Below are 226,850 nucleotides of genomic sequence, written 5' to 3' on the forward strand. Positions count from 1 at the left end.
TTCCGGCCCGAGCCACTGGCAGAGCCGCTGGGAGGCAAAACTCAGCACGGCGCGGCGCGTCGAACAGGCCGAATGGACGAAGCCGGTCCGCGAAGACTGGATCGCCCGTATCGCCGAGGAGGTGAACGCCTCGACCCGCCCGGTCATCCTCGTCGCCCATTCGCTCGGCGTGGCCTCGGCCATTCATGCCATCCCGCATTTCCGCAAGCCGGTGGCGGGCGCCTTCTTCGTTGCCCCGCCGGATGTCGCCAATCCCAACATCCGCCCGAAGCACCTGATGACCTTCGGACCCTATCCGCGCGATCCGCTGCCCTTCCCCTCGATCACGGTGGCCAGCCGCAACGATCCGTTCGGCTCTTACGAACATGCCGACGAAATCGCCAGCAGCTGGGGCTCCTTCCTCGTCGATGCCGGGGAAGCCGGTCATATCAACGCTGATTCCGGTCATGGCCCCTGGCCGGAAGGCACGATGGTCTTCGCCCAGTTCCTCAGCCGGCTCTCCATCTGATTGAAGGAAAACCCGCCTCCTCGCTAGTTCAGCAAGTGCTTTCTAAGTCTTTCTTAATGGAATGACAGCAGACTGCACGAAGATTGAAATAAGCGAGAATGCCCGTGAAGAAAGCCCATCCAAAGGCCGAGGATCCGCATGGCGAGGCCGCAGCGGCTGAGACAGGCGTCGGCAACGGGGCGGCCGACGAATCCGATCTTGCGGATCAGGAAAGTCGATGGAACCATGCGCTCGTCGGCTCGGGCCTCGGCGTATGGGATCACAACTTTCGTCTCGGCCGGAAATATTACTCGCAGACGTGGAAGACCATGCGCGGCATGGCGCCCGACGAGGAGACCGCCGGCGATTACGAGGCCTGGCTGCAGCTCGTCCACCCCGATGATCGCGATTTCGTCGTCCATGCCATCGAGCGGCAAAATGCCGGCGACCGGGATTTCCAGATTTTCGAATATCGCGAACGCCACCGGGACGGCCACTGGATCTGGATCGACTGCCGCGGCGCCTGCGTGGAATGGGACGAGAACGGCGTGCCGACGCGCATCGTCGGCACGGATACCGATATTACCGCCCGCAAGGAGGCCGAGGAGACGCTGTCGCGTCTGTCGCGCCGGCTCGAACTGGCGCTGGAGATTTCCCGCATCGGCGTTTTCGAGGCGGATATCGACAATGATACGGTCGAATGGGACGACCGCCTCATCGCCATTTACGGACTGCAGGGCGCCGCGCGCCAGATCGCCAGCGACGCCTGGGCGAAAAGTCTGCATCCCGAGGACCGCGAGCGCGTGCTGGGCCTGTCCGACCGTAGCGTCGAAAGCGGCAGTGATTTCCAGCAGGAATACCGCATCATTCGCGGCGACGGCGTCGAACGTGTCATCCGCGCCCGCTCGGCCTTCTTCATCGACGGCAACGGCCACCGCAAGCTGATCGGCGCCAATTGGGACGTCACCGCGGAGGTCGCGCTCCGAAACGAGTTGCAGCGCGCCAAGGATCTGGCCGAGGCCCGCAATCGCGAACTCGAAGCCGCCAAGGAGAGCATCGAGCACCTGGCGCTGCACGATTATCTCACCAGCCTGCCGAACCGCCGCTATCTCGACAAGATGCTGGATGAGCGCTCGGCCGAGTGCCGGGCCAAGGGGCTTGGGCTGGCGATCCTGCATATCGATCTCGACCGTTTCAAGCAGATCAACGACACGCTCGGCCACCGGGCGGGCGACGCCATGCTCAAGCATGCCGCAAGCGTGCTCGGAAATTCCGTCCGCGCCGCCGATTTCGTCGCCCGCATCGGCGGTGACGAGTTCGTCATCCTCTGCACCGTCGATCCCGGGTCGAAGAAGATCGCCGGCCTTGCTCAACGTATCATTCGCGAATTGCGCAAACCCGTCCGGTACGAGGGGCACGACTGCCGTTTCGGCGCCAGTATCGGCATTGCCATCGACAGCGGGCCGAAGCTCGATGCCAAGCAGACGCTGCTCGATGCCGATATCGCGCTTTATCGCGCCAAGGGCCTCGGTCGCAACCGCTTCGAGTTTTTCTCGGCCGCTGCCCGCCGCGACATCATCTCCGCCAAGCACCTTGCCGACGAGATCCTGATCGGCCTCGAGCGCAATGAATTCGTGCCCTTCTATCAGCTGCAGTTCGATGCCCGCACGCTCGATGTCGTGGGCGTCGAAACACTTGCCCGCTGGCAGCACCCAGCGCACGGGCTGCTGACGCCCGATCGCTTCCTCGATATCGCCGAGGATCTCGACGTCGTTTCGACCATCGATGCCCTGATCCTGGAGCGCGCCCTTGCCGACCGCCGCGCCTGGATCAAGGACGGGCTGCCGGTGCCGAAAATATCGGTCAACGTTTCCGCCAGGCGGCTTGCCGATCCCGATCTCGGCAAGAAGCTCCGCGCCCTGAAGATCACGCCTGGCACCATCTCCTTCGAACTGCTGGAATCGATCTCGCTCGACGATTGCGATGAGGCGGTGGCCGCCAATCTGAAAAAGCTGCGCAAACTCGGCATCGACATCCAGATCGATGATTTCGGCACCGGCCACGCCTCGATCGTCAGCCTGCTGCGCTTGAGTCCGAAGACGCTGAAGATCGACCGCGAGCTGATCCGCATGCTGCCGCAATCGGCCGAGCAGCGCAAACTGGTCGGCTCGATCATCGATATCGGCCGCTCGCTTGGCATTCTCGTCATCGCCGAGGGTGTTGAGACGGCGGATCATATCCGCATTCTCGAAGAGCTCGACTGCGACACGCTGCAGGGCTACGCGCTCGCCCGGCCGATGCCGGCCATGCAGATCCCCTCCTTCATCCGCGGCGGAAGCTGGCGCCACGGGCAAACCGCCGCTCGCGCCTTGCAGACGCAGCTTCGTCGCGCGCTGCGAAGCAGAGCTGCCAAATAAAAACCTGCCACAAGCAGCCCGCCATTTCGCCGTCATTTCACCGTAGAGGAAAAGGCGCTAGACTCATCTTGCGAATTCATTCGATTCTCTTGGCGGTATTCCGTAGAATCGGAAACCGGGGCCAGGAAATTCGGAAACCGGGGCCAAGAAAATCCGAAACCGGGGCCAAGAAAATCCGAAACCGGGGCCAAGAAAATCCGAAACCGGGGCCAAGAAAATCCGAAACCGGGGCCAAGAGAATCCGAAACCGGAGAAGGAGCGACAGGCGGATTGTGAAACCCACTCTTTTCCTTTAAGGGGACGCCACGAGATCGATCCACTCGCGCTATCCCAAGAGCGCCAACAACAGAGAATGACCACGATGAACCGTCGCCGCCGTATCTACGAGGGCAAGGCAAAGATTCTGTATGAGGGCCCCGAACCGGGCACTTTGATCCAGTTTTTCAAGGACGATGCCACTGCCTTCAACAAGAAGAAACACGAAGTCATCGATGGCAAGGGCGTCCTCAACAATCGCATTTCCGAATATATCTTCAGCCATCTGAACAAGATCGGCATCCCCACTCATTTCATCCGCCGGCTCAACATGCGCGAGCAGCTGATCAAGGAAGTGGAGATGATCCCGCTGGAGATCGTCGTGCGCAACGTCGCCGCCGGTTCGCTCGCCAAGCGCCTCGGGATCGATGAAGGCGTGGTCCTGCCGCGCTCGATCATCGAATTCTATTACAAGTCCGACGCGCTCGACGATCCGATGGTCTCCGAAGAGCACATCACTGCCTTCGGCTGGGCTAACCCCGCCGAGCTCGACGACATCATGGCGCTTGCCATCCGCGTCAACGACTTCATGACCGGCCTGTTCCTCGGCGTCGGCATCCAGCTCGTCGACTTCAAGATCGAATGCGGCCGCCTGTTCGAAGGCGATCTGATGCGCATCATCCTCGCCGACGAGATCTCGCCGGACAGCTGCCGGCTCTGGGATATCGAGACCCACGAGAAGATGGACAAGGATCGTTTCCGCCGCGATCTCGGCGGACTGCTCGAAGCCTATTCCGAAGTTGCGCGCCGTCTCGGCATCATCAATGAAAACGAGCCTGTGCGCGGCACCGGTCCCGTTTTGGTTAAGTAAAAGATCGTCTGGTCAAGTAAGGCAGGAAAGACAAAGTGATCAAGGCTCGTGTCACCGTCACGCTGAAAAACGGCGTTCTCGATCCGCAGGGCAAGGCTATCGAGGGTGCGCTCAGTGCCCTCGGCTTCTCGGGCGTCGGCCATGTCAGACAGGGCAAGGTCTTCGACCTTGAACTGGAGGGCGCCGACAAGGCCAAGGCGGAAGCCGACCTCAAGGCCATGTGCGAAAAACTGCTCGCCAATACGGTGATCGAGAATTACGCGATCGCGATCGATTGACGATCACAGCCCCGTCGTCCGGCGGACTTTGAGGATTTGGCGTCATGATGGAAGCAAAGCTGGAGACGGAAGTCTCGAAATATATGAGCTATGTTTTGCGTCATGCGCCGGAATCTGCGGGCTTGACGCTTGATGCCGAGGGCTGGGTGTCGTTCGATGCGCTCGAAAAAGCTCTGACGTCGAAATATGAGGTTTCCCGCGCCGATATTATCGAGATTGTCGAAAACAATCCGAAGAAGCGCTTCACCCTCGCCGATAACAGAATTCGCGCCAACCAAGGTCATAGTGTCGACGTCGATCTCGCATTGAACCGGGTTGAGCCGCCTGCCGCTCTTTTTCACGGCACGTCTCTGACGAGCTGGCCGTCGATCGAGCGCGAAGGCTTGAAGAAGATGCAACGGCACCACGTTCATCTCTCAGCGGATGTCGAAACCGCGAAAATCGTCGCAATGCGCCGCAAGGGTGAACATCTCATCCTGCGCGTCGATGCGGCCCGCATGTTTTCTGAGGGTCATTCTTTCTTTGTCTCCGACAATGGAGTATGGCTCGCCGAAAGCGTTCCAGTTCAATATCTTTCGCTAGACGCAGGGACCCCATGAAATCAGCCGTCGTTCAACTTCCGGGCCTCAACCGCGACCGCGACATGATCGCCGCCTTGACCAAGATCTCCGGCCAGCCACCGGTGACGATCTGGCAGACGGAGACCGAGATCCCCGATGTCGACCTGATCGTCATCCCCGGCGGCTTCTCTTACGGCGACTATCTGCGCTGCGGCGCGATTGCCGCCCGCATGCCGGTCATGCAGGCGATCATCGACAAGGCTGCAAAGGGCGTGAAGGTGCTCGGTGTCTGCAATGGCTTCCAGATTCTCGTCGAGGCCGGCCTGCTGCCCGGCGCGCTGATGCGCAATTCCTCGCTGAAATTCGTTTGCCGCGAGATCAAGCTCGAAGTCGTCAATGCCGAGACGGATTTCACCCGCGCCTATGCGCAGGGTCAAGTCATCCGCTGCCCGGTCGCCCATCACGACGGCAATTATTTCGCCGACGAAGCGACGCTGGCTGCGATCGAAGGCAATGGCCAGGTGGTCTTCCGTTATGCCGAGGGCACCAATCCGAACGGCTCGATCAACGATATCGCCGCCGTCATGAATGAAAAGGGCAACGTGCTCGGCATGATGCCGCATCCCGAGAACCTGATCGAGGCCGCCCATGGCGGTTCGGACGGCCGTGGCCTCTTTGCTTCGGCGCTCGACGTCATCGCCGCCTGAGCCCTGAACTCAAAATCTCTCATCCGGATCTGGAGCAAGATCGATGCGCCCTCGCCTCGCAAACGCCGCCCTGCTGACCGCTCTCGCAGCCACGGTGACAGCCTGCCAGACGCCGGCGCCGACGACGGGCCCGAACCGCAGCGCGCTGCCGACGATGGAACGCGTGGCGCTCGGCGCCAATGCCTGCTGGTTCAAATCGGGCGATCCGGCTTTTGCTGCCTATAAGCTGGCGCCGGAGCTCAATTCCTTCTCCGGCCGGCCGCGCATCCTGCTCGTCCACAAGGGCAGCCCGGAAAGCCGGCCATTGCTCGTCGTGCAGGCCGAGGGAAGCCCGTCGCACCTGCAGGCTTTCGGTCCGATGATGCAGGAGCCGGTCGCCGGCCGCATCACCGCCGACGTCAATCGCTGGTCGGCAGGCAACAAGGCCTGCAGCTGATCGCTCCGATCACGATCAATCCCAGAAAAACGACTTGCTGACTTCGCGTGCCGCATCCGACTGCGACACCCCGATATCCTTGAGCTCGGTCGCCGTCAGGCCCCTCAGTGCGCGCCGGCCTTCCCGCTTCTGATGCCAGAGAAGAATGGCGGCCCAGATCCGACCGAGACGCGTCGGCTCCTCGGCAGGCGTGGTCGGCAGGACAATTTGTCTCCTGTCTTCGTAGGAAACAATCGGTACAATCGGCATTTTCATCTCAGGTAAGGCAGACATTCCAGAATCCTCTTGGTTCGTCCGTTGGATTGTCTCTTACTCTTGACAGGTACAATGTGACAATATATGCAATTGTCACCATGACAAATTGGCTTCCCGATATTTCCCGAGGGTCCGGGCCGGTCTATCTCCGGCTGGCGGACAGCATCGAAACCGCCATATCAAGCGGCGCCCTGCCCGCCGGCAGCAAACTGCCGCCGCAGCGCAACCTCGCTTATGATATCGGCGTGACGATCGGCACGATCGGCCGCGCCTACGCGCTGGTGCACGAGCGCGGCCTGGTCGCTGGCGAAGTGGGGCGCGGCACCTATGTGCTGAACCGCTCCGAGACGCCGCCCGGCGAACAGATCGATCCGCTGACCATCTCGCTTGGCGGTACCCGCGTCCAGGATGCGCCGCCAAACAAGATCCGCTTCGATACGACAGCCGCCCCCGATCTCGGCCAGGGCAAGGTCATCGCGGGTATCCTTGCCGAGATCGGCGAGCAGCATTTCTCCGAGATCTCCTCCTATTCGCGCAATTTTCCGCAGAATTGGTTCGAGGCTGGCCGCCTCTGGCTTGCCCGCAGCGGCTGGACGCCGGAGACCGCAAACATCGTACCGACTCTCGGCGCCCATGCGGCGGCAATATCAGTCATCGCCGCCGTCTCGGCGCCCGGCGACAAGATCGTCTTCGAGAATCTCACCTATACCCAGGTCAGCCGCAGCGCCCGCCTTATCGGCCGGCGCACGCTGACTGTTGATTCCGATGAGCTCGGTGTCATCCCCGAGGATTTCGAGCGGCTCTGCCAGCAGCAGCACCCGAAGATCGCCTTCCTGATGCCGACCGTCCACAATCCGACGGTGTCGATCATGCCTTATGAGCGGCGCGCGGCAATCGCGGCAATCGCCAGGAAACACGGCGTCTGGCTGATCGAGGACGACCTTTATGGCGGCATGGCCGGCGACGACACACCGCTTCTCGCCTCGCTGGCGCCCGACCGCACCTTCCTCGTCAACGGACTGTCGAAATCGGTCGCCGCCGGCGTACGCGGCGGCTGGGTCGCCTGCCCGCCGCATTTTGCCCAGCGCATCAGGGTGACGCACAGGATGATCACCGGCGGCCTGCCCTTCATCCTGGCCGAGACCTGCGCCCGCTTGGTCGAAAGCGGCATGGCGCACGAGATCCGCAAGGCAAGTGTCGAGGAGCTCTCCAGGCGCGTCCGGCTCGCCCGCGAACAGTTGCAGGGCTTCGATTTCGAATCGCACCCGCATGCGCCCTTCCTCTGGCTGAAACTGCCGGAACCCTGGATGTCCGGCACCTTCAAGAACGCCGCCTACCGCGACGGCGTGCTGGTCGACGACGAGGACGAGTTCAAGGCGGCGCGCGGCGAGAAGACCTATCACCGCGTTCGCATCGGTTTTTCCTCTCCGAAGACGGGACAGGAGCTGGTCTCCGGCCTGATGATCCTGCGCCGGCTATTGGAAAACGGCGGCTCCGCCTATGACGGTGAAATATGACCTGTTGCAAATACACGTCATAAATCGAAAAAAATGCCTGAGCCTGCCCCGAATACGTCGCGAATCGGACCTTCGTGTTAGCTCTTTGTCATTCCGCCGGGTGAACGGAATCATAAGGACAGCAGATGAGGATCGACTTCGGAAGGGTCGCTCTGCGCTTGTTGGGTATTGCGTCAGTGGCAGTGGTGGTCGGCATGCCGACAATGGCCGGCTCGGCAAATGCCGGCGAGCAGATATTCGATGAATTGCGCTTCGGCGCCTCGACCTCGGTACAATCGGGCCATTCCAGGGAAGACGGCGTCTTTCCGGAGATTACCGCTCTCTTCGATCCCTTCGGCTACGATACGGCGGTCGGCTGGCAGCAACAGCTACTGCATCCTCGTGTGCATCTCGGCACCTCGATCGGCACGTCAGGCGAGGCCAGCCAGTTCTTCAGCGGCTTCACCTGGACGGTCGATTTCAACGAGAAGCTTTTTGCCGAAGCCGGTTTCGGCGGCGTCATCCATACCGGCGATCTCGAGGGCGATGATGACGGCCCGGAACTCGGCTGTCGCGTCCTCTTCCACGAATATCTGGGCGCCGGCTATCGTTTCGACGCGCACTGGAACGTCATGGCCCAGATCGCCCACTCCTCGCATGCCAATCTCTGCGACGGGCCGAACGACGGCATGACGCGCGCCGGTCTGCAGATCGGCTATAAATTCTAAAGCGTGTCGCAATCTTTCAGATTCGCTCCTTACGCTTTAGGTCTTGCTTTTGCGCATGTCGTTATCGCAAAACCGCTGCACGCTTTTGCGCGACATGCTTTAGGCAGCGACCGCTTTTCATCGTAAGGAAGAAGTTGCCTGCCCGCTGTTGACGGCGGGCATTTTCCTGTCGCGCGCCGTCCCTACATAGGCTAAAGAGCGGAAAACGCGCAACGGCAGGGACTTTCGAGAGCTCATGACCATTCCAAACACCATCCCGATCACGCCGGAACTCATTGCAAGCCATGGCCTGAAGCCAGACGAGTACCAGCGTATTCTGGATCTGATCGGCCGCGAACCGAGCTTCACCGAGCTCGGCATCTTCTCGGCCATGTGGAACGAGCACTGCTCCTACAAATCCTCGAAGAAATGGCTGCGCACGCTGCCGACCAAGGGGCCGCGCGTCATCCAGGGCCCGGGTGAAAATGCCGGTGTTGTCGATATCGATGACGGCGATTGCGTCGTCTTCAAGATGGAGAGCCACAACCACCCCTCCTATATCGAACCTTATCAGGGTGCTGCGACCGGCGTCGGCGGCATCCTGCGCGACGTCTTCACCATGGGCGCCCGCCCGATTGCCGCGATGAACGCGTTGCGCTTCGGCGAGCCGGATCATCCGAAAACCCGCCACCTCGTTTCCGGCGTCGTCTCCGGCGTCGGCGGTTACGGCAATTCCTTCGGCGTGCCGACGGTCGGTGGCGAAGTCGAGTTCGATGCCCGCTACAACGGCAACATCCTCGTCAACGCCTTTGCCGCCGGCATTGCGAAGTCGAATGCCATCTTCCTGTCCGAAGCCAAGGGCGTCGGTTTGCCTGTGGTTTATCTCGGCGCCAAGACCGGCCGCGACGGCGTCGGCGGCGCGACGATGGCCTCGGCCGAATTCGACGAATCGATCGAGGAAAAGCGCCCGACCGTTCAGGTCGGCGACCCCTTCACCGAAAAGTGCCTGCTGGAAGCCTGCCTGGAATTGATGAAAACCGGCGCCGTCATCGCCATCCAGGACATGGGTGCGGCCGGCCTCACCTGCTCGGCCGTCGAAATGGGCGCCAAGGGCGATCTCGGCATCCTGCTTGAGCTCGACAAGGTGCCGGTTCGCGAAGAGAGAATGACGGCCTACGAAATGATGTTGTCGGAAAGCCAGGAGCGCATGCTCATGGTATTGCAGCCGGAGAAGGAAGAGGAAGCCAAGGCAATCTTCGTCAAGTGGGGCCTCGATTTCGCCATCGTCGGCAAGACGACCGACGATCTGCGCTTCCGCGTCATGCATCAGGGCGAGGAAGTCGCCAACCTGCCGATCAAGGATCTCGGCGACCAGGCGCCGGAATATGACCGCCCCTGGCGCGAATCCGGCAAGCAGGCGCCCCTGCCCGCCAATCTCGTCGCCGCACCTGAGGATTACGGCCAGGCGCTGCTTCAGCTCGTCGGCTCCGCCAACCAGTCGAGCCGCCGCTGGGTCTATGAGCAATACGACACGCTGATCCAAGGCAATTCGCTGCAGCTTCCGGGCGGCGATGCCGGTGTCGTGCGCGTCGACGGCCATCCCTCCAAGGCGCTCGCCTTCTCTTCCGACGTCACTCCGCGTTATGTCGAGGCAGACCCCTTCGAAGGCGGCAAGCAGGCGGTCGCCGAATGCTGGCGCAACATCACCGCAACAGGCGCCGAACCGCTCGCCGCCACCGACAACCTCAATTTCGGCAATCCCGAAAAGCCCGAGATCATGGGCCAGTTCGTTCAGGCGGTGAAGGGCATCGGCGAGGCCTGCCGCGCGCTCGACTTCCCGATCGTGTCAGGCAACGTCTCGCTCTACAACGAGACCAACGGCGTCGCCATCCTGCCGACCCCGACGATCGCAGGCGTCGGCCTGCTGCCGGACTGGCGCAAGATGGCCCGCATCGGCGCCGCCAACGATGGCGATAGGGTCATCATGATCGGTGTCGACGGCAGCCATCTCGGCCAGTCCGTCTATGTCAGAGACGTGCTTTCCAGCCGCGAAGGTCCGGCGCCGGAGGTGGATCTGTTTGCCGAGCGCCGCAACGGCGATTTCGTCCGCTCCGTCATCCGCAACGGCCAGGCGACCGCTTGCCACGACATCTCCTCTGGCGGCCTTGCCGTGGCGCTCGCTGAAATGGCGATGGCCTCGGGCAAAGGCCTGACGATTGATCTGAGCGAAGGCAAGGGCGCGCCGCATGCGCTGCTCTTCGGCGAGGATCAGGCGCGCTACGTGCTGACGTTGCCTGCCGATGTCGCCGATTTCGTCTGCGTCAATGCCGAAGGTGGCGGCGTTCCCTTCCGCCGTCTCGGCACGGTCGGGGGAACGGCGCTCATCGTCGGCGATCTCATCTCGCTGCCGATTCAGCAATTGCGCGATGCCCATGAATCGTGGTTCCCTGATTTCATGGAAGGCCGCGGCGAACTCGCTGCGGAATGATGCGCAAGGAGTAACGATCATGGCCATGAAACCCGGCGATATCGAAGACATGATCAAGGCTGGGATTCCCGGTGCCAAGGTGACGATCCGCGATTTGGCGGGCGACGGCGATCATTACGCCGCCGAAGTCGTCGCCGAAGCCTTCCGCGGCAAGAGCCGCGTGCAGCAGCACCAGATGGTCTACGAGGCGCTGAAGGGCAATATGGGCGGCATACTGCACGCGCTGGCGTTGCAGACCTCCGCGCCGGATTGACATGCCAGCTTCGGCCGGTTGAAGCTTTGAAATGAAACAGACCCGGGTGGAAGGATTCCTTCCTGCCGGGTCTTTGGTTCTCTGCAAAGCGGTTCCAGATGACAAAGGCGTCCGGACTCGTTGTGCGCCGTACTTCAACCTCCCCGTTCCTGTACCTGTCACAGCGCGCGCGTGTCCTTATGCTCAAGGGTATCCTCGCGGCGTCGCGCCCGTCCATAAGGATGACGGACCTGTGCCCGTGTTCCAGAAAGGTCCAGCATCACCTCACGCGAGATGGCGTAAGATCGTTCGCGCGAGTTGCGACCGCCTTAAGCTGGCGCGCAACCATTTAGATCAGGCTGATACGCTGACCCGCTGCGGCGGATCGCTTCACGGCGTCGATAACCTTCAAGGTTTCCAGTCCCTCACGTCCGCTGACCAGCGGTGCTTCCTCGCCTCTGATGACCCTGCAAAGCTGGCGTATCTGCAGGACGAGCGGATCCTCGTTCTCAATTTTGGCGCGATTACATTCGAACGGTTCCATCCAGCCCCTGTTGCCGGGATTGCTCCACATGTTGAGTGACGGCACCGACAGCGACCCGTGGGTGCCGCCGATCATGTAGCAGGCCTCCTCAGTTTTAGGATAAGCGGGGTTTTCGCCGGTCGTCATCTCCCAACTCCAGGGCGCGACAACGGAATCCGAAACGGAAGCAGAACCGAGAATTCCGTTCTTGAACTCGATGAGGATCACCGCGGTCTCCTCAACGGCGTTTCCGCGAACTGCGTTGGATTCGCGTGCCTGGACCGCAGTGACCTCCCCGAATAAGTAGCGAAGGTTGTCGATGTCGTGGATCAGATTGAGAAAGATTGGCCCCGCTCCGCGTTCGCGCCGCCAGGCAATATCGAAGTATTCGTCCGGCTTGAATAGCCAGAACATCGCATTCACGACCAGTATCCGCCCGAGCTTTCCGCTTTCGATGATCTGTTTAGCTTTTTGCATCATCGGATTATGTCGGCGATGATGTCCGGTCAGCAACGGGATTCCTTTGGCCGCCGCCGCCGCGATGAGCTCTTCGCCGGCGGCAATGTCGTCGGCGATTGGCTTCTCGATCAATGCCGGGATGCCGGCCTCTACGGCCTCAAAGCCGTTCCTGACATGGATCTGGTTGGGCGTCGCGATGATGACGCCGTCAGGGCGAGCTGCGGCGATCATTTCAGCGAAGGTCGAAAACCATTTAGCGCCGACCTCACTTGCGATCACCTTTCCAACCGGGGTCGGATCGACGATTGCGACAAGCTCCGCCGTCGGTTCGTCCAGCACGTGTTTGATGTGACGCCTTCCGATAAGCCCCGCGCCGAGGACCGCCAGTTTGACTGCGGGAGCCATTGTCAGTCCTTCTTCGGCGCCTTGAGCATCGATGCGACGCGGCGGATTCCGAGCTGATAGCCTTCCGTACCAAGACCGGCGATGACGCCGTCGGCGCGGTGGGAAACGAAAGAATGATGACGGAAGCTTTCGCGCTTATGCACGTTGGAGATATGGATCTCAATGACGGGACCCTCGAACGTGTTCAAGGCGTCGAGGATGGCAAGCGACGTGTGCGTGAATGCAGCCGGATTGATGACGATGCCGACTCCGTCTTCCCGCGCTTCGTGGATCCAGTCGATGATTTCATATTCACGGTTGCTCTGGTGGAAGCGGATCTCGTGGCCGAGTTCCGAGGCCAGTTTCCGGCAGTCTGCCTCGACGTCGGCCAGCGTCTCGTGACCATAGATGTCAGGCTGACGCTTGCCGAGCAAATTCAGGTTTGGGCCGTTGAGAACGTAGATCAGGCTCATTGCAATTGTCCTTGTGAGGGGCGTTGCCAAGCTCAGGCAAACGCTATTTCCTGGAATGCGAAATCCGGATCGGATTCGTAAAGATCGGCCCGCAGCCCCAGCCGGCCCGCTTGCAGCGCGGGGGCCGCGACATCGCGCGCCGCTTCGAGGACAGCCTTCAACAACTCCCGCTTCGTCTCAGCCGGCCGGCCAGGCGCCACGCGGACGACTATCTGGATGAAGTGATTGTCCGGATGTTCGTCCCCGACGCAGGAGAAGGTCGCCTCCCTGGCGAAGGTCCGCACGGCAGTGGGCTTGACCAGGCCTCCGTCGCGCACCCGATGGTGGACCGCTCTGGTCAATTCATCGATCGCCCCCCGTTCGGCAGCACCCTGGCTATAGTCGATAATGATGTGCGGCAAGGCATGTTCTCCCGGTCAGGCTGGAGCTCGGCACAATTCTTCGAAGTGACGCGACATGCGTTCCGCATCCGGTTTTACACCCGTGAACAGTTCAAAGGCCGCCGCGGCCTGGAACACGGTCATGCCGCCGCCCGGCAAGGTCCTGCACCCCCTCTTCTCTGCCAGGGCCAGAAGTTCGGTCACGAGCGGCATGTAGACGATATCGGCGACCCAGTGACGTGGATGAAGCCATTCCGGTTCGATCGGGAGACCCGGATGACTTCGCATGCCCGTCGGCGTAGCGTGAATCAGCCCGTCGGCCGAAGCGAGCGCCGCACCGACTTCCCTGACCGGCTGCGCGCAGGTTCTTGAAAAGCGTCGGTTGAGCTGATCGGCAAGCGCGGCGGCGCGATTTGTGTCCTGGTCGAAGATCGAGAGCATCGCGATACCGAGCTTGATTGCCGCGTGCGCTACGGCGACCCCTGCGCCGCCTGCGCCGAGCAGGACGGCATGAGTTTTGGCGACACCGGGCATACCGCGCTCGAAATTCTTGTAGAAGCCATACCAGTCCGTATTGTGCCCGATCCGCTCTCCATCCCGAAACACGACTGTGTTGACTGCTCCGAGCATCTCGGCGTCCTCGGACAGGCTGCTAAGATGGGCGATGACCGTCTGCTTGCACGGGTGCGTGATGTTGCTTCCTGCGAAGCCGCGGTCTTCGAGTTCTACGAGCAATTCAGGCAGCGCAGAAGCGGGTAAACTGCGCACGGCGAAATCGACGAGCTCGTAATGGTAATCCAGTTCCAAGTGCCGCGCCTCGGTTTCGTGCAGTGCGGGCGACTTCGACATCTGGATGTCGGCCCCGATCAGACCGACGAGGAATTTGTTGTTGTTCATTTCGATAGCCCCATCAGCTCAGTGATGTGCGAGGATCTCGCCAAGGAAAGCCTTGGTGCGCTCATGCTTCGGAGACTTGAAGAAGACCTCGGGCTCGGCCTCCTCTATGATCTCGCCGGAAGCCATGAAGATGACCCTGTCTGCAACCTGACGGGCGAAGCCCATTTCATGGGTGACGCAGATCATGGTCATGCCGTCGCGTGCGAGACCGATCATCGTGTCCAGCACTTCCTTCACCATTTCCGGATCGAGCGCCGATGTCGGTTCGTCGAACAACATCGCCTTGGGTTCCATGCAGAGCGCCCGGGCAATGGCGACACGCTGTTGCTGCCCTCCGCTGAGCTGAGCGGGATACTTCTCCGCCTGATCAAGGATTCGAACCCGTTCGAGGTACTTTCTCGCCAGCCTCTCGGCGTCGGCCCGGCTGGTTCCGCGGACCCTCATAGGCGCAAGCGCGCAGTTCTGCAGAACGGTCATGTGCGGGAACAAATTGAAGGTCTGGAACACCATCCCGACTTCGCGCCGAATGGCATCAACCGCCTTGCTTGTGCCGTCGAGCAACTGTCCCTCGACGACAATCCTGCCTTCCTGGATCAGCTCGAGAGCGTTGATGCAGCGTATCAACGTCGACTTGCCGGAACCCGAAGGTCCGCAAAGTACGATCTTCTCGCCTTTGCGAACCGACAGGCTGATGTTTTTCAGCGCATGGAAGGAGCCGTACCATTTCTCCACTTTATCAAGAGATATCAATGTCGACTGATCATTAGCGGAACTGAGCACGGCGCCCTCCATATATGCTTCACTTGACGGTGAACGGGATGTTGGGGATGGATTCCGGGAACGTCGGCAGATCGATGTTCATCCACTTCTTGGTGATGGCTGCAAGTTCACCATTAGCCTTGATCTTGTCGAGGAAGGCATTGACGGCCTCGTTCCAGTCCTTCTCGCCCAGTCGCGTCCCAACGCCATTGTAAGTCGTCAGGAAGTCGATCTTGCGCTCGTAGGTGCCGGCGCTGGCGGCATCGAGCCGCTGTCCGTAGAACATGTTGCCCCCGACGGCCTTGACCTGTCCGGAGACCAGCGCCTGAATGGTTGCGGCGTCGTCGTCGAAGCGGCGGATGGTGGCCGTCGACCCCATCGCGTCGGTAATGGCCTTGTCCTGCGAGCTGGACTTCGGCACGCCGATTTCCCAGCCGGCAACATCGGCAGGCGTTTTTGCGCTATCGGCCTTTGCCGCATAAAGTGAGATCGTGTTCGCCGCGTATGGCTTGCTGTACTGGATTGATTTGGCGCGCTCTTCCGTCATGGCCATGGTGGCGAACAGGATGTCGACCTTGCCGGTGGTCAGGGCCGGAATGCGGTTGGCGACGGCAAGCGGTTGGAACTGGACCTTAACTCCGAGCTCCTTGGCGAAGAGTGTCGCGACATCGGCGTCGAATCCGTCCTGCTTGCCGCTCGTGTTGACGAAGCCCCATGGCGCGTTGTCGCCCTGAATGCCGACGACGATCGTGCCCTTGGCCTTGATCTCCTCGACAGTCGCTGCGGAAGCTGCAGCCGCGCCGACCGTGGCGAAGGCGGCCGTAGCCAGGGCCATTCCAAGAATTTGTCTGCGATTGCTATACATTCCATTCTCCTCCTCTGTGGTCTTTGCTTCGGGCGAAGCAAGGTTATCGGACAGCTTTCGCCATCCGTTTTTCGAGGCCGCTCCCGATGTGGGAGAGAGGCCAACAAATGATGAAGTAGATTATTCCGACGATCCCAAAGACGAGCAGCGGGCGGTAGGTCTGGTTCGAAATGATCTGTCCGGCACGGGTCAGCTCTATGAAGCCGACGATTGCGGCGAGCGATGTTCCCTTGATCAGCTGAACGAGAAATCCGATGGTTGCAGGCATGGAAATCTTCAGCGCCTGCGGCAGGATAACGTCCCTCATTCGGGAGATGTAATGCAGCCCGAGTGCGTTCGCGGCTTCGGTCTGGCCCTTCGGAACGGCTTCGATCGAGCCCCGCCAGATCTCGCCCAGGAAGGCGCTCGCATGGAGGGTGAACGCGATTGCCACAGCGATCCATGCATTGACGTCGACGCCCAATAGCGCGACGCCGTAGTAGACGACGAAGAGCTGCATCAGGAGCGGCGTGCCCTGGAAGAGCGCGATGTAGCCCGACGATACGAAACGTGCGAAGCGGTTCTTCGACGTGCGCACCAGAGCGATCAGGATTCCAAATACACCTCCGCCGACGAAGCCGATGATGGCCAGCAGCACAGTCCACTTCAGACCCTGCAAGAGGAAGAACAGCTCGTTTTCGCCGATGGGACCCATGAACGCCTCCTATCGGGTTGGGTAGTTGAAGTAGTAACGGGAGATGAGGGCGAAGATGCCCATCATCAGGCTCGAGATGACCAGGTAGATTGCGGTCACGCTGAAATAGACCTCGAAGCTTCGGAAAGTGTCGGATTCGATCCGTTGGGCCGCCGAGGTCAACTCGTAGGCGGCGATCGAAGTGCAGACCGAAGTCGTCAAGGTCAGCATCACGAACTGGCTGGTCAGGGACGGATAGATCGCCCGCAGAGCCGGCTTCAGAACGATCAGCCGGAACACATCGGCCTTATGCAAGCCCAACGCAAAGCCTGCCTCAACCTGTCCCTTGTTCACGCTTTCGACGCCGCCTCGAATGATCTCAATCGCATAGGCGCCGCCATTGATCCCCAGCGCGATGATAGCGGTAGCGGTGGGGTTCAGTCGGATGCCCATGAGCGGAAGTGCGAAGTAGATGAAGAATATCTGCACCAGGAACGGTGTGTTTCGGACAATCTCGACGAAGGTAATCACCGGAGCTCGAACGAGTTTGTTCTTGGATGTTCTTGCAGCGACGCCGAGAATACCGATCGCGAGCGCAAGGATCATTCCGGCAACCGCAAGACCGAGCGTCCCAAGCGAACCCCAAAACAATTCTGGGGCGCGGTCGAAGACCGCACCAAAATCGAACGTATAACCCATATGTTGACTTCCTCCCTCCGACGCGGCTCACGCCGCGCCGGCGCCGGATCAGCGAACCGGCCCGAATAATCCTTCGGCCTTGTCGTACAGTTGTTTCAAATGCGTCTCATGCGGGGCGGACCCTGCGAGTGGGACTTCCACCGAGATCGCCGCGGAGCTAGCGACCGCTGCGACGAGTTCCTTCAACGGCAATTCGCCCTCCCCCGGTGCGAACCGCCCGCCTCTAGCTTCAGCGATCATCTCCTCTGGTGTCACCGGCGCCGCTCCAGCGACATCGCACAACTGAACGTGCTTTACCCAGCCGATCTCGGTTCGGAGCGAGGCGAGCGTGCCGCCATTCCTGAAGAAATGTACTCCGTCGACAAGGACGCCGGCATTGCGGGCACCACTCGCCTTCACAAGGCCGACGCTGTCCTGGAAGGTTTTAATCACCCGCCAACCCATGTTCTCGATGTCGACAGCCAACCCGTAGCGGTCCGCAAGGCCGCAGAGATCCGAGAAGTTCGATGCCAATCTGGCTTGGTCAGGATCATCTCCGCAGACACTGAGCCGGCGTGCTCCAATGTTCGCAGCCGCGGCGACTGTGGCCTCCACCGACGACGCGTCGAAGGAGGGGTCGATTACGAAGAACTCGATATCGAAAACCTCGACGCCTTCACCCGTAAGCACGGATTTCAGCTCGCCTGCAGCTGAACTACCGACAGGCAATTCGTAGTAAGGCGCACCAGGGAACGCCGGATTCAGTCTGAGCCCGATCCTGGAAAATCCCGCGCGCGCTGCGGCCTTCGCAAATTCCACGGGAGACAGCAATATTGATGAGAAGTGCGCGACGCCAATCAGGCGCGCCGATTTCGATGTTGCGGGGGCCATCACGCGATTCCCTTCGTCGCGAGATGGTTGCGAAGATTGGTGCCGGTGCGATGAATGTGCTGGCGGAGCTTTTCGCAGGCATAGTCGACATCACGCGCGACCGCTCCCTGGGCAATCTCGCTGTGCTCCTGCCCTACATTGCGGTCCCCCGACGTACGGATCAGGAAGACCCGGCGATATCGGTCGTTGAGATTCAGCAGAAGACTGCAGAAGTGAAGTAGCAGAGGTTTGCCACAGCCCGAGATCAAGGTGAGGTGGAATTCGCGGTGAAGCGCTTCCCAGTGCTCCAGCGTTTCCGGACGCGCGGCGTCGCGCTCCGTGCGGTTTAGACGATGAAGCGCACGCATAATGTTGCCCTCCCATTCGACGTCGCCAAGACGCATGGATTCACGCAGCGCGAAAACCTCGAGCTCCTCGCGCAGGCTCGTGACCTCTTCGAGATTAGCCAGCGAGATCGGCGCGACGCGGTAGCCTCTGTTGTCCTGAAACTCGACCAGGCCGTCTGAAATGAGCCGGGCTAGGCCCTCCCGCAACGGGCTCAGACTGACATTGAAAGTCTTCCGCGCCTTGTCGAGATTGATCTTGCTGCCCGCTTCCAGTTCACCGGAGATGATCGCCTCCCGAAGACGCGATGCGAGCTGACTGCCGATGGTGTTCTTGCCATCGTCGAGGAAGCCGGCTGACGGCCCGTCTTCTGTCAACGGCCCAAGAGAGCGGTCGTCGGCCGAGTCCATCTTTCCTCCAAGCAATTCAACCAAGTTTCGATGACCGATATAATAAACGATTATCTATGTCAACTTGATATGGTCAAAAAGCACTGAATGCCCACGTCTTTGCCTGTGGAAATTCGTGTTAATCAAGTCATTACAGTTAGTTATTTGCCATAAGGCACGATTCCGTCTCTGCCATGAGCGTTGAAAATTCAATGAATGGCTTGACCGATAATCGATTATTCTGATAGTCGAGCCTCATTGGGAGGTAGCCTTATGGCAATCAGGACCGAAAGCGAGTTGACGCCTGCCGTCCTCGCCGTGATGAACCGCACCGAAGATCCACGGTTGCGAGATATACTCGTTGCGATGGTGAAGCATCTCCACGCATTCGTGAGGGAAGTCAGGCTGTCGGAAGTCGAGTTTCGCGAAGCGACCGCCATCCTCAACGAAATTGGCCAGCTGAAGACCGACAGCCACAACGAATTCGTGCTCATGGCAGGATCGCTTGGCGTCTCCTCGCTTGTATGCCTGCTCAACAACGGCGACAACGGGCAGACAGAGACTTCACAGTCGCTGCTCGGGCCGTTCTGGCGGCTCAACTCTCCGCGGGTCGAAAACGGCGGAACCATCATCCGGTCGGAAACTCCGGGAACACCCTTGTTCGTCCACGCGAAGGTGGTTGATCGGGGAGGTAAGCCCATCCCAGGCGCCGAGATAGACGTATGGCACGCCTCTCCTGTCGGCCTTTACGAGAACCAGGATCCTGATCAGGCGGAAATGAACCTGCGCGGCAAGTTCACTACGGACGACGAGGGTCGGTTCTGGTTTAGAACGGTCAAGATGGTCGGCTATCCCATCCCTGTCGACGGAGTCGTAGGTCGGCTTCTCCAAGCGCAAGGCCGCCACCCCTACCGACCTGCTCATCTGCACGCGCTGATCTTCAAAGAGGGATACAAAACCCTCATTTCCCAGGTCTTCGACCCGAGCGATCCGAACATTGAATCCGATGTGCAGTTTGGCGTCACCGCGGCTTTGACAGGCGACTTTGTCCGTCATGACGAGCCGCACCCATCCGACATGGACGTCAGTGGCCCGTGGTTCTCGCTCGACTACACCTACGTCATGGAGCCGGGCGAGGCCATTCTGCCGCGTCCCCCGATCAAGTAACGAAACCAGCAGAGCCACATCATGATTACGGAAAAAGAACGCCAGGCGGCAGCCGACGCACTGCTGAAGGCAGAAACCGAACGCAAGCCCATCGTCCAGCCGAGCAGGACATATCCGAATTTGGAACTTGAAGACGCTTACAAGATCCAAGCACTTTGGGCGCAGGCGCGGATTGCAAAGGGCGCGCGGATCGCGGGTCATAAGATCGGACTGACATCGCGGGCGATGCAGATGGCCTCGAAAATGACCGAGCCCGACTACGGCGTCATTCTCGACGACGCCCTTTTTAACGACGGAGCGCAGATCAAGGCGGAGCTCTTTATCAAGCCTCGCCTCGAAGTCGAACTCGCCTTCGTGATGGGTGAGGATCTCGAGGGACCGGGCACTCGGATCTATGATGTCATGCGCGCGACGGAGTTTGTCGTCCCTGCGCTTGAGATCATCGATTACCGAACCGAAGTGCCCAGAGCGATCACCGATACGATCGCCGACAACGCTGCTTTTGGAGCGATCGTCGTGGGTGGTCGTATCATCCGGCCAATGGATATTGACATCCGCTGGGTCGGCGCGACCCTTTCGAAAAACGGCATCATCGAGGAATCGGGTGTTTCCGCAGCTATAATGGGGCATCCGGCCGCGGGTATCGCCTGGCTTGTGAACAAGCTCCATGCCATCGGAGGCGGCTTGAAGAAGGGCCAGATTGTGCTTGCCGGCTCGTTCACCCGCCCCGTGGACATCGTCAAGGGCGATGTCATCCAAGCCGACTACGGTCCGGTCGGCTCCATCGGCGTCTCGTTCGTGTGAGGCGCCGATGGAACTTCCCGTCAATCACTTCAAACGGAAACTGAGAGCCGGTAAAAGCCAGATCGGTCTCTGGTGCGGCCTTCCCGGAAGCTACGCGGCAGAAATCGTCGCGCCGTCGGGCTTCGACTGGCTGCTGTTCGATACCGAGCACTCTCCAAGCGACGTCCTCACCGTCCTACCGCAATTGCAGGCGGTCGCGCCTTACGACGTTTCCCCAGTCGTACGCCCGGCATTCAACGATCCCGTGCTGATCAAACGCTTTTTGGACATCGGCGTTCAGACGCTCCTCGTTCCCTATGTGCAGAACGAAGAGGAAGCGAAGGCAGCGGTCGCCGCCATACGGTATCCGCCGCACGGCGTTCGCGGGGTCTCCGCCTTGACGCGCGCCACCCGCTTCGGGCGCGTGCCGAACTACGCGCGGATTGCCGAACAGGAGATCTGCCTGCTTCTGCAGATCGAGACCCGAGAGGCACTCGGTCGGCTAGAGGCCATCGCAGCGACCGAAGGCGTCGACGGCGTCTTCATCGGCCCCGCCGATCTGGCGGCCAGCTTCGGTCATCCCGGCCAACCGGGGCATCCTGAGGTGGTCGCGGCGATCGAAGACGCGATCGGACGCCTGAAAATTCTTGGAAAGCCGGCAGGCATCCTCACGCCGGACGAGACGTTTGCAGCCCGCTGCATTTCGCTCGGGACGTTGTTCACCGCCGTTGGCGTAGACGTCGCCCTTCTTGCGAGAGGATCCGAGGCGCTGGCAGCCCGGTTTGCATCTTAGGGAGTTCGCGCCGATGTCGACGCGGAAGAAAGTTCTGTCCGAGATAGCGCCCGCGGGCGTAATCCGGGCCGCCGTCAACATGTCGAATGCAGCCTTGGTCCGGTGGGACGATCAGGCGGCCGCATTGATCGGTCCAAGCGCTCTGATCGGACACAAAATTGCCGAGCAACTGGATTGCGGACTGTCGCTGATCCAGTACGGCTCGGCCGCCGACATCCTCGCCGCTGCGGATCGCGGCGAGTGGGACATTGCTTTCATTGCCTCGGATGCATCCAGAGCCGACCGGTTCTCCTTTTCACCCCCCTATATGTCCGTCAAAGCGACCTATATGGTGGCTGAGGCTTCAGCGTTCCGGACGGTCGGAGACCTCGACATTGAAAGCGTGCAAATCGCCTCCGCAAGAAGTGCCGCCTATACGAAGCAGCTCGAACGTATCCTTGAAAAGGCCACTGTCTCGCATACTGACAGCCCGGCAGCTGCCATCGATCTCCTTGTCGGGTCGCAATGCGACGCGGCTGCGGGGTTGACCGAATTCCTCGTTCAGACTTCGGAGCGGATTTCCGGCTTCCGACTAGTGGAGGGAGCGTTCTCCGAAATTCCCCAGACGATCGCCGTGCACCGAAGATCCGTTCATGCCTCGGCCTTCTTTGCGGATTTCATACGCCGTCTGAGCGAAACTGCTGCGGGAGACGTTGACTTGGCCGGCGACGGTGAAGAGAATCTCCCATGATGGCGGCGTGCGAAATGGGTCGAGCTTGATCCCGCGCTCGCCGAGCGGCAAAAACTCTGCAATATCTACAACAAGTTCAGATCTTCGACCAGAACGACGTTTCCTTCCTCTCTTTCACGTAGCAATTCAACACCACCACATCGCCCTCAATCTACGCTGCCGACGGAACCCAGCCCTCAAGCCGGCAGCTTGTTCTGCTCCGGAGAGGCAAAGACCGACGCCGGCATCGGCCCCGAGGTCATCAGTGTGAAATCGAACGGCGCCTTCAGATCAGGCCCTAGCACATATTGCCGATGAACGCGCAGCTGGTCTTTGCGAATCTTGCGGTAATGTTCGCGCGTCAGCATCTGCTTGACACGAATGAGCAGGATCTTCGCCGGAGGCGAACCCTCATGCCCTGAGACCGCCACAACCGGCACCTTGTAGAAATTGATCGAATCCGTCAGGCACTGCACATCGAGCCAGGAAATCTCGGGACAGCGGGCGATCAGCCCGACGCGGGCGCGAAGCAGTGTTGCCGATGATATGAGCGCACATTGCAGGATAGCGCTGCCGAGTGTGGCAAACACCACACGCTTGCCCTTGAAGATCTCCGGCTCCCTTTCCAGCAATATGCCGATGACATGCGCGGCAACGCTCGACCCCATGCTGTGTGAGGAGATCACGTATTCGTCGGCCTCCTCATCAAGCGCTTTGCGCACGGCAGTGGCTCGGTCTTCCAGCCAGTCGTTGAAATCGGTCCTATCCATGCGGCCGAGCGCCACCGCCATTTCCCAATCGGCAAAGAGATGCAGCGTATGGAAACGTTCGGAAAACGGCAGGAAGGCGAAGATGAAGAAGCAAAGCCCCAGCGGCCCGCTCCAGAGCAAGTGCCAAGCTGAAAAACCGAGCACATAGGGCAGGATGGCGATCTGCGCCGTCAGCGCAATCGCCAGCGCCGTCAGCAGGAAAGGAAAAAGGAAGAACAGGCCGAAGCGCCAGGCGTGGCGGAAATATCTCCGCATGCCGCCTTCGAGCATGATCTGAGCGCAGCTTCGGAAGCCTACCATGATCTGGCTCAGCGTGTTGCCGTCGCGCAGCCTGCTTACCAGCGCATCATGATCGACCATGTGGATCCGGCTCTTCGTCTGCCAGCCCGGGGAACCGGTCTCTTCGCCGGCCGCCGCTTTGTCGGCGCCCACGGGCGCCGCTTTTGCGGCTGCCCGTTCGCCCGTCGTGACCACGAAACTGAGGGGATCACTTCCTGCCTCCGGCGCGCCCGTTTCAACCGAATAGCCCCAGACGGCGGCACTCTGCCTGGCCGAACGCTCGTAGCGTGCTCTGTGGGCAACGCCATCGAGCGGCTCGAAGCCCGTGAAATGCAGGACGACCCGCTTCTCGATCAGTTTCATTCCACTCTTCCGGCCGGACGAATGGCCGGCATGTTCCTGCGATCCGGCTGCTGCGCCCTGATAGGGGCAAAAAAGCAGCCATGGTCTCGAAGCCGTCTTGCTAACCGAACTCTTCCGGAATTCAATAGCATCCATGTCGTTTGCATCACGAACGGAGGGGTTTTGTGGCCGACCTAGTCAAAGAATTGATATCAGGCGTCGTCGACAGCGTGCTGAAGGAGATCCTGAAAAAAACCACCGGCCGCGCCACGACGAAGCGCAGGAGGCGTAAGACACGCCCCGCGGCGACGACGAAGGTTGCACGCAAGACGACCTCGGCCAAGCCTAAGCCCGCCCGCAAACAGGTCAGTAAGCGCCGCACCGCCGCTGGCCGCAGCCGCCAGCGACGCAGCTAAGGCACGATCAAATGTGAGCGGTTTCGGACGAATTCTGCGGTGCTCTTGGGGAGTTATGAACCGACGATGCGCATTTTGAAAATCATTATCGCGGCCGTCGTCGCGATCTGTCTCATCGCCGTTGCCGGCGTCTACGCCCTGTCGGAGATGCGCCTTTCCAGGACCTACGACGTTGCGGTTGCCGATTTCACCGTCAAGACGACGCTGCCTGCCGCGGAAACCGAACGTCGCGCCCGCACGCTGATGTGCGGCGGCTGTCATCACGATGCCGGTAACGTGCTCATCGACGAGCCGGGCGTCGGCCGCATCGTCGCGCCGAACCTGACCCGCTTCGTACCCATGTACAGCGATGCTGAGCTCGTGCGCCTCATCCGCCATGGCGTCAAGAAGGACGGTATCGGCGCCTTCATCATGCCGGCTAGCAACTTCGCCAATATCACCGATGATGACATGGCGGCGATCATTGCCTGGTTGCGCAGCCTGAAGCAGCTTCCCGATGCGGTGGCCGGAACGACGCGATGGGGGCCGCTCGGGCGAATCGGCCTGGCGCTCGACAAGATCCCCTTCGAGGCCGATCTGGTGCCTGCCCTCATCACCCCTGCCGCGACGCGTCCGGCCGATATCGGCGAATATGCCTTCAGGACCGGTTGCAGCCACTGTCATAATCTCGATACGGCAAAGCAGTCGGAAGCCTTCCTGGCGCCGGCGCTTAAGCCCCTGGCGCAATCCTATTCGGCTGCCGATTTCAAGACGCTGCTGCGCACCGGCAAGGGTGTCGGCGGCCGCGATCTCGGCGTGATGACACAGGTTTCACAATGGGATTTCAGCCATTTCACCGATGCCGAAATCGAGCAGATTCAGACCTATCTCACCAATCGACCGTAACGCGACGGCAACAACCCCGGCAACGGCCTGCGCGAACTGGTCTTTTTTTGGTTCGGGCGGCTGGAATTCCTGCTGTTGCATGCTATCTAAAGGCAACGATTGAAACGGTGGGCCTTTAACCCGCCTGTTGAAAGGATTAGGTCCCATGAGCGGCATTCACGAATTCATCGGCAACGAAATCAAGACCAACGACGTCGTCCTCTTCATGAAGGGCACGCCGCAGTTTCCGCAGTGCGGTTTCTCCGGCCAGGTGGTGCAAATTCTTGATTACATCGGCGTCGACTACAAGAGCGTCAACGTGCTCGCCGATTCGGAAATCCGCCAGGGCATCAAGGATTATTCCAACTGGCCGACGATCCCGCAGCTTTACATAAAGGGCGAGTTCGTCGGCGGCTGCGACATCGTCCGGGAAATGTTCCAGGCTGGTGAGTTGCAGCAGCATCTCCAGGAAAACGGCATCACCGTGCGCGGCGCCGCCTGACCGGTCACCGGGCGTCCGCCCGGTTTCCAAATCTGTAATCTTGAGTCCGAGGCGCTGCGGCCAGCAGCGCCTTAGCCTGTTTGTGGGAATTTCATTGTGACAGATTCATCACAAGCCGTGTCCGCGGGCCGCTTGCCCATGGGCAGGCGAGAGTTTATCGCGCTCGCCGCCTTCCTGATGGCCGTCAACTCTCTGGCGATCGATATCATGCTGCCCGCCTTGCAGCAGATCGGCGCGAGCCTGGGCGTCGAGAGCGAGAATCATCGCCAATTCGTCGTCTCCACCTATCTGCTCGGCTTCGGTTGCGCCCAGTTGTTCTACGGACCGCTGTCTGACCGTTTCGGCCGCCGCACGCCGCTTCTGATCGGTCTCGTCATCTACATTCTCTCCGCCATCAGTATCGTCTTCGTGCCTTCCTTCGCAGGCCTGCTCGCCCTGCGCTTCGTGCAAGGCGTCGGCTCAGCCGCAACCCGCGTCATCACTGTGTCCATCGTTCGCGATATCTATGGCGGCCGGCAGATGGCCGAAGTCATGTCGCTGATCATGATGGTCTTCATGATCGTACCGGTGATTGCGCCCGGCACCGGCCAGATCGTCATGTTCTTCGGCAACTGGCATCTGATCTTTCTCTTCATCGCTGCAATGGCGACTGCTATCGCCGTCTGGGCCTATCTGCGTCTGCCGGAAACCCTGCATCCCGGCAATGTCCGCCCCTTCACCGCCCGCTCGATCTTCGGCGCCTTCAAGCTGGTGCTGACCAATCGCGTGGCGCTCTGCTACACCATTGCCAGCACCTTCATCTTCGGCGCGCTGTTCGGCTTCATCAATTCGGCCCAACAGGTTTATGTCGGCATCTACGATCTCGGCGTCTACTTCCCCTTCGCCTTCGCCGGCGTGGCGATCTTCATGTCGCTGTCGTCCTTCTTCAATTCGCGCTTTGTCGGCAAGCTTGGCATGCGCCGGCTGTCGCACGGTTCGCTCATCGGCTTTATCGCCATCAACACGATCTGGCTGATCGTCCAGATGGCCAGCACCGAGCCGATGCCCTTCGCCCTGTTCATCTCCTTCTTCGGCCTTGCGATGTTCCAGTTCGGCTGGATCGGCTCGAACTTCAATTCGCTCGCCATGGAGCCGCTCGGCCATGTCGCAGGCACCGCCTCGTCCGTGCTCGGCTTCATGAGCACGGTCGGCGGCGCCTTGATCGGCGCCGGCATCGGCCAAGCCTTCGACGGCACGGCGCTGCCGATGGTCGCCGGCTATTTCACTGTGTCGCTCATCGGGCTGGTCTTCGTGCTGGTCGCCGAGAAGGGCCGCCTCTTCCAACAGCAGAATCCGGCCGTCTGAACGGCCGGCCTTCTCCGCATCCGGGATCTCACCACATGACGCCGCCGCATAAACTGCACCAGGAGAACCAGGGCTCCCGCCGCATCGGCATGGGCTTTGGCGAATTCGTCGTCACCGTCGCCATCATGACCGCCAGCATCGCCATGGCGATCGACAGCATGCTGCCGGCATTGCCCAATATCGGCCACTCCCTCGGCGTCACCAATACCAACGACGCGCAGCTCATCATCGGCGTGTTCTTCCTAGGCTTCGGCTTCTCGCAGATCTTCTTCGGCAGCCTTTCGGATACGTTCGGACGCCGCAATATCCTGCTCGGTGGCCTGGCCTGCTACGTCCTCGGCATGTTTGCCGCCGCAGCGACCGGCAGCTTCGAAATGCTGCTGGTCATGCGCTTCGTTCAGGGCATCGGCGGTGCGGCCGTACGCATCACCACCATGGCCATCGTCCGCGACTGCTTCGGCGGCCGAGAAATGGCCCGCGTGATGTCCTATGTCATGATCGTCTTCATGATCGTGCCGATCGTTGCTCCCTCCATCGGCCAGCTCATCATCACCTATGCCGACTGGCACTGGATCTTCATCCTGCTTGGCATCGTCGCCACCATCCTGTTCGTCTGGGCTCTTCTGCGGCTGAAGGAATCGCTGCCGCCGGAAGAGCGACTGCCGCTGTCGGTCGGCTCTGTCGTGGATGGCTTCAAGACCGTGCTCACGAACCGTATCACCTGCGGCTACATGATCGGCCTCACCATGTTTACCGGCGTCATCAGCGCCTATGTGATCTCGGTGCAGCAGGTCTTCGGCGAGGTCTATGGCCTTGGCGACTGGCTGCCGATCGCCTTTGCGGCCACCGCCGGCGGCATCGCCGTCGCCAATTTCGCCAATGGATTCTTCGTGCGCAAATTCGGCATGCGCCGCATCTCGCACACAGCCCTGCTGATCTTCACGGCGCTGTCGGCTGTCGGCTTTTTCCTCTCGCTGGCCGGCAAAGCGGATTTCGCCATCGCTTACTGCATCTTCTCAATCGTCTTGATGATGTTTGCCGTGATCGCCACCAATTTCACGGCCATCAGCCTCGAGCCGATGGGCAATCTCGCCGGAACGGCCACCGCCATCACCGGCTTCGTCTCCACCACATTAGGCGCCATCCTGGGCGGCCTGGTCGGCCAGCTGTTCAACGGCACGGTCCAACCCCTCTTCGGCGGCTTCGCCCTCTTCGGCGTGGTAACCATCGCAGCCACGCTCTGGGCCGAAAACGGCAAACTCTTCACCCATCCCGGCGACAGTCCGCAACTCGATCCGGGTGCGGCGCATTTCTGAAATAGGCCCGCTAGGCCGGTTCAAGGCATTCCAGATGGATGAGCGAATTTTGATCAACCGGGCGACGCGGACGCGACGATCGAAATTTTCCAGCGCGCCATTCGCGAGGTATCCTCGAAACACTATTTGCCGACTCAGATAGAAGCTTGGGCACAGGTGGAAGATCGCAGCCTATGGGCGGAGCGGAGAATAAGCAGGCCTGCCTGGATCGCAGAAATTGAGGGAGAGCCTGTAGGCTTTTCTGATCTGACCAGCGAGGGATGCTTGGACATGATGTTCGTTCACCCCGAATTTCAGGGGCTCGGAATTGCAAGCCGTCTATTGAGCCGGGTCGAAGAGGAAGCCCTGAAGCTGGGATTTAGCCAAATTTATACGGAAGCCAGCCGAACCGCCCGACCGTTTTTCGAGCGCAGAGGGTTTCGCTTGGTAAAGAAGCAGGTCGTCGAGAAGCGTGGCCAAAGCCTGGAAAACTTCCTGATGGAAAAACTCTACGGCTGAGCCGCGGCAACAGGCGAAGCCGGCATCCTAGAGCAATTCCAGCAAAAGTGCGCAGCGGTTTTGCGTTCGGAATTGCGCAAAAACAAAGAGATAGGGCATTTTCGTGATTCGAAGAAAAACGGAAATACTCTAGCCGTGAACCCGGCCGCAAAATCCGAGCTGTGCGGCCGGCTTTCATGTCTTCAGACCGTAAAAACCTCACGCCGCAGCACCTCCCATGATGCCCTGTCGGGGGCAATCAGCAGACCGCCGTCAAGATGGTGCGGCAGATAGGGCGAGCCGTCGAAGCGAGCCGCATAAGCGCCTGATTCCTGCGAGATCAGCGTGCCGGCAAGGTGGTCCCAGGGCATCAGCTTGTTATACATGAGGTAGTGCACATGGCCGCCGGCAAAGGTGCGGTATTCATGGGCGGCGCAGCGGTAATTGGTGAGGAAGCGCACCTTGGCGAGATTGCCGAGGATCTCGGCCCGCTTCTCCAGCGGCAGGTAGCCGGTCGAGGCCATGCCGACCATCTGGTCGAGGGCAACCGGCTCGGCCGTGCGCAGCCGCTGTGCTTCGCCATCCGGCCGGCGCAGCCAGGCGCCGCCGCCCTTTTCCGCCATCACCCAGTCGTCGCCCATCGGATCGTAGATGATGCCGGCAATGGTCTCACCGCCTGAAACGACGGAGGCCATGACGCCGAAGGCCGGGATGCCGGCGGCGAAATTGAACGTGCCGTCGACAGGATCGACGACGATGGCGAGATCGGCATGTTCGAGGCTTCCGAGCAAGGCAGGCTCGGCTGCGACCGATTCTTCACCAAGGAACAGCGCACCCGGCCAGAGCCGCTGAGATTCCGCCTTGATCATCCGCTCAGCCTGCTCGTCGGCCTCGGTGACGAGATCGGTCGCCTCGCTCTTGGCGCGCACGTCATCCTGGCCAAGCCGGCGGAAGCGCGGCAGGATCTCCGCCTTCGCCGCACGCCGCAGCAGATCGGCAAGAACGGTCAAGTCAACGGTCGAAGTCATGTCAAATCCCCACGCTTAGGTCTCTCAGGAGAACCTTGAATCAGATGCCGACGATCTCGCGCCGGATCAGCTGCCAGCTGTCCCTATCGGGTGCGGAGATGATGCCGCCCGTCGTCTCGCCGGGGCGATAGGGCGTGCCGTCGAATTTCGCCGTATGACCGCCGGCCTCCTGATGTGCGAGCACGCCGGCCAGGTGATCCCAGGGCATCAGCTTCGCATGGCCGATGAAATGCAGCTTGCCCGAGGCGACCATCCAATATTCATAGGCCGAGCAGTTGAAGGCGAAGGTCATCCGGATCTTCGCCATGTTGGCGCAGACGCGCGAGCGATCCGGCTCGTCCATATGGCTCCATGACATGCCGCCGACCATCTGGTTCAGGTTAGCAGGCTCCGCCACCCTCAGTCTGCTCGATTGCCCATCCTGCCGCGTCAGGAAAGCGCCCGCGCCTTTGATCGCGGTCACCGTGTCGCCAAGAACGGGATCGTAAATGATGCCGGCGACCGTCTCGCCTTTGACTGTCACTGCCAGCATCGTCCCGAAGACCGGAAGCCCGGCGGCGAAATTGAAGGTCCCATCGACAGGGTCGATGACAAAGGCAAGTTCGGCATCGGCAAGTGCCGGCACGACGGACCGGTCGGCATCATAGGCCTCCTCGCCGACGACGAGTGCTGCGGGAAAGCGCTCTTTCAGCGCCGCGGTGATCCGGTGTTCGGCAAGCACATCTGCCTGCGTCACAAGGTCGGTTGCCGAGGTCTTTTCCGAAACGTCGGCAGCACCGAGATTGCGGAAACGCGGCATGATCTCGGCTTGCGCCGCTTCCCTGACGCAGTCGCCGAGAAAGAGAATATCCTGATCTGAAATTGTCATGCGAATTCCTGTTCTTCATGCAAATAGCCAGCCTGCTTAGCCGGCTTTTCATGAAGGATCGGTGACACCGAGGGTGGAAAAGTCGAAGAGTCTCGGGTCGAGCAGATGCGACGGGTTCACATGCGAAAGCGCCCGCAGCATCGTGTCTTTGCGTCCCGGCATGCGCCGCTCGATATCGGCGAGCATATCCTTCATCGCATTGCGCTGCAGCCCGTCCTGCGAGCCGCAGAGATCGCAGGGGATGATCGGAAACTGCATGGCGGCGGCGAATTTCGCGAGGTCGTCCTCGGCGGCATAGGCAAGCGGCCGAAGCACCATCAGGTCGCCCTCGTCGTTCAGCAGTTTCGCCGGCATCGAGGCAAGCCGCCCGCCGTGAAAGAAATTCATGAAGAAGGTTTCAAGAATGTCCTCACGGTGGTGGCCGAGCACCAGTGCATCGCAGCCCTCTTCCCGGGCGACACGGTAGAGGTTGCCGCGCCGCAGCCGCGAACAGAGCGAGCAATAGGTGGCACCTTCCGGCACCTTCTCCTTCACGATCGAATAGGTATCCCGATATTCGATCCGATGCCGCACACCGATTTTGGTCAGATAATCCGGCAGCACATGCTTGGGAAAGTTCGGCTGCCCCTGGTCGAGATTGCAGGCCACGAGCTCGACCGGCAGCAGGCCGCGCCATTGCAGATCGAGCAGCAATGCCAGCAGGCCGTAGGAATCCTTGCCCCCGGAAAGGCCGACCAGCCAGCGCTTCTGCCCCTTCAGCATGTCGAAATCGTCAAAGGCCTGGCGCACCTGCCGCAGCAACCGCTTGCGCAGCTTGTTGAAGGAGACGGAACGTGGTGCATCGGCAAACAGCGCATGGCCGATGCCGCTGTCGGCTTCGCCGCTATCCAGGTCGTCAGCGATATTGGCTGCGATATTCATTGCTTCGTCCTATCGAGGATTCATGCTTGCCTTAGCAGAAAGCCCTTCGCCAACACAGTCTCAATCGCCGAAAACCGACCAGCCGGTGCGCGCCGCCAGCATCTCCAGCGCCACCGCGCCGAGCTGCGAATTGCCGACCTTGTTGAGCCCCGGTGACCACACTGCGATCGAGGCGATGCCGGGCGCAACCGCGAAGATGCCGCCGCCGACGCCGCTCTTGCCGGGCAGGCCGACATGATAGGCGAAATCGCCCGAGCCGTCGTAATGGCCGCAGGTCAACATCAGCGCGTTGATGCGCCGCGCCCGCTTCGGCGAGACCACCGAATGGCCGGTCATCGGATTGCTGCCGCGCGCCGCCAGGAACAGCCCGGCACGTGCCAGCTGCTCACAGCTCATCGACAGCGCGCATTGATGGAAATAGACGCCGAGCACGTGATCGACGGGATGGTCGAGATTGCGGTAGGCGCGCATGAAATTGGCAAGCGCGACATTGCGGTAACCCGTCTGCGTTTCCGAGCGCGCCACCTTGTCGTCGATGGTGATCGATTCGTCATCAGCGAGATAACGCACGAAGCGCAGCAATTCGCCGATCGCCTCGCGCGGCGCATGGCCGGCCATGACCACGTCGCTGACGGCGATGGCGCCGGCATTGATGAAGGGATTGCGCGGGATGCCGCTCTCGTGTTCGAGCTGGACGATCGAGTTAAAAGCCGATCCGGACGGTTCGCGCCCGACACGCTTCCATAAGCCTTCGCCGACCTTGCCGAGCGCCAGCGTCAGCATGAAGACCTTGGATATGCTCTGGATCGAGAAGGCGATGTCGGCATCGCCGACACGGTAGACCTTGCCGTCGACGGTGACAATCGCCATGCCGAACTGCCGCGGATCGACCTTGGCGAGCTCGGGAATATAGTCGGCCACCTTACCCTCGCCGATCCGCGGCAGGATATCGGTGTAGATGCTATCGAGGGTCGCCTGCAAATCCGCCATCGCTTCTCTCCGGATAACAAAAAAGCCGCCCGAAAGAGCGGCTTTTCCATAAGCGAAAACGCCTGGTTCTTCTTAACGCGAATAGAATTCGACGACCAGATGCGGCTCCATGACGACCGGGAACGGAACGTCGCTGAGCGTCGGAACGCGGCCGAAGGTGGCGACCATCTTGTTGTGATCGACTTCGATGTAATCAGGAACGTCGCGCTCGGCGAGGCTGACGGCTTCCAGAACGGTCACCAGCTGCTTCGACTTCTCGCGAACTTCGATGACGTCGCCGGCCTTGCAGCGGTAGGAACCGATGTTGACGCGCACGCCGTTGACGGTCACGTGGCCATGGTTGACGAACTGACGGGCAGCAAAGACCGTCGGAACGAACTTGGCGCGATAGACGATGGCGTCGAGACGCGATTCCAGCAGGCCGATCAGGTTTTCAGAGGTGTCGCCCTTGCGGCGGTCGGCTTCGGCGAAGATCGCGCGGAACTGCTTTTCGCGCAGGTCGCCGTAGTAACCCTTGAGCTTCTGCTTGGCGCGCAGCTGCACACCGAAGTCCGAAAGCTTGCCCTTGCGGCGCTGGCCGTGCTGGCCCGGGCCGTATTCGCGGCGGTTCACCGGGGACTTCGGACGACCCCAGATGTTTTCGCCCATGCGGCGGTCGATTTTGTACTTGGACGATTCGCGCTTGCTCATCGTATTTCCTTTCAAAGGTTTATGACGGTTTGTTACCAAACCGCACGAAGGAAACACGCCCTCCTCTGATCTCTGCCGAGATCTGACAGGATGTTCCGGTTAGCGAACAGGAACGATCCACGGGACATGTCAAATGAAACACCGGACATTGCTGCCCGGTGCTTGGCGCGGTCTTTAGAGGGCCGTCATGAAAATGTCAACAGCGGCAAAGCCTGAACGCGCCACTATTCCGCCGCCAAGGGCTGGTCGCCGCCTGTATCAGGCGCGTTGGCGTCGCCCGGCGCCGTCTGGCAATTCATATCGGGAAAAGCCACGATGCGCTTTCCGGCAAAGTCGGTGTGCACGACGACGATCCCCTGCTCCTCGAAATAGCCGAGCAGGCGCCGCGCACGGCGGGCGGAATGGGTGCCGTAGGCGCGGGCGATGCGGGCGTCCGACGGACAAGCCTCACCGCAGACGGCAGCCTTGGCGAGCATCAGGAAGACACCCTGCAGGTCGTCGGTGACACCTGATGACAGCGACAGAGCCGTCGTCCAGGCATCGCTCGCGGCCGTTTCCGCATCGACGCCCGAGCGCGAGATCGCCACGCGCCGGCGAAAATCCGGCAACGCGATCGGCGGTCCCGGCACGCGGCGCATGCGCAGCCGCACGAGGAAATCCTGGTAAAGCACCGAATCGGTGCGGAAGGCGGCGGTGGGATCGTCGAGGATTTCGGCAAGCACGCCGGCCAGGCGCTCCTCCCGTTCCTCGGCGGAGACTTCCACCTGGCTCGCCCTCGCCTCGGCAGGTGCGGTTGACGCCGCCGGCGTCGAGCGCGAGAGTTCGGCCAGAATGTCGGTCGTCGGCCGCGGCGCCGACGGCGCGCGGCGGACCGGCGGACGCTGGAATTCTTCCGGATCGGGCGTGAAGATCAGGTCCTCGACATCCTGTGGCGCATCCGGCAGCGGCATCAGCTTCGGACTGGACGAGCGCGCCGAGGTCTCCACCGCGCCGATCTGGATCGGCAGCGGCCGGCGCGACAGCGCCGGTCCGAGAGCGACGAAATTGCCGCGCTTCAGGTCGCGAAACATCTCGGCCTGGCGCCGGTCCATGCCGAGCAGGTCGGCGGCGCGGGCCATATCGATATCGAGAAAGGTGCGGCCCATCAGGAAGTTCGAGGCCTCGGCGGCGACGTTCTTGGCAAGCTTGGCAAGTCGCTGTGTCGCGATCACGCCGGCAAGGCCGCGCTTACGGCCGCGGCACATCAGGTTGGTCATCGCGCCGAGCGACATCTTGCGCGCATCTTCCGAGACATCGCCGCCGACCGACGGCGCAAACATCTGCGCCTCGTCGACGACGACGAGAACCGGATACCAATATTCGCGATCGGCATCGAACATGCCGTTGAGGAAGGCGGCTGCAGCACGCATCTGCTGCTCGATGTCGAGACCTTCGAGCGTCAGTACGCAGGAAACCCGATGCTGGCGGATGCGGTTGGCAATGCCCGCAAGCTCCGCCTCGGTCCTCTCGCCGTCGACGACGACATGGCCGAACCTGTCGCTGAGCGTGACGAAATCACCCTCGGGATCGATGATGACCTGCTGCACCCATTGCGCGGATTGCTCGAGCAGACGGCGCAAAAGATGCGACTTGCCCGATCCGGAGTTGCCCTGCACCAGCAGACGGGTCGCCAGCAGCTCCTCGATATCGAGCGTCGCCGGGCTGCCGGACGCCAATCCCATATCGATGCCAACCTGCAATGCTGATCCTCGCGGCGAAGAGACTCACATGAACGAAGCGCCATTCTTCCGAAACGGCAGCGCCCCGTCTATCAAAGAATGCGCTAGCTTTCAGGACCGGATTTCGCCAACCCACAGGACAATTCAAGGCATCACCCGAGAAGACGCTCCGGCGCCGTCATCGCGCATCCCTTCGCCAAGCTACGCCCGCAAGCCAAACCCCTGCATCAGCCGCCGCGTTGCGAAATCCTGCTGGCCTGATGTAAAGACCGCGAAGTCGAAATTGTCAGGATGCACAGCATCGGCGACCAGCGGCACCAGCGTGCGGGCGCGCCGCGCGATCGCTTCGGCGGGGTCGAGCCAATCGACCGGCCAGGGCGCAAGCCGGCGGAAGAGGTTGGCCATGAAAGGATAGTGGGTGCAGGCGAGCACGACGATATCGGTCTTCTGACCATCCTTCTCGACGAAACATTGGTCGATTTCGCCAAGCACGGCATCGTCGGAGACGGCATCACCGCGAATATAGGCCTCCGCCATGCGGGCAAGGTTCTCTGAGCCGACAAGACGGACATGGCATTGCTGGGCGAAGGACTGGATGAGATCGCGAGTGTAGGCCCGTCTCACCGTGCCGGGGGTGGCGAGCACCGAGACCAGGCCCGAGCGCGTGCGCTCCGCCGCCGGCTTGATCGCCGGCACGGTGCCGACGAAGGTCATCTGCGGAAAGGCGGCGCGCAGGTCGGCGCCAACAAGCGTGAAGGCGGTGTTGCAGGCGATGATGCAGACCTCGGGATCGTGATCCGCCAAGAGTTTGCTGAAAAGCCCGATGATCCGCTCTTTCAGTGCCTGCTCCTCCCAGCCGCCATAGGGAAAGCCGGCATCGTCGGCGACATAGATGAAGCCGCGTTCGGGCATCAGCACACGCGCCTCGCGCAAGACGGTCAGCCCGCCGATGCCGGAATCGAAGAGAAGAATAGGCTTCAGTTCATGCGTCGGCGCTGTCATCTGGCGGTGTTTCCTTGGCCGCTGTCGGGAACCGGCCGCCGCGCGGGCTCTTGCGCGAGAAGCGGTCGAGGGAGGAGATGACGCCGCGCAACACGCTGATTTCCTGCTCCGTGAAGGCCCGGCGAGATAGAACAGCGCGCAGATTGTCGACCATTTTCGGCTTTTTCCCGGCAGGATGGAAATATCCGCGCGCATCGAGCGCCTCTTCCAACTGGTCAAACAGGCCGAAGAGCTGCTCTTTGGTCGAAGGCGTCTGCCCCATCGCCTGGAAGGGCACGGCGCCGACATCCTCCATGCCGGATTTCATCCATTCATAGGACATCAGCAGCACGGCCTGGGCAATGTTCAGCGAGGCAAAGGCCGGGTTGACGGGAAAGGTGACGATCTCGTCGGCAAGCGCCACCTCCTCGTTGGTCAGCCCCCAGCGCTCGCGCCCGAAGAGGATGCCGGTGCCCTCGCCCGCCCGGAACCTCGCCCTGAGCGTTTCCGCGGCAACGACCGGAGAGCGCACCGGCTTATAACCGTCGCGCTCGCGCGCCGTCGTCGCATAGACGAAATTGAGGTCGGCGACGGCCTGCTCCAGCGTGTCGTAGACCTTGGTCGCCTCGATCACGTGATCGGCCTTGGAGGCGGTCGCCAATGCTTTCTCATTCGGCCAGCCGTCGCGCGGATTGACGAGCCGCAGTTCGGCGAGGCCGAAATTCGCCATGGCGCGCGCCACCATGCCGATATTCTCACCCATCTGCGGCTCGACCAGTATGATGGCCGGCCCTTCGGCCAGAAGTTGACGTTCGCTGTTCGTGCCTGCCATGGTCCTATCCCTGTTTCGAGCGCGCAATAGCCTCGCCCGCTGCAAACGGCAAGACATCGGCCTGCGGATAGAGCCTTTCCAGCGCCGAACCGATCATTTCAAGCCCGAGTCTCGCGCCCTCCCGCAACAGCGGCAGGTGTCGTCCCGTTGTCCGTGACGCCTTGCGCCTGATCAGGAAACAAGCCGAACCGCGCGGCGCGGCGCTGTCGATCAGCGCCAGATCCGCCGCGATCAGCCTGTTCAGATTGTCGTCAGCGACCGGCGTTTCGTAACTCTTCGCCAAAATACGCGCCCAATAGGTGCAGGACAGGAAGATCGCCAGCGTCTGGCGGATCTGACCGGGCCGCGTCACCACCGACCAGGAGGAGCCGAGAGGCCGCGCCGTCACCGTCACATCGCGGTAGCAGGCATCGATCTTCTGCGACAGCGCAATCAGCTCGAAACTGCTTTTGCCCTCGCCGAGCGCGCCAAGCAGCTCGCGCAGCGCCTGGAACCAGCGCGCGAGTGCGACATCGAGCGCGCCGCGCGTGCGCGTGGGGAAGACGATAAAGGCGACCGCCGTTCCGGCGACCGCGCCGATCACGGTCTCGCCGATGCGCAGCTTCAACAGGTCGAGTGTCAGCACGCCGGTCATGCCGTAGACCAGGCAGAGCACGATCGAGATGAAGAAGGTCATTGTCGCGTAGGAGACCTGCAGGAAATAAAAGGCGAGGAAGATGCAGACCGCCGCAACGGGAATGGCGATATCAGGCTCGCCCGAAATCAGCGTCGCCAGCCCAAGGCCGATTGCAATGCCGAACACCGTGCCGAGTGAGCGCGACAGCGCCTTCATCGCCGTATCGCCACGCGAATTTGTGTTGGTGAAGACCAGGAAAGAGGCAAGCACGGCCCAGAACCAGCGCTCGCGCGACAAGAGCAGGCCGAAGCCCATGGCGATTGCCGAGGCGAGCGTGATCTGCAGCGCCGAGCGCAGCAGCGGATTGCCGAATGAAAAGTCGATCGGCTGGGATTGCGCCGTGTCCTTGCCGGCGTCGATGCCGGAGAAACTGGAAACCTGTCCCTCATCGATCGCCTGCGTCAGTTGCTGCCGCGCCTCGCCGAGCCAAAGCAGTGCCCGCACGGTTTCGCCTTGCGGCTGGTCCTTGATGGCTTCCGCCATTCCCTCAAATCTTGCAAGCTCCGCCGCATCCGCCTGGATCACGGCATGGACGAGCGCAAAAGGCGCCGGGCTCTGGAGGCTCAGCACGATCGCGCTCTCGGCGGCTAGATGTGCATCGAAAAGCCGGATCGCCAGCTCGGCGGCAGGGTCGGCGGCACCGTCGAAGACGCCGGCCGGCGGGCGCGGGATGAAGGTCTCCGCCATCAGCACCACCTCCTTCAGCCGGTCTTCCAGCTGGCGCAGTTCCTGCCGGTCGGCTTCACCGATCTCGGCGCCGCCGGCCAGCGCCGCGAGCTTGAAGAGGATCTGGTTGATCCGCCCCCTGACGCTTTCGAGCGAGCGCAGCAGGTCGCGCCGCCAATCGTCGGGCAAGAGCACCGCCCGCACCAGATGACCGAGGAGCACGGAGACGACGGGGCCGATTGCCACCTCCGGCAGATCGGCCAACGAAGGCCGGAAATAGGCGCCCATGAAATAGGAGGTGAAGGCGAACATGCCGATGGCAAAACCGCGCGGCCCGAACACGCGTGCCGCCGATGCAAGCGCGATCACCACCAGGAAGACGAGATCGGAGAGAAAACGGCTGTCCTCGAGCCCCGCCGCGACGGCGACGACGGCAAGGCTTGCGCCGCAGCCGAAGAGCCGCGTCACCAGCTGGCGCGCATTGCCTTTGTCGCGCACAGCGATCCCACCTTCGATCGACAGCACGATGCCGAGGCCAAAAGCCGCGGTCGGCAGCGACAGAACAAGGGCGTGGATGGCAAGCAGGATCAAGAACGAAAGGACGATCGTCAGCGTCACCCGCGAGGCCATGCGCAGGCGCGAAAGCGCCGGATCGTTGGCAAGCAGCCAGTCGCGAAGCTGAAAACCGGAAAACAAATGCGGAGCCCTCATGCCACGGAAGGATCGACAGATACCGCCGCAAGAGCGGAAATCAAACCATCGCAGAACCGATCGGAACAATCGCCCGGGATCGATTCCCCGGTATCGATCGAATGTCGCGCGCCTATTGGCCCTTGGCAATCAGCGCCATCGTCGCCTTCAGGGAATCACGGCCCTGCGTTTCGATATTCTCGGTGACGATATCGTCGATCACTGGTGTACCGTCTTCTTCGATCACTTCGAAACGAACGGTCGTGTAGTCCTTGGCATCGGGCGCATCCGAGCAGGCGGATTTCTTGAAGCGCACCGTCACCTCAGCCGTCCGGTTGACCACAGGCGCCGCCGCCATCGTCAGATCCTCCAGCGGGCATGCATCCTGACCGTTGATGATGACGTCGTAGTCGAACGGCGATATGCCATCGTCATCGACCGCGGGAAATTGCGCGGCGGCCTGGTACTTGGCGACGAAATCCTTGCTGTAGAGATGGGCGAGCCGGCTCGCATCGAAGATGTCGGTCCAGTCGCCGTTGTTGTCGGCCCAGTTGCTCCTGGTCGCGGCCATGATCTCCTTCACCGGCGCAGTGGCATCGGCGGCACGGGCGGCACCTGAAAAGGCGATAAGGCTTGCGATAACAGCGGCGATTGTCTTCATGGTCGAATGTTCCGGGCGGGCAAATCAAGGCGGACACTAGCCGGATTTCAGCGCTTGGCAATGCCGGCAAAAACGCATTCTCAAACCCGTTGCAGCTTTGCGTTCCCGGTTCACAATGCTATAGCGCTCCTCATCACGTCACCCACCGGGACCCCGTCCCCATTTAAGCTCGAACGAGGCAGATACATGAACAAGATCAAGGTCGCCAATCCCGTCGCCGATCTCGACGGCGATGAAATGACGCGCATCATCTGGCAGCTCATCAAGGATAAGCTGATCCATCCGTATCTCGACCTCGACATCGACTATTTCGATCTGTCGGTCGAAAACCGCGACGCCACCAACGACCAGGTCACTGTCGACGCCGCCAACGCCATCAAGAAATACGGCGTCGGCATCAAGTGCGCGACGATCACGCCGGACGAAGCCCGCGTCAAGGAATTCAACCTCAAGGAAATGTGGAAGAGCCCGAACGGCACGATCCGCAACATTCTCGGCGGCGTCATCTTCCGCGAGCCGATTATCTGCAAGAACGTACCGCGCCTGGTTCCCGGCTGGACCAAGCCGATCGTCGTCGGCCGCCACGCCTTCGGCGACCAGTACCGCGCCACCGATTTCAAATTCCCCGGCAAGGGCAAGCTGACGATCAAGTTCGTCGGCGAAGACGGCACCGTCATCGAGAAGGAAGTCTTCAACGCACCGGGCGCCGGCGTCGCCATGGCCATGTACAACCTCGACGAATCGATCCGCGAATTCGCCCGCGCCTCGATGATGTACGGCCTGATGCGCAAGTGGCCGGTCTATCTGTCGACCAAGAACACCATCCTCAAGGCCTATGACGGCCGCTTCAAGGACATTTTCGAGGAAGTCTACGAGACCGAATTCAAGGATCAGTTCAAGGAAGCCGGCATCACCTACGAACACCGCCTGATCGACGACATGGTCGCTTCGGCGCTGAAGTGGTCTGGCGGCTACGTCTGGGCCTGCAAGAACTATGACGGCGACGTCCAGTCCGACACCGTTGCCCAGGGCTTCGGTTCGCTCGGCCTGATGACCTCGGTTCTGCTGACGCCAGACGGCAAGACCGTCGAAGCCGAAGCCGCCCACGGCACGGTCACCCGCCACTACCGCCAGCACCAGAAGGGCCAGGAAACCTCGACGAACTCGATCGCCTCGATCTTCGCCTGGACCCGTGGCCTGGCGCATCGCGCCAAGCTCGACGACAATGCCGAGCTCGCCAAGTTCGCTTCCACGCTGGAAAAGGTCTGCGTCGACACCGTCGAATCCGGTTTCATGACCAAGGACCTGGCGCTCCTGATCGGCCCCGACCAGCCGTGGCTCTCGACCACCGCCTTCCTCGACAAGATCGACCAGAACCTGCAGAAGGCCATGGCATAAGCCGGTCTTTCCGAGATAGCATCGAAGCGGCGGGGATTTCCCCGCCGTTTTCATTTTGGGAGAATGAACCGATGACGGCCATCCAGCGACCGCTTGAACCCTCGGACCGCGCCGCTTGGGAACCTCTGTGGGAGGCTTATCAGCGCTTCTACGAAGTGGTCATCCCGCCCGAAACCACGGATCTCACCTGGGCTCGCTTCCATGATCCTGAGGAACCGATGCATGCGCTCGGCGCCTTCGACGATGACGGTCGCCTCGTCGGCATCGTCCATGCGATCTTTCACCGTTCCTGCTGGCTGCCGCAATGGACCTGCTATCTGCAGGATCTCTATGTCGAAGACAGCCAACGCGGGCTCGGCACCGGTGCCGCACTGATCGAGGCTGTCGCCGATCTCGCCCGCGCCAATGGTGCAGGCCGGCTCTATTGGATGACTCATGAAACCAATGCGACGGCACGGCGGCTTTACGACAGGATCGCCGAGCGCTCGGGCTTCATTCAGTACCGCAAGGCGCTCTAACGGTCGGGACTTGCAGGCGACCATCGCTGCGCTATTGATTCCGTGGGACCAAAAAAGGCAACACGAGGAGGACGTCATGACCGAAGAATTGGTATTCTATACGAACCCGATGTCGCGCGGCCGCATCGCGCGCTGGATGCTGGAGGAGATCGGCCAGCCCTACCGCACCGAACTCCTGACCTTTGGCGAAACGATGAAGGCGCCGGAATACCTTTCGGTCAATCCGATGGGCAAGGTGCCGGCGATCCGCCACGGCGATACCGTCGTCACCGAATGCGCGGCGATCTGCGCCTATCTCGCCGAGACCTTCCCTGACAAGGCGCTGGCGCCGAGGCCGGAGGAGCGCGCCCGGTATTACCGCTGGATGTTCTTTGCCGCCGGTCCGCTCGAGTCGGCGGTGACGATGAAGGCCCTCGGCTTCGAAATTCCGCAGGAACGCCTGCGCATGGCCGGCTGCGGCGGTTTCGGCGATGTCATGAACACGCTTGAAATGGCGGTCTCCGGCTCGACCTACGTCACCGGCGAGCGTTTCACCGCCGCCGACGTCTATGTCGGCTCCCATGTCGGCTGGGGCCTCGGCTTCGGCAGCATCGAAAAACGCCAGGCCTTCGTCGATTATTTCGGCCGCATCAGCGAGCGTGAGGCCTATAAGCGCGCGAATGCACTGGACGACGAGGCCGGCAAGACGATGCAGGCTGCTTAGTCTGTAAAACACGGCGCGGCGGCCAGGCCGCCGCCCCGGGAGATATCCGCCGTCAGACAAGCGGCATGTGAATGTCCGTCAGAAGCTCGGTCGGCGACACTTCACGCGGATTGTTGAGATATTCCTCGAACATGACCCTGTCCTTCAACTGCCGGCCGGACTTCGGCAGCCATTCGGCAAACAGCCACTGATAGGACTTGGGCATATTCGCATAGGGGCCCTTGTGGCGCAGCACGGCATAATCGCCGCCGTCGATCGTGCGCCGCTCGAACGGCGCATCGGCCGGCACGTCGGCAGCGCCGGTAACGCAGGCGATCGAGCGCAGCTTTTCCTCCGGCACGATGTCGGGATCGTCGAGATAGATACCGATCATCCGCATGTCGGGCTTGGCGAGGCCGCGGGCATAAAGCGTGCCGAACAGCGTCTCAAAGGCCTTGTCGATATGCATGTAGGAACCGGTATGGGGAACGCCGATCAGCTCGATCGGCCCGATCTCGCGTATGGTAACGTCTAACATGACTTTGGTCTTTCCGTTAGGTGAGGGTTCAAAGGCTGTGTGGCTTCCCTCTTTCCGGTAGCGGGCCGGCGGCATGCCGTAGACCGACTTGAAGATGCGATTGAAGGATTGGAGATTGGGATAGCCTGATCGCTTGGCAATTTCGCTGACGGCAAGGTCCGTGCGGACGATCTCGCCCGCCGCGTGATGCAGCCTGAGCCGCTTGACGGTGGCCGCCAGCGTCTCGCCGTAAATCGCCCGGTAGATCCTGTGCCAGTGATAGCTGGACATGCAGGCGATTTCGGCAAGGCGCTCCATATCCAGCTCCTCGTCGAGGTGGTCGTGAATATAGGCCGAAACCCGCCTCAGACGGTTTTCATAAAGTGCCCATGCCGTTTCGCCGTTCATGCCAAACCTCGTGCAAATCGATCGACCGCAGAGAACCATATCCCGATTTGACAAATCCTGCGGAAATTGGCTTCCGAGCATCGCCCAAGAGAGCCTCATCCCGAGGGGCCGAAGGGCCTCGAAGGACGGGGCGGGTGCTCCGGCATCATTCCAACCTCCCTCATTCCTGTGCTCGTCACAGGAATCCAGCCACGGCGCGTCCGCGCCGTGAATGAATCAGTACCCAAAGAGGAAAAAGTCTTTCGCGCCCAAGGACTTGGGCGCGCTGGATTCCTGTGACGAGCACAGGGAATGAGGGAGGCTGGGGGGAAAGCCCAGTAAATATCAACAAAGTAAAGGCGGAAGCTAAGCCTCCGCCTTTCGAAACGCATTGATAAACCGACAGATCACCCGGCAAGCGCCAAGGCCACCGCCTCGATCGCCTCATCTGCCTTGGCGCCATCAGGGCCGCCAGCCTGCGCCATGTCCGGTCGCCCGCCGCCGCCCTTGCCGCCAAGCGCGGCAGAAGCGACACGCACCAGATCAACGGCGCTGAAGCGGTCGACCAGATCCGGCGTCACCGCGACGACCGCACTTGCCTTGCCATCCTCGGAAACGCCGATGAGCGTTACGACACCGGAACCGATGCTGGTCTTGCCGTCATCGGCAAGGCCCTTCAGGTCCTTGGGATCGACGCCTGAAATCGCCTTGCCGAGGAACTTGACGCCGGCGACTTCGCGCACGGCATCGCCCGAACCACCCTGCCCGCCGCCCATGGCGAGCTTGCGCTTGGCGTCAGCCAGTTCCTTCTCCAGTTTGCGGCGCTCGTCCATCAACGCTTCGACGCGCGACAGCACTTCGCCCGGCTGCACCTTGAGCGAGGCGGCAAGCGCCTTCACACGTTCGTCCTGTTCGGCCAGATATTCGCGCGCCGATTCGCCCGTGACGGCTTCGATACGGCGAACGCCGGCGCCGACGGCACTGTCGCCGAGAACGCGGATCAGGCCGATCTGGCCGGTCGCTCCCACATGCGTGCCGCCGCAGAGTTCGATCGAATAGGGTTTGCCGGCCTTGGCGCCACGCACACCTTCGCCCATCGCCACGACGCGCACTTCATCGCCGTATTTCTCGCCGAACAGCGCCATCGCGCCTTCGGCGATCGCATCGTCGACGCTCATCAGCCTCGTGGTAACCGGCGAATTCTGCAGCACGATCTCGTTGGCCATATCCTCGACGATTTTCAGCTCTTCGGCTGACATCGGCTTCGGATGCGAGACGTCGAAACGCAGGCGCTCGGGTGCGACCAGCGAACCCTTCTGTGCCACATGGGTGCCGAGCACTTCGCGCAGCGCCTCATGCAGCAAGTGGGTTGCCGAGTGATTGGCGCGCAGGCGCGAACGGCGAGCATGATCGACCGTCAACGCGACAGCATCGCCATCCCTGACCACGCCGTCGATGACAGTACCCAGATGCACGAACAGGCCTTCGCCCCTCTTCTGCGTATCTGAAATCTCAACCTTGCCGTGGTCGGACGAGATCACCCCGGTATCGCCCATCTGGCCACCCGATTCGCCGTAGAACGGCGTCTGGCTGACGACGATCTGCACCTTGTCGCCGGCCTTGGCCTCGGTCGAAACCGCGCCGTCCTTGACGATCGCCTGGACGACGCCTTCAGCCGTTTCGGTGTCGTAGCCCAGGAATTCGGTCGCGCCGTGTTTTTCCCTGAGCTCGAACCAGACGGTTTCGGTCGCCTTCTCGCCGGAACCGGCCCAGTGCGAGCGGGCTTCGGCCTTCTGGCGCTGCATCGCATCGGTGAAGCCGGAGATGTCGACGCCGATCTCGCGGGCGCGCAGCGCATCCTGCGTCAGATCGAGCGGGAAACCATAGGTGTCGTAGAGCTTGAAGGCGGTCTCGCCATCCAGCATGTCGCCCTTGGCAAGGTCCGCGGTCGCGTCGGAGAGAAGCGACAGGCCGCGCTCCAGCGTCTTGCGGAAACGGTTTTCCTCAAGCTTCAGCGTCTCCGAGATCAGCGGCTCGGCACGCACCAGCTCCGGATAGGCGCGGCCCATCTGCTGCACCAGTGTCGGCAGCAGCTTGTACATCAGCGGTTCCTTGGCGCCGAGAAGCTGCGCATGACGCATGGCGCGGCGCATGATACGGCGCAGCACATAGCCGCGGCCTTCATTCGACGGCAACACCCCGTCCGCGATCAGGAAGGCAGAGGAGCGCAGGTGGTCGGCGATGACGCGGTGGCTGGCGCTGCCCTCCGCCTTGACGCCTATCGTATCCTCGATGGTGCCGGTCAGCGTGCGGAAGAGGTCGGTATCGAATACGCTCTGGACGCCCTGGAGAATGCAGGCCATGCGCTCCAGGCCCATGCCGGTGTCGATCGACGGGCGCGGCAGTGGCGTGCGTTCACCGGGTGCGGTCTGCTCGAACTGCATGAAGACGAGGTTCCAGAACTCCAGGAATCGATCGCCATCTTCCTCAGGCGAACCGGGAGGGCCGCCCCAGACATTCTCGCCCTGGTCGATGAAGATTTCAGAGCACGGGCCGCAGGGGCCGGTATCGCCCATCTGCCAGAAATTGTCCGAGGTCGGGATGCGGATTATCTTGTCGTCGGAGAAACCGGCGATCTTCTTCCACAGCGTCGCTGCTTCTTCGTCTTCGGAGTAGACGGTCACCAGCAGGCGGCTCTTCGGCAGATCGAAACCTTCGGTGACGAGCTTCCAGGCAAGCTCGATCGCATTCTCCTTGAAATAGTCGCCGAAGGAGAAGTTGCCGAGCATTTCGAAGAAGGTCAGGTGCCGGGCGGTATAGCCGACATTGTCGAGGTCATTGTGCTTGCCGCCGGCGCGCACGCATTTCTGCGAGGTTGTCGCAGTCGAATAAGGACGCTTCTCAAGGCCGGTGAAGACGTTCTTGAACTGCACCATGCCGGCATTGGTGAACATCAGCGTCGGGTCGTTGCGCGGCACGAGCGGGCTCGACGGAACGATCTCGTGGCCGTTCTTCTTGAAATAGTCGAGGAAGGTCGACCGGATATCGTTCACACCGCTCATGCTATGCCCTTCAATGCTGCCGAAGGCAGGTAAATTTAAATTCATCGGCTTTTAACGTTCGCCTCCGCCACTGTCCAGCAGACAAACAAAACCGGCCGCATTCTCATCAGGAATGCGGCCGGCTTGGACTTTCAAAGGGACTGGCAGAAAAACTCACATCTCGGCGGCGGTATCACCGTCATCGGGATCCGGTCCGCCGTTCTGCAGGAAGCGGTCGGCGATAAGCCCGGCATTCTGGCGCAGCGACAGCTCGATCTCGCGCGCAAGATCCGGATTGTCGCGCAGGAAGGTCTTGGCATTTTCGCGGCCCTGGCCGAGACGCTGGCTGTTATAGGAGAACCAGGCGCCTGATTTTTCGACGATGCCGGCCTTGACGCCGAGATCGACCAGTTCGCCGGTCTTGGAAACACCCTCGCCATACATGATGTCGAACTCGACCTGCTTGAAGGGCGGCGCCATCTTGTTCTTGACGACCTTGACGCGGGTCTGATTGCCGATCACCTCTTCGCGCTCCTTGACCGCGCCGATGCGGCGGATGTCGAGGCGCACGGAGGCATAAAACTTCAGCGCATTGCCGCCCGTCGTTGTCTCAGGCGAACCGAACATGACGCCAATCTTCATGCGGATCTGGTTGATGAAGATCACCATGGTGTTCGACTTGGAAATCGAAGCGGTAAGCTTGCGCAACGCCTGGCTCATCAGGCGCGCCTGCAGGCCGGGAAGGCTGTCGCCCATCTCGCCTTCGATTTCGGCGCGCGGCGTCAGTGCGGCAACCGAATCGACGACGAGAACGTCGACGGCGCCGGAGCGCACCAGCGTATCGGTGATTTCGAGCGCCTGCTCGCCGGTATCGGGCTGCGAGATCAGAAGGTTCTGCAGATCGACGCCGAGCTTGCGGGCATAGACGGGATCGAGCGCATGTTCGGCATCGACGAAAGCGCAGATGCCGCCCTTCTTCTGCGCTTCGGCAATGGTCTGCAGCGCAAGCGTCGTCTTACCGGAGCTTTCCGGCCCATAAATTTCGATGATACGGCCCCGCGGCAGACCGCCAACGCCGAGGGCGATATCGAGACCAAGCGAGCCGGTCGAGATCGTCTCGATCTCAACAACATTCTCGTTGGAGCCGAGTTTCATGATCGAGCCCTTGCCGAACGACCGCTCTATCTGTGAGAGTGCCGCTTCAAGCGCCTTGCTTTTGTCCACCGATTTGTCCTCTACCAGCCGCAATGAATTTTGAGACATCCGATCCACCTTTAGGTTATTGAAGCCGCTCAAGCAATGTCGAGTTTGTACCCTATTTGTTCTATTCTCGCAATAGGCGATCAAACAATTGAAAGAAAAAGGTAAAACGGCCCGTGTTCTATATTTGTTTTATCGATGAAAAGCAACGACTTAGGCCTGAAGCACCGACACGCGTGCAACAAAACGCATCCTATCGATTCGTACTTCGGGCCGCAGGAGAGCGGCTGAAATGAAGAAAAAGATTCTCGTTCTCGGCGGTGCCCATATCGATCGACGCGGCCGCATCTCCGGCGAAACGGCGCCTGGCGCCAGCAATCCCGGCACCTGGTTCGAGGAGCCGGGCGGAGGCGGCTTCAATGCGGCGCGCAACCTTGCAAGGCTCGGTTTCCAGGTAACGATGATTTCGCCGCGCGGCGGCGATCCCATCGGCGAGATGGTCGGCGAAGCCGCCGATGTCGCCGGTATCGACGACCGCCCCTTCGTCTTCCTCGACCGCAAGACGCCGAGCTACACGGCGATCATCGAAAGGGACGGCAATCTGGTGATCGCCCTTGCCGACATGGATCTTTACCGCTTCTTCGTGCCGCGGCGTCTCTCGATCCGCTGGGTGCGAGAGGCCTTCGCCGCCCATGATTTGATTCTTTTCGATGCCAACCTGCCGGAAGAGACGATCGCGGAAATCGTCGCCAAGGCGCGTTCCCTTGCGAAGCCCGCTGCGGCAATCGCCATCTCGCCGGCCAAGGTCGTCAGGCTGAAACCCTGCATCGGGGATATAGACTACCTCTTCCTCAACGAGGCAGAAGCGGGAGCTCTGACCGGGCGGCAGCCGGAGAATGCCGCCGGCTGGCCGCCGCTTCTGAACGAGATCGGCATCAGGAACGCCGTCGTCACCCGCGGCCGCCGTGAACTGGTCGCACTATGCGACGGCCGCGCTGTGACGCTGCAGCCGCCGATCGCCGAGACCGTCGCCGATGTCACGGGTGCCGGCGATTCTCTTGCCGCCGGCACGATTGCCGCCTTGATGCTCGGCCTGCCGCTCGAAGAAGCCGTGCGCCACGGCACCGCGGCCGCGACGCTGACGGTGCAGTCGCGGCACGCCGTCAACGAAAATCTGACGCCAGATCTCTTGAATGAGGCGCTTGCCCTTGTTCCCGAGGTCAGAATTCTGCATTGAAACGGCGAATTGAAGAATTGAGCATGATGTCGTCCGAAAACCGCTCGCACTTTTCGGCATCATGCTCTGTCGATCACAGGACAAGACCATGACCAAACCCATCTCTCCTCTTCTGCCGATCGCCTATTCGAAGGAGGTATCGAGCGCCAAGCAGCGCGGCGCGGCGCTGGTGGCGCTGGAATCGACGATCATCACCCACGGCATGCCCTATCCCGGCAATATCGAGATGGCCCGTAGCGTCGAGACGATCATTCGCGAACAGGGTGCGGTGCCGGCAACGATCGCCGTCATCCACGGCACCCTGCATATCGGCCTTGAAGCCGGCGAACTGGAGCAGCTCGCCAAGGCGACCGAAGTGATGAAGGTGTCGCGCGCTGATCTTGCCTTCGCGATCGCCGAGCGCCGCACCGGCGCCACCACCGTCGCGGCGACGATGATTGCGGCCGCCCGCGCTGGTATCCGCGTCTTTGCCACGGGCGGCATTGGCGGCGTGCATCGCGGCGCCGAGGAAAGCTTCGATATCTCGGCCGATCTCGAGGAGCTCGCCCGCACCGGCGTCATCGTCGTCTGCGCCGGCGCCAAGGCGATCCTCGATATTCCGAAGACGCTGGAAGTGCTGGAAACCCGCGGCGTTCCCGTCGTCACCTATGAAAGCGAAGAATTCCCCGCTTTCTGGTCGCGCTCCTCGGGCATCCGTAGCCCGCTGGCGCTGAACAGCCCGGCGGCAATCGCCAATTTCCAGACGGTACGCGAACAGCTCGGCATCGACGGCGGCATGCTGGTTGCCAATCCGGTGCCGGAGGCCGACGAGATCGCGCGCGAGGAGATGGAAATCTATATCGAGCGGGCTCTTGATAGCGCCGAACGCGACGAGATCACCGGCAAGGCGGTAACGCCGTATTTGCTCTCGACCATCTTCGACCTGACGGACGGCCAGAGCCTCAAGACGAATATTGCGCTGGTTGAGAATAACGCGCGGCTTGCGGCTGAGATTGCGGTGGCGCTGGGTGAGTGAGGGTTGACGGGGCCGAACGGAATGCCTTACCAGATAGGTGGTGCCGTTCCAGCCCCCCTCTGCCCTGCCGGGCATCTCCCCACGGGTGGGGAGATTGGCTGGGTGCGCTGGCTTCCCCAACAATATCCGTTGCAGCTCGGCGAAACGTTGATTTGATGCGAAGGTGTCGCCGCTTGTGATCTCCCCACCTGTGGGGGAGATGCCCGACAGGGCAGAGGGGGGCTTACACGGCACAACACCCACGCTCACCCTCGGACAAGCGTCACTCACCCTTCCAACGTCTCCTTCACCACCACCGCCAGCTGCTTCAGCGAAAACGGTTTCGGCAAAAACCCGAATTTCGACTCCGGCGGCAGGTTGCGGGCAAAGGCGTCTTCGGCATAGCCGGAAACGAAGATGAATTTCATGTCGGGATAGGTCTTGCGCAGCTCGCGCAGCAGCGTCGGCCCGTCCATTTCGGGCATCACCACGTCGGAAACGACGATATCGACCTTGCCTTCCAATTCTTCCATGATGGCGAGCGCCTCGACGCCGGAGCCCGCCTCATGCACGGTATAGCCGCGCGTTTCCAGCATGCGCTTGCCGCCGCGGCGCACCGCTTCCTCGTCCTCGACGAGAAGGATGACTGCCGATCCCGTCAGGTCCTCCGGCTGCTGCGGCTGTTGGGCTGCGGGCTGCGGGCTGGCCCCGGCGATGGCACCATCGATCGAACCCGCTTCTGCGGTCACCGCCGGCTCCGGGATGTGGCGCGGCAGGAAAACACGGAACGTCGTGCCTTTGCCGACTTCTGATTCCGGCTGGATGTAGCCGCCCGATTGCTTGACGATGCCGTAGACCATGGCGAGGCCGAGGCCGGTGCCCTTGCCGACATCCTTGGTGGTGAAGAAGGGCTCGAAGATCTTGTCCATGATCTCCGGCGCGATACCCGTGCCGTTATCGGCAACTTCGACCAGCACCATGTCTTCGGCCGGCATGTAGGAATAGTTGAAGGCGGAGACTTCGGCGGCGGTCAGGTTTTTGGTACGCAACGTCAGCGTGCCGCCCTCCGGCATCGCGTCGCGCGCATTGACGCACAGATTGATCAGCACCTGCTCGAATTGCGAGAGGTCTGTTTTGACAGGCCAGAGGTCGCGGCCATATTGCACGTCGAGCTTGACGTTGGTGCCGGAGAGCAGCCGGTCGACCAGCATGCGCAGGTCGCCGACGACATCGGTGAGGTTCAGCACCGAGGGCCGCATCGTCTGCTTGCGCGAGAAGGCGAGAAGCTGGCGCACCAGCACGGCAGCGCGGTTGGCATTGCGCTTGATCTCCATCAGGTCGGCGAAACTGGCATCGGCGGGCCGTGCCTGTAGCAGCAGATGATCGGAGGAAAGCAGGATCGCCGTCAGCACGTTGTTGAAATCATGCGCGATGCCGCCGGCAAGCGTGCCGACTGCATTCATCTTCTGTGTCTGCGCCATCTGTGCTTCCAGCGCTTTCTGCTCGGTCACCTCGACGGCATAGACGATTGCCGCTTCCTCGGGCGCCTCGTCGCTCTGATCGATGACCGCATTGACATAGAAGCGGAAATAGCGCGCCTCGTCGGTCGGCGTACGGGTGTCGAGGGGCGCGATGTCGCCCTGCCGGTCCTTGGCCGCCGCCAGCGCCTCGGCCAGTTGCGGCCGGTCGCTCTCCTGGACGATGGTTTCGAGATGCGGCGCCTTTTCGAGGTCGTCACGCGAGACGACGCCGGAGAACAGCTTCAGGAACGGCGCATTGGTCCGCAGGATACGCCCGTCACCGTCGACCGAGGCGATCGCCATCGGCGTGTTGTTGAAGAAGCGGGTAAAGCGCATGGCAGCGGCCGAAGCGGACTGGCCGCCGGCATCGCTCTTTTCACGCGCCAGCACGATCGTCCGGCTTTCGCCGGGTGCGCCGTCGCGCATCGAGGTGACGCTATGGATGATCTGCACCGGCAGGCTCTGGCCGTTGGTCTTGCGCAGATCGAGATCGAGCGTCACCGTCTTTTTCAGCCCCGGTTCGGCCTGCACCGACTGAATCAGCGCCAGCCCCTCGCCCGCCACGACGTCGCCGATCGTCATCGAGCCCGGCACGAACTTGGTGAGGTCGAGACCCAGCCACTCGGCAAGCGTCGCATTGAGATAGAAAATCTCGCCCTTCCGGCCGGCGGAAAAGAACCCGGCCGGCGCATGGTCGAGATAGTCGATCGCGTTCTGCAACTCCTTGAAGAACCGCTCCTGGTCATCGCGCTCGGTGGTGATATCGGTGATCTGCCAGATCTGCAGCGGCTTGCCGCCGTTTTCCTCCGGCTGCAACAGCCGCGCCTTCAGCCGGTACCAATGGGCGCCGGAACTGTTGCTGCCGGGCCCGACGGCGCGCAGCAGGCGGAACTCTTCCCGGCCTTCCTTGCCCTCGCGCAGGCCGTTGACCAGCCGGTAGAGCGCCTCGTTCGATTCGCGGTGGCGCGACAGCAGCGTTTCCAGCGTCTGCACCTCGGTCGCCTTGCGCGCCCCGGTCAGGGCGCCGTAGGCGGCATTGGCATAGATGATCCGACCCTTTTCGTCGGTGATCAAAGTCCCGTCGGGATGGCTGTTGAGGAAGGCGCGCGCCAGGCTGTCGGACTGGCGCTGCGGCATCACCTCGATGAAGCCGATGACTGAGGATACCAGAAAGAAGATGCCGACCATGGCAAGCACACCAAGGCCGCCGAGCACGATCTCGTTGTCGAGTGATTTTTTGAAGAAGACGAAGCCGCCGGCGGCTGCGATCAACACGAGCGCCAGCAAAAGGATGCGCAAAACCGTGCCAGAACGCCCCCCACGATCCACAAGCGGTGCGTTATAGTCGTCGGCCTGACGCGGTTTCGTCATGTATTCCTCGCATAAGCCCCTCCCACTTCCTAGCACGAACACGAAGCGGGAATCAGGCACTCTTTCCTTCTTAGCAATTTGCCGCGTCGGCAAAAACACCGGTGGCCGGCAAGACTGCTTGAATTCACAGGCAACAGCGCCATCTGCCCCTGAAGCCCGACGCGGCGCCCGTGAGCAAGATCGCCGCGCGCCAGGCAGCGGAACACGAAATCGGGTTCTCCCGTCACTGGACAGCGCCGGCGGCCCTTGCCTAAGGAACGGAAAAGTCGTCAATATGTGCCGAATGCGAAATGGAGTGAGTGATTATGTTGGATGATGTTGTCGGAGCTTATGGCAGCCGTTTCCTGCTTGCCGCCGGTGGCGTCGGTCTGGCGCTTCTCCTCCTCATCCTCGTGCTCTGGGTCATCCGCCGCCGGGCGCCCTCGCCCTTCGTGCGCGGCGGCCGCAACCGCCAGCCCCGCCTGCAGGTGTTGGATGCCGCAGCTGTCGATGCCCGTCGCCGGCTGGTGCTGGTCCGCCGCGATGACGTCGAACACCTGATCATGATCGGCGGCCCGAGCGATATCGTCATCGAAAGCCGCATCCTGCCCGAAGCGGCTGACCAGCCGGAAAGCGTCAATCGCCCGCAACCGGTCGAGCAGCGTCCGATATCCCCAGCGCGGCCGGAAACGCCACCGGTTTCTCCGCCCCGCGCCCCAGTCGCAGCCCCTGTTGCCGCTCCAGTTGCAGCCCGAATCGAGCCGGCCGCCGAGCCTTCCTTCTCCGCGCCGGCTTCGCCAGAGCCGCGCCCGCGCCCAGAACCGTTAGCCCAACCGCCTGCCCCGCCGGCCGCGGCACCGCCGGTGGCCACGAGCCCCCTTCCGGCAACCCCTGCGACAGCGCCGCTGTCGGCCGAACGCGACATTCCTCTGCCTGCCGCCCCGCGCCCGCCGGAGCGCGCCGTCGTTCCCCCAGCCGCGCAGCCCGCACCGTTTCACGATACCGTAAGTGCGGCCGAGATCCTCGATGCCGCCCGCCAGCGTGTGCTTCCGCAGCAGCGCATCGAACCCGAGGTCTCTACCCCGCCTGTCCAGCACATGCCTGCGGCCGCGCGCGCCGCACCTGGTACGGCCGAAGACGATGTGGCTACGCAGTCGGCAGCGGGGATCCGCCATGATTTCCAGCGGGTGCTGGAACAGGAGATGTCGAACAATCTGACAGCCGAGGGCATCGTGCCGCCGCCGGCGAACCAGGCGCCCCGCCAAGCCGTATCGCAGCCGGGCAACCTGCCGCGCCGCGATCCCGAGCTTGCTCCCATCACCGGCGCCGATACGGAACTGCAGAAGGAAGTCGCCCGGATTTTCGGCGAAATGAGCGTCAATCGCGATAAATGAGGAAAACCGCGCTCGTCGGGTTGCCGCGCCGTCGCATTCATCATAAAGTTGCATAAAAGCCGCAATGCCGCGGCTTTTCAGATCGAGGATGCCCTGGGCCTCCCCCATCATGCCGATCATCTGGTATCGGTCAGGGTGAAGAGCGTTGGCGCATTCGAGGTTACACTTTGCCTAAGTAAATACCGGTCTCAGTCCAGTTTCACCCCTGCCGCATAGCGACACGCTGGCGGCATGCGAACATGTTCATCGGGTGGTGGCGAGAGACCGGTTTGGCATTGTTACAATGTGCCATGTGCAGCTCCGCTGTCTCAGCTCTTCAGCCGCCCACAACATCGCCACACCGCGCCCGCAGGGGTTTTCTCACGCACCATCTTGGTGGACTTCCGAACGGAAGACCAAGACGATATGTGCGATACGCTTCGGGTCCGATGGACCATTATTCCCAAAACAGCTCCCCAGCCTTGGATTGCATGCGGTGGATGCGGAGGCATGAGAGCCTTCCAGTCCAGCGGCAAGATCCGGCTCAACGCCAACGGCCGCAAGCTGGACGCTTGGCTTATCTACAAATGCCTGACCTGCGAAAGGACATGGAACCGGCCGATCCTCGAGCGCCGGAATGTCCGCGACATCGATCCTGCAATCCTTGAAGCGCTGCAATCCAACGATCCGGACTGGATCCGGGCAGAGACCTTCAACCTCGATGCTCTCCGACACAAATCGCTGCGTGTGGATGAGTTTGCCGAATTTGAAATCGCAAAGGAGATGCAACACGAAGCTGCAGATTGGACGAGACTAGCAATCGAACTTGCGGTCCCGTTCCCAACAAGCACACGCCTCGACCGTCTGCTGGCGTCCGAGCTGACGGTTTCACGTTCGAGACTGCAGGCCCTGCACGCGGAAGGCATGGTCCGGACGGATCCTGAGCGAGCAGACATCATGCGGCGACGGATCAGGAATGGCACCCTTGTGGTGATCGACCTCTCCATGGAGGCCGAGCGAGAGCAATCGTGGAAACCTCTGGCGACAGGAGATCCGCTGTAATCGCGGAAGCCACCTTCCTCTCCGGTACACCGGATGATGGCTCAACGAAAAAGCGCCGCGATCAGATCGCGGCGCTTGTTCTGCTCATGTCTGCATGAAAACCATTATTCGTCGCGATAGACTTTTTCGCGGCGTTCGTGGCGCTCCTGCGCCTCGATCGACAGCGTCGCGATCGGGCGGGCGTCGAGACGCTTGAGGCCGATCGGTTCGCCGGTTTCCTCGCAATAGCCGTAGGTGCCGTCTTCGATGCGCTGCAGTGCTGCGTCGATCTTGGAAATCAGCTTTCTCTGCCGATCACGGGCGCGAAGTTCGATCGCCCGGTCGGTTTCCGACGACGCCCGGTCGGCGAGGTCGGGATGGTTTGCGCTTTCCTCGGCCAGATGGTCGAGGGTTTCGCGCGCTTCTCTAAGGATATCATTTCTCCATGCAACCAGCTTGGTCCTGAAGTAGGCACGCTGGTTTACGTTCATGAACTCTTCCTCTTCCGAGGGAACGTAATTGCTAAGATCGATCTTCTCACTCAACGCGATTCTCCTGAAGAACATCTCATCTGGCGGGTGTATATCCCAAGCGCTAGTCGCGATTCAAGCCAAATACGACAGGTAAACAGATTTTTAAATCTGTTACAATTTTCGGCTAACGATCTATTTTGTCATGGTTATTCCGGCCACCGTTTTTCTCTTCGCCTTCAAAACGCCGTGTTATCGGCCAGGTTTTAGGCAGCTATGGCACGGCTGGCGATTGACGGCAGCCGATCGCAACCGCTACTGAAAAGACCCGCCCGATCCTGGATTTTGCCCATGACCGTACCGCTGCCTCCGCCCAACCGCATCTATCTCCTGCGCCATGCCGAGGCCGCCTGGGCCGAACCCGGACAGCGCGATTTCGACCGGCCGCTCAACGAAAAAGGCTTTGGCGATGCCGAGATCATCGCCGACAAGGCTGCCGACAAGGGCTATCGCCCCGATCTTCTGATCAGCTCAACGGCATTGCGCTGCCGCGATACGGCCGATGCGGTGTATAGGGCGATCGGCCTCTCGCTCGAGGTTCGTTATGTCGACGCGCTCTACAACGCCACTGTTGATAACTATATCGAGATCGTCGATTCGCAGGAGGTGGCCGCCGTCATGCTGGTCGGCCACAATCCGACCATGGAACAGGCGCTGGAGGTGCTGATCGGCCATGAGGCTATGGTCCGCGCCCTTCCCGGCGGCTTCCCGACGGCGGGCCTTGCCGTCGTCGATTACGACGCTTCCGCCACCGCCTGGCGCCTCACGGATTTCGTGGTCGTCTGAAGTCTTTCGCGCCGCTCTTCTTTTGCGGGCGGCGGACCCTTCCTATATTGCCGGCAGTCACCAACCGGAATCGTGCCTTGCCGCCACGCCTGACATCCTTTGCCGATGACGCCCGCATCGCCTTCGACAATCTCGCCGACCGGGCGAACGGCCTTGTCAATCCGACCGTGCGGCTTGGCGTCACCGGCCTCTCCCGCTCCGGCAAGACGGTCTTCATTTCCTCGCTGGTCCACAATCTGCTGCATGGCGGCCGCCTGCCGCTGTTCGAGCCGGTGCAGTCGGGCCGCGTCTCGGCGGTACGGCTGGAGCCGCAGCCCGATGATGCCGTGCCGCGTTTCCAGTACGAGGACCATATCCGCGCGCTGGTGAAGGACCGTATCTGGCCGGATTCGACCCGCGCCATATCGGAACTGCGAATCACGCTTGATTATCAGAGCGCCAGCGGCTGGAACCGTCTGTTTTCGCCCGGCCGCCTGTCGATCGACATCGTCGATTATCCCGGCGAATGGCTGCTCGACCTGCCGCTGCTCGGCAAGGACTACCGCACCTTCAGCGAGGAAACGATCGCGCTTGCCGAATCCGGCGTCCGTTCCGAACTGTCGCGGGGGTGGCTGGCGCTGACGCGTGCTGCCGATATCCAGGCCGGCGCCGACGAGATGGTCGCCCGCGACCTCGCCGTGGCCTTTGCCGATTATCTCAAGGCCTGCAAGGCCGACGAACGCTCGCTCTCCACCTTGCCGCCCGGCCGTTTGCTTCTGCCCGGCGATCTCGACGGATCGCCGGCGCTGACCTTCGCGCCGTTGGCGCTGCCACCGGACGGGCGTCCCGGCCGCGGCTCGCTGTGGACAATGATGGAGCGGCGCTACGAGGCCTATAAATCGGTCGTCGTGAAACCCTTCTTCCGCGAGCATTTCGCCCGCCTCGACCGCCAGATCGTGCTGGTCGATGCGCTGCAGGCGATGAACCGCGGCCCCGAAGCCGTGCAGGATCTGGAGCGGGCGCTGACCGATGTGCTCGCCTGTTTCCGCCCCGGCACCAATTCGCTGCTCTCCTCGCTGCTCGGGCGGCGCATCGACCGCGTGCTGGTCGCCGCCACCAAAGCCGATCATCTCCACCATGAAAGCCACGACCGGCTCGACGCGCTGACCCGCCGCCTCGTCGATCGCGCCATCGAGCGAATCGGCATGGCCGGCGCCGGCATCGACGTCATGGCGCTCGCCTCGGTGCGCGCCACCCGCGAGGCATCCGTCAAGCGCGACGGTCATGACCTGCCTGTTATCGTCGGCACGCCAATGGAGGGCGAAACCATCGGGGCCGAGCGCTTCGACGGCCTGAGAAAGACCGCGATCTTCCCCGGCGACCTGCCGGAGGATCCGGAGAGCCTGTTCGACCGCATCGCCTCGGGTGCAACAGGCCTGCAGCTGCCGGATGTCAATGTCGTCAGATTCCGCCCGCCGCAGCTTGAGGAAACCGGCGGCGGCATCAAACTGTCGGTGCCGCATATCCGCCTCGATCGCGCCATGCAGTTCCTGTTCGGAGACCGTCTCGCATGAGCAAGCCCCCGTCCGATCCGCCGCGCCGGCCACCTGCCGCCTTCACCTATGAGGATCAGGCCACCGAGCGGCGCGACAGCAGCCGCCACGGAGGTGAGCGGCGCAAGCCGGAAAGCTTCGCTGAACATATCGTCGTCACGGCAGATGAGGACGATCCCTTCCTCAATCCCGACAAGGATCTGAGCGCAGTTCCCGTTGCCGCGCCGCGCAAGCGCCGGACCTCCTTCGGCAAGATCGCCGCCGGCGCCTTCGGCATCCTGCTGTCTCTCGCCATCGGCCTCTGGACCGACAGCCTGATCCGCGATCTCTTCACCCGCGCCGACTGGCTAGGTTACGCCGCCCTTGCCATGCTCGCGGTCGGCATCCTCGCCGTGCTCGCCCTCGTCATCCGCGAGACAGCAGGCATGATGCGCCTTGCCGCCGTCCAGGCAATCAAGGCCGAAGCGGAAGCTGCGATTGCCGAAACCCGGCCGGCCAAGGCCCGCGCCGTCGTCGTGCGGCTCTCCACTCTGCTTTCCGCCAATCCCGAGACATCGAAGGGCCGTGCGACACTGAAGGCGACCGAGGGCGAGGTCATCGATCCCCCGCATCTGATCGCCTTGGCCGAGCGTGAATTGCTCGCTCCCCTCGACCGCAAGGCTCGCGCCCTGATCGTCAACGCCTCGAAGCGCGTCTCCATCGTCACCGCCGTCAGCCCGCGCGCCGTCGTCGACCTGCTCTACGTGCTTTATGAGGCCGTGCGCCTGATCCGCGCCATGGCCGAGCTATACGGCGGCCGCCCCGGTACGCTCGGCATGTTTCGTCTACTGCGTGATGTGCTCGCGCATCTCGCCGTCACCGGCTCGATCGCCGTCGGCGACAGCCTGGTCCAGCAGGTGCTCGGCCATGGGCTGGCCTCCAGGCTCTCGGCCCGGCTGGGCGAAGGCGTCATCAACGGTCTGATGACCGCCCGCATTGGAATCGCGGCGATGGATCTCTGCCGCCCGCTCGCCTTCCACGCCCTGAAGCGGCCGGGAATCGGTGATTTCATCGGCGATCTCACGCCCTCCATGTCACCGCGCAACAACAATCCTTGACCGACCACGCGATTCCGCAGCCTTCACCTTCCCCCGCGTAATGCCGAAATACTTACAGCAAATTCAAGGATATAGCGATGACAGTTTGAAATTGTCGCCGCGCGAAAACCCTGTATCGCCGAGCATTTCGGCACAATCGAAAGGAAGGATTAACCATTATTCGGCAAAACTTGCAGCCAGTTCGTGACTGGTGTTTGCCAAGGAAAATCCATGTATTCGCGCAAGTTTCTCATTATATGCGGTCTGGCCGCCGCGGCATTGTCTCCCGTCGCAGATGTCGCTCCGGCAGCCACTGCCGCAACCCGTGACAAGGCGTTCTTCGATTCCGTCGCCGGTTCATGGAAGGGCCCGGGCGAAATCGTCGCCGGCAAATACAAGGGCACAAAGTTCACCTGTAACCTGATCGGCGAGCCGACAGGCGACAGCAGCGCCGGCATCAAGCTCGACGGCACCTGCCGCGTCGGTGTCTTCAAGCAGCCGATGACCGCGGTCATCTCGCAGTCGGGCTCGACCTACAAGGGCAAGTTCCTCGACGGCGCGGCCGGCAAGGGTCTTGACGTCGTCTCCGGCGCCGTCAGCGAAGATACCGTCGTCGTCGGCATCAACCGCGCCAAGCTGAACGGCGCGATGATCGCCCGCGTGCGCGACGACAAGACGATGAACGTCACCGTTTCGGTCAAGGTCGAAAGCCAGATGATCCCGGTCATCGGCCTGACGCTGACCCGTCAGGTCGACGAGATGGCCGTCGGCTCCATCCAGTAGATAAATCGCACAGCGGATTTTCCTGAAGCGGCGGGTTTCCCGCCGTTTTCCGTTTCAGCTTCTCTGCTTCAGGCGTTCCGCCACCAGTCGCGGCTGTCGTCGGCGACCTCGATGCCGGTGACCTCGGCATCACTAAGCCAGTCATTGACCGCCCTGCCCCTGACGAGCAGGCCCGGCGCGATATCGGCGAGCGGCATCAGCACGAAACCGCGATCGGTCATGCGCGGATGCGGCAGCTCCAGCCGCGGCGCCTCCTGGACGACGTCGCCATAAGTCAGCACATCGATATCGAGCGTGCGCGGTCCCCAGCGCTCGATACGCTCACGCTTCATCTCGCGCTCTATGGACAGGCAGACATCGAGCAACGCTTCCGGATCGAGCCTGGTTTCGACGGCAGCGCAGGCGTTGAAGAAGAAGGATTGGTCCGTCTTGCCCCAGGGCGGCGTGCGATAGAGCCGCGAGACCGCCGTCACCCGGCAGTCATCCCGTTCGTCCAGCCGCTGCAATGCGGCCGCCATCGCCTTGACGGGATCGCCGATATTACCGCCGAGGCCGAGTGTGGCCGATTGCGATGTAGCCTCAGGCAAAGTGTTCAATGCTCACCTGCACGAAATCGAGCACGCCGGGCACCGGCGCGTTCGGCTTGCGCACCGTGATCTTCGCCCGCCGGACCTGCGGGAATGTCTCGCAAAGCCCCTTGGCGATATCAAGCGCCAGGGCCTCGATCAGGTAGCGCCGCTTGCCCGTGACGATCTGCTCGATCACGGCAAAGGCGATGCCGTAATTGACGGTATCGTTGATCGAATCGCTTTCCAGCGCCTCGCCAGCAACGACGTCGAGCTCGGCATCGACGAAGAAGCGCTGACCGAGGAATTCCTCCTCGTCATGCACGCCGTGGCGCGCAAAGAAGGCGCAGTTCTGCAGCGTGATCGTGTAGGTGGTCATGTCGGCCGCTTCCTCTCGAATTCCTGGCGCGCATTCAGCATAGCATCGGCGATGTCGAGCGCATCCCTGTTGATTGCGACATTGTGCACCCGGAAAACCGCGGCCCCCTGAAGCCTGAGCAGAGCGCTTGATGCAGCCGTCGCTGAATCCCTGTCCTGCGCTTCACGTCCCGTCACCGCGCCGAGGAAGCGCTTGCGTGAGGTGCCGGCGAGCAGCGGCAGGCCGAAGCGGGAAAGTTCGGAAAACCGCGCCATCAGTTCCAAATTCTCCTCCGCCGTCTCCTTGGCGAAGCCGAAGCCCGGATCGAGCACGATACGGTCGCTGTTGACGCCTGATGCCGCAGCGATCGCCAGCGACCGTTTGAGAAAATGCACCTGGTCGGCAATGACATCGGGAAGCTTCGCCCTGTCGCGGCCGGTATGCATGATGCAGAGCCCGGCCCCGGTGGCCGCGGCGATGTCGGCGATATCGGGCTCCTTCTGCAGCCCGAACACATCGTTGACGATATGGGCGCCGGCGCCAACCGCAAGCCGTGCCGTCTCGGCACGATAGGTATCGATCGAGATCAGCGCCTGGGTGCGCCCGCGCAGCGCCTCGATGACGGGCAGCACGCGGGCCTGCTCCTCGGAAGGGCTGACTGTTGCAGCGTTCGGCCGGGTCGATTCGCCGCCGATGTCGATAATCCCCGCGCCCTCGTCCACCGCCAGGAGCGCCTGTTCGACCGCCGCATCGACGGTTTCAAAACGTCCGCCGTCGGAAAAGGAGTCCGGCGTCACGTTGATGATCGCCATGATCACCGAACGGCGGCCGAGTTCGATCTCCCGGCCATGGCCGACACGCCATAAACTGCCTTCGCGCCCTGTCACCAGACTTATCCTATTGATCGCGAAAAAAGCGCCATCCGATATTGCGCTTGTGGTGGCTATGCCCCAAGCTCCTGTCGATTTCAACACGGGTTGCGTTCAGAATGCCGCTTGCAGTGCGTTATATGGTCCTTCCTATTGCCTTTTCCATTGCTCTTTCCGTCTGCAGCCCGGTGGCGGCAGAAGTGATCGCATCGAAAAGCTATTCCTATTTCAGCATCAGCGGCAAAACCGCCGATGAGCTCGACCGTGAACTCAGCCGGCGCGGCCCGACGTCGAGCGGCTCCTCGGCGCGCCATCCCGGCGCAACGAAGATCCGCTTTGGCGGTGAAGCCACCTATATCCAGGATAACGGGCGTTGCCGCGTTGGCAACGTCAAGGTCACGGTCCACACCCAGATCATCCTGCCGCGATGGAGCAGCCGCAAGGGCGCCAGCAAGGAGCTGTCGATGATCTGGGATGCCCTGTCGAGCGATATCAAGCGCCACGAGGAGCGTCATGCCGAAATCGCCCGCGATCAGGCCCGCGCCATGGAACGCGCCATTCGCGCGCTGCCGCAACAGCGCAGTTGCGAAGCCATGCAGGAACTCGTCTCCGACGAATCAGCTCGCGGTATAGAAGAGCACGATCGGCAGCAGGCCCGATTCGACCGGGTCGAGGCGGTCAATTTCCAGAAGCGCATGCTGAGATTGCTGAACAATCGAATCAACGGCCGAGCCGGCGAAAAATAAGGTTTTTTCAGTCGGGACGCGAGCGAAAACCTTAGCTGCCCAACGAAACTTGTGCGAAACCTGCCCCCTCCCCAGCGATTGAATGGTCATTTTTCATCCTGGCAGACTCAACCGGAACGCGTTAATATAAACACATTCGAAAGTGCAGCTACGGCAACTGGACTTTCATCGCTGGGTTCTCCTGGCGCGTTCCGAAGCCGCGGATGTTCCTCCCTCATCCGTAGGTAATGCGCCCGCCTCGCCTCGCTCGCTCTAGCGCGCGAGGCGTCTTTTTTGTGAGATCCACATCTGCAGATTTTCTGTCAGCAAAGCGCAGCGCGCTTAGGCTTGACGTTCCGGCACGTGCACCACGAGCCCGTCATAGGCAGCCTTCATGCGGATCTGGCAGGACAGCCGCGAGGTGGGGCGCACATCGAAGGCGAAGTCGAGCATATCCTCTTCCATCGCTTCCGGCTGACCGACCTGTTCGGTCCATGCCTCGTCGACATAGACATGACAGGTCGCGCAGGCGCATGCGCCGCCGCATTCGGCCTCAATGCCGGGCACCGAATTGCGCACGGCATTCTCCATTACGGTGGAGCCTTGGTCGACGTCGAGGTCGAAGCGCGTGCCGTCGAAAGCAACGATGGTAAGTTTTGGCATCAGGACTATTTCCGGTCTTCAAATGATGGGCGGATTTTCTTCCGACAATTCGACGCATCAGTCAACATTGCGGAAATTCGTCATAGCGTCGCAGATCGGGCTTTCGCCCGCCGTCTTCAAAGCGTCATGGAGCAGGTCGCAAAAAGACCCGAGGTTCCGCAATGGAACAACGGGCCTCGTTCGAACGGCATCTTAGTCATGTCGCCCAAAACTGCGCATCGGTTTTGGGACAACGACATGCATAGACGAAAGACTTGGAGATCAGCCGCGGCAGAGCTTCAGGATAAAATTCTCGGCGTCGATGACGGCGGCACCCAGCGCTGCCGTCGCGCCGGCATCGCCGCCGGTTTCCTCGACGACCTCGGCCGTCTGCGACACACGGAACGCGCCGACCGAGCTTGCCGCGCCCTTCAGGCGGTGCGCGGCCGCGCCGACGCGGATGGTTTCACCGCTCGCAATATCCTGCAGACATGCGCGCGCCTGGCGCGCAAACATCTGAAGGACTTCGATTTCCAGCGTCTTGTCGCCCATGGTCTGCTTTGCGAGATGGACCAGATCGATCGGCCGGACCTTTGAGGGACAGGGTCCCTTTGCATTATCCGGCGCCTCGAATACGATGTTCAATGCTGCCATCTGAGCTGCCATTGCCAATTCTCCCGTCTCTATCGTCCGCAGTTGCAACAGTTCTGCGTCAGGAGGGTGGCCATCCCGTTAAATTCCGGCACATTCGGAGCGGAAATCTCGCCATATGGTTAACGTCCGTTAAATATCCCTAAATTATTGGTTTTTAACCGGTGTCGCAGATTCAAAGGTGTTAACAACAGGTTAACGAGCCGTGAATCTCAAGCCTTCATTAATTGTGTGAAGAGCCCAGATGTGTCACTACGATACTGGTGGAGCGGGTTTATGGTACGCGCCTTTGCCGAGCGAGTGGATAATGGTAGTGTTTTGATACCTTCCGTTTGAAAAAGCGGCTATCTACTCTGAAATGACATGCTTATCCGTCCGTCATTGGGATGGAAGGCTGGAACGGCAAAGTTGTCCCCCGGTGAGGCGGAAGCCCGGGATGTGCTACCGGACCGGCCGGATGTAACGAGGCATACCGAATGGCGAACAACAAATATAACGAGTCGATTGAGGACAAAGCGTTCAAGGCATTGGACGAAGCGCTCCAAATCGACTTCGGCAAAGATAACGTGCCGTCTCGCCGCGGCGACGCGCCAGGGGCTCCGGAGGCTAATGTGTCTGATCCAGTAAATGCGCGCAACCAGCAGGCCCAGGAAGAAGCGCAACGCCGCAGCCGCCGCGGTGCCGCCGGCGAGCCGGCGTCCAGGGGGCCGACCTTTGCGCCCGCCAACGATGCCAGCCGCAATACGCCCGCCTCGATCCTGAAATCCTTCGACGGCGCCTCCAGCCGCTCGGCGGTGCGCACCGCCACGCTCTTCTCCGTGCTTTGGGTCATGGCCGGTCTCGGCCTGATGTCGCTGCTTTATGCTCCCGAGATCTGGCAGATCCGTTCAGTCGCCGATCTCGTCGCCCTGCCCGGCGTCATCGCCGGCCTCGTCGGCATCATCATTCCCGTGATGATGTTCTATGCTTTCGCCATCATGATCTCGCGCGCCCAGGATATGCGCAACGCTGCCCGTTCCATGGCAGAGGTGGCCTTGCGCCTGGCAGAGCCGGAAACCATCGCTTCCGAGCGCATCATGACCGTCGGCCAGGCCGTGCGCCGTGAGGTCTCGGCCATGAATGAAGGCATCGAGCGCACCATCGCACGTGCCTCCGAGCTGGAAACGCTCGTCCATTCCGAAGTCAATGCACTTGAACGTTCCTATGCCGACAACGAGTTGCGCGTCCGCGGTCTCGTCCACGAACTCGGTTCCGAGCGTGAGGCGATCGTCAACCATGCCGACCGCATCCGCACCTCGATCGGCAGCGTCCACGATCAGTTGAAGGAAGAGCTGTCGCTTGCGACCGAAGAGATCGCGGTGCGGCTTGCCACATCGGGCGAAGCCTTCGCCTCGCTGATCGATACGCGCGCCGCGACGATCCTGGAGAAATCGGACAGCGCCCTGCAGTCGATGGGCAGCCTGCTCGCCGCCAAGACCGACAGCCTGCTGCAGACGCTGAACGCTTCCGGTTTCGCGCTCGCCACCGAATTCGACAACCGCCTCGAAGCCCTCTCCGTCAATCTCAACGACCATGGCGAAAGACTGCTCAGCCAGTTCGAGACGCGTGCCTCGACTATGGACAGCAGCACCGAAAAGCTGAACGCGGCGCTGAACGAGCGCACCCATCAGCTCAATGAGATCCTGATCGCCCGCACCCGCGAGATCAATGAGAGCCTGACGTCAGGCGGACGCACCATCGGCGGGACGCTCGACGATGTGCTGTCGAAGCTGAACAGCGCGCTCGACGAAAAGGGCGCGAGCTTCCGCCAGAGCCTGCAGACCAGCGCCGACGACGCCGTCATGGATCTCGACGTGCGCTCCGGTTTCTTCGAAGAACGGCTGCAGACGACTGTCGCCCAGCTGTCGACCGCCTTCGACGAACGCGTCGCCGAATTCACCAGCGCTTTCGACAAACGCACCGGCTCGCTCGACACCAAGCTGATGGAGAGCCTCGCCCGCATCAACGAGACGCTGACCGGCGGTTCGGATTCGATCGACGGCATCCTGAGTTCCGGCATCGACCGGCTCGGGTCGTCGATAACAGACCAGTCGCTGGCGCTCGCCACGGCACTCGCCACCGGCCATGAAATGCTGGAAAGCACGGTCGGTGCCCGGGCGGAAGAAATCACCACCGCGCTCACCAGCCGCACCGGTGAACTGACCTCGGCGTTGCAGAGCGCTACCTCCGAAATCGCGCTGGCGCTTGCATCCGGCACCTCCGATCTACAGAACAATCTGCAGACACGCTCGGCCGAATTCCGCGACACGCTGCGCGCCACCACCACTGAGTTGACGACCGCCGTTGCCGAAGGCACCGAGCAGGTGACCGCTGCCTTCGGCGGTCGCGCCGAGGAGCTGAGCGGCGCGCTTGCAGCGCGTGCAGCTGAGATCACCGAGGCGCTCGGCACGGCCCACGGCCGCATCGACAGCGTCATGGCCGAGCGCGGCGGCGCACTGATCGAGGCGCTCACCAGCCATCACGGCCGCTTCGAGGAAGCGCTGACGTCCCGTTCCGACGCCATCATCAACGCCGTTTCCGGCACCCATGACCGCCTTGCCGAGACGCTCGACGAAAAGGCGATGGCGCTCGCTATCTCCCTGAACGAGAGCCAGGCCCGCATCGAGGATACGCTCGAGAGCCGTTCCGCAGCGCTACTGAATGCGGTCTCCGGCACCCATGACCGCCTCTCCGAGACGCTCGATGAAAAGGCGATGGCGCTCGCCATTTCGCTCAATGAAAACCAGGCCCGCATCGAGGATACGCTCGAGACCCGCTCCGCGGCCCTGCTGAATGCCGTCTCCGGCACCCATGACCGCCTGTCCCAAACACTGGACAGCAAGGCGGCGGCCCTGACGACCTCACTCGACGAGCGCCATGCCCGCATCGAGGATGCGCTTGGAACACGTGCCGAGGCGCTGCTGAACACTGTTTCCGGCACGCGCGACCGTCTTGCCGAGACCCTCGACGAAAAGACGACGGCGCTTGCCACGTCCTTGAACGAGAGCCAGGCTCGCATCGAAGATACGCTCAAAACCCGTTCCGCGGCCCTGCTGAACTCGGTCTCCGGCACCCATGACCGCCTGTCCGAGACACTGGACGGCAAGGCGGCAGCTTTTGCCACCTCGCTCAGTGAAGGCCATGCCCGCATCGAGGAGACGCTCGAAACCCGCTCCGCAGCCCTGTTGAATGCCGTCTCCGGCACCCATGAGCGCTTGTCCGAAACGCTGGACGAGAAGGCGATGACGCTCGCCATCTCGCTCAATGAGAGCCAGTCGCGAATCGAAGACACGCTGGAAGCACGCTCCGAAGCCTTCCTCAAATCCGTGTCCGGCACGCATGACCGCCTTTCGCAGACGCTCGACGAAAAGTCGGCGGCGCTTGCCGCCTCCCTGAACGAGGGTCAGAGCCGCCTGCAGGACACGCTGGAGAGCCGTTCGGAATCCTTCCTCAACGCGGTGGCCGCCACTCACGACCGCCTGTCCGAGACACTCGACGACCGGGCCATGGCGCTTGCCATTTCGCTGAACGAGAGCCAGAGCCGTCTCGAGGAGACGCTGACGACGGGCGCCGATGCGATCACCAATGCGGTCTCCGGCACGCATGAAGGCCTGAACGGTGTGCTCGACCAGAAGGCCGCCGCCCTTGCCACCTCGCTGAGCCAAGGCCAGGCCCGCCTCGAGGAAGCCTTGGGGCACCGCACGGCTGCGATCATCGGCGCCGTAACGGCAAGTCACGACCGGCTCACCGATGCGCTCGACGAAAAGACCATGGCGCTCGCAATTTCGCTCGACGATAACCAGAGCCGCTTCGACAGCGCACTTGAAGCCCGCAGCAACTCCATGATGGAAGCCGTTGCCAATGCCGAGACGCGCGTCGCCGGCGCCTTCGCCGACAAGACTGATGCGATCCGTACCGCCTATACCGATAATCAGCAGCGGCTGGAGAATGCACTCTCCCAGCATAGCGCTGCCCTCTCCGGCGTTCTTGATGCCGGCGGCTCGCGCTTCGAAGATATCGTCGGCGGCTTGACCAGCCGCATCGAAGGCCGGTTGAGCGATGCCCATGCGCGACTCGGCGGCCTCGCCGACGAGGCCGCCGCACGCATCGAGCGCGGGCTCGACTCCGCCCATGAACGCATTCGCACGACGCTCGAGGACCGCGCCAACGCCATCGACCTGTCGCTGAACCAGGCCCACGCGCTGATCAGCGATACGCTGACCGAGCAGGCGACCAGCATCGGCACCTCGGTGGCGACCAGCGTCAGCATGCTCGAGATGTCGCTGGAGGAGCGCGAAGCGGCGATCCGCCAGGCCATCGATGCCGGCGCCCAGACATTGGAAGATCGCATGCATGCCGGCGCCGGCCAGATCGCCGGTCGCTTCCAGGAGGCGGCAAACGCGATTTCAAGCTCCACCCAGAACTTCTCCACTCATCTCGATCGGTCGGTCGAAAGCCTGACCGGCCGTTTTGAAGAAACCGGATCGCGGGTGGAAGCCGGCCTTGCGGCGATCGAGACCCGCATCCGCGACGGCGTCGGCGGCGTTGCCGACAAGGTCGAAACGGCCAGCAGCCAGCTCTCCGGCGTGCTCGCCGACGGCATTTCCCGCCTCGGCGCGCTCAGCAACGACGCCACGCAGCGCATCTCGGCGACGCTCGAAGGCAGCGCCGCAAACCTCACCGAGGCGATCGATAGCCGCACCGCCAATCTGGCCGAGACGCTGGACAGCCGGGCCACGAGCCTGACCGGCGCCATCGAAGGCCGCACGGCGCGCCTCGGCGAAACCCTCGACCGCGGCAATGAACGCATCGAGGAACGCCTTTCCACCATGGACCGCGCGTTGACCGTCGGCCTCGAAGCCGTCAACCGCACCATCGAAGGCAAGGCCGCCGGCCTCGCCTCGACGTTGCGCAGCGCCGTAGCCGAAGCAGCCCAGGGAATGGAAGGCGAAGCGACGAGAACCACCGAACTGCTCGGCAAGACCGGCCAGCAATTCGCTGAGGATCTCAATACGAAAAGCGACGAATTCACGCGCACCATGGATGAGCGCTCGTCGCAGATCGTCACCCGCGTCGCCGAAGCCCAGAACCGGCTGGCGAGCCAGGCCGCTGCCGTCGCCCAGACCTTCTCGGAAGCCGGCAACGCCATCGTCAACAAGGTCGCCGAAGCCGAGACCATCGTCGGTACCCAGGTCAACGCCATCTCCAAGGCGTTGTCGGATGCCGGCCAGTCGCTGGAAGCACGCGGCGATGCCATCCGCTCGACGCTGTCGGGAGCCGGCAGCGAGATTTCCGCCACCATGGCGGATGTCGACCGGGCGCTCGAAGCCCGCAGCAGCGCCATTCGCTCCAATCTCGAGGAGCGTGCCCGCGAGATCGACACGACCTTCTCCGAGATCGACCGGGCGCTCGAAGCGCGCGGCAATTCGATCCGCTCGACGCTCGAAGAACGCACCCGCGATCTCAATTCGATGCTATCAGGACGCTCGGTCGAACTGACGCGCATCCTCGACGAAACGGCTCGCCCGATCATCGATCGCTACACCGATGCCGGCGAGCAGGCAGCCGCCCGCATCACCGCCGCGGCCAACCTCAGCGCCGACCGTCTGCGGGCCGAAAACGAAGCGCTCGCCAGCGCCGTTGCCGCCCGCACCGAAAACGTCGCCAATGCCGTAAGCGCCATCGAAAACAGCCTGGTCGGCAACGTCAACGGCCTCGTCCAGCGCATGTCGGAAAGCAGCGCGGCAATGGCGATGATGATGAACCGCGCCGCCGAGCAGCTGGCCAGCGTCGACGGCCGTCTCGGCGACACGACCACGCGCTTTGCCGACTCCGCCACCAAGGCCGCTGAAATGGTCTCCGCCTCGACCAGGCTGCTCGAAGGCAAGGTCGACCGCCTCTCCGACATTTCGGGCCAGACGCTGTCGCAGGTCGGCGGCATCATCGGCCGCTTCGACGAACACTCCAAGGTCCTGACCCAGGCCTCGCAGCTTCTCGGTGCTGCCCAGTCCAACCTCGCCTCGACGCTCGAGGAGCGCGAGAGCGCTCTGCAGACGCTCTCCGTCGGCCTCGTCCAGCGTTCCGCCGAGATCGAAAAGACCATGCAAGGCCTCGGCGGCATGATCGAGACTGTGTTCGAGCAGGCAGAGCAACGCTCCAACCAGGTCTCCGGCAATCTGCGCCAGGGCGTGCAGTCCTCCCTAGCGGATATCGGCCGCATTCTCACCGAAACCGAGAAGCGCGCCCAGGAAGCGGCGGAGACGATGCGCGAGGCGATCACGCGGGCCGGCGACGAGGCCAATACGACGATCGACGGCACCTTCGCCAATGTCGAGCGTCGCTCCGGCGATCTCTCCAACCGCATTCGCGGTGGTCTGACGGCCTCGCTGTCGGAAGTCGAGCGCATGCTCGGCGAAGCCGGCCGCGCTTCCGATGGTGCCGCCCAGAACATGCGGGAAGCGTTGCGCGAAGCGATCGATGAAGCCGTCGGCCGCTTCTCCGGCGCCACCGATGATATTCGCCGCTCCGCCGCCGATATCCGCAACGAGCTCGACGCCACCCGCGCCGAATTGAAGCGCGGCGCCTTCGATCTTCCCGAGGAAGCCAAGGAAAGCGCTTCGGCCATGCGCCGGGCCGTCGCCGAGCAGATCAAGGCGCTGCAGGATATCTCCCAGCTTGTCGGGCGCTCCAGCCAGCAGCTTGAGATCTCCCAGCCCGTCGCCCGCACCCTCGCCCAGGCGCAGCCGGCCCCGCGTCCCGCGCAACCGGCTGTCACCCAGCAAGTCGCAGCTCAGCCGCAGCAGCCGGTAGTGCCCCCTTCGATCGAAGCGACGGGCCTGCGCGGAACGATCGCGCCGGCAGCACCCGCTGCCGCCCCTCAGCGCGCCGCCCCGCAGCCTGCCCCCGCTCGCCAGGAAGCAGTCCGCCAGGAGCCTGCTCGCCCGGAAAGCGGCGGCTGGATCAGCGATCTGCTGCGCGGCGCATCGCGTGAGGAGGCCGCCGACGAGGCGTCTGCTCGTGCCCCGGCCCGGCCGGTGGAAACCGCCGCACCGGCCGCGCGCAGCAACGACAGCCGCAATCCGCGCCACGTCGTCGAATCGCTGAATTCCCTCTCGGTCGATATCGCCCGCGCCATCGATCATGACGCCTCGGTCGATCTGTGGCGCCGTTACCAGCGCGGCGAGCGCGACGTCTTCACCCGTCGCCTCTACACGCTGAAGGGCCAGCAGACTTTCGATGAGATCAAGCGTAAATACGACCGCGAACCGGAATTCCGCACCGCCGTCGACCGCTACATCGGTGATTTCGAAAAGCTGCTCGCCGACGTCGCCCGCACCGATCCGAACCAGACGGTGACGCAATCCTACCTCACCTCGGATACGGGCAAGGTCTACACCATGCTCGCCCATGCAGCAGGCAGGCTCGGCTGAGCCTGCTTGTAACCATCGATCGCACTTGACCGAATTGGACGGGAAGCCACCGCCACACATGTCGAGCGGCTTTCGTTTGTCGGAAGGGCGCGACCGAGAAACCCTCATCGTGCGGCGTTCGAAATGACCAAGGCCTTGCTGATCATCGATGTGCAGAATGCAATTCTCTCCGGCAAAGCCACGCCGGAGCGCCAGCCGCATGTCGATGCCGCACTTGACGAGACCGTCGCTCGGCTCGCAACGCTCCAGGAAAAGGCGAGGCGGACAGGCGCGCCGGTCGTGCTGGTGCAACATGACGGCGACAGGGGCCATCGATTGGCCGTCGGCACGGAAGGATGGGCGCTGCGCGACGAGATCGCACCGAAACAAGGCGAGGTCGTCATCAGCAAGAAAAGCGCCGACTCCTTCTTCGAGACAGATCTCACCGAACGTCTCAACGAACAGTCGGTCACCCACCTCGTCATCGGCGGCTGCATGTCTCAATTCTGCGTCGACACGACGGTCAGACGCGCCGTTTCCCTCGGCTATGACGTGACGCTGATTGCCGATGGTCACACCACCGGCGATACGGCGACCCTGACCTTCTCAGAGATTATCGCCCACCACAATGAAACGCTCGACGGTTTTGACGCGGGCAAGGCGATGGTAGAAATCCGCCCCACCGCCGAGATCGCCTTTTCATAGAGCTCCAGCAGCAACAGCCGACATCGAATCAGAAGCAGGACCGTCTCGCGAGCGCGCGGGCAACAGTCGTTTTTCCGAAGACAATCACATAGCTTCTCCCCCTTGTTCAATGAATGCACGTCAGGCAAGGAGATACGACTGTCTTTGCCTCAGAGGCCGGCGCAGGTCATTTTACTGCTGATATCTTCTATTGTGCATTGCCGGCAGCAGTCCCGGTAAGATCATCTGACGCCCAAGCCTGGATGGCCTGATTGAACACACGTTCACCGTCGGCGCCCTTTTCAAGCGTCAGCAGTGCTCGTTTGCCGTCCTGATAGGAAATCGGCAAATCGATCCATTGGCGTTCAAGCAGTTCAAGGTTCTTGGCACGAGCCTCAGGCAGATCATTGAGCGCCAGCATGTAAAGATTGTCCGTGACCTTGGCGGGGACGGCTATCAATGTGTCACCGCGATCGCCTTCCGTCGCCTTCATTGACATGGACCGGAGACTGTAAATTCCGCCTCCCTTAAATCCCGGCGCGATCCGAAACGACAATTCAACGAGGTGGCTTGCGGAAACGGAGGGATCTGCATTCCGTTCCAGTGTCAGCACTGCAGTGAGGTGACGCTTCGGCACCGCGATGTGCGCTTGGATAACAGGATCGGAATGTCCGCTGGCGTCGGTGCGCATATCGATTGACCAGGTGACAGAACCGGGAACCGTCGTCGGCTGTGCCTTCTCCGGTTTCTCCTCATACAGAAACATCTGAGGAACTAGCGAACGCGGAACGGAGCGTCCGGATGACGCAAAGGCGGAAAAGGGTGAGAAAACGAGCACACATATGCCGACGACCAAAACCATTGCCGAGCGCATCATAGAAATCCCACCCCTCGCAGCGTAACGCTGCTATCGTATAATTTCTTAAATCGGAATTATGCAGCAATTCAAAGTGCTGCGGAAATTCGTGAACAACTGTAGCGGCGAAAACCGGGACCGCAATGCGGCCCCGGCTTCCCATCTACCGATCGGCCGCTATGCCCCAGTTGTAAACGCAGCGATCGAGGCCGATGGCGATTTCGAGGACGAGAACGTCATGGTCGACAGCCGCTCCCTTCTTCGGCTGCGACCGGTAGCGCTGCGGAAAGTCCGTGCGCCGCGAGATCGAGCAGACCTCCATCCATTTGTCGCCATTGTCGACCTCGATATCCATCGTCACCTCGGAATAGGCCGGCAGCCGGTCGGAGGGCACGATGCGCGTCGGCAGATGGATCAGCGAGGCGATCATCCGGCGCACCGGTTCGAGGCAGACGGCATGATAGTCGTTGCCGCTGTCGGCCGTGAAGGCGCATTGGAATTCGAGCTGCCAGAACTCCTTCAGCCGCACATGTTTCGTCGGCTGCTCCTGTTCACGCCGGTAGGACCGGCCCGCCTGCCAGACGCAGAGCGGCAGCTGCGTCTTCGAGTGATTGCCGAGAATATGCTGCATATAGGCATAGGTCGACGGCGTGGTCTCCGGTCTCAGCACCAGCGCGGTATCGCCGGCGGAAAGCTGTTCCTGCACCCAGATATCGGCATTCGAATAGGCGTTTGAGACCAGCGATCGCGGCATCAGCGCCGGCGCCTCGACCCTTCGCACATCCCAGGCGGGATTGACCGATCTCAGAAAACCGCGGACCTCTTGCGAGAAGAAGCCGATCATATGGTCGCGCAGATGGATCTCGCGCTCCTCCCAATGGACGAGCGAATTGACATGATAAAGATTGAGCACGGTGCCTGTCTCCTTGGGCAGCCTTGATTGACCTGGTGAGGGGGCTTTACGTCCAGCAGCGCGCCGGACGCCGATAGCGCCCTGACGTCACGGCTGGACGTGGAGACCTCGTCCGCCAAAAGCGCGCGCAATCGCAACCTGCACGCAGGTGCGGATATAACGGAAGAAAGGCGCGCTCTTCATGCTCATGGGAATTTTCTAAGTGCGATGCGTCCCATTGTCAAAACCGACGACGGTGAGACAAAAGCAATCAGTTGTGGATAGGCCTCTTTTTATTGCCCCTTGTCCTTCATTCCGTCACAAACTTTCTAGATCGGCTTGCGTTTAGGCCAACAACACCGTCCAACGACAGAGACTGCAATTGATGATCAAGACGACCTCCCGGCTCCTTGCCACCGCGCTCTCTTCCGCCTTGCTGATGGGCGCTTTCACGTTGGCTCAAGCCGGCCAGGCAAGTTTCGTCGTCGATGCGCAGTCCGGTCAGGTTCTCGAAGCCTCCAATCAGGATGAGCTGAATTATCCGGCATCGCTGACCAAGATGATGACGCTCTATCTCGCCTTCGAAGCCCTGCACGAGGGACGCCTCACCTGGGACCAGAAGCTGACCATGTCGGAAAACGCCGAGAGCAAGGAGCCCTTCAAACTCGCCGTCGGCGCCGGCCGCCAGGTGACGTTGCGCGAAGCGGTCGAAAGCATCGTCGTTCTGTCTGCCAACGACTCTGCCGTGGCGATCGCCGAACAGCTCGGCGGCTCCGAACAGGCTTTTGCCAAGGCGATGACCGACAAGGCAGGCCAGCTCGGCATGACGAATACCGTCTTCAAGAATCCTTCGGGCCTCCCCGATCCGGAGCAGGTCACCTCGGCGCGTGATATGGCGACCCTCGGCATTTCGCTGATGCGGGACTTCCCCGAGGAGTTCAAGCTGTTCTCGATGCGCGGCTTCCAGTTCCGCGGCATGAAGCTGCGCGGCCACAACAACCTGATGTATCGCTATGACGGCGTCGACGGCATCAAGACCGGCTATACCGATGCATCCGGCTACAATGTCGTGACCTCGGCGCTGAAGGACGGCCGCCGCGTTGTCGGCGTCGTCATGGGCGAAAAGACCGCGAGCCTGCGCGACGACAAGATGGCAAGCCTGCTGGACAGCGCGCTGCCGTCGTCCTCGACCGCCACAGCATCCACCACGCCAGTCAAACAGCCCGGAGCGACGATGACGGACACGCAGCCGACGAAGTAGGGCTGCTTTCTATCTAAAGGCTACTTCCAGGTGCTGCCGGTCTTGGGCGATTACCCTGCAATTCGTTTCGAACCCTTCTCCTTTGATGGCAAGGATGAATTCCGAAGGAATACCTGCCGTATTGGAGACCGAAATGCCTGCACTCTCCGAGCCGATGGATTTGACAGTGCAGTCGATGGTCGAGCGGCGATCGTTGAACAATATCGAACCTGCCTTCAGGACACGCCGCCGAGCGCCGATGGCGTGATCGGCATGAATGGAACTCCATGATACGCAGCGATTCCGGCCAGCATGTTTGGCCTGATACATCGCGGCATCCGCCTGAGCCAGCAGGGTCTCGATCTCCTTGCTGACGATCGAGAGCGCCGAGCTTCCCAAGCTAGCCGTCACGTGGAGAACGCCATGATCACCGCGGATCGGCTGTGAGGCGATGGCGGTTCTGAGTTTTTCGGCGACAGCGACAGCCCCCTCCCGATCGACATGCGGCAGGACGACGGCGAATTCCTCGCCTCCGATCCGCCCGAACAGATCGCCGGCGCGAAGGGTCGTCTTGCAGATTGACGCAACCGCCTTGAGAACCTCATCTCCCGCAGCGTGCCCATGCGTATCGTTCACCCGCTTGAAATGGTCGATATCGAAGACGATGCATGACAGGTCATGCTGGTGCCGCAGGGCGAGCGAAATCAGCTGATCGGCTTCCTGCTTGAAGGCACGCCGCGTCATCGCCTCGGTCAGGCTGTCGGTGGCGGCCGACTGCATGAGCTCGATGCGGTCCATCGCCGCTCCCGCCAGCTCCTCGAGAATGCTGAGGTCTCTGGTGCCGAACGATCTTGGCCGGCGGTCGATCGCACAGACCGTTCCGATCATGTGCCCGGCTTTCGTCCTCAACGGCACGCCGGCATAGAAGCGGATATGATCCTCGCCGGTCACCGCGGAATGTTTTGAAAAGCGTGTATCCTTGGTGGCATCCTGGACGATAACAGGCTCGTCACAATCCACCACGCAGCGGCAGAACGTGTCTTCGAGCGACACCTCGTCGGCCGACAGGCCGGAGCAGGCCTTGTACCATTGCCGGTGCCCATCGATCAGCGATACGATGCCGATGTCGATGGAAAATATCTGCTTTATCAGCCGGACGATCCGCTCGAAGCCTTCGTCCCTCGGCGTGTCGAGAAGGTCGAGTTGCTGCAGCGCGGCCAGGCGAGCATTTTCGCGCTGGAGCGCTTCCGATGACGACTTTCCGAATACTCGTGCGACCACCATGCAGCATGCCTCCTGACAGCGATAACATGATGCGTTCCACAAATTCGTGAAAAAATTGAATACGATGGCAACCCCATTCTGACGGGACCAAATATTTTTCGAAATCAGCAACCCTTGATGTCGACGCAGCGGTCGCGAAACGCCATCTCAGATTGAGCGCAGTGTCCAGCTGACGATCTCGGAAACCACCGTGGAAAAGGCGCGATCGAGACCCTTGACGAAGCCAACATTGTCGCCGCCGGCCGGCGCCGTGGCGCGGAATAGCTTCTGGGCACGCACCGAACCGTTGCGGTCGTTGAGGATCTTGGCGGAGATTTCGACCACCGCCTGATTGCCGTTGGAGGCGTCGATCTCGAATGAGCGGATATCGGTGACGACCTGGTAATCGATCGCCAGCCCCTGCCCCGGCATGCCGACCCCGCCGAGCTTGCCGGAATTCTCGAAGGCCTCGACCAGCTTCGACTGCACGATGCGCGGCAGCTTGTCGCCCCACTGCGCCCGCGACAGATACTGGATTTCCGAGGACGAGACGCGGATGACGATCTGCTCGCTGTCGAGCGCCTTCAGCGCCGTCGGGCTGGCGATCAGGACCTGGCGGGATTTGGCCGCGGGTCCGTCGCCGTCGACGGCAGCGGACAGGTCATAGGTATCGTTCTTGGCCGCGGTGCCGCACCCGGAAAGGATCAGCGCCGTCAGCGGCAGCGCGATCACCGTTCCTCTGATCCATGAACGGCGCGACAACAGATGCGATGCGACCATATTAGGCTACCCCTGACTTCCCAGTTAACGCCGCGTCCGGCCGTCATATTGCTTGACCGTGTCCCCGCCGAAGATCAGGCGTTGCGGATTGCGGTCGAAGTTGGTGATCGTATCGTTCAGATTATTCACGGTTCCGCGCATGTCGTTGACGAGCGTCTGCACGTCGCGCAAGCCGCCGCTCGAGAATTTCTGCAGATTGTCGGCGATCGGCCCGATGCGCGCATTCAGGTTGTCGGCGACTTTCTTGAAGGATTCCAGCGTATCGCGCGCCTCGGTGAACAGCGATTGTGTGTTATCGGTTCCGAGCAGCGCATCGACTTTGATAAGAATGCCGTCGATGCGGGTCGAGGCCGAATTCAGCTTGTTGGTAAGCTGCGAGACGTCCTGGATCGTCTGGTCGATATCTTTCTTGCGGGCCGAAACCGTATCGGCGACATCGCGGATCGAGGCGACGGCGGTGCGCGCATCCTTGGTCGCCTGCGCGATGTCATCGACGGAACCCTTCACCTTGGCGGGGTCGATCTGGGCGACGAGCGTGTCGACGCGGTCGAGCGTCGCCTGTGCCTGCTTGCCGAAATCGTTGAAGGTGGTGGCCGTCTGGTCGAACTTCTGGATCGCCCCCTTGAGGTCGCCCGAGGCATCGGCGACGTTGGCGGTGATCTTCTCGGCGTTGGAAACGATATTGTTGATCTTCTGAGCGTCAACAGCCTTGACCAGCGATTCCACAGCTTGAAGCGTCGAATCGACACGGCCGGACACTGCTTTCACCGTATTGGAGAGCTCACCGACGCTTTGCAGGAAGGCATCGATATTGCCGGAATTCTTGGCCAGCGCATCCGAAAACGTCTCGGCATTCTTGAACGTCTCGGTCAGCGGAGCGCGTGAATCCTGGATGAAGCCCTGGAGTTCGCCGACCGCGTCGTTGGCGCGATCGAGAATCTTGTCGGCGGTCGCCAGCAGGTTGGTGACGCTCGACTGGTCGGCGACGATGACGGCGCGTTTGCCGTTGTCGATCGCATGTTGAAGGATGCTTTCCTCGCCCTTGCGGCCACCCGACAGTTCGATATAGGCAGCTCCGGTCAGGCCCTGGATTTCTAGGGCGGCCTTGGTGGAGGGGTAGATCGGCGCATCGGTGCGCACCTGGGTGAAGGCCAGCGAATATTGCGGATCGTCGGCATCGATCGACAATGTCTGCACCGAGCCGATCTGGATGCCGTTGAAGCGCACCGGTGAGCCGACGCTGAGGCCGTTGGCGGAACCCGGAATACGCACGATCAGTTCCGTCATCGGGCCGCCGCGGCCATATTCGGCCATCCAGTAGACGAAGCCGAAGGCCGCCGCGATCACCAGCACCGTGAAAAAACCGACAATTGTGTAATTGGCTTTGGTTTCCATTTATCCGGTCACTTCCCGCTCACGCCGTGGCGCGCGCCATCGTCCTGCGGCACGATCGAGCGCGCCCGCTTACCCTTGAAGTAGGCTTGCACCCACGGATCGTCATAGGCCAGCATGTCGTCGATCGTGCCTTCCACCATTACCCGTTTCTTTCCGAGCACGGCAATACGGTCGCAGACCGAAAACAGGCTGTCGAGGTCATGTGTGACCATATACACGGTCAGTCCCAGACTATCGCGCAGGTTGGCGATCAGTTCATCGAATTCGGCCGCACCAATCGGATCGAGACCCGAGGTCGGCTCGTCGAGGAAGACGAGTTCGGGATCGAGCGCCAACGCCCGGGCAAGGGCGGCGCGCTTGATCATGCCGCCTGACAGTTCGGACGGGTATTTGTCGGCGGCATCGGCCGCCAGACCCACCATGCGGATTTTCAGATGCGCCAGTTCGTCCATCAGCGAGCGCGGCAGGTCGAGATATTCGCGCATCGGCACCTGGATGTTTTCCTTGACCGTCAGCGACGAAAACAGCGCCCCCTGCTGGAACAGCACTCCGAGCCGCATGTCCAGCGCGTTGCGCTGCGGTTCGTCGAGCTCGTCGAAATCTTGGCCGAGGATCTTGATCGTGCCGGAGCGGCGCGGCAAGAGCCGGAGCACCGTGCGCATCAGCACCGATTTGCCGGTGCCCGACGCACCGACAAAACCGAGGATCTCGCCGCGGTAGATATTCAGATTGAGATTGTCGAGCACGACCTTGGAGCCGAAGGCGACGGTGACGTCGCGCGCCGAAAGCACGATGTCCCTGCCCTCGCCGTCTTTCTCGATTTCGTTCGATTGCTCGTCCACGCGGTCCGCCATGCTAGAAATCGATCGCTGCATAGAACATCGCAAAAAGCCCGTCCATCAGGATGACGACGAAAATCGCCTTCACCACCGCGGCCGTTACGTGCTGGCCGAGCGATTCGGCGCTGCCGCCGACCTTCAGCCCTTCGACGGCGGCAACGATACCGATGACAAGCGCCATGAACGGCGCCTTGATCATGCCTGAGAGCACCGTCGACAGCGTCACCGCCTCGTGCAGGCGCGACAGGAAGTTGGCGAAGGTGATGCCGGAATAACCCCAGGCGACGGCGGCCGCGCCAGCAAGCGAGGCGAAATTTGCGAGCACCGTCAGAAGCGGCAGCGCGATGGTCAGCGCTACCAGCCGCGGGAAGATCAGCACGCCGATCGGGTTCAGCCCCATCACCTTCAGCGCGTCGATCTCCTCGCGCATCTTCATCGAGCCGATTTCGGCGGTGATCGCGCTGCCCGAACGGCCGGCGATCATGATCGAGGTCAACAGCACCCCGATTTCGCGCAATTGCAGGATGCCGACAAGATCGACGACGAAGACCTCCGCACCGAAGTAGCGCAACTGGAAGGCGCCCTGCTGGGCAATGATCGCTCCGATCAGAAACGACATCAAAAGAATGATCGGAACGGCGCGAACGCCCATATGGTCGATCTGGTTGACGATCGAGGCCGGCGAAACGCCGCTGCCGCGACCGAACTTCATCTGCGCCCCGCGCACCGCCGAGCCGAGGATATACATGGAGGCGGCGAAATTGTCCCAGAGGTCGTAGGTCATCCTGCCCACAGGCGCGAAGATGCGCGCGACAAGCGAGACCTTCTCCTGCTGCTCCGGTTCGGGTTTGGCCGGCTCCTCGGAAAACATCGCAAGCATTTCGTCGATATGCGGATTGGTGCCTTCGAAGCGAACCGTCCGTCCAGCCGCCTCCGCTTCCTTCTTCAGCCGGCACAGCAGCCAGATTCCGGCGGTGTCGATATCCGAAATATCAGAGAGGTCGACCGTCAGGTCGCCGGTCTTCTGATGGAGGAGCTTTTCGAAGTCGCGCAGCACGAGATGGATATAGGCGCTGCGCCAATTGCCGCTGAGACGCACATGCTGCCCCGAACCATCGGCCTGGTCGTCCACGTCAAGCGAGGCAGCGTTGCGATTCTCTGCGTTCAAGATACTTATGTCTTTCAAGGCTTGCGGCGACATTGCCGAATCGCGAACGGATCGTTCGACGCCGACGCGCCAATATACAGAAGCAAGCTGCAATTTCCATGCTCGCAGGACAGCAATAATGCCGCGCACCCTTGATATCCAGATGAATTCCTTTCCGATTGCCGGGACCTTCACCATCTCGCGCGGCGCAAAGACCGAGGCCGAAGTAATCACCTGTATGCTCATCGAAAACGGTGCGCGGGGGCTCGGAGAATGCGTGCCCTACCGCCGTTATGGCGAGACCATGGAGAGCGTTTTCGCCCAGATCGAGGCGACGCGTCCGCTTGTTGAAGCCGGCATCTCGCGCCACGACCTGCTCTCGGCAATGCCGCCGGGCGCTGCCCGCAACGCCGTCGACTGCGCCCTCTGGGACCTGGAAGCGAAACGAACGGGTGAAAGCGTCGCGGCTCGTCTCGGCTTTGCCAAATTGAGGCCGCTCACCACCGCCTACACCATCTCGCTCGGCGAACCGGAGGTAATGGCCGCCCAGGCGCGCGAACATGCCGGCCGCGCGCTGCTCAAGGTCAAGGTCGGAACCGGCGACGATGAAAGCCGTATCCGCGCCGTCCGCGCCGCGGCGCCCGATGCCGCCATCATCCTCGATGCCAATGAAGGCTGGCCGGAAGCGGTGCTGGAGCGCCATCTCCATATTGCCGCGCAAGCTGGTGTAACCCTCGTCGAGCAGCCGCTGCCGGCCGGCCGCGATGGAATGCTCGCCGAAATCCGCCGGCCGCTACTGGTCTGCGCCGACGAAAGCGTCCACCATACCGGCGATCTCGCAAGCCTTGCCGACCGCTACGACGCGATCAACATCAAGCTCGACAAGACGGGTGGGCTGACGGAGGCGCTGGTGATGAAGGCCGAGGCCGAACGGCTCGGGTTCAGCATTATGATCGGCTGCATGGTCGGCACCTCGCTCGCCATGGCGCCCGCCGTGCTGCTCGCCCAGAATGCCGATTTCGTCGATCTCGATGGCCCGCTGCTGCTGGCCCGCGACCGAGAGCTCGGCCTGCGCTACGCCGCTTCCCTGGTCTTTCCGCCCGAAAGCGCGCTCTGGGGTTGAAGGTAGTAGGCCGAGATGACAAGACCGAGGCCGGAGAACGCCACCAGCGCCATGACGTAATAGCTGACGACCCCGAGCCAGGCATAGAGATAACCCGATGCCAGCGTCATCAGCGCCATCGCCATGCCGACATAGAAGAAATAGGCGCCTTGCGCCGAGGATTCCTGTGTCTCCTGCACCGTCGCCACGATCCGCCGCTGCACCCCGGTATGCACGAAGGCGTAGGTGAAGCCGTGGAAACATTGCAGCAGGAAGAAACCGGCAAAGCCGGTATTCATCGGAAACAGTATCCAGCGGCAGACGCTGACGGCGCAGCCGAAGCGGATCAGCGTCCAGGCGCTGAAGCGCCGGTTGAGACGCTTCGACAAAAAGAACACTGTCACCTCCGAAGCGACGCCGGCGCTCCAGAGCAGGCCGACCTCAGTGCCGGAAAAGCCGAGATGGTGCCAGTAGATCGACGAAAACGCGTTGAGCACCGCATGGCTCGACTGCTGAATGGCGACGCCGATCAGCAGCAGCAACAGGTGCGGTTCCCGCAACCCGCTGCCGGTGGCGGCTGGAATATTGACCGGCTGGCCGCGGCGCCGCGTCGGCCCGATGCGCGGACAGAAGATCGCCATGACCACGGTCATGGCAAAGCCGAACAGCATGATATCAAGCACCATCTCGCCGCCCCACCGGCTGATCAGCTGGCCGCCGACCAGCGTCGAGACGATGAAGGCGATCGAGCCCCACACGCGCATCGACCCGTAATCGAGCCCCCAGCGGCGCACGCCCGAGATGACGATGGATTCGACGACCGGCAGATAGGGCGCGAAAGTGGCGCCCTGCAGCGCATAGACGATCGTCACCGGCCAGAAACTCGTCGTCCAGAAGAGCGCGATCGCCGTCAGCAGCGACAGGCCGCCCGACCAGAGCAGCACGTCGGCGCGCTCCTTCAAACGGTCGGCGATCATGGCGACGACAGGCGCCACCAGCACGCGAACCACCATCGGTATGGCAAGGATGATGCCGATCTCATGGTCGCTGAAGCTGTGGGTTGCGAGCCAGACGGGAAAGAACGGCAGAACGATGCCGTTGACGAGCAGCGGCGCGCAATAGGAAAGCGCGCTGAGCAGCCGGAAGCGCGGCGGCGCTCCCTCACCTGTCGGAGAATGTTGAACGGGAATCATGGGGGACCTGAAGGAAACTCGACGTTGTCCTAACACACCACCCTGGAGGCGACTATTGCGAGAAATAGCCGTCCTGTAACGTTTTAGAAAATAAATTGGGCGGTCGCCCCGACGGTAACGGCTAAATTCGCGAGAGCGCGGGCGATGCGCTGACGGCAAAATCAGGCGGTCAAAATCAAGCAGCCAAAATCAAGCAGCTTGGGGGGCCAGTTCGCCTTCGTTATGCATTTCCATGGCGGCAACCGCCGGCACGCCGCTGGCGAGCGCCCGCCAGGTGATCAGCTCGAAGGTGCCATCCTCATGCTCGGCGACTGCCGTGCAGCTTTCCACCCAATCGCCCGTATTGATGTAGCGGATGCCGTCCATGTCCTGGATGATGGCATGATGGATGTGTCCGCAGATCACGCCGTCGGCGCCGCTTTTGCGGGCCTCCTCCGCCACGACGCGCTCGAACTCGCCAATGAAGTTGACGGCATGCTTGACCTGGAGCTTCGCCCAGGCCGAGAACGACCAGTAGGGCATGCCGAGCCGGCGGCGCACGGCCGCCAGCAGGATGTTGATGCGGATCGCGGTATCGTAGGCCCAGTCGCCGAGATAGGCGAGCAGGCGGGCATTGCGGACGACGACGTCGAACTCGTCGCCGTGCAGGATCAGGTATTTCTTGCCGTCGGCACCATCATGCATCATGCGTTCGACGACCTCGATGCCGCCGAAATGCATCCCCGGGAAGTCGCGCAGGAATTCGTCGTGATTGCCGGGAATATAGACCACACGCGTGCCCTTGCGCGCCTTGCGCAGCAGCTTCTGGACGACGTCGTTGCAGACCTGCGGCCAGTACCAGCTGCGCTTCAGCCGCCAACCGTCGACGATGTCGCCGACGAGCACGATCGTATCGGCCTCGTGGTGGCGCAGGAAATCCAAGAGGAAATCGGCCTTCGCGGCCTTCGAGCCGAGATGGACATCGGAAATGAAGAGCGTGCGGAAATGTCTGGGTTCCATCATGTCTATCATGAGCTACGGCTCATGCCCCATCTTTCATCTAGCCTTCCAAAACCAGACTCGTGTTTCAGGAAGATGACAAGCCGGGGAAAAGCCCCGCAAACTGTTCATCCCACGCGGACAGAATGCCCGTCGTCGCGCGGGCAGCATGCCCGTCGTCGCGCAGGCAGAATGCCTGTCGCCACGTCGGCAGAATACGTGTCGCCGTCCGGTGCGACGGCGATGTTGCCCTCCGCATCGAGCGCGTTCATGATGACGGCGATTCCATATCCGACCATGCGGGATGGCTGATGCGTCTCTTTCTCGTTCGCCACGGCGAATCCCTCGGCAACATCAACGAACAGGCCTATCGCCAATTCGGCGATCACAACGTGCCGCTGACGCAATGGGGCCATCGCCAGGCTGTAGAAGCCGGCGGCGCAATCGCCTCCTATTTGAAGGCGTTGCCGAGCGCGGATTTCGGCAGGCTGCAGATCTGGTACTCGCCGTTCCTCAGGACGCGGCAGAGCAAGGATGCCTTGCTCTCGGCCCTGCCGGAAAGCGTTGTCGGCGATGTCAGGGAGGATTATCTGCTGCGCGAGCAGGATTTCGGTCTCTTCACCGAAATCTATGACCACGCCGAACAGAAACAGAAATTTCCCGAGGAATTCGAAAAATGGGCGAGGCTGCGCAGCAACAGCGGCAAATTTTACGCACGTCCGCCGGATGGCGAGAGCCGGGCGGATGTGGCCCAGCGGGTGCGCCTGTTCCTGCAGACCGTCATGAACGACGCCGAAAATAGCGACCACAACGTCGTCATCGTCGGTCATGGCGTCACCAACCGGGCGGTCGAAATGAATTTTCTGCACCGCCCCGTCGAGTGGTTCGAGCGCTCCGACAACCCTGGGAATGCGGATATCACCCTGATCGAGGGGACGCGCTCGCAAGGATACGAGACGATCCTGCTGCACCAGGCCGCCGACCGGCAGCCGGGACAGGAAGGTGAACTGCGCGATGCCTATGGCGCCGACGTGACGATCACGCCGAAGACTGGTGGATAGGTCTTCGGCGGGTTACGTCGATTGGTTCAAGCGCTGCGACAATCCCGGAAATGCCGACCACAAAACCTGTCGACCATGTCACCGGTCCATACTGTCCAATATGTAGCCGGTTCGGACCCGGATAGGCCCTCCCCACAAGGGGGAGGGATTTCGACCGCCGGGGTTCCCTATCGATCCCCTCAGGCAGCCCGCACGGCCGCCGTGGGTTTGACGTTCTGGTTCATCCGAAACAGATTGTTCGGATCGTAACGCCGTTTGATTTCGGCAAGGCGGCTGTAATTGGCGCCGTAAGCGCTTTCGACCCGATCGGTCTCGTCCTCCGGCATGAAGTTGATATAGGCAGTGCCGACGGAATGCGGTTTGGTTGCCTCGAACAGCTCCCGCGCCCAGTCGATGCAGCTTCCGTCCATCCCGGTCTCCCGCCAGCGCGCATGCACATTCATGACGAAATGCGAACTGCGCTGCGGAAACGCGGTAGCCTCGGTGGGCACGCGCCCGGCCGCACCACCGACATGGCCGATAAAGATCTCGCATTCCGGCCCCGGCAATTTGCGCACGGCGTTGAGCAGCACGTCGATTGCCGCATCCGAGAGCGAAGCGAAATCCTGGCTTTTCCAGTAATTGCGCGCACCTGGCGTCAGCAGCGGATCAAATGCCTGCTGCCAGCCGGTAAACGGCACCGGGCCGACGACGTCGGCAATCGGATTTCCGATCGCACGCAATCTGGCCGCAGCCTTCTCTCCCGCGGCAATGTCTCCGCAATAGCACATGGCAAGCACCAGGATCTCCTTGCCGTGCCATTCGGCCGGCAGGAAAGGCAGCGGCGGCGCCTGGCGCATCACCACCCAGCAGGTCAGTTCATCGGGTGCCGCTTCCAGCGCCTGCCGATATTCCCTCAGCACCTTTTCCGCATCGGCAAAGGGATGCACGACCAGCCCGGCCAGAACCTCTGGGTTGAGCGGGTTGAGCTTGAACTCGAAGGAGGTGACGACGCCGAAATTGCCGCCGCCGCCGCGCAACGCCCAGAAGAGGTCCGGCCTTTCCGTCTCGCTCGCCTTCACCAACTCGCCATCGGCCGTCACCACATCGACTGAAAGCAGATTGTCGAGCGTCAGCCCGAATTTGCGGGTCAGCCAGCCGAAACCGCCGCCGAGCGTCAGGCCGGCAATGCCGGTGGTGGAATTGATGCCGGTCGGCAACACCAGACCGAAAGCCAGCGTTTCCTTGTCGACATCGGCAAGCGTTGCGCCCGGCTCGATCCTGGCGCGCTTGGTCTGCGGATCGACCCGCACCGATTTCATCGCCGACAGGTCGATGACGATACCGCCCTCGCAGACGGCGTTGCCGGCAATGCCGTGCCCGCCGCCGCGTACCGAAACGAGCAGATTGTTGTCGCGCGCAAACCGCACCGCCCGCACGACATCGGCAGCACCGGCGCAACGCGCGATAAGCCCGGGTCGGCGGTCGATCATCGCATTCCAGATCGCCCGCGCCTCGTTGTAATCCATATCTTTGTTGGTCAGGAGACTGCCGCGAAATCCGGCGGCAAAGGCATCGATAGCCACGTCATTGACCATCGTCTGACCCCTTTGCAGGGTCGTCAGGTTCAAATTGTCCATGATTTCCTCCATGCGACCGGCGCCCCGCACCGTCGCGGCGGCATCCTGCGCCCGTTGAGGTCGTCAAACAAGTTTCCCCAAAAGGATTAGCTCACTGCGGCTGCTGCTTGGCATGAAAGCCGAATGGCCATGGCGTGGATACCCCCTCTGCCCACCTCATGAAAACTTCGCCCTTCCCCCATTTCCATACTGTCCCCCGTAGCCGATTGATGTATGGAGGAAACTCCAAAAAAGACGTGCACGGAGGCGGCGATGGATCACCCGGAAAAATCCAAGACGGAAAAGAATCTGACGAGCGGCGATCTCGACGAACAGGCGCTCTTCTTCCACCGCTATCCCCGCCCCGGCAAGCTGGAGATCCAGGCGACCAAGCCGCTCGGCAACCAGCGCGACCTGGCGCTTGCCTATTCGCCCGGCGTTGCCGCCCCCTGCCTCGCTATCCGCGACAATCCCGAGATGGCGGCAGAATATACCTCGCGCGCCAATCTCGTCGCCGTCATCTCCAACGGCACCGCCGTGCTCGGCCTCGGCAATATCGGCCCGCTGGCCTCCAAGCCTGTTATGGAGGGCAAGGCCGTGCTCTTCAAGAAATTCGCCGGCATCGACGTCTTCGATATCGAGATCGATGCGGCAAGCGTCGACCAGATGGTTTCGACCGTCGCCTCGCTGGAGCCAACCTTCGGCGGCATCAACCTCGAAGACATCAAGGCGCCGGAATGTTTCGAGGTCGAGCGTCGCCTGCGCGAAAAGATGAAGATCCCCGTCTTCCACGACGATCAGCACGGCACGGCGATCATCGTCGCCGCGGCGATCCTGAACGGGCTGGAACTTGCCGGCAAGAACATCGCCGACGTCAAGATCGTCGCCTCCGGCGCGGGTGCTGCCGCCCTCGCTTGCCTCAACCTGCTGGTGATTCTCGGGGCAAAACGCGAAAACATCTGGGTCCACGATCTCGAAGGCCTCGTCTATGAGGGTCGCACCGAGCTGATGGACGAATGGAAATCCGTCTATGCCCAGAAGAGCGACACCCGCACGCTGGCTGAAAATATCGGCGGCGCCGACGTTTTCCTCGGCCTGTCGGCCGCCGGCGTGCTGAAACCGGAATTGCTGGCGCAGATGGCCGACAAGCCGCTGATCATGGCGCTCGCCAATCCGACGCCGGAGATCATGCCGGATCTCGCTCGTGCTGCCCGTCCTGACGCGATGATCTGCACCGGCCGCTCGGATTTCGCCAACCAGGTCAACAACGTCCTCTGCTTCCCTTATATCTTCCGTGGCGCGCTCGATTGCGGCGCCGAGACGATCAACGAGGAAATGAAGATGGCGGCCGTGCGCGCCATTGCTGCCCTTGCCCGCGAAGAACCCTCCGACGTCGCCGCGCGTGCCTATTCCGGCGAGACCCCGGTCTTCGGCCCTGACTATCTCATCCCCTCGCCCTTCGATCCGCGCCTGATCCTGCGCATCGCGCCCGCAGTCGCCAAGGCCGCCGAGCAGAGCGGCGTCGCGCGCCGCCCGATCCAGGATTTCGACGCCTATCTCGACCAGCTGAACCGCTTCGTTTTCCGCTCCGGCTTCGTCATGAAGCCGATCTTCACGGCAGCCAAGGCCGCCGAACGCAAGCGTGTCATCTTCTCGGAAGGAGAAGACGAACGCGTGCTGCGCGCCGCCCAGGTGCTGCTCGAAGAAGGTCTCGCCGACCCGATCCTCATCGGCCGTCCGCAGGTCATCGAAACGCGCCTCAAGCGCTACGGCCTGCGCATCCGCCCGCTGCAGGATTTCGAAGTGATCAACCCGGAAGACGATCCGCGCTTCCGCGAATATGTCGATCTCTATTTCTCCCTCGTCGGCCGTCGCGGCGTCATTCCGGAGGCTGCGCGCACCATCGTGCGCACCAACACCACCGTCATCGGCGCGCTGGCGTTGCGGCGCGGCGAGGCCGATGCGCTGATCTGCGGCCTCGAAGGCCGCTATGAGAAACATCTGCGCGATGTCCGCCAGATCATCGGCAAGCGCAAGGATGTCCGCGATTTCTCCGCACTCAGCCTGATGATCTCGCAGCGCGGCGCCACCTTCTTCACCGACACCTACGTCACCTTCAATCCGAGCGCCGAGGAAGTCGCCGAGTCGACGGTACTGGCGGCCGAGGAAATCCGCCGTTTCGGCATCACCCCGCGTGCTGCCCTCGTCTCGCATTCCAATTTCGGCTCACGCGAATCCGAAAGCGCCACGAAGATGCGCAATGCCCTGCAGCTCGTGCGCGACGCCGCGCCCGATCTTGAGGTCGACGGCGAGATGCATGGCGAAAGCGCCATCACCGAGGCGCTGCGCAAACGCGTCATGCCGCACACGACGCTGCACGACGAGGCGAACCTGTTGGTCTTCCCGAACCTCGACGCCGCCAACATCACGCTCGGCGTCGTCAAGTCGATGACCGACGGCCTGCATGTCGGCCCGATCCTGCTCGGCGCCGCCCTGCCCGCCCACATCCTCGCCCCCTCGGTCACCTCCCGCGGCGTCGTCAACATGGCAGCCCTCGCTGTCGTCGAAGCATCGCAGCCGGCATAGCAGGTTTCTCATCTTGTCATGCTCGGGCTTGTCCCGAGCATCTGCAACCGGTTGATATGCAACAGTTATCGGGCGCCCTGCATCGACAGGCGCCCTTTATCCGCAAGCGTATCCGCGCGTTCGTTGCCGGCAACGCCGGAATGACCCTTGCACCAGGCAACGGTCACCAGGGCGTTCCGGGATAGCTGACGATCGACTGCCTTCCACAGTTCCGCATTGGCGATCGTTCGCCTCCGGGCATTCCCATTCGGGCTGCTTTTCTTCCAGCCGTTGTTCTTCCAGATATGTCGCCTGACATTGCAGCCTTTGACGGCATAGATGGAATCCGACCAGATGATGACGGCTTCGCCCGTTGCTTCACTATTGATCCACAGGACTGCCTTAAGCACGGCGATCAATTCCATTGAATTATTGGCGGAATCTTCGACGCCACCAAATCCGCACGCGATTTCCACGGCATCGCGATAAGCGACAAAAGCCCAGCCCCCCTGCCCGGAACCGGGTTCGTAGCAACCGTCGACGAAGAGGTGGAGGCCGCGTTGGGCTTCCGATATTCCGACTGTTGTCGCGGGGACGTGAAGCTCGTTGGAAATGCTCGTCATGTTCTCCGCTCTTTTCGCCTTCGCTGCGCCAGCGCGATTTGCGACTGCCTGCCCGCCCCGAAGCGGACATTCGAATTGTACCTCATCCGTTGTGTCAACCATTGACGATGGTGGCGGCAACAGTGCCTATTGCCGACAGGGAACTGTGGGGCAACGTGGATCATGGACAATCCGTCAAGCAGTGCCGGTAAGCGCGCAGTAACCGTTCGTCGTATTCTCAAGGTCAATCATGCCGGCGAGTTCGGCGCAATTCGTATCTACAGGGCACAGATCTGGATGGCCCGCCGGCTGTTTCCTGACATCGTGCCGGCGCTTTGTGACATGCGGAACGACGAAATCGAGCATTGCCGCCTGGTTCGCGACGCAATGCCCTCAAGGCATGCCAAGCCATGCCGCGTCATGGCATTCTGGAGCCTCGGAGGGTATCTGCTCGGTTTCCTGACAGCCCTCGGTGGGCGCAACATGGTCTGGATCTGTACCGAGGCGGTTGAAAGCACGGTTCACCGTCATCTGGAAGATCAATTGGCATTCCTGGACACCCGCGATCCACAGTTGCATGGCCTTATTGCCTCGATTCAGGAAGAGGAATTGGCTCACCTTAGGGAAGCCGAGAAAAATCAGACACGGCGCGGCGTCGGCTATGCGCTGCTTCTGCCCATCGTCGCCGCGCTCACCGATCTGATGATCTGGCTCTCTACATGGGGAGACTCAAGCTGGATGCGCGCCGAAATGGCGCGCTCCAGGCAGATCTAGCGCAAAGCTGTCCCGACCTCCCCTTACGGAAGATTGCCCGCATCTGCTGGATAAGCTCGCGAAAATGCGCTAGGATTTTCTCCAAGCTTATTAAGAGAAACACCTTAAGAGACAACGCGCGGCGATCGAGGCCGCAATCGACCGATCGACTTTTTGCTCACCCCGGACGACGCCGTGAAACGCCGAAACCTGTCTCTTGCTCTCCTCCTTGCCTTCGCGACGCCTGCCGCCGCGCAGACGAATGCCGTCTGCGAGGATCTGCGCGGCCGCCTAGCCGACCTGCCGCGATCGATCGGCAATAGCAACGGCCCGGAAGCGCGCCAATATGCCAGTGCCATGGCCGAGCAGAACCTCGAGCTGCGCAAGGTCCGCAACGAGCTGCGCAGCAATGGCTGCACCTCGGGCAGCATGGTCGTGATCGGCGGCGAGAATGACGATTATTGCGCCGAGCTGTCGCAGGCCGAAGCCCGCATGATCGACAATATCGGTTATCTCCAGGACCGCCGCAACGAGCTGGCCGGCCAGAAGGGCGATGATGGCGAGCGCCGCGAACTGATTGCCGCTCTCGACAGCAATGGCTGCAACATCGAAAACTTCTATGCGCCGAGCGACCGCAACGCCGCCGACCCTGCCCCGAGCATCGAGGAGCAGGCGATGCGCAACGATACCTTCATTCCGCTCGGCGGCGGTGAAGAGATCGATCCGCGTTACGGCCTGCCGCGGGCCGAGATGCTCTCGCCGGTCAGCACCATGTGCGTGCGCAGCTGCGACGGCGGCTTCTTCCCGATCAGCTCGAACGCCACTTCGGTCGATTTCGGCCGCGACGCTGAGACCTGCGCCAAGATGTGCCCGGGGATCGAGACGGAACTGTTCTATCGTGACGTGACGAGCACCGAAGCCTCGAACATGATCTCGGTCGCAACCGGCACGCCCTACAGCGCCATGAAGAACGCTTTTGCCTATAAGAACCGCACGCCTGGCGAAAAGTCCTCCTGCGCCTGCAATCTCACCGCCTATTACGACGAGATGCGCGGCAAGCAAGCCTTGAGCGAACCGCCGCAACAGGGCTCGATCACATCAATCCGAACCAATCCGCCGGCGAAGGCTGCCACCGCTGCCGTGCCGCAGCCATCCGTTCCCGACCGTCCTTACGATCCCGCACAGAACAAGGTCCGCCAGGTCGGCCCGCAATTCCTCGCCGGCGATCAGGGCTCGATCGACCTCGCCAATCCGGCAACGCCGGGCCCGCAGCCACAACAGCAGTGATTGGCCGAGCCGGGTTCGAGGCGACGCTGTTCAGCGCTCTCGCCGTCCCCAACCGTCGTGAAACACGAGCTCCTCGAGCGGCAGTCGCTGCCGCCAGCCTTTGACGGAGAGTTCCGGCTCGTCGTAGAGCTTGTCGACGAAACCGGCGCAGAGCCAGGCGACCACCTCGACATGCTCGGGTATGCCGAGAATGCTCTTCAGGTCACCCTCGCGAAAGATACTGACCCATCCGATACCGATCCCTTCGGCGCGGGCCGCAAGCCAGAGATTCTGTATGGCGCAGACTGTGGAATAGCTATCCATCCTGGGATTGTGCGTGCGCCCCAGCACCACGCTGCCGCTGCGGGTGGGATCGCAGGTTACGCATATGCCGAGCGGCGCCTCGACGATGCCTTCGAGCTTGAGGGAACGGTAGACCTGCCGCCGCTCGCCCTCAAACATCAAAGCCGCTTCCTCGTTGGCCTTCGAAAAAGCATGCTGGATGCGCGCTCGCACGGTTGGACTTTTCACCAGAATGAAATTCCACGGCTGCATGAAGCCGACAGAGGGCGCATGATGAGCAGCCGTCAGCAGCCGCTCCACGACATGGTCGGGCAAGGGATCGGGCAGGAACTGACTGCGCACGTCACGCCGCGTCATGATCGCGTGATAAACGGCCTCGCGTTCGGCCAGCGAAAAACCGGACGCCGCCAAAAGGGCATCCTCATCAAAGGGTCGCATCGTCAAATCCCCAACAACGCAACCGCCCGCCGTCCGCGCGGGTTGGGTCTATCTTGCCAGGCCGGTCTTCTGACTTGGCGTCATCCGTCTGCCGCAGCCTTCCCGGCAAAAGCCAGTGGCGTAGTGATGCGGCAAGCGTCGGCCTTACAGCGTTGGGCACGTTCCGGTCTTGCACCGGATTCCCGATTCTCCCGCCTCATCGGCGGGCACCTGACAGCGCATGTATTTCAGGAAAGTGCGGTGGCGGCAAGCCGCGAGCAGGCGGCGCCGGCACGCGGTCGAGAGGACGGCGCGGCATCCGCCGCGATTCCTCATCCTGAGGTGCCCCGTAGGGGCCTCGAAGGACACGCCGCAGCGCCGCTTCTTTCGTCGTTCACTATTTCGCGTCCACGCCGGTGCACCCGCCTCGCCCTTCGAGGCTCCGGCCTTTGGCCTGCGCACCTCAGGATGAGGCTCTCTTGGGCGTTGGTGCACCCGGCTAAGATGACCGTGCGGCTGCCTGGTTTTGTTGCTTGCCCTTGAAGCGTCTGTCTCCAACGCACCGCCCGCCCCGCGTCGGTTTGAAGCGGCTCGGCAAACCCCTTCATCGATAGTTTCTATGGCCCTATCGCCACCGAAGGCGTATGGACGATATAGTCCCTCACAGCATCCCGGTTGCCCGTGCCCCGCCTCACGCCCATGATCCTCGCGGTCGCCCTGTTCATGGAACAGATGGATTCGACCGTGATCGCCACCAGCCTGCCGGCTATCGCGGCCGATATCGGCACCTCGCCGATCGCGCTGAAGCTGGCCGTCACCAGCTATCTCGTGGCGCTGGCGATCTTCATTCCGATCAGCGGCTGGATGTCCGATCGTTTCGGCGCACGCAATGTCTTCCGCCTGGCGATCTTCGTCTTCATGATCGGCTCGATTGCCTGCGCCTTTTCCCATTCGATCGCGGCCTTCGTCGTCTCGCGGCTGATCCAGGGCGCCGGCGGCTCGATGATGACGCCGGTCAGCCGCCTGCTTTTGGTCCGGGGAACACCGCGCCACGAGCTCGTCGATGCCATGGCCTGGCTCACCATTCCGGCGCTGATCGGCCCGATCATGGGGCCGCCGATCGGCGGTTTCCTCACCACCTATCTCACCTGGCACTGGATCTTCTGGATCAACGTCCCGATCGGCGTGCTCGGCATCATCCTCGTCACGCGCTTCCTGCCGGCGGTCGAGCCGCGCAGTCCGCGGCCGATGGATTTTCCCGGCTTCTTCCTCTGCGGCATCGGCTTTTCCGGCGTCGTCTTCGGCCTGTCGGTCATCAGCCTGCCGGCCGTGCCCGTCGTCTACGGCTACGTCACGGTGGCGATCGGCGTTCTTGCCGGCCTCCTCTATCTCCTGCATGCCCGCCGCGCGCCCTATCCGCTTCTCGATCCGAAAATGTTCCGCTATCCCCTGTTCCGGGCGGCGATCCTCGGCGCTTCGAACTTCCGCATGGGGCTCGGCGCTCTGCCGTTTTTGATGCCGCTGATGCTGCAGCTCGGCTTCGGCCTGACGCCGCTGCAATCGGGTTCGGTCACCTTCGTCAGCGCGCTCGGCTCGATGGGATCGAAATTCGCCGCCTCGCACACCTTCAATGCCTTCGGCTTCCGGACCGTCATATCGATCACCACCTTGCTGGCGGCGATCTTCCTCGGCATCAACGGCCTGTTCACCGCCGAAACGCCGCTGTTCCTGATCATGGCCTGCCTGCTGATCGGCGGCCTGTTCCGCTCCATGGCTTTCTCGGGCGTCAACGCCATGGCCTTCGGCGATATCGACAATGCCGACAGCAGCCAGGCGACCGCGATCAATGCCGTTGCCCAGCGCATCTCCATGGCGATGGGTGTGGCGATTGCCGGCGGCATCCTCGAAATTTCCAGCAGCTTCCATGGCGGCAGGCTGCTGGTTTTGGATTTCCACATCGCCTTCTTCAGCGTCTCGGCAATTTCGGCGCTGGCCTGCATCACCTTCCTGCGCCTGCCGCGCGATGCCGGCGCAGAACTGACGACGCGCCGCCGCAAACACCGGCAGGCCGAGCCCGAAGAGGCGATCGCGGAAAACAGCTGATCGAGGCAGATCTCCAGTGGGCGTGATAGCGAAATAACACGCGTGTGCTCCGGCATCCCATTCTACTTTATGATTTCAGCGCCTTGCAGAAAGGCGACTAGGCCTTTCCCGGGCCGCTGCCGAGCAGAGCGCCTCGTTCGACGCCGAAAGGGCTCGCAACGCACTGTTGACGGAGGAGGCGAGCAAGTTCCCAAGATCCTTCGGCGCCGGCAAGGACATGGTCTTCGTCGATGAGATCGAAAAGGACGAATCGACCTAGACGCTGCAGTCGCAGGCAAGCGTCACAATATCGGATGACAAGGGAAGGCCGATCGGCGCCATCACCGTCGGCCTGAACGTCGAGGCTCTCTGATCTCAGCTTCTGCGTTCATATCGCCCAGAAGCAGCGCGCTTTTGGGCGATATGCTTTTTGCCTCCTGCGGTAACGATTGGTCGTCCCGCAGGAGCCGGATTTTCAGGCCGCAAATTCTGCGTGACATCATGCGGTTGCGACGCTACATACGCCTGATGTCGACCACTTCGATCTACGCCTCGCGATTTTATTGGTACCGCTGCTTCCAGCGGATGCGGGTCTATGCGTAACTGAAGTCGACGCGACGACAACCCGAACAGCCGCTAGTCTACCTGGCGGCTTTTTTGTTCCACCCGGTATGACCAAACAGGAGCCATACCGTGTCCGATACCATTGACGATCTGCGAATTCTCGAGATCACGCCCCTCACCAAACCCGCCGATATCCTCGCGGAAATCCACCGCGACGCTGTTGTCACCGAAACCGTGACCAGCAATCGCGATGCGATCCATAAAATTCTCCAGGGCGAAGGCGATCGCCTGGTCGTCGTCATCGGCCCCTGCTCCATCCACGACCCCGTTGCCGCCCGGGAATATGCCGCGCGGCTCCAGGAGCAACGACATCGCTTTTCCGACGACCTCGAAATCGTCATGCGCGTCTACTTCGAAAAGCCTCGCACCACCGTCGGCTGGAAGGGCCTGATAAACGACCCGCATCTCGACGGCAGCTATCGCATCGAGGAAGGCTTGAGGATTGCCAGGCGCCTGCTGCTCGACATCAATGCCATGAGCCTTCCGGCCGGCGTGGAATTCCTCGACACGATCACGCCGCAATACATTGCCGACCTCGTCAGCTGGGGCGCGATCGGCGCTCGCACGACCGAAAGCCAGATCCATCGGCAGCTCGCCTCCGGCCTCTCCTGCCCGATCGGCTTCAAGAACGGCACCGACGGGAGCGCCCGCGTCGCACTCGATGCGATCCTGGCCGCATCGCAGCCGCATCACTTCCCCGCCGTCACCAAGGACGGACAGGCGGCGATCGCCTCGACGAAGGGCAATGAGGACTGCCACATCATCCTGCGCGGCGGCAAACAGCCGAACTATGAGGCGGCCGATGTCGAAGCGGTGACCACCGAAGCCGTCAAGCTCGGCGTCGCCCCGCGCATTCTCGTCGATGCCAGCCATGCCAACAGCGGCAAGGACCCGATGAACCAGCCGCGCGTCGTCAAATCCGTCGCCGCGCAGATCGCCGCCGGAAACCGCGACATCAAGGGCATGATGATCGAAAGCAACCTTGTTGCCGGCCGCCAGGATCTCCTTCCCGGCAAGCCGTTGGTCTACGGCCAGTCGATCACCGATGGCTGCATCAACTGGGATATGTCGGTCGCGGTGCTGGAAGACCTGGCACAATCCGCCCGCGAGCGGCGCCGGATTCGCGTTTAGGCGGTCGGGAAATAGCGCACATAGGCGAATTCTTCGCCATCAGGAGACCAGCAGGGCACGTTGATGGTGCCCTGCCCGCCGAACAGCTCGAACAGCGTCTTCAGATTGCCGCCGTCCATGTCCATCAGCCGCAGCCGCACGTCGAGATCGCGGGGATGATCGAAGATCGAGGGGTCGTAGGACAGGATCAGCACCTTGTCGTTTTTGGGCGACGGATGGGCGAACCAGTTGCCCTGATTGTCCGAGGTGACCTGCTCCAGCCCGGTGCCGTCGGGGTGAATGCGCCAGATCTGCATCAAACCGGTGCGGCTGGAATTGAAATAGATCCATTGCCCGTCGGCGGAATAATCCGGTCCGTCATTACGGCCCTCGCCATGCGTCAGCCGCGTCTCGGCGCCGCCGTCGACAGAGATCGTAAAGATGTCGAAAAGGTCGTCGCGGATGCCACAATAGGCAAGCTGGCGGCCATCCGGCGACCAGCCATGCCAGTAGGATGGCAGGTTTTGCGTGACGAGCCGCGGCGTACCGCCTTCGATCGGCAGGACGTAGATCGCCGACTTGCCGAATTCGGTCTTGTCGGAGATGACAATCTGAGTGCCATCGGGCGAAATGCCGTGATCATTGTTGCAGTTGACGGCAAAGCCGGTATCGACCTTGGTGACCTCGCCGCCATCGAGCGGCAGCCGGTAGAGCAGCCCGTCGCCGTTCAGCAGCAGATAGGAACCATCAGGCGAAAAGTTCGGCGCTTCAACCAGCCTGTCCGTCTGCCAGACTTCGCGCGCCCTGCCCGTCCTGACATTATAGATCTCGACCGAGCTGCGCATGTTTCCTCCCAAAAATCTCCACGCCGTCAGCGATCCCGATTGCGCTAGCGATCCCGGAACCGGTTGGTGATCGGATAGCGCCGGTCGCGCCCGAAATTCTTCTTGGTGATCTTCACGCCCGGCGCCGATTGCCGGCGCTTGTATTCGGCGAGATAGAGCAGGTGCTCGACGCGGTGAACGGTCGCCACGTCATGGCCGCGCGCGACGATCTCTTCGACCGCCATCTCCTTTTCCACCAGGCATTCGAGGATATCGTCGAGAACGGGATAGGGCGGCAGCGAATCCTGATCCTTCTGGTCGGGACGCAGTTCGGCCGACGGCGCCTTGTCGATGATGTTCCGCGGGATCACCTCGCCGGAGGGACCGAGCGCACCCGGCGGCACATTCTCATTGCGCCAGCGCGACAGCGCATAGACCTGCATCTTGTAGAGGTCCTTGATCGGATTGAAGCCACCGTTCATGTCGCCGTAGAGTGTGGCGTAGCCGACCGACATCTCCGACTTGTTGCCCGTCGTCACCACCATCGAGCCGAACTTGTTGGAGATCGCCATCAGGATGACGCCGCGGGCACGGCTCTGCAGGTTCTCCTCGGTGATGCCGCTGTCCGTGCCCTCGAAAAGGCTGGCGAGCGCACCGCTGAATCCCGTCACCGGCTCTTCGATCGGCACGATGTCGTACCGGCAGCCGAGCGCTTTGGCGCAATCGGCCGCGTCCTTCAGCGAATCCTCGGACGTATAGCGGTAGGGCAGCATGACGGTGCGCACCCGCTCCTCGCCTAGCGCGTCGACGGCGATGGCCGCGCAGATCGCCGAGTCGATGCCGCCGGAAAGGCCGAGCACGACTGTTTTGAAGCCGTTCTTGTTGACGTAGTCGCGAAAGCCGAGCAGGCAGGCGCGGTAATCGGCCTCCTCGCCTTCAGGGATATGCGCCATCGGCCCTTCGGCGCAATGCCAGCCGGCCTCGCCGCGCTTCCAGGTGGTCACCGCAAGCGCGGTCTCGAACTGGCTCATCTGGAAGGCCAAAGACTTATCGGCGTTGAAGGCGAAGCTCGCCCCGTCGAAGACCAGTTCGTCCTGGCCGCCGAGCTGTGCGGCGTAGACCAGTGGCAGGCCCGTCTCGATCACCTGCTTCAGCACCACCTGATGGCGGATATCGACCTTGCCGCGATAATAAGGCGAACCGTTCGGCGACAGCAGGATCTCGGCCCCGCTTTCGGCCAGCGTCTCGCACACGCCGAGATCGCCCCAGATATCCTCGCAGATCGGAATGCCGATCCGCACGCCGCGGAAATTCACCGGCCCCGGCATGGCGCCTTGGTTGAAGACCCGCTTCTCGTCGAATTCGCCGTAATTCGGCAGGTCGATCTTGTCGCGCACAGCAATCACCTTGCCGCCGTCGAGCACGGCGACGGAATTGTAGCGCCCGGTCTCATCCTGCCGGGGAAAGCCGATGAGGACGCCGGGCCCGTCATCGGCGGTATCGGCGGCCAGGCTCTCGACCGCTTTCCAGCAGGCCCGGATGAAGGCCGGCTTCAGCACCAGATCCTCCGGCGGGTAGCCGGAGATGAAAAGCTCGGTCAGGACGAGCAGATGTGCGCCCTCCCGGGCAGCGTCAGCGCGCGCCTCACGCGCTTTGGCGAGATTGGCTGCGACGTCGCCGACCGTTGGATTGAGCTGGCCGATGGCGATGCGGAAGATATCAGAGAGAGCGTTTTCCTGTGTCATGTCATTTATTTAGCCTGCAGCTTCCGCAACGGCAACATGTTCGCTGCGAAAGCACCACCCGGCAGTGGCGAAATTTTTATGAAGGGTGCGCCAGAGCGCCGCGGGACTCGATACACATTGCAATTTACAGACGGAGCGGAATACTGCGCCGGAAGCGATAGCAGGAAACACAGCCATGAATAACTTTTCGAACTTCGTGCACCATCATTTCGACAAGCCAGCCGAAGAGCTCGGCACGATCGAGAAGCGCGTGCTGGCAAAAGCGCACGCGCGCAAGATCATCTCGACCGACGTCAATGCCGCCTTCTCCGCCGAAGCCTCATTCGGCGAGCGTGTCGCCGACGGCATCGCCCGCGTCGGTGGCTCCTGGTCCTTCATCATCGCCTTCCTCGCCTTTCTCGTCGTCTGGACTGTGATCAACACCATCATCCTGGCGACCGGCGCCTTCGACCCCTATCCCTTCGTCTTCCTGAACCTGATCCTGTCGATGATCGCCGCCATCCAGGCGCCGATCATCATGATGTCGCAGAACCGCCAGGCCGAACGCGACCGCTTCGAGGCCGCCAAGGATTACGAAGTCAATCTCAAGGCCGAGCTCGAAGTGCTCTCCCTGCACCAGAAGATCGACATGAGCGTGCTGACCGAACTGACGGCACTGCGCGAGGATGTGGCTCGCCTCAGTGCTGCGCTTGCCGCCAAAGGCTAATGCATGTCGCCCAAAAGTGTGCAGCGGTTTTGGGGCAACGACATGCATCTGATAAAAACTTAAAGCGCATAGCATCAATCCGATATGACGCGCTTTAACTCGGATTTACCGCATATTGCGGCAGGCCATCCGTTATCTCGTAGAAATCGCCCTTGTCGGCGCAGTAGATGTGGTGGCCGAAGGCAAGCCCGCTCGGTTCGTCGAAAGCGCCCGCCATGATCGAAATCTCTGCCGATCGGTCGCCCTGCCAGAACAGCGCGGAGCCGCAATTCCCGCAGAAGCCGCGCTGCGCCTCTTCACTTGAGCGGTACCAGCGGATCGCTTCAGCGCCTTCGATCGAAAGAGCGGGACGCGGCACGTTGACCGCGGCGTAATACAGCCCCGTCTGCCGGCGGCACTGCGAGCAATGGCAGCCGACCACAGGTCCTGGCCTCGCCGTAGTCGAAAATCGCACGGCGCCGCAAAGACAGGCGCCTGTATGCCGTTCGGTCATGATCGCTCTCCCGTTTATGACTGAACGTTGCCGCCGATCACCGCTGGCGTCAAATCCAAACCGCTCAACAAAATCATCAGAAATCTTGAAGGTCGCTGGTGATTTTGGCTTGAGCCACCCTGTTGCCTGCCGACAACACTCGGCAACGTCCTCCCATCGCCGGTTGAATCGATCGCCGTTGTCGGCGATAATCCGCATCTATTCATACAACCTCCGGGAGACTGACATGAGAGCGACCCTGTCCGTACAGAAAGGAAAAATCCCCCACAAGGACATTCAGCTTCATGAACATTTCGTTCTCCCGCGCGAGGAAAAGCTCGCGACGCCATAACGCCTTCCTGAACCTTTTCCGCGGCGATCCCGCCGCCGACCGCGGCCGGCGTTGGTTGCGCATGCGCAAATTCCTCTCTTATTACCGCCCGCATCTGCCTTTGCTGCTGGCGGATCTGCTGTGCGCCATCCTCGTCGCCGGCACCGCGATCGCCCTGCCGCTCTGCGCCAACATCGTCACCAGCAGGCTTCTGGCGCTGCCCGACGCGCCGCAGGCCTTCGCACAGATCCTGGCAATGGGCGGCATCATGCTGGCCGTTCTGGCGGTCCAGATCGCTGCGATCTTCTTCGTCGACTATCGCGGCCACGTCATGGGCGCCCGCATCGAGGCCACGGTCCGGCAGGAACTCTTCGAGCATTGCCAGAAGCTCTCGTTCGCGTTCTACGACGGCCAGCGCACCGGTCAGTTGATGAGCCGTATCACCAATGACTCTCTGTGGCTCGGCGAACTCTTTCACCATGGCCCCGAGGATCTCTCGATCGCTCTGCTGAAATATGGCGGGGCCATGCTGGTGCTGTTCTTCATCGATCCGCCATTGGCAGGCATCATCCTGCTGCTCACCCCGGTGGCGATGGCCTATGCGCTCTATTTCAACCGGCGCATGAACCGGGCGCTCGAGGCGAGCAAACGGCAGATCGCCGCCGTCAACGAGCGGGTGGAGGATGCTCTAGCCGGCATCCGCGTCGTCCAGTCCTTCGCCAACGAAGCACTGGAGCGCGAACGCTTCGCCGAGCAGAACCGGCGCTTCCTGCAAAGCCGGGCCGAAGGCTACCGCAGCGAAGCGTGGTTTTCGGTCGGCACCGAAACCTTCGCCCAGCTCATCACCATATTGGTGATCATCGTCGGGGGCTTACGCATCCTGGCGGCCGAACTGACCGTCCCCGATATGCTGACCTTCCTGCTCTGCGTCGCCGTGCTGGTCGATCCGGTTAAGCGGCTCGCCAATTTCGTGCGCCTCTGGCAAGAGGGTTATACCGGCTTCATCAGAGCCATGGAGATCCTGGAGATCGCCCCCGATATCACCGATCGGCCGGAAGCCCGGCCGATGCCGGCGCCAAGGGGTGAAATCAGCTTTACCGATGTCGCCTTCGGCTATGAGGCCGACGGCCCGCGCGTGCTCGAACGGCTGTCGCTCACCATCGCACCCGGGGAGTTCGTTGCCCTGGTCGGCCCTTCAGGGGTCGGCAAGAGCACGCTTTGTGCGCTCATACCGCGCTTCTACGATGTCGAGGCGGGTGCCATCCGTATCGACGGCACCGATATCCGCGAGGTGACGCTGGCCTCACTCCGAAGCCATGTCGGGGTGGTGCAGCAGGATGTCTACCTCTTTGCGGGCACCGTCGCGGAAAACCTGCGCTACGGCAGACCCGGCGCCAGCGACGCCGAACTGGAAGCGGCTGCGCGTGCGGCCAACGCGCACGACTTCATCATGGCTCTGCCCCAGGGCTACGACACCGATATCGGCCAGCGCGGCGTCAAGCTCTCGGGCGGCCAGCGCCAGCGCATCACCATCGCCCGCGCCTTCCTCAAAGATCCCGAAATCCTGATCTTCGACGAGGCGACCAGCGCGCTCGACAACGAGAGCGAGCGCGCGGTGCAGCAGGCACTGCTCAGCCTGGCGAATGGCAGAACCACCCTGGTCATCGCCCATCGCCTGTCGACCGTCCGCCATGCCGACCGCATCCTGGTTCTGACGGCTGACGGCATCGTCGAACAGGGCACCCATGACGAACTCATGGCGCAGGACGGAGTCTACGCCAATCTGCACAGCGTGCAGGCCAGCATCTGAGCGGTTGGACACCTCCGCAGCAATAAAAAACCCGGCATCGCGCCGGGTTTTTCGTCATTCCTTCAGCGGCTGGTTTCAGCCGTTGGCAACCAGGCGTTTCTCGTCGCGGCCGCCCTTCATGCGCTCGGCCAGCAGGAAGGCAAGCTCGAGCGCCTGGTCGGAGTTAAGGCGCGGGTCGCAATGGGTATGGTAGCGATCCTGCAGGTCGTCGGCGGTAACGGCGCGGGCGCCGCCGGTGCACTCCGTCACGTCCTTGCCGGTCATCTCGATATGGATGCCGCCGGGATGCGTGCCCTCGGCACGGTGGATCTGGAAGAAGCTTTCGACTTCCGACAGGATCCGCTCGAAGGGACGGGTCTTGTAGTTGTTGAGCGTGATCGTGTTTCCGTGCATCGGGTCGCAGGACCAGACGACCTTGCGGCCTTCGCGCTCGACGGCGCGGATGAGCCGCGGCAGGTTCTCGGCGACCTTCTCGTGGCCGAAGCGGCAGATCAGCGTCAGACGCCCGGCTTCGTTCGCCGGATTCAGTATGTCGATCAGCTGCAGCAGATCGTCCGCCTGCAACGACGGACCGCATTTCAGGCCGATCGGATTCTTGATGCCGCGGCAATATTCGACATGCGCATGGTCGGCCTGGCGGGTGCGGTCGCCGATCCAGATCATGTGGCCTGACGTGGCATACCAGTCGCCCGAGGTGGAATCGACGCGGGTCAGCGCTTCCTCGTAGCCGAGCAGCAGCGCCTCATGGCTGGTGAAGAAATCGGTCTCGCGCAAGCTCGGATGATTTTCCGAGGTGATGCCGATCGCCTTCATGAAATCCATGGTTTCGCTGATGCGGTCGGCAAGCTTGCGGTAGCGCTCGCCCTGCGGGCTGTCCTTGACGAAGCCGAGCATCCACTGATGCACGTTTTCGAGATTGGCGTAACCGCCCATCGCGAAGGCGCGCAGAAGGTTCAGCGTCGCTGCCGACTGGCGATAGGCCATGGCCTGGCGTTCCGGGTTCGGAATGCGCGACTCCTCGGTGAATTCGATGCCGTTGATGATGTCGCCGCGATAGGCCGGCAGCGTCACGTCGCCCTGTTTCTCGACATTCGACGAACGCGGCTTGGCGAACTGGCCGGCGATGCGGCCGACCTTGACGACCGGCAGCTGCGCGCCGAAGGTCAGCACGACCGCCATCTGCAAGAAGGCGCGGAAGAAGTCGCGAATATTGTCTGCGCCGTGCTCGGCAAAGCTCTCGGCGCAGTCGCCGCCCTGCAGCAGGAAGCCGTTGCCTTCGGCGACATTGGCAAGATGCTTTTTCAGGCGGCGCGCTTCACCGGCAAAAACGAGCGGCGGATAGCTGGCGAGCGTGGCTTCCGTTGCCGCCAAAGCGGCTGCGTCGGGATATTCCGGAACCTGCAGGATCGGCTTTTGCCGCCAGCTGCTCGGGGTCCAATTCTCTGCCATTTCACTCACCTCACTCGCACCCGTCCCCGGGATGTCCCTATCCTTAATTGCGGCGGCTTATAGACCTTTAGATCGGCCTTGCAAAGGCCAATCACCCAAAGCGCGATCGCCCGCGCTGTCGCCGCCGACGAAAGCTCGCATATAGGTAGCAAAAGCCGTCAACTCTACCATTAAACCAGCATATACTATGTCGATTTCCCTATATTTTAGACTTTGCATGTAAAACCGCAGAAGGGTTTCAACATTGGGGACATGTCATGGCGATCCTTCTGCCCGGTTTCATAGCGGACCGCTCGGGCAATTTCGGTATCATGACCGCATTGCTGATGGTGCCGCTCCTCGGTACGGCAGGCATGGCGGTGGATTTCGCCCACGCGCTGAGCCTGAGGACGCAGCTTTACACCGCCGCCGATGCCGCCGCCGTCGGCTCGATCGCCGAAAAATCCGGCGCGGTCGCCGCCGCCATGACGATGAGCGGCAACGGCACGATCTCGCTTGGCAAGACCGACGCCCGCAACATCTTCATGTCGCAGATGTCAGGCGAGCTGGCCGATGTTAAGGTCGATCTCGGCATTGACGTCACCAAGGCCGCCAACAGGCTGAGCTCCCAGGTTTCCTTCACGGCGACCGTGCCCACCACCTTCATGCGCGTTCTCGGCAGGGATTCGATTACGATCTCGGGCACGGCAACGGCCGAATACCAGACCGCCTCCTTCATGGATTTCTACATCCTGCTCGACAACACCCCCTCGATGGGTGTCGGCGCCACCGCGACCGACGTCGCGACGATGGAAAAGAACACCAGCGATAGCTGCGCCTTCGCCTGCCACGAAACGGAAAACAAAAACAACTACTACAATCTTGCCAAGAAGCTCGGCGTCAGCATGCGCATCGACGTCGTGCGCCAGGCGACCAAGGAGTTGACGCTGACCGCGAAGTCCACGCGGGTTTCCAACAACCAGTTCCGCATGGGCGTTTATACCTTCGGCACTAAGGCCGAAGATGCAAGGCTGACCACCATATCCGATCCGACGGACGATCTCGACCAGGTGCGCAGCTATACCGACGCCGTTGACCTGATGACCATCCCGAAGCAGGGTTATAACAACGACCAGCAGACGAGCTTCGACAACGCGCTGACGCAGATGAAAACCATCATCACGACGCCCGGCGACGGCAGCACGTCCGCGACCCCGCAGAAAATCCTGTTCTTCGTTTCGGACGGCGTCGGCGACAGCGAAAAGCCGAAGGGCTGTACCAAGAAGCTCACCGGCAACCGCTGCCAGGAGCCGATCGACACGTCTTTCTGCCAGCCGCTAAAGGACAAGGGTATCAGGATCGCGGTGCTCTACACCACCTACCTGCCTCTGCCAAAAAACAGTTGGTACAATACGTGGATCAGCCCCTTCCAAAGCCAGATCCCGACGAAGATGCAGGAATGCGCCTCGCCCGGCCTCTATTTCGAGGTGACGCCGACCCAAGGTATCACCGACGCGATGAAGGCGCTTTTCCTTAAGGTTATCCGTGCGCCGCGCATCACCAGCTGAGCGCGCCGAGAGGGCTCAGACGCGCTGCCCGTCACGAATGCGATAGCTCGGCGCATACATGGTGACGAGCTCTTCAGCCGCCGTCGGATGCAGCGCCATCGTCCGGTCGAAATCGTCCTTGGTGCAGCCGGCCTTCAGCGTGATGCCGAGCAGCTGCGCCATCTCGCCGGCATCATGGCCGAGGATATGGGCGCCCACCACCTTGCGGCTCGCCGCATCGACGAGCAGCTTCATGATCATCCGCTCGGGCCGGCCGGAAAGTGTCGCCTTCAGCGGCCGGAACTGGGCGCGGTAGACTTCGAGCTCGACGTAACGCTTGCCCGCCTCCTCTTCCGAAAGGCCGACGGTACCGATCTCCGGCTGCGAGAAGACGGCGGTCGGGATCAGCTCGTGGTCGGGCCGGGTCGGATTGTTCTTGTACTCGGTCTCGATGAAGCACATCGCCTCGTGGATCGCCACCGGCGTCAACTGTACCCGGTTGGTGACATCGCCAAGCGCATAGATGTTTTCGACATTGGTGCGGGAATATTCGTCGACGATGATCGCGCCGCGCTCGTCGACGGCGACGCCGGCCGCCTCGAGGCCGAGGCCCTCGGTGTTCGGATCGCGCCCGAGCGCCAGCATGACCACATCGGCCTGTAGCGTGCCGCTGTTCAGCGTCTCCAGAATGAGCCCGTCCTCCTCCTTCGAAACCTTCTGCAGCGTGTCGTGGCAGAGGATGCGGATGCCCTTGGCGACCATTGCCTCGTGCAGCCCGCGCCTGAGATCTTCGTCGAAACGCGACAGGATCTCGGCACCGCGATAGATCAGTGTCGTCTCGACGCCGAGGCCATGGAAGATATTGGCGAACTCGACGGCGATATAACCGCCGCCTGCGATGACGATCGATTTCGGCAGTTCTTCGAGATCAAAGGCTTCGTTGGAGGAGATGCAGAACTCGTGGCCGGGAAGGGCTGCGTGCGGGTTCGGTCGTCCGCCGGTGGCGATCACGATCGTCTTTGCCGTCACCGTCTGACCTGTTTTCACGAGCCGCACCGTATGAGCATCGACGAGTTCGGCGCGCGTTTCGAGGATCTCGGCCTTGGCGCCGGCGAGCCCCTTCTTGTAGAGGCCTTCCAGCCGGGCGATCTCGGCATCTTTTGCCGCCACCAGCTTTTTCCAATCGAAGCTGCTTTCGCCGACCGTCCAGCCGAAGCCGGCGGCATCCTCGAAATGCTCATGGAACTGCGAGGCATAGACGAAAAGCTTCTTCGGCACGCAGCCGCGGATAACGCATGTTCCGCCATAGCGATACTCCTCGGCGATCGCCACCTTTTTGCCGAGCGAGGCGGCGACACGTGCGCCGCGCACACCTCCGGAACCGCCACCGATGACGAAGAGGTCGTAGTCGTAGGAAGACATGAGGAGCTCCGGAAGGGAATCGCAGGAAGGATGCTCCTGATATAGGGGCGATCGCCCTGAAAACAAAAGCCCACTCCTGCGTCATCCCGTTCCGAATCTTCCCGGCAAACGGTTGACCCGATCGCCTGAGGCTGGCAGGCAATCCACTGAGTAGAACAGAAGCCGGAGCAAAAGATGGATCAAACTCTCTTCGCCAACCTGTGCAAGGCTGGCAAATTCAAGGAAGCGCTCGGCCTCGCCATCCAAGGCCACGAGGACGAAAAATTCACGCCGAGCCGCTTCGCGATGGACAAGAAAACAGGACTGCCGATCTTCTACCGCGGCAACAAGCGCGTCGAGCCGGATGAAACGGGCGTATGGCAATTGGCCAAGAGCTCGAAGGATTGGGGCTGAGCGTCCGCCGCATCCGAGATGCGCATCCTTGGCGGATTGCCGCTTTCAACCGGTGATGCTGAAATCCGTCAGGTTCTTCTCAGACTCGGCTGCCTCAGTCTCGACGCCCGCGAGCCAGGATCCCGCAGGCCCGTGGTTGAAACGTTCGATCATCGTCGAGATCGCGGTATCGGATCCGGCGATCAAAGCGACGACCGCCCCGTCCTCTTCGTTGCGAACCCAGCCCGTCAAACCGAGCCGTACCGCCTCGCTGCGCGTCCACATGCGAAAGCCGACACCCTGGACCTTGCCTGATATCCGCACTCGGACAGCCTTGTAACGATCGGGCATATCTGCAGTCACCTGAAGCCTCACCGACAGTATTTGCCACATCATAACAAAAAAGCCCGGACGATGCCGGGCTTTCGCAATTTGATGGGGTAGGCCTTACTGCTGGGCAGCCGGTGCGGGAGCCGGAGCGGCCGGGCTGTCGGGTGCCGGCGGCGGCGCCTTGATGACTTTGGAAAGCTCGGCGTTGCTCTGCTTTTCCAGGTCGCGGGAGATGCCCTGCGCCCAGATGTCGGCAGCCTTCGCCGTCTCGCGCGAGGCGACCGGGCCGTCGCGCAGCAGCTTCTTGCCGACGTCGGAATTATAGAAGTCGGCGATCGCCTTCAGCTCGTCGGCGGTGAAGGTCTTGGCATAGGTGAGTGCCGCCTCCTTCTCCAGATCGCCGCGGCGCGGCGCCAGCTTCAGCGCCTGTGCGTCGACCGTCGAGGAAATGATGTCCTGATAGTTCGGCGAATCCTGGATCAGGCCGGCTTTCAGGCGCTCGGCGAGACCGGGCAGGATGTTGTCGAACTGGGCCGTGGCGCCGATGGCGTCGATCGCCGCGCGAGACGCCTTCAGTTGCTCCTCGGAGACCTCCTGCGCCTTGACGGCGGAGCCGAAGGCAAGCCCGGAAAGAACGACGGTCGCAGCGGCAAAACGGCCAAGACCTGCAATGTTCATCATGAGTGTATGCTCCTGTTATCTGTTTGCCTGCAGCGTGCGCGCACCCGCAGGACCGGCAATGATCGCAAGTGCCGCCATATTGATAAAGAGCCCGTGTTCGACGACGCCGGGTATGGAATTCAGCTCGCTCGAAAGCGCCTCTGCATCAGGAATGCGGCCAAAAGATGCATCGATGATGTGATGGCCGCCATCCGTGGTAAACTCTCCGTCACCGGACTGGCGCAGGGTGAGTTCACCGGAAAGACCGAGCCGGGCCGCGACCTTCTCGATCGCCATCCGCGTCGAGACAAGTCCGAACGGATTGACCTCGATCGGCAGCGCGTAGGCGCCGAGCGTGTCGACCAGCTTGCTCTCGTCGGCGATGACGATCATCCGCTCGGAAGCGGCCGCGACGATCTTTTCGCGCAGCAGCGCGCCGCCGCCACCCTTGATCAATCTAAGCGCCTGATCGACCTCGTCGGCGCCGTCGATCGTCAGATCGAGTGCCGGCAGTTCGTCGAGCGACTTCAGCGGCACACCGAGTTCGACGCAGAGCCGCGCCGTTCTTTCAGACGTCGGGACGCCCTCGACCTTGAAGCCGCCCGCAACCTTCTCCGCCAGCAGACGAACGAATTCTTCCGCCGTGCTGCCCGTACCGATGCCGAGACGCATCCCGCTTTCGACATGGGCGAGTGCGGCCTCGGCGGCCTTGATCTTCATTTCGCGGGCATCCATGCGCCGCCAGCTCCGAATTGTTGCGTTGGATGTGCTGTTTACACGGCTCGCCTGGCAAACGAAAGTCAAAATCATCACGGAAAATGAAAAGCCGAAACAGAGGCCTGCGGCCTCCCCGGCCGTCACAGGTCGTTGCTTTCCGGCCCGCGATCGCTTACCTCAGAAACGATCATTCCAAGGACGACACGTCGTCCTCCTCCTGGGGCGATCCATCCCCAGGACGCCCCATCGCTCAAAGAGGCAAGCCTTGACCCCTGCTCCCGTTCGCCCGGCGCTCATCGTCTTCGATCTCGACGGTACCCTTCTCGACACCCACGCGGACCTGGTCGAGAGCCTGAACCATACGATCGCAGCCCTCAGCCTCGCACCGGTCAGCTATGACGACCTCACCCATCTCGTCGGCCAGGGCGCGCGCGTGATGATCGAGCGCGCCTGCCGGCTGCGCGGCCACCCGCTCGAAGGTGACGCCCTGCCGATGCTGGTCGAGCGTTTCGTCGCCCATTATGCCGGCAACATGCCCGGCCGTACCGAGCCCTATCCCGGCCTGGTCGCCGCGATGGACCGGCTTAAATCTGCCGGCTACCGCCTCGCCGTCTGCACCAACAAGATGGAGAGCCTGGCGCTCGGTCTGCTCGACAAGCTGGATCTCACCGGCTATTTCGCCGCCATATCAGGTGGCGACACCTTCCCGGTGCGCAAACCCGACGCCCGCCACTTGACCGGCACCATCGACCGCGCCGGCGCCGACATCGCCCGCACCGTGATGATAGGCGACAGCATCAACGACATCGCCGTCGCCAGGAATGCGGGAGTCCCGTCGATTGCCGTGCCCTTTGGTTATTCGGATGTGCCGGTCTCAAGCCTCGATCCGGATAAGATCATTATGCATTACGATGAGTTGACGCCGGAACTGGTGGAGAGACTGTTGCGGGAATTTGCGGCGAAGGTCGCGGTCTGAGACGACCAGGCCGATGCCTTTGCGATTGTGGTCCTCTCCTCTTATTTCTTGCACGCAGACACCGCCAAACAAAACGGGCGGCCCGAAGACCGCCCGCTCCATAAGCGAATAAACCTTGCGTCAGATCTGCGCGCCGCGCGCCTTGCTCGTCGCGTCGAAAGCTTTGTCGACATAGGCGTCGCGACCATAGACGTCGTCGAAATATTCCACCACGCCGTCCTTGTTCGGCCAGGCGGTGAAATAGGAGACGTAAACTGGGATCTTCTGCGGCACCTTCACCGCATGGTTCTGCCCCGTGGCGATCTGCTTGGCGACGTCGTCAACCGTCGTGCCGAGTACCGCGGCTGCCATCGCGCGCGGATTGGACAGGCGCACGCAACCGTGGCTCAAAGCCCGCATGTCACGCTTGAAGAAGCTCTTCGCCGGCGTGTCGTGCATATAGATCGCGTGGCTGTTCGGGAACAGGATCTTCAGTTCGCCGAGCGCATTGTCGCTGCTCGGCGGCTGGCGCACCGAAACATTGTCGGTCGAACCGTACCAGTCGACGCTAGATGAGGCGACGGCATGGCCATTCACCTCGACTTCATAGCCGAGCTGGTCGAGATAGTTCGGATCCGAGCGCAGCTTCGGCAGCATCTCGTTGATGATGATCGACTGCGGCACGCCCCAGAACGGATTGAACTCGACCGTCTCGATTTCGTCGTCGAAGAAATAGGTCTGGTTGTTCTTGCCGCCGACCACGACGCGCATGGACAGCTGTTCCTTGCCGTCATTGTGGTAGTAGGCCATGAAGGCCGGCTGATTGATCATCACGTAGCGGGAACCGAGATCCTCCGGCAGCCAGCGCGCCTGCTCCATGGCGACGACGAGCTTGTCGATTTTCGAGGCATTGGTATCGCCGCCTGTCATGGCGCGCACCGTCGCCTGGCCGATGACGCCATCGGCCTTCAGTCCACGCTCCTTCTGGAAATCCTCGACCAGCGAGACGATATCGGGCGAATAGTCGATGCTGCCTGCATAAGCAGCAAGCGTTGCCGCGTGATCCGTCTTCAGCGTTTCGGAACCGTGCTTGCCGATCGCCTTGACGATATTAGCGATCTCCGGCGAGCTTTCACCGGGCTTCAGCAGCTTGTCGAGCGAAACAACGATTCGCTCCTCATTGCCGCCGTCGGCGGCGCGAAGCTTGGCAAGCTCCGCCTTCAGCGTCTGGAATTGCGGGCTATCGGGCGATCGGTTGGCGATGTAGGCGCCGACATCGGGGCTCATGCGGGCAAGCTTCAGCACCGGCGCCAGATTGACCGCCTTGCGCTGGAAGTCGTGGTAGCCGGAGATCTTGTTCGGATCGATGCGGCCGCGCTCAGTGTCCTGCACGAAAGCCAGAACCTTGGCGGAGAGTTCGAGCTCGAACTGCGTCAGCGCCCGGTCGCGGAAGGCGGGATCGGGATTGGCCGGATCGATATCAGGCGTCTGGACGGCGTAATCCGCAGGGTCGAGACCGACGGAGGCTGCACCGGCAAGGGCCGCCATCGCCGCCTTTGCGCGTTCGTTGATCTGGTTGCCCTCGATCCAGACGAGCGGATTGCGGCTGTCGCTGTAATAGGCTTCGAGTGCCTTTGCGACGTCCACATTGGCACGCACCTTGGCCTGCGCCAGGAAACGGCGCTGCACCGCGGGTTCGGCGTTGGCATCGCCGCTCGCCGAAACGTCGGCGACCGCGCCGGTGACGACGGGATCGGCGAACTTGCCGGTATCGACGAACTGCAGCGTTTCGGTTTTATAGGTGTAGTAACGCGGGCCGCTCACCTTCGGCAGCGGCGCTTCCGGATCGAGCCCGCCGAGCGAGCCGCCGACGGCGCCGCGCGGCACCGGACGGCCGGGCGCCTGATCCATAAAGATGGTGCTCTGGCTCCGCTGCCTGTCGCCGCGCAGCATATCCATCAGCGTATAAGCATGCGCGGGTACGGCACTCATCACTGCTAATCCGCAGGATATTGCCAATGCGGATGCCGCGCTTTTCAAAACGAACGTCATATATCTTCCAGTCCCGGTCATGCTGTTCTCAGATCAAATCCCGCGAAACTCAAGCAGCGTAGGGCCTCATTGATCAGAAACCGGGCTGCGCCGCCAGCGCCGGCGGACTCAATTTTGTGTGACGGAGATCCTGCGCGGCGCCGCACAGCAGTTCACACAAAATTATGAAATTATTAGTTAATTTTTTACCGAATTTTCGCCGCCAGACCAGTGAGGCGAAAACGCCCGGACGCATAAAATTTTGAAAGTGGCCTAAAAGGCACGCCGCCGGACCGGCAAAAACATGACATAATCCCTCAATATTTAACGCGACATACGGTTTTCTTGTAGGGGTTTCCGACCTATAAGACCTCACCTGTCGAAGATGCCAGAAAATAGCATGTAAAGGGAAGGCAAAGCTCATGACCGCAACCCGCACCGAAACAGATACTTTTGGCCCCATCGACGTCGCCGCCGACCGATATTGGGGCGCCCAGGCCGAGCGTTCGCTCGGCAATTTCAAGATCGGCTGGGAAAAGCAGCCACTGTCGATCGTACGTGCGCTCGGCATCGTCAAACAGGCGGCGGCCCGTGCCAACATGTCGCTCGGCCAGCTCGATCCGGCCCTCGGCAAAGCCATTGTCGACGCCGCCCAGGAAGTGATCGACGGCAAGCTCGACGAACATTTTCCGCTGGTGGTCTGGCAGACCGGTTCGGGCACGCAATCCAACATGAATGCCAATGAGGTGATCTCCAATCGTGCCATAGAAATGCTCGGCGGCGTCATGGGTTCCAAGAAGCCGGTGCATCCGAACGATCACGTCAATATGAGCCAATCGTCGAACGACACCTATCCCACGGCGATGCACATCGCCTGCGCCGAACGGATCGCTCATCACCTTCTGCCGTCGCTGAAGCACCTGCATGCCGCCCTCGACATGAAAGTCACCGAATTCAGCCACATCATCAAGATCGGCCGCACTCACACCCAGGATGCGACGCCGCTGACGCTCGGCCAGGAATTTTCGGGTTACGCCGCCCAGGTCGGCTCCGCCATCAAGCGCATCGAGATGACGCTGCCCGGCCTCTGTGAACTCGCCCAGGGCGGTACCGCCGTCGGCACCGGCCTCAATGCGCCTGTTGGTTTTGCCGAAAAGGTCGCCCAGGAGATCGCCAATATAACAGGCATGCCCTTCGTCACCGCGCCGAACAAGTTCGAGGCGCTCGCCTCGCATGACAGCATGGTGTTCAGCCACGGCGCCATCAATGCCGCCGCCGCCGCTCTCTTCAAGATCGCCAACGATATCCGCCTGCTCGGCTCCGGCCCGCGCTCCGGCCTCGGCGAGCTGGCGCTGCCGGAAAACGAACCCGGCTCCTCGATCATGCCCGGCAAGGTCAACCCGACCCAGTGCGAGGCGATGACGCAGGTCTGCATCCACATCTTCGGCAACAACGCGGCACTCACCTTCGCCGACAGCCAGGGCCATTTCGAGCTCAACGTCTACAATCCGATGATGGCCTATAATTTCCTGCAGTCGGTGCAGCTGCTCGCCGACGCCGCCGTCTCCTTCACCGACAATTGCGTCGTCGGCATCGAGGCGCGCGAGGACAACATCAAGGCCGGCCTCGAACGCTCGCTGATGCTGGTGACAGCACTCGCCCCGAAGATCGGCTACGACGCAGCCGCCAAGATCGCCAAGACCGCGCACAAGAACGGTACGACGCTGAAAGAAGAGGCGCTCGCCAGCGGGTTGGTGACGTCGGAAGAGTATGACGCGATCGTGCGGCCGGAAACGATGATCGGGCCGAAGTAGGAAGGTCGCATAGGCCACAGCCCCTCATCCGGCTGCCGCCACCAACCGGGGTCGAGCCACAGGTCTCGACCCGTCTTTCGGCCCCCCGCTCGCGGGGAGAAGGTGATATGCCGCAACGCCTCGACTCCCTCCAGCCTATAGCAAGGCAAACAGCGAAAAATTGTCCATCACGACAGAATTGCCCATGAAGTCGAAACGGATTTCTTCGATGTCTTCGAGATTGACCTCGAGATTGGGGCCGGTGACCTCAAGCTCCTGTTGATAGACGATCTGGCCATCGTTCAGGGCGGTGAGCGTCAGGTGAAAGGGCGCTGCCGACAATTCGGCAATCGAAACGCTCTGAAAGGTGAATTCCCCGCCATCGAGCATTTTCAAGCTTACGGGCGCAGAACCGGGCGATAGGACCGTATCGCTGAAACCGTCCTCGGTGATGGCGTCGACGCCCGGGATGGTATCATAGACATACCCGTTCAGAAGCGTCAGGTCGTGGCTGCCGTTCACCGAAAGTGCAAAGTTGCGGTAGTCAGGCAGAGAGAAATTATCCGCCCTCGAGGTGACGCCCATGTCGTCGAAATCCAGGACTTCGTGGTATTTTTCGCCTACGTCGACGCCGTCGATCGCAAGGGTCAGCACGCCGACGTCCGTGCCCCCTGAGCCATCGGACATCTTGAAGCTCAGCGTCTCGATGAGCTGATCGTATTTCCCTAAATTTTTCACGACGTCGAGCGTGTAGTCCAACTCATATTCGAAGTGGCCGTCTGGCTTCACTCTGAAGGTTCCGTACTCGCCCTTGATGATCGTTTCATGGTCAGGTCCATGTTTGGCGTCGATACGCACGCCATTGACGAAGCGAGCATACATGTTCGCTCCCTCGGGATCGCTGGACAGACGCAGCAGATTCCCGCGGATCCAATTGTCTTCGAAAAAAACGAGAAGGTCGTCGACAGCAGTTGGCTTTGCATTTGTCATTGGAAGCCCCGGCAGGTTAACGCTGCCGGGAATATGAACTGGCCTCGACCGGAAGGCAACTTTGAGTCGTCTTTTATCGAGGCTCGTGCCGATTTCGCTATTTCGCCTCATCCGCCGCACGTGCCGCACCAGCTGCGAAAGCACATGCGACCATGGTCTCAACCGGCCGAACTCCGGCCGCATCCCGATTGCATTTGCCCCGCGCCGGATTTAGACCGGTTCCAATCTAGCGACGCACGCCCAGCAGAAAGGTCACTTCGATGGCTGACGATCTCTTCCCCCTCGGCAAGGATGCCACCCCTTACCGCAAGATCAGCGGCGACCATGTCTCGGTCGATACGTTCAAGGGCCAGGAGATCCTGACCGTCGAGCCGGAGGGCATTCGCCTGCTCGCCGAAACCGCCTTTGCCGACATCAACCATCTCCTGCGCCCCGGCCATCTGAAGCAGCTCGCCTCGATCCTCGACGACCCCGAAGCGACCGACAATGACCGCTTCGTTGCCTACGACCTGTTGAAGAACGCCAATATCGCTGCCGGCGGCGTGCTGCCCATGTGCCAGGATACCGGCACGGCGATCATCATGGGCAAGAAGGGCCGCAGGGTCTGGACCGAAGGCGGGGATTCGGCCGCCCTCGCCCGCGGTGTCATGGATGCCTATGAGAAGAAGAACCTGCGTTATTCGCAGCTGGCGCCGATCAAGATGTTCGAAGAGAAGAACACCAAGAACAATCTGCCGGCCCAGATCGACATCTATGAGGAAGGCACCGACGCCTATGAATTCCTCTTCGTCGCCAAGGGCGGAGGATCGGCCAACAAGACCTTCCTCTTCCAGGGCACGCCCTCGCTTCTGACCCACGACCGGATGATCGACTTCCTCAAGGAGAAGATCCTGACGTTAGGGACGGCAGCCTGTCCCCCCTATCATCTGGCGATCGTCATCGGCGGCACCTCCGCCGAGATGAACCTCAAAACCGTCAAGCTCGCTTCGACCCGCTATCTCGACGAGCTGCCGACCGAGGGCTCGGACAGCGGCCACGCCTTCCGCGACATCGAGATGGAGAAGGAAATCCACAAGCTGACGCAACAGATGGGCGTCGGCGCCCAGTTCGGCGGCAAGTATTTCTGTCATGACGTCCGGGTCATCCGCCTGCCCCGCCACGGCGCTTCGCTGCCGATCGGCCTCGGCGTCTCCTGTTCCGCCGACCGCCAGGCCAAGGGCCGCATCACCCGCGACGGCATCTTCATCGAGCAGCTGGAAACCGATCCGTCGAAATACATGCCCGAGATCGATGAAGCGAAACTGTCGGAATCGACGGTGCGCATCGATCTCAACCGGCCGATGACGGACGTGCTCGCCGAGCTTTCCAGGCATCCCGTCAAGACGCGCCTGTCGCTGTCAGGCACCATCATCGTCGCCCGCGACCTGGCGCACGCCAAGATCCGCGAGCGGCTGGAAAAGGGCGAAGGCATGCCCGATTACCTCAAGAACCACCCGGTCTATTACGCCGGCCCCGCCAAGACGCCGGCCGGTTACGCCTCCGGCTCCTTCGGCCCGACGACGGCCGGGCGCATGGACAGCTATGTCGACCAGTTCCAATCCTTCGGCGGCTCGATGGTGATGCTCGCCAAGGGCAACCGCTCGCGCGCCGTGCGCGAGGCCTGCAAGAAGCATGGCGGCTTCTACCTCGGCTCGATCGGCGGCCCCGCCGCCCGCCTCGCCCAGGACTGTATCCGCAAGGTCGAAGTGTTCGAATATCCCGAACTCGGCATGGAAGCCGTTTGGAAGATCGACGTCGAAGACTTCCCCGCCTTCATCGTCATCGACGACAAGGGCAATGACTTTTTCCAGGAACTGAATCTGGGGTGATTGGTGGCTGCTTGCTCCCTCTTCTCCCCAGCGGGGAGGGTCCGAAGGACGGGTCGAGACCCGCGGCTCGACCCAGGTCGGTGGCCCGCAGGGTCGGATGAAGGGGGCCGCACGGCACAACGACGCCAAGTGGCAACCGCACCAACCAAGCCACCCCTCCGCAGCCGGTCCCTACCGTATCGCCCCGTCCACGATATCCGCAGCATTCACCACATCCCCGTCATCCACCCTCGCCAGGATCTCCGTGCGGAAAGCTCCGGCGAAGACGCCGGTATGTTCCAGCAGCAAGGCACTTGCGGCCATGACGGCGACGGCGAGGATGGCAAAGGAAATACGACGCGGCGTTTTCATGATCTCACGGCGGATTTTGCAGGCTGTGATCCGGTCCCGCCGCCAGGAAATATCGTTGCAAAATACCCGTTCTGAAATACCAGGCGGCCAAAACCAACTGTCGACAAGATGAATATGATCCCCGGCGCAGACAAGAACTGTAAGTTTTTCAGACACCGCTCCCGCGTAACGAGCATGCACTGTCTCGCCAAAGATACGTTTTTCCGTGGAGAATCATAGGCCTGCCTGAGGTATTGGCCTATGGTGCAGTTGTCGTATGTAATCTTTGGTATATGTCGCTTTAATCTTTTCCCAAGAAATTTAAGCTACCAAATGGAATATTGCCTTTGAATATATGAGGAGTATCGCCGGATGAATACGGCTGTCGCGCCCAAGGTGCAGGTTCCCGACGTAGCGGGACAGATCACCTATGCCATGCGCTCGATGGGCGTTGCGCCGATACCCCGCAATTACGAACTGTTCTACGAGGCCTACATCGGCTCCAATCCGGCGCTCACTCGGGAACTTGCAGCCCTCGGCGCTCAGGTGACGCAGGCCGAACTCGACGCGCTCGGCGCGAAATATTTCACCAACAGCCCGGTCCGCGTCTTCGACGACGCCCATTCGCGCATATCAGGCGAGCTGGATGGCCTGTTGCGGGTCCTGCGACAGGAGCAAAGCTCGCTGGAAAGCTATACAAGGCTGCTCGGCGAGACTCATAAGCGCATCACCTCCAAGAGCAATGCCAGCGTCGAATTGATCGAAAACGCCATCGAACTTTTGAGCCAGGCGACCGGCGACACCATGGCGCATGGCGAACGCACTGTCGAGGATGTTGTCCAGCGCTCGCAGGAGATGGACCAGGTCCGCAGGGAACTCGACGAATACAAGCGTATCGCCAATACCGATTCGCTGACGCGCCTTTCCAACCGCCGCGCCTTCGACGAGCGCCTCGCCGCCGTCTTCAACAATCCCGGCATGCGGCCGGTGACGGCGCTGCTGCTCGCCGACATCGACAATTTCAAGAAGATCAACGACACCTACGGCCATCCGGTCGGCGACAAGATCCTTGCCACCGTCGCCTCCGTCATCCGCAGCAACGTCCGGCGCGACGTCTTCGTCGCCCGCGCCGGTGGCGAGGAATTTGCTCTCATCATCGACGGCAATACATCAGAGGAAATCACGGCGATCGCCGAACGCATCCGCCGGACGCTGGAAACGACCCCGTTCAAGAATTCCCGCACGCGGGTGAACTACGGCCCGATTACCGTCTCGATCGGCATCTGCATGGCTTCCAGCGCCGAGGATGCAGGGGAACTCTACAGCAAGACCGACATCGCCCTTTACGGCGCTAAGAATGCCGGCCGCAACTGCACCATCCTCTATCAGGACGGCATGCAGAAGGATTTCACCAAGAGCTGGCTGATTTATAAGACATGAGGGTAATCGGTCGCAGGCAGCGAGTTTGCCTTGAGCCTGGGATCCATGCCCCTGCTGATGGACGCCGCGTGGATGCTCGGCTCAAGGCCGAGCATGCGGGGTGGCGGAAGGAGCCGATCATGGCGCAGACACTCATGTCGGGAATGCTATCCGCCAGCGAACCCGCAATGTCGGCCATCGGCTGAACTGACTTGATGAGGGAGGAGAGGTGGACGGCCACCTCTCAACATCACACCCTCTACCACATCGTCTTTGCCGCCCGCCCCGGCCATTCCCGATCATAAGTCTCCTCGTCGAAATCCCCCACCGCCGCCTTCAGCATCTGCCCCGGGGTCGGCAGTTTGGCCGGATCGGCGAAGTGTTCTCCATTCCAGAGCTCGGCCCGCATCACGGCGCGCGCGCACTGGAAATAGACCTCGTCGATCGAAATGACGACGACGGTGCGCGGATGTTTGCCGTCCATCACGAAGCTCGAAAGCAGCGCCTCGTCATCGGAGACGACGCCGCGGCCATTGATGCGCATCGTCGTGTTCGAGCCGGGGATCAGGAACATCAGCGCAAGCCTCGGATCGCGCACGATGTTGGAAAGCGAATCGACGCGGTTATTGCCGCGCCAGTCCGGCAGATGCAGCGTCTCGTCATCGACGACGCGCACCACGCCGCCGAGATCGCCGCGCGGCGAACAGTCGAGACCTTCCGGCCCGACGGTCGCCAGCGCCGCGAAGGGCGAGATCTCGATCATCTCACGATAGAGCGGCGTCAGCCGCTGCGTCACCTTGCTGACGGAGGCCGGTGACAGCCCGGCGCCATAGATCGTGTTGAGCTCTTCAATACTGCTGATGATTTTCATGAAGCGTCCCGCCGCGGCTGATATCCGGGCGGACGCTACAATGCCGCGCGCCTCGCCGGAAGCTCAAAAAGTGGAATGATCTCCGCATCTTTTTTGATGCGTTCGTCGTTGGCGTCACCCTCTTCCAGAAACGCCGTGATCGCGGCAAAGACAGGGGCAGCACTCACGATGCGCCGGTGGCCGAAGCCATTGGCCCAGAGAAGCCGCACACTCTCGCCCGCAGCAGCATAGCGCCTGGCATGGAGAGGCGGCACCTCCTTGTCGTCCTCGGCATGGATGACGAGCACCGGCCGGCCGATCGCACCCGCCGCCTCGCCGGCATTGAAATCCTCAAGTCTCCGCCCGGCGACAAGATGGACTACATTTTCCAACGCCGCTTGCGCCGCAGGGCGAAGGCCGATCATCCGGCCGAAATCGGTAAACAGCCAGCGCATCTCGCTCGGCGCGCCGATCAGTGCAAGTCTCCTGGCCGTGACGGGTGCCGCGTCGGGCAGCATGCCCGCCGCCGAGACCATCAGCGCCGCACCGCCGAAGGAATGGCCGATCGCCGCATCGAATGCGCCGAACCGCGCCTCGGCCGCCGCGATGGTTTCCACCGCAAGCCCCATATGCAGGAAGCGCCCGCCCGAGCGGCCGTGGCCGGGAAAATCGAGCGCCACGACCTCCGCCCCCGTTGCCGCCAGCATCGAAACGAGATCGGCCATATAGTCGGCGCTCGAGCCCCAGCCATGCGTCACCAGATAGCGCTTGCGCCTGCCCCTCGCCCCGCCGTTCAGCCGGGTGGCATGCGCCTTGCGCCCGCCGGCAAGCGTCAGCGTGAAGCGCTCGGCATGGGCAAGCCGGGCTGCACCCGCAGCAAGTGCGGCCTTCGCCTTCTCCCCCTTCGGCCGTGCCGATGGCGTCCGGCAGAACAGGCGGAATGCCGCCCTGCCCGCCAGTTCAGGCGAAACCGCCTGCAAAGCCGAAAATCCGAGGCGGGTGACCTTGAGCGCGAAATTTGCCATAGTGGGAATCCAAAAATCTGTTCAACACTGAACAATAAAGTACAACGATGAACAAAAATCAATCCCTTCCCTGGGATCATCCGCGTTTTCGCAGCTGGATCGCGGTGGCGCGCGCCTGCCAGCTGATGCAGCAATCGCTCGCCCGGTCGCTTGCCGATCTCGACATCAAGCCGCCGCATCTCGATATCCTGGTCAATCTTTACCGCTTCGAAGGCATCTCGCAGCAGGAGCTGGCGCGCAAGCTGCTGGTCGGCCGCTCCAATATGAGCATGCTGCTGCCGCAGATGGAAAAGCGCGGCCTGATCGAACGGCGCAGCGACGAGCGGGACAAGCGTGTGCTGCGCCTCCATCTCAGTCCCGAGGGCCGCAAGCTGACCGAGGCGGCCATGGCGATCCAGACCGACCTCATCGAACGCACGCTGTCCGAAGAGCCGATCGAACAATGCATGGCAACCGCCCAATCGATGGAGCGCCTGATTACCGTGCTGCTGAGAGATTTGCGTGACGGTTGAGACTGGAGCTATCTTCGAGGCCTGCAGCACACAAGCGGGGGTGGCGACAATGCCGGCATGGGATGACAAACTTGCAATAAACGAGCTTCTTCAGAACTGGGCGGTCTGGCGGGATGCCGGTCACTGGGAACGTTTCCAGACCGTATGGCACGACGACGCCTGGATGATGGCGACCTGGTTCCAGGGGCCGGCGACGGAGTTTATCCGTGTCAGCAGGGAGGGCTGGAACAAAAGCGTCAGCATCCTCCATTTTCTCGGAGGCAGTTCGATCGACATCAGAGCGCACCGGGCGATAGCTCAGACCAAGATGACGATCTCACAGCGGGCATCGGTTCACGGTTGCCCTTGCGACGTGGTTTGCACCGGGCGCTTCTACGATTTCCTCGAAAAGAGAAATGGCCGCTGGGCAATCGTCATCCGGCAGCCGATCTATGAGAAAGACAGGATCGATCCTCTTTCGCCCGCTGATATACCCGAGATCGACCGGGAGATGCTGCAGGCATTTCCCGAAGGATATCGGCATCTCGCCTATATACAGGAACAGATCGGCTATCGCGTAAAGCGCGACATGCCGGGTCTCAAGGGCAAGCAGGTGAAAGCTCTCTATGAGCGCGGCAATCGCTGGCTGGAAGGGCTTGCCGTTACGCCGCAGGAGTTTCTGTCTGATGCATGATCTTTTGCGACGCCGACTCTCTAATGCAGCGCCGGTCCCGCCTCTGTACCAGTCAGCGAGCGATATTCCCAAGCCGCGACGACGATCAGCACCAGCGTTGCCAGCACGCCCATCAGATAGACCTCGATGAACGGCGCGACGAAGGCAAGCAGGAGCAGCAGCACGAGACCTGCCAGATGCGAGAGCGGCAGCTGGCCGCTGGTCGCACCCTTGAACCAGAGATTGCCGAGCAGGAACAGGCCGGAACCGCCGAGCACTGCGGCGGCGATGCCGAGATCGCCCGTCTCATGCGGATGGGAGAACATGAACTCGACCGCCACCGCATGGACGATAATGCCGGCAAGGATGGGAATATGCCCATAGGTGAAGGCCTGCCGCGCCAAGCTCCCCGGCGTCTCTTCATGTTCGATGCGGTGGGCGGCGCGGCCGTGGCCGAAGCGGAAATACAGCCACCACATGGCGACCGTGCCGATGAAGGCGGTGACGAAGACGATGCTGGTCAGCCCCGAAAACGGCAGCTCCGAAAAGGTGCGGCCGGAAACGAGGATCGCTTCGCCGAGGCAGATGATGACGAAGAGCGCGCAGCGCTCGGCCATGTGCGCGCCGGAAACATCCCAGTCGCTTGGCCTCGAGCGGCCGAGCCCCGGCACGGCAAAACCCGCGGCCGGCCCGATATATTCGATTGCGAGCGCGATCACCCAGGCGATCAGCCGGGCTTCGTGCTCGAGCAGCCCGCCGGCGATCCAGAAGACGCCTGCCGCCACGAGCCAGGCGGTGATGCGGACGAAATTCAAGGTGTTGGCGCGGTCGACGCGGGTCATCGCATAGGTCGTGAACAGCGAGCGCCCGACCTGCATCGCCACGTAGGCGCCGGCAAACAGCAGCCCCTTGTCGCCGAAGGCCTCAGGAATGGAGGCCGACAGCAGCAGCCCGAGCATCATCAGCGCCACCAACATGCCGCGCACCGGCATTTTCTCAGGGTCGAGCCAGTTCGTCACCCAGGTGGTGAAGATCCACACCCACCAGACGGCGAAGGTCATCAGCGCCGCCTCGGCCGCACCCAGCGGCGTGTAGTGGGCGTCGAGCGCATGCGAAAGCTGCGAGATCGAAAAGACGAAAACAAGGTCGAAGAACAGTTCGAGGAAGCTTACCTTGCTGCCGCCAGCGCTGCCCTTGGCGCGCAGCCAGTTCTTTCCGTTCGTCTTCGCCATATGGCCCCCCGATGGCTGGAATTATGCGTCGATTGAAAATGATAGCGACGATCAGCTGACCGTCAGCGCGGCTTTTCCGCTGTGTCGCGGTTCATGCCCTTTTCCCTCAGTTCATCCTCATAGGCCGAAAACAGCTCAGCGCCCCGTTCGCCGAGTTCGCGCAGATAGGTCCAGGTGTAGATACCGGTGTCGTGCATGTCGTCGAAGCCGATGCGGACGGCATAATTGCCGGTCGGCATCATCGAGATGATCGCGACATTGCGTTTGCCCGGTACCGTCACTTTCTGCCCCGGTCCGTGGCCCTGCACCTCGGCCGAGGGCGACAGCACGCGCAGGAGTTCGGCCGACAGGTCGAAACTCTGACCGTCGTTGAAGGTCACCGCCAGCCGCTGCCGGTCTTTCGAAACGCGGAGTTCGCTCGGCCAGATATCGCTCATCATTTTGTCCTCTTCTCATGCGAGGAGTAGGCGTTGATCTTTTTCAGCGCAAGCTGAAATTGGCATGCGCGTATGGGCTGTTTCCCTTGACGCGACAATAGCATATGCCCACATTGACTGGAGTACGGAGATACAGGTGAACAGCAGAGTTGGAACGATAGGCGATGCATCGCCGCTGGCGGCGGATGCGCACCCCATGATCGACCCTTTCGGGCGGGCGGTCACCTATCTCCGCGTCTCCGTCACCGACCGCTGCGATTTCCGCTGCACCTATTGCATGGCGGAGAATATGACCTTCCTGCCGAAGAAGGATCTGTTGACGCTGGAAGAGCTCGACCGGCTCTGTTCCGCCTTCATCGCCAAGGGTGTCAGCAAGATCAGGCTGACCGGCGGCGAGCCCTTGGTGCGCAAGAACATCATGTATCTGGTGCGCCAGCTCGGCCAGAAGATCGGCTCCGGCCTCGACGAATTGACGCTGACGACCAACGGTTCGCAGCTTTCACGCCATGCCGAGGAGCTCTATGATTGCGGCGTGCGCCGGATCAACGTCTCGCTGGATACGCTCGACCCCGACAAATTCCGCAAGATCACCCGCTGGGGTGATTTTGCCAAGGTCATGGAAGGCATCGACGCGGCGCAGAAAGCCGGGCTGAAAATTAAGCTCAACGCCGTGGCGCTGAAGGATTTCAACGATGCCGAGATGCCGGAGCTTCTGCGCTTCGCCCATGGCCGCGGCATGGATTTGACCGTTATCGAAACCATGCCGATGGGCGAGATCGAAGAAGACCGCACGGATCAATACCTGCCGCTCTCCGAGCTTCGCGCCGATCTGGAGAAGCAGTTCACGCTGACTGATATCGACTACCACACCGGCGGCCCGGCGCGTTATGCCAGGGTCGAAGAAACCGGCGGCCGCCTCGGCTTCATCACGCCGATGACCCATAATTTCTGCGAAAGCTGCAACCGCGTCCGCCTCACCTGCACCGGTACGCTCTATATGTGCCTCGGCCAGAACGACGCCGCTGACCTGCGCGCGGCCCTGCGCGCCACCGAAGACGACGCCCTCCTCCACGCCGCCATCGACGAAGCCATCACCCGCAAACCCAAAGGCCACGATTTCATCATCGACCGCACGCATAACAGGCCGGCGGTGGCCAGGCATATGAGTGTTACGGGTGGGTGAGAAGCGGTCCCGCACAGCGGGAGCAATCGATCCAGTGAATCGATTGCAGCTTCGAACGCCCTGAGCCCCGCGAAGGGCCGGGATACGGTGCGGCTTGCTCCCTCTTCTCTCCCCAGCGGGGAGAAGATGCCCTTCAGGGCAGATGAGGGGGTGAGCGGCAACGCCGCGAATGCACTGAGCGTAAGCGAAGGGCAACAATGGATGGTGTGCCGTGCGGCCCCCTCATCCGACCCTGCGGGGCCACCTTCTCCCCGCTGGGGAGAAGGGGAAACCCCATCACCCAGGCTTACGCGCACAAATCGCAAACCGATCCTGCACCAACCGTTCGAGCCCACGCAGAAACGGCATCTTCCGAGCTTGCGCCCAATGGATGTCACTAAGCTTCCGGTCGACAACAATATCCGTAAAGCCCGCCTTACGCAGAAGATCGACAACCGCTTCGGCCGGCATCTCCTTGGCGAAATGCACGCGTGAGCGGATCTTCTGGTGCCGCGCCATCATTTCAGGCGACATGTGGCTCGCCGCCGGCCTGCCGGTCACCTTCGTCCAAAACTTCTGCAGGTCCTTGACCCAGGTTTCCCTGCCCATATTGCCATCGACGATCAGCACCTTGCCGCCCGGCTTCAGTACGGAAAACCATTCCTTGAAGGCAGACGCCGGGTCAACCAGCGTCCAGACGAGATGCCGGTTGGTAATGGCGTCGTAGCTGTTCTTGGGCTCCATGGTGTTTTCGGCATCGCCGGAAACGAAGCGGATATCGGTGCCGCGCTTCTTCGCCTTGGCGCGCGCCTGCGCCAGCATCGCATCCGACCAGTCGAGGCCGGTGACTGCAAAGCCGGCATCATGCATCAGATGCGAAATGACGGCCGTGCCGCAGGCGAGATCGAGGGCCGCGCGTCCCTGCCCTTCGCCGAGATGTTTTCTGATCAGCCGCTGCCAGCCTTTGCGCTCGGCTTCCGAAAAGATTTCATGGCCGACGCTTTGGTCGAAGGTCGCTGCCCTTTCCGACCAGAAGTCGCGAATTTCGTCGCGGATGGAGTAGTTCGTATTCATGGAATTCATCTTGGGCATCCCGGCTTTGGATCACTTTGGAAACGCTCTAAAACATAAAACTTGATTCACAAAGTCATATTTCATATGGCTGCGGACATTATTCAGACATCGGGGGAATTTCCAGATGAATTTCGTGAAAATGCTCGCAGTCTCCGCGGCTGCGATTGCCGCCCTCATGCCGCTTTCGGCATGGGCGCAGTCCTTCACCATCAAGGATGTGGCGGGCCGTGAAGTGACCTTCGACAAGCCGGTCGAGCGTGTGATCCTTGGGGAAGGCCGCATGCTCTACGCTGTCGCCCCGATCGAGAAGGAAGATCCCTTCGCCAAGATCGTCGGCTGGCGCAACGATCTATGGACCACCGACAAGGATGGCTTCAACGTCTATGTCGAGAAGTTTCCGAAGGGCAAGGACCTGCCCTTCCTCGGCAACCTGACCGATGGCACGCTGCAGACTGAGACCGTCGTCAAGCTGCATCCCGACGTGCTGCTGCTGCCGATCGGCAACAAGACGGCGGCCGACGAGGTGAAGCTCGAGGAGATGCTGAACGGCATCGGCGTGAAGATCGTCTATATCGATTTCCGCGAGCACATTCTCGCCAACACCGAACCGAGCCTGGAGATACTCGGCAAGCTCTTCGGCCATGAGGACCGTGCCGAAGCGGTCGCCGCCTTCTGGAAAGAGCAGATGGCACGCGTCACCGACAGGCTGAAGGCCGCCCATCCGCCCAAGCCCAACGTCTTCATGTACCGCGCCGCCGGTCTTGTGGAATGCTGCGGCACCTTCGGTCCCGATAATTTCGGCCTGATGGTCGATTGGGCCGGCGGCCACAATCTCGGCTCCGATTTCCTGCCCGGCTACACCGGCTCCATCAACGCCGAGCAGGTCGTCGCCTCCAATCCTGAGGTCATCGTCGTCACCGGTTCCAACTGGAGCCAGACCAAGAACGCCAAGGATTATGTGAATGTCGGCCCGACCGCCGCCGCGACCCTCGATGACAGCCGCAAGGTCCTGAACACGCTGATGGAAAACCCGGCCTTCACCGGCTCCAAGGCAGTTGCCGGCGGCAATGTCCACGCGATCTGGCACCAGTTCTACACCAGCCCCTACCAGTTCGTCGCCGTCCAGCAGCTGGCCAAATGGTTCCACCCGAACCTCTTTGCCGATCTGGATCCCGATGCCACCTTCAAGGAATTCCACGAGAAATTCCTGCCGGTCGGCTATCAGCCGGGTTACTGGGTCGACGCCAAGGCCGGTCAGTAATCGGGATGGCCGAGATCGCCACACGATCGATCGAAGTGGAAGCCGGGAGAGAGCGCTACCGCGCGCTTGCCCGGCGCAAGCTTCTGATCCTGTTTGCCATGACGGCAGCGCTTTGTCTGTCCTTCGCCGTCGATCTCGCCTGGGGGCCGGCCCGCTATAATCTCGGCGAGGTCGTCTCCGCCCTCCTCGACCCCTCCTCCGTTTCGGATCAGATCCGCGCCGTCGTCTGGGGCATCCGCATGCCTGTCGCCGTGATGGCGATCGTCGTCGGCGCCTCGCTCTCCGTTGCCGGCGCGCAGATGCAGACGATTCTCGCCAATCCGCTCGCCAGCCCCTTCACGCTCGGCATTTCGGCGGCGGCAAGCTTCGGCGCGGCGCTGGCGATCGTCACCAGCGTTCCGCTTCTGCCTGTCGCGGCCGGGCTGCTGGTGCCGGTCAACGCCTTCGTCATGGCGCTGATCGCCACCCTCTTCATCCATTTCATCTCGCAGGCCCGCGGCGTCTCGGTGCAGACAGTGGTGCTGCTCGGCATTGCCCTGGTCTTCACCTTCAATGCGGCTCTCGCCTTCCTGCAATATCTGGCCTCCGAACAGGCGCTGTCGGCCGTGGTCTTCTGGACGATGGGCAGCCTCACCAAGGCCACCTGGACGAAGATCTGGGTGACGCTTGCCGTTCTGCTGGCAGCACTGCCGCTCTTTGCCCGCAATGCCTGGGCGCTGACCGCGATCCGCCTCGGCGAAGACAAGGCCGCCAGCTTCGGCGTCAATGTCCGCCGCATCCGGCTGGAGACCATGCTCGTCGTCTCGCTGCTTGCCGCCGTCCCCGTCAGCTTCGTCGGCACGATCGGCTTCGTCGGTCTCGTCGGGCCGCATATCGCGCGCATGATCCTCGGCGAGGATCAGCGTTTCTTCTTGCCGGGTTCGATCCTGTCCGGCGCGCTGCTGCTGTCGCTGACCTCGATTGCCTCGAAATCGATCATCCCCGGCGTCGTCTTTCCGATCGGCATCATCACCGCGCTGGTCGGCGTACCCTTCTTCTTCTCGCTCATCCTCTCGAACAGGAGCCGGTCATGGTAGAGCTTCAGTTGCAGTCGGTCGGCGCCTATCATGGCCGCAAGCTCTTCGTCGAAGACGTGACGACACCTGTCATGACCTCAGGTGAGGTCGTGGCGGTGATCGGTCCGAACGCCGCCGGCAAGTCGACGCTTTTCAAGCGCATCACCGGCCTGCTCAAGGGGCCGGGCCATGTCGTCGTCGAAGGCTCGAAGACGAAAAACGCCATCAGCTACATGCCGCAGGATATCTCGGCCAATGCGGTGCTGACGGTCTACGAATCCATCCTGCTCGCCCGCAAGCAGGGCCAGTCCTGGGCCGTCGGCGACAGCGACCTGCGATTCATCGACCAGATCATGGCAGCGCTCGATATCACGGCCATTGCCTTCCGCGATCTCGGCGCGCTGTCCGGCGGCCAGCGCCAGCTCGTCTCGATCGCCCAGGCGCTGGTCCGCGAGCCGGAGATCATGCTGATGGACGAACCCACAAGCGCGCTCGACCTGCACCGCCAGGTCGAGGTTCTCGATTTTATGCGCCGCCAGGCCCGCGCCAAGGGCATGCTCGTCCTCATCGCCATCCACGACCTCAACCAGGCGCTCCGCTTCGCCGACAAAGTCCTCGTCATCGCCAACGGCCGCATGCGCGCCTGCGGCACCCCAAGGGACGTCGTCACCGCCGAGATGCTGCGGGAAATCTACAGGGTCGAGGCGCGGGTGGAGAAATGCTCGATGGACCATGATCACGTGATTGTGGATGGAACGGCGCATTGAGGTTGGCAGGGCCAACGTGAAAGAAGCGTATCTTGAAGCGCCATGCCCAAGAGAACCTTATCCTGAGGTACCGACACCCGAGAGAGCCTCATCCTGAAGTGCGCAGCCCAGATGGCGGAGCCTCGAAGGACGAGGCGGGGGCTCCACCCTGCCCCGTCAGTCGATCAATCGCTGCGCGGTAAACTTGTCCGTAACCAGCATGTCGATGACCCCCACGCGGAGCGCGCCGGCGATGGCTTCGGTCTTTTTGGATCCGCCGGCAAGCGCAATAACCCGGTCCACCCGTTCGAGATCCTCAAGCGGAAGGCCTATGACCCGGTCATCCAGGGGTGTCTTGACCGGCTTGCCGTTTTTATCGAAGAAGCGAAGCGAGATATCACCGACGGCTCCCGCTTCCGCGAGATCGGACAGTTCGCGAGATGAAAAGATGTTGCCGGAGCGTGCCAGAAGTTCGGACGGTTCGACGGCGCCGATTCCGACGATCGCAAGCGTTATGCTGCCGAACAGGTCCATCGTCTCGCGGACGAACGGGTCGGCCTGCATCAGAAGTTTTGCCTCTCTGGACGACGTAACGCCTTGCACAGGCAGCAGCTTCGGCTCGGCGCCAGTCAACCGCGCAAGTCGCGTGGTCAGCTGCGTCGCATGCGTCTGCACGGAAGGATCGCCCATGCCGCCAAGGGTCTGGACGACGTATTTCACCTGAGCGCTCTTCTGAGGATGAATGTTCTCGACCATCTTGAAAATGGTCTGGCTCCAGCTCGAAACGCCGATGATCTCCCCTGGCGCAAGCGTCACCTCCAGGAGATGAGCCGCGGCCTCTCCGATACGGGCCATGATGGCTCCGTCCCGATCTTCCGTGCACTCGACGACGATCGCCTCCGGCAGATCGTATTTCTCGCGAAGCGCGCCCTCGAGCTCGCTGTAGGTGCCGACGGGAGGGATCACGCTGGTTCGCACGATATCTTCAGCCTCGGCACGCTTGAGCATGCGCGACACCGTCGCCTGCGACAGGCGAAGATGCTGGGCGATATCCGCCTGTCGCCGTCCCTCCATATGGTACATCTGGGCGACCCTTGAAATGAGGCGGAGTTCGTTGAGGCGAGTCATCGCTAATCCCAGAGTGAATTTTTATTCACCTTTAGCCGTTGTTTCGCGGGACGTCGAGCGGGCGAGCGCATCATTCCAGGTATCGAGAAGGACCGCGCGATCCACGGGTTGCGGCTCGATGGTTTGCGTGTTTCGCGGCAGCTCCGCGACATCGAGATCGCTCCACAAGCCGAGTGACAGCCCCGCCAGATAAGCAGCGCCCAAAGCCGACGCCTCGGGTGCTTCGCATTGGATCACCGGATGGTCGATGAGGTTGGCGACACACTGCATCAGGAAGCGGTTCTGGCTTGGTCCGCCGTCCACATAGAGCGCGCCGAGCGCGCCGCCGCTCTGCGTCCGCATGGCCGCGATCACGTCATGCACCTGGAAGGCGATGGAGTCGGTTACCGACCGAGCCATTTGCGCACGTGTCGTGTTGAAGTTGATCTGGGAGAACAGGGCACGGGCGTCGGAGTTCCAATAGGGTGCGCCCAGTCCCACGAATGCCGGCACGAAGCCGGGTCCGCCCGGCTCGGCGCTCGCCGCAAGTTCGACAAGGGCCGCCACATCCGCAAGGCCGAGAATATCAGCCATCCAGGGAAGACTGGCGGCGCAGACGAGAATATTGCCTTCGAAAGCGAAAGTCGGTCTTCCCCCGATACGCCAGGCGACGGTGGTTGTGACGCCGTTGCGCGGGGGAATGAATCGCGCAAGCGTCGTCATCACCGAAGAGCCGGTTCCGAAGGTCACCTTGCCGTCGCCCGGCTTGAATGCTCCGTGACCGAACAGGGCGGCATGGCTGTCTCCGATCGCGGCCATGATGGGAGTGCCATCAGGCACTCCCGGCAATCCCAGCGTTCTGCCGAAATCGGCAGAACTGTCGAGCACCTCGGGCAGCAGCGCGATATCGACGCCGAAAATCTCGCCGAGCTCCTCGCTCCATCTCTGCTCCCGGAGATCGAACAACTGGCTCCTGGCGGCATTGGAAGCATCGCAGGCATGCCGGCGCCCGCCCGTCAGGCAGTGGACGAGCCAGCTGTCGATCGTTCCCAGCCGCACCGATCGCCCGGCCGGAATACGGTCGAGCAGCCATCGGAATTTCGAACCCGGGAACATCGGATCCAATGGCAGGCCCGTCAGCGCTTGCACCCGGTCAAGGTGGCCTTCGGCTATGAGAGCTTCGCAATCCGGTGCCGTCCGGCGGCACTGCCAGCTTACCACCGGCCCGAGCGCCTCTCCCGTGTCGGCATCCCAGGCCGTGACGGACTCGCGCTGGTTGGAAATGGCCACGGCCTCGATAACCACATCGGGGCCGGCTTTCAGGCAGGCGTCGACCGCTTCGCAGACCGATGCGTAGAGCCGGCGTGGGTCTTGTTCGACCCAGCCCGGCTTCGGATAGGAGATGCCGACAGGAGCCGAACCTCTGCCGACGATCTCTCCCTTTTCGGAAACGAGAACTGCCTTTGAATTGGTCGTGCCCTGGTCGATTGCCAGAATTGCCCGCATTCCATCCTCCTCAGATCGGTGCCGGCCGGGACGGCGAAAAAGCGTCCCGGCTGGTCACGCGATCCCAGTTACTTGCGCCTGATCAGCGACTCCGCCGCGTCGGCAATTGCGGACGGCGCCATCCCGAATTCATCGAGCAGGAACTCTGCCGAACCGGTCGGAGCGTAGACGCCGGGAACGCCGAGACGTTTCATCGGGACCGGAGCATTGTCGACCACCACTTCGGCGACCGCGGAGCCGAGCCCGCCGAAGATCGAATGTTCTTCGGCCGTGACGATCGCTCCGGTTTCCTTCGCCGCGGCGATGATAGCCTCCTCGTCGATCGGACGCACCGTTGCAAGGTTGAGCACTCTGGCATCGATGCCGCGGCCTGCGAGGATTTCGGCAGCCTTCAAAATTCGATGAGTCAAAGTGCCGTTGGCGATAAGGGTGACTTGGGAACCCTGGCGAAGGAGATTTGCCTTGCCAAGTTCGAACTTATGGCCTTCCGGAAGGAGGTCGGGCACCCCTACCCGCGACAGACGCAGGAAACAGGGCCCGTCATAGGTCGCTGCCCAGGCAACAGCGGCAGCGGTTTCGATGCGGTCACAAGGTGCAATCACCGGCAGATTGGGCAGGACCCGCGTCCAGGCGAAGTCTTCGATCGAGTGATGGGTCGGACCGAGTTCGCCATAGGCCATTCCGGAAGAAATGCCGACCAGTTTGACGTTGGCATTCGAATAGGAAATATCGGCCTTGATCTGCTCCAGGGACCGCCCCGTCAGAAACGGAGCAGCGGCGCACACGAATGGAAGACGTCCGCCGTTGGCAAGGCCTGCTCCAACGCCGACCATGTTCTGCTCGGCGATGCCGACGTTTACGAGGCGATCCGGAAATTTCGACTTGAAGCCGCCGAGCTTGGAGGAACCGACCGAGTCGTTGCAGACTGCAACGATCGTTTCGTTTTCAGCAGCCAGCCGCTCAAGCGTGGCAGCGAATGCATCGCGGCAATCGTAAAGCTTGGGTGGGTTTATTGGCGCGTTCATTACAGGGCCTCCGACAATTCTGCCAATGCGATTTCGTATTGTTCCTTGCTCGGTACCTTGTGGTGCCAGTCGACCCGGTCCTGCATGAACGAGATTCCATGGCCCTTGTTGGTATGGGCAACGATGCAATGTGGTCTTGCCCCCCGGCGTTCGAGAGCGGGAACGACTTCGCTCATATTGTTCCCGTTGATTTCGGTGACCTCCCAATCGAACGCCTCCAGCTTCGGACGCAGCGGCGCGAGATCATTGGTTTCGGCCAGCGCCGCGCCCTGCTGGAACCTGTTGTGGTCGATGACCAGCGTCAAATTGTCGAGCTTGAACTGGGCGGCCGCCATGATCGCTTCCCAGTTGGAACCCTCCTGCATCTCACCGTCCCCGGTGACGACATAGGTGTGATATTTCGCGCCTGAGAGCTTGGCGGCTTTCGCCATTCCTATGGCGACCGGAAGACCGTGACCGAGCGGCCCGGTATTCGTTTCGACGCCCGGAACCTTGTTGCAATTTGGATGCCCGTTCAGCCTCGAATGCGGCTGCAAAAAGGTGGAAATCTCCTCCTCCGGGATAAAGCCACGTTTGGCGAGCGTCACATACAGAGCGCATGCCGTATGTCCCTTTGAAAGAACGAACCTGTCGCGGCCTGGATGTTTGGGCTGATCCGGCCAGACATTCAGCACCCTGAAATAGAGCGCCGTCAAAATGTCGATGACCGACATTTCCCCGCCAATATGGCCGGCGCCCGCTTCGAAGACCGCCTGAAGATCGCGCAATCGGATTTCGCGGGCGATGCGCTCAAGTTCTGTCGTATCCATGAGTTCCTCTTGCATAAATATTCATTCATCAATATTTTTGCACAAGAAGCCGATTAGTCAAGCCCTTAAGCGAGCCTGACAGCAGCTGACGCCAGAGCAAATCCTATTGACAGCCGGAAAGCAAGTTGTTAATGAATTTTCCAGCAGGTGTGAATATTTATTCCCTCCTGAACGAATATCGGATACAAGCCTACGCAGAGGGAGGAGCAATGGTGGCGCTCGATATCAATGAACACAGGCTTTCCTCCGGTGCGTGGTTGAGCAAGCTCAAGGGAGCGACCGGTCCACTCGTGGGACTGCTCGTGCTGTGCGTCTTTCTGAGCTTCAGCACAGACACGTTTCTTTCGGTTCGAAACGGCCTCAACATCCTCGACCAGATCACTGTTCTCGGCATCATGGCCGTGGGAATGACGTTCGTCATCCTCATCGGCGGCATCGATCTCTCCGTCGGCTCGGCACTTGCCCTAGCGATGATGGTCATGGGCTGGACCGCCAATGTCGCCGGCCTGCCGCTGCCTGTCGGCATCGCCTTTGCGCTGATCGCCTCGGCGGTATCAGGCCTGATCGTCGGACTTCTGGTGACGCAGTTCAGGGTTCCAGCCTTTATTGCCACGCTTGCAATGATGTCTGCAGCTCGCGGCGTTGCAAACATGATCACGGACGGCCAGCAGATCGTCGGATTCCCCGACTGGTTCATGATGCTGGCGATCGATCGCCATTTCGGCGTCATGACAGCCACGGTGTTTCTGATGCTTGCGGTTGTTCTCGCGGCCTGGCTTTTCCTGCACTTCCGATCCGAAGGGCGCATGCTCTATGCGGTGGGCGGAAACTCCGAAGTCGCGCGCCTGGCCGGCATCAACGTCCCGCTCGTGACGATCGGCGTCTATGTCATGAGTGCCGTCCTTGCGGGGCTTGCCGGCGTCGTGCTCGCCGCCCGACTGGATTCCGTCCAGCCATCCAGTGGCCTTGGTTATGAACTGGACACCATCGCCGCGGTCGTCATCGGCGGGACTTCGCTCTCCGGCGGCGCGGGCGGCATCGGGGGAACGCTGATCGGCGTTCTAATCATCGGTGTGCTTCGCAACGGCCTCAACCTTCTCAACGTCTCACCGTTTCTTCAGCAGGTGATCATCGGCATCGTCATCGTGCTCGCGGTCGGCGCGGAGACCATTCGTCGGCGTCGCGCCTGACGAGCAGGGTCCGCCGTGTTGGCGGACCCGGAATTCCGCCCCGGAATGTTGGGGCGGATCAATACCCCGAGGGGGAGGACATACCCGAGGGTTCCATCAAACAACGGAGGAAATACAATGAAAATTGCGCGCACCATGCTCGCGTCTGCTGCACTTCTCGGCCTCATGCTCGGTCCCGTACACGCGGCGGAACTGAAGAAGCTCGGCCTGGCCGTTGCCAATCTTCAGGCAAACTTCTTCAACCAGATCAAGCAATCGGTCGAAGCCGAAGCCAAGAAGCGCGGCATCGAAGTCATCACGGTTGACGCCAAGGGCGACGGCCCGACACAGGTCAACCAGATCCAGGACCTCCTGACTCAGAAAATCGACGCGCTGATCTACATTCCGGCAGGTGCGGCGGCTGCGACCGTTCCGGTCAAGCTCGCGAAGAGCGCTGGTATTCCGGTCGTGAACGTTGACCGCAACGCCGAGGGAGCGCCCGGCGATACCTTCCTTGCAACGGATTCCGTCGCCTCTGCCAAGGCGGTGTGCGACTACATCCTGAAGGAAGCCGGCGGCAAGGGAAAGATGGTCATCATCCACGGCCAGAAGGGCACGACGCCGGAGGTCGATCGCTCGAAGGGCTGTGCTGAATCTCTGAAAGCATATCCTGATGTCAAGGTTGTCGCCGAGCAGTTCTCGAACATCTGGAGCCAGGACGAAGGCTTCCAGATCATGCAGAATATGCTGCAGGCAAATCCGGACGTTTCGATCGTGTTCGCCCAGGCCGACGGTCTCGCCCTTGGCGCCGCCCAGGCGATCAAGGTCGCCAATCCATCGCAGAAGATCGTGGTTGGTGGTTTCGATGGCGACACCGCAGCTCTCGAAGCCCTCAGCAAGGGCGTCTTCAACGTAACTGCGACCCAGCAGACACAGAAAATGGGCCGCGATGCGGTTGAAAATGCCGCCAAGCTTGTCGCCGGAGAAAAGGTGCCGCCGGTCCAGCTCATGGATGCCACGTTGACGACCAAGGAAAACGTCGCAGGCTTCATCGCCAACCATCCGTAACGCATCGGCCCGAAAATCGGAATCGATTTTCGGAAAGCACGATGCGTAGATTCAAGCGTTAGAGCGTCCTTTGTGCGTCCAAACGGACGCACGGCGCTCTAATAAGTCGAGGTCTTGAGGAGGTGTGCCATGACTGACCCGGTTCTTTCCCTGAGGGGCATATCCAAGTGGTATGGGCCGCTCCAGGTTCTGAAGAATGTCAGCTTGGACGTCTATCCGGGCGAAGTGGTTGCACTTCTCGGTGAAAACGGAGCGGGCAAGTCGACGCTATCGGGCATCATCGCCGGGTCCCGCACACCGTCCGAAGGATCAATGACATGGCTGGGGCAGCCTTATGCCCCGGCCACCCCTAGGGAAGCGATCGACAAGGGCGTCGTCCTGATCCACCAGGAACTGCAGCTTCTGCCGCAGCTGTCGATCGCGGAAAACGTCTTCATCGGGCGCTGGCCGATGAAGAATGGCGTCGTCGACCGTGCCCAGATGGTTCGCCGGGCCCAGGACCAGCTGGCACGCTTGAACCTTCACATACCCGCAACGCGAACGGTCGCCGGCCTTTCGACAGCAAATCAGCAGCTCATCGAGATCGCCAAGGCGCTGGCTCTCAACGCAAAGCTGCTGATCCTCGATGAGCCGACAGCCGCGCTTGGCGGCGCGGAGACGGAAGCTCTCTTCGAACAGGTGCGGAAGCTTCGCTCAGAGGGCGTCGGCATCGTCTACATCTCCCACCGCATGGAAGAGATCAAGCAGATAACCGACCGGATCGTCGTTCTTCGCGACGGTGAGCGCGTGCAGGAATTCTCAGACAGCGCGACCCCGGTGCGCACGATCGTCGAGAGCATGGTCGGACGCCCGCTTGACCGCTTGTTCCCCACCCTGCCCGTTCCGACAGACCGTCCGGTACTCCAGGTATCCGGGCTGAGCTCGCCTGATAACGCGTTCCGTGACGTTAACTTCGAGGTGCGGGCCGGGGAAATTCTCGGGATTGCCGGATTGGTCGGCGCCGGCCGCACCGAACTGGTGCGCGCCATTTCGGGCGCGGACCCAATCAGTGCAGGTTCGATCAAGCTGGAAGGCGAAGAACTCAGGCTGCGCGATCCGGCGGACGCCATCGCTAGGGGTATCGTGATGGTTCCGGAAGACCGCAAGGAGCAGGGCCTGATCGTCGGCCACCGGATCAGCGAGAACATTATCTACGCCAATCTCGACAAGCTGGGCGGGCGTTGGATTACGCCGCGCATCAAGCGCTCGTTTGCAGAAAAGGCAGTTGCCAAGTTCGGCGTAAAGGGCCGTGCCGAGCAATACGCCTCGGACCTTTCCGGCGGCAACCAGCAAAAGGTCGTGATCGCCAAGTGGCTTATGCGCGATCCCAAGGTCGTCGTGCTCGACGAACCGACGAGAGGCATCGACGTCGGCGCCCGGGCGGGCATCTACGACATCATCGTCAATCTTGCCAAACAGGGCGTGGCGGTCATCGTCGTCAGCTCGGATCTCGAGGAAGTTCTCGGAGTCTCCAATCGCATTCTCGTACTTGCCCAGGGCAAGCAGGCGGGGATCCTCAATCGTGACCAGGCAAATGACGTTTCGGTCATGGAGCTAGCCACCATCTAAACAGACAGAGAAAGGAAGAGCGGTGTCCGACATCACTCTGAACGCCCCGAAGCTTTTCGATCTCAGCGGCCAGGTCGCCATCGTTACCGGAGCCGGGAGCGGCATTGGGCAGCGCATTGCCATCGGCCTTGCGCAATGCGGCGCCGACGTGGCGCTGCTCGACCGCCGGACCGACGACGGATTGGCCAGGACGGCCGAACATATTCGCGCCGCCGGCCGCCGCTCGATCCAGATCGCAGCTGACGTCACAAGCAAATTGTCCCTTGGAGAGGCCGTCGCACGTACCGAAGCAGATCTCGGCCTGTTGACGCTTGCCGTCAACGCTGCAGGCATCGCTAACGCGAACCCGGCGGAAGAGATGGAGGAGGATCAATATCAGACGTTGATGGATATCAACCTCAAAGGCATATTCCTTTCCTGCCAGGCCGAGGCTCGCGCCATGCTGAAGAATGGACGCGGTTCCATCGTCAACATCGCCTCCATGTCCGGCGTGATCGTAAACCGGGGGCTGAGCCAGGCGCATTACAACGCCTCCAAGGCGGGCGTCATCCATATGTCGAAGTCTCTGGCGATGGAATGGGTCGACCGCGGTATCCGCGTCAACACCATCTCCCCCGGATACACGGCAACGCCGATGAACACCCGTCCGGAGATGGTTCATCAGACCAAGCTCTTCGAAGAGCAGACGCCGATGCAGCGTATGGCATCGGTCGACGAGATGGTCGGACCGGCGGTGTTCTTGCTGTCGAATGCAGCAAGTTTCGTGACCGGCGTCGATCTTCTCGTCGACGGCGGCTTCTGCTGCTGGTGATAACTGAAAAAATGAACGGTCTCGCTTCCTCCCTGGCTGAGATCGAGGCGCTGAAGGAACGGGCAAGACGGCGTGCGATATCGTCGTCTTGCCCGCCCTTCACGCCGATAGAACGGGTAGAGGAGTCGGGCGTCGCCATCGGCGCTCAAGACGGCCTGAATTCCCCGAGATTATCTCGGGCAGCCGTTCGAGCTCCAATAAGCATCACAGCGCAGATCGCACCCAGATTTGCTGTTTGTTGACGGATACCGGGAAGGAAAGAGCATGAAACGCTTTGAGCAAAAGACTGTCGTCATTACCGGGGCTAGCCGCGGCATCGGCGCGGCGATCGCCAGGCGCTTTGCGCGCGAAGGCGCCAATCTCGTGGTCTCGGCCAACGAGGAGCTGGTCCACGGCGTTGCCGATGGGATCCGGGCCGAAGGCGGCAAGGCAATCTCCTTCATCGGCGACGTCACCGACAAGGCGGGCGTCATTGCCCTCTATGATGCCGCCGAGAAGGAATTCGGCGCGGTCGACGTCTCGATCCAGAATGCCGGCGTCATCACCATCGCCCGCATCGAGGATCTGACCGAAAACGAGTGGGACAAGGTCATGGCCGTCAACACCAAGGGCGTCTTCCTCTGCGCCCAGGAGGCCATTCTGCGCATGCGCAAACACAAGCGCGGCGGCCGCATCATCAACACCGCCTCCGGCCAGGCCCGCGACGGCTTCATCTACACGCCCCACTATGCCGCCTCGAAAATGGGCGTCGTCGGCATCACCCAGAGCCTGGCCAAAGAAGTCGCCACCGAGAAGATCACCGTCAACGCCTTCTGCCCCGGCATCATCGAAACGGATATGTGGGCCTATAACGACCAGGCCTGGGGCAAACTGCTCGGCAACTACGCTCCCGGCGAATTGATGAAGGAATGGGTCGAGGGCATTCCGATGAAGCGCGCCGGCTCCGGAGAAGACGTCGCCGGCCTGGTCACCTTCCTCGCCAGCGACGACGCCGCCTACATCACCGGCCAGACGATCAATGTCGACGGTGGTTTGATCATGTCCTGAGCCTTCTGGAGCAACGGTGGCCAGTCCCGTCTTCGGGGCTCCTTCGGGGGGGCCAGGACGAGGCTGGAGAGAGGTCGCAGCCGGCGGCACCCCCGATCAGCCCTCATCCTGAGGTGTGGAGGCCGGAGCCTCGAAGGATGAGGGCGGGTGGCTGGGCACCCGCGATCACATCCGTCGCCGGAGGAGCTACCAGTGGCTCGACCTCATGCCTGCCGATCCCCGCCTCTTCCTCACACTTTACGTCCGGCTGATCGACACCCCGCCATCCGCCAGCATCGCCGTCCCCGTCACGAAGCTCGACATGTCGGACGCCAGGAACATCGCCGCATTGGCGATCTCTTCCGGTTGCGCCATGCGCTTCAGCGAATGCAGCCCCTCGACGAAGGCGAGCACCTCAGGCGTGGCATCAGGCGCGTTGGTGATGCTGGCGGGTGTGTCCGTGCCGCCGGGAAGCAGGGCGTTGACGCGGATGTTCTGTCGGCCGAGTTCGGCGGCGAGCACCTGCACGAAGCCGATCAGCCCCGCCTTACCAGCCGCATAGGCGGCCATGCCGGGCATGCCGGCGGTGTGGCCGACGAAGCTGGAGGTGAAGATCAACGATCCGCCGCCTTTTCCCATCGCTGCCGACTGGTGTTTGGCGCCGAGGAAAGCGGCGGTGAGATTGGTCTCGATCGTCTCGCGCCAGCCTTCCAGCGAGAGGCCGGCAACCGGCCCCATCTCGCCAAGGATGCCGGCATTGTTGAAGGCGATGTCGAGCCCGCCGAAGCGCGAGACCGCCATGTCGGCAAGCCTTGCCTGCAGCGCCTCGTCCCTGACGTCGCCCGATATGGCGACAGCCTGTCCGCCCTCCGCCTCGATTTCGGCGATGACGGCGTCGAGCGCCTGCTGTCGCCTTGCGGTGACCACGAGCTTCGCGCCCTCTCGCGCAAAGAGCTTCGCCGCCGCGCGGCCGATGCCCGAGCTTGCGCCGGTGATGATCGCGACCTTGTCGTTCAGAAGTGTCATGTCCGTTTCTCCTCAGTTGTCGAGGCATCCGAGATCTCAAAGATCGGGCCGTGCAGCCACCCGTTTCCCGCGTGGACGGCCGAAAACCGCCGACAGTCGATGCTTCGGCCGGCGATCCGTTCGCCAGCCGAGGGCGGATGGAAGCCTGGATCGTCCGTGAGAAATCGGAATTCACATTATAAAACGGTGCCTTGCCGTGGCCTCCAAACACGCGCCTGCCGCTGCGTCAGCACCGTTGTGCGCCGCATCATCGATTTATCCCGGGTGTGACATTCATCCGATTCCCTTCATGTATCTTCCCGACTAAGAAGGGGCGCACAGGTAACGGGAATCTCTTCATGCCGCGGTCACGCAATACTGAGGGCGCCATCTATATGAGCATGGCGATGGCCGGCTTTTCCGCAAGCGATGCTCTGTCCAAATCGGTGGTCGCCTATATGAACGCCGGCGAGATCATGTTCCTGCGCGGCCTCTTCACCAGCCTGCTCGTCTATCTGATCGCCAGGAAAATGGGCGCTCTGCGCTCCTGGCGCATCGTGCTGCAGCCGATCATCCTCGTCCGCATCATCTGCGAGATGTTTTCCGCCGTCACCTATATCACCGCGCTCGGCATGATGCCGATCGCCAATGCCTCGGCGATCCTGCAATCGCTGCCGCTGGTCGTCACTTTCGGTGCCGCCCTCTTCTTCCGCGAGCCCGTCGGCTGGCGGCGCTGGTCGGCGATCCTCGTCGGCCTCGTCGGCGTGATGATCATCATCCGCCCCGGACCGGAAGGTTTCACCGCCGCCGCCCTGCTCTGCGTCGGCGCCGTGCTGACGACGGCCGGCCGCGATCTCGCCACCCGCTCGATCGACCCGGAGATTCCCTCGCTGATGATCACCGTCATCACCGCCATCTCCATCTCCTTCTTCGGCGCCTTGCTGATCCCGGTACTCGGCGGCTGGCAGCCGGTCAGTGCGACTTCGCTCGGGCATCTGCTGCTCGCTTCGGTGCTGGTGCTCGTCGGCTACCAGTCGGTCATCCTCGCCATGCGCACCGGCGAAATCTCCTTCGTCGCACCGTTCCGCTATACCAGCCTGATCTTCTCCTCGCTGCTCGGTTTTTTCTTCTTCGCCGAAGTGCCCGACAGCTGGACGCTCCTCGGCGCTGCAATCGTCATCGCTTCCGGCCTCTATACGTTCTATCGTGAAGCCAAGCGCCGCGTACCCCCGATCGCGCAGGAATCCGCGCCGCGCTCACCGGTTTGAGGCAGGATGATGACTGAATTCCCGCTCGACACATCCGATATAGCAGGCGTCGTGCTGGCCGGCGGCCGCTCGCAACGCATGGGCCACGACAAGGCGGGCGCAATGCTCGGGGCCGAAAGCCTGCTGCGCCATGTGCTGACCCGCCTTTCGCAGCAGGTTGCCCTCATTGCGGTCAATGCCGATGCCGCCGCCGAGGATGTGCCTGTGGTCCCCGACCGTTTTCCCGGCAAGGCGGGGCCACTGGCCGGCATTCATGCGGCCATGGTCTATGCCGCCGGCCTTCCCGCGATCAGCCATGTCGTCACCGTCTCGGTCGACTGCCCGTTCTTCCCGACCGATCTCGTCGCCCGGCTGGCGGCATCGCTCGAACGCCCGCCGCAGATTGCCATCGCCGCCTCCGAAGGCCGCAGCCATCCGGTCTTCGGGCTGTGGCCGGTGACGCTCGCCGCCGATCTCGAAGCCTGGATCGCCACCGACGAGAAGCGCCGCGTGCGCGACTTCCTGTTGCGGCATGACGTTACGGAAGTAGTGTTTCCGCTGCATCCGACCCGCGCCAGCCTGCTCGATCCCTTCTTCAACATCAACACGCCTGACGATCTTGTCGAGGCGGAACGCTGGCTGGAGGCCCTTCGCGCATGACCGCACCGAAAATCTTCGGCATTGCCGGCTGGAAGAACTCGGGCAAAACCGGGCTCGCCGTCCGGCTGGTGACGGAGTTCACCCGCCGCGGCTATAGGATCTCGACGATCAAGCACGCCCATCATGATTTCGACATCGACAAGGTGGGCGCCGACAGCTACCGCCACCGGCAGGCCGGCGCCCACGAGGTCACGATCGTTTCCGGCACCCGCTACGCCATCATGCACGAGCTGCGCGGCGCGCCCGAACCTGCGTTCGAGGAGATCCTCGCCCGTCTTGCCCCCTGCGATCTCGTGCTCATCGAAGGTTACAAGCGCGAACCGATCCCGAAGATCGAGGCGCGCCGCCTGGAGGCCGCCAATCGTCAACCGCTGGCGCCGAGCGATCCCCATATCTGCGCCATCGCCGCCGATCATGCCGTCACGGATACGGCCCTACCGGTCTTCGATCTAGACGACACAGGCGCCATCGCCGATTTCATCGCTGATATCGTCGGGCTTGGAGAGGCGATGTCCTGAAGCGCCGCCGCCGCTGGCTGATCTGGGAACCGGAACCGCTTCGCCTGCCATCGCCTTGCTGATTTCCCTGGCAAGCTGCGCCTGATTATAGGGCTTTCCCAATCTCGGAAGATCGATATCGGTGCCGGCGGGAAGATCGGCATAGCCGGTGGCCAGCACGATTGGCAGCGCTGGCAAAATGTCCCGCGCGGCCTCAGCGAGCTGTGCACCGGTCATACCAGGCATCGAATAGTCGGTGATGACAAGGTCGAAATGCTGGCCGCCCCTGATCAGCTCGAGCGCCTCCGAGCCGGAATTTGCCTCGACCACCTCGTGGCCGAGATCTTCGAGCATGTCGACTGAACTCATGGCGATCAAGGCATCATCATCGACCAGAAGGATCTTCAGCCTGGATGCAGCCTGCGGGACGGTAAACTCCGCCTCTGCCAGCCGCTCGGGGCGCCGTTCGGTCGCCGGAAGCCACAATTCGGCTGTCGTTCCCACCCCAGGCTGGCTTGTCAGAAGAAGTGCGCCATTGAGCTGAACGGCAAGTCCGTGGATCATCGATAGACCCAGGCCCGTGCCCTTTCCGAGTTCCTTGGTCGAGAAAAACGGATCGACGGCCTTCTTCAGCGTCTCCGCGTCCATGCCGGTGCCGCTGTCGGCCACCGCCAATACGAGATAGGCTCCCTCGCCGAGATCGCCGCCATTGCCGGCAACCTGTTCCTCGCGCAGCGAAATAGACAGCGTCCCCCCGTCCGGCATCGCATCACGGGCATTGACCGCAAGGTTGAGCAGCGCCAATTCGAGCTGGTTCGCATCGACCAGCGCCGGCGGCAGGGTCGCCGGCAGCATGGTCTCGATGCTGACCGAGGATCCAACCGAACGCCGCAGCAGGTCGTTCATGCCGGAGACCAGCTCGGCCAGGTCGACAGGCTTGACCTGCAGATCCTGCTGCCTGGCAAAAGCCAACAGCCGCTGGGTCAGCGCCGCCCCGCGCCGCGCGCCTTGAAGCGCCCCGTCGATCAGACGCATCGCTTTGGCATCTCCGGCCACGTGCTTGCCGAGCAGCTCCAGATTTCCGAGAACGACCATCAGCAGGTTGTTGAAGTCATGGGCGACGCCGCCCGTCAGTTGGCCGATTGCCTCCATCTTCTGCGATTGACGAAGCTGCTCCTCGGCTCTTTCACGCTGGGCGACTTCCTCAAGCAAGGTCTGGTGAGCGGCGTTGACCTCCCTGGTCCGTTCCCTGACGCGCTCTTCGAGGTTTTCATTGAGCCGTCGCAGATTTTCCTCGATGGTCTTGCGGGCAGTGGTATCGGAGCAGACGCCGACGAGCTTCCTGGCGGAACCATATCTGTCGGTGTAGAGCTGCGCATGAACCTCGGTCCAATGCAGTGATCCATCCGGCCAGATCGTCCTGTGCTCGATCGAATAGTCGTGCCCGGTATCGATGGTCCGGCGCAGACTTGCGAGCACACCGTCCCGGTCATCGGGGTGGATGCTTGCGATCAGATCGTCGCGCGTCACATCATCATCCGCTCCTCGGCCGAAGACTGCCTTGCAGGTCGCCGAGGCGGACAAGGCCATCGAGGAGAGCTCCAGCTCCCAGGCTCCCAGACGACCGGCAGCGAGCGCCGTCTGCAACCGTCGCTCCCCTTCGCCGAGAGCTTCAAGCCGGGCTCGCGCTTCATATTGGCGCAGGCGCCCCTTTAAGGCAGTCCGGGCAACGCTGATGAAGGAGGTCGCATGGAACGGCCGTTCCAGAAAGGTGACGTTGCCAAGAACCTCGGAAAGCCTGGCAGCGGCCGGATTTCGTTCAGGCCCGCCGCCACGTATGGTGAGCACGATGAATGGCAGATCTGACCAGCTCGGTTGGGCCGAAACCCAGGCGGCGATCGGCTTGAGATCGCTCGAGCGAACGGCCTCTTCCGTCAGCACACCAAGCGCGATGTCCTCGCTGAGCGATGACGCGAACATAGACAGATCGGCGGCGGCAATCGACGTCAACCCGGCCTCATCGACCAGCGATCTCGCCACCCAGGCATCGCGACCTGCGGGGGCGTAGATCAACGCTTTCGGTTTGCTGGAATTAGGAATTGCCGCTATCCCCGCTATCGGTCGCGAGGAGCGGCGTTGAGGTCGTGACAAATTCGGGAACGCCGCGAAGCACGCCCTGAAACCCGACGAGAGGATCGCCGAACCTCAAGCCGGAAGCGTCTATCCGATACTCCCGGATGGTATCCTCGTGAAAGCCGGTCCTCTTCTTGATCACCGAGACTGCCCTCCGCACCTTTCCCGCCGCCTCGAAGTAACGCAGCAGAATGACGGTATCGGCGAGATAGGTAACGTCGACAGGTGCCTTCATGTCGCCGACCAGCCCGTGCTGGGCAACGGTGAGAAAGGTGTTGGCGCCCTGCCTGTTCAAATATTGCAGCAGCTCATGCATATGAAGGATCAGCGAATTCTCATCTGGCATCGAAGCCTGATAACCGTTGATACTGTCGATGATCACGGTTTTCGCATCCGACTTGTCGACGCAGTTGCGCACGCGGTGGGCGAATTCGCCCGGCGACAGTTCGGCGGCATCGAGCTGTTCGATGTGGATATGACCCGCGTTCCGCATGGCTTCGAGATCCATTCCGAGCGCCTTCAGCCGCGTGAAGAGCAGGCCCAGCTCCTCGTCAAAAATGAAGGCCGCCACTTTCTCGCCGCGCGCGACCGCAGCCACCAGGAATTGAAACGAGAACGTGCTTTTGCCAGTGCCGGCAGGACCAAGGATGAGTGTACTGGAACCTCGCTCGAGGCCACCTCCCAGAAGAAGGTCCAGTTCCGCAATATTGCAGGAAATCTGATCGCGGGCGTAACTCGACCTGTGTTCGGCGGCGACGAGCCGCGGAAAGACGATCACGCCGCCAGTCTGGATGATGAAATCGTGATAGCCGCCGCGGAAGGCCTGTCCGCGATATTTTATGACCCTGAGACGTCGGCGTTCGGAGCCGTAGCTCGGCGCCATCTCTTCGAGATGGATGACACCGTGCACAACGCTGTGCACCGTCTTGTCGAGCACCTCGGACGTCAGATCATCGAGCAGAAGCACTGTCGCTCCTTGTCGGGCAAAATAATGTTTGAGCGCGAGGATCTGTCGGCGGTAGCGCAACGAGCTTTGCGCGAGCAGCCTTATCTCCGACAGACTATCGAGAACCACGCGACGTGGCTTGATCCGCTCGAAAGCGGCAAAGATTTCCTTTGTTGTCTCTCCGAGTTCAAGATCCGACGAATAAAGCAGGCTCTGCTGTTGGTCGGCGTCCAGCAGGCTTTCCGGAGGCACGACCTCGAAGACCTCGATATTGCCGTCGATCACCATGCCATGCGATGCAGCACCGGCCCGAAGCTCGCTCTCGGTTTCCGAAAGAGTGATGTAGAGCCCCTGCTCGCCGAGCCGTGCACCTTCGATCAGGAACTGCAGCGCAATCGTTGTCTTGCCCGCCCCCGGATTTCCCTCCAGGAGAAACACGTGCCCCGGCGAAAGGCCCCCCGCCAGAACTGTATCCAAACCGGACACGCCGGTCCGAGCTTTCGTGGCAGGTGCCGCAGTATTCATTCACTGTTTCCTTCAATTTCAAGTGTGAATTAGCGGCGAGTGATCGAATGTCAAATCACTGGCAGGCATGATTTCGCTTCCGGCAAGAGCCGATCGTTTGAACGTCGCAATGGCTCGGATATCTGCCGGTCTGCGCAGCTCGAGCGATGGGCGGCTATCCCCGATAGCGAAGCGCATCGACAACGAGGGCGAAGGCTGGCGACGTATGCCGGCGGCTTGGATAGTAGAGATGGTAGCCGGAAAACGGCGGGCACCAGTCCTCGAGGACCCGCACCAGCCGTCCATCGGCAAGATGCGCCTCGACCAGGTTCTCCGGCATATAGGCCAGCCCAAGACCAGCCAGCACTGCGTTCAGCCGCAGGGCTATATTGTTGAAAACCAGTTGGCCTTCGACGCGAACCCTGAGCTCGCGCCCGTCCTTTTCGAACTCCCAGGCATAGACGCTGCCATAGGTCGGCAGGCGCAGATTGATGCAATTGTGATCGGTAAGATCCTGCGGCGTCAGCGGCTTCGGCCTGGTGGCGAAATAGGCGGGAGTGCCGACCACGGCCATGCGCATGTCGGGGCCGATGCGCACCGCAATCATGTCCCTCGCCACCTGTTCCCCTAGCCGCACGCCCGCATCGTAACGTTCCGCGACGATGTCGGTCAGACCGTAATCGACGATGATCTCGACATTGATATCGGGATAATCGGGCAGCAGCTTTTCCAGGGCGGGCCAGAGAACGGCATCGGCCGCATGCTCGCCGGCATTGATGCGGATCGTGCCTGCCGGCTTCTCCCGAAACGCGCTCAAGGCAGCCAGTTCGCTCTCGATCTCGTCGAGCCGCGGTCCAATGGAAACGAGCAGGCGTTCGCCGGCCTCCGTCGGCGAGACGCTGCGCGTCGTGCGTGTCAGCAATCGCAGCCCAAGCCGCTCCTCGAGCCCGCGGATGGTGTGGCTGAGCGCCGATTGCGACACACCCAGCTTGCCCGCCGCCTTAGTGAAGCTCTGTGCACGCGCAACGGCGAGGAAGGCAATGAGGTCGTTGACGGCGGGGCGTGGCATTTATGAAACTTTCTCATGGGTTCTTGCCGTTTATACCATCTAATCGTGGCCAGGCGCACGCCCTAAATACCTTGTCACTCGAGTGGACACGTCCACCCCGACATCGAAAGGAAGACAAATGGACATCAAGCGAAACGGTTCGCAGCCTTCGGCCAAGGGAGCGGCCGATTGGTTCACCGGCAGCGTGCGTGTCGACCCGCTGTTTGCCGTGACCAGCCCCGCACGTGCGGCTGGCGCCAGCGTCACCTTCGAGCCCGGCGCTCGCACCGCCTGGCACACCCATCCGCTCGGCCAGACGCTGATCGTCACATCGGGCTGCGGTCGCGTGCAACGCGAAGGTGGCCCGGTCGAGGAGGTCCGCGCCGGCGACGTTGTCTGCTTCGCACCGGGTGAACGCCATTGGCACGGCGCATCGCCGACGACGGCCATGACCCATATCGCCATTCAGGAACAGCTCGACGGCAAGGTCGTCGACTGGATGGAGCACGTCATCGACACGCAGTACCAAGGTTAGAAAAGGAAACGGCAATGCAGAAACGTGAACTCGGAAAGAGCGGACTTCGTGTCTCGGCCATCGGTCTCGGCTGCATGGGACTGAGTTATGGTTATGGCCCGGCAACAGCGATTCCGGAAGCGATCGCGCTGATCCGCCGCGCATTCGAACGCGGCGTGACCTTCTTCGACACCGCCGAGGCCTATGGTCCCTACAAGAACGAAGAGCTTCTCGGAGAAGCCCTGGCGCCCTTCCGCGACGAGGTGGTGATTGCCACGAAATTCGGCTTCAACTTCGATGCCAACGGCGGCCAGAGTGGCATGAACAGCCGGCCGGAGCAGATCCGCGCGGTGGCCGACCAGGCGTTGAAGCGTTTGAAGACCGATGTCATCGACCTCTTCTATCAGCATCGTGTCGACCCCGATGTCCCGATCGAAGATGTGGCCGGCACGGTCAAGGCGCTGATCGCCGAGGGTAAGGTCAGGCATTTCGGTCTCTCGGAAGCGGGCGCCCAGACGATCCGCCGCGCCCACGCCGTCCAGCCGGTGACGGCGCTGCAGAGCGAATATTCGCTGTGGTGGCGCGAACCCGAGCAGGAAATCCTGCCGGCGCTCGAAGAACTCGGCATCGGTTTCGTGCCCTTCAGCCCGCTCGGCAAAGGCTTTCTCACCGGCGCGATCAGCGAGACGACCACCTTCGACAGCAAGGACTTCCGCAACATCGTGCCGCGCTTTTCACCAGAAGCGCGAAAAGCCAACCAGGCGCTCGTCGATCTTCTCGTAGAGATCGCCAGGCGCAAAAACGCCACCTCGGCCCAGATCGCCCTGGCCTGGCTGCTGGCGCAAAAACCCTGGATCGTGCCGATCCCCGGCACCACCAAGCTGCATCGCCTCGAGGAGAACATCCGGGCCGCCCAGGTCGAACTGACGGCCGAGGATCTCGGCAATATCGAAAGCGCGCTCGCCACCATCAAGGTGGAAGGCGATCGATATCCCGCGCATCTGCAGGCAAGGGTTAACCGCTGAGAAAAGAAACGACCGCCATGGTTTGCGGTCGCTTCTTCATTGATCGCATCATCGTCTCGGCGCCGGCGCATTCTCCTGGAAAGCCGGGATCGCCTCGAGCCTGCCCACAATCTCCGCGATATTGGGCCACCGGGCGAGATCGAAGCCCATGCGCCGGGCGCTGATCGCCTGCGGGAAGAGAAAGATATCGGCAATACCAGGCCGGTCGCCGATGGCGAAGGCGCCTTGCCTGCGGCCGGCGATCATCGTCTCTACAGCGGCCATTCCCTCGCCGACCCAGTGACGGCTCCAGGCGGCAATGGCATCGGCATCCGCCTGGAAGGCCGTTTTGAGGTGCAGGCCGATGCGTGGCGGCAGCAGCGCATGGATCTCGGCTGCGATTGCAAGCGCGATCGACCGCGCCAGCGCCCTGCCCTCCGCCGTGTCGGGCAGCAGCGGCGGTTCGGGGTGAAGTTCGTCGAGATATTCGACGATCGCCAGTGACTGGGTGATGAGAACGCCGCCATCCGTCAGCAAGGCCGGCACCAGCCCTTGCGGATTGACGCTGCGATATCCGGCCTGCCGGCTCTCGGCCTCTTCGCCGAGGATGGTCACCGGCAGTGTTTCCGCCGTCAATCCCTTCAGGGCGAGCGCGATGCGGACTCGCGACGTCGCCGAGGAAATTTCATTCTGATAGAGCTTCACGGTCTTTCTCTCCCTGGTGACTTTAAAAGGGGGCCTGGAACGGCGGCCGCTCCCCGGATGACGACGCTGCGGATGCTGCCGTTATGAGGCCCGCTAGCGGCGAAGGCTCCTGCGAGCTTACGTCGTAGATGCAGGGCGCGGCGAAAACCGTCGCGCCCAGAATGCAGATGATCATCAATCTCATCAAATCCTCCATCGACGAGGCCCGATCGGCCTCGTCCTGTTTGCTTTCGGCTCCTGTTCCCTGCCCGCCGCAACCAATGGCCGGCGAGAAATCCATCCATCAGGCAACGGTCAATTCGACATGGATATTGCCGCGCGTGGCCTTCGAATAGGGGCAGGTCTGGTGAGCCTCCTCAATGAGGGCTCGTGCCACATCCGCTTCGATCCCCGGCAAGCTGACCTTGAGACGGGCCTGCAGGAAATAGCCGCCATCGGCCGTTCCCAAATCGACCTCGGTGTCGACGGCAAGATCGGCGGGGAGCCTGACCTTTTGATTGGCCGCGGCAAAGCCGATCGCGCCGATGAAGCAGGCAGACCAGCCGGCGGCGAAAAGCTGTTCGGGATTGGTGCCGGCGCGGTTGCTGCCCGGAGGCGAAAGCTTGATCTCCAGCTGGCCGTCGTCGCTGTGCGACGCGCCGTCGCGCCCGCCCGTCGTGTGGGTCTTGCCGGTATAGAGAACCTTGTCGATCTTTGTCATGGAACACTCCTTTTGTTGCGTCGCTCCAGGCGACTGCCGCGCTGCGCGGCCGGGTTGACGGAGTGTGGTTTGACCGACGGATATATCCGCCATGTTTCCGAAATCGCCCGAAATGTCACAAAACGTAGCATCCGAGATCGAAGACATCTTTACATACAAACATCTCGAAATTTTGCGGTGACTGCCGACGTCAACGAATGGTGACTTCCGCCGCCAGACCGCCACCGGCGCGATTGTAGAGCCGGAGCGATCCGCCGATCTTGGCCGTCAGTTGCTGGGCGATAGCAAGACCGAGACCGGTACCGCCGGTCTCCCGGTTGCGGGATTGCTCCAGCCGGAAGAAAGGCTGCATGGCGGCTTCCAGCATATCGTCCGGAATTCCCGGGCCGCGATCCATGACCGATATGACGATATCGTTTTCGGCGCTACGCTCGACGCTGATCTCGGCAGCGCCTGCAAACTTCAGCGCATTGTCGACGAAATTCGACAGGATGCGACGAAGCGCATGCGGCTTGGTGAAGGCCGCACCCTGAACCAGGCCGACGACGGTGACGGCCTTTCCGGTATCCTGGTAGTCATAGGCGATGCTGTCGATGAACGAGGCGAGATCGATCCGGGCGTTCTTCTCGCCGTTGCCATGCGCGCTGCGCGCATAGGCTATTCCGTCCTGAACGAGACGCTGGATCTCGCCGAGATCATGCACCAGCTTGTCCTTCTCCGGCGAATCCTCCGCCATGTCGGCGCGCAACCGCATGCGGGTGATCGGCGTCTGCAGATCATGCGAGATGGCCGCCAGGATCTGGACGCGCTCTTCGAGGTAGTGGGCAATCCTCTCCCGCATCTTATTGAACGCTCTTGCCGCATGCGCGACCTCGCTCGGCCCCGCCTCGCTCAAGGCCGGACCGTCCTTGTTCGGGTCGAGAGCATCGGCGGCGGCGGCAAGCTCGCCGAGCGGCCGGATCGCCTGGCGAACCGCAAACCAGGTACAGAGGATCAGCAGCGCCATCTGGACGATGAAGACATAGGGCAGCCACGCGGCGATCGGCATGACGCCCTTAGGCGTGACGTCGATCGTCAAGGGGCTTCCGTCGCTCAGCGTCAGATGCGCCTGCAACCGGTTCACATCGCCAGGAATTCGTTCGATCCGGATCGGAAAGCGGTGCCCGATAGCCTCCTCGATCTCCCCTGAGATTTCCGCCCCTTTGCTTGATGTGTCAGGCACGCCGGGAAGGCCGGGCCCGAGCACGAAACGATAGTTGCCGCGGCCAAGCCGGTCCAGGAGACCGCCGCGTTCGCCTGGCGGAAGCCGGTCGAGAACGGCAATCGAGGTCGCGACGTCGTTCTCCAGCGTGCCGAGCATCACTGCTTTGGCCGACATATAGCGCTCCATATAGAGCACGCTGAAGGACAGGCCGTAGGCCAGCGCCAGTCCGATCAGCAGGATCAGGAAGATCCGCGACCGCAACGTGCTCGGCCACATCAAACCCGAGAACAAGGGTATCCCCGCCCTCATTGGCGCAGCTCCGAGATTTCGACCGGAACCGAAAACACATAACCTTCGCTCCGCACCGTCTTGATGTAGGTCGGTTCGCGTGCATCGTCGCCCAGGCGCTGGCGCAGCCGGCTGACCAGGAGATCGATGGAACGATCGAACAGATCGGCGTCGCGGCCCTGTGTCATGCTCAGAAGCTGGTCGCGATTGAGCACCCGCTGGGGGTGGTCGATGAAGACGCGAAGCAGACGGTATTCGGCGCCGCTCAGCGCAATCGCGGTCCCTTCCTTGTCGAGAAGGTGCCGGGCGACCGTATCGAGCCGCCAGTCGCCGAAGCTCAGCAACTGTCCAGCCTCGCTGATCTGCAGATTGGGCGGCAGCATCCGCGTCCGCCGCAGCACCGCCTTGATGCGGGCGAGCAGCTCACGCGCGGCAAAGGGCTTGGCAAGATAGTCGTCGGCGCCCATCTCCAGGCCGAGGATCCGGTCCATCTCGTCGGTGCGGGCCGTCAGCATTAGGATCGGGATCGCCTTGTGCCGGCCGGAGCGCAGTTCGCGGCACAGCACCAGCCCGTCGTCGCCGGGCATCATCACATCGAGCACGATCAGGTCGACCGCATTGGCCTCGAGAAAACTGCGCATCTGGCGCCCGTCCGCGGCAACGCTCGTCCTCAGACCGTTCTTCTGCAGATAACCCGAGACCAGCTCGCGGATTTCGCGATCGTCGTCGACGATTAGGATGTGATCGACATGATCCATATGTCCATGTTCCCTTACCGATAGAAGGGCCGCGCCCTCCTCCTCGACATCGAGGCGGCTGACGCGACCTACGCATATTCGGCCGGCCGGAGCAACGATGCTCTGCGGCCGGCCTCATCGATCAGAAGCGATCGACATCGATGACAGCCTGTGCGAAGGCCTGGGGCGCCTCCTGCGGCAGGTTGTGGCCGATGCCGCCGCCGATCGTGCGATGCTCGTATCTGCCGGAGAATTTCCCGGCATAGGCGGAGGGCTCCGGATGCGGCGCACCGTTTGCATCGCCCTCCATGGTGATCGTCGGCACTGATATCATCGGCAATGCGGCAAGCGTCTTCTCATAGGCATCGTATTTGGCCTCACCTTCGACAAGTCCCAGGCGCCAACGATAGTTGTGAATGACGATGGCGACGTGGTCGGGATTGTCGAAGGCGGCGGCCGACCTGTCGAATGTCGCATCGTCGAAGTTCCACTTCGGCGAAGCCGTCTGCCAGATGAGCTTTGCAAAATCATGGGTATTGCTCTCGTAACCCAGACGACCGCGTTCGGTGGCGAAATAGAACTGGTACCACCAGGCAAGTTCGGCCTTCGGCGGCAGCGGCTTCAAGTTGGCCTCCTGGCTGCCGATCAGGTAGCCGCTCACCGAGACCATCGCCTTGCAGCGCTCCGGCCAGAGCGCCGCCATGATGTTGGCGGTTCGCCCGCCCCAGTCGTAGCCAGCAATGACCGCCTTCTCGATATCGAGCGCGTCGAGCAGCGCGATCATATCGGCAGCCAGCGCTGACGGCTGGCCGTTGCGCGGCGTCTGGTCGTCCAGGAAGCGGGTCGTCCCGTAACCGCGCAGATAGGGCACGATCACCCTATAGCCTGCCGAGGCAAGCAGCGGTGCGACATCGACGAAACTGTAGATGTCATAGGGCCAGCCATGCAGCAGCAATACGACAGGGGCATCCGCCTTCCCCGCCTCGGCATAGCCGATGTCGAGCACGCCGGCCTTCACCTGCTTCAGCGCTTCGAAGGATGTATTGGTTCCGGCCTTCGCGGCAGGCAGAGATATGGCAGGCGCCGATTGCGCGGCGGCCGTGCCGGCCACGCCGAACTCGACCGCAGCAAGGGCGACTGCCGTCATCCCGAAAAAGCGGCGGCGGTGATGGTTGATTTGCTCTGACATCGGTCTCTCCTGTCGAATGGATCACGGTGCTGATATGAGTTGGCGCTTGTATCCCCCATATGTCGCGGGCCGTCGGTTTTTGAATGCGCATGTAACTTCCGGCCGCCGCGATACATTCTGATACAATCGTGCCGACCGAGCAAAGCCTCTCACCGGCCACGGCGCTTTCGCCACAGGCCACCGCCGGGCGGCAGTTTGTATCGCTTTGTATCGCCCGCCCCGGCCGCAATAGTTCGGTACATTTCCCCGCCAAACCGGACACATCGAGGATACGTCCGCCCGGCATATCCCCGCCATTGCTGGTTCAGGCCCCATCGCCGTCCAGAGCCCGATCAATCGGTTTCAAAGGAAACGATGATGACACTGCTGATCATTGCCTATCTCGGAGGCGCGCTGACGATCCTCAGCCCGTGTATCCTGCCCATCCTCCCCTTCGTCTTCGCCCGCGCCGGACAGCCCTTCGTCAGAAGCACGCTGCCGATGCTGGCGGGCATGGCCGCCACCTTCGCGCTGGTCGCCACACTTGCCGCAGTCGGTGGCAGCTGGGCCATTCGCGCCAATGAGTATGGCCGGCTTGCTGCGATCGTCCTGCTTGCCCTCTTTGGCGCAAGCCTGCTTTCACCGCGCATCGCAGGCACGCTTGCCCGGCCGGTCGTCGATCTCGGCAACAACCTTGTGAACGCTACGGGCAACGGACAAGCCGCGCCGACGGTTAAGAGCGCCCTTATACTCGGCGTTGCCACCGGCCTGCTCTGGGCGCCCTGCGCCGGGCCGATCCTCGGCCTTGTTCTGACGGGGGCGGCCTTGCAGGGCGCCAATCTACAGACAACCTTGCTGCTGATCGCCTATGCCGCCGGTGCTGCGACTTCACTTGCCGTCGCCTTGCTGGTCGGCGGTAGGGTATTCACCGCCATGAAGCGTTCGCTGGGCCTCGGCGACCGGATTCGTAAAGCGCTCGGCGCTGCCGTGCTGGCGGGCGTCGCCATCATCGCGCTCGGCCTCGATACCAGCCTGCTCGCCCGGCTCTCCTATGCCAGCACCGCATCGCTGGAACAGGCCGTGCTTGACAGGCTACACGCAAAGCCGCTGAGTGGCGCATCCTCCGAGCTGGCGAGCAACGGCATGGTGATCGCCGCGGCCGATGCGAAGAGGCCTTTCCGCAGCGATTTGCCCGTCGAAGGCTATGCGCCTTCGCTTGACGGTGCCGTCGAGTGGCTGAATTCCAAACCGCTGACCACGGAGCAGCTGCGCGGCAAGGTGGTGCTCGTCGATTTTTGGACGTATTCCTGCATCAACTGCATTCGCACGATCCCCTATGTCAGGGCCTGGGCGGAAAAATATGCCGATCAGGGTCTCGTCGTGATCGGCGTCCACGCTCCGGAATTCGCCTTCGAAAAGAAGATCGACAACGTCAGGAAGGCGGTCAGCGACTTCAAGCTCGGTTATCCCGTCGCGATCGACAATGATTACAAAATCTGGCGGGCCTTCGAAAACAGCTACTGGCCGGCCGGCTATCTCATCGACGCCGAGGGCCATATCCGCTATCGCCATTTCGGCGAAGGCAACTATGTCAGGACCGAAAAAGCCATTCAGGACCTGCTGCGCGAGGCCGGCAGCCATATGCCTTCAAGTGCGCCGGTCGCACCGGATGCCAAAGGCGTGGAGGCAGGTCCGGACCTTGGCAACATCCGCTCCGGCGAAACCTATCTCGGCTACGAACAGGCGGCGAATTTTGCCTCGCCCGAAGGGCTGCAAGCCGACGCGCCCCATAACTATTCGATCGCCGAACCCGGCCTCAACGGCTGGGGCCTGTCCGGAACCTGGACCGTCGGCAAGGATCAGGCGACGCTTGATCAGGCCGGCGGCGGCATTACCTATCGCTTCAGCGCCCGCGATCTGCATCTCGTTCTCGGACCCGGCGCCAACGGCAAACCGATCCGCTTCCAGGTGACGGTCGACGGCAAGGCGCCCGGGCCGGACCACGGCTCCGATATCGATGCCGATGGCAAAGGCACGGTGATCGCCACAAGGCTTTACCAGCTCGTCCGCCAGTCCGGCACGGTCGGCGCCCGCAATTTCGAGATCCACTTCCTCGATTCCGGGGTGCAAGCCTACGCCTTCACCTTCGGCTGAGCCGCAGACTGATCAATTCCGACCCTCAACAACGACCAAAGGAGTCATACCCATGAGCAGACGTCTTCTTTTCACGGCAGCCCTTGCCTTCGCCACCACCGCCATCGCCTGTGCAGCAGAGGCTGCCGCGGTGAAGAACATCGTGATCGTCCACGGCGCATTGGCCGACGGCTCGGGATGGCGCAAGACGACCGAGATTCTCGAAAAGCGCGGCTTCAACGTCACCATTGTCCAGCAGCCCATCACCTCGCTCGACGACGATGTGGCGGCGACGAAGCGCGTTCTCGACCTCCAGCAAGGACCGAGCCTGCTCGTCGGCCACAGCTATGGCGGCATGGTCATTACCGAAGCCGGCAACGATCCCAATGTCGCAGGCCTCGTCTATGTCGCGGCCTTCCAGCCCGACAAGGGCGAAAGCCTGCTCGGTCTCGCCAGCTCGAAGCCCGCCGGCAGCATGGATATCAAGGAAACCAAGGACGGCAAGTATCTCTATCTCGATCCGGGCGCCTTCGCCGCGGCTTTCGCCGCCGACCTGCCGAAAGCCGAAGCCGCTTTCATGGCAAGATCACAGGTCTTCGCCTCGAAGCAGGCTTTCTCGGCCAAGATCACCCAGCCGGCATGGCGGACAAAGAAAAGCTGGTCGATCGTTGCCACCGAGGATCGCTCTATCAATCCCGAGCTGGAGCGTGACATGGCAAAACGCGCCGGCAGCGACGTGACCGAGATCAAGGCCAGCCACGCCGTCTTCGCCTCCCAAGCGGAAAAGGTCGCCAATGTAATCGAAAAGGCAGCCAAGCAGGCCGGTGGGTAGAGGAGACGAAGCGCTGCTCCGAGTCTCTCCTCCCCAGCCGGGAGAAGAGGGAGCAAGAAAAGTGCCCCTCCCCACGAATGGAGAGGGGCAACGCTATTACTGGTTGGCTGCGACCGGGCGGACCAATGCGGTGACGCGGCGGATGGTCACGCGGCGGTTTTCCTGTTCGGGGCCTGCCGTGTTGACCTTCAGATACTGCTCGCCGTAGCCCTGCGTTGCCAGGTTCTCCGGCGGAATGCCGTAGACATCGGAAAGCACGTTGGCGACCGATTCGGCCCGCTGGTCGGAGAGAACCAGATTGCTCTGTTCAGTCCCGACGGCATCCGTATGGCCCTCGATCAGGAAGGTCTCGCTCGGATCCTTCTTCAGCACCTGGCTGATCGCGTCGGCGACCTTGCGCAGGGTGCGCGCCTGGGTCATCGGGATCTCGGCGCTGCCGGTCGCAAAGGTCACCGTGTCGAGGTCGATGCGGCGCACCTTGTCGCGGATACGGGCGGAATATTTCACCTCGTCCAGCGAATAGACACGCTCCACCGGCTCGACGGGCGGCTCGCTCAGGAACTCGTAGTAATCCCGGTCCGGGTCGCTGCGGGTGTCGATGATATAGTCGCTGAGCGGCACGCGCAGCCGCATCGGCGGCAGGTCGGCGCCCGGATCCTCGAAATAGTCGCGGTCCGGATCCTCATAGAGGTCCTGCGAGTAATAGAGCACGTGCTCGCGTCCGCGGGCATCGACGCGCGACCGCTGGATGATGTCACCGTAGCGATTGCGGATCGTGACGATGCGGTAGCCCTCCGGCCGCATGATCGTCTCACGGTAGCGATCGCCCGACAGTTCCTCGTAGGTCGGCCGCTCGCCGTCACGCAGGAACCGCCTGTCGTCGTCGCCGCGTACGATCACCCGGTTATCGTACTGGATGATCACCCGGCTGTTGTCTTGGCTGTCGCTGAACTGCGCACCATCCGGGCGGGCAAATCGCGGCCGCTCATCGAGCTTCCTGCCCTTCTCGCTGGTCACAGCTTCGAGCTTGACCGGCGCCGGCGCTTTGGCGCCGGTAGCGGCCTGCGCATCGGCATCCGAGGTCGGCACCTTGACGTCCTGGCTGTCGGCGCGTTGCCTGTCGCGGTCGCGGCGGCCTTCCCGGCCCTTGCTGCGGTCGGCATCCTTGTCGCTATCGAGTACGGCAGCACCGTTCTCGACCGGCAGCACGACGGTCTCATTGCTCTTGGCCGGATCTGCGGCAATCTTCTTGCGGCGCTCCAGCTCCTCGGGCGATGCTTTTTCAGGCGCCGGAATGGCCTGCTCCACCTGCTGGCCGCCGCTGGCATCCGGCAGCGGCTTGGCAGTGTCGGTCGCCGGCGCGGCCGGCTGCTCGCCGGCGGGCTGTTCACCGGCAGGTTTTGCCGCGGTGCCGTCCTTCGGCTTCTCTGCGGGCGCGGCTTCCGGGGCGGCCGCCTTGTCTTCGGTCGTCTTGCCTTCGATCGTTTTATCCGCGGGTGCTGCGGCCTCGCCCTTTGTCGGCTTCTTTTCGGCCGGCGCCTCGGCGGCAGGTTTTGCCTCCGGCTTGGCTTCGGGCTTGGCTTCAGGCTTGGCCTGCTCTTCGCTCGGCGTCACCGCGTCGGGAGCGGCAGTCTCGGTCTTGCCTTTGCCTTTATCCCGGCCCTGGGCCTTATCCTGCCCTTTTTCCCGCTTGCCGCCTTCCGGCTTGGCTTCAGGTTGTGTCTGTTCCGTTTCCGGCTGAGCTTTGTTTGCTGCCGGCTGCTGTTCGGGCTGCGGCTGAGCCTCCGGCTCGGCCTGCTGGGCTTCTGGCTTCTTCGGCTTCCTGGGCTTTTCCTGCGTTACCGGCTGCTCTTCCTGCTGCGGCGCGGCCTCCGGCTTTGCCTCGGGCTGGGCCTGTTGTTTGGCCTTCCGCTCGGGCTTGCTTTCAGGCTGCTCCGCAGGCGCGGCCTTGGGTGCTTCCGCCTTCGGCGCTTCCGGCTCTGCCTTGGGTTCAGGCGCTTCCTTCCGCTCGGCCTTCGGCTTTTCGGCGGGCGCTTCCTGCTGCGCCGGCTTCTCAGCGGCCGGCGCCTGTTCAGCCGGAGCCTCTTCCTTCTGCTTCTTCTTTTTCTTCAGCAGTTCCTCCTCGGAAGGCGCGTCCTGCGCCACCTCGAAGCTGCCCTGTTCGACCTGCCGCATAGCCGCAGCCTGCGTCTCAACGCCGTGCGCAGCCGCCATCGCCGAGACCGGCTGCAAAGCCAGCGAGAAGGAAAGCAGCGGAAAAGCTGCGCTTGCGAACAATCTTGATTTCATGCCCATCGGGTTTCCTCGATCCTGTTTGAGCTTCCTGAAGGCCGACAGGCCCTGGTTCCGCCCCTAGCGTTGCAATGAGGCGAAATGGCAATCGCCGAGTCGCCGATTTGTTCCGGTTCTAGGAAGCCCGAGATTAACCTCGCGTGAATGTTGCAATCTGCCGGCGTTCATCTCGTCCGTTATTTGCACGCTCAATTGCGATGGGATTTGTGTTGCAATTCCATGAAAAAAAGTCTGATTATCGCCGCAAGGCGGTCTTGGACCGTTGAGCTGCGGCCGTCAGCCCACGAGAAAAAGAGCGACGGCTACCAACAGAGAGGATCTTCATGCATATCTCCACCCGTATTTTCGCGGCAGCCTCGATCGCGGCGATATCCCTTTTCGCCGGTTCGGCCATGGCCGATGGCGAGAAGTATGTGATCGGCACCGATTCGACCTATCCGCCCTTCGAATTCGTCGATGCCAGCGGCACGATCCAGGGCTTCGACATCGACATCACCAAGGCACTCTGTGCCGAGATGAAGGCCGAATGCTCCTTCGTCAGCACCGATTGGGACGGCATCATCCCGGCACTCAACGCCAAGAAATTCGACATGATCGTTTCCTCCATGTCGATCACGCCGGAGCGCCTCAAACTCGTCGACTTCTCCAACAAGTACTACAACACCCCGCCGGCCGTTGCCGTGCCGAAGGATTCGACGATCACTGACGTTGCCGGCCTGAAGGGCAAGGTGATCGGTGCGCAGACCTCGACGACACATGCCAACTACGCCGAGAAGCATCTCGCCGACACCGAGCTGAAGCTCTATCCGACGGCTGACGAATACAAGCTCGACGTTGCCAGCGGCCGCGTCGATGCCGTCATCGACGACGTCGTGGTGCTCTCCGAGTGGGTCAAATCCGACGCCGGCGCCTGCTGCAAGATCCTGACGACCCTGCCGGTCGACAAGGAAATCAACGGCAACGGCGCAGGCATCGCCATTCGGAAGGGCGATCCGCTCAAGGAAAAGCTCAACACCGCGATCGCCGCGATCCGCGCCAGCGGTGAGTACAAGAAGATCCAGGACAAGTACTTCGATTTCGACGTTTACGGCGAATAAGAAATTCGTTATCTGGCCGATGAAAGCTACTGCATAATTCCTTAAATCGGAATCGATTTAAGGATAAAATTATGCAGCCATTCAAAATGTTACAGCGTCCTTTGCGCGTCTGAAAAGACGCGCGGCGGTGTAATGGCGGAAGGCTTGCTCTTCCGCCATTTTTGTTTGACAAAGGTGGCAAGATCAAAACGGCAAAAGCCGTGAGGGGAATTCTCGCATGGGCGGATTGTTTTCCGCGCTTGGCTCCTTCTGGAGCTCACTTGTGCACATTTTCGATCCGCTATGCGGACCCGTTGGCATCTTTACCTGGTTTGGTCAGTCGACGCTTCTTGCGTGTGGCGATACCGGCTGGGGCGACGAGATCGCGCTCGGCTTGCAGGTTACCGTTTCGGTGGCGATCGTCACCTTGCCGATCGGCCTCATCATCGGTTTTCTCGTGGCGCTGGGCCAGCAGTCCGAGGAAAAGCCGCTGCGGCTGGCGGCCGGCATCTACACCACGATCTTCCGCGGCCTGCCGGAGCTTCTGACGCTCTTCATCATCTATTACGGCATGCAGATGCTGATCCAGTCTTTGCTGACCTTCGTCGGTTATGACGGACCGCCGGTCGAGATCAACGCCTTCTTTGCCGGCGTCATCGCGCTTTCGGTGGTCTTCTCCGCCTATTGTTCGGAAGTGCTGCTCTCGGCCTTTCGCGCCATTCCCAAGGGGCAATATGAGGCGGGCGACGCGCTTGGGCTGCATCACGGCCGCACGCTGCGCCTGATCATCCTGCCGCAGCTCGTGCGCATCGCGCTGCCGGGCCTGACGAACCTCTGGATGGTGCTCCTGAAGGACACCTCCTACGTCTCGATCATCAGTCTTGCCGATATCCTGCGCCAGACGAGCGTCGCAGTGCGTGTTACCAAGGAACCCTTCTTCTTTTATGGCCTGGCTTGTTGCCTCTATCTGGTGCTCGCCGTCCTCTCCTCCTTTCTGCTTGTCTATGTCGACCGCTGGGCCAAGCGTTCGGAGGTCCGGCGATGAGCTACGCTGAAACATTGATCCCGCCGCAGCCCGCGCCCCGTAAAGTGGCCAAGCCGATAACGACCGCCCGCCTCGCCGGCTATATCTTCGTTGCTATTTGGGCGCTATTTGCCGCGCTGCTGGTCTACACCGTCATCAATGGCTGGGATCTTGAGAAGTTCACCCGCTACGGGCCGCGCTACCTGCACGGTCTCGGAATAACACTGAGCCTCGTTGCCATCTCCGTCGTCTGCGGCGCCCTGCTGTCGCTGCCGCTCGCCATGGCGCGCCTGTCGAGCAGCCGGGTGCTGAACTGGCTGGCCTACGGCTACATCTACTTCTTCCGCGGCACGCCGCTGCTTGCCCAGCTGTTCCTGGTCTATTACGGCCTCGGCATATTCCGGCCGCAGCTGGAGGCCGTCGGCATCTGGTGGTTCTTCCGCGACGCCTGGTATTGCGGCCTTTTTGCCATGACCATCAATACCGCGGCCTACCAGGCGGAAATCCTGCGCGGCGCTATCGAAAGCGTACCGCACGGCCAGCGCGAGGCGGCCGCGGCACTCGGCATCCACAAGTTCATCGCCTTCCGCAAGATCATCCTGCCGCAGGCTCTCATCGTCGCACTTCGCCCTTATGGCAACGAGATCATCCTGCTGATCAAGGGCTCGGCAGTCGTCGCCATTATCACTGTGCTCGACCTTATGGGCGAAACCCGCTACGCCTTCTCCCGCACCTTCGACTACCAGACCTATCTTTGGGCGGCGATCTTCTACCTCTCCATCGTCGAGGCATTGCGCCATCTCTGGGCCTGGATCGAGCGTCGCCTGACCCGGCATCTCAAGCGCTGATGCGTGACAGCCAAACGTGTGTCGCGGTTTTGGGATAACGGCATGCATTGACAAGAAGCGACTGGCAGCACTCTCTGCATCGTGCTGCCAAGCCTTTGATATTAAAAATCAATTGTTCTTTCATGAGGTATCTGTAAAGTTTCCGTTAACCACTCGCATGTTTCCATATCACGTGGCGCTGATAAGCGCGCGAGTGGGAACGAGAAGAAGCGGAATACGATGCACAAGGACATGGAAAAACAACTGCAAGGCTACGGTCTAACGACAGCCCAGATCCTCTACCACCTGCCGGATCACCCGGCGATCCTGCAAAGCTACGTCTGGCAGGAGTACGATCTCGCCCCCGATTTTCCCGAAATGCGCGGCTTCCTGAAATTCTGGGAAGAAAAGCTCGACGGGCCCTTGCATTCGGTGCGCTACGTCCACCGCAAGCTGATCTCGGCAACCGAGTGGCGGGCGCTGAAAGGCGAGTTCATCCTGCACTGATCGGAGCTCGCTACGTCAGACATGCGCCTCGCCATGACCGAATTCGCCTTCGTCGCGGTCCGGGCGAAGCGCGAAAGCGAGCATGCCGAGATAGAAAACGACGACGGTGGCAATGACGGCAAGGCCGGGAACCGGCCCGAGCACGGCATTGTCGATGACATAGGCCCATGACTGCGCCTGAAGCCCCGGCATGCCCTCCGTCTGCAGTTTCGGCGTCGAGATCTTCAGGCACCAGGCGAGCAACAGGATGAAATACATCCAGCCGTAATTGCGTTTGAGCCGGCGATGCATCGCCTCCTGATAGCTGAGCAGGAAGCGCGGTTTGCGCAGGCTGCGGGCGACCACCATCGCCCATTCGCCGCCGTTCCTGGCCTCGGGCGCCAGAATCTCGGCGAAATAGCAACGCTCGATCTGGCGGATGCGGGCGCGGTAGATATCGAAGAAACGGTAGCGCCGCGCCTCGATCATCAGCAACAGCGTCACCAGCATCATCCCGAAAAGCAGCACTCCGTGATGCGAGGTCGGCGTCGACAGCGACACCGAGAGCAGCGCCGCGACGACGGTGATCGCCCAGTTGGAGGTCCGGTCGATGCGGTCGCGCCAACTCGTCATCCGTCCGAGTTCGCCGCGATAATAGTGAATGAGCGTGTTGGTAACCTCGCCCGGTGTACTTGGCAGTAGCAATGGCCGCGCCCCCTCTCCTTCCCGTACCGATGACGTCTTGTCTTCCTCCATTTTCATGGCTCGTTCCTCCCTTCGTCTTCTTTTCGGCCATTCTGCGCCTGCAAACGCGCCATTGCAAAACATCGAAAGCGGCCTTAGAGCCATGCCTGAAACAAAGAGACGGTGAATTGCGATGGCAAAGAAGATCGACGAAGAAGCCCTCGGTGAAGCCTATAACCGCGCGCTGGCGCTGGAAAAGGCCGGCGATGTCGACGCGGCCGTGGCAGCCTATGAGGAAGTCCTGGCAATCGACCCCGACGATCACGGTGGCGCCGCCGTGCGCATCGCCGCGATGGGTCGCGGCGAAACACCGGTCAGGGCGCCCGACGCCTATGTCGAGACCTTGTTCGACCAGCATGCCGAGGTTTTCGAGGACGTGCTCGTCGAGCAGCTCGGCTATCACGTGCCGATGCTGGTGCGCCAGCGACTGCAGGCGCTGAAGCTCGGGCCGTTCAAGCGGCTGCTCGATCTCGGCTGCGGTACGGGCCTGACCGGCGGCGCCCTGCGCGATCTCTGCGCTGACATGACCGGCATCGATCTATCGGAGAAAATGGTCGAGATCGCCCATGAGAAAGATCTCTACGAGACGCTCTTCGTTGCCGAGGTCGAGGATTTCCTCGACGACAACGACGAGGAAGCCTTCGACATCATCACCGCCACCGACGTGCTGCCCTATCTCGGCGCGCTCGAACCGCTGTTTTTCGGCGCCGCCGAGAATCTGGCGCCGGGCGGCCTGTTCATCTTCTCGTCGGAGACCCTGCCCGAGGAGACCCTCGCCGGCCGCGCCTACATGGTCGGCCCGCACCAGCGCTTCGCCCATGCCGACGCCTATATGAGAGAACGTCTGGCAGCCACCGGTTTCGAACTTGTCGAAATAACCGATATCAACGTGCGCATGGAAGACGGCCAGCCCACTCCCGGCCATCTGGTGATCGCCAGATATATCGGCTGACGGAATAGTTGCGCGATTGGCAAAGTATCCGTTGCGCAATTTCTTCCGACCTGATACTTAGTCGATCGGTAAAGTTTACCGCAACGATAGGAAAGGTCGCCGCATGTCGCTCGTTTTCTATGGACATCCGCTCGCCTCCTTCTGCCACAAAGTGCTGATCGCGCTTTATGAAAACGGCACGCCATTCGACAATCGCATCGTCGATCTATCCGACGAGAACTCGCGCGCCGATCTCTTCCGCTTCTGGCCGATCGGCAAGATGCCGCTGCTCAGGGACGAGGCGCGCGACAGCACCATTCCCGAGACCTCGATCATCATCGAATATCTCGAGCACTATTATCCCGGCCCCGTTCGCCTGCTGCCGCTGGAGCTCGACCGGGCGCTGCAGGTCCGCCTCTGGGACCGGTTCTTCGACCACTATGTCCAGACGCCGATGCAGGCGCTCGTCAGCAATCGCCGGCGCCCCGAGGGCACCGCAGACGAGATCGAGATCGGCGCCGCCAGGGCGATGCTCGCCACCGCCTATGCGATGATCGAAAAACAGCTCGCCGACAAGCCGTGGATCACGGGCGACGACTTCACGATGGCCGATTGCGCCGCAGCGCCCGCCCTCTTCTATGCCGAGACGCTGGTCCCGCTTTCACGGGATCAGCCGAACCTTCGTGGCTACTACGATCGGCTGCTGGCGCGCCCGTCCTTTGCAAGGGCGCTGGAAGAGGCTCGCCCCTACTTCAAATTCTACCCCTATCACGACAGGCTGCCGGCCCGCTTCCAGGATGCGGCGGGATGATCGACAGCCAGGCCGATCTCGACCGCATGTTCCACGCGCTTTCCGACCGCAGCCGCCGCGGCATGATCGACCGCCTCGGCCGCGGGCCGGCTTCGGTCACCGAGCTGGCAGCGCCGCTTGCGGTCGCCCTGCCGACGGTGATGAAACATCTCCAGGTTCTGGAGGAGAGCGGCCTCGTGTTCTCGGAAAAATCCGGCCGGGTGCGGACCTACCGCCTGCAGCAGGATGCGCTTGCTGCCGTCGAACGCTGGGTGGAACAGCGAAAAACCCGCTGGAGCGCCGCCTTTGACAGGCTGGATCAATATCTCGCTGAGGAAAAGGAAACGCTTCCCGAATGACGACACGATCCGCCGAACACGCCACTTTCATCATCGAGCGCCGCCTGAAGGTGCCGATCGCCCGGGTCTTCCGCGCCTGGTCGACGCCGGAGGCCAAACGTCAGTGGTTCGCCTGCCACGGTGAATGGGTGCAGCTGGACTACCGGCTCGATTTCCGCCCGGGCGGCACGGAAAGGAACCACGTCGCCGATACCGACGGCCTCCTGCACGCCTACGACGCCCATTATATCGATGTCGTGCCCGATGCCCGCATCATCTATGCCTATGAGATGAAACTCGGGCAAACCCGCATCTCCGCCTCCCTCGCAACCGTCGCTTTCGAAGCCGAACCCGCCGGCACCAGGATGGTCTTCACCGAGCAGGCGGTCTTCCTCGACGGCTACGCCGACAATGGCGCCCGCCTCCAGGGCACCCAGATCGGCCTCGATAATCTCGAACTTTTTCTCGAGCGCGAGGCAGGCCCGATCCATTAGGCGATCTTGGCCTCAGCCGCTTGATTTCTTTCGGGAACCGGCAGCCTTTGCTGAGCTATTCAGCCCTGCGGCGGCGCGAATAAGCGCCTTCAACGCCTCCTCGTCGATCTCGTCACCCTCATGAAAATCGATGGCGCGCCTGGTGTTGCCTTCGAGGCTGGAGTTGAAAAGGCCCGAAGGGTCTTCCAGTGAGGCGCCCTTGGCGAAGGTCAGCTTCACCGCGCTCTTATAGGTCTCGCCGGTGCAGATGATGCCGGAACGCTCCCACACCGGAACCCCTCGCCACTTCCATTCCTCGATCACCTCCGGCTCGGCCTGTTTGATGAGCACTCGAACCCGGGCGAGCATCGCGCCGCGCCAATCGCCGAGTTCCTTGATCCGGTCGTCGATTCGTTGAGAGGGAGAAGCTCCCTCGTTTTCGTCCCCGGCTTCACCCTTCTTCATGGTTACCGTCGCTTTCTTCATGATTGTCCCGCCCCTCGCTCCGGTGCTGAAACCTAACGTCCGCTTACATCCGTTCGCCTGGCAATCGGCTGGCCTGCTCCACCCAGGCGGCGATCTGGGCCTCGTCGAATGGGTCCTCCTCGCGGATATCGAGATAGCGGACCTCTTTCTGCTTGGATTCTCCTGGCGGCAGGGGATGCAACGACGTGCCGCGAAAGAAAGCCAGCTTGACGTATTTCGTAAAGCAATGAACACCGAGGAACCAGCCCTCACCCTCGATGCCGTAGAAGGGCGAGTTCCATTTGATCGCCTTATACACATTGGGCACGGTGCGCGTGATCAGCGCATCGAGACGACGACCGATGTCGCTCTTCCAGCCCGGCATGGCGGCGATATAGGCCTGCACCGGAGCATCGCCATAGCCCTTGGGAATCTGAGGATTGCCGCCCGAGAGAAGGGGTGGTTCACCACTGGCCGGCCTGACGGCGGCCTTCTTCGTGACTTTCTCCCCGATCTTAGGCGTCTTGCCGGTCATCGCCCTTCACTCCCATCCGCCGTTGCGCTCTGCCCAAGGGCAGCATGAACAGGTAAAGACCGGTCACCAGAAGCAGGCCGAGCGGCAGCATTGCCAAGACCCCGCCCAGCAGGAGCCCCACCCGGACGGCCGATCTCTGCTGCACCATGGCGATGATATTGGTGATGGCGGCCAGCGTAAAGGCAATGGAAAGCCAGCGGTGGATCCGCCGAAAGCGGGTTCCACTTGAATGCGACCTCCTCCTCTTGAAAATGGACGATCCGCGCGACAGCCTCACGCCAGCCGCGCCAGCACCTGCTCCAGCTTTTCGAAGAACTGCGGCCAGCCGCTCCTGGCGCCACCATAGGCCTGCCGCTGATCCCGTCCGAAGCCCGATTGCTCCATGCGCAGATGTGTGCCGCCGCTCGTCGGCGTGAGCGTCCAGGTGACGACGGTTTCGAGGCCATAGGCGTCCCAGCTATAAGCGAGCGTCTTGTTCGGCTCGACCTCCAGCACCCGGCAATCGACGGAGCCCCAATCGGCATTGAAGTTGAAGCGATGGTCGACGATCGGCTTAAAGTCACTCTTCATCAGCCACTCCTCAATCAGATGCGGCTGGGTCAGCGCCCGCCAAATCTTCTCGGCCGGAAAAGGAATGTCCCGTTCGATGACAACGGAACGCGTTTCGGTCGATATATCGGTCATTGATCCATCCTCTTCAGCAAATCCTCAAGGGCATCGAAACGGCTTTGCCAGAAGCCCGCCATCTCGCTTGTCCAGTCGATCAGCGGTGCCAGCGCGCCGAGCTGCGCGCTATAATGCGTCTGCCTGCCTTCGTGGCGGTCGCGCACCAATCCGGCCTGCTTCAGGATACCGAGATGTTTTGAGACGACCGGTTGCGAGACCCCGGCTCCGGCGGTCAGAGCCCCGACCGTCTTCTCCCCTTCCCGGCACAGCCGCTCGAAAAGAGCCCGCCGGGTTGGGTCAGCGAGTGTTCTGAAGAGCACGTCCTGAGCGTCCGTCATCCAATCCATATCCCAGCGGCTATAGATTAACGCATAGCCATCAAGGTATGAGTGAGTCAAGCTTGGACCAAGGCGACTTGAGGCTATTATTGCCGAATTCCGCGCATGCAACGGCAGGCCTGGCAGAGACACGAAAGCCTCTCATAGCCAAACGAATATGCATTTTCACATTCGGTCATGGCCCGCGTCGACACATGCCGAGATCATGCGGCTTTGCCAACAGCGCTGGGATCAATGGCCGCCGTCGGTGCCGAGGATCGCGGCAAGCAGCCGGCCTTCGAGTTCGGCGAGGCCGGGATGGCCGTGCCGGCGGGGATGCGGATAAGGAATGGGAAGATCGAGCGCGATCCGCCCCTCGTCGAGCACGATGACCCGATCGGCGAGATGCACCGCTTCGCTGACATCATGGGTTACGAGCACGGCAGTGAATCCGAGTTCGCGCCACACGCGATTGATGAGTTCCTGCATGCTGATCCGCGTCAGCGCATCGAGCGCGCCGAGCGGTTCGTCGAGCGCCAGCACGCCCGGCCGGCTCACCAATGCCCGTGCCAGCGCCACACGCTGCCGCTGACCGCCGGAGAGCCGCGCCGGCCATTCGCCGGCCTTCTCCCCAAGCTGAACTTCGGCAAGCACGGCCTCCGTCGCCTTCAGCGCCGCCCGCCTGTCGATGCCGTCGCCAAGCCCAACCACCACATTGTCGGCGACGCTGAGCCAGGGCAGCAACCGCGGCTCCTGGAAGACGATACGCGCATTCGGGCTCGCCTGTACGCCGTCAGCATCCTCGAAATGCAATTCGCCGTCACTCGGCTCGTCGAGGCCCATCAGGATGCGCAGCAGCGTACTCTTGCCGCAGCCACTCTTGCCGATCGCGGCAACGAACTGGCCGGCCGGAATATGCAGGTTGATGCCGCGCAACACGCGGTTGGTCCCAAAACTCTTTTCAAGCCCCTTCAGGCTGATCGCCGCTGGCGCGATGCGCTCCGTCGCAGGTGCATAGGCTGGCTCAGCGGCGGCGACGTGAAAACGCTCATGCGCGATCGATGTCATCGCGTCTCTCCTATTTCTGATAGACCGGGTTCCAGACGAGCATCCGCCTCTCCAGCGTCCGGGCGATGACATCGGCAAGCTTGCCGAGCACGGCATAGATGACGAGGGCGAGCACGACGACGTCAGTCATCATGAATTCGCGGGCTTCGTTGGCCATGTGACCGATGCCTGAGGATGCGGCGATCGATTCCGATACGATCAGCGTCAGCCACATGATGCCGAGCGCATATCTCAAGCCGACGAAGATCGACGGCAGCGCGCCCGGAAAGATCACCTTGCGGAACAGCGTCCAGTTGCCCATGCCATAGACCTTGCCCATCTCGATCAGATCGCGATCGACATTGCGCACTCCGTGATAGGTATTGAGATAAACGGGGAAGAGCACGCCGAGCGAGGTCAGAAACAGCTTCGATTCCTCGCCGATCCCGAACCACAGAATGATGAGCGGGATCATCGCCAGATGCGGAATGGTGCGCAGCATCTGCAACGTCGTATCGGTCAGTTGCTCGGAAATGCGCGATACGCCGTTGGCGATGCCGAGCAGGAAGCCGATCGAGCCGCCGACGAGAAGGCCGGCAAAGGCGCGGCCGGCACTCACCAACACGTCGTTCGGCAACTGGCCGGAAACCGTCGTCGACCAGAAGGCGAGGCCGACATCGGCCGGCGACGGCATGATGCGCGACGAGATCCAGCCGACAGAGGAGGCAAGCTGCCAGAACGCCACGATCGCCACCGGCACCAAATAAGGCGTCAGCTTCTCCAGCCCGGGCAGCGGCAGGCGTAAACCCGCCTTCCCGACCTTTTCGGAAGCGACAGGCCTTACGAACGGAGTATCGAAAGTCGACATGCATTGTCCTCGCGCTTATCGAAAGCAGGATGTCGCAAGCCGTAAGCGGCTTGCGACGATGTCACGCTCTGTTCGAGCTCAGGAACCGGAGACGACCTTCAGATTGCCGCCATGGCTGCCGCCGGCGAAGACCTGCTTACGGCCGAACTCATTGTTGAAGCCCAGGCGCTGCTGTTCGCGGGTGATGCCGAGTTCGGGGAAAAGCAGCTCGGCGACGCGATAGGCTTCTTCGAGATGCGGATAGCCGGAACCGATTACCGTATCGATGCCGATCTCCTGATATTCGCGAAGGCGCGCAGCCACCGTCTTCGGTGACCCGACAAGCGCCGTGCCCGCGCCGGCGCGCACCAGGCCGACACCGGCCCAGAGATTCGGCGAGACTTCGAGCTTGTCGCGGCGCCCGCCATGAAGGGCAGCCATGCGCTTCTGGCCGACCGAGTCGGACTCGTGGACGAAACGCTCCTGCGCCTCGCGGATCGTATCGTCGTCGAGATGGCGGATCAGCCGTTCGGCCGCCTCCCATGCCTCCTCATCGGTTTCGCGGACGATGAAATGCAGGCGGATGCCGAAGCTCACCTCGCGGCCGCGCTCGCCGGCAGCCTTGCGCACCTTGGCGACCTTTTCGGCCACCTGTGCCGGCGGCTCGCCCCAGGTCAGGTACTTGTCGACGCGGCCGACGGAGAAATCGATACCCGCATCCGACGACCCGCCGAAATAGAGCGGTGGGCGCGGGTTCTGCACCGAGGGGAAGCCGAGGCGCGCATTGGTCGCCTTGATGTATTTGCCGTCGAAGCTTGCCGTTCCCTTTTCCAGCAGCTCCTCGAAGACGGTGAAGAACTCCTCGGCATGGGCGTAGCGCTCGTCATGCTCGAGATGGATGCCGTCGCCGGCAAGCTCCGCCGGGCTGCCGCCGACAACGATGTTGAGCAGCAAGCGGCCGTTGGAGATGCGGTCGAGCGTCGTCGCAAGACGCGCGTAATAAGCAGGCGACGCCGTGCCGGGGCGGATCGCCACCAGGAACTGCAGCTTCTCGGTCTTGGCGGCGAGGGCTGCCGCCGTCACGAAGGATTCCTCGCAGGCAACCCCGGTCGGCAGCAGCACGCCGGAATAGCCGAGCCGGTCGACGGCCTGAGCGATCTGCGTGAGATAGCCGATCTCGGGCGCTCGGTTGAGCTCGGAGGAGCCGAGATAGGTGCCGTCGCCCGAGGTCGGGATGAACCAGAGGAAATTGATGGGATTTGAGGTGGCGGTCATGGAAGACGGTCCTTTGCTGCGAATTCGAAAATCAACTCACGCGGTCGAGATGGCCCCTGGCCAGCGACGACACACGTAAACCGTCTGCCTGCGCGGCGCCGCCGCCGCGCGGATGCTTGGGAGGATCGCGGTGGCGGCGGAGGTCGTGAGAAGGCCGGGTGGCTGTCTGTGCGTGAGCATCTGAAATATTCCTGTCGATCGGATGGATACCTTCCCGGCATCCACCCACGGATCGTGAGAATAGTGACATAGACCACTAATTAGATCGACAATATCAATTTGCTATTGTAGTCCATTTTGGAGAATATTTTTCCGGATCGGCGACATGGAGGCCCTCTCCATGTCGCCGCGCGAAAAACTTGGCCCCGGCCGAAAAATCAGCTCGCCTTAGGACGCCAGACGATATCGCCTGTCGTAAGCTTCTTCGGCAGGATGCCGAGCCCGTAGAACTCGTCGGCGAGCGACTGCTGATAAGCGGCTGCGGCATCGCTGATGGTCGCGACGCTGCCAAGATCGGCGCCCTTGCGCGTTAATGTCACGCGCGTTACCTCAGCCGGCACACCGGTGATTTCGGAAAGCTCCTTCACCGTCGCTTCGAGATTGCCTTGTGCCGACTTGCCGACCTTTGCAAGCTCATCGATCACGTCGACGATTACCTGCCCGTTCGCTTCGGTGAAATCACGGTTGGCGAGGAAGAAACTGTAGGAGTCGACAATGCCTTCGGCGGTCGTCAGGATACGCGTCTCCGGATCGGCTTCGGCAATCGCCAGATAAGGATCCCAGATCGACCAGGCGTCAATACTGCCGTTCTTGAAGGCGGCGGCGGCATCCGGCGGCGAAAGGTCGACCTGCTCGACATCTTCAGGCTTCAGGCCCGCCTTACGCAGAACCTTGACAGTGACGTTGTGGGCGCTGGAGCCGCGTTTGAAGGCGACCTTCTTACCCTTGAGGTCTTCAAGCGTCTTGATCGGCGAATCCTTGCGCACGACGATGGCCGAGGCTGCCGGGCTGCCCTTGTAGAGACCGACATAATAGAGCCGCCCGCCGGCCGCCTGGGCAAACAGCGGCGGCACATCGCCGGTCGCGCCGAAATCGAGGGCGCCGGCGCCCAGTGCTTCAAGAAGCGGCGGGCCGGAGGTGAATTCCGACCAGCTGACGGTAATGCCGCGATCGGCAAGCCGCTTCTCAAGTGCGCTGCGACGCTTGGCGAGCGCCAGCACGCCGTTCTTCTGCCAGCCGATACGGAACTCGCTGGCGGCAGCACGCGCCGGCCTGACGGCTGGCAGGATTGCCGTGGCCGCGGCGGCTGCGAAAAGCCCGAGCGTTTGTCGACGTGAAATCATGACTTTCCCCTTTTTGATGGTGCCGAGCCTGTTTTCGGCTGGCCGACCTGTCAGCGATGAGTGCATGATGATGAAATCTATAATTTATATCGACAATTTTATTTGCGATATTCGGCCTTTGTTGAAATTTTGCGGCCCGGAAATCGCCTTTAAGCGGATTTTTTTCGCGCATCCGTTATGCCGTTACTATTCCGCCTCCGCCCCAACCTTCGGCGGCCAGACGCTCCCGGATGAAGGTGGGGCCGCCGGCAAGACGCTTGGCAAGCAGGTTTGCGGGATCGACCATGCGCCAATAGGGCGAGACCGTCGAAACCGGTTCGCCCTTTTCCAGCGCACTGAAAGACAGCTCCCCTTTGCGCCGCGGCTTGATCGTCGGAATTTCGCTCATGTCACCGTCCGGAAACATTGTGCCCTCTCTCCGATCGAGGGTTTCCGAACGGTGGCCAGCCTCATATGCAGCAATCGGAAGGAAGTGTCGGCACGGGCTTTTCTGCTCCCGCCGTTTCAGTTAATCCTCGGGCCTGCACTTGAGGTAAAGGATAGGACATATGGCTAAAGTCGCATTCATCGGTCTCGGCGTCATGGGTTTTCCCATGGCCGGTCATCTGAAGACGAAGGGCGGCCACGATGTTACCGTCTACAACAGGACCGCCGAAAAAGCCGCCGCCTGGGCCGAGAAATTCTCCGGCAAATCCGCCCCTACTCCGGCCGAGGCCGCCGCCGGGGCCGACTTCGTCTTCGTCTGCGTCGGCAATGACGAAGATCTCCGATCGGTGACATCGGGCAAGGACGGCGCCCTGCACGGCATGAAGCCGGGTTCGGTGTTGATCGACAACACCACCGCCAGCGCCGAGGTCGCCCGCGAGCTTTATGCCGCGGCAAAGGAAAAAGGCGTCGACTTCATCGATGCTCCCGTCTCCGGCGGCCAGGCCGGCGCCGAAAACGGCATCCTCACAGTCATGTGCGGCGGTGACGAGGCCGTCTTCGAACGCGCCAGGCCGGTCATCGACGCCTATGCCCGCATGGTCGGTCTGATGGGGCCTGCAGGCTCGGGCCAATTGACCAAGATGGTCAACCAGATCTGCATCGCCGGCCTCGTCCAGGGGCTTGCCGAAGCGCTGCATTTCGGCAAGCGCGCCGGTCTCGATATCGAAAAGGTCGTCGAGGTGATCTCCAAGGGGGCGGCCGGCTCCTGGCAGATGGAAAACCGTCACAAGACCATGAACGCCGGCAAATATGATTTCGGCTTCGCGGTCGATTGGATGCGCAAGGATCTCGGCATCGTGCTCACCGAAGCTCGCCGCAACGGCGCCAAGCTGCCGGTCACCGCCGTCGTCGACCAGTTCTACGGCGACGTCCAGGCGATGGGCGGCAATCGCTGGGATACATCCTCCTTGCTCGCCCGCCTCGAAAAATGATCACGCCCGCCTCCGACGCAGCCGAACTGATCGCGCATCTCGAAACGCTGCGTTCGGAGGAAAATATCGCCGGCATGGCGCGCTTCGGCATCGTCACCGATCGCGCCTTCGGTATCTCCAATCCCGATATCAAGGCGGTCGCCAGACTGGCGAAGAAGGATCACGTCAGGGCAATGCAACTCTGGCGAAGTGATATCCGCGAAGCCCGCCTGCTTGCCCTCTACACGGCCGAGACGAAGCGGTTGACGACGGAAGAAGCCCGAAATTGGGCCGATGATTTCAGCTCCTGGGAGATCGTCGATTGCGCCGCCGATCTCTTCGTTGAAGCCCGGCTGGATGAACTCATCTCAGACTTCGCCGCCGACGAGCGTGAATTTATCAGGCGCACCGCCTTCGCCATGATGGCCGGTGCCGCGGTTCACTTGAAGAAGGAACCTGATGCGACCATCCTCGCTTGGTTGCCGCTGATCGAGGCCCATGCCGGCGACCCGCGAAACTTCGTGCGCAAGGCGGTCAACTGGGCGCTGCGCAGCATCGGCAAGCGCAATCTCGCCTGCCATGCGCCGGCACTGGCGCTCGCAAAGGCCCTGGCGGAAAGCCCCGACAAAACCGCCCGCTGGATCGGCAAAGATGCCGCCAGGGAACTGACCAGCGAAAAGCTATTGGCACGGTTGAGATAAGGAGAATACCGGCTCGAATAGAGATGCCTGGTGCTGCGTGTCAATGATGTCTGGATTTTTCGACCAGGAAATCGATCAGCACCCGAACCGCCGGCGGCATGCCCTTGGCGGTCGTGAAGACGATATAGAACTGGCTCTCCTCTGATTGCCACTCCGGCAGCACCCGCACCAGATTCCCGGCCTGGAGGTCCGCCTCGCAGGCACTTTCGAGCAGAAGCCCGAAGCCGAGACCGGCACGGGCCGCGTCGAGGATGGCGGTCATGCTGCGGCAGGTGAGCCGCGGCTGATGCCGAATCACCTGTTTGGCATCATTCGGGCCGATCAATTCCCAGGTGTGGAACGACACCCATGACGTCATTGCCAGCGTCGGCAGGTCGGCGAGCTCGTCCACGCAATTCAGGTCGCCGGTACGCTCGACGAGCGAGGGACTGGCGACCAGGATACGCCTGATACGGTCGAGCTTGCGCATCGTCAGGCTCGTCTGCGTCTCCGGCTCGTTGGTCGCCCTCACCTCAAGATCGATGCGTTCGTTGATCAGATCGGCACGCCGGTCGGAGCCGATGATCTGCAGCTTGATCTTCGGATAACGCTCCAGGAATTCAGGCAGGATTCCGCCGACCGAAATGTCGACGAGACCGAGCGGACAAGCCATCCGAACCACGCCTTGCGGGTCGGACTGAGCTTCGCTGACGATTGACTTGGCGCGATCGGCCTCCTGCAGGATGGTCTGGCATCTTTCGTAGAAAGCTTGACCGATCTCCGTCACCCGGAAGTGACGAGTCGAGCGTTCTATCAGCCTTGCGCCAAGCCCGTCTTCCAGCCGGCTGACACGCCTGCTCAGCTTCGAACGCGGTATCTTGAGATCGCGACTTGCAGAAGCAAAACCGCCGCTGGAGACGACAGCGGCGAAATAATAGTAATCGTTGAGATCGTCCATAAGAACAAGCTATCCGAGCAAAGGAATGAATGCCAGCCCCCCCGCAGGGCTTGTATCCCCTCTCCCCAAAAGCTGTAATCACATTGTCGGCATTGGATTTTCTTTTCGCGACCTGTTGCGGCAAACGGCGAACAGGAGAATCGGCCAACAGCTGCCGTCCGCACGATGATGCTGTCGATCGATCCAGCGCGCTTGAAAATTGAAAAAGGAAGTTCAGCGAGAAACGGTGTTGCCAAAAAGCCGACGTGCACGCAAACGTGCCGCTTCTACCCACCTGAAAAGGCTATCCTGAAAGATGCCTTGAAGACTGCGTGCTAAAAACGCTGCAAGGACGGCCCGGCAGGGAAGACCGGACCCGTCCCCGTAGCTGATCGGAGGTCACTCGGATCAGAAACTGATTTGAAGTGCCCCCGGCCCGAAAACCGGGGGCATCCACTAAGTGGATTAGAACGAACGCTGCAGGCGGAAGTAGCCCGAAGTGGAGTCGTCGCCTTCATCCGGATCGAGGTACTGAACCGAAGCCTTGGCGTAGAAGTTGTCGACGATCTGGTAATCAACCGTCAGACCGACCTTCCAGGCATCGTTGTCGCTGAAGTCGTCGCCAGCAGTATAGACGTCACCGTAGTACTGAACACCAGGGGTGATCTTGAGCTTGTCGGTTGCCTTGATTGCGTATTCGGCAGCGACAGCCCATTCGGCTGCGGAGTAGTAGGAGTTCGGGCCGGAAGAGTATACGGCAGCGAGGCCAAGCGTACCCGGACCGATGTCAACCGTACCCATTGCACGGACGGCGCCTTCTTCGTTGTCGAAGTCATAGCCACCGGTGATCTGGTAGCTGAACGCGCCGGCAGTGCCGCCGAGGCCGAACGCGACGCCGACGTTGTTCGGGCCTTCATCCGACTTGAAGAAGCCGTCTTCCAGCTCGTCGACGCTGATACCAGCGTAGAAAGTGCCGCTTTCGTACTGATAGCGGAGGGAGTTATGCAGCGTTACGATGGAGCCGATGTCGTCGGTTTCACCCGAGAGACCATCGTCCCACCAGCTGTAGAACAGACCAGCGCGGAAGCCCGCGACGTCGAGATAAGCGGAGTCGAGGATGGCATCCTGGTCGGTGGCATTGTCAGCATTGAACTGCATGACGATGACGCCGGTCAGCGGACCGTACTCGGTGTCGCTCTTGGCCGTGAACTGAACCTGACCGCGGGTCTTGGCATCCCAATCCGAATCGTTGCTGGCCGAGCCATTGAGGGGCTGATCACCAACGTCGACCTGGAAACGGATGTAGCCTTCGATCTTGAGGCAGGTTTCGGTGCCCGGGATGTAGAAATAGCCGGTGCCGTAAGCGTCGCAGACGCGAACATATTCAACCGGTTCCGGCTCAGCAGCAACGATAGCGTCAGCTGCAAGAACCGGCGTCGATGCAGCAAATGCTGCTGCTGATGCAAGCAAAACCATTCTGATGTTCATTTACCAATCCATTCCTTTGTCGATCGGGGCTGGCTTCCAATCGGGTAGTCGATTTGAAGCCGGCCCAGTTTGAACAGCCATCTCGGCGTGCGGATCGATCGAACCGCCAAACCGTCATCCCATACACCGCCTTATCAAGCAATTCTCGATACACGTGAGATGGGGCTACCGACGCTACTTTCCCCGTAGGCGTGATTTTTATACAACAATTTCAACTATTTATACGAAAAAACACAACAAACGGCTCCGCGACGGAAATCTTCCATCGCAAGCCGCAAAACCCTATGCCCCATTTGTCAAATTCTCCACCGCTCGACCCCCGTCGAACATAATGGTGAAGTACATAAAAACTCTACCGCCGGCTAATCAACACATACAAGGCAGCAGTTTAGAACATGGTGTCCTGAATTCGATACCAATGAGACGAAATGATGACAGACCACTCACCGGTTCTGCTCAACATAGCCTCGTATTTGTTACCAGGCTATTTATTTTTGAGAATTTGGCGCGATTCAAGCGTTTTTTCGCTATTTCTAGGGCTTTTCTGCAGTCGCAACCACATTCTGCCTGCCGCTACACTCGCTAGATCGGCGCTCAAATGTGGTCGGATTGCATCTGCCGGCACAATCCTCGCGCGATTGCGCCATGCGGCCTCGCGCGATTGCACCATGCGGCCGCAGGCCGCATGGTGGTCTCAGTCCTCGTTGGATTTGGCATTCTCCAGAATCATGTAGTCGAGCGGCAGCTGCGTCGAATACTTGATCTGCTCCATTGCAAAGGCTGAGGAGACGTCGCGAATCTCGATCTTGGCGATCATCCGCTTATAAAAAGCGTCATAGGCGGCAATATCGGGGACGACGACTCGCAGGAGGTAGTCGACATCCCCGCTCATCCGGTAGAATTCAACCACCTCGGGGAATTCAGCAACGACCTCGGAAAAGCGTCGCAGCCATTCGATCGAATGTGTGGCCGTGCGAATCGACACGAAGACGGTGACTTTGGTGTTGACCTTCTCCGGATCAAGGATGGCGACTCGCCGCTTGATGACGCCGTCTTCCTCCATCTTCTGGATGCGCCGCCAGCAGGGCGTCGTCGAAAGCCCGACTTTCTTTGCGAGATCGGCGACTGCAAGGGTCGAATCTTCTTGCAGCAGACGCAGTATTTTGCGGTCGAGGCGGTCCATGCGCACAACAGTCCTTTCGAATTATTTTTCTTTGTATAACGCGATTCCGCGCAACGAAAAGAATTTTGTTTCAGGAAAGCAGTATTTTCGTCCGCACTCGCAAGACCGGGAGCAGTTCGTTCTCAAACCAGGGATTACGCTTCAGCCAGCCGCTGTTGCGCCAGCTCGGATGCGGCAGCGGCAGCACCGCCGGTGACCGGCCGGACAGAAGGGCGTCGCGCCATGCGCGGACCGTCTCGGTCATATTGTCCTGCCTTTGGTCAGCCATATGCCAAGCCTGCGCATACTGGCCGATGACCAGCACCAATTCGATCTGCGGCATCGCCGAAATCACCCTTTGCCGCCAGAACGGCGCGCATTCGCGGCGCGGCGGCAAATCCGCGCCGTTCTCGTCGTAGCCGGGAAAGCAGAAGCCCATCGGCACGATGGCGAATCGGTCGCGGTCGTAGAAGCTTGCCCTGTCAACGCCGAGCCAGGACCGCAGCCGGTCACCCGAGGCATCATCAAACGGCAGGCCGCTCTCATGCACACGGAGCCCCGGTGCTTGCCCGGCGATCAGGATGCGTGCCCTTGAGGAGATCACGACCACCGGCCGCGGCTCGTGCGGCAGCCGATATTCAGGACCTTTCGCTGGCCTGTCACGACAGATGCGGCAGGAGGCGATCTGGCCCCGTAGCGTCTCCAGCGTGGCTTCGTCGGTCATGGCACTTACTCCCACCCGGCGATCTGCCGGATGAACCTGAGGACGCCGTCGAAAGCGGAATTCCGGCGCGCGTGATCGCGCACATCACGCGGTCGCTCGAAAGCTCCGGCCCAGAGGCCCGCCTTCGCGGCCCTCGCCTCGGCCTCCTCCTTGCCATACCCGCCATAGGAGATGGCCATGCCCCGGCGCACCATGGCGGCGTTGATGTCGACGCCCGCCTCGCTCCGGCAGATGACAAGCAGCCTGTCATAGCGGTCGCGCCGGCTGCCCTGGCAAAGCGTTCCCGATGCCAGGAAGCCCTGCAACGCCTCGCGCGCCGCCCGCCCGCAGGCCCAGGCCTTGCCTGCCCGTTCGCAGCTCTGGTTGAGCTCCGGTGCATCGATGCCTTCGAGCCGCAACCGTTCGCCTCCCAATGTCAGACTGTCGCCGTCGGCAGCATGAAAAGCACCCGCACGTTCAATTCTTGCTGCATCGTTGAGCTTGGCGGCAATCAGCGCCAAGAGCGCCAGCAGAGCAAAAGCGGTGACGCCGTCGCGAATCAGGCGCAGGCTCCGTGTCACGCTTTCGCCTCCTTAAAAAACAAATCCTTGGCAAAGATGGCAAACATCTTCTTAAGAATTGCCGGTTAAGCTCTTATCCACCCTGGGATGAAGTTTCAACGTGCACATGAGTACCGGCGTCAGCACATCGACCGACAAGATTATCGTCGACAGGTCGCGCAGCCACCGCAACAAGGCCGTTTCCAAGGCCGTGCGGCAGACGCGCGAACGTCTTCAGTCCGGACATGCGTCCAATTCCTCCTTCGACCGTGACGTGCTCAACATGTATGTGGCGTCGATGCTGCAGGGCGCGACGATCATGCCGCTCTTCGTCGTCATCATCACCGCGCTTGGCGTCTATTTCACTCAAAACACGCAATTGCTCTTCTGGGCGCTGCTGACGCTCACCTGTCACACCGGCAATATCCTGCTTGCGCGGCGCGCGCGCCGGCAGGAAATCACCCCCGAGAGCGCCCGGAAGTGGCGCCGCTTGCTGCTCGCCGGCCAATTCCTGCTCGGCTGCTGCTGGGCCATCTTCGCGCTGCAGGGCTGCGACACCTGCGAGCCGTCGAGCTTCATTCTTTATAAGGGTGCGACGCTGCTGATCGCGCTCTCCGTCACGGCGATGTCGAACTTCATGCTGACGCCCGCCGTGCTCGCCGCCTTCTCGCCGGCGGTCCTGGCGCTCGCCGCCAAGAGCGGCGTGTCGCGCGACCTCCTCGAAATCAGCCTGACGGGACTTTTCACCACCACCCTCGTCTTCTTCAACTATATCAGCGACCGGCTCTTCAAGTCGAACCTCAGGATCCTCTCCTACCAGTCGGAGAAGGACGACCTGATCGCCGAGCTCGAAGTGGCGAAATCGATGTCGGATGAGGCGCGCCGCCGCGCCGAAGAGGCAAACCTCGCCAAGTCCCGTTTCCTTGCCTCCATGTCGCACGAGCTCAGGACCCCGCTCAACGCCATCCTCGGCTTCTCCGAGGTGATGACGGCAGAAGTCATGGGACCGCTCGCCAATCCGACCTACAAGGAATATGCTGGCGATATCCACCGTTCCGGCCAGCATCTGCTCGATCTCATCAACGAGATCCTCGATCTCTCCCGCATCGAGGCCGGCAAATACGAACTGAGCGAGGAGGCGATCTCTCTTCTCGATATCACCGAAGATTGCATCGGCATGGTCCAGCTGCGCGCCCGCGCCAAGAACATCGCCATTTCGGATCAATTCGAGCGGCAACTGCCGGCCATCTGGGCAGACGAGAAGTCGATGCGCCAGGTGGTGCTGAACCTTCTCTCCAATGCCGTCAAGTTCACGCCGCAGGGCGGCGAGATCCACGTCAAGGTCGGCTGGACGGCCGGCGGCGGACAGTACATCTCGATCAAGGACAACGGCCCCGGCATTCCGGAAGAAGAGATACCCGTCGTGCTGTCGGCCTTCGGCCAGGGCTCGATCGCCATCAAGAGCGCCGAACAGGGCACCGGCCTCGGCCTGCCGATCGTCCAGGCGATTCTTGCCAAGCATGACGGGCAGTTCCTGCTGAAATCGAAGCTGCGCGAAGGCACCGAGGTCATCGCCATCCTGCCCGCCAAACGCGTGCTGCAGAGCCTGCCGGCCGTCGAAGAAGCTCAGGCCGTCGCGCGCAAGCGCAAGAGTTTTGCCTAAATCAGCCGAAAAACAGGTGCTTGCCGAGCACGAAGCCGAGATAGAGGCAGCAGGCGGCGATCATGCAGGTCACCGCGAAGGAGCCGAGATCTTTGGCATGTTTGCCGACGATCGAAATCTCCGGCGAAATCCGGTCGATCACCTCTTCGACGGCGGTATTCATCGCCTCCATCGAAAACAGCCCAAGAAACAGAAGCACCGCGACGACGATCTCGCCGACACTTGCGCCAACGAGCGCCAGCGCGGCGATGGAAACGACGAAGAATCCGAGTTCCTGACGGAAGGCCGCCTCTTTCAGCACCCGCAGGAAGCCCGCCCAGGAATAGCTGGCCGCGGCGAGGAAATGCCGAAATCCGGTCTCTTTCGTCACCGCAGGCTTGGTCAAGACGCCCTCTCCTCTTGCCGTTGCGTCACAGACCCGGGAAGTCTTGCCGTCTCCCCTCGATGAGCGAATACGCAAATAGCGAATCCCCCTCGGCGGCGCAAGCGAACGCAGGCGGATCGGCAGTGCCGACCGCGGGATCGGCAGTGCCGACCGCGGCCTCAATGTTTGTTGGTCACACCCGCCTGGGCGAAGGTCGCCATGCCGGAATGGCAGGCCGCCGCCGCCTTGACGATGCCGGCGGCCAGCGCCGCACCGGTGCCTTCGCCGAGCCGCATTCCGAGCGCCAGAAGCGGCGTCTTGCCGAGCATTTCGATGGCGCGCAAATGTCCGGGCTCGCCGGAGACATGGCCGATCAGGCAATGATCGAGCGCGGACGGATTGGCGGCTTTCAGGATCGCCGCCGCAGCGGTTGCGACATAACCGTCGATCAGCACCGGAATGCGCTCCATGCGGGCGGCAAGAATGGCGCCCGCCATCGCCGCGATCTCGCGGCCGCCGAGCCGGCGCATGATCTCCAGCGGATCGTCGAGATGATCGCTGTGCAGCGCCACCGCCTTTTCCACCGCCGCGATCTTGCGCTCCAGCATCTCGCCTTCCGAACCGGTGCCGGGCCCCACCCAGTCGCGTGCCGAACCGCCGTAGAGCGCATAGTTGATCGCCGCGGCGATCGTCGTGTTGCCGATGCCCATCTCGCCGATGCAGAGCAGATCGGTGCCGCCGGCGATCGCCTCCATGCCGAAGGCCATGGTGGCGGCGCAATCGCGCTCGGAAAGTGCGGCCTCTTCGGTGATGTCGCCGGTGGGATAATCGAGCGCCAGATCGAAGACCTTTAGCCCGAGATCATAGGCGACGCAGATCTGGTTGATCGCAGCGCCCCCGGCGGCGAAGTTCTCGACCATCTGCTGTGTCACCGCCGGCGGAAAGGGCGTGATGCCCTGCCTGGTGACACCGTGATTGCCGGCAAAGATTGCCACCAGCGGCCGGTTGACGGCAGGTGTGCGGCCCGTCCAGGCGGCAAGCCAGAAGGCGATTTCCTCGAGCCGCCCGAGCGCGCCTGGCGGCTTGGTCAGCTGCGCGTCGCGTTCGCGCGCGGCCACCAGCGCCCGGGCATCCGGCCCCGGCAGGTCACGAAGCAGAGTACGGAAATCGTCGAACGGCAGGCCTGAAACGCTCATCTGTGCGGTTTTCCTATGAATCCGGTATTCTTGTCTTTTCCACGCAAATCAGCTTCCTTGCGGGTGGCAACTCTCTTAAAGCGGGCGGACGAGGCGAACAACTCCAAAAGCGCCGCCGCGACCATAAGCCGAGACCACAAGCCGAAACCTCTGGCAGAACGAAGCAGAATGAAGATCAAGGACCATGCGGTCGACACCGCCCGCGCCGTCGCCTTTCTCAGCCGGATTCCGATGCCGCAATCGCTGTTCAAAGGCTATGACGGCAGGCTCGGCCGGCTGGTGCGCGCATTTCCCTTTGCCGGCATCGTCATCGGCGTCGTTCCCGCGCTCGCCCTCCTGCTGCTTTTGGGGCTCGGCGCCGATCCGCTGATGGCCGCCCTGATCGCGCTTTCCGTCCAGGTCCTTATCACCGGCGCACTGCACGAGGACGGCCTGGCAGACACGGCCGATGGCATCGGTGGCGGCAAGAGCCGCGAGCAGAGCCTCGTCATCATGAAGGACAGCCGGATCGGCACCTATGGCGCGATAGCGCTGATCCTCTCTTTCGCGATCCGTGCAGCCGCGCTTGCCGCCATCGCCCGCCATTCCTCGCCGCTCGCTGCGGCCCTTGCCGTCCCGGCCGTCGCGGCGCTGAGCCGCGGCGCCATCGCCTGGCACTGGCAGCGGCTGCCGCCGGCCAAGGCCGATGGCGTGGCCGCCTCCACCGGCCAGCCGGACGAGGCGGCGATGCAGTTTGCGCTCGCCTCAGCTGGCCTCACCGCAGCGCTTCTGATCTGGCCCGCCTTCGGCCTGCGCCCACTCGTTTCAAGCCTGCTCGCCACCGGCATCGCCGGGCTAGCCTTCACTGCCTTCATCCGCCGCAAGCTTGCCGGCCACACCGGCGACACGCTGGGCGCGACGCAGCAGATTTGTGAAATCGCCACCCTTTGCGCCCTTGCCACGGCTCTTTGAAACTCCGATATATCGCTCATGCAAACACCCTGCATTCACGTCTGCTCCCTGGTTTCAGCCACCGGATTTTGCGCCGGATGCGGCCGGACTCTTCAGGAAATCGGCAGCTGGATGAGTTACTCCGACACCGAGCGAAGGCGGATCATGGCGCTGCTGCCGGCAAGGCTTGCAGGCGTTGCCGCCGCGTCAAACCACATGAAAACAACTCTCGCCGGGCCGGAGCGGTCTTTATGATCCGTCTCATCGTCTTCCTCGTCGTCATCGGCATCGGCCTTGCCGTGCTGATCGTCAACAATGACAGCGGCCGCATCCTCGGCCTGCAGAGCGATGATTTCGGCCGTGTCGTCTATCTCCTGCCGATCGCGCTGATGCTGTCGGCCGGCATCTGGGCGAGCCGGCGCAGCGTTGGCGAAACAATGCGCCAGATGATAATCTGGCTGGTCCTCATCCTGGCGCTCGCCACTGTCTATCTCTATCGCCAGGAAGCGCTCGGCGTCGGCAACCGGCTGCTCGCCGGCCTCGTTCCCGGCCACGCCGTCGTCGTCACGACAAGCGAGGGCGGCCAGGAGATCATCCTGCACAAGCTGCTGAACGGCCATTTCGAAGCCGATGTCGCGGTCAATGGCCAGACGATCGAGATGCTCGTCGATACCGGCGCCAGCATGGTGGCGCTGTCGCACGAAGATGCCGAGCGGATCGGCATCGACCTCTCCCGCCTCACCTATTCCATGACCGTCATGACCGCCAACGGCCGCGGCCGCGCGGCACCCGTCACACTCGACCAGGTGGCGATCGGCCCGATCGTCCGCAACAATGTCGCAGCCAGCGTCTCCGAAGACGGCCGGCTCGACCAGAGCCTGCTCGGCATGAGCTTCCTGGAAACCCTGGGCTCGCTGCAGATGCAGACTGACGAACTCCGCATGCGCGACTAATTGCGGCCCGCCGCTTTACGGCGGAGACCGGATCTGCCAGCTTGAGCGCAAGAACAACAAGACCACAAAGAGCAAAAAGAAACTCCTAGTCTGGTGGCACCGCATGTTCGACCGGCCTTTGCCCGCGGCGAGGTCTTGACCCATGGGTGCGACAGGAGTTTCGCGATGAGTTCACTCTGGCCGATCGTCATCGGCGGCATTCTGCCCGCCCTGTTCTGGGGCATCACCGCCATCTTTCAGAAGCAGAGCGCTGTAGCCGCCACCGGTTCTGCCGTCTATCTGATCGCCTTCGGCGCCGCCTGCGCGCTCGCCGGCCTGATCGCCGCACTCATCTGGCGCCCTGCCCCCTGGACCGCCGAAGGTCTCGGTTTTGCCGCCACATCAGGCGCCTGCTTTGCCGTCGGCACCGGCCTCATCAGCTTTGCGCTTTTCATTTATGGTGTCCCGGTCTCAAAACTCGCCCCGATCTGGAGCTGCAACGTCCTGGTGACGCTGGCAATCGGCGCCGTCTTTCTCGGCGAAGCCTCCGAGCTCGACACAATGAAGCTCGTCGCCGGCACCCTCCTCATCATCTCGGGCGCCCTGCTCGTCAGCAGCGCCTGACGGGAAACTGGCGCAATACGCAGCAGCACAAGATGAGCAGTTCGCCGCCAAATGCTCCTGCATTGCAGCGCGTTCTGCTTTGTTGATATCCTGCGTCACAGCGCCTCTGCGCGCCGTACCGGAGCCCGACATGAACCCACGACAATTGCAGACATTCCTTGCGGTGATCCGGCACGAAAATCTCACGCGCGCCGCTGCCGAGGTCAATCTCGCTCAGTCGAGCCTCAGCGACCAGATACAGGCGCTGGAAGAGGAACTGGGCGCAGAACTCTTCCTCCGCTCCCGACAGGGCGTCGTCCCGACAGCCGCAGGCGCGGTCCTCAAGGCCTATGCCGAAGAGATACTGGCGCTAAACGACGAGGCGAAGGCAGCCATCAGTGCTGCAGCCGGCAATGCCGAACATTCCGTCACCTTGGGTACGCTCGAGACCATCGCCGCCGAGCGGCTGGCGCCCTGGTTGTCACTCTTTCGTAAGAAGAACCCAGAAGTCGGCCTCAAGATCAAGATCGGTAACAGCAACGAATTGCTGACGCAATTGCAGCACGGCTCGATCGATGTCGCCTTCACCTTCGATCGCGGACAGCAGGATGAACGCTTCTTGACGCGCCGAATCTGCAGCGAACCGCTGGTGCTGATTGCCGGCGGCGATTCGCAAGCCCGGCCACCCGCAAGCCTCGCGGCACTGAGCACCGTAACCTTCGTCGCCACCGAAACCGGCTGCGTCTACCGTCACCTGTTCGACACTGCCTTTGCCGAAGCGCAGATTGCAGCACCATCAATCGTCACGGAAGCCGACAGCATCGCGACGATCATCCGACTCGTTGCATCCGGCACCGGTTATGGCCTCGTCCCGCGCCTTGCGGTCGGCCCTGCCGCAACGCGGGGCGACGTCGTCGAACTGCCATGGCCGGGCAAACCACCCGCAGCCTCGCTGGTGATGATGTGGCGGCGCAGGCGCGTGCAGCCGCCGGCGCTTACCCTCCTGCTGCAATCGGCAAGCCAAGAACTCTCGCCGCTCAGACCAGCCGATGCCCGCCTTCGACATGCAGGATAGTGCCTGTCGTGAAGCCGTTGCCGATCAGGAAGCGGATCGCATCGGCAATATCATCGGGCCGTCCAACGCGTCCGGCCGGCAGGCGCTGCGCCATCGCATCAAGCGTCGCCTGCTTGGCGTCGCCGGCGACGAAGCTCCAGATCGGCGTATCCACCCATCCGGGCGACACCGCGTTGATCCGGATCGGCGCCAGCTCGATCGCCAGCGCTCTGACCAGGCCTTCCAGCGCCGCATTGACGGCTGCGACCACCGATCCACGCGCCGCCGGCCGGTAGGCCGCGACACCTGACGTATAGGTAATCGATCCTGAGGGCGGCAGACGGACGGCACCATATTTCGCCAGCAGCAGCGGCCCGTAGAACTTGCTTTCGACCACCCGTTGTGCCGCCGTTAGCTCGATCGAAGGCAGCAACTGATAGGAGCCTTCGATATCGGCCGCCGTGCTGACGATGTGATCGACCGGCCCGCTATTGCGGAAGAGCGCCGCGACCTCTTCCTCGCGCGATATATCGACGGCAACCGTCGCCAATCCAGGATGCTCGCCGAGATCGCGGCGAGCCGCCGTAAGCTTATCGTCGCTGCGTCCTGCGATCGTCACCGCCGCCCCTTCCCCGAGCAAACGCCTCGCCAGCGCCAGTCCCATTCCGGAACTGCCGCCAACAATAATGATCTTCGCGCCTTCGATCCTGATATCCGTCATCTGCCATCTCCTTCTCGGCTGATACAGCAGATGCTTCCGATCAGAGCGGAAGAAAAACGGAAGAAACCGATGGTGTCTTCGGGTTTTCCGATGGCGCGTGTTCGGGCGATTGATCAGTTCCGCAGCCGGTAACCGGTCTTGAAGATTCCAGCCGAGCGTTCCCAGGCAGATCACCAGGAACACCGTGATCATCGCCAGGCTGATCGCCGGGTTGACGTCGGCGATCCCGTAAAAACTCCAGGAAGCCACGGACGAGATAGAGCACCGGGTTGAGGTGGCTGACCGCCTGCCAGAAGGGCGGCAGCATACTGACCGAATAGAAGCTGCCACCAAGGAAGGTCAGCGGCGGCGGCGAAGCCTCCGAGCTTGACATAATGAAGCTCGCAGCCGGCACCCTCCTGATCATCTCCGGCGCTCTTCTCGTCAGCAGCGCCTGACGGGAAACGGGGCAATGCGCTCAGTACGAGATGAGGACTTCACCGATCCTCGGGCGTCGCCTTACAACCAGCAGAGTCGTGACACCAGAGTCAGCCTCACCGGACAAAATATCGACAGTAGCACGCCGACCGAAGAACTCGATCCGTGATCGCAAATTCTGGAAGGAACAAGGATTGGGCGAGCAATAGATGCTCAATTCACCATGCGTCTCTGAGCCCGGAAACACTGTAATTGCAAGATCAATGCCGAGATCGTCATGCTTGGCGAGACTGCATGCGTCGTCCGGAAGGCATGACACCTCGGCAGAGAAAGGCTCCTTCCCCTCCATCACCACGGCATAGGTAACCTTGATGGGATGGGCGGTCTCCTGCGACAGGCTTTGCTGCGGGATTAGACAATAGATCGAAGCGATTGCGACACATCCAAGCACATTGCTGCTGACCATCATCAGATTGCCCCATGACCGATGACGTCTTGCTGAGCAATCCTTCATGTTGAAATTGCGGCATTTCTGCCGGATCAGTTGCGCAGTCGGTAGCCGGTCTTGAAGATCCAGCCGAGCGTCCCCAGGCAGATCGCCAGGAACCCAGTAATCATCGCCAGGCTGATCGCCGGATTGACGTCGGCGATTCCGTAAAAACTCCAGCGGAAGCCACTGACGAGATAGAGCACGGGGTTGAGGTGGCTGACCGCCTGCCAGAAGGGCGGCAGCATGCTGACGGAATAGAAGCTGCCGCCAAGAAAGGTCAGCGGCGGCACGACCAGCATGGGAATGAGGTTCAACTGTTCGAAATTGCCGGCCCAGATGCCGATCATGAAGCCGAACAGGCTGAAGGTGATCGCCGTCAGCAGGAAGAACAGGATCATCATGAAGGGATGCTCGATCCTGACGTCGACGAAGAGATTGGCTGTGAGGAGAATGATGAAGCCGATGAGCATCCCCTTGGTCGCCGCCGCCCCGACATAACCGAGCAGGATTTCGGTCATCGCCACCGGCGCCGAAAGCACCTCGTAGATCGTGCCGGTGAATTTGGGGAAATAGATGCCGAACGAGCCGTTGCTGATGCACTGGCCGAGCAGCGTCAGCATGATCAGGCCGGGCGTGATGAAAGCGCCGTAGGACACGCCCTCCACCTCCTGAATGCGTGAGCCGACTGCGGCGCCGAAGACGATGAAATAGAGCGAGGTCGAGATGACGGGCGAGATGACGCTCTGCAGCAGCGTGCGGCGCGTGCGCGCCATCTCGAAGAAATAGATCGATTTGACCGCTTCGACGTTCATTTGCCCGCTCCCACCAGCGCCACGAAGATATCTTCGAGCGAACTCTGCCGCGTCGACAGATCCTTGAAATGGATATTGTTCTCGCCGAGCCGCGTCAGCAGTGCCGCGATGCTCTCCTGCTCGTTGCCGGCGTCGAAATCATAGGTCAGCCGATTGCCGTCTGCTTCGAGCGTCAATCCGTTGCCGGCAAAACAATCCGGCAAGCGGCCCAGCGGTTCAGTAAGATCGAGAATGAGCTGCTTGCGGCCGAGCTTGGCCATCAGCGCCGCCTTGTCCTCGACAAGCAGCAATTGCCCGCCATTGATGACGCCGACGCGGTCGGCGATTTCCTCGGCCTCTTCGATATAATGGGTGGTCAGGATGATGGTGACGCCGGAGGCGCGAAGCTCTTCGACGACATGCCACATGTCTTTGCGCAGCGTCACGTCGACGCCGGCTGTGGGTTCGTCGAGGAAAAGGATATCCGGCTCATGCGACAGCGCCTTGGCGATCAGCACCCGCCGCTTCATCCCGCCGGAGAGCTGGCGCAGCATATTGTCCTTCTTGTCCCAGAGCGAGAGCGCGCGCAGCACCTTCTCGATATGGGCAGGATTGGCTTTCTTGCCGTGCAGGCCGCGCGAAAAACTCACGGTATTGAACACCGTCTCGAACTGGTCGGTGGTCAGTTCCTGCGGCACCAGCCCTATCATTCGCCGCGTAGCGCGGAAATCCTTCACGACGTCGTGGCCCGCGACCAACACCCGGCCGCCGCTCGGATTGGCGATGCCGCAGATGATCGAGATCAGCGTCGTCTTGCCCGCACCGTTCGGCCCAAGCAGCGCCAGGATCTCACCTTTTTCGACGTCGAGATTGATGCCCTTCAGCGCCTCGAACCCGTTGGCGTAGGTCTTGGTGAGGTTCTGAACGGAAATAATGGGGGCCATGCGGTACTCTTGAGAATTATCCAAGTATTTCACTCGCTATATAGTGCCTTGATGACGCTTTAACATCCTTAGGAACGTGAACAGTGCATTCGCGCCTTGCTAACACCGTTGACGGCGAGGGCGGCGCGCTGACGCGGAAGGGCCCGCTAACGCGGGCGGGTTAGCCGGCATTCGATCTTTGCGAAAAGCCGCCCCCCGCTGAAAAGAAAGACCGCCGCCGGTTTCGGATGTCATCATCCGGTGATCTTAATGCCCGATAAGAAAGCCGAGGCCAGCACCGGCATCCGCCCCGCCGCCCACCCCTTTGCGGAGCCGTCTCCGGGTGTTCTCGTTGCGCCCCTTTTTTTGCTGCCTCGGCATGTAGTGAAAGTTATTGTTCAGTCACGAAGTGCTTGGAACCGGCTAGTATCCCCTGTCCAGCCGCGTTCGTCTTTAGCCGGCCTTGCGCCGGCTTTCTTTTTGTGTCCTGGGGTTGAGGCACGGATTGGACACCTGCAATGGAGTGGCCGCCCTCGCCCTTCGAGGCCCCTGCGGGGCACCTCAGGATGAGGCTGGAGAGAGGGCATCGGATGGTCAAGCGCCCCCTCACAATTCGTCATAAACAAACCAGTCGAAATCAGCTGTCTTCGCCCGACCCGATGTATCGAAAGCAAACACGCCCGCAAAAGCGCCGGTGAAGGAGCCGTGTTCACCGCGTCCGCCTTCGTCGGAAATCACGCCGGCGTCGAGGATCGGGCCGATCGGCTGCCAGGCGCCCTTGCCTTCGGTCTGCCAGAAGAATTGTAGGTCGTTCTCGCGGATTTCCATGGCGAGCTGGACACGGCCCTCGCTGGCAATCGGAACCCCGCCTTCGGCGGGAAAGCTGAGGCGTCCGTTGGGATAGTCGCCATTGCAGGAGAGGATGGTGACGCAGCGGCCGAGTGTTTCGTGCAGCGTCACGGCAACAGCGTGGAATTTGTGGCGGTTGTAATAATGTGTCAACCCGGCAACCTGCTGATAGGTGTCGGGCGCGAATTCGACCACGGTCTCGGCGCGGAAACTGTGATGCTCCTGTCGGCGGGCAACCAGCGACTGCTCGAACCAGGAGCCGATGCTCTCACGCGCAATCAGACGCAAATGGCCGGGACGATCCGTCAGGTTGAAGATGCGCGCAGGCTCCGGCGTGCGCAGCCACTGGAAATCCGCCGGCAGTGTGCCGCCGTCGAAGTTGTATTCGCTGCGCATCGGCTTTTCCACCGGCACCGCGCCAAAAAGGCCCGGCACGTCGACATCAGGTACGCTGGTGCCATTTTCGAGATAAAGCCAGCCGTCGCCGCGCCAGACGCATTTCTGCAAGGAGGTCTCGCGTCCCAGCGTGCAGCGCCGTTTCGGCGGCAGCGGCCGGCCACAAAGATGGGTGTGATAGGCCTGGCCATCTGGTGTCTCGACATATTGGCCGTGCCCTGCCCTCTGCAGTATCGCGCCCGGATGATCCTTGGAGGTGATGAGGTGCATGTTCGGATGCATCTCATAGGGGCCTTCGATGCTGCGAGAGCGCGCCATGGTGACGGCGTGGTCGTAGCCGGTGCCGCCCTCGGCGGTGGTCAGATAATACCAGCCGTCGCGCTTGAAGAGATGCGGCCCTTCGACCAGGCCGAGCGGACTGCCGGCGAAGATGTTCTTGATCGGGCCTTTCAGCGCCTTCGTTGCCGGGTCCCATTCCTGCAGCAGGATGCCGTCGAAGGCCGGCGATTTCGGCGAGCCGCCGAAGCTCTCGGTGCGGTGGTTCCACTGCATGTTGACGAACCACTTGCGGCCGTCGTCGTCGTGGAACAGCGAAGGATCGAAGCCCGAGGAATTGACATAGACGGGCTCGGACCATTCGCCCTCGATCGAAGGTGAAGTCACGATGTAATTATGCGCATCCTTGAAATTGCCGTCGAAGCGCTTGACGTCGGTATAGACCAGCCAGAATTGCCCGTCGGCATAGGACAGGCACGGCGCCCAGATGCCGCAGCTATCGGGATTGCCGCGCATATCGAGCTGCGATCTCCGCTCCAGCGGCCGGCGCACCAGCGTCCAGTCCACCAGGTCGCGCGAATGATGGATCTGCACGCCGGGATACCATTCGAAGGTCGACGTGGCGATGTAATAATCCGCGCCGACGCGGCATATCGACGGATCGGGATTGAACCCCGGCAGGATGGGATTGCGGATCATGGAAGCGGCCTCCTCCGAGTGGTGGTGCGATTTGCTGTACGTACATCAGATCATAGCAGAAAAGAGCCCGGAAGGCTTTCCTCCGGGCCTGGATGTGATTATGCGCGTTCGGCCGACTTGGCCCAGAGGTTGATGTCGGCCTCGCGGGCGTAGACGTCGATCTCAGCAAGCTCCTCGGCCGAAAATTCAAGATTATCCAGCGCCTTGGCGCAATCGATAATCTGCGACGAGCGGCTGGCGCCGATCAGCGCCGAGGTCACGCGGCCGCCGCGCAGCACCCAGGCGATCGCCATCTGCGCCAGCGTCTGGCCGCGCTTTTCGGCGATCCCGTTGAGCTTGCGGATATTGTCGATGATCGAAGGGCGGATGAAATCGCGCTTGAGGAAGTGGTTCTGCGCCGCGCGGCTGTCTTCGGGAATGCCGCCGAGATATTTCGTCGACAGCATGCCCTGGGCAAGTGGCGAGAATACGATCGAGCCCATGCCGATCTCATCAAGCGTATCGAGCAGCTTGTCATCCTCGACCCAGCGGTTGAGCATGGAATAGCTCGGCTGGTGGATCAGGCACGGCGTGCCCAAGTCCTTGAGGATCTTTGCGGCTTCACGCGAGCGCTGCGAATTGTACGAGGAGATGCCGACATAGAGCGCCCGGCCGGAGCGGACGATATGGTCAAGCGCGCCGCAGGTCTCTTCCAGCGGCGTTTCCGGATCGAAACGATGCGAATAAAAGATGTCGACATAGTCGAGGCCCATGCGCTTCAGGCTCTGGTCGCAGGAGGCGATCAGATATTTGCGACTGCCCCATTCGCCATAGGGTCCCGGCCACATGTCGTAGCCGGCTTTCGAAGAGATGATCAGCTCGTCGCGGAGCCCTGAAAATTCGGTGCGTAGAATCTCGCCGAAGGCGGTCTCGGCGCTGCCGGGCGGCGGGCCGTAATGTTGGCGAGATCGAAATGGGTGATGCCAAGGTCGAAGGCCGTGCGGCACATGTCGATCTTGCGGTCGTGCGGCGTGTCACCGCCGAAATTGTGCCAGAGGCCGAGGGAGACGGCCGGCAGCTTCAGGCCGGAACGACCCGTGCGATTATATTTCATTTTCGAATAACGGTCTGCGGCCGGTTGCCAGCTCATCTGAATAACTCCTTCAAAGTATCTCTATGATCGTCATGCTCGGCCTTGTGCCGAGCATCTGCCACGCTGCTTGCGGATCCTCGGACCAAGCCCAGGCATGACAGAGCTATTGGAACAAGCGCGCTGAAACGGCAAGCGAACGCGCGAGTTCTTGACGACTTCAAGAGTGCCTGCGATCAATCGATACCGAGCATTCGCCGCCTGGTTTGCAGATCCTCGGCACAAGGCCGAGGATGACGTTCGGAGGGCGTACCTGGCGATCCGCAGACCCCAGGCGTACCCTATCACTTCAACAGCGCCTGCGCCTCTTCGATACCCAGCGCCGCCGGCTGCGTGCAGGTCGTCGTCAGCTCGATGAAACGGCCCTCCTCGCCCGACTTCAGGATCGAGGTCATGACGTCGACGCCGTGCAGCGTGCGGTCGAGCGAGCAGCGCGCGTCGCGGCCTTCGATCAGCGCCATCGCCATGTCGGCAAGGCCGGCGGTGCGGTAGTTGGCGCGCGATCCGTTCGGGCTTTCCTGGTTAATCTTGCCGAACGGATGGTCCCAGGCCTCGAGCGGCTTGATGTCCTTGTCGCGGCCGCTTGCCTCGACGGTGCCGCCGAAGAAGTTCGGATCCGGCACATAGAGCGAGCCGTCGGTGCCGTAGAGCTCCATATTGGCATGGCGATGCGACCACACGTCCCAGCTCGCCGCCAGCGTCACCGTGGCGCCGTTGACGAATTCAAGCAGCGCCTGGATCGTCGTCGGTGTCTTGACCGGGATGACTTCGCCGTGACGCGGTTGGCTGGTGATGGTGCGGGTCGGCGATGCCATCGAGGTGATGGCGCCGACGCGCTTCACCGGGCCGATCAGATTGATCAGGTTGGCGACGTAATAGGGGCCGAGATCGAGGATCGGGCCGCCGCCCGGCAGGAAGAAGAAATCCGGGTTCGGATGCCACATCTCCATGCCGGGGCTCATGACGTAGCAGGCGCCCGAGGTCACCCGGCCAATGCCGCCGTCGTCGATGAACTTGCGGGCGAGCTGATGGGCTCCGCCGAGGAAAGTGTCGGGCGCGCAGCCGACGGCAAGGCTCTTCGCCTTGGCGATGCGGCGAAGCTCCTCGCCCTGCTCCAGCGAAAGCACCAGCGGTTTTTCCGAATAGACATGTTTGCCGGCCTCGAGGATCGCCTTCGACACCGGAAAATGCGCGTCCGGGATCGTCAGGTTGACGACGACGTCGAGCTCGTCATTGGCGAGAAGCGCCTCGATCGTCTGTGCCTTGACGCCATATTCCTTGGCGCGGGCCTCGGCTGCCTGCACGTTGATATCCGCGCAGGCCAGCACCTTCAGCCCCTTGAAGAGCGGTGCGAGCGAGAAGTAGGTGGTGGAGATGTTGCCGCATCCGATGATGCCGACGCCAAGTTCCCTGGTCATGATGTGCCTCAATAAGTCTGGAAGGATGCAATCGAGCGGCTGATGTTGCGGTCGATATCTTTGGGATTGTCGTGTTCGACGACGAAGTGCTTCGCCTTGGTGGCGCGCAGCGCCGCAATCAGCTTGGTCCACTCGACCTTGCCGTGGCCGACATCGGCCCAGCCGTCCTCATCCGTCGCTTCGCCGGCCGGCGCGATGTCCTTGACGTGCACGGCGGTGATGCGCGGTCCGAGCTTCTCGACCCAGGCGAAGGGATCGGCGCCGCCACGGATGACCCAGGCGATGTCGGCTTCCCAGGAAATGTCGGGGGCGCCTTCGAAGATGCGCTCGATCGGCAGCGAGCCGTCAGCCAGCTTGACGAATTCGAAATCGTGATTGTGCCAGCCGAATTCGTAGCCGGCATCCTTGTAGGGCTTGGCGATCTTCTGCAGACGCTTGCCGAAGGCGAGCCAACCGGCTCCGTCCGTAGGGCGCTGGTCGGCGGCCAGATGGGGCGCATAGATCGAATCCATGCCGAGAATCTCCGCGATGTTGAGCGACTTCTGCACTTCCTTCTCCAGGAAATCGGGGCTGAAATGGCCACTCGCCATCACCAGGCCATTCTTGTCGAGCTCGGCGCGAAGGCTGTTCAGGCCGGCATCGTCGAGATCGGCATAGATGCCGCCGAAGCCCTCGACTTCGGCATAACCAGCTTTTCCGAGCTTTTCGAAAATCACAGAATAGGGCTGGAAGTTGCGGGCGCTGTAGAGCTGGTAGCTGAGTTTCGTCATCATGGTCTCCTTGGGCCTCGTGCCCATTCTTGGAAGGATCAATCCGCCGATTGGCAGGAATGCAGGTCGTAGAAGCGGAATTCCGGCAATCTGCCTCGTTCGAGCTGTTGTGCCGGGGTGAAGGTGATGCGGCGGCTCTCGCCTGATGCAAGGTCGAAGGCGTTGTCGGAATATTTGCCGTCCGTCTCGCTCTCGATCATCACGAAGAGCGCAAGTCCCCCGGCGGTGACGTTGATGTCGACGGCGCCGCTCGCCTCGACATATTCGTGGGTAACGGTCAGACCCGAGGGCTCCAGCTCCAGCGCCTTATAGGTGCCGCTGACATAGTGCCCCTCGCCGCCCATGCCGTTCGACGCGGTGAACTGCCAGGCCAGCAGCGTACCCTCGGCAATTTCGGAGACATCGATCGTCGCAGCCGTGACCGCCGCATCCGGCGAACATACGGCCTGCACGTCTTTCAAGTGCTTCCGCTCGCCCTTCATCGTCAGGATCGAGATCGAAAGATCGGCGCTGACATCGGCCAACGTGTCGTTGACAAACGAGAAGCGGATCGTCTTGCCGTCGTCGGAAGGAATGGCGGCGACCGCCACCGGCTGGAAGAAGCGCTTGACGAGGTAGTGCATCGCCTTCCAGCGGCCGCCGTAGTCGAGGCTCGACCAGGAGGCGACCGGCCAGGTGTCATTGAGCTGCCAGTAGATCGTGCCCATGCAATGGGGTTTGAGCGACCGCCAGTATTCCACAGCGGTCTTGATCGCCAGCCCCTGCTGGATCTGGGAGAGATAGACGAAGTTCGGGAAATCCTTGGGGAAGCGGAAATAGCGGAACATCGTGCCGGCGATGCGCTCATTGCCGCCGGCATTCTTCTGGTGCAGCTCCATGACCGGGGAAGCGACGTTCATGTCCTTTTCCTCGGCATAGGTCCTGATGACGGGAAGCGAGGTATAGGACTGGAAGCCGAACTCCGAGCAGAAGCGCGGGCGCACCGAACGGTAATTGTCGAACGACTTGTTCTCGTGCCAGACCGACCAGTAATGCATGTCGCCGGAGCCGTCGGCATGCCAGGCGTCGCCGAAATCGAGATAGCCGGACGCCGGGCTAGACGGCCACCAGAGCGCTCCGGGCAGCGCCTTTTTCACCGCCTGCTCGATGGTGCGGTTGAGGCGATCATAGGAAACGAGATAGCGGTCGCGGTCCTTCCGCGATTCCTCGAACCAGGTCAGCGCCCCCACCAACTCGTTGTCGCCGCACCAGAGCGCGATCGAGGGATGCGAGGAAAGCCGGCGCACCTGGTAATCGACCTCGATCGTCACATTCTCGAGGAAGTCCTCGGTCGAGGGATAGAGGTTGCAGGCGAACATGAAGTCCTGCCAGACCATCAGGCCCAGCCGGTCGCAGAGATCATAGAAATGATCCTGCTCATAGAAGCCGCCGCCCCAGACGCGGATCATGTTCATGTTGGCGGCCTTGGCCGATTGCAGCAGGTCCTCGGTCTTTTCGGGCGAAGACAGCGAATAGAGCGCGTCGGCCGGGATCCAGTTGGCGCCACGGCAGAAGATCTCGCGGCCGTTGACCTTGAAGGCAAAACGGCTGCCAGCCGCGTCCGGCGTGGTGATCAGCTCGATGGAGCGCAGGCCGATCTGCTTGATCACGTCATCCGTCGGCGTTTCGACGGAAAGCCTGTAGAGCGCCTGCTCGCCGCTGCCGGAGGGCCACCAGAGACGCGGATTGTCGATATGGAAGAGATGGTGGACATCCGTCTCGCCCTTGACGCCGACATCGAGACGCACGCGCTCGCCGTCGAGATCGAAATAGACCTGGGCGATGCCGGCATGCTTGGCAAACAGGCTCGCCGTCACCATGAGGTCGACCGAGCCGTCATTATTGTGGGTCTGGCGGGTGACGACATGTTCGATGCGAGCCGTCTCGAGCTTCTTGAGCGCGATCGTACCGTAAAGGCCGAACGGCGCGATCGCGATGTTCCAGTCCCAGCCGAAATGGCATTGCGGCTTGCGCAGCATGTTGCCGTCGGGGATCGGCGAATTGCCGGTGCTGTAGGGAATGTAGAAGGGCTGCTGCTTCTGCCGCGCGGCGCCGACGGCGACATTGGAGGCAAAGACGATGCGGATCGAGTTGTCGCCTGGTTTCAGCATGCTCGACACGTCGGGCCGGTAGCGGCGGAAACTGTTGTCGGCTTCGAGCGCCAGGAAGCCGTTGACGTAGATGCTGGCGACCGTGTCGAGATAGTCGATATCGAGATACCAGTCGCCCTCGACCTCCTGCAGCGTGAAGCTGCGCTCCACCGCCCATTCCCGCTCGGCAACCCACTGCACCTTCTCCTCGTTGCGGCCGAAATAGGGATCTGGGATCAGCTTTGCGCGGTGGAGCGCGGTGTGCACGTCGCCTGGCAGAACGATCGCGGTGCGGATCTCGCCGTCGACGGAGGCAAGCTGCCACGAACCGGAAAGGTCGATGTTGGAGGGGGTCGATTGTTGCGTCACGTTGTCATTTCCGAATTATGATTCTGAAAAGGACGGCGTTTGGTTGCCGTCCGAATGTCCAACCCCAAGCGCCTGCTCCGTGAACGGGCTCCTTCCGCCCGCCCCACTCTCCGTCATCCTCGGGCTTGACCCGAGGATCCAAACCGCTTCCACCAGCAGCGAGCATAGATCCTCGGGTCAAGTCCGCGGATGACGGAGGGTGGGTTAGCGCTCTCGCCAAACTCGCTCTAAAGACGCAACTCGCTCTCGGCATCGAACACCGAGGCGACCGTCATGTCGAAGCTGAGCTTCACCTTGGCGCCGACATTGAAGCGGCGCGCGCCGTTGACACGTACCGACATCGTATGACCGGCATGTTTCAGCCACAGAAGATTGTCCGCGCCCATCGGCTCCTCGATATCGACGGTGGCGTCATGCTCTTCGCCGCCGGTATTCTCGTTGACCTTGATATGCTCGGGGCGAACGCCGAGCACCACCTTGCGGCCGGGCTGCAGCGTCTCGGAGGCGTCGTAGCCGGCGAGCGAGAAATTGACGCCGTTGGCTGTAAACGCGATGCCCTCGCCCACTTTCGTCAATTCGCCGTGCAGGAAATTCATCGACGGCGAGCCGATGAAGCCGGCGACGAAGAGATTGCGCGGCCGGTTGTAGATCGTCGTCGGGTCGTCGAGCTGCTGGATGATGCCGCTCTTCATGATGGCGATGCGGTCGGCGAGCGTCAGTGCCTCGATCTGGTCGTGGGTGACGTAGATCATCGTATTCTCAAGCGACTGGTGCAGGCGCTTGATCTCGACGCGCAGCTCCGAGCGAAGCTTGGCGTCGAGGTTGGACAACGGCTCATCGAACAGGAAGACATCAACATCGCGCACCAGTGCCCGGCCGATCGCCACACGCTGGCGCTGGCCGCCGGAAAGCTCGGCCGGCTTGCGCTTCAGAAGCGGCTGGATCTGCAGGATCTCGGCCGCACGCGCCACGCGCTTGTCGATCTCGGCCTGCGGCACCTTGGCGACGCGAAGGCCGAAGGAGAGGTTCTTTTCAACAGTCATCTGCGGATAGAGCGCATAGGACTGGAACACCATGCCGATGCCGCGGTCCTTCGGCTCTTCCCAGGTAACGTTCTTGCCCTTGATGAAGATCTGCCCTTCCGAGGCGTCGAGCAGGCCGGCGATGCAATTCAGCAAGGTCGACTTGCCGCAGCCGGACGAGCCGAGCAGCACGAGGAATTCGCCGTCGTTGATGTCGAGGTTCAGATCCTTCAGCACGCTGACCGCGCCGAAGTTCAGCGACAGATCCTTGATGGAGACGCTCGCATTGGAGACACTGGAATTCATGTTCATGTGATCACCCCTTCACTGCGCCGGCGGCGATGCCGCGTACGAAAAGCCGCCCGGAGACGAAATAAACGATCAACGGCACCAGGCCGGTCAGGATCGTTGCTGCCATGTTGACGTTGTATTCCTTCACGCCCTGAACGGAATTGACGATGTTGTTGAGCTGCACGGTCATCGGATAGGTATCCGGCCGGGTGAAGACCACGCCGAACAGGAAGTCGTTCCAGATGCCGGTCACCTGCAGGATCATCGCCACAACGAAGATCGGCAGCGACATCGGCAGCATGATCCTCAGGAAGATCTGCCAGAAGCCCGCCCCGTCGACGCGCGCCGCCTTGAACAGTTCCTCCGGCAGCGACACGAAGTAGTTGCGGAAGAGCAGCGTCAGGATCGGCATGCCGAAGATCGAATGGACGATGACGAGGCCGGTCAGCGTACCGTAGATGCCGATTTCGCGCAGGATGATGACGATCGGATAGATCATCACCTGATAGGGAATGAACGCCCCGATGATCAGGATCGAGAAGAAAAGCTCGGATCCCTTGAAGCGCCAGTTTGCCAGCGCATAACCGTTCACCGAAGCAATCGCGATCGAGATGATGACCGACGGCACGGTGATGCGCACCGAATTCCAGAAACCGCGCGACAGGCCATCGCAATTGAGCCCGGTGCAGGCCTGCGCCCAGGCTTTCACCCACGGTTCGAAGGTGATCTCCATCGGCGGCGAAAAGATGTTGCCGAGACGGATTTCCGGCATGCCCTTCAGCGAAGTCACCACCATCACATAGAGCGGCAACAGATAGTAGAGCGCTGCGATGATAAGCGTGCCGTAGAGCATGATGTTGCGCGCCGACACCGCCGGGCGCGGCCTGGGGCCGCTGGGGCCTTCGGCGAGTTTAGGCGCGACGGCGTCGATGCCGGCGGCAGTGGTGTTGAGAGTTCCTACATCAGCCACGCTTGCGCCCTCCACCGAATTCCAGATAGGCCCACGGAACGACAATGATCGCGACTGTGACGAGCATCATGGTCGAGGCGGCAAAGCCCTGCCCCAGGTTCTGCGCCTGGAACATGTAGTCGTAGACATATTTCGCCGGCACTTCCGAGGAGATGCCCGGTCCGCCCGATGTCTGCGCGACCACGAGGTCGTAGACCTTGACGATGCCGGAGGCGATGATGACGATCGTCGTGATGAAGACCGGCCGCATCATCGGGATGACGATGAAGAGATAGGTCCTCCACATCGGAATGCCGTCCACGCGTGCCGCTTTCCAGATGTCCTCGTCGATCCCACGCAGGCCGGCAAGCATCAGGCACATGACGAGACCCGTTCCCTGCCACAGCGCCGCGATCAGAATGCCGTAGATGACGATTTCAGGCGTATAGAGCGGATTGAAGGTGAAACTCGTCCACCCGATCGAGCGCACCACTGCCTGAATGCCGAAATCGGGATTCAGAACCCATTGCCAGACGAGGCCTGTCACGATGAAGGACAGCGCGAAGGGATAGAGAAAGATGGTGCGGAAGGTGTTTTCGAAACGGATCTTCTGGTCCATCAGCGCGGCGAGCATGAAACCGATGACCAGGCTGAAGATCAGCGAGAGGATGCCGTAGACAGCCAGATTCTCGATCGCCGTCACCCAGCGGGGTGCCGCCCAGAGGCGCTGGTATTGATCGAAACCGACAAAGCTCAACCGCGGAAGGAGCTTGGAATTGGTGAAAGAATAAAAGATCGTCCAAAACGTGCCGCCGACAAAGATCACCAGCGCCGTCAGGATCATCGGGATGGACGCAATCTTGGCATTCAGATTGCGCAGCAACTTATTTGGCCGGCCTGCTCGCGCTTGACCCGTCATGAATACTCCTCCTCAAATCGCAACTGCGACCTGTGACGAAACGGCAGGCGCCGCCTGTCGTCCCCACGTCCGAAATCTGCTGAAGATACCGGAGAGACCTCGCTGCCGCCCGGACGACCAAAATCGTCCGGCCGGCAGCGAATCTACCGATCAGTCAGCCGAAGCGATGATCCCGGCGAAACGCTTCTGAGCGTCTTCCGGCGTCATCGACGGATTGGCGAAGAATTCGGAGAAGAGATCTTCCTTCTGCTTCTGGCTGTCGGCCGAAAGCAGCTGGTCGGTGCCTTGGATCACGTTGCCCTTGGCCAGGATGTCTAGACCCTTCTTCATGCAGTCATTGGCGGCGGCGAGATCGACGTCGCCGCGAACCGGCAGTGAGCCCTTCTTCAGGTTGAAAGCAACCTGGGTCTTGGGATCGAGCAGGGTCTTGGCAAGCACAGCCTGCGCCTTGGACTTCTCTTCGTCCTTCAGCAACGGGAAGTAGAAGGCGTCGCCGCCAGTCGAGATGATCTCGTTCACGCCGAGGCCCGGCAGGCAGGTATAGTCGGTACCAGCCTTCTGACCGGCGAGCGCGAACTCACCCTGCGCCCAATCACCCATGATCTGTCCGCCGGCCTTGCCCGTGATGACAAGGTTGGTCGCTTGGTTCCAATCCTGGACGTTGCTGCCCTTGGACATTTTACGAGCATCGTCGGCCGCCTTGAACACCTTGGCGATCTCGGGACCGGCGGCAACTTCCGCATCCTTGTCCTTGAAGACCTTGTTGAAGGTATCCTTGCCGGCGACCGCGACCATCAGCACGTCGAAGGCGCCTGTCGCCTGCCACGGCTGACCGCCGACGGCGAGCGGAATGATGCCGGCCTTTTCGAGAGCCGGAGCGGCAGCGACGAACTCGTCCCAGTTCTTCGGAACCTCGACGCCGGCCTTCTTGAAGGCGGCGTTCGAAAGCCACAACCACTGCCAGGAGTGGATATTGACTGGAGCGCAGTAGATCTTGCCGTCGATCGTGCAGGAATCGAGCAGGCTCGACGGACGAACGATGTCCTTCCAGTGCTCGGCGGTCGCCACGTCGGTCAGGTCGCGCATCAGGCCGGCCTGGACGAGTTCCTCGGCCTGGCGGCCATGGTTGAACTGGGTGGCGCCCATCGGGTCGCCGCCGGTAATGCGGCTGATCATGATCGGACGGGCCGTACCGCCGGAACCGGCGATAGCGCCGTCGACCCAGTGGTTGCCGGTGGCGTCGAATGCCTTTGCCAGCTCGGCGACGGCAGCGGATTCACCACCCGATGTCCACCAGTGCGTGACTTCGAGATCGGTGGCATTGGCGGCGCTGAACGGAAGCGCGACCGAAGCGGCAAGCATGGCCGCCATTATACGGATTTTCATGAGTTCTCCTCCCTCACTGAAACGTTGCCGGAAAAACTTAGATCAATCGATTTCTCCACGCAACTGCCCGCGGGCAAATTTTTCCGGATCGACTGGAATTGCAGCTTCTGCCTGTTTTCAATCGAAGCGCCACACCCTCTTCACCGATAGTCGATCAGCTCTTTTCGCACGTGCGTTTCCGACATATTCAATTGAATAAGTTCGATAATTTTTATTCATTAGCGTCACCGTCCATATTACCCCTTTCGCAGGTGCAGAAAAACGGGGGACGAATCGCCGATTCAACCTAAGCGCACAATGCCGCAATGCACACAAGAAAAAGCACTCGACATTTCTACTGTATCGTTACAGATTTGCCTTTCTTAGGGAGGCGCGATTTTGGCAGGCGGCGGGCTTACGGCGCTTGAAAAAGCCTCTATAAGCGAAACCAATTCGCGCGAGGCAGGCCTACAGGAATGGAAAACAAGGGAAATTTCGGGCAAACGGCATCGGCGCCGGCGACGCGCGAGCGTCCGACATTGAAGACCATCGCCTTCATGACCGGCCTTGGTGTCACGACGGTGTCGCGCGCACTGAAAGATGCGCCCGACATCGGGGCGGAAACCAAGGAGCGGGTGCGCATGGTGGCCCGCCAGCTCGGCTACCAGCCGAACAGAGCGGGCGTGCGCCTGCGCACCGGCAAGACCAATGTCATCGCCCTCGTCCTCAGCATTGACGAGGAGATCATGGGCTTCTCGAGCCAGATGGTCTTCGGCATCTCCGAGGTCCTGTCCGGCACGCCCTATCATATCGTCATCACGCCGCATTCCCACAGCAAGGACCCGATGCTGCCGGTGCGCTATATCCTCGATACCGGCTCGGCCGACGGCGTCATCATCTCGCGCATCGAGCCGGACGATCCGCGCGTGCGGCTCTTGAGCGAGCGCGGCATGCCCTTTGCCACGCATGGGCGCACCGATGCGGGTCTGACGCACCCTTTCCACGATTTCGACAACGAGGCCTTCGCCCATCAGGCGGTGGAAAAGCTCGTCAAGCGCGACCGGCGCCGCATCGCCCTGCTGCAGCCGCCGAGCAAGCTCACCTACTACGCCCATATCCGCATCGGCTTCCAGACCGGACTGCACGATTACGGCGCCGAGGAAGTGCCGCTACGCATCAACACCGACGCCCCGCTCGCCGACATCCGCGACGTCGTCGAGGTGATGATGCGCTCGGCCAACGCGCCTGACGGCATCGTCTGTTCCGCCGGCAGCGCAGCCATCGCCGTCAATGCCGGCATCGAAGCCGCCGGCAAGGCGCTCGGCCGCGACCTCGACATGGTCTCCAAGCAATCGGTACCGATCCTCAACTGGATCCGCCCCGAGATCATCACCGCCCAGGAAGACGTGCGCCAGGCCGGCCGCGAAATGGCCAAGGCTGTCATCGCCCGCATCGACGGCATCGAACCGGAACTGCTGCAGAGCATCAGTCAGCCGACCTGGCCGGAAAGTGGGAGGTAGGCGATGGTGAGAAAGGACATAAGCGGGATGGCAATTGGCGAAGCGACGCCACCATTGAAAACACGTAGGATTAGCGCCCTACCCTTGAGCGCGGCCCCTCAACATCCCTCATCCTGAGGCCCGCAGCCGCAGGGCGGAGCCTCGAAGGACACGCCGCGACGCTGCTTCTTGCATCAACGTTACCGCCACGCCGAGCACCCGCTCGCGCAATGGCTGGAACATACCCTGCCTTGGGATTCGCAAGAACACATCGGCTCGAAAAAACCAAGATTGCCGGCCATTCCATGAGATGTGTCACGGGGGATATCGATAATGCAGCAGAGCGGCGTGCCCTATTTCAGCCAATGGGAAACACCCGGGATGACGCTGCCGGTGCTGGCCGAAGGATCACAGGCCTTGTTCGGCGACCCGCTCTGGCATCAATCGGGCGCCGCGACGATCGAGGAATATGCGCGCTGGGCAGTCAATGTCTGCGGCATGGCCTGCCTGAAGATGATCCTTGCCGCCCGCGGCGAGATCCATCCGACTTTCGAGCTTGCCCGCGCCTGCACGCGTTATGGCGGTTATGTCGTCAACGAGATCGACGCTTCGATCAAGGGGCTGATCTATGCACCCTTCGTCCGCTTCGTCGCCGACCATTTCGGGCTCGGCGCGGAGACGATGACCAATGTCGAGACATCGGCCATTCCGGAGCTTTTGTCGAAGCGCCGCTTCTTCATCGCCTCGGTGCATTCGGCCATCCGGTGGCCGGAGCGCGAACCGCCGTCAAAGGGCGGGCATCTGGTGCTGGTGACGGCCGCCAGCGAGGAGGCGATCCGCTTCCACAATCCCTCCGGCCACGACGCGGCGAGCCAGGCTGATGTCACCCTGCCGCTTGCCGTCTTCGACCGCTTCTTTGCGGGTCGCGGCATTTCGGTAGGTGCCTGACCTTTTCAACACCAGATCGTTTCGGAGGCTTTCATGACCCCTTCCCCAAACAGGCTGCGCATTGCCGTGCTCTTCGGCGGCCGCTCGGCCGAGCACGACGTCTCCGTGCTCTCGGCAACCAATGTCATGGGAGCGCTCAAGCCCGAGAAATACGACGCCGTCCCCATCTTCATCACCAAAGAGGGACAATGGCTGCTGAGCAGTTTTGAGGACGGCGCGCTGGCGACACCTTCGTCAGGAACGGAAATCTGCCTCGTGCCGGGGGGACAGGGCCGGATGCTGGCGATGCCTGCCCATGGCGCACCGCATGAGCTGGTAAGGATCGACATCCTGTTTCCCGTGCTGCACGGCCCGCATGGCGAAGACGGCTCAGTGCAAGGCGTGGCGGAGGTGGCCCGCGTTCCGTTCGCCGGCTGCGGCATCCTCGGCTCGGCCGCAGCACTCGACAAGGACATCGCCAAACGCCTGCTGAGGGCCGCGGGCCTGCCGGTGGCGCGTGCGGTGACCGTCCACAAGGGTGCCGCCCCTTCGCTGGCAGCCCTCGAAGCCGAGCTCGGCCTGCCGCTGTTCATCAAGCCGGCGCGGCAAGGATCGTCGGTCGGCGTCGCCAAGGTCCATGCCAGCCAGGAATTCGCGCCCGCCCTTACTGAGGCCTTCCGCCATGATCGCACGCTGCTTGCCGAAGAATTCGTGCGCGGCCGCGAGATCGAATTCAGCGTGCTGGAAGATGCGGCTGGAGAACTCTTCGTCTCCCGGCCGGGCGAGATCGTGCCTGCGGAAAGCCACGGCTTCTACAGTTACGATGCCAAATATATCGACGAGAAGGGCGCGGCGCTGAAAGTCCCGGCCGAACTGCCGCAGGAGGTCGAGACGGCTATGCGCGACCTGGCCGCCAGAGCCTTCCGGGCCGTCGGCTGCGACGGCATGGCCCGCGTCGACTTCTTCCTGACGGATGACATGCGGTTCCTGGTCAACGAGATCAACACCATCCCCGGCTTTACCGATATCAGCATGTATTCCAAGGCGATGGCGGCAAGCGGCGTTCCTTACAGCGACATCATCGACGGGCTCGTCGATCACGGCCTGGCGCGCGCCGGCCGAGCCGGCTGAGGGGGCGGCGCGTTTAGCGCCTCCTAAAGACGCACCACTGGAAGGATTGCCGGCCACCAGCGGGTGTTGCGTGGTCCTCGCGCCAGTCGCGCTGAAGCGTGAAGGCGGGCGAGAATTCTGCCGCAAGGGCGGCCGCGTCGTAACGCTGGACCGGCAAGCCACTGCACCGTTCCGGCCCATCCGGGGCGAAGGTCGCGATGATCACGAAACTGCCCGGCGCCGTGCCGATTTCGAGCGCACGACGATAAGCCAGCCGCTGCTCGGGCTCGGTGAGAAAGTGAAAGACGGCACGGTCATGCCACACATCGTAATGGCGATCGGGCTGCCATGCCGTGACGTCGGCAACCACCCAAGTAACCCGGCCGGCATCATTCTGCAGCCGCGCCTTGGCGACCTCGAGCGCCGGCGCGGCGATGTCGAGAACGGTGAGATCAGACCACCCGCGCTCGACAAGCCGGTCGACAAGGTTCGATGCGCCGCCGCCCACGTCGATCAGCGAGGTCGTGGCCGGCAGGTGCAGCTCGTCAAGCGCTCGCAAGGAAGGCCCTGGCGTCGGCTGATACCAACTGACGCTATCGGCAGCTTTCGTACGGTAGACATCGTCCCAGTGTTCCCGCGTCGCGCCCGTCATCCGATATCACCATCTCTTGCGAAGCCCGTTGTCTGGCCGATTGACATGTAAGAACTGAGACGCCTGCAACCAATCGCACGGCGCCACCGACCCATGTTCTCTTTTCAGAAAGGCAGGTGACGGTAGACGAGATCCTTGGGATCACTTCGGGCCGCGGTGAGATCAAGGCGCGCACCCAGCCGTTCCGCAACGGCAACGGAAGCAGCATTGCCGGGAGCGATATAGCTGACGAGTGATGGTAGCTTCAGCGTCGCAAAGGCCCAGTCGCGCAACGCCAAGGCTGCTTCGGTGGCATAACCCTTGCCCTCATATTCCTCATAGACGAACCAACCGAGCTCCTTCTCAGGAAAAAGCGGTCCATGATTGATCCCCACCTGACCGACGCATTCGCCGGTTTCGCCGAGCTCGATCGTCAGTGCCCCGTGGCCGAAAAGCTGCCAGAGAGCGACGTCATGACAGAACATCCCCCACGCCGCGCGCAGATCAAACGGCCCGCCCATTCCGACCGATCGCGGCGACGCCATCAGCTGCGCATAGGCGGCGAAATCGTCGATCTCGGGCATGCGAAGCCTGAGACGCTCGGTTCGAATGGTCATCGCGCCCGTTTCGGACATGCCGTCGCCTTCTCTGTCAGCTTGGGTTTGGAGTTTCGACCCTTGAAGGGAATATCCTAGCTTTCAAATGCCGGGGCGAATTGCAACGTCCCGCTTGGCGGGGATCCGCAAAAAACAATCCGCTGCACGAGCCGCGTATCGAGGTCGAGGTACTTCAGTTGCCCGTCACTGCTGAAACCGGCACGGCTATAGATGTCGGGATTGCCGATCAGGGCACATCCGCTGGCATCCTTTTCGTTCAGCAGTTCGAGACCCCTGGCAATCAGCGCCTTGCCGATCCCCTGCCGCTGTCTCTCCGGCTTCACCGATATCGGCCCCAGCCCGAACCAGCCATCATGCGCGCCGTCGATCGTAACAGGTGAAAACGCGACATGCCCCAGCATCTCGCCGTCCTGCGCAGCGACCAGCGATATCGTTAGATCGCCGTTTTGGCGAAGTCTTCGGACAATCTCCGCTTCCGTCCCGTCGCTGTAAGGCATCGGCTTGAAGGCGGTCCAGGTCAGATCATGGATCGCGTCGATATCCTCCGGCGTTTCGTCTCGGATAAGCATCTCTATCAATCCTCAATCGCGATAGCTCACAGGTTCTATGCAAGGAAAGTCGAAGACCAGCAAGCCGGGCTCCTCCAGAGGCAGCTGCGCCACGACCTGCCCTTCCGGATTCAGCACCGCCGTCGGCCCCCAGGCGATGCGCCCGTCGCGCTCGCCTGTCACGTCGGACGATATCAGCCACAGGCCCGTTTCGCGGCATCGTTCGCCGCGAACCGCGTTGTGCCGCTCCCTGAATATTTCCGCCTTGTCCCTTGGCATCATGTTGTTGGCGAGGCATAGAATCAGGGATGCGCCGGACGCGGCGATCGTTCCGGCTGCTTCAGGAAAGTTCGTGTCGTAGCAGATGTTTATCCCGAAGCGCAGATCTCCGATCGCAAAGAGCGGGCTTTCCTTTCCCGCCTCGAAAGCCCGTTCGCCGCGCAGCAGGTGGGCTTTCCGGTAGCGGCCAACGAGAACGCCGCGCTCGATGACAACAGCGGTGTTGAACAATCGCCCGTCATCGACCTCAATGAGCCCCAAGACCAGCACCAGTCCCGACTTCGGCAGCCGATCCAGGATCGCGGCGAACTCGGGCGACGCGAGATCGAGGGCGATCCGCCGCGCCGATCGTTCATCGGTCAGATAGCCCTGCAAAAAACCTTCGGGAAAGACCAGCAGGGCCGCACCATCAGCCTCAGCAAGCGCTGCGACCTTGACGGCATAATCCAACGCTGTCCGGACATTCTCCCGAAATTCCGGCGTCTGCGCGGCGGCTATCCGAATACTCTTCACCTTGATCTCCGCGTTTGGACGTCTTGCAAACTATCCGATCAGGCTTGCGCGGGAGCGCCACACCAGCGGATTGCCGGCCGTCGTTCAGGTGTCGTGACCGATAGCATTTTTGTCACGACACACGGTGGCACTGGCGGATACTATCTCCTCCGCGAGCACGTGACTGAGAATGGAGGGATTCGTGGCAGCTGGCGCGCCTGTTTTATTCATTCCCGGCATCAATTGCTCGGCGCGACTTTTCCTATCGCAGATTCCGGCGATCTGGAAACATCGGCCGGTCATGATTGCCGACCACAGAACGGGAAGCTCAATCGGAGAGATCGCCGACAATATTCTGACGGCATCCCCGCCCCGCTTCTGCCTGGTTGGATTTTCCATGGGAGGCTATGTCGCCCTCGATATCATGCGCAGAGCCGGCGACCGCGTCGAGAAACTGGCCCTTATCAGCACCAGCGCCAGGCCCGACGACGCATCGCAAGCTGCCGGCCGGGCTGAGCGGATTGCCAGACTGTCGGCAGATGACTCCGACACATGGATCGAGCAGCGATTTCGCCAGTTGGTCGACCCAGCTCGAATCGACGATCGAAATCTTCTGGGCTTCTATCGGCAGATGGCTCTGGAGGATGTAGGGCGAGACGTGGCGGTGCGCCATTTGATCGCCACGCTCGATCGGCCGGATGCACGCCCCACCTTGTCAGCATCTCGTGTCCGACGGCAATTCTCGTCGGCGAGGCGGACAGGATTACGCCCCCGGCGCTCTCTGAGGAGATTGCGGACAGCATTCCAGCCTCGCGGCTGACGGTCATACCCGACTGCGGACATCTATCGCCGATAGAGCAGCCCGAAGCCGTGACGCAGGCTCTCTTGTTGTGGCTAAACGCAGATCAGCGCACGCATTAATCAGCTATTGGCCGCATGAAAAAGCCCGGTACGACGGCCGGGCTCTTCCTTGATCTCTTCTCGGCGAACCTCAGAAGGTTGACGCGCCGCTGCCCCAGGGGCCGTGGTGGAAATCCTTGCCATCCAGGCGGTCGAAGCCGTGGGCGCCGAAGAAGTCGCGCTGGGCCTGGATGAGGTTTGCCGTTCCCCTGCCCTGGCGATAGGCGTCGAAATAGGTCAGCGCCGAGGTCAGTGCCGGCACCGGCAGGCCGGCCGAAATGGCGGCAGCGACGACGCGGCGAAGCGCCGGGATCGATTCCTTGACCATTTCCGAGAAGGCCGGCGTGACGATCAGGTTCGCGGCATCGGGGGCCTTGGTGAAGGCCGAGGTGATCTCGTCGAGGAACTGCGAGCGGATGATGCAGCCGGCGCGCCAGATACGGGCGATCGTCGGCATCGGCAGCGACCAGTTGAACTCGCGCGAGGCTTCCGCCATCACCGCGAAGCCCTGCGCATAGGCGCCGATCTTGGCGGCGAACAGCGCCAGCTCCAGATCCTTGTTGAGCTCGGGACCGTAGGCGATCGGGAAGGACACAGCCTGGGTGCCGAAGATCTTTTCGGCGGCTTCGCGCTGCGACTTCATCGAGGAAAGGCTGCGGGCAGCGACCGCGGCTTCGATCGCCGTTGCCGGAATGCCCATATTCTGCGCCTCGATTGCCGACCATTTGCCGGTGCCCTTCTGGCCCGCTTTGTCGAGGATCATATCGACCATCGGACCGCCGGAGACGGGGTCGTTGGCGGCAAGCACCTTCTCGGAGATCTCGATCAGGTAGGAGTTCAGCCGGCCCTTGTTCCACTCGCCGAAGATGCCGGAGATGTCGGAGGCACTCTTGCCGAGGCCGTCACGCAGGATGCCGTAGATTTCGGCGATCATCTGCATATCGGCATATTCGATGCCGTTATGAATGGTCTTGACGAAATGGCCGGCACCGTCATTGCCGAGCCAGGCGACGCAGGGCTCGTCATTGTAGCGGGCGGCAATCGAGGTCAGCACCTTCTCGACACGCTTCCAGGATTCCTCGGTGCCGCCGACCATGATCGACGGGCCGTGACGTGCACCTTCCTCGCCGCCGGAAACACCCATGCCGATGAAGGTCAGATCGGTATTCTTCAGGCGGTCGAAGCGGGCGACGGTGTCGCGGAAATTGGCGTTGCCGGCATCGATCATGATGTCGCCCTTGGAAAGATGCGGACGTAGCGCCTCCATCTGCTGGTCGACGGCATCGCCCGCCTTGATCATGATGATGATCGGGCGCGGCGGCCGGATCGCATCGACGAATTCTTCGATGGTCTTGCAGGGAATGATCTGCTTCTTCAGATCGCCGGCGCTCTCGTAGAATTCGTCGGTTTTCTCCGGCGTGCGGTTGAACACCGCGATTTTATTGCCTTTTTCCGCGATGTTGAGCGCCAGGTTGGAGCCCATGACCGCAAGGCCGATCAGTCCGATTTCTGCCTTTTCCACGACAAACCTCCGATGTGTCATTTGGACCGGTGTTGTGGCACTGTCTCGGTCAAACGGCAAGTCTGCCAAGGGTCTAATCGGTTCGCAAAAGCCAATGAAATGAGGCTTGCAACGCCGACTTGTCCGACAACTGGCCGGCGGCAAGCTGATCGGCGGACAGCAGGTTTTTGCGCGACCTGCCCTCAACGCCCTATCTGATGGTATCATCGGCGTTTCGGGAGATATCGCATTGGCATCGGAAAGACGGAAAGATACGGCACTGCTGGCGGCCCGCGCCGGCCGCTACCGCGAGTATGCGCCACCGCCGCCGCTCAGACGCCATTTCAGCCGGCTCTGGTCGCATGCGCTGCATGACGGACCGCCGGCAATGGTGGCGATCGTGCCGGACGGCTATTGCGACCTCCTCTTGATCGACGACCGGCTGGTCGTCGCCGGTCCCGACAGGACGGCGGCCTTTCCCGTTCTCCGACCCGGCACGATCGTCATCGGCGCACGTTTTGCGCCTGGGGCCGCGGCACCCTGGCTGAAGACACCGCTCTCGGCGCTGGTCGGCTGTTCGGTACCGCTCGGCGACATCGGCCGGAAGGATACGGCGGAATTCGAGGCGCGGCTTGGTGATTGTCCCGATCCTTCGACAGCCATGGCGCTGTTTGGCCGCCTGCTCGAAAAGGCGGCCGGCGATGAGGAAGAACCCGCCCGCGACGCCGCCATGATCTTCGCCGCCGCCGATAGCGGTCACCCGGCGTCCGGTCTGCTCGATCGGCTTGGCATGAGCGAAAGGCAGCTGCGCCGCCGCTGCCACCACCATTTCGGCTATGGCGCCAAGACGTTGGAACGCATCCGCCGGTTTCAGCGTTTCCTCGACCTCTGCCGCAGGTCGGACGTGATGCCGCTTGCCCGGCTTGCACTCGAAGCGGGCTTTGCCGACCAGCCCCACATGACGCGCGAGGTCGGCGAACTGTCGACACTGACGCCCGCCGTCATTCTCGGCCAGCTCGGCCAACTCGACCAGTTCAGCAAGTGAGAAAGGCCGGGCTGACCGTTTTGTTCAAGACGCTGCCGGCCGGTCTGTTATTCTGACGAAACCAAATGCCAAGGACCTGCAAGCCATGCCGACAATGTCCGCGAAAATCATCCACCTGTCGATCGAGCGCGACTGGCGCGACGTCTATGATTTCGCCGGCAAGCCGGAGAATATGCCGCTCTGGGCCTCCGGCCTCGCAACCGGCCTCGAGCCTCACGGTGCCGATTGGATCGCCCACGGCGCTCTTGGCAGCGTCAAGGTGAGCTTCGTGCCGACCAATGAATTCGGCGTGATCGACCATACGGTGACGATCGAATCCGGTCTCAGGGTCTATAATGCGCTGCGCATCGTGCCGAACGGCGATGGCTGCGAGGTCATGTTCACGCTGTTGCGCCTACCCGGCATGACCGATGCGCAGTTTGCCGCCGATGCCGCCCATGTCGAGAAGGATCTCGCCATGCTGAAAGCCCTGATGGAGAGATAGATGGCCGATAAATCAGAAAACCACGATCGCCGCATCGATTATGTCGAATTCAACGTCGCCGACATCGCCGCCGCCAAAGCCTTTTACGGCTCGGCCTTCGGCTGGCGTTTCACCGATTACGGCCCGAACTATTGCGAATTCGACGATGGCCGGCTGAAGGGCGGTTTCACCGATTTCGGCCCCGTGCGGCCGGGCGGCCCGCTTGTCGTCGTCTATGCCAAGGATCTGGAAGAGGTGCTGACCTCGGTCGAAAGGGCCGGCGGCACGATCTGCCGGCCGATTACCGATTTTCCCGGCGGTCGCCGCTTCCACTTCCTCGACCGCGACGGTTACGAACTGGCCGTCTGGGCGACCGCCTGAGGGCAAAGTCGATGATCAGGCAGCCGCAGGCAGGCATCGGATCAGCCAGCCTGCGGCTGCCGATCGATATCTCCCATGACGATCAGCGCGCCGATCACCGTGCCGCCGGCGTCGCGCAGCGGTGACATGCGACAGCGCACCTGCCGCGATCCGGCGTTGCCGGCCGAGCGCTCATAGGTGTAGTCGATCTGGCCGCCGGCAAAACAGGTGTCGAGCTTGTGCTTGGCGCATTCGGCAAACCGCTCCTCGCCGATGAATTCGGAAAGATGACGGCCGATCAGTTCCATCGGCTTTCTGTCGAGATGGGCGCTGTTGGCGGGATTGGAATAGAGGTAGCGATAATCCCTTGTCAGCACCGCCACCCGATCCGGCATGCTGTCAAGGATCACCGCGTTGAGGAACTGGCCGTTATCGGTATCCGGGACATAGGCCGCCGGCGGCTCGATGCGCGCATCCTGCGGCGAAGGCACGCGCCAGTCCGGCCCATGTGTCCCGAAATAACGGTCGAGCAGGAAGGAAAGCACCGTCGTGTGGTCGGTGACGCTGGCGCTGTCGTCGGCGTCCTGGCCGATCAGATGCGTCACAAACTGCAGTTGCATGTAGACTTCGAGCAGATTGACCGCCCGGTGGGCGAGGATGGCCTCGACCAGTGGCTCGACATGGCGGTCGAGCGCCGTGACGCGCTGATCGTCGCCGAGGCGTATGGCGTCCTCGATTTGCGTACAACGCAAGGAAAAAGCTCGAAAAAGCTCCAACAAGACGCCTCCAACTCCCATTGTCCCAAGAGACGAGTCCGAAACCTGACCTGGCTACACCTCTAAAATGCGCCCTGCAGTAGACATTATTCGCGCCTTAGTGGTGACGGGTAACATGAAGTGTTCCCGGTTTCAATCCGACAGGACCTGCCGCTTTTCACCGCTGATAAATGAGGGTGGACCTTTTTCATTTGGAACAGATTCCAGATTCCAGCCCCGACGCGACTCCCTTTCTAAGGCGCGAGCGTCTGCTTGATTTGCCAGCGATCGTGATACCAGAGCCACTGTTCCGGATATTCCCGCACCCAGCTTTCCACCTTGTCGTTGAGCAGCTGGGCGGCCGCCGGCAGGTCGAGATTGCCCTTGGCGTCGCGCGGCATATCCAGCCGCGGCTCGATTTCCAGCCGGTAGCGATTTCCGGGCAGCCGGATGCAGCGCGCCGGATAGACCTCGCAATCGAACTGGCGCACCAGCTTCGGCAGCAGCGGATTGGTCTTGACCTCGCGTCCGAAGAAGGTGCCCTTCAGCCCCTTGCGGAATTTCTGGTCGACGAGCACGCCCACGCCCTGGCCTGCTTCCAGCTGCCGGGCGAGCGCGAAGGAGGAGCCGGCATGCGAGGGCACCAGCTTGCCCATGCGCGCGCTCCTGAAGTCGAACACCTTCTTAGCGACATAAGGATTGTTCGGCGGCCGGAAGAGCACGGTCACATGAAGCCCGAAGGCAGCGCCCGCCACCGGCAACAGTTCGAAGTTGGCGGTATGGCCGGTGAAAACGATGAAGGGCCGCGGATTGTCACGCAGGTCGAGAAAGACAGGGATGCCCGACACCTCCACCCTGCCCGGCTCCAACTTTTCGGGATCGAAATCGAACAACTGGTCGAGGAAGACATATTCGGCGGCCAGCCGACCCATATTGCCCCAGCTGCCGAGTGCGATCTCCTCGATCTCAGCCTCGCTCTTCTCGGGGAAGGCGTTGCGCAGATTGGTCAGCATCAGCCTGTGGCGGCGGGTCCGCCGGCCGAGGCGGCGCATCAGCCTGTCGGCGAAGCGGATCGCGCCATCGGCCGGAAACAGCTTCAGCACATTCAGGAAACCGAACATTACCTGGGCCACCAGCCATTGCTGGAAATTCCTCAGCGCCAGAACGATTCGGGTGATGAAGAGCTTCACGCGGTCAATCCATCTTCAGGATGATCTTGCCGAAGATCTGGCGCGATTCCATCCGTTCCAATGCCCGGTCGATATCGCTGAAGCTGACCTCGGTGTCGATGACGGGACGGACGAGTCCACGGCCCATTTTCTGCATCGCATCCGCCATGTTCTCCATGCGGCAGCCGAAGGAGCCGAAGAGCTTCAATTGCTGCTGAAACAGCATCATCAGGTTCATCTCGGTGGAAACACCTGAGGTCGACCCGCAGGTGACGAGCCGCCCGCCGCGCTTCATGCAGAGCATCGAGCCGGCCCAGGTATCCTTGCCGACATGTTCGAAGACGACGTCGACACCCTTCTTCTTGGTGAGCTTGCGCACCACGCCCTCGAAGCGTTCGGTGCGGTAGTTGATGACGTGATCGGCGCCGAGCGCCTTGGCCTTTTCGATCTTGTCGTCGGATCCGACCGTAGTGATGACGGTGCAGCCGATCTTCTTGGCAAGCTGGATCGCCGCCGTTCCGATGCCGGAGCCGCCGGCATGGACGAGGATCGTCTCGCCGGGCTCGAGCTTGGCATTGTCGAACAGCATGTGCTCGACGGTGCCGAAGGTAACGGGCGCAAGCGCCGCGCCGATCGCGTCGACGCCGGGAGGGGCCGGTACTAACAGACGCGAGGGAAGGTTGACCTTCTCCTGCGCAAAGCCATCGAGATGGAAGCCGTGCACGCCGGAAACATGTTCGCAGAGATTGTCGCGGCCTTCGCGGCAGGGACGGCAGAGGCCGCAGGTGCGCGCGCCGTAAATGGAGACGAGCTGGCCCGGCAGCACGTTGGCGACGCCCGGCCCGATCGCCTCGACGACGCCAGAAGCTTCCGCACCGATGACCAGCGGCATCTTGCGCTTGGCAAAAGCCATGCCGCGCCAGCCCCAGACGTCGATATGATTGAGCGCCACCGCCTTGACACGCAACGTCACCTCGCCGGCGGCAGGCGCGTCCGGTTCCGGCAGGTCGGTGATCTCAAGTTTGCGGTCATCGATCAGTTGCAAAGCGCGCATGGCAAAATCCCTCGCCTTCAAGACGGTCTTCTTGTTTTGAAATTGTCGCGAACCGCTTAAGCCGGTTCGAGCGCCATGACAAGGCTGGCATTCTGCCCCCCGAAGCCGAAGGAGTTGGAAAGCACGGCTGAAACCTGAGCTTCCCGCTTTTTGTTCGGCACGACATCCAGAACGATCGACGGATCGGGGTTGTTATAGTTGATGGTCGGCGGCAGCGTCCCGGTCAGCATCGTCTGCAGCGAGAACACCGCCTCGACGGCGCCGGCCGCCGTCAGCGTGTGGCCGATCATCGACTTGTTCGACGAGACCGGAATGCCGACCAGCTTCTCACCGAAGACGGCTGACATCGAACCATATTCCATCTTGTCGTTCTCAGGCGTCGAGGTGCCGTGGGCATTGATATAGCCGATATCGCCCTCGCTCATGCCGGCATCGGCGAGCGCTGCGCGGATCGTCGCAATCGCCGGGCCGCCGTCAGGCGACGACCGGGTGCGGTGGAAGCTATCGGCCTTGTCGCCGGCGCCCTTCATGATGCCGAGCACCTTGGCGCCGCGGGCAACCGCTGATTCCAGCGATTCCAGCACCAGCGTCGCCGCGCCTTCGGCGATGACGAAGCCGTCGCGATCCTTGCTGAATGGCTTGGAGGCCTTGGTCGGCGGATCGTTCTGGGTCGAAAGCGCAGACAGCAGCGAGAAGCGGATCAGCGCTTCGGCGCTCAGCGAGCCGTCGGTCGCAACCGTCAGCGCCCGGGTCGTACGGCCCTGGCGGATTGCCTCGATGCCGAGCTGGATCGCCGTGACGCCGGAAGCGCAGGCGGTCGACAGCGTCACGGGAAGGCCGCGGGTGCCGAACCGGTCGGCAAGGCGCTCGGAAATAGCGCCGAACAGTGCTGCCTCATGGAACGCCGGGTCCGGCCGCTGGCGCAGCGCCGTCAGGAAGCGCTCATAGGCATCCCCCGGATGATCGGATGCCGGCGAACGGTCGGCAAGCTCGAAACGCGCGCTCCATTCCGGCTCGATCGGCGGGGCGGCGAGGAACAGCGGGCCGTTGAAATCGCCGGAAAGGCCGGCATCGGCCAGCGCCTCGATCGTCGTTTCGCGGGCGAAGGCATAGGAACGCTCGACGGCGTTCGGCGCCGGAATGCCGATGAAATCGACCGTGCCGGCAATGCGCGTCGACAGTCCCTCGGTCGGGAAGCGGTTGATCTCGTGGATGCCCGACGTTCCGGAGGTCAGGGCCGACCAGTTGTCGCTGAGGCCCTGGCCGAGCGAGGTGATGATGCCCATGCCTGTGACGGCAACGATCGGACGGCCGAGATGATCCCTGTAAGCGGAAGCTGTCATGTCCTTACTCCTCACGCATCTGCGGAAAGAACGGCAACGCCCTCGCCGCGCTGGTGGCCGACCGTGGTCACGATGGCGGCAGTGGCGCCTGCCCGCATCGGCGCCTCATGGGCGGCATCGAAGGGCGGAACCTTGGCCTTGCCGTCGACGGCAAGGGCTGCGAGCGCCAGACCCAGCGTGAACTGCGTCTCGATCGTATGGCCGGTGACGCCGCCGAAGCCGCGGATTGCAACGTCGGGCAATTGATGTTCGAGCACCGCCCGCTCGCGGGCGGCAAGATCGTGCATGCCGGTCGAACCGGAAAAGATCGCCGTGCTCTCGGCGGCAAGGCCGGCGGCCGGCGCCAGGAGGCGCTCCAGCCTGACTTCGAAATTACCGGCATTACGATTGCCGCGGTCGCCCTCGACGGCGTCGATGACGGCATAGATATGGGCGCCGCGGGCTCTAGCATGCTGGCGCGATTCAAGCACCAGGAAGGCGCCTGCCGAACCGGTGATCATGCCGCCGCCGTCGCTGGGTCTGCGCGACCAGAGCGGCACCCAGTCGCCGCGCGCATGGGCGCCGATCGCCTCTGTGAGCAGGATCATGTCGGGCCGCTCGGCCGCAAAGGCGCCGCCAACCAGCGCATGCGAGGATTCGCCGGACTTGATGCGGTAGAAGGCGGTCTCGACGGCCGAAATGCCAGCCGCTTCTTCACCCATGAAGGTGCGTGACGAGCCGGTGACCTTGTGCACGATCGAAATATTGCCGGCGAGCAGGTTGGAAAGCTGGGCGAGAAACAGCGTCGGCCTGAGTTCGGTCGTCAGCTTCTCGTTCAAAAGCAGCTCGCGGTCATTGCGCTTCAGCGCCTCGTCGACGATCAGCGTATCGACATTGATGTCGCGCTCGCCGCCCCCGGCCGCCACAATCATGTCCATCGTGCCGCAGGCCTCGATATCGTCCTTGAAACCGGCATCATCGAGCGCAAGGCCGGCGGCGAAGACGCCGATGCGCTGCCAGTTCTCCATCTGGCGCTGGTCGCCGCGCTTGGCGATCTGCTGCGACCAGTCGATCTCCGGCAGCGGATGCACCGGATAGGGCTTGAATTTCTCGGTCTCGACGATCGCCTTGGGCGCGCTTGCGGCCGAAAGCAGCGCGATATGCGCATCCTTGCCGACGCCCTGACAGGTGACGATGCCGATGCCCGAGATGACGACGTCGTTTGCAGCCTTGCTCATCCAATCACTCCCTGAGCCGCGATCGCTTCCAAAAGCCCGATCTCGCCGGCACGTTTCTTCACGATATCGCCGAGCGGCACCTCGGAAAACGGCATGGTGCGAAGCTTCAGCTGCGCATCGCAGACCTTCTTGCCGCCGCTGGTGATTTTAGCCTTGGTGACCGCAAAACCCGAACCATCGTGCTCGAGCACCGCCTCGATGTCGAGCACGGCTTCCGGTTCGACGAAGGTGCGCATCTTGGCGCCGTCGACCGTCATCAGGAAGGGCATGGCGGCGAAATTGGTGACGGCGAGCACCAGCATGCCGGAGGCCTGCGCCATGGTCTCGATCAGGAGCACGCCGGGAACCAGCGGCATGCCGGGAAAATGGCCCTCGAAGACGGGGCTCTTGGCCGGCACGACGGATCGCGCCTTGAGCGTGCCCTTCTTCAGGTCCACCGCTTCGACGCGGTCAATCATCTGGAAATATTCCAGCAGCATTCGGATCCTCCGGCCCGACAGGCCAGATCCGCCCGCCGGTGACGCCTGAAGCGCGTCGCACTTCAGGTCTTTGCTCTTGTACATGCCGTTGTCCCAAAACCGCTGCACACATTTGGGCGGCGTGCACTAGTTAGGAACGAAACCGCCCGGCCGCCATATCAAGGGCGGCAGGGCGTTCAAATAGAGACTATTATATCGCTCAGGCCTTGGCTGCTTTGAGCTCGTCGATCTTGGCGCAGAGGTTCTTCAGCACGAAATATTCTTCGGTGGAAACCTTGCCCTCGTTGACTTCCTGCGTCCACTTTTCGAGCGGAATCTTGATGCCGAATTCCTTGTCGATCGCAAAGACGATATCGAGGAAATCGAGACTGTCGATACCGAGGTCGTCGATCGTATGGCTCTCCGGCGTGATCGTCGCGCGGTCGATCTCGCTGGTTTCTGCAATAATGTCGGCAACTTTATCGAATGTAGCGGTCACGCGCTGTACCTCATGAAATGACGATTTAAACCTCCTCATAGGCAAATCCATTTCAAAAGCCAATGCTTTCGTCCGGGCGTTGCGGCAATTTGCCGGCCGGGTGTTGCCTAAACAGCAATGGAATGCAGGCCTTTGCCATCATCGGGGCTACAGGCGATGCCGGTGCCGGAAGCCCGCTGCGCCAGCGGAGCGACCAAACCGTCCGAATCAAAACCGCGTGCGGCCTTCCCCTCTCGCAAACGCCTCCCCGCAGGAACCGCAGGCACCGACAGTTGATCTGGATCAAATCGCGATCCCGGCAAAATTGATAATGATCAAACGGCGCGGGAAGAAATCGGGATAGCCGAACCCGCGATCGCGGCGTAATCGTCGGGGAGATGCCCGGCATGCTGGTCATGCCCGGCATGGCCGGGGGGCATCAGGATTTCGAAGGGATCACGGTATGGACGTCGCACATGGTGAGGTTCTCGAGCTTGGCATCCCCGTCGCCTGCCGGTCCTGCCAGGCGCGGCAGGGCGTCGTCTGCGGCGCCTTGTCGAGCAGCCAGCTGCGTGAACTCGGCCGCCACTCGCTGCGCCGCAAGGTCGATGCCGGCTGCGAGATCGTCGCCCAAGGGTCGGAAAGCTCTTTCTATTCGAACATCATGCGCGGCGTGGTGAAGCTCTGCAAGGTGATGCCAGACGGGCGCCAGCAGATCGTCGGCCTGCAATTCGCCCCCGATTTCATCGGCAGGCCTTTCGTGCGCGAAAGCACGCTGTCGGCCGAGGCTGCGACCGATGCCGAAATCTGCGTCTTCCCCCGCAACCTGCTCGACCGCATGATATCGGAGACGCCGGAGCTGCAGCGCAGTCTGCACGATCAGGCGCTGAAGGAGCTGGATGCCGCGCGCGAATGGATGCTGACGCTCGGCCGGCGCACTGCCGAGGAAAAGGTCGCAAGCCTGCTCCACCTCATCGCCACCCATGCCGAGCCGCAAAGGGCAACGAGCGCCGCCTTCGACCTGCCGCTGTCACGCGCCGAGATCGCCGATTTCCTGGGGCTGACGATCGAAACCGTCAGCCGCCAGATGACCAGGCTGCGCAAGAGCGGCGTCATCCGCATCGAGAATTTCCGACATATCATCGTCCCCGACATGGATGAGCTGGAAAAGAAAATCAGCACGTAAACGGGAGCGCCTATCCGGAGTTGGCGCGGCACTAACCTTGCGATTAGCACGGCGCATAACCTTGCGGTTAGCGCGGGTTAGCGCGTAATGACCACGCGGGTATTGGCAAGACCAGCTTGGCGCGCCAGCGAGAAGAACTGGGCTGCATTGTCGGGATGCAAGCGGACGCAGCCGTGCGAGGCAGGCCGGCCCAGGCGCTTCAGGTCGTAGGTGGCGTGAACGGCATAACCACCGTTGAAGAACACCGCATAGGGCATTGGTGCATTGTCGTATTTCCGCGAACGATGATCGCGCGACAGCCACTTGGCGCTCCATGAACCCGTCGGCGTGACATAGCCGTTGCGCGCAGTCGAGACCTTCCAGCGATACTTCACCCAACCGTTCTCGGTGACGGTCATCGTCTGCTTGCCGATGCTGATATTGGCAACCAGGGTTGCGGCTTGAGCGGCAACCGGAGAAAACTGCAGCAATAAACTTGCGGCCGCAGCCGCCAAAATCGTCTTCATGATAACCCCTCTTCGCACCCGCGCAGTTTTAACTGCGCCCTCACGACAGAGAGACTAGGGAAATACTTTCTATTTAGCTTTAACCCGAATGGTAATCACAATTTTAACAGGTTTCAGCCGAAAACGGCACCGCAAGACAGCGGCCACCTCACTGCAGCTTGCGTGCCGCCGAAGGCTGCTTGAGCTGCTGGTAGGCCTTGTTCATTTTCTGGCGGATCGAGGCCATGGTGCCGAGATTATGACCGCAGGCGGCACAGGTGATGATGTCGGTCTCGCGGATCTCGGCACGCTCGAACTTCATCTTGGTGCTTTTGCACTTCGGGCACGGTAGTTCAACCTGGACTGTCATTGCTCTGCTTCCGGACTGATGGAGGTATGAGGCGGTCGGAATAAACGTTTGAGTGAGGGCTGTCTACCGGGGAGCGTGGGTGCGCCGTGGGATACCCTTTCTGCCCCGCCGGGCAGAGAGGGCATTCTCACGGCACGCGCTACAGAAAACACAAGAACAACCCGAACGTAACACCGGCGAGCACCATGCAGCTCGCATTAAACACCGACACGCCGTCGTCGATATCGCCTGCGGTTGCCACGTCCCGGCCGGCATCGTTGATCATCGGCTCGGTTACGATGACACCGCCGTAGATGCGGGGGCCGGCGAGCTGGACGTTAAGAGCACCGGCCATCGCCGCCTCCGGCCGGCCGGAATTCGGCGAACGGTGCAGGCCACCATCGCGCATCCCCACCCGGATCGCCTCGCGGCAGGGGCTGATGCCCCGCCGGATCCAGGCGCCGGCGGCAATCAGCAGGATGGAGAGCCGGGCGGCCGGCCAGTTGGCGATATCGTCGAGCCGGGCGGCCGCCCATCCGAAATCGATGTATTTTTCCGACCTGTGGCCGATCATCGAATCCGCCGTGTTCAACATTTTGTAGGCAATCAGTCCCGGCAGGCCGAAGACGGCATACCAGAGCGCCGGGGCCACCACGCCGTCGGAGAAGTTTTCGGCAAGGCTTTCGATCGCCGCGCGGCAGACGGCCGGCTCGTCCAGCGTCTCCGGATCGCGCCCGACGATGCGCGAAACAGCGGCTCGCCCGCCGGCAAGCCCGTGGTCGCGCAGAGCGGTAGCGACGGCCGCGACATGATCGGCAAGGCTCTTCTGCGCCAGGAAGATCGCCACAAGACCGGCCTCCAGCACGATGCCGGCAAGGCCGAAGAGCGCGAAGAACCGGTCGAACACGAAGCCTGCGGCGATCGACAGAAGCAGCAGCGTCAGGATCGCGGCAACGCCGTTCATCCGGCGTTGGGAGCCCGTCAGGCTTGAGGGATTGAGCTGTTGGTCGGCATAGGAGATCGCCGCGCCGAAGATGACGACGGGATGCGGCACCCGCGACCACAGCCATTGCGGATCGCCGGCGATCCGGTCGAGCAGTAGCGCCAGAAGCAGCACGAGAAGGTTTTCGTCGATCGTCATCGCTCAAATCCCTGAAGGGCTTCGCCAAGCCGCCTGTCCGCCGCCGGATCGGGCGTCAGCCCGAAACGCAGCCACTCCGGCGCATAATCGAACTTGCGGACGAGAATATGATGGCGGCACAGATGCGTGTAAATGTCGTTCGCCCTCGTATCGGCGACAAGGGTGAAGAGCGCCGTCCCTCCTGCTATTCGCAACCCGGCACCCTCCAGCGCCGCATGCAGGCCGGCGCAACGTTCATCGATGCGGCTGCCGATAGTCGAAGCGTCCGAACGCAGCAGCGAGGCAGCAATCGACAGCGCCGGGCCGGAGACCGCCCAAGGGCCTAGCCAATCCTCGAAACGTGCGAGGATATCCTCCCGTGCAACAGCAAAGCCGAGTCGCAGGCCGGCAAGCCCGAAAAACTTGCCGAAGGACCGGAAGATGATCAGGTTGGAAAGCTGCTGCGCACGGCTCGCGAGGCTGAGCCACTGATCAGTATCGCCGAAGGCCTCGTCGACGACGAGAAGCCCACCTGCTGCCTTCATCCTGTCATGCAAGGCAACCAGCGTTTCAACCGGCCAGGCGCGTCCATCGGGATTGTTCGGATTGACGACGACCGCAAGCCGATGCCCAGCTCCAATCGAGGCGACATCATTGACCGCATCAACGGCAAAACCCGCCGCAGTGAAGGCGCGCGCATATTCGCCATAGGTCGGCGACACCACGGCGACCTTGTCGTCCGCCACGGCGACCCGTTCGTCCGTCACGGCAACTTGCCTGCCCTGTCGAAGCAGGCGCGGCAGCAACTGGATCACCGATTGCGTGCCGGGCACCGGCAACGGCAGGATCTCGCCGGTGCCATAATGATCACGCGCAGCTACCCTTGCCTCATCGACGAGATCGCGGTCCGGCAAGCGGTGCCAGGCCCTTGCCGGAATGTCAGGCAGGGCGACGGGGCACGGATTGATGCCTGTGGAAAGATCGAGCCAGTCTTCCGGCCTGCCGCCGAAGGCCGCGGCAGCGGCGGTGATGCCGCCGCCATGGGCGATCGGTGCGCTCATGTGGCCGCTCCGGCCAGATCGATCAGATGCATGTAGGAGCCCGCCACCTGGTCGCGCCTCAGCCCGACAGCACCGAGATCGGTTCCGAGTGCATCCTGCGCCGCAAACAGCCGCTTTCCCTCACCCTCGGAAACGACAGTGGAATAGTGGAATTCATGCGCCGTCATCGTCCGTGCGAAGAAAGCGCCGTCGAGGGGCGTCACACGGCGATAGCCGAGATGGCGCCGGCGCTCGGCATAGCTGGTGACGACGGGCAGTAGGCCGAGCATTTCGTGGCGCTTCCCCCCAGCATCGATCACCCCATCGCCGAGCACCATGTAGCCGCCGCACTCGCCATAGATCCTGACGTCGCGTGCTGCCGCATCGAGCATGCCGGCGCGGAAATTCTGCGCCTCGGCTAACCGTCCGGCATGCAGCTCGGGATAGCCGCCGGGCAGATAGATCGCATCGGCGTCACCTGCCGGCGCCTCGTCCGCAAGCGGCGAGAAAAAGGAGATCGCAGCACCCCGACGCCGCCAGCCGAGCAGCATGTGCTCATAGGAAAAGGCAAAGGCGACATCGCGTGCCACCGCGATACGGGCGCCCAGCGGCATCAGCCGGTCGATATTGGCGGACGATGGCCGATTGAGCCCCTGCCTGGCAATGCGCAGCAGGAATTCGAAATTACACTCCTCGGAGACGGCATCCGCCGCGTGATCGATAAAGCTTTCAAGGGTCGCATGTTCACCGGCCTGGACAAGACCGAGATGACGCTCCGGCAGGGAAAGCGCCTTGTCGCTGCCGATCACGGCGACAACAGGCATGCGGATAGCTTCAAGGGCCTGACGCAGCATCGCCTCGTGCCGTTCGCTACCGACCTTGTTGAGGATGACGCCGGCAACGCGGACATCGGCGCGGAAACCGGCAAAGCCGGCAACCAGCGGCGCCACCGACTGCGACATGCGCGAGGCATCGACGACGAGCACCACGGACAGGCCGAGCTGGGCGGCAAGATCGGCCGCCGTTCCTCTTCCGTCTGCCGCTCCGTCGAAAAGCCCCATCATCGCCTCGATGACGAGGATGCGGTCGCCGGAGCGGTGAAGAGCTGAGTTGGCCGAGATCAGTTCGGGGCGCATCGCCCAAGGGTCGAAATTCAGGCACGGCGCGCCGCTTGCGGCCGCATGAAAGGCCGGGTCGATGTAGTCAGGACCTGCCTTGCCGGGCGCGACCGCGATGCCGCGCCGGCGAAGCGCCCTGAGCAATCCGAGCGTCACCGTCGTCTTGCCGGCGCCGGAGGACGGCGCTGCGATCAGGAGGCCGCTCATATCAGCACCTTGCCGGACCGGCGGAACGGATCGGGCAGCAAGCGCCGCCCGCCGAGCGCGCCGAGCCAATCGAGCGAGGCCCGGAGCCGCACCACCTCGCCGACGACGACCACTGCCGGCGGTTCCAGCCCGGAGGCGGCGACGGTCTCGGTCGCCTCCCCGAGCGTCGTTTCCAGCACCTGCTGCCGGCCGGTGGCGGCATTGCAGACGAAGGCGACGGGTTCGGATGGCGACCGGCCGGCGGCGATGAGATTGGCGCTGATCTCGGCGATATGTTTCATCGCCATATACATGACGATGACGGGCGAGCCCCGGCCGATCGCCTCCCAGTTGATCCTGTCGGGCACGATGCCGGAAGAATCATGGCCGGTGAGGAAGGTGACGGCGTGGTTGATGTCACGATGCGTCACCGGGATGCCGGCATAGGCAAGCCCGCCGATGCCTGCGGTGATGCCCGGCACGATGCGGAAGGGGATGTTGTGCTCGACCAGCGTCAGCGCCTCTTCGCCGCCACGGCCGAAGACGAAGGGATCGCCGCCTTTCAGCCGCAGCACCCGCTTGCCGGCCCGCGCCAACTCCACCAGCCGCAGCGAAATATCCCGCTGCTTGGCCGAGGGCTTGCCGCCGCGTTTCCCGGCATATTCCAACTCGGCACCGCGATGCGCGAGCTTCAGGCATTCCTCATTGACCAGCGCATCGTGGACGATCACATCCGCCTCGGCGAGCCCCTTGGCGGCAAGCAGCGTCAGCAGCCCGGGATCACCCGGACCGGCTCCGACGAGCCAGACGCTGCCCGGCTCCAGTGCCGGAAGATGGGAGAATGCGGCATCGATCATCCTGCTGATCTAGGCCCAGCAAGGGGCAAGGTCAACGCCGCGCCCGTCACCTCACTGGAAGTTGCTAAGATTGCTATGACTCACTTCACGAAGAGGCGGATTCGATTTGGCAACAAACCCGCCCAACAATATGAATACATTATAATATCATCACAAAGGCCAGCCGCGGCGCAGCCGGCCTTCCAGGCCGTCAAGCGGCAAGCAGCGTGTTGCGAATGAGGTCGAGGACCTTCTCCGATTCGATGCCGGTGCAGACGATCTGGCTCGGCAGACCATCCCAGTCACCGGGCGGGAAACGGCGGCTATCCGGCTTGACGACCGTCTGCCCATCGGCGATGCCACCGCAGACGACGCGCACTGCGCCCGTGATCGTGGTAAACAGCTCGGGCGCCACGACATAGACCGAGGCGCAGCTATCATGCACCATCATGCCGTCCTCGACCGCATGCTTGTAGAAATCGATGTAGGACTGCGACAGTGCGTCGAGCAGCTTCACCGCCCCGTCTCCGCTGGCCGCCATCTCGCCGAGATAGCGGCGGCTCATCGCCGTGATCGAGGTGACGTCGAGACCGATCACCGCCACCTTCCAGGGTGCGGTCATAACGATGTCGGCAGCTTCGGGATCGCCGTGGATATTGGCTTCGGCGACCGGCGAGACGTTGCCCGGCACATAGAAATTGCCGCCCATGATGACGACGTCCTTGACCAGGCTCGCAATCTCCGGGTCTTCCTTCAGCGCCCGCGCCAGATTGGTCATCCGCCCGACAGCGACCAGCCGCACTTCGCCGGGATTGGCGCGCACGGTGTCGATGATGAAGCGATGCGCCGGGCGCGGATCGAGCGGCAGGTCGATCGTCTCAGGCACCTCGATATCGCCGAGGCCGTTGTTGCCATGCACCATGGCCGGCCATTCCCGCTCGGCGCGCGAGGGATCGATGGTGACGCTGGCGCCCTTGGCGACGGGTGCCGGAATATTCCATTCGCGCTTGAGGAAGAGCGCATTGCGCGTCGTCGTCTCGACCGAGGCATTGCCGAAAACGGTGGTGATGCCGACCAGATCGATTTCGGGATGGCGGTGCAGGAAAAGAAGCGCCATGGCGTCATCGACGCCCGGATCCGTGTCATAAATGACCTTGTGCATGTGTATCCTCAATAGAGCAATTCCAGCAGTGTGCAGCGGTTTTGCGTCCGTAATTGCGTTTAACAAAGATGTGAATCGCTGGGCTGCCGAACGGCGCCGCGAGATCGACCACCATAGCGCCCCTCAGGCTTTCTGCAACCCGGCGCGAGCAATCGCCGCCGTCGCATGCGCGGATTTGATCTTGCCGAGCAGCAGCTCCGCATCCGCGCCGGCAGCCGCAAGTGCTGCCGATTCCGCCACGCCGTGACAGCCGACACGGGCAAAGACGATCGCGGAGGGATTTTTGAGCCGCGGCGTTTCCTGTTCAAGCCGCGGCGCATCGAAGAACACCGCCGGCACGGCAAAATGGCTGGCAACCGCAAGGATCGCCGCCTCGTGCCTGCGGCTGTCGATCGAAGCAATGGCCACGAGATCCGCTCCATCGATGCCGGCTGCCCTCAACGCCTCGACGGCAAGCGCCAGCACCTCTGCAGGCGGCGTCCCGCGCTCGCAGCCGAGCCCGAGAACATGCCGCTCTGCCGTCTCGAAGGAAATATCGCTCATGGAAGCCGTCGAATGCGCCCCGCTGTGTCCCCGCAGCCATTGCAGCTTGGGACGGCAAATGCAACAACGCCGCCAGAAAGCCTCCTGGAATACCGTCTTGCCCGACATTGCCCTCCATCTTCTGCTGCTGCTCTGTGTGGCCGCCTTCTTTGCCGGTTTCGTCGATGCCATTGCCGGCGGCGGCGGCCTGATCACCGTTCCCGCCATGCTGATCGCAGGCATTCCGCCGCTGCAGACGCTCGGTACCAACAAGGTGCAGTCGATCTTCGGCGCCGCCTCGGCAACGATCGCCTATGCCCGCAAGGGCCACGTGCAGCTCAACAAACAATTGCCGATGGTACTGATGGCCGTCATGGGCGGGGCGCTCGGCGCCGCGCTCGCCACGATCGTGCCCGGACAGGTGCTGCAGGCGATCATGCCGGTGCTGCTGTTGGCGATCGCCATCTTCTTTGCCGTCAAGCCTAATCTCAACGACCTCGACACCCACCGTCTCATGACGCCCTTCGCCTTCGGCCTGACGCTGGTGCCGGTTATCGGCTTCTATGATGGCGTCTTCGGCCCCGGCACCGGTTCCTTTTTCATGCTGGCCTTCGTCACACTCGCCGGCTTCGGCGTGCTGAAGGCCACCGCCCACACCAAACTTCTCAATTTCGGCTCGAACCTCGGGGCGCTGATCGTCTTTGCAAGCTTCGGCGCCATTCTCTGGAAGATCGGCCTGTTGATGGGTGTCTGCCAGTTCCTCGGCGCACAGCTTGGTTCGCGGCTCGCCATGCGCATCGGCGCAAAGCTCATCAAGCCGCTGCTCGTGATCGTCTGCGTCGCCCTTGCGGTCAAGCTGCTCTCCGATCCGGCAAATCCGCTGCGTGTCTGGCTCGGCATCTGAAGCAGACCAGCTTCCATTACCTCTGACGTAATTGATAGGGTGCACCGCCTTCCCGCATGATCGCGCTGCCTGGAACTGACAGGCGATCAAAAGGAGATGACCCGATGAACGACGCAAAGACCAATGCCGAGCGCTACCTCGCCATCTGGAACGAGACGGACGCCGCCCGCCGCCGTGCTCTCATCGCCGAGAGCTGGAGCGAAGCCGCAACCTACATTGATCCGCTGATGCGCGGCGAAGGCCATGAGCAGATCAATTCGCTGGTCGAAGCCGTGCAGAGCCGATTCCCCGGTTTCCGCTTTGAGCTGATCGGCGCGGCCGACGGCTATGGCGAGGTCATGCGCTTTTCCTGGGGGCTCGGCCCTGAAAATGGCGAAGCGCTGATCAAGGGCACGGATTTCGCCGAACTCGAAGGCGGTAAGCTGAAATCCGTCCGCGGCTTCATCGACCAATTGCCGGAAGCCGCCTGATGCCGCCGACCGCCCGTTCCGTTGGAGATCATCTGCGCGAATGGCGCCAGCGACGCCGCATGAGCCAGCTCGACCTTGCGCTTGAGGCCGATATCTCACAACGGCATCTGAGCTTCATCGAGAGCGGGCGCTCGACACCGAGCCGCGACATGCTGCTGCATCTTGCCGAACGCCTCGGCGTGCCGTTGCGCGACCGGAACCCGCTGCTGCTGGCGGCGGGTTTCGCCCCCGTCTTTGCCGAACGCAGGCTGGATGATCCCGCCCTTGAGCCCGCGCGCCGCGCCATCGATAGGGTGCTGAAAGGCCACGAGCCCTTCCCGGCTATCGCCATCGACCGCCACTGGACGCTTGTCGCCGTCAATGCCGCCATCGCACCGCTGCTCGAAGCCGTTGCCGATCCATCCCTGCTGGAACCGCCGGTCAATGTGCTGCGCCTCAGCCTGCATCCACAGGGGCTGGCACCGCACATCATCAATCTCTCGGAATGGCGCGCCCATCTCCTTGATCGGTTGCGTCAGCAGATTTCGGTCTCGGGCGATCCGGTACTGGATAAGCTGTTGAAGGAACTGCTGTCCTATCCCGCGCCTGAAGCTACGACCAAGCAACATACCGACCTTGCCGGCATCGCCGTTCCCTTGCAGCTTTCAACGAGGGCCGGCCTTCTCTCCTTCATCTCGACAACAACAGTCTTCGGCACGCCTGTCGATATCACTCTGTCGGAACTCGCAATCGAGACGCTCTTCCCGGCCGATGAGGAAACGGCCGCGATCCTGCGCGGCCATCTCGCCAATTGAAGCTTTCCATCTCGGTCACCAGATCGGCGATCTCGATCAGTTCCTCCTTGGTGTTTATTTATCGAATTTGATCTCGTCGATCGCTGTCAGCGTCGTCTTGGCCGAAACGCCGGGCGCATTGGCGAAATGCCAGGCGACATACTGCTCGGCATAGGGATTGGTGGAGGACATGCCGTCGACCGGCAGGATGACGTTCATGCCCTTGAGCGCCGC

Annotated in this window: 222 protein-coding genes, 4 pseudogenes and 1 riboswitch (2 of these 227 only partly in view); of the genes and pseudogenes, 97 read left to right on the forward strand and 129 right to left on the reverse strand. The window is 61.8% G+C overall.

The features are described 5' to 3' along the window. The 7 genes from PO860_RS09835 to PO860_RS09865 all read left to right on the forward strand — a co-directional run. On the forward strand, positions 1-508 hold the 3' portion of the coding sequence (locus tag PO860_RS09835) for an RBBP9/YdeN family alpha/beta hydrolase (RefSeq protein WP_097619594.1). It extends 47 nt beyond the left edge of the window; only the last 508 of its 555 coding nucleotides appear in the window; its start codon lies off the left edge, out of view; it ends in the stop codon at positions 506-508. 98 nt (positions 509-606) lie between these two features. Further along, entirely contained in the window at positions 607-2,904 is a 2,298-nt protein-coding gene (locus PO860_RS09840; RefSeq protein WP_273883776.1) for a putative bifunctional diguanylate cyclase/phosphodiesterase, read from the forward strand. A gap of 361 nt (positions 2,905-3,265) precedes the next feature. After that, the gene (purC, locus tag PO860_RS09845) at positions 3,266-4,030 is read left to right on the forward strand and encodes a phosphoribosylaminoimidazolesuccinocarboxamide synthase (RefSeq protein WP_003568927.1); all 765 of its coding nucleotides are present in this window, start codon (positions 3,266-3,268) and stop codon (positions 4,028-4,030) included. Positions 4,031-4,065: 35 nt separating this feature from the next. Further along, the gene (purS, locus tag PO860_RS09850; RefSeq protein ID WP_097619592.1) at positions 4,066-4,308 is read left to right on the forward strand and encodes a phosphoribosylformylglycinamidine synthase subunit PurS; all 243 of its coding nucleotides are present in this window, start codon (positions 4,066-4,068) and stop codon (positions 4,306-4,308) included. Positions 4,309-4,352: 44 nt separating this feature from the next. Further along, entirely contained in the window at positions 4,353-4,907 is a 555-nt protein-coding gene (locus PO860_RS09855; protein WP_183607195.1) for an RNA 2'-phosphotransferase, read from the forward strand. Next, complete coding sequence (gene purQ, locus PO860_RS09860; RefSeq protein ID WP_105006267.1) at positions 4,904-5,575, forward strand: phosphoribosylformylglycinamidine synthase subunit PurQ; 672 nt, start codon at positions 4,904-4,906, stop codon at positions 5,573-5,575. The genes PO860_RS09855 and purQ overlap by 4 nt, the downstream gene beginning before the upstream one ends. Positions 5,576-5,618: 43 nt before the next feature. Next, the gene (locus PO860_RS09865) at positions 5,619-6,011 is read left to right on the forward strand and encodes a hypothetical protein (RefSeq protein WP_273880804.1); all 393 of its coding nucleotides are present in this window, start codon (positions 5,619-5,621) and stop codon (positions 6,009-6,011) included. 15 nt (positions 6,012-6,026) lie between these two features. Here PO860_RS09865 and PO860_RS09870 read toward each other — a convergent pair whose 3' ends face one another. Further along, positions 6,027-6,284, reverse strand: a complete 258-nt coding sequence (locus PO860_RS09870) for a DUF1127 domain-containing protein (protein WP_183607193.1) — start codon at positions 6,282-6,284, stop codon at positions 6,027-6,029. An 80-nt stretch (positions 6,285-6,364) separates the two neighbouring features. On the opposite strand from PO860_RS09870, the gene PO860_RS09875 reads away from it, so the two are divergent. From PO860_RS09875 to PO860_RS09890, 4 genes are all read left to right on the forward strand, one after another. Further along, positions 6,365-7,783 carry an aminotransferase-like domain-containing protein gene (locus tag PO860_RS09875; protein WP_275038275.1) on the forward strand — a complete coding sequence of 473 codons (1,419 nt, stop codon included), beginning with the start codon at positions 6,365-6,367 and terminating at the stop codon, positions 7,781-7,783. A gap of 125 nt (positions 7,784-7,908) precedes the next feature. Beyond that, entirely contained in the window at positions 7,909-8,490 is a 582-nt protein-coding gene (locus PO860_RS09880) for an acyloxyacyl hydrolase (RefSeq protein ID WP_273883777.1), read from the forward strand. A gap of 235 nt (positions 8,491-8,725) precedes the next feature. Further along, on the forward strand, positions 8,726-10,957 hold the full coding sequence (gene purL / locus PO860_RS09885; RefSeq protein ID WP_183607190.1) for a phosphoribosylformylglycinamidine synthase subunit PurL: 2,232 nt from the start codon (positions 8,726-8,728) through the stop codon (positions 10,955-10,957). 19 nt (positions 10,958-10,976) lie between these two features. Further along, entirely contained in the window at positions 10,977-11,210 is a 234-nt protein-coding gene (locus PO860_RS09890; RefSeq protein WP_007826248.1) for a BolA/IbaG family iron-sulfur metabolism protein, read from the forward strand. Positions 11,211-11,538: 328 nt separating this feature from the next. Here PO860_RS09890 and PO860_RS09895 read toward each other — a convergent pair whose 3' ends face one another. The 10 genes from PO860_RS09895 to PO860_RS09940 are packed head-to-tail and all read right to left on the reverse strand — an operon-like array spanning position 11,539 to position 18,905. Beyond that, positions 11,539-12,576 carry a Gfo/Idh/MocA family protein gene (locus PO860_RS09895; RefSeq protein ID WP_273883778.1) on the reverse strand — a complete coding sequence of 346 codons (1,038 nt, stop codon included), beginning with the start codon at positions 12,574-12,576 and terminating at the stop codon, positions 11,539-11,541. Between the two features lie 2 nt (positions 12,577-12,578). Then, positions 12,579-13,028: a type II 3-dehydroquinate dehydratase gene (aroQ, locus tag PO860_RS09900; RefSeq protein WP_273880808.1), complete on the reverse strand. Its 450-nt coding sequence runs from the start codon at positions 13,026-13,028 to the stop codon at positions 12,579-12,581. A gap of 32 nt (positions 13,029-13,060) precedes the next feature. Beyond that, on the reverse strand, positions 13,061-13,429 hold the full coding sequence (locus PO860_RS09905) for a 5-carboxymethyl-2-hydroxymuconate Delta-isomerase (protein WP_275038276.1): 369 nt from the start codon (positions 13,427-13,429) through the stop codon (positions 13,061-13,063). A 15-nt stretch (positions 13,430-13,444) separates the two neighbouring features. Then, positions 13,445-14,305 (reverse strand): shikimate dehydrogenase, encoded by an 861-nt coding sequence (locus PO860_RS09910; protein WP_183607187.1) that lies wholly within the window; start codon positions 14,303-14,305, stop codon positions 13,445-13,447. A gap of 18 nt (positions 14,306-14,323) precedes the next feature. Continuing rightward, positions 14,324-15,097 carry an amino acid ABC transporter ATP-binding protein gene (locus tag PO860_RS09915; RefSeq protein WP_275038277.1) on the reverse strand — a complete coding sequence of 258 codons (774 nt, stop codon included), beginning with the start codon at positions 15,095-15,097 and terminating at the stop codon, positions 14,324-14,326. A 7-nt stretch (positions 15,098-15,104) separates the two neighbouring features. Next, positions 15,105-15,929 (reverse strand): transporter substrate-binding domain-containing protein, encoded by an 825-nt coding sequence (locus PO860_RS09920; RefSeq protein WP_183607185.1) that lies wholly within the window; start codon positions 15,927-15,929, stop codon positions 15,105-15,107. A gap of 43 nt (positions 15,930-15,972) precedes the next feature. Further along, complete coding sequence (locus tag PO860_RS09925) at positions 15,973-16,623, reverse strand: amino acid ABC transporter permease (protein ID WP_183607184.1); 651 nt, start codon at positions 16,621-16,623, stop codon at positions 15,973-15,975. Positions 16,624-16,632: 9 nt separating this feature from the next. Then, complete coding sequence (locus PO860_RS09930; RefSeq protein WP_183607183.1) at positions 16,633-17,301, reverse strand: amino acid ABC transporter permease; 669 nt, start codon at positions 17,299-17,301, stop codon at positions 16,633-16,635. A gap of 48 nt (positions 17,302-17,349) precedes the next feature. Further along, positions 17,350-18,171, reverse strand: a complete 822-nt coding sequence (locus PO860_RS09935) for a sugar phosphate isomerase/epimerase family protein (protein WP_272782489.1) — start codon at positions 18,169-18,171, stop codon at positions 17,350-17,352. After that, entirely contained in the window at positions 18,171-18,905 is a 735-nt protein-coding gene (locus PO860_RS09940; protein ID WP_275038278.1) for a GntR family transcriptional regulator, read from the reverse strand. Before PO860_RS09940 ends, PO860_RS09935 begins: the two co-directional genes overlap by 1 nt. Positions 18,906-19,157: 252 nt before the next feature. Between PO860_RS09940 and PO860_RS09945 the strand changes: the two genes are divergently transcribed. The 4 genes from PO860_RS09945 to PO860_RS09960 are packed head-to-tail and all read left to right on the forward strand — an operon-like array spanning position 19,158 to position 22,357. Next, positions 19,158-20,051 (forward strand): intradiol ring-cleavage dioxygenase, encoded by an 894-nt coding sequence (locus PO860_RS09945; protein ID WP_183607180.1) that lies wholly within the window; start codon positions 19,158-19,160, stop codon positions 20,049-20,051. A gap of 21 nt (positions 20,052-20,072) precedes the next feature. Then, positions 20,073-20,855 (forward strand): 2-oxo-hept-4-ene-1,7-dioate hydratase, encoded by a 783-nt coding sequence (gene hpaH, locus PO860_RS09950; protein ID WP_273880812.1) that lies wholly within the window; start codon positions 20,073-20,075, stop codon positions 20,853-20,855. A gap of 7 nt (positions 20,856-20,862) precedes the next feature. Then, a complete protein-coding gene (gene hpaI / locus PO860_RS09955) occupies positions 20,863-21,627 on the forward strand; it encodes a 4-hydroxy-2-oxoheptanedioate aldolase (RefSeq protein ID WP_272782485.1) in 765 nt (254 codons plus the stop codon). A 13-nt stretch (positions 21,628-21,640) separates the two neighbouring features. Continuing rightward, positions 21,641-22,357 (forward strand): transporter substrate-binding domain-containing protein, encoded by a 717-nt coding sequence (locus tag PO860_RS09960; protein ID WP_272782484.1) that lies wholly within the window; start codon positions 21,641-21,643, stop codon positions 22,355-22,357. Positions 22,358-22,533: 176 nt separating this feature from the next. Here the strand turns inward: PO860_RS09960 and PO860_RS09965 are convergent, their stop codons facing one another. After that, positions 22,534-23,748 (reverse strand): hypothetical protein, encoded by a 1,215-nt coding sequence (locus tag PO860_RS09965; RefSeq protein WP_275038279.1) that lies wholly within the window; start codon positions 23,746-23,748, stop codon positions 22,534-22,536. Positions 23,749-23,912: 164 nt separating this feature from the next. Here PO860_RS09965 and PO860_RS09970 point away from each other — a divergent pair, with 164 nt between their 5' ends. The 6 genes from PO860_RS09970 to PO860_RS09995 all read left to right on the forward strand — a co-directional run bounded on the left by PO860_RS09970 (position 23,913) and on the right by PO860_RS09995 (position 28,667). Beyond that, the gene (locus PO860_RS09970) at positions 23,913-24,143 is read left to right on the forward strand and encodes a hypothetical protein (protein ID WP_027684531.1); all 231 of its coding nucleotides are present in this window, start codon (positions 23,913-23,915) and stop codon (positions 24,141-24,143) included. 66 nt (positions 24,144-24,209) lie between these two features. Then, entirely contained in the window at positions 24,210-25,028 is an 819-nt protein-coding gene (locus tag PO860_RS09975; RefSeq protein ID WP_275038280.1) for a c-type cytochrome, read from the forward strand. Positions 25,029-25,173: 145 nt separating this feature from the next. Beyond that, complete coding sequence (gene grxD, locus PO860_RS09980) at positions 25,174-25,509, forward strand: Grx4 family monothiol glutaredoxin (RefSeq protein ID WP_183607174.1); 336 nt, start codon at positions 25,174-25,176, stop codon at positions 25,507-25,509. A 138-nt stretch (positions 25,510-25,647) separates the two neighbouring features. Then, a complete protein-coding gene (locus PO860_RS09985; protein WP_275038281.1) occupies positions 25,648-26,853 on the forward strand; it encodes a multidrug effflux MFS transporter in 1,206 nt (401 codons plus the stop codon). Positions 26,854-26,888: 35 nt separating this feature from the next. Continuing rightward, positions 26,889-28,169 (forward strand): multidrug effflux MFS transporter, encoded by a 1,281-nt coding sequence (locus PO860_RS09990; RefSeq protein ID WP_275038282.1) that lies wholly within the window; start codon positions 26,889-26,891, stop codon positions 28,167-28,169. A 78-nt stretch (positions 28,170-28,247) separates the two neighbouring features. After that, complete coding sequence (locus PO860_RS09995; RefSeq protein WP_430523304.1) at positions 28,248-28,667, forward strand: GNAT family N-acetyltransferase; 420 nt, start codon at positions 28,248-28,250, stop codon at positions 28,665-28,667. 182 nt (positions 28,668-28,849) lie between these two features. Here PO860_RS09995 and PO860_RS10000 read toward each other — a convergent pair whose 3' ends face one another. The 10 genes from PO860_RS10000 to PO860_RS10045 all read right to left on the reverse strand — a co-directional run bounded on the left by PO860_RS10000 (position 28,850) and on the right by PO860_RS10045 (position 39,367). Then, positions 28,850-29,674, reverse strand: a complete 825-nt coding sequence (locus PO860_RS10000) for an inositol monophosphatase family protein (protein ID WP_275038283.1) — start codon at positions 29,672-29,674, stop codon at positions 28,850-28,852. Between the two features lie 40 nt (positions 29,675-29,714). Further along, positions 29,715-30,542: an inositol monophosphatase family protein gene (locus tag PO860_RS10005; protein ID WP_275038284.1), complete on the reverse strand. Its 828-nt coding sequence runs from the start codon at positions 30,540-30,542 to the stop codon at positions 29,715-29,717. A gap of 48 nt (positions 30,543-30,590) precedes the next feature. Further along, on the reverse strand, positions 30,591-31,463 hold the full coding sequence (gene ttcA / locus PO860_RS10010) for a tRNA 2-thiocytidine(32) synthetase TtcA (RefSeq protein WP_275038285.1): 873 nt from the start codon (positions 31,461-31,463) through the stop codon (positions 30,591-30,593). Positions 31,464-31,523: 60 nt separating this feature from the next. Further along, complete coding sequence (locus PO860_RS10015) at positions 31,524-32,453, reverse strand: glutaminase (RefSeq protein ID WP_097612827.1); 930 nt, start codon at positions 32,451-32,453, stop codon at positions 31,524-31,526. A 72-nt stretch (positions 32,454-32,525) separates the two neighbouring features. After that, on the reverse strand, positions 32,526-33,143 hold the full coding sequence (rpsD, locus tag PO860_RS10020) for a 30S ribosomal protein S4 (RefSeq protein WP_004676212.1): 618 nt from the start codon (positions 33,141-33,143) through the stop codon (positions 32,526-32,528). Positions 33,144-33,367: 224 nt separating this feature from the next. Next, a complete protein-coding gene (locus tag PO860_RS10025) occupies positions 33,368-34,882 on the reverse strand; it encodes a helicase HerA domain-containing protein (protein WP_275038286.1) in 1,515 nt (504 codons plus the stop codon). A 180-nt stretch (positions 34,883-35,062) separates the two neighbouring features. Then, positions 35,063-35,863, reverse strand: coding sequence for a glutamate racemase (gene murI / locus PO860_RS10030; RefSeq protein ID WP_183607166.1), 801 nt, complete (start codon positions 35,861-35,863; stop codon positions 35,063-35,065). Beyond that, positions 35,844-36,674 carry an RNA methyltransferase gene (locus tag PO860_RS10035; protein WP_183607165.1) on the reverse strand — a complete coding sequence of 277 codons (831 nt, stop codon included), beginning with the start codon at positions 36,672-36,674 and terminating at the stop codon, positions 35,844-35,846. The genes murI and PO860_RS10035 overlap by 20 nt, the downstream gene beginning before the upstream one ends. A 4-nt stretch (positions 36,675-36,678) precedes the next feature. Beyond that, positions 36,679-38,727, reverse strand: a complete 2,049-nt coding sequence (locus tag PO860_RS10040) for an FUSC family protein (protein ID WP_183607164.1) — start codon at positions 38,725-38,727, stop codon at positions 36,679-36,681. Between the two features lie 112 nt (positions 38,728-38,839). Further along, positions 38,840-39,367: a hypothetical protein gene (locus PO860_RS10045; protein ID WP_275038287.1), complete on the reverse strand. Its 528-nt coding sequence runs from the start codon at positions 39,365-39,367 to the stop codon at positions 38,840-38,842. 186 nt (positions 39,368-39,553) lie between these two features. On the opposite strand from PO860_RS10045, the gene PO860_RS10050 reads away from it, so the two are divergent. The 3 genes from PO860_RS10050 (at position 39,554) to PO860_RS10060 (ending at position 41,986) form a co-directional block, all read left to right on the forward strand. Then, positions 39,554-40,765: an NADP-dependent isocitrate dehydrogenase gene (locus PO860_RS10050; protein ID WP_065280120.1), complete on the forward strand. Its 1,212-nt coding sequence runs from the start codon at positions 39,554-39,556 to the stop codon at positions 40,763-40,765. 71 nt (positions 40,766-40,836) lie between these two features. After that, positions 40,837-41,283, forward strand: coding sequence for a GNAT family N-acetyltransferase (locus PO860_RS10055; RefSeq protein ID WP_275038288.1), 447 nt, complete (start codon positions 40,837-40,839; stop codon positions 41,281-41,283). A gap of 76 nt (positions 41,284-41,359) precedes the next feature. Beyond that, complete coding sequence (locus tag PO860_RS10060) at positions 41,360-41,986, forward strand: glutathione S-transferase family protein (RefSeq protein WP_183607161.1); 627 nt, start codon at positions 41,360-41,362, stop codon at positions 41,984-41,986. A gap of 52 nt (positions 41,987-42,038) precedes the next feature. On the opposite strand, the gene PO860_RS10065 is transcribed toward PO860_RS10060, so the two are convergent. From PO860_RS10065 to recA, 3 genes are all read right to left on the reverse strand, one after another. Continuing rightward, positions 42,039-42,890, reverse strand: a complete 852-nt coding sequence (locus PO860_RS10065; protein WP_183607160.1) for an AraC family transcriptional regulator — start codon at positions 42,888-42,890, stop codon at positions 42,039-42,041. 386 nt (positions 42,891-43,276) lie between these two features. Then, the gene (gene alaS / locus PO860_RS10070) at positions 43,277-45,931 is read right to left on the reverse strand and encodes an alanine--tRNA ligase (protein WP_272782470.1); all 2,655 of its coding nucleotides are present in this window, start codon (positions 45,929-45,931) and stop codon (positions 43,277-43,279) included. A gap of 153 nt (positions 45,932-46,084) precedes the next feature. Further along, entirely contained in the window at positions 46,085-47,173 is a 1,089-nt protein-coding gene (gene recA, locus PO860_RS10075) for a recombinase RecA (RefSeq protein WP_183607158.1), read from the reverse strand. 229 nt (positions 47,174-47,402) lie between these two features. Between recA and PO860_RS10080 the strand changes: the two genes are divergently transcribed. Next, a complete protein-coding gene (locus tag PO860_RS10080; RefSeq protein ID WP_275038289.1) occupies positions 47,403-48,347 on the forward strand; it encodes a carbohydrate kinase family protein in 945 nt (314 codons plus the stop codon). An 88-nt stretch (positions 48,348-48,435) separates the two neighbouring features. Continuing rightward, complete coding sequence (locus tag PO860_RS10085) at positions 48,436-49,362, forward strand: pseudouridine-5'-phosphate glycosidase (RefSeq protein WP_273880826.1); 927 nt, start codon at positions 48,436-48,438, stop codon at positions 49,360-49,362. 266 nt (positions 49,363-49,628) lie between these two features. Here PO860_RS10085 and cckA read toward each other — a convergent pair whose 3' ends face one another. Beyond that, a complete protein-coding gene (gene cckA / locus PO860_RS10090) occupies positions 49,629-52,232 on the reverse strand; it encodes a cell cycle histidine kinase CckA (protein ID WP_183607155.1) in 2,604 nt (867 codons plus the stop codon). 299 nt (positions 52,233-52,531) lie between these two features. On the opposite strand from cckA, the gene PO860_RS10095 reads away from it, so the two are divergent. Continuing rightward, positions 52,532-53,605 (forward strand): flagellar biosynthetic protein FliO, encoded by a 1,074-nt coding sequence (locus PO860_RS10095; protein WP_275038290.1) that lies wholly within the window; start codon positions 52,532-52,534, stop codon positions 53,603-53,605. 405 nt (positions 53,606-54,010) lie between these two features. Further along, complete coding sequence (locus PO860_RS10100) at positions 54,011-54,646, forward strand: DUF1062 domain-containing protein (protein ID WP_272782466.1); 636 nt, start codon at positions 54,011-54,013, stop codon at positions 54,644-54,646. A 104-nt stretch (positions 54,647-54,750) separates the two neighbouring features. Here PO860_RS10100 and dksA read toward each other — a convergent pair whose 3' ends face one another. Continuing rightward, entirely contained in the window at positions 54,751-55,170 is a 420-nt protein-coding gene (dksA, locus tag PO860_RS10105; RefSeq protein WP_003569003.1) for an RNA polymerase-binding protein DksA, read from the reverse strand. 276 nt (positions 55,171-55,446) lie between these two features. On the opposite strand from dksA, the gene PO860_RS10110 reads away from it, so the two are divergent. From PO860_RS10110 to PO860_RS10125, 4 genes are all read left to right on the forward strand, one after another. Continuing rightward, positions 55,447-55,941, forward strand: coding sequence for a SixA phosphatase family protein (locus tag PO860_RS10110; RefSeq protein ID WP_171602640.1), 495 nt, complete (start codon positions 55,447-55,449; stop codon positions 55,939-55,941). A 77-nt stretch (positions 55,942-56,018) separates the two neighbouring features. After that, positions 56,019-57,494 (forward strand): YcjX family GTP-binding protein, encoded by a 1,476-nt coding sequence (locus tag PO860_RS10115; RefSeq protein ID WP_275038291.1) that lies wholly within the window; start codon positions 56,019-56,021, stop codon positions 57,492-57,494. After that, positions 57,491-58,570, forward strand: coding sequence for a YcjF family protein (locus PO860_RS10120; RefSeq protein ID WP_183607151.1), 1,080 nt, complete (start codon positions 57,491-57,493; stop codon positions 58,568-58,570). The genes PO860_RS10115 and PO860_RS10120 overlap by 4 nt, the downstream gene beginning before the upstream one ends. A gap of 210 nt (positions 58,571-58,780) precedes the next feature. Next, positions 58,781-59,332, forward strand: a complete 552-nt coding sequence (locus PO860_RS10125) for a hypothetical protein (protein ID WP_183607150.1) — start codon at positions 58,781-58,783, stop codon at positions 59,330-59,332. A 68-nt stretch (positions 59,333-59,400) separates the two neighbouring features. Here the strand turns inward: PO860_RS10125 and folK are convergent, their stop codons facing one another. From folK to folP, 3 genes are read right to left on the reverse strand one after another with little or no spacing between them, the layout of a single operon-like run. After that, complete coding sequence (gene folK, locus PO860_RS10130; RefSeq protein WP_272782710.1) at positions 59,401-59,919, reverse strand: 2-amino-4-hydroxy-6-hydroxymethyldihydropteridine diphosphokinase; 519 nt, start codon at positions 59,917-59,919, stop codon at positions 59,401-59,403. Next, positions 59,912-60,277, reverse strand: coding sequence for a dihydroneopterin aldolase (gene folB, locus PO860_RS10135; protein ID WP_183607149.1), 366 nt, complete (start codon positions 60,275-60,277; stop codon positions 59,912-59,914). Before folB ends, folK begins: the two co-directional genes overlap by 8 nt. Beyond that, on the reverse strand, positions 60,274-61,143 hold the full coding sequence (gene folP / locus PO860_RS10140; RefSeq protein ID WP_272782464.1) for a dihydropteroate synthase: 870 nt from the start codon (positions 61,141-61,143) through the stop codon (positions 60,274-60,276). The genes folB and folP overlap by 4 nt, the downstream gene beginning before the upstream one ends. Positions 61,144-61,244: 101 nt before the next feature. On the opposite strand from folP, the gene PO860_RS10145 reads away from it, so the two are divergent. After that, positions 61,245-61,871 (forward strand): DUF922 domain-containing Zn-dependent protease, encoded by a 627-nt coding sequence (locus tag PO860_RS10145; protein WP_097619550.1) that lies wholly within the window; start codon positions 61,245-61,247, stop codon positions 61,869-61,871. Positions 61,872-62,192: 321 nt separating this feature from the next. Here the strand turns inward: PO860_RS10145 and PO860_RS10150 are convergent, their stop codons facing one another. Together PO860_RS10150 and PO860_RS10155 are read right to left on the reverse strand one after the other, a co-directional pair. Next, positions 62,193-62,513: a 2Fe-2S iron-sulfur cluster-binding protein gene (locus PO860_RS10150; protein WP_085737415.1), complete on the reverse strand. Its 321-nt coding sequence runs from the start codon at positions 62,511-62,513 to the stop codon at positions 62,193-62,195. Between the two features lie 261 nt (positions 62,514-62,774). Then, the gene (locus tag PO860_RS10155; RefSeq protein WP_183607146.1) at positions 62,775-63,158 is read right to left on the reverse strand and encodes an Hpt domain-containing protein; all 384 of its coding nucleotides are present in this window, start codon (positions 63,156-63,158) and stop codon (positions 62,775-62,777) included. 461 nt (positions 63,159-63,619) lie between these two features. Between PO860_RS10155 and PO860_RS10160 the strand changes: the two genes are divergently transcribed. Then, entirely contained in the window at positions 63,620-70,612 is a 6,993-nt protein-coding gene (locus tag PO860_RS10160; RefSeq protein ID WP_275038292.1) for an apolipoprotein A-IV repeat region-like domain-containing protein, read from the forward strand. 123 nt (positions 70,613-70,735) lie between these two features. After that, a complete protein-coding gene (locus tag PO860_RS10165) occupies positions 70,736-71,296 on the forward strand; it encodes a cysteine hydrolase family protein (RefSeq protein WP_275038293.1) in 561 nt (186 codons plus the stop codon). 187 nt (positions 71,297-71,483) lie between these two features. Here the strand turns inward: PO860_RS10165 and PO860_RS10170 are convergent, their stop codons facing one another. Both PO860_RS10170 and PO860_RS10175 read right to left on the reverse strand, forming a co-directional pair. Beyond that, a complete protein-coding gene (locus PO860_RS10170) occupies positions 71,484-72,152 on the reverse strand; it encodes a hypothetical protein (protein WP_273883802.1) in 669 nt (222 codons plus the stop codon). 142 nt (positions 72,153-72,294) lie between these two features. Next, the gene (locus PO860_RS10175; protein WP_275038294.1) at positions 72,295-73,044 is read right to left on the reverse strand and encodes an aminoacyl--tRNA ligase-related protein; all 750 of its coding nucleotides are present in this window, start codon (positions 73,042-73,044) and stop codon (positions 72,295-72,297) included. Positions 73,045-73,408: 364 nt separating this feature from the next. Between PO860_RS10175 and PO860_RS10180 the strand changes: the two genes are divergently transcribed. Further along, on the forward strand, positions 73,409-74,284 hold the full coding sequence (locus PO860_RS10180) for a D-alanyl-D-alanine carboxypeptidase family protein (protein WP_183607141.1): 876 nt from the start codon (positions 73,409-73,411) through the stop codon (positions 74,282-74,284). Between the two features lie 9 nt (positions 74,285-74,293). Here PO860_RS10180 and PO860_RS10185 read toward each other — a convergent pair whose 3' ends face one another. From PO860_RS10185 to PO860_RS10205, 5 genes are all read right to left on the reverse strand, one after another. Further along, complete coding sequence (locus PO860_RS10185; protein ID WP_183607140.1) at positions 74,294-75,547, reverse strand: sensor domain-containing diguanylate cyclase; 1,254 nt, start codon at positions 75,545-75,547, stop codon at positions 74,294-74,296. 147 nt (positions 75,548-75,694) lie between these two features. Beyond that, positions 75,695-76,306, reverse strand: a complete 612-nt coding sequence (locus PO860_RS10190) for an ABC-type transport auxiliary lipoprotein family protein (protein WP_183607139.1) — start codon at positions 76,304-76,306, stop codon at positions 75,695-75,697. A 24-nt stretch (positions 76,307-76,330) separates the two neighbouring features. Then, the gene (locus PO860_RS10195) at positions 76,331-77,701 is read right to left on the reverse strand and encodes an MlaD family protein (protein WP_273880839.1); all 1,371 of its coding nucleotides are present in this window, start codon (positions 77,699-77,701) and stop codon (positions 76,331-76,333) included. Positions 77,702-77,709: 8 nt separating this feature from the next. Next, positions 77,710-78,555 (reverse strand): ABC transporter ATP-binding protein, encoded by an 846-nt coding sequence (locus PO860_RS10200; RefSeq protein ID WP_085737424.1) that lies wholly within the window; start codon positions 78,553-78,555, stop codon positions 77,710-77,712. 1 nt (position 78,556) lies between these two features. Continuing rightward, complete coding sequence (locus tag PO860_RS10205; RefSeq protein WP_272782459.1) at positions 78,557-79,741, reverse strand: ABC transporter permease; 1,185 nt, start codon at positions 79,739-79,741, stop codon at positions 78,557-78,559. 85 nt (positions 79,742-79,826) lie between these two features. On the opposite strand from PO860_RS10205, the gene dgcA reads away from it, so the two are divergent. Beyond that, a complete protein-coding gene (gene dgcA, locus PO860_RS10210) occupies positions 79,827-80,810 on the forward strand; it encodes an N-acetyl-D-Glu racemase DgcA (RefSeq protein WP_183607136.1) in 984 nt (327 codons plus the stop codon). On the opposite strand, the gene PO860_RS10215 is transcribed toward dgcA, so the two are convergent. The 3 genes from PO860_RS10215 to PO860_RS10225 all read right to left on the reverse strand — a co-directional run bounded on the left by PO860_RS10215 (position 80,762) and on the right by PO860_RS10225 (position 83,295). Further along, a complete protein-coding gene (locus PO860_RS10215; RefSeq protein ID WP_183607135.1) occupies positions 80,762-81,982 on the reverse strand; it encodes an MFS transporter in 1,221 nt (406 codons plus the stop codon). The two genes, dgcA and PO860_RS10215, sit on opposite strands and share 49 nt — an antisense overlap. Before the next feature lie 189 nt (positions 81,983-82,171). Continuing rightward, positions 82,172-82,984 carry a UDP-2,3-diacylglucosamine diphosphatase gene (locus tag PO860_RS10220; RefSeq protein ID WP_183607693.1) on the reverse strand — a complete coding sequence of 271 codons (813 nt, stop codon included), beginning with the start codon at positions 82,982-82,984 and terminating at the stop codon, positions 82,172-82,174. A gap of 104 nt (positions 82,985-83,088) precedes the next feature. Then, positions 83,089-83,295 carry a hypothetical protein gene (locus tag PO860_RS10225; RefSeq protein ID WP_275038295.1) on the reverse strand — a complete coding sequence of 69 codons (207 nt, stop codon included), beginning with the start codon at positions 83,293-83,295 and terminating at the stop codon, positions 83,089-83,091. Here PO860_RS10225 and PO860_RS10230 point away from each other — a divergent pair. Continuing rightward, entirely contained in the window at positions 83,272-84,021 is a 750-nt protein-coding gene (locus PO860_RS10230; RefSeq protein WP_275038296.1) for a histidine phosphatase family protein, read from the forward strand. The genes PO860_RS10225 and PO860_RS10230 overlap by 24 nt on opposite strands. Positions 84,022-84,200: 179 nt before the next feature. On the opposite strand, the gene PO860_RS10235 is transcribed toward PO860_RS10230, so the two are convergent. Beyond that, positions 84,201-85,640, reverse strand: a complete 1,440-nt coding sequence (locus PO860_RS10235; protein ID WP_272782457.1) for an FAD-binding oxidoreductase — start codon at positions 85,638-85,640, stop codon at positions 84,201-84,203. A 252-nt stretch (positions 85,641-85,892) separates the two neighbouring features. On the opposite strand from PO860_RS10235, the gene PO860_RS10240 reads away from it, so the two are divergent. Then, positions 85,893-88,205, forward strand: coding sequence for an NADP-dependent malic enzyme (locus tag PO860_RS10240; protein WP_183607132.1), 2,313 nt, complete (start codon positions 85,893-85,895; stop codon positions 88,203-88,205). A gap of 65 nt (positions 88,206-88,270) precedes the next feature. Here the strand turns inward: PO860_RS10240 and PO860_RS10245 are convergent, their stop codons facing one another. Further along, positions 88,271-88,807, reverse strand: coding sequence for a ribonuclease H family protein (locus PO860_RS10245; RefSeq protein ID WP_273883808.1), 537 nt, complete (start codon positions 88,805-88,807; stop codon positions 88,271-88,273). Between the two features lie 162 nt (positions 88,808-88,969). On the opposite strand from PO860_RS10245, the gene PO860_RS10250 reads away from it, so the two are divergent. Next, positions 88,970-89,560 (forward strand): demethoxyubiquinone hydroxylase family protein, encoded by a 591-nt coding sequence (locus tag PO860_RS10250; RefSeq protein ID WP_273883809.1) that lies wholly within the window; start codon positions 88,970-88,972, stop codon positions 89,558-89,560. Positions 89,561-89,734: 174 nt separating this feature from the next. After that, positions 89,735-90,826, forward strand: a complete 1,092-nt coding sequence (locus PO860_RS10255) for a DUF2865 domain-containing protein (RefSeq protein WP_273883810.1) — start codon at positions 89,735-89,737, stop codon at positions 90,824-90,826. A 30-nt stretch (positions 90,827-90,856) separates the two neighbouring features. On the opposite strand, the gene bluB is transcribed toward PO860_RS10255, so the two are convergent. Further along, positions 90,857-91,546 carry a 5,6-dimethylbenzimidazole synthase gene (gene bluB / locus PO860_RS10260; RefSeq protein WP_273883811.1) on the reverse strand — a complete coding sequence of 230 codons (690 nt, stop codon included), beginning with the start codon at positions 91,544-91,546 and terminating at the stop codon, positions 90,857-90,859. A gap of 42 nt (positions 91,547-91,588) precedes the next feature. Then, positions 91,589-91,775, reverse strand: a riboswitch (cobalamin riboswitch). A 449-nt stretch (positions 91,776-92,224) separates the two neighbouring features. Here bluB and PO860_RS10265 point away from each other — a divergent pair. Both PO860_RS10265 and PO860_RS10270 read left to right on the forward strand, forming a co-directional pair. Next, complete coding sequence (locus PO860_RS10265) at positions 92,225-93,628, forward strand: MFS transporter (RefSeq protein WP_275035517.1); 1,404 nt, start codon at positions 92,225-92,227, stop codon at positions 93,626-93,628. A 672-nt stretch (positions 93,629-94,300) separates the two neighbouring features. Next, positions 94,301-95,362: a 3-deoxy-7-phosphoheptulonate synthase gene (locus tag PO860_RS10270; protein WP_273880847.1), complete on the forward strand. Its 1,062-nt coding sequence runs from the start codon at positions 94,301-94,303 to the stop codon at positions 95,360-95,362. Here PO860_RS10270 and PO860_RS10275 read toward each other — a convergent pair. Together PO860_RS10275 and PO860_RS10280 are read right to left on the reverse strand one after the other, a co-directional pair. Then, a complete protein-coding gene (locus PO860_RS10275) occupies positions 95,359-96,186 on the reverse strand; it encodes a TolB family protein (RefSeq protein WP_273880848.1) in 828 nt (275 codons plus the stop codon). The genes PO860_RS10270 and PO860_RS10275 overlap by 4 nt on opposite strands. A 44-nt stretch (positions 96,187-96,230) precedes the next feature. Beyond that, positions 96,231-97,910 carry an NAD+ synthase gene (locus PO860_RS10280; RefSeq protein ID WP_272782450.1) on the reverse strand — a complete coding sequence of 560 codons (1,680 nt, stop codon included), beginning with the start codon at positions 97,908-97,910 and terminating at the stop codon, positions 96,231-96,233. A 175-nt stretch (positions 97,911-98,085) separates the two neighbouring features. Between PO860_RS10280 and PO860_RS10285 the strand changes: the two genes are divergently transcribed. After that, positions 98,086-98,616: a DUF1003 domain-containing protein gene (locus PO860_RS10285; protein WP_183607124.1), complete on the forward strand. Its 531-nt coding sequence runs from the start codon at positions 98,086-98,088 to the stop codon at positions 98,614-98,616. Positions 98,617-98,710: 94 nt separating this feature from the next. Here the strand turns inward: PO860_RS10285 and PO860_RS10290 are convergent, their stop codons facing one another. Next, positions 98,711-99,109 carry a GFA family protein gene (locus PO860_RS10290; protein ID WP_273883936.1) on the reverse strand — a complete coding sequence of 133 codons (399 nt, stop codon included), beginning with the start codon at positions 99,107-99,109 and terminating at the stop codon, positions 98,711-98,713. A gap of 284 nt (positions 99,110-99,393) precedes the next feature. On the opposite strand from PO860_RS10290, the gene PO860_RS10295 reads away from it, so the two are divergent. Next, complete coding sequence (locus PO860_RS10295) at positions 99,394-101,229, forward strand: ABC transporter ATP-binding protein (protein WP_273883814.1); 1,836 nt, start codon at positions 99,394-99,396, stop codon at positions 101,227-101,229. Between the two features lie 75 nt (positions 101,230-101,304). Here the strand turns inward: PO860_RS10295 and PO860_RS10300 are convergent, their stop codons facing one another. Next, on the reverse strand, positions 101,305-102,678 hold the full coding sequence (locus PO860_RS10300) for a class II 3-deoxy-7-phosphoheptulonate synthase (RefSeq protein WP_272782448.1): 1,374 nt from the start codon (positions 102,676-102,678) through the stop codon (positions 101,305-101,307). Between the two features lie 257 nt (positions 102,679-102,935). On the opposite strand from PO860_RS10300, the gene PO860_RS10305 reads away from it, so the two are divergent. Beyond that, on the forward strand, positions 102,936-104,225 hold the full coding sequence (locus tag PO860_RS10305; RefSeq protein ID WP_273880850.1) for a TadE/TadG family type IV pilus assembly protein: 1,290 nt from the start codon (positions 102,936-102,938) through the stop codon (positions 104,223-104,225). A 15-nt stretch (positions 104,226-104,240) separates the two neighbouring features. Here the strand turns inward: PO860_RS10305 and gor are convergent, their stop codons facing one another. Next, entirely contained in the window at positions 104,241-105,626 is a 1,386-nt protein-coding gene (gene gor, locus PO860_RS10310) for a glutathione-disulfide reductase (protein WP_272782446.1), read from the reverse strand. 174 nt (positions 105,627-105,800) lie between these two features. Here gor and PO860_RS10315 point away from each other — a divergent pair, with 174 nt between their 5' ends. Continuing rightward, positions 105,801-106,019: a hypothetical protein gene (locus tag PO860_RS10315; RefSeq protein WP_097619517.1), complete on the forward strand. Its 219-nt coding sequence runs from the start codon at positions 105,801-105,803 to the stop codon at positions 106,017-106,019. A 45-nt stretch (positions 106,020-106,064) separates the two neighbouring features. Here PO860_RS10315 and PO860_RS10320 read toward each other — a convergent pair whose 3' ends face one another. The 3 genes from PO860_RS10320 to rpiA form a co-directional block, all read right to left on the reverse strand. Next, a complete protein-coding gene (locus PO860_RS10320) occupies positions 106,065-106,349 on the reverse strand; it encodes an acylphosphatase (RefSeq protein ID WP_275038297.1) in 285 nt (94 codons plus the stop codon). 96 nt (positions 106,350-106,445) lie between these two features. Further along, positions 106,446-107,009, reverse strand: coding sequence for a DUF2059 domain-containing protein (locus PO860_RS10325; RefSeq protein WP_183607118.1), 564 nt, complete (start codon positions 107,007-107,009; stop codon positions 106,446-106,448). A 15-nt stretch (positions 107,010-107,024) separates the two neighbouring features. Beyond that, a complete protein-coding gene (gene rpiA, locus PO860_RS10330; RefSeq protein WP_183607117.1) occupies positions 107,025-107,723 on the reverse strand; it encodes a ribose-5-phosphate isomerase RpiA in 699 nt (232 codons plus the stop codon). A 247-nt stretch (positions 107,724-107,970) separates the two neighbouring features. Between rpiA and PO860_RS10335 the strand changes: the two genes are divergently transcribed. Beyond that, on the forward strand, positions 107,971-108,681 hold the full coding sequence (locus PO860_RS10335) for an HAD family hydrolase (RefSeq protein ID WP_183607116.1): 711 nt from the start codon (positions 107,971-107,973) through the stop codon (positions 108,679-108,681). A 120-nt stretch (positions 108,682-108,801) separates the two neighbouring features. Here PO860_RS10335 and PO860_RS10340 read toward each other — a convergent pair whose 3' ends face one another. Both PO860_RS10340 and PO860_RS10345 read right to left on the reverse strand, forming a co-directional pair. After that, positions 108,802-110,712 carry a L,D-transpeptidase family protein gene (locus PO860_RS10340; RefSeq protein WP_273883816.1) on the reverse strand — a complete coding sequence of 637 codons (1,911 nt, stop codon included), beginning with the start codon at positions 110,710-110,712 and terminating at the stop codon, positions 108,802-108,804. A 73-nt stretch (positions 110,713-110,785) separates the two neighbouring features. Beyond that, a complete protein-coding gene (locus PO860_RS10345; RefSeq protein WP_183607719.1) occupies positions 110,786-111,115 on the reverse strand; it encodes a hypothetical protein in 330 nt (109 codons plus the stop codon). On the opposite strand from PO860_RS10345, the gene fumC reads away from it, so the two are divergent. Next, on the forward strand, positions 111,114-112,505 hold the full coding sequence (gene fumC / locus PO860_RS10350) for a class II fumarate hydratase (protein WP_273883817.1): 1,392 nt from the start codon (positions 111,114-111,116) through the stop codon (positions 112,503-112,505). The two genes, PO860_RS10345 and fumC, sit on opposite strands and share 2 nt — an antisense overlap. Positions 112,506-112,640: 135 nt before the next feature. On the opposite strand, the gene PO860_RS10355 is transcribed toward fumC, so the two are convergent. After that, positions 112,641-113,474 (reverse strand): VCBS domain-containing protein, encoded by an 834-nt coding sequence (locus PO860_RS10355; protein ID WP_183607690.1) that lies wholly within the window; start codon positions 113,472-113,474, stop codon positions 112,641-112,643. 260 nt (positions 113,475-113,734) lie between these two features. Between PO860_RS10355 and PO860_RS10360 the strand changes: the two genes are divergently transcribed. After that, positions 113,735-115,342 (forward strand): fumarate hydratase, encoded by a 1,608-nt coding sequence (locus PO860_RS10360; protein WP_183607113.1) that lies wholly within the window; start codon positions 113,735-113,737, stop codon positions 115,340-115,342. 171 nt (positions 115,343-115,513) lie between these two features. On the opposite strand, the gene PO860_RS10365 is transcribed toward PO860_RS10360, so the two are convergent. After that, positions 115,514-115,693 carry a hypothetical protein gene (locus PO860_RS10365; protein ID WP_272782706.1) on the reverse strand — a complete coding sequence of 60 codons (180 nt, stop codon included), beginning with the start codon at positions 115,691-115,693 and terminating at the stop codon, positions 115,514-115,516. 351 nt (positions 115,694-116,044) lie between these two features. Between PO860_RS10365 and PO860_RS10370 the strand changes: the two genes are divergently transcribed. Continuing rightward, on the forward strand, positions 116,045-117,112 hold the full coding sequence (locus tag PO860_RS10370; protein WP_273883818.1) for a GGDEF domain-containing protein: 1,068 nt from the start codon (positions 116,045-116,047) through the stop codon (positions 117,110-117,112). Positions 117,113-117,350: 238 nt separating this feature from the next. On the opposite strand, the gene PO860_RS10375 is transcribed toward PO860_RS10370, so the two are convergent. Further along, entirely contained in the window at positions 117,351-117,962 is a 612-nt protein-coding gene (locus tag PO860_RS10375; protein WP_183607111.1) for a pyridoxamine 5'-phosphate oxidase family protein, read from the reverse strand. Between the two features lie 35 nt (positions 117,963-117,997). Beyond that, complete coding sequence (locus PO860_RS10380) at positions 117,998-118,966, reverse strand: alpha/beta hydrolase (protein ID WP_272782440.1); 969 nt, start codon at positions 118,964-118,966, stop codon at positions 117,998-118,000. 47 nt (positions 118,967-119,013) lie between these two features. Here PO860_RS10380 and PO860_RS10385 point away from each other — a divergent pair, with 47 nt between their 5' ends. Both PO860_RS10385 and PO860_RS10390 read left to right on the forward strand, forming a co-directional pair. After that, the gene (locus tag PO860_RS10385; RefSeq protein WP_273883819.1) at positions 119,014-119,478 is read left to right on the forward strand and encodes a MarR family winged helix-turn-helix transcriptional regulator; all 465 of its coding nucleotides are present in this window, start codon (positions 119,014-119,016) and stop codon (positions 119,476-119,478) included. Positions 119,479-119,527: 49 nt separating this feature from the next. Beyond that, a complete protein-coding gene (locus PO860_RS10390; RefSeq protein ID WP_273883820.1) occupies positions 119,528-120,151 on the forward strand; it encodes a nuclear transport factor 2 family protein in 624 nt (207 codons plus the stop codon). Between the two features lie 20 nt (positions 120,152-120,171). Here PO860_RS10390 and PO860_RS10395 read toward each other — a convergent pair whose 3' ends face one another. Then, complete coding sequence (locus PO860_RS10395; protein WP_275038298.1) at positions 120,172-121,362, reverse strand: low temperature requirement protein A; 1,191 nt, start codon at positions 121,360-121,362, stop codon at positions 120,172-120,174. A gap of 62 nt (positions 121,363-121,424) precedes the next feature. Then, a complete protein-coding gene (locus PO860_RS10400) occupies positions 121,425-121,799 on the reverse strand; it encodes a gamma-butyrobetaine hydroxylase family protein (protein WP_097619646.1) in 375 nt (124 codons plus the stop codon). A 136-nt stretch (positions 121,800-121,935) separates the two neighbouring features. Between PO860_RS10400 and moaA the strand changes: the two genes are divergently transcribed. Beyond that, positions 121,936-122,982, forward strand: a complete 1,047-nt coding sequence (gene moaA, locus PO860_RS10405; protein ID WP_183607107.1) for a GTP 3',8-cyclase MoaA — start codon at positions 121,936-121,938, stop codon at positions 122,980-122,982. Between the two features lie 276 nt (positions 122,983-123,258). On the opposite strand, the gene PO860_RS10410 is transcribed toward moaA, so the two are convergent. Continuing rightward, positions 123,259-124,044 carry a class I SAM-dependent methyltransferase gene (locus tag PO860_RS10410; RefSeq protein WP_273883822.1) on the reverse strand — a complete coding sequence of 262 codons (786 nt, stop codon included), beginning with the start codon at positions 124,042-124,044 and terminating at the stop codon, positions 123,259-123,261. 115 nt (positions 124,045-124,159) lie between these two features. Between PO860_RS10410 and PO860_RS10415 the strand changes: the two genes are divergently transcribed. The 3 genes from PO860_RS10415 to PO860_RS10425 are packed head-to-tail and all read left to right on the forward strand — an operon-like array spanning position 124,160 to position 127,118. Beyond that, the gene (locus tag PO860_RS10415) at positions 124,160-125,296 is read left to right on the forward strand and encodes an ABC transporter substrate-binding protein (protein WP_272782434.1); all 1,137 of its coding nucleotides are present in this window, start codon (positions 124,160-124,162) and stop codon (positions 125,294-125,296) included. Between the two features lie 5 nt (positions 125,297-125,301). Beyond that, the gene (locus PO860_RS10420; protein ID WP_272782433.1) at positions 125,302-126,372 is read left to right on the forward strand and encodes a FecCD family ABC transporter permease; all 1,071 of its coding nucleotides are present in this window, start codon (positions 125,302-125,304) and stop codon (positions 126,370-126,372) included. Beyond that, positions 126,366-127,118, forward strand: coding sequence for an ABC transporter ATP-binding protein (locus tag PO860_RS10425; RefSeq protein WP_272782432.1), 753 nt, complete (start codon positions 126,366-126,368; stop codon positions 127,116-127,118). Before PO860_RS10420 ends, PO860_RS10425 begins: the two co-directional genes overlap by 7 nt. A gap of 156 nt (positions 127,119-127,274) precedes the next feature. Here PO860_RS10425 and PO860_RS10430 read toward each other — a convergent pair whose 3' ends face one another. From PO860_RS10430 to PO860_RS10445, 4 genes are all read right to left on the reverse strand, one after another. Further along, on the reverse strand, positions 127,275-128,225 hold the full coding sequence (locus PO860_RS10430) for a sugar-binding transcriptional regulator (RefSeq protein ID WP_183607102.1): 951 nt from the start codon (positions 128,223-128,225) through the stop codon (positions 127,275-127,277). 21 nt (positions 128,226-128,246) lie between these two features. Next, the gene (locus tag PO860_RS10435) at positions 128,247-129,710 is read right to left on the reverse strand and encodes an FGGY family carbohydrate kinase (protein WP_272782431.1); all 1,464 of its coding nucleotides are present in this window, start codon (positions 129,708-129,710) and stop codon (positions 128,247-128,249) included. 68 nt (positions 129,711-129,778) lie between these two features. After that, a complete protein-coding gene (locus PO860_RS10440; RefSeq protein WP_183607100.1) occupies positions 129,779-130,735 on the reverse strand; it encodes a transketolase family protein in 957 nt (318 codons plus the stop codon). Next, on the reverse strand, positions 130,735-131,544 hold the full coding sequence (locus tag PO860_RS10445) for a transketolase (protein WP_097619645.1): 810 nt from the start codon (positions 131,542-131,544) through the stop codon (positions 130,735-130,737). The genes PO860_RS10440 and PO860_RS10445 overlap by 1 nt, the downstream gene beginning before the upstream one ends. Positions 131,545-131,753: 209 nt before the next feature. On the opposite strand from PO860_RS10445, the gene PO860_RS10450 reads away from it, so the two are divergent. The 5 genes from PO860_RS10450 to PO860_RS10470 all read left to right on the forward strand — a co-directional run bounded on the left by PO860_RS10450 (position 131,754) and on the right by PO860_RS10470 (position 137,247). Then, positions 131,754-132,734 (forward strand): ABC transporter permease, encoded by a 981-nt coding sequence (locus PO860_RS10450; protein WP_097619495.1) that lies wholly within the window; start codon positions 131,754-131,756, stop codon positions 132,732-132,734. A gap of 117 nt (positions 132,735-132,851) precedes the next feature. After that, positions 132,852-133,781 carry a sugar ABC transporter substrate-binding protein gene (locus PO860_RS10455; protein ID WP_003569108.1) on the forward strand — a complete coding sequence of 310 codons (930 nt, stop codon included), beginning with the start codon at positions 132,852-132,854 and terminating at the stop codon, positions 133,779-133,781. A gap of 129 nt (positions 133,782-133,910) precedes the next feature. Then, positions 133,911-135,389, forward strand: coding sequence for a sugar ABC transporter ATP-binding protein (locus PO860_RS10460; protein WP_273883823.1), 1,479 nt, complete (start codon positions 133,911-133,913; stop codon positions 135,387-135,389). 22 nt (positions 135,390-135,411) lie between these two features. Then, positions 135,412-136,200 carry an SDR family oxidoreductase gene (locus tag PO860_RS10465; protein ID WP_273883824.1) on the forward strand — a complete coding sequence of 263 codons (789 nt, stop codon included), beginning with the start codon at positions 135,412-135,414 and terminating at the stop codon, positions 136,198-136,200. 264 nt (positions 136,201-136,464) lie between these two features. Continuing rightward, positions 136,465-137,247 (forward strand): glucose 1-dehydrogenase, encoded by a 783-nt coding sequence (locus PO860_RS10470; RefSeq protein WP_273880859.1) that lies wholly within the window; start codon positions 136,465-136,467, stop codon positions 137,245-137,247. Positions 137,248-137,484: 237 nt separating this feature from the next. Here the strand turns inward: PO860_RS10470 and PO860_RS10475 are convergent, their stop codons facing one another. After that, positions 137,485-138,252 carry an SDR family oxidoreductase gene (locus PO860_RS10475; protein ID WP_273883825.1) on the reverse strand — a complete coding sequence of 256 codons (768 nt, stop codon included), beginning with the start codon at positions 138,250-138,252 and terminating at the stop codon, positions 137,485-137,487. Positions 138,253-138,590: 338 nt separating this feature from the next. Here PO860_RS10475 and PO860_RS10480 point away from each other — a divergent pair, with 338 nt between their 5' ends. From PO860_RS10480 to mobB, 3 genes are read left to right on the forward strand one after another with little or no spacing between them, the layout of a single operon-like run. Continuing rightward, the gene (locus PO860_RS10480) at positions 138,591-139,499 is read left to right on the forward strand and encodes a DMT family transporter (RefSeq protein WP_273880860.1); all 909 of its coding nucleotides are present in this window, start codon (positions 138,591-138,593) and stop codon (positions 139,497-139,499) included. A gap of 9 nt (positions 139,500-139,508) precedes the next feature. Beyond that, positions 139,509-140,138, forward strand: coding sequence for a molybdenum cofactor guanylyltransferase MobA (mobA, locus tag PO860_RS10485; protein ID WP_273883826.1), 630 nt, complete (start codon positions 139,509-139,511; stop codon positions 140,136-140,138). After that, on the forward strand, positions 140,135-140,656 hold the full coding sequence (gene mobB / locus PO860_RS10490; RefSeq protein WP_273880861.1) for a molybdopterin-guanine dinucleotide biosynthesis protein B: 522 nt from the start codon (positions 140,135-140,137) through the stop codon (positions 140,654-140,656). Before mobA ends, mobB begins: the two co-directional genes overlap by 4 nt. Here the strand turns inward: mobB and PO860_RS10495 are convergent. From PO860_RS10495 to PO860_RS10505, 3 genes are all read right to left on the reverse strand, one after another. After that, entirely contained in the window at positions 140,588-142,753 is a 2,166-nt protein-coding gene (locus tag PO860_RS10495; protein ID WP_275038330.1) for a hybrid sensor histidine kinase/response regulator, read from the reverse strand. The two genes, mobB and PO860_RS10495, sit on opposite strands and share 69 nt — an antisense overlap. After that, complete coding sequence (locus PO860_RS10500; RefSeq protein ID WP_183607092.1) at positions 142,728-144,239, reverse strand: ATPase domain-containing protein; 1,512 nt, start codon at positions 144,237-144,239, stop codon at positions 142,728-142,730. The genes PO860_RS10495 and PO860_RS10500 overlap by 26 nt, the downstream gene beginning before the upstream one ends. Positions 144,240-144,393: 154 nt before the next feature. Next, positions 144,394-145,287 carry a LysR family transcriptional regulator gene (locus tag PO860_RS10505; protein ID WP_183607091.1) on the reverse strand — a complete coding sequence of 298 codons (894 nt, stop codon included), beginning with the start codon at positions 145,285-145,287 and terminating at the stop codon, positions 144,394-144,396. Between the two features lie 118 nt (positions 145,288-145,405). Here PO860_RS10505 and PO860_RS10510 point away from each other — a divergent pair, with 118 nt between their 5' ends. Both PO860_RS10510 and PO860_RS10515 read left to right on the forward strand, forming a co-directional pair. Next, the gene (locus PO860_RS10510; protein ID WP_273880863.1) at positions 145,406-145,801 is read left to right on the forward strand and encodes a (R)-mandelonitrile lyase; all 396 of its coding nucleotides are present in this window, start codon (positions 145,406-145,408) and stop codon (positions 145,799-145,801) included. Between the two features lie 14 nt (positions 145,802-145,815). After that, the gene (locus PO860_RS10515) at positions 145,816-146,805 is read left to right on the forward strand and encodes an aldo/keto reductase (protein ID WP_275035555.1); all 990 of its coding nucleotides are present in this window, start codon (positions 145,816-145,818) and stop codon (positions 146,803-146,805) included. A gap of 48 nt (positions 146,806-146,853) precedes the next feature. Here the strand turns inward: PO860_RS10515 and maiA are convergent, their stop codons facing one another. From maiA to PO860_RS10540, 5 genes are all read right to left on the reverse strand, one after another. Beyond that, positions 146,854-147,489 (reverse strand): maleylacetoacetate isomerase, encoded by a 636-nt coding sequence (gene maiA / locus PO860_RS10520; protein WP_275035557.1) that lies wholly within the window; start codon positions 147,487-147,489, stop codon positions 146,854-146,856. A 283-nt stretch (positions 147,490-147,772) separates the two neighbouring features. Further along, a complete protein-coding gene (locus PO860_RS10525) occupies positions 147,773-148,189 on the reverse strand; it encodes an organic hydroperoxide resistance protein (RefSeq protein ID WP_275035559.1) in 417 nt (138 codons plus the stop codon). Positions 148,190-148,379: 190 nt separating this feature from the next. Then, positions 148,380-149,702 carry an ATP-binding protein gene (locus PO860_RS10530; protein WP_275035561.1) on the reverse strand — a complete coding sequence of 441 codons (1,323 nt, stop codon included), beginning with the start codon at positions 149,700-149,702 and terminating at the stop codon, positions 148,380-148,382. Further along, positions 149,699-150,439: a response regulator gene (locus PO860_RS10535; RefSeq protein ID WP_273883828.1), complete on the reverse strand. Its 741-nt coding sequence runs from the start codon at positions 150,437-150,439 to the stop codon at positions 149,699-149,701. The genes PO860_RS10530 and PO860_RS10535 overlap by 4 nt, the downstream gene beginning before the upstream one ends. Before the next feature lie 121 nt (positions 150,440-150,560). After that, on the reverse strand, positions 150,561-151,607 hold the full coding sequence (locus tag PO860_RS10540; protein WP_273880868.1) for an alpha/beta fold hydrolase: 1,047 nt from the start codon (positions 151,605-151,607) through the stop codon (positions 150,561-150,563). Between the two features lie 357 nt (positions 151,608-151,964). Between PO860_RS10540 and PO860_RS10545 the strand changes: the two genes are divergently transcribed. Next, a complete protein-coding gene (locus PO860_RS10545; protein WP_275038331.1) occupies positions 151,965-153,740 on the forward strand; it encodes a cytochrome c biogenesis protein DipZ in 1,776 nt (591 codons plus the stop codon). 52 nt (positions 153,741-153,792) lie between these two features. Further along, positions 153,793-154,551: an alpha/beta hydrolase gene (locus tag PO860_RS10550; RefSeq protein ID WP_275035563.1), complete on the forward strand. Its 759-nt coding sequence runs from the start codon at positions 153,793-153,795 to the stop codon at positions 154,549-154,551. 96 nt (positions 154,552-154,647) lie between these two features. Here the strand turns inward: PO860_RS10550 and PO860_RS10555 are convergent, their stop codons facing one another. Then, complete coding sequence (locus tag PO860_RS10555; RefSeq protein WP_275035565.1) at positions 154,648-156,846, reverse strand: OmpA family protein; 2,199 nt, start codon at positions 156,844-156,846, stop codon at positions 154,648-154,650. A 320-nt stretch (positions 156,847-157,166) separates the two neighbouring features. On the opposite strand from PO860_RS10555, the gene PO860_RS10560 reads away from it, so the two are divergent. From PO860_RS10560 to PO860_RS10575, 4 genes are all read left to right on the forward strand, one after another. Further along, positions 157,167-157,940: a transporter substrate-binding domain-containing protein gene (locus tag PO860_RS10560; protein WP_272782417.1), complete on the forward strand. Its 774-nt coding sequence runs from the start codon at positions 157,167-157,169 to the stop codon at positions 157,938-157,940. Between the two features lie 217 nt (positions 157,941-158,157). Beyond that, positions 158,158-158,964, forward strand: a complete 807-nt coding sequence (locus tag PO860_RS10565; protein WP_183607078.1) for an ABC transporter permease — start codon at positions 158,158-158,160, stop codon at positions 158,962-158,964. After that, complete coding sequence (locus PO860_RS10570; RefSeq protein WP_183607077.1) at positions 158,961-159,791, forward strand: ABC transporter permease; 831 nt, start codon at positions 158,961-158,963, stop codon at positions 159,789-159,791. Before PO860_RS10565 ends, PO860_RS10570 begins: the two co-directional genes overlap by 4 nt. A gap of 219 nt (positions 159,792-160,010) precedes the next feature. Next, entirely contained in the window at positions 160,011-160,277 is a 267-nt protein-coding gene (locus tag PO860_RS10575; RefSeq protein WP_085737484.1) for an usg protein, read from the forward strand. Between the two features lie 15 nt (positions 160,278-160,292). Here the strand turns inward: PO860_RS10575 and PO860_RS10580 are convergent, their stop codons facing one another. Further along, complete coding sequence (locus PO860_RS10580) at positions 160,293-161,018, reverse strand: DUF2270 domain-containing protein (protein ID WP_183607076.1); 726 nt, start codon at positions 161,016-161,018, stop codon at positions 160,293-160,295. Positions 161,019-161,133: 115 nt separating this feature from the next. Between PO860_RS10580 and PO860_RS10585 the strand changes: the two genes are divergently transcribed. The 4 genes from PO860_RS10585 to PO860_RS10600 all read left to right on the forward strand — a co-directional run bounded on the left by PO860_RS10585 (position 161,134) and on the right by PO860_RS10600 (position 163,553). Further along, the gene (locus PO860_RS10585; RefSeq protein WP_275035566.1) at positions 161,134-161,952 is read left to right on the forward strand and encodes a class I SAM-dependent DNA methyltransferase; all 819 of its coding nucleotides are present in this window, start codon (positions 161,134-161,136) and stop codon (positions 161,950-161,952) included. 103 nt (positions 161,953-162,055) lie between these two features. After that, complete coding sequence (locus PO860_RS10590) at positions 162,056-162,742, forward strand: glutathione S-transferase family protein (RefSeq protein WP_183607074.1); 687 nt, start codon at positions 162,056-162,058, stop codon at positions 162,740-162,742. Continuing rightward, positions 162,739-163,080 carry an ArsR/SmtB family transcription factor gene (locus PO860_RS10595; protein WP_183607073.1) on the forward strand — a complete coding sequence of 114 codons (342 nt, stop codon included), beginning with the start codon at positions 162,739-162,741 and terminating at the stop codon, positions 163,078-163,080. The genes PO860_RS10590 and PO860_RS10595 overlap by 4 nt, the downstream gene beginning before the upstream one ends. Next, entirely contained in the window at positions 163,077-163,553 is a 477-nt protein-coding gene (locus PO860_RS10600) for an SRPBCC family protein (protein WP_275038299.1), read from the forward strand. Before PO860_RS10595 ends, PO860_RS10600 begins: the two co-directional genes overlap by 4 nt. A gap of 12 nt (positions 163,554-163,565) precedes the next feature. Here PO860_RS10600 and PO860_RS10605 read toward each other — a convergent pair whose 3' ends face one another. The 10 genes and pseudogenes from PO860_RS10605 to PO860_RS10650 all read right to left on the reverse strand — a co-directional run. Continuing rightward, positions 163,566-164,018, reverse strand: a complete 453-nt coding sequence (locus PO860_RS10605; RefSeq protein WP_183607071.1) for a DUF1801 domain-containing protein — start codon at positions 164,016-164,018, stop codon at positions 163,566-163,568. Between the two features lie 43 nt (positions 164,019-164,061). Beyond that, positions 164,062-164,532 carry a DUF1801 domain-containing protein gene (locus tag PO860_RS10610; protein ID WP_183607070.1) on the reverse strand — a complete coding sequence of 157 codons (471 nt, stop codon included), beginning with the start codon at positions 164,530-164,532 and terminating at the stop codon, positions 164,062-164,064. Continuing rightward, entirely contained in the window at positions 164,513-164,785 is a 273-nt protein-coding gene (locus tag PO860_RS10615; RefSeq protein ID WP_272782704.1) for a hypothetical protein, read from the reverse strand. The genes PO860_RS10610 and PO860_RS10615 overlap by 20 nt, the downstream gene beginning before the upstream one ends. A 20-nt stretch (positions 164,786-164,805) precedes the next feature. Beyond that, on the reverse strand, positions 164,806-165,216 hold the full coding sequence (locus PO860_RS10620; protein WP_272782412.1) for an SRPBCC family protein: 411 nt from the start codon (positions 165,214-165,216) through the stop codon (positions 164,806-164,808). Beyond that, entirely contained in the window at positions 165,213-165,536 is a 324-nt protein-coding gene (locus PO860_RS10625) for an ArsR/SmtB family transcription factor (protein WP_183607068.1), read from the reverse strand. Before PO860_RS10625 ends, PO860_RS10620 begins: the two co-directional genes overlap by 4 nt. A 231-nt stretch (positions 165,537-165,767) precedes the next feature. Next, the gene (locus tag PO860_RS10630; protein WP_275038300.1) at positions 165,768-166,583 is read right to left on the reverse strand and encodes an ATP-binding cassette domain-containing protein; all 816 of its coding nucleotides are present in this window, start codon (positions 166,581-166,583) and stop codon (positions 165,768-165,770) included. Positions 166,584-166,593: 10 nt separating this feature from the next. Further along, positions 166,594-167,430 carry an ABC transporter permease subunit gene (locus PO860_RS10635; RefSeq protein ID WP_183607066.1) on the reverse strand — a complete coding sequence of 279 codons (837 nt, stop codon included), beginning with the start codon at positions 167,428-167,430 and terminating at the stop codon, positions 166,594-166,596. 78 nt (positions 167,431-167,508) lie between these two features. After that, positions 167,509-168,684, reverse strand: a complete 1,176-nt coding sequence (ssuD, locus tag PO860_RS10640) for an FMNH2-dependent alkanesulfonate monooxygenase (protein WP_171377659.1) — start codon at positions 168,682-168,684, stop codon at positions 167,509-167,511. A 377-nt stretch (positions 168,685-169,061) separates the two neighbouring features. Next, on the reverse strand, positions 169,062-170,027 hold the full coding sequence (locus tag PO860_RS10645) for an aliphatic sulfonate ABC transporter substrate-binding protein (RefSeq protein ID WP_183607065.1): 966 nt from the start codon (positions 170,025-170,027) through the stop codon (positions 169,062-169,064). A gap of 175 nt (positions 170,028-170,202) precedes the next feature. After that, positions 170,203-170,388 (reverse strand): annotated as a pseudogene (locus PO860_RS10650) (hypothetical protein); the annotation flags it as partial. Positions 170,389-170,575: 187 nt separating this feature from the next. Here PO860_RS10650 and PO860_RS10655 point away from each other — a divergent pair. Continuing rightward, positions 170,576-171,445 (forward strand): NAD(P)-dependent oxidoreductase, encoded by an 870-nt coding sequence (locus PO860_RS10655; protein ID WP_183607063.1) that lies wholly within the window; start codon positions 170,576-170,578, stop codon positions 171,443-171,445. Further along, positions 171,442-172,125: a DNA alkylation repair protein gene (locus PO860_RS10660; RefSeq protein ID WP_183607062.1), complete on the forward strand. Its 684-nt coding sequence runs from the start codon at positions 171,442-171,444 to the stop codon at positions 172,123-172,125. Before PO860_RS10655 ends, PO860_RS10660 begins: the two co-directional genes overlap by 4 nt. 40 nt (positions 172,126-172,165) lie before the next feature. Here the strand turns inward: PO860_RS10660 and PO860_RS10665 are convergent, their stop codons facing one another. From PO860_RS10665 to PO860_RS10685, 5 genes are all read right to left on the reverse strand, one after another. Beyond that, positions 172,166-173,062 (reverse strand): LysR substrate-binding domain-containing protein, encoded by an 897-nt coding sequence (locus PO860_RS10665; RefSeq protein WP_183607061.1) that lies wholly within the window; start codon positions 173,060-173,062, stop codon positions 172,166-172,168. Between the two features lie 444 nt (positions 173,063-173,506). Next, positions 173,507-174,529: a porin gene (locus PO860_RS10670; RefSeq protein WP_183607060.1), complete on the reverse strand. Its 1,023-nt coding sequence runs from the start codon at positions 174,527-174,529 to the stop codon at positions 173,507-173,509. Between the two features lie 694 nt (positions 174,530-175,223). Continuing rightward, a complete protein-coding gene (locus PO860_RS10675; RefSeq protein ID WP_004678404.1) occupies positions 175,224-175,712 on the reverse strand; it encodes an Lrp/AsnC family transcriptional regulator in 489 nt (162 codons plus the stop codon). Positions 175,713-175,782: 70 nt separating this feature from the next. After that, positions 175,783-176,415, reverse strand: a complete 633-nt coding sequence (locus tag PO860_RS10680; protein ID WP_183607059.1) for a uracil-DNA glycosylase family protein — start codon at positions 176,413-176,415, stop codon at positions 175,783-175,785. A 5-nt stretch (positions 176,416-176,420) separates the two neighbouring features. Next, entirely contained in the window at positions 176,421-176,975 is a 555-nt protein-coding gene (locus tag PO860_RS10685; protein ID WP_183607058.1) for a thermonuclease family protein, read from the reverse strand. Positions 176,976-177,081: 106 nt separating this feature from the next. On the opposite strand from PO860_RS10685, the gene PO860_RS10690 reads away from it, so the two are divergent. Then, on the forward strand, positions 177,082-178,617 hold the full coding sequence (locus PO860_RS10690; protein WP_183607685.1) for a sensor histidine kinase: 1,536 nt from the start codon (positions 177,082-177,084) through the stop codon (positions 178,615-178,617). Position 178,618: 1 nt separating this feature from the next. Here the strand turns inward: PO860_RS10690 and PO860_RS10695 are convergent, their stop codons facing one another. Further along, on the reverse strand, positions 178,619-179,002 hold the full coding sequence (locus PO860_RS10695) for a diacylglycerol kinase (protein ID WP_272782408.1): 384 nt from the start codon (positions 179,000-179,002) through the stop codon (positions 178,619-178,621). A gap of 158 nt (positions 179,003-179,160) precedes the next feature. After that, entirely contained in the window at positions 179,161-180,177 is a 1,017-nt protein-coding gene (cobT, locus tag PO860_RS10700; protein WP_047610212.1) for a nicotinate-nucleotide--dimethylbenzimidazole phosphoribosyltransferase, read from the reverse strand. 168 nt (positions 180,178-180,345) lie between these two features. On the opposite strand from cobT, the gene PO860_RS10705 reads away from it, so the two are divergent. The 5 genes from PO860_RS10705 (at position 180,346) to PO860_RS10725 (ending at position 183,717) form a co-directional block, all read left to right on the forward strand. Continuing rightward, positions 180,346-181,128: an adenosylcobinamide-GDP ribazoletransferase gene (locus PO860_RS10705; protein ID WP_275038301.1), complete on the forward strand. Its 783-nt coding sequence runs from the start codon at positions 180,346-180,348 to the stop codon at positions 181,126-181,128. 18 nt (positions 181,129-181,146) lie between these two features. Then, the gene (locus PO860_RS10710) at positions 181,147-181,362 is read left to right on the forward strand and encodes a DUF1289 domain-containing protein (RefSeq protein ID WP_183607055.1); all 216 of its coding nucleotides are present in this window, start codon (positions 181,147-181,149) and stop codon (positions 181,360-181,362) included. Continuing rightward, positions 181,359-182,060: a TIGR02281 family clan AA aspartic protease gene (locus tag PO860_RS10715; protein ID WP_275038302.1), complete on the forward strand. Its 702-nt coding sequence runs from the start codon at positions 181,359-181,361 to the stop codon at positions 182,058-182,060. Before PO860_RS10710 ends, PO860_RS10715 begins: the two co-directional genes overlap by 4 nt. A gap of 165 nt (positions 182,061-182,225) precedes the next feature. Next, positions 182,226-182,663: an EamA family transporter gene (locus PO860_RS10720; RefSeq protein ID WP_272782406.1), complete on the forward strand. Its 438-nt coding sequence runs from the start codon at positions 182,226-182,228 to the stop codon at positions 182,661-182,663. Between the two features lie 130 nt (positions 182,664-182,793). Beyond that, the gene (locus PO860_RS10725; RefSeq protein ID WP_275038303.1) at positions 182,794-183,717 is read left to right on the forward strand and encodes a LysR family transcriptional regulator; all 924 of its coding nucleotides are present in this window, start codon (positions 182,794-182,796) and stop codon (positions 183,715-183,717) included. Here PO860_RS10725 and PO860_RS10730 read toward each other — a convergent pair. The 14 genes and pseudogenes from PO860_RS10730 to PO860_RS10795 all read right to left on the reverse strand — a co-directional run bounded on the left by PO860_RS10730 (position 183,680) and on the right by PO860_RS10795 (position 199,640). Further along, positions 183,680-184,417 carry an SDR family oxidoreductase gene (locus PO860_RS10730; RefSeq protein WP_272782404.1) on the reverse strand — a complete coding sequence of 246 codons (738 nt, stop codon included), beginning with the start codon at positions 184,415-184,417 and terminating at the stop codon, positions 183,680-183,682. The genes PO860_RS10725 and PO860_RS10730 overlap by 38 nt on opposite strands. A gap of 113 nt (positions 184,418-184,530) precedes the next feature. Beyond that, positions 184,531-184,766 (reverse strand): annotated as a pseudogene (locus PO860_RS10735) (ABC transporter permease); the annotation flags it as partial. 108 nt (positions 184,767-184,874) lie between these two features. Further along, complete coding sequence (locus PO860_RS10740; protein ID WP_246718263.1) at positions 184,875-185,303, reverse strand: hypothetical protein; 429 nt, start codon at positions 185,301-185,303, stop codon at positions 184,875-184,877. Positions 185,304-185,374: 71 nt separating this feature from the next. Beyond that, positions 185,375-186,136: an ABC transporter permease gene (locus PO860_RS10745; RefSeq protein ID WP_275038304.1), complete on the reverse strand. Its 762-nt coding sequence runs from the start codon at positions 186,134-186,136 to the stop codon at positions 185,375-185,377. Beyond that, positions 186,133-187,059: an ABC transporter ATP-binding protein gene (locus PO860_RS10750; RefSeq protein WP_275038305.1), complete on the reverse strand. Its 927-nt coding sequence runs from the start codon at positions 187,057-187,059 to the stop codon at positions 186,133-186,135. The genes PO860_RS10745 and PO860_RS10750 overlap by 4 nt, the downstream gene beginning before the upstream one ends. A gap of 585 nt (positions 187,060-187,644) precedes the next feature. Next, the gene (locus tag PO860_RS10755; RefSeq protein ID WP_272782401.1) at positions 187,645-189,258 is read right to left on the reverse strand and encodes a glycoside hydrolase family 43 protein; all 1,614 of its coding nucleotides are present in this window, start codon (positions 189,256-189,258) and stop codon (positions 187,645-187,647) included. Positions 189,259-189,356: 98 nt separating this feature from the next. After that, positions 189,357-190,387 (reverse strand): annotated as a pseudogene (mgrA, locus tag PO860_RS10760) (L-glyceraldehyde 3-phosphate reductase). Between the two features lie 284 nt (positions 190,388-190,671). Then, positions 190,672-191,805, reverse strand: a complete 1,134-nt coding sequence (locus tag PO860_RS10765; protein WP_275038306.1) for a Gfo/Idh/MocA family protein — start codon at positions 191,803-191,805, stop codon at positions 190,672-190,674. An 8-nt stretch (positions 191,806-191,813) separates the two neighbouring features. Further along, the gene (locus tag PO860_RS10770) at positions 191,814-192,575 is read right to left on the reverse strand and encodes a sugar phosphate isomerase/epimerase family protein (RefSeq protein ID WP_275038332.1); all 762 of its coding nucleotides are present in this window, start codon (positions 192,573-192,575) and stop codon (positions 191,814-191,816) included. 38 nt (positions 192,576-192,613) lie between these two features. Then, complete coding sequence (locus PO860_RS10775; protein ID WP_275038307.1) at positions 192,614-195,073, reverse strand: beta-mannosidase; 2,460 nt, start codon at positions 195,071-195,073, stop codon at positions 192,614-192,616. A 227-nt stretch (positions 195,074-195,300) separates the two neighbouring features. Beyond that, entirely contained in the window at positions 195,301-196,407 is a 1,107-nt protein-coding gene (locus PO860_RS10780; RefSeq protein ID WP_275038308.1) for an ABC transporter ATP-binding protein, read from the reverse strand. A 4-nt stretch (positions 196,408-196,411) separates the two neighbouring features. Continuing rightward, entirely contained in the window at positions 196,412-197,356 is a 945-nt protein-coding gene (locus PO860_RS10785; protein WP_183607043.1) for a carbohydrate ABC transporter permease, read from the reverse strand. Then, positions 197,349-198,254 (reverse strand): carbohydrate ABC transporter permease, encoded by a 906-nt coding sequence (locus PO860_RS10790; protein WP_027684376.1) that lies wholly within the window; start codon positions 198,252-198,254, stop codon positions 197,349-197,351. The genes PO860_RS10785 and PO860_RS10790 overlap by 8 nt, the downstream gene beginning before the upstream one ends. Positions 198,255-198,404: 150 nt before the next feature. Further along, complete coding sequence (locus PO860_RS10795) at positions 198,405-199,640, reverse strand: ABC transporter substrate-binding protein (protein WP_183607042.1); 1,236 nt, start codon at positions 199,638-199,640, stop codon at positions 198,405-198,407. 455 nt (positions 199,641-200,095) lie between these two features. Here PO860_RS10795 and PO860_RS10800 point away from each other — a divergent pair, with 455 nt between their 5' ends. The 3 genes from PO860_RS10800 (at position 200,096) to PO860_RS10810 (ending at position 203,176) form a co-directional block, all read left to right on the forward strand. Then, positions 200,096-201,139, forward strand: coding sequence for a LacI family transcriptional regulator (locus PO860_RS10800; RefSeq protein WP_275038309.1), 1,044 nt, complete (start codon positions 200,096-200,098; stop codon positions 201,137-201,139). Between the two features lie 312 nt (positions 201,140-201,451). Continuing rightward, complete coding sequence (locus tag PO860_RS10805; protein ID WP_273883837.1) at positions 201,452-202,066, forward strand: cysteine peptidase family C39 domain-containing protein; 615 nt, start codon at positions 201,452-201,454, stop codon at positions 202,064-202,066. Between the two features lie 33 nt (positions 202,067-202,099). After that, a complete protein-coding gene (locus PO860_RS10810; protein ID WP_275038310.1) occupies positions 202,100-203,176 on the forward strand; it encodes a D-alanine--D-alanine ligase family protein in 1,077 nt (358 codons plus the stop codon). A gap of 13 nt (positions 203,177-203,189) precedes the next feature. On the opposite strand, the gene PO860_RS10815 is transcribed toward PO860_RS10810, so the two are convergent. From PO860_RS10815 to PO860_RS10830, 4 genes are all read right to left on the reverse strand, one after another. Next, on the reverse strand, positions 203,190-203,807 hold the full coding sequence (locus PO860_RS10815) for a class I SAM-dependent methyltransferase (RefSeq protein WP_275038311.1): 618 nt from the start codon (positions 203,805-203,807) through the stop codon (positions 203,190-203,192). A 104-nt stretch (positions 203,808-203,911) separates the two neighbouring features. Continuing rightward, a complete protein-coding gene (locus PO860_RS10820) occupies positions 203,912-204,421 on the reverse strand; it encodes a GNAT family N-acetyltransferase (protein WP_275038312.1) in 510 nt (169 codons plus the stop codon). A 56-nt stretch (positions 204,422-204,477) separates the two neighbouring features. Then, positions 204,478-204,972, reverse strand: a complete 495-nt coding sequence (locus PO860_RS10825) for a GNAT family N-acetyltransferase (RefSeq protein WP_275038313.1) — start codon at positions 204,970-204,972, stop codon at positions 204,478-204,480. Between the two features lie 12 nt (positions 204,973-204,984). Beyond that, positions 204,985-205,743, reverse strand: coding sequence for a carbon-nitrogen hydrolase family protein (locus PO860_RS10830; RefSeq protein WP_273883841.1), 759 nt, complete (start codon positions 205,741-205,743; stop codon positions 204,985-204,987). 376 nt (positions 205,744-206,119) lie between these two features. Between PO860_RS10830 and PO860_RS22320 the strand changes: the two are divergent. Then, a pseudogene (locus PO860_RS22320) lies at positions 206,120-206,281 on the forward strand (alpha/beta fold hydrolase); the annotation flags it as partial. Further along, the gene (locus PO860_RS22325; RefSeq protein ID WP_411196660.1) at positions 206,275-206,643 is read left to right on the forward strand and encodes an alpha/beta fold hydrolase; all 369 of its coding nucleotides are present in this window, start codon (positions 206,275-206,277) and stop codon (positions 206,641-206,643) included. The pseudogene PO860_RS22320 and the gene PO860_RS22325, both read left to right, overlap by 7 nt. Positions 206,644-206,713: 70 nt before the next feature. On the opposite strand, the gene gndA is transcribed toward PO860_RS22325, so the two are convergent. Beyond that, positions 206,714-208,165: an NADP-dependent phosphogluconate dehydrogenase gene (gene gndA, locus PO860_RS10840; RefSeq protein ID WP_272782390.1), complete on the reverse strand. Its 1,452-nt coding sequence runs from the start codon at positions 208,163-208,165 to the stop codon at positions 206,714-206,716. 208 nt (positions 208,166-208,373) lie between these two features. Here gndA and PO860_RS10845 point away from each other — a divergent pair, with 208 nt between their 5' ends. From PO860_RS10845 to PO860_RS10855, 3 genes are all read left to right on the forward strand, one after another. Then, the gene (locus PO860_RS10845) at positions 208,374-209,168 is read left to right on the forward strand and encodes a helix-turn-helix domain-containing protein (RefSeq protein WP_273881012.1); all 795 of its coding nucleotides are present in this window, start codon (positions 208,374-208,376) and stop codon (positions 209,166-209,168) included. 85 nt (positions 209,169-209,253) lie between these two features. Continuing rightward, the gene (locus tag PO860_RS10850) at positions 209,254-209,652 is read left to right on the forward strand and encodes an SRPBCC family protein (protein ID WP_183607036.1); all 399 of its coding nucleotides are present in this window, start codon (positions 209,254-209,256) and stop codon (positions 209,650-209,652) included. Beyond that, on the forward strand, positions 209,653-210,012 hold the full coding sequence (locus PO860_RS10855) for a VOC family protein (protein WP_097619196.1): 360 nt from the start codon (positions 209,653-209,655) through the stop codon (positions 210,010-210,012). It abuts the gene before it with no gap. 41 nt (positions 210,013-210,053) lie between these two features. Here PO860_RS10855 and PO860_RS10860 read toward each other — a convergent pair whose 3' ends face one another. The 7 genes from PO860_RS10860 to PO860_RS10890 form a co-directional block, all read right to left on the reverse strand. Next, a complete protein-coding gene (locus tag PO860_RS10860; RefSeq protein WP_183607035.1) occupies positions 210,054-210,770 on the reverse strand; it encodes a PAS domain-containing protein in 717 nt (238 codons plus the stop codon). Positions 210,771-211,000: 230 nt separating this feature from the next. Next, positions 211,001-211,936: a lipid A biosynthesis lauroyl acyltransferase gene (locus PO860_RS10865; RefSeq protein WP_273880882.1), complete on the reverse strand. Its 936-nt coding sequence runs from the start codon at positions 211,934-211,936 to the stop codon at positions 211,001-211,003. Between the two features lie 4 nt (positions 211,937-211,940). Then, complete coding sequence (locus tag PO860_RS10870) at positions 211,941-212,969, reverse strand: zinc-binding dehydrogenase (RefSeq protein ID WP_273883843.1); 1,029 nt, start codon at positions 212,967-212,969, stop codon at positions 211,941-211,943. A 56-nt stretch (positions 212,970-213,025) separates the two neighbouring features. Further along, positions 213,026-214,312, reverse strand: coding sequence for a beta-ketoacyl-ACP synthase (locus PO860_RS10875; protein ID WP_183607032.1), 1,287 nt, complete (start codon positions 214,310-214,312; stop codon positions 213,026-213,028). Between the two features lie 11 nt (positions 214,313-214,323). Beyond that, the gene (locus PO860_RS10880; protein WP_183607031.1) at positions 214,324-215,529 is read right to left on the reverse strand and encodes a beta-ketoacyl-ACP synthase; all 1,206 of its coding nucleotides are present in this window, start codon (positions 215,527-215,529) and stop codon (positions 214,324-214,326) included. Further along, entirely contained in the window at positions 215,526-216,008 is a 483-nt protein-coding gene (locus tag PO860_RS10885) for a 3-hydroxyacyl-ACP dehydratase FabZ family protein (protein ID WP_003540474.1), read from the reverse strand. Before PO860_RS10885 ends, PO860_RS10880 begins: the two co-directional genes overlap by 4 nt. Before the next feature lie 199 nt (positions 216,009-216,207). Continuing rightward, a complete protein-coding gene (locus PO860_RS10890) occupies positions 216,208-216,486 on the reverse strand; it encodes an acyl carrier protein (protein WP_003540486.1) in 279 nt (92 codons plus the stop codon). Positions 216,487-216,928: 442 nt separating this feature from the next. Between PO860_RS10890 and PO860_RS10895 the strand changes: the two genes are divergently transcribed. Continuing rightward, positions 216,929-217,651, forward strand: coding sequence for a Crp/Fnr family transcriptional regulator (locus PO860_RS10895; RefSeq protein WP_272782388.1), 723 nt, complete (start codon positions 216,929-216,931; stop codon positions 217,649-217,651). Positions 217,652-217,728: 77 nt separating this feature from the next. On the opposite strand, the gene PO860_RS10900 is transcribed toward PO860_RS10895, so the two are convergent. From PO860_RS10900 to PO860_RS10935, 8 genes are all read right to left on the reverse strand, one after another. Beyond that, the gene (locus PO860_RS10900; protein ID WP_272782387.1) at positions 217,729-218,157 is read right to left on the reverse strand and encodes a L,D-transpeptidase; all 429 of its coding nucleotides are present in this window, start codon (positions 218,155-218,157) and stop codon (positions 217,729-217,731) included. A gap of 148 nt (positions 218,158-218,305) precedes the next feature. Beyond that, positions 218,306-218,506 (reverse strand): ECs_2282 family putative zinc-binding protein, encoded by a 201-nt coding sequence (locus PO860_RS10905; RefSeq protein WP_097612989.1) that lies wholly within the window; start codon positions 218,504-218,506, stop codon positions 218,306-218,308. A 139-nt stretch (positions 218,507-218,645) separates the two neighbouring features. Next, complete coding sequence (cbiB, locus tag PO860_RS10910) at positions 218,646-219,626, reverse strand: adenosylcobinamide-phosphate synthase CbiB (protein WP_183607028.1); 981 nt, start codon at positions 219,624-219,626, stop codon at positions 218,646-218,648. After that, the gene (gene cobD, locus PO860_RS10915) at positions 219,623-220,666 is read right to left on the reverse strand and encodes a threonine-phosphate decarboxylase CobD (RefSeq protein WP_272782386.1); all 1,044 of its coding nucleotides are present in this window, start codon (positions 220,664-220,666) and stop codon (positions 219,623-219,625) included. Before cobD ends, cbiB begins: the two co-directional genes overlap by 4 nt. Next, entirely contained in the window at positions 220,663-221,970 is a 1,308-nt protein-coding gene (locus PO860_RS10920; protein ID WP_273880889.1) for a cobyrinic acid a,c-diamide synthase CobB, read from the reverse strand. The genes cobD and PO860_RS10920 overlap by 4 nt, the downstream gene beginning before the upstream one ends. Beyond that, positions 221,967-222,806, reverse strand: a complete 840-nt coding sequence (gene cobA / locus PO860_RS10925; RefSeq protein WP_273880890.1) for a uroporphyrinogen-III C-methyltransferase — start codon at positions 222,804-222,806, stop codon at positions 221,967-221,969. Before cobA ends, PO860_RS10920 begins: the two co-directional genes overlap by 4 nt. A 190-nt stretch (positions 222,807-222,996) precedes the next feature. Further along, on the reverse strand, positions 222,997-223,947 hold the full coding sequence (locus PO860_RS10930) for a nucleoside hydrolase (protein ID WP_273883844.1): 951 nt from the start codon (positions 223,945-223,947) through the stop codon (positions 222,997-222,999). 123 nt (positions 223,948-224,070) lie between these two features. After that, positions 224,071-224,490 (reverse strand): cobalamin biosynthesis protein, encoded by a 420-nt coding sequence (locus PO860_RS10935; protein WP_273883845.1) that lies wholly within the window; start codon positions 224,488-224,490, stop codon positions 224,071-224,073. A 97-nt stretch (positions 224,491-224,587) separates the two neighbouring features. Between PO860_RS10935 and PO860_RS10940 the strand changes: the two genes are divergently transcribed. The 3 genes from PO860_RS10940 to PO860_RS10950 are packed head-to-tail and all read left to right on the forward strand — an operon-like array spanning position 224,588 to position 226,637. Then, positions 224,588-225,373 (forward strand): TSUP family transporter, encoded by a 786-nt coding sequence (locus PO860_RS10940; protein WP_183607681.1) that lies wholly within the window; start codon positions 224,588-224,590, stop codon positions 225,371-225,373. Positions 225,374-225,429: 56 nt separating this feature from the next. Next, on the forward strand, positions 225,430-225,843 hold the full coding sequence (locus tag PO860_RS10945) for a nuclear transport factor 2 family protein (RefSeq protein WP_183607022.1): 414 nt from the start codon (positions 225,430-225,432) through the stop codon (positions 225,841-225,843). Next, positions 225,843-226,637 (forward strand): helix-turn-helix domain-containing protein, encoded by a 795-nt coding sequence (locus PO860_RS10950; RefSeq protein WP_273883846.1) that lies wholly within the window; start codon positions 225,843-225,845, stop codon positions 226,635-226,637. Before PO860_RS10945 ends, PO860_RS10950 begins: the two co-directional genes overlap by 1 nt. Before the next feature lie 54 nt (positions 226,638-226,691). On the opposite strand, the gene PO860_RS10955 is transcribed toward PO860_RS10950, so the two are convergent. Continuing rightward, positions 226,692-226,850 carry the 3' end of a cysteine hydrolase family protein gene (locus tag PO860_RS10955; protein ID WP_273883847.1) on the reverse strand. It continues 498 nt past the right edge of the window, so the window shows 159 of its 657 coding nt (coding positions 499-657); the start codon falls outside the window, past its right edge — the gene reads right to left on this strand; it ends in the stop codon at positions 226,692-226,694.

The sequence above is a fragment of the Rhizobium binxianense genome, assembly GCF_028994275.1.
In the GTDB taxonomy this organism is placed as follows: Bacteria; Pseudomonadota; Alphaproteobacteria; order Rhizobiales; family Rhizobiaceae; genus Rhizobium; species Rhizobium binxianense.

Bases quoted from the DNA above. Each gene is read 5' to 3' on its own strand.
- PO860_RS09840 (WP_273883776.1), top strand. From the start codon at position 607: ATGCCCGTGAAGAAAGCCCATCCAAAGGCCGAGGATCCGCATGGCGAG.
- purC (WP_003568927.1), top strand. From the start codon at position 3,266: ATGAACCGTCGCCGCCGTATCTACGAGGGCAAGGCAAAGATTCTGTAT.
- PO860_RS09855 (WP_183607195.1), top strand. From the start codon at position 4,353: ATGATGGAAGCAAAGCTGGAGACGGAAGTCTCGAAATATATGAGCTAT.
- purQ (WP_105006267.1), top strand. From the start codon at position 4,904: ATGAAATCAGCCGTCGTTCAACTTCCGGGCCTCAACCGCGACCGCGAC.
- PO860_RS09865 (WP_273880804.1), top strand. From the start codon at position 5,619: ATGCGCCCTCGCCTCGCAAACGCCGCCCTGCTGACCGCTCTCGCAGCC.
- PO860_RS09870 (WP_183607193.1), bottom strand. From the start codon at position 6,284: ATGTCTGCCTTACCTGAGATGAAAATGCCGATTGTACCGATTGTTTCC.
- PO860_RS09875 (WP_275038275.1), top strand. From the start codon at position 6,365: ATGACAAATTGGCTTCCCGATATTTCCCGAGGGTCCGGGCCGGTCTAT.
- PO860_RS09880 (WP_273883777.1), top strand. From the start codon at position 7,909: ATGAGGATCGACTTCGGAAGGGTCGCTCTGCGCTTGTTGGGTATTGCG.
- purL (WP_183607190.1), top strand. From the start codon at position 8,726: ATGACCATTCCAAACACCATCCCGATCACGCCGGAACTCATTGCAAGC.
- PO860_RS09890 (WP_007826248.1), top strand. From the start codon at position 10,977: ATGGCCATGAAACCCGGCGATATCGAAGACATGATCAAGGCTGGGATT.
- PO860_RS09895 (WP_273883778.1), bottom strand. From the start codon at position 12,576: ATGGCTCCCGCAGTCAAACTGGCGGTCCTCGGCGCGGGGCTTATCGGA.
- aroQ (WP_273880808.1), bottom strand. From the start codon at position 13,028: ATGAGCCTGATCTACGTTCTCAACGGCCCAAACCTGAATTTGCTCGGC.
- PO860_RS09910 (WP_183607187.1), bottom strand. From the start codon at position 14,305: ATGAACAACAACAAATTCCTCGTCGGTCTGATCGGGGCCGACATCCAG.
- PO860_RS09915 (WP_275038277.1), bottom strand. From the start codon at position 15,097: ATGGAGGGCGCCGTGCTCAGTTCCGCTAATGATCAGTCGACATTGATA.
- PO860_RS09920 (WP_183607185.1), bottom strand. From the start codon at position 15,929: ATGTATAGCAATCGCAGACAAATTCTTGGAATGGCCCTGGCTACGGCC.
- PO860_RS09925 (WP_183607184.1), bottom strand. From the start codon at position 16,623: ATGGGTCCCATCGGCGAAAACGAGCTGTTCTTCCTCTTGCAGGGTCTG.
- PO860_RS09930 (WP_183607183.1), bottom strand. From the start codon at position 17,301: ATGGGTTATACGTTCGATTTTGGTGCGGTCTTCGACCGCGCCCCAGAA.
- PO860_RS09935 (WP_272782489.1), bottom strand. From the start codon at position 18,171: ATGGCCCCCGCAACATCGAAATCGGCGCGCCTGATTGGCGTCGCGCAC.
- PO860_RS09940 (WP_275038278.1), bottom strand. From the start codon at position 18,905: ATGGACTCGGCCGACGACCGCTCTCTTGGGCCGTTGACAGAAGACGGG.
- PO860_RS09945 (WP_183607180.1), top strand. From the start codon at position 19,158: ATGGCAATCAGGACCGAAAGCGAGTTGACGCCTGCCGTCCTCGCCGTG.
- hpaH (WP_273880812.1), top strand. From the start codon at position 20,073: ATGATTACGGAAAAAGAACGCCAGGCGGCAGCCGACGCACTGCTGAAG.
- hpaI (WP_272782485.1), top strand. From the start codon at position 20,863: ATGGAACTTCCCGTCAATCACTTCAAACGGAAACTGAGAGCCGGTAAA.
- PO860_RS09960 (WP_272782484.1), top strand. From the start codon at position 21,641: ATGTCGACGCGGAAGAAAGTTCTGTCCGAGATAGCGCCCGCGGGCGTA.
- PO860_RS09965 (WP_275038279.1), bottom strand. From the start codon at position 23,748: ATGAAACTGATCGAGAAGCGGGTCGTCCTGCATTTCACGGGCTTCGAG.
- PO860_RS09975 (WP_275038280.1), top strand. From the start codon at position 24,210: ATGCGCATTTTGAAAATCATTATCGCGGCCGTCGTCGCGATCTGTCTC.
- grxD (WP_183607174.1), top strand. From the start codon at position 25,174: ATGAGCGGCATTCACGAATTCATCGGCAACGAAATCAAGACCAACGAC.
- PO860_RS09985 (WP_275038281.1), top strand. From the start codon at position 25,648: ATGGGCAGGCGAGAGTTTATCGCGCTCGCCGCCTTCCTGATGGCCGTC.
- PO860_RS09990 (WP_275038282.1), top strand. From the start codon at position 26,889: ATGACGCCGCCGCATAAACTGCACCAGGAGAACCAGGGCTCCCGCCGC.
- PO860_RS10000 (WP_275038283.1), bottom strand. From the start codon at position 29,674: ATGACTTCGACCGTTGACTTGACCGTTCTTGCCGATCTGCTGCGGCGT.
- PO860_RS10005 (WP_275038284.1), bottom strand. From the start codon at position 30,542: ATGACAATTTCAGATCAGGATATTCTCTTTCTCGGCGACTGCGTCAGG.
- ttcA (WP_275038285.1), bottom strand. From the start codon at position 31,463: ATGAATATCGCAGCCAATATCGCTGACGACCTGGATAGCGGCGAAGCC.
- PO860_RS10015 (WP_097612827.1), bottom strand. From the start codon at position 32,453: ATGGCGGATTTGCAGGCGACCCTCGATAGCATCTACACCGATATCCTG.
- rpsD (WP_004676212.1), bottom strand. From the start codon at position 33,143: ATGAGCAAGCGCGAATCGTCCAAGTACAAAATCGACCGCCGCATGGGC.
- murI (WP_183607166.1), bottom strand. From the start codon at position 35,863: ATGACAGCGCCGACGCATGAACTGAAGCCTATTCTTCTCTTCGATTCC.
- PO860_RS10035 (WP_183607165.1), bottom strand. From the start codon at position 36,674: ATGGCAGGCACGAACAGCGAACGTCAACTTCTGGCCGAAGGGCCGGCC.
- PO860_RS10040 (WP_183607164.1), bottom strand. From the start codon at position 38,727: ATGAGGGCTCCGCATTTGTTTTCCGGTTTTCAGCTTCGCGACTGGCTG.
- PO860_RS10045 (WP_275038287.1), bottom strand. From the start codon at position 39,367: ATGAAGACAATCGCCGCTGTTATCGCAAGCCTTATCGCCTTTTCAGGT.
- PO860_RS10050 (WP_065280120.1), top strand. From the start codon at position 39,554: ATGAACAAGATCAAGGTCGCCAATCCCGTCGCCGATCTCGACGGCGAT.
- PO860_RS10055 (WP_275038288.1), top strand. From the start codon at position 40,837: ATGACGGCCATCCAGCGACCGCTTGAACCCTCGGACCGCGCCGCTTGG.
- PO860_RS10060 (WP_183607161.1), top strand. From the start codon at position 41,360: ATGACCGAAGAATTGGTATTCTATACGAACCCGATGTCGCGCGGCCGC.
- PO860_RS10065 (WP_183607160.1), bottom strand. From the start codon at position 42,890: ATGAACGGCGAAACGGCATGGGCACTTTATGAAAACCGTCTGAGGCGG.
- alaS (WP_272782470.1), bottom strand. From the start codon at position 45,931: ATGAGCGGTGTGAACGATATCCGGTCGACCTTCCTCGACTATTTCAAG.
- recA (WP_183607158.1), bottom strand. From the start codon at position 47,173: ATGTCTCAAAATTCATTGCGGCTGGTAGAGGACAAATCGGTGGACAAA.
- PO860_RS10080 (WP_275038289.1), top strand. From the start codon at position 47,403: ATGAAGAAAAAGATTCTCGTTCTCGGCGGTGCCCATATCGATCGACGC.
- PO860_RS10085 (WP_273880826.1), top strand. From the start codon at position 48,436: ATGACCAAACCCATCTCTCCTCTTCTGCCGATCGCCTATTCGAAGGAG.
- cckA (WP_183607155.1), bottom strand. From the start codon at position 52,232: ATGACGAAACCGCGTCAGGCCGACGACTATAACGCACCGCTTGTGGAT.
- PO860_RS10100 (WP_272782466.1), top strand. From the start codon at position 54,011: ATGTGCGATACGCTTCGGGTCCGATGGACCATTATTCCCAAAACAGCT.
- PO860_RS10110 (WP_171602640.1), top strand. From the start codon at position 55,447: ATGACCGTACCGCTGCCTCCGCCCAACCGCATCTATCTCCTGCGCCAT.
- PO860_RS10120 (WP_183607151.1), top strand. From the start codon at position 57,491: ATGAGCAAGCCCCCGTCCGATCCGCCGCGCCGGCCACCTGCCGCCTTC.
- PO860_RS10125 (WP_183607150.1), top strand. From the start codon at position 58,781: ATGTATTCGCGCAAGTTTCTCATTATATGCGGTCTGGCCGCCGCGGCA.
- folB (WP_183607149.1), bottom strand. From the start codon at position 60,277: ATGACCACCTACACGATCACGCTGCAGAACTGCGCCTTCTTTGCGCGC.
- PO860_RS10145 (WP_097619550.1), top strand. From the start codon at position 61,245: ATGCCGCTTGCAGTGCGTTATATGGTCCTTCCTATTGCCTTTTCCATT.
- PO860_RS10150 (WP_085737415.1), bottom strand. From the start codon at position 62,513: ATGCCAAAACTTACCATCGTTGCTTTCGACGGCACGCGCTTCGACCTC.
- PO860_RS10155 (WP_183607146.1), bottom strand. From the start codon at position 63,158: ATGGCAGCTCAGATGGCAGCATTGAACATCGTATTCGAGGCGCCGGAT.
- PO860_RS10160 (WP_275038292.1), top strand. From the start codon at position 63,620: ATGGCGAACAACAAATATAACGAGTCGATTGAGGACAAAGCGTTCAAG.
- PO860_RS10165 (WP_275038293.1), top strand. From the start codon at position 70,736: ATGACCAAGGCCTTGCTGATCATCGATGTGCAGAATGCAATTCTCTCC.
- PO860_RS10170 (WP_273883802.1), bottom strand. From the start codon at position 72,152: ATGATGCGCTCGGCAATGGTTTTGGTCGTCGGCATATGTGTGCTCGTT.
- PO860_RS10180 (WP_183607141.1), top strand. From the start codon at position 73,409: ATGATCAAGACGACCTCCCGGCTCCTTGCCACCGCGCTCTCTTCCGCC.
- PO860_RS10185 (WP_183607140.1), bottom strand. From the start codon at position 75,547: ATGGTGGTCGCACGAGTATTCGGAAAGTCGTCATCGGAAGCGCTCCAG.
- PO860_RS10190 (WP_183607139.1), bottom strand. From the start codon at position 76,306: ATGGTCGCATCGCATCTGTTGTCGCGCCGTTCATGGATCAGAGGAACG.
- PO860_RS10195 (WP_273880839.1), bottom strand. From the start codon at position 77,701: ATGGAAACCAAAGCCAATTACACAATTGTCGGTTTTTTCACGGTGCTG.
- PO860_RS10200 (WP_085737424.1), bottom strand. From the start codon at position 78,555: ATGGCGGACCGCGTGGACGAGCAATCGAACGAAATCGAGAAAGACGGC.
- PO860_RS10205 (WP_272782459.1), bottom strand. From the start codon at position 79,741: ATGTCGCCGCAAGCCTTGAAAGACATAAGTATCTTGAACGCAGAGAAT.
- dgcA (WP_183607136.1), top strand. From the start codon at position 79,827: ATGCCGCGCACCCTTGATATCCAGATGAATTCCTTTCCGATTGCCGGG.
- PO860_RS10215 (WP_183607135.1), bottom strand. From the start codon at position 81,982: ATGATTCCCGTTCAACATTCTCCGACAGGTGAGGGAGCGCCGCCGCGC.
- PO860_RS10220 (WP_183607693.1), bottom strand. From the start codon at position 82,984: ATGATGGAACCCAGACATTTCCGCACGCTCTTCATTTCCGATGTCCAT.
- PO860_RS10230 (WP_275038296.1), top strand. From the start codon at position 83,272: ATGCGTCTCTTTCTCGTTCGCCACGGCGAATCCCTCGGCAACATCAAC.
- PO860_RS10235 (WP_272782457.1), bottom strand. From the start codon at position 85,640: ATGGACAATTTGAACCTGACGACCCTGCAAAGGGGTCAGACGATGGTC.
- PO860_RS10240 (WP_183607132.1), top strand. From the start codon at position 85,893: ATGGATCACCCGGAAAAATCCAAGACGGAAAAGAATCTGACGAGCGGC.
- PO860_RS10245 (WP_273883808.1), bottom strand. From the start codon at position 88,807: ATGACGAGCATTTCCAACGAGCTTCACGTCCCCGCGACAACAGTCGGA.
- PO860_RS10250 (WP_273883809.1), top strand. From the start codon at position 88,970: ATGGACAATCCGTCAAGCAGTGCCGGTAAGCGCGCAGTAACCGTTCGT.
- bluB (WP_273883811.1), bottom strand. From the start codon at position 91,546: ATGCGACCCTTTGATGAGGATGCCCTTTTGGCGGCGTCCGGTTTTTCG.
- PO860_RS10265 (WP_275035517.1), top strand. From the start codon at position 92,225: ATGATCCTCGCGGTCGCCCTGTTCATGGAACAGATGGATTCGACCGTG.
- PO860_RS10275 (WP_273880848.1), bottom strand. From the start codon at position 96,186: ATGCGCAGCTCGGTCGAGATCTATAATGTCAGGACGGGCAGGGCGCGC.
- PO860_RS10280 (WP_272782450.1), bottom strand. From the start codon at position 97,910: ATGACACAGGAAAACGCTCTCTCTGATATCTTCCGCATCGCCATCGGC.
- PO860_RS10285 (WP_183607124.1), top strand. From the start codon at position 98,086: ATGAATAACTTTTCGAACTTCGTGCACCATCATTTCGACAAGCCAGCC.
- PO860_RS10290 (WP_273883936.1), bottom strand. From the start codon at position 99,109: ATGACCGAACGGCATACAGGCGCCTGTCTTTGCGGCGCCGTGCGATTT.
- PO860_RS10295 (WP_273883814.1), top strand. From the start codon at position 99,394: ATGAACATTTCGTTCTCCCGCGCGAGGAAAAGCTCGCGACGCCATAAC.
- PO860_RS10300 (WP_272782448.1), bottom strand. From the start codon at position 102,678: ATGGCAGAGAATTGGACCCCGAGCAGCTGGCGGCAAAAGCCGATCCTG.
- PO860_RS10305 (WP_273880850.1), top strand. From the start codon at position 102,936: ATGGCGATCCTTCTGCCCGGTTTCATAGCGGACCGCTCGGGCAATTTC.
- gor (WP_272782446.1), bottom strand. From the start codon at position 105,626: ATGTCTTCCTACGACTACGACCTCTTCGTCATCGGTGGCGGTTCCGGA.
- PO860_RS10315 (WP_097619517.1), top strand. From the start codon at position 105,801: ATGGATCAAACTCTCTTCGCCAACCTGTGCAAGGCTGGCAAATTCAAG.
- PO860_RS10320 (WP_275038297.1), bottom strand. From the start codon at position 106,349: ATGCCCGATCGTTACAAGGCTGTCCGAGTGCGGATATCAGGCAAGGTC.
- PO860_RS10325 (WP_183607118.1), bottom strand. From the start codon at position 107,009: ATGATGAACATTGCAGGTCTTGGCCGTTTTGCCGCTGCGACCGTCGTT.
- rpiA (WP_183607117.1), bottom strand. From the start codon at position 107,723: ATGGATGCCCGCGAAATGAAGATCAAGGCCGCCGAGGCCGCACTCGCC.
- PO860_RS10340 (WP_273883816.1), bottom strand. From the start codon at position 110,712: ATGACGTTCGTTTTGAAAAGCGCGGCATCCGCATTGGCAATATCCTGC.
- fumC (WP_273883817.1), top strand. From the start codon at position 111,114: ATGACCGCAACCCGCACCGAAACAGATACTTTTGGCCCCATCGACGTC.
- PO860_RS10345 (WP_183607719.1), bottom strand. From the start codon at position 111,115: ATGAGCTTTGCCTTCCCTTTACATGCTATTTTCTGGCATCTTCGACAG.
- PO860_RS10355 (WP_183607690.1), bottom strand. From the start codon at position 113,474: ATGACAAATGCAAAGCCAACTGCTGTCGACGACCTTCTCGTTTTTTTC.
- PO860_RS10360 (WP_183607113.1), top strand. From the start codon at position 113,735: ATGGCTGACGATCTCTTCCCCCTCGGCAAGGATGCCACCCCTTACCGC.
- PO860_RS10365 (WP_272782706.1), bottom strand. From the start codon at position 115,693: ATGAAAACGCCGCGTCGTATTTCCTTTGCCATCCTCGCCGTCGCCGTC.
- PO860_RS10370 (WP_273883818.1), top strand. From the start codon at position 116,045: ATGAATACGGCTGTCGCGCCCAAGGTGCAGGTTCCCGACGTAGCGGGA.
- PO860_RS10375 (WP_183607111.1), bottom strand. From the start codon at position 117,962: ATGAAAATCATCAGCAGTATTGAAGAGCTCAACACGATCTATGGCGCC.
- PO860_RS10380 (WP_272782440.1), bottom strand. From the start codon at position 118,966: ATGGCAAATTTCGCGCTCAAGGTCACCCGCCTCGGATTTTCGGCTTTG.
- PO860_RS10385 (WP_273883819.1), top strand. From the start codon at position 119,014: ATGAACAAAAATCAATCCCTTCCCTGGGATCATCCGCGTTTTCGCAGC.
- PO860_RS10390 (WP_273883820.1), top strand. From the start codon at position 119,528: ATGCCGGCATGGGATGACAAACTTGCAATAAACGAGCTTCTTCAGAAC.
- PO860_RS10395 (WP_275038298.1), bottom strand. From the start codon at position 121,362: ATGGCGAAGACGAACGGAAAGAACTGGCTGCGCGCCAAGGGCAGCGCT.
- PO860_RS10400 (WP_097619646.1), bottom strand. From the start codon at position 121,799: ATGAGCGATATCTGGCCGAGCGAACTCCGCGTTTCGAAAGACCGGCAG.
- PO860_RS10410 (WP_273883822.1), bottom strand. From the start codon at position 124,044: ATGAATTCCATGAATACGAACTACTCCATCCGCGACGAAATTCGCGAC.
- PO860_RS10415 (WP_272782434.1), top strand. From the start codon at position 124,160: ATGAATTTCGTGAAAATGCTCGCAGTCTCCGCGGCTGCGATTGCCGCC.
- PO860_RS10420 (WP_272782433.1), top strand. From the start codon at position 125,302: ATGGCCGAGATCGCCACACGATCGATCGAAGTGGAAGCCGGGAGAGAG.
- PO860_RS10425 (WP_272782432.1), top strand. From the start codon at position 126,366: ATGGTAGAGCTTCAGTTGCAGTCGGTCGGCGCCTATCATGGCCGCAAG.
- PO860_RS10430 (WP_183607102.1), bottom strand. From the start codon at position 128,225: ATGACTCGCCTCAACGAACTCCGCCTCATTTCAAGGGTCGCCCAGATG.
- PO860_RS10435 (WP_272782431.1), bottom strand. From the start codon at position 129,710: ATGCGGGCAATTCTGGCAATCGACCAGGGCACGACCAATTCAAAGGCA.
- PO860_RS10440 (WP_183607100.1), bottom strand. From the start codon at position 130,735: ATGAACGCGCCAATAAACCCACCCAAGCTTTACGATTGCCGCGATGCA.
- PO860_RS10445 (WP_097619645.1), bottom strand. From the start codon at position 131,544: ATGGATACGACAGAACTTGAGCGCATCGCCCGCGAAATCCGATTGCGC.
- PO860_RS10450 (WP_097619495.1), top strand. From the start codon at position 131,754: ATGGTGGCGCTCGATATCAATGAACACAGGCTTTCCTCCGGTGCGTGG.
- PO860_RS10455 (WP_003569108.1), top strand. From the start codon at position 132,852: ATGAAAATTGCGCGCACCATGCTCGCGTCTGCTGCACTTCTCGGCCTC.
- PO860_RS10460 (WP_273883823.1), top strand. From the start codon at position 133,911: ATGACTGACCCGGTTCTTTCCCTGAGGGGCATATCCAAGTGGTATGGG.
- PO860_RS10470 (WP_273880859.1), top strand. From the start codon at position 136,465: ATGAAACGCTTTGAGCAAAAGACTGTCGTCATTACCGGGGCTAGCCGC.
- PO860_RS10475 (WP_273883825.1), bottom strand. From the start codon at position 138,252: ATGACACTTCTGAACGACAAGGTCGCGATCATCACCGGCGCAAGCTCG.
- PO860_RS10480 (WP_273880860.1), top strand. From the start codon at position 138,591: ATGCCGCGGTCACGCAATACTGAGGGCGCCATCTATATGAGCATGGCG.
- mobA (WP_273883826.1), top strand. From the start codon at position 139,509: ATGACTGAATTCCCGCTCGACACATCCGATATAGCAGGCGTCGTGCTG.
- mobB (WP_273880861.1), top strand. From the start codon at position 140,135: ATGACCGCACCGAAAATCTTCGGCATTGCCGGCTGGAAGAACTCGGGC.
- PO860_RS10500 (WP_183607092.1), bottom strand. From the start codon at position 144,239: ATGAATACTGCGGCACCTGCCACGAAAGCTCGGACCGGCGTGTCCGGT.
- PO860_RS10505 (WP_183607091.1), bottom strand. From the start codon at position 145,287: ATGCCACGCCCCGCCGTCAACGACCTCATTGCCTTCCTCGCCGTTGCG.
- PO860_RS10510 (WP_273880863.1), top strand. From the start codon at position 145,406: ATGGACATCAAGCGAAACGGTTCGCAGCCTTCGGCCAAGGGAGCGGCC.
- PO860_RS10515 (WP_275035555.1), top strand. From the start codon at position 145,816: ATGCAGAAACGTGAACTCGGAAAGAGCGGACTTCGTGTCTCGGCCATC.
- PO860_RS10525 (WP_275035559.1), bottom strand. From the start codon at position 148,189: ATGACAAAGATCGACAAGGTTCTCTATACCGGCAAGACCCACACGACG.
- PO860_RS10530 (WP_275035561.1), bottom strand. From the start codon at position 149,702: ATGAGGGCGGGGATACCCTTGTTCTCGGGTTTGATGTGGCCGAGCACG.
- PO860_RS10535 (WP_273883828.1), bottom strand. From the start codon at position 150,439: ATGGATCATGTCGATCACATCCTAATCGTCGACGACGATCGCGAAATC.
- PO860_RS10540 (WP_273880868.1), bottom strand. From the start codon at position 151,607: ATGTCAGAGCAAATCAACCATCACCGCCGCCGCTTTTTCGGGATGACG.
- PO860_RS10545 (WP_275038331.1), top strand. From the start codon at position 151,965: ATGACACTGCTGATCATTGCCTATCTCGGAGGCGCGCTGACGATCCTC.
- PO860_RS10550 (WP_275035563.1), top strand. From the start codon at position 153,793: ATGAGCAGACGTCTTCTTTTCACGGCAGCCCTTGCCTTCGCCACCACC.
- PO860_RS10555 (WP_275035565.1), bottom strand. From the start codon at position 156,846: ATGGGCATGAAATCAAGATTGTTCGCAAGCGCAGCTTTTCCGCTGCTT.
- PO860_RS10560 (WP_272782417.1), top strand. From the start codon at position 157,167: ATGCATATCTCCACCCGTATTTTCGCGGCAGCCTCGATCGCGGCGATA.
- PO860_RS10565 (WP_183607078.1), top strand. From the start codon at position 158,158: ATGGGCGGATTGTTTTCCGCGCTTGGCTCCTTCTGGAGCTCACTTGTG.
- PO860_RS10570 (WP_183607077.1), top strand. From the start codon at position 158,961: ATGAGCTACGCTGAAACATTGATCCCGCCGCAGCCCGCGCCCCGTAAA.
- PO860_RS10575 (WP_085737484.1), top strand. From the start codon at position 160,011: ATGCACAAGGACATGGAAAAACAACTGCAAGGCTACGGTCTAACGACA.
- PO860_RS10580 (WP_183607076.1), bottom strand. From the start codon at position 161,018: ATGAAAATGGAGGAAGACAAGACGTCATCGGTACGGGAAGGAGAGGGG.
- PO860_RS10585 (WP_275035566.1), top strand. From the start codon at position 161,134: ATGGCAAAGAAGATCGACGAAGAAGCCCTCGGTGAAGCCTATAACCGC.
- PO860_RS10590 (WP_183607074.1), top strand. From the start codon at position 162,056: ATGTCGCTCGTTTTCTATGGACATCCGCTCGCCTCCTTCTGCCACAAA.
- PO860_RS10595 (WP_183607073.1), top strand. From the start codon at position 162,739: ATGATCGACAGCCAGGCCGATCTCGACCGCATGTTCCACGCGCTTTCC.
- PO860_RS10600 (WP_275038299.1), top strand. From the start codon at position 163,077: ATGACGACACGATCCGCCGAACACGCCACTTTCATCATCGAGCGCCGC.
- PO860_RS10605 (WP_183607071.1), bottom strand. From the start codon at position 164,018: ATGAAGAAAGCGACGGTAACCATGAAGAAGGGTGAAGCCGGGGACGAA.
- PO860_RS10610 (WP_183607070.1), bottom strand. From the start codon at position 164,532: ATGACCGGCAAGACGCCTAAGATCGGGGAGAAAGTCACGAAGAAGGCC.
- PO860_RS10620 (WP_272782412.1), bottom strand. From the start codon at position 165,216: ATGACCGATATATCGACCGAAACGCGTTCCGTTGTCATCGAACGGGAC.
- PO860_RS10625 (WP_183607068.1), bottom strand. From the start codon at position 165,536: ATGACGGACGCTCAGGACGTGCTCTTCAGAACACTCGCTGACCCAACC.
- PO860_RS10630 (WP_275038300.1), bottom strand. From the start codon at position 166,583: ATGACATCGATCGCGCATGAGCGTTTTCACGTCGCCGCCGCTGAGCCA.
- PO860_RS10635 (WP_183607066.1), bottom strand. From the start codon at position 167,430: ATGTCGACTTTCGATACTCCGTTCGTAAGGCCTGTCGCTTCCGAAAAG.
- ssuD (WP_171377659.1), bottom strand. From the start codon at position 168,684: ATGACCGCCACCTCAAATCCCATCAATTTCCTCTGGTTCATCCCGACC.
- PO860_RS10645 (WP_183607065.1), bottom strand. From the start codon at position 170,027: ATGATTTCACGTCGACAAACGCTCGGGCTTTTCGCAGCCGCCGCGGCC.
- PO860_RS10655 (WP_183607063.1), top strand. From the start codon at position 170,576: ATGGCTAAAGTCGCATTCATCGGTCTCGGCGTCATGGGTTTTCCCATG.
- PO860_RS10660 (WP_183607062.1), top strand. From the start codon at position 171,442: ATGATCACGCCCGCCTCCGACGCAGCCGAACTGATCGCGCATCTCGAA.
- PO860_RS10665 (WP_183607061.1), bottom strand. From the start codon at position 173,062: ATGGACGATCTCAACGATTACTATTATTTCGCCGCTGTCGTCTCCAGC.
- PO860_RS10670 (WP_183607060.1), bottom strand. From the start codon at position 174,529: ATGAACATCAGAATGGTTTTGCTTGCATCAGCAGCAGCATTTGCTGCA.
- PO860_RS10675 (WP_004678404.1), bottom strand. From the start codon at position 175,712: ATGGACCGCCTCGACCGCAAAATACTGCGTCTGCTGCAAGAAGATTCG.
- PO860_RS10680 (WP_183607059.1), bottom strand. From the start codon at position 176,415: ATGACCGACGAAGCCACGCTGGAGACGCTACGGGGCCAGATCGCCTCC.
- PO860_RS10690 (WP_183607685.1), top strand. From the start codon at position 177,082: ATGAGTACCGGCGTCAGCACATCGACCGACAAGATTATCGTCGACAGG.
- cobT (WP_047610212.1), bottom strand. From the start codon at position 180,177: ATGAGCGTTTCAGGCCTGCCGTTCGACGATTTCCGTACTCTGCTTCGT.
- PO860_RS10705 (WP_275038301.1), top strand. From the start codon at position 180,346: ATGAAGATCAAGGACCATGCGGTCGACACCGCCCGCGCCGTCGCCTTT.
- PO860_RS10710 (WP_183607055.1), top strand. From the start codon at position 181,147: ATGCAAACACCCTGCATTCACGTCTGCTCCCTGGTTTCAGCCACCGGA.
- PO860_RS10715 (WP_275038302.1), top strand. From the start codon at position 181,359: ATGATCCGTCTCATCGTCTTCCTCGTCGTCATCGGCATCGGCCTTGCC.
- PO860_RS10720 (WP_272782406.1), top strand. From the start codon at position 182,226: ATGAGTTCACTCTGGCCGATCGTCATCGGCGGCATTCTGCCCGCCCTG.
- PO860_RS10725 (WP_275038303.1), top strand. From the start codon at position 182,794: ATGAACCCACGACAATTGCAGACATTCCTTGCGGTGATCCGGCACGAA.
- PO860_RS10730 (WP_272782404.1), bottom strand. From the start codon at position 184,417: ATGACGGATATCAGGATCGAAGGCGCGAAGATCATTATTGTTGGCGGC.
- PO860_RS10740 (WP_246718263.1), bottom strand. From the start codon at position 185,303: ATGATGGTCAGCAGCAATGTGCTTGGATGTGTCGCAATCGCTTCGATC.
- PO860_RS10745 (WP_275038304.1), bottom strand. From the start codon at position 186,136: ATGAACGTCGAAGCGGTCAAATCGATCTATTTCTTCGAGATGGCGCGC.
- PO860_RS10750 (WP_275038305.1), bottom strand. From the start codon at position 187,059: ATGGCCCCCATTATTTCCGTTCAGAACCTCACCAAGACCTACGCCAAC.
- PO860_RS10755 (WP_272782401.1), bottom strand. From the start codon at position 189,258: ATGATCCGCAATCCCATCCTGCCGGGGTTCAATCCCGATCCGTCGATA.
- PO860_RS10765 (WP_275038306.1), bottom strand. From the start codon at position 191,805: ATGACCAGGGAACTTGGCGTCGGCATCATCGGATGCGGCAACATCTCC.
- PO860_RS10770 (WP_275038332.1), bottom strand. From the start codon at position 192,575: ATGACGAAACTCAGCTACCAGCTCTACAGCGCCCGCAACTTCCAGCCC.
- PO860_RS10780 (WP_275038308.1), bottom strand. From the start codon at position 196,407: ATGAACATGAATTCCAGTGTCTCCAATGCGAGCGTCTCCATCAAGGAT.
- PO860_RS10790 (WP_027684376.1), bottom strand. From the start codon at position 198,254: ATGACGGGTCAAGCGCGAGCAGGCCGGCCAAATAAGTTGCTGCGCAAT.
- PO860_RS10795 (WP_183607042.1), bottom strand. From the start codon at position 199,640: ATGAAAATCCGTATAATGGCGGCCATGCTTGCCGCTTCGGTCGCGCTT.
- PO860_RS10800 (WP_275038309.1), top strand. From the start codon at position 200,096: ATGGAAAACAAGGGAAATTTCGGGCAAACGGCATCGGCGCCGGCGACG.
- PO860_RS10805 (WP_273883837.1), top strand. From the start codon at position 201,452: ATGCAGCAGAGCGGCGTGCCCTATTTCAGCCAATGGGAAACACCCGGG.
- PO860_RS10810 (WP_275038310.1), top strand. From the start codon at position 202,100: ATGACCCCTTCCCCAAACAGGCTGCGCATTGCCGTGCTCTTCGGCGGC.
- PO860_RS10815 (WP_275038311.1), bottom strand. From the start codon at position 203,807: ATGACGGGCGCGACGCGGGAACACTGGGACGATGTCTACCGTACGAAA.
- PO860_RS10820 (WP_275038312.1), bottom strand. From the start codon at position 204,421: ATGTCCGAAACGGGCGCGATGACCATTCGAACCGAGCGTCTCAGGCTT.
- PO860_RS10825 (WP_275038313.1), bottom strand. From the start codon at position 204,972: ATGCTTATCCGAGACGAAACGCCGGAGGATATCGACGCGATCCATGAT.
- PO860_RS22325 (WP_411196660.1), top strand. From the start codon at position 206,275: ATGGATCGAGCAGCGATTTCGCCAGTTGGTCGACCCAGCTCGAATCGA.
- gndA (WP_272782390.1), bottom strand. From the start codon at position 208,165: ATGACACATCGGAGGTTTGTCGTGGAAAAGGCAGAAATCGGACTGATC.
- PO860_RS10850 (WP_183607036.1), top strand. From the start codon at position 209,254: ATGCCGACAATGTCCGCGAAAATCATCCACCTGTCGATCGAGCGCGAC.
- PO860_RS10855 (WP_097619196.1), top strand. From the start codon at position 209,653: ATGGCCGATAAATCAGAAAACCACGATCGCCGCATCGATTATGTCGAA.
- PO860_RS10870 (WP_273883843.1), bottom strand. From the start codon at position 212,969: ATGCGCGCTTTGCAACTGATCGATGACCGCAAACTTGAGATCACCGAC.
- PO860_RS10875 (WP_183607032.1), bottom strand. From the start codon at position 214,312: ATGACAGCTTCCGCTTACAGGGATCATCTCGGCCGTCCGATCGTTGCC.
- PO860_RS10880 (WP_183607031.1), bottom strand. From the start codon at position 215,529: ATGAGCAAGGCTGCAAACGACGTCGTCATCTCGGGCATCGGCATCGTC.
- PO860_RS10885 (WP_003540474.1), bottom strand. From the start codon at position 216,008: ATGCTGCTGGAATATTTCCAGATGATTGACCGCGTCGAAGCGGTGGAC.
- PO860_RS10895 (WP_272782388.1), top strand. From the start codon at position 216,929: ATGGACGTCGCACATGGTGAGGTTCTCGAGCTTGGCATCCCCGTCGCC.
- PO860_RS10900 (WP_272782387.1), bottom strand. From the start codon at position 218,157: ATGAAGACGATTTTGGCGGCTGCGGCCGCAAGTTTATTGCTGCAGTTT.
- PO860_RS10905 (WP_097612989.1), bottom strand. From the start codon at position 218,506: ATGACAGTCCAGGTTGAACTACCGTGCCCGAAGTGCAAAAGCACCAAG.
- cbiB (WP_183607028.1), bottom strand. From the start codon at position 219,626: ATGACGATCGACGAAAACCTTCTCGTGCTGCTTCTGGCGCTACTGCTC.
- cobD (WP_272782386.1), bottom strand. From the start codon at position 220,666: ATGAGCGCACCGATCGCCCATGGCGGCGGCATCACCGCCGCTGCCGCG.
- PO860_RS10920 (WP_273880889.1), bottom strand. From the start codon at position 221,970: ATGAGCGGCCTCCTGATCGCAGCGCCGTCCTCCGGCGCCGGCAAGACG.
- cobA (WP_273880890.1), bottom strand. From the start codon at position 222,806: ATGATCGATGCCGCATTCTCCCATCTTCCGGCACTGGAGCCGGGCAGC.
- PO860_RS10930 (WP_273883844.1), bottom strand. From the start codon at position 223,947: ATGCACAAGGTCATTTATGACACGGATCCGGGCGTCGATGACGCCATG.
- PO860_RS10935 (WP_273883845.1), bottom strand. From the start codon at position 224,490: ATGAGCGATATTTCCTTCGAGACGGCAGAGCGGCATGTTCTCGGGCTC.
- PO860_RS10945 (WP_183607022.1), top strand. From the start codon at position 225,430: ATGATCGCGCTGCCTGGAACTGACAGGCGATCAAAAGGAGATGACCCG.
- PO860_RS10950 (WP_273883846.1), top strand. From the start codon at position 225,843: ATGCCGCCGACCGCCCGTTCCGTTGGAGATCATCTGCGCGAATGGCGC.